Genomic DNA, 226,500 nt, shown 5'->3' with positions numbered 1-226,500 from the left:
TCGACGAGCGCCCGGGCCGCGTCCGCCGGCGAGTGATCCTCGCTCAAGGCGTACTCGACCGGCAGCGTCATCTGGCTGGGTTCGGTGACGTCCTCGGGCAGCGTCGTCGTGTAGTGTGGGTACTGCGGAACGCCCTCGACTTCCCCGTTCCACCAGTCGGGCTCGTACGGTTCGCGCAGCATGTCGAGCCCGTCTTCGCCGTGTTCGTCGACGGTCTCCTGGAGCGGGTACTCCTTGTCGACGTCCATCGCTTCCCAGTCTTCGGGCGACGGAGCCTCCGTGCCCCAGTTGGCGCGGAAGTCGTGGCCGCCCTCGCGGGGATCCATGTCGTCGCGCCAGATGATCGGCGTGCCCGTGTGGCCCTCGCCCCAGTAGGGCCAGGGCAGCGACCAGTATTCGCCGCTGACCGGCAGCCCCTCGGACTCGGCGCGCAGCGTCTCGGTGCTGAACGCGTAGTCGTATTCGCGGTGTTGCTGGAGCTTCTCCGGGGACTGCTGGTAGCCGATCGAGCGGGTTCCGAGGTTAATCTCCCGCAGCGCGTCCTCGTAGGTGCTCTTGCCGTTGTGGATCTCCTCACCGGTCCCCCAGTCGAAGTGCTCGCCGAAACCGAACCGATCGGCCAGCTCCTGCATGATCTGGAGGTCCGGCTTGGAGTTGTGCGCCGGCTGGCCGGCGGGCTCGGACCACTGGACCGACCGGTTCGTATTCGTCAGCGACCGGTAGTGCTCGTACTGGCTCGAGGCCGGCAGCAGCAGGACGTTGTCTGTCTCCGGCAGGCCGCCGGCAACGGCCGGGAAGACGTCGACAACGACCAGCAGATCCAGGGCCTCCATGGCCTTCTTTAGCTTGTCCATCTCGCTGATGGAGTTCGCCGAGTGACCCCAGAGGAACAGCATCTTCAGCGGGTTCGGCTGGTAGAGATTCGACTCGTGGAGCCGATCTTCCTGAGCCAGCGCCGCCTCGTACCAGCGAGCGACGGTCAGCCCCGACTGGAACATCATCGACCGGGTCGTCACCTCGTTCGGCCGGTACGCGTCGCCGCCGAGGTCGTCCTGGACCTCGGTGTCGAGCTGAGCGGTCGTGACGGTCTCTTCCGTTTCTCCGAGGTCCGCCCAGAGGTCCTCGGGCATTACGTCGAACCGACTGTACAGGTCGTCGAAGTCCGTGCTCCCGCTGGTCCAGGGGCTCTGGTCCCAGACGTCGGTCCAGTGAGCCCACGAGCCAGGCGAGCTCACCGAGTAGTAGCCAGGGAGGATGTCGGCGTCGACGCCGAGGTCGGTCGCGCCCTGAACGTTCGCGTGTCCGCGCATGACCTGCAGGCCGCCGCCCGAGCGAGCCGCCGAGCCCGACGCCAGGCTGAGCAGGGCGTAGGATCGGATGTTCTGGGTCCCGTTGTTGTGCTGGGTCCCGCCCATCGCCCACTCGATCTGGACGTTGGGCTTGTTCTCGATGATCATGTCCCCGATCTCCCGGAGGTCGTCCGCGTCGATCCAGGTGATCTCGGCGACCGTCTCCAGGTCGTACTGATCGAGCTCGTCGTAGGCGTCCTCCCAACCGTGGACGCGATCCGAGAGCATCTCCTCGTCGAGCTCGTCCTGCTCGTCGAGGTAGTTGATCAGCCCCATCATGATCGCCACATCTGTCCCGGGCCGCATCCGGTAGTAGTGGTCGGCGTGGGCCGACGTCTTCGTAAACCGGGGGTCGATCGAGACGATCGTCCCGCCGCGGGCCTGGCCCTCCAAGATGTGCTGCATCGCGATCGGGTGGGCCTCGGCCGGGTTCTGCCCGATGATGATGTTGAGATCGAAGTTGCGGTAGTCGTTGATCGTGTTCGTCATCGCGCCGAAGCCCCACGTGTTCGCGAGGCCGGCGACGGTCGGGGAGTGACAGATCCGCGCCTGGTGGTCGACGTTGTTAGTGCCCATGAACGCCGCCAGCTTACGGAAGGCGTAGGCCTCCTCGTTGGAGTGGTGGGCGCTGCCGACCAGCATGGTGCTGTCAGGCCCGTACTCCTCGCGGACGTCCTCCCACGTGTCGGCGATCATCTCGTAGGCGTCGTCCCACGTGATCTTGCGCCACTCGCCGTCCTCGCGGATAAGCGGGTGCTTGAGCCGCTTGGGCGAGTGCTCCGTCTCGAGGATGCTCGCCCCCTTCGAGCACAGCGAGCCGTTGTTGAGCGGATTTTCCTTCCAGGGCTCCATCCCGACGAACGAGTCACCGTCCTTGACGGCCTTGAAGCCGCAGCCGACCGAACAGTAGTTGCAGATGACTTTCGCCGTCTCGGCGTCGTCGTGAACGCCGGTCGGCTCTTCCTCGTCGTCGCTGAGGACGTGCCCCGTTGCCCCACTACCGAGTATCGTTGCCCCGGCCAGCGCGGTCGCTTTCATGAACGACCGTCGGTCGAGGTCTAGCGTGACTGGTTCCGTACTCATGCTACAGTTGTCCGCAGTGTTTCGTATCGGTTCGTGCACCGACTACACCGATCGCTAACATACGATGGGGTACTCTTCGTTCCTAATCAAGTTTCGGAAACCCGAACTTGCCTTTGCTCAACACTTACACGAGAAATAGATAGTTGAGTTACAGTATCGGTCTAACTAAAACGGCTTGCATGTTCAGGACGTAACACTTCCCGTCACGTAAGGCCTTTTACTGAGGCAGCGTACTCACCGTCAATGAACGTCGGGTCTTTCGTCTGTTCGTGTGCCGATACGTGCAATATCGATCTGGAGGCCGCGCGCGAAGGGGTCGATGACGTCGACGTCGCAGCCAGCTCGCAGATGCTCTGCCAGGACGGGTTGCCCGGGATGGAACACGTGATCGAGGAACACGACCTCGATCAGCTGATCGTCACCTGTCCCGAAGCCGCCGCCCAGGAAAAACTCCAAGACGTCGCATCCGAGCACGGGCTCCACCCCGACGCCATCGAGTTCGTCGACCAGCGCGAAAGCGCCGGCTGGGTTCACGGCGAGAGCGAGGCGACCGCGAAGACGGCGCGCCTGGTCAACGCGCGTCGCGCGGGCTTGGAAAACGAGTCGATCCACCGGTCGCTTACCCACGAGGCCGGCGACGGCGTCGCGGTCGTCGGCGATCCGGAGACGGCGGCCGCCCTCGCCGACACGGCCGACGTGACCCTGATCGCCGACGGACGGGACTTCGCCGACGCCGACTACGACCTCGACGACGTGACAATCGAGCGCGGCCGCGTCGTCGACGTCGACGGCTCCTTCGGCGAGTTCGAGCTCACCCTCCGCGCGCAGGTGACCGACGACTGCATCTCCTGTATGAAGTGCGTCCACGCGGGCCCGGCGGACAAGGTCACCAGCTACCCCGTCGACATCGATCCCGACGTCGACGACGAGTCGCTGCCCGAGCTCTGTCCGACCGACGCCATCGACCTCGACGGCACCGAACGGACCGTCGAAGTCGACCAGGTCGTCTATCCGGCCGCGACCGACGCGGCCCGCGGCGGCGAGATCGGCTTCTACACGGCGCCCATCACGTCCGCGAAGATCGCGGCGATCGAGGACCAGCTCGGCGGGATCACGAAGCCGGAGTTCCTCGACCTCGAGATGGACGTCTGCGCGGCCGGCGCCTCCAGCCGCGTGGGCTGTAACGAGTGCGTCGAGGCCTGTCCCCACGACGCAGTCGAGCGCTCGCGGATCGACGAGGTCGAGTTCGACCCCGAACTCTGCCAGAACTGCGGGGCTTGTACGAGTTCGTGCCCGACCGGCGCGACGCAACTCCGCGAACCCTCGAACGAGCGCATCGCCCGCGAGGTCGAGGCGCTGCTCACGCCCGACGACGTGAACCAAAGCTGGATCCCCGGTCGCGGCGGCTCCGGACTCGACGAGGCCATCGTCGCCTTCGTCTGCTCGGAGCAGGCCGAAGACGCCCTGCGCGAGTACGGTCGCCTGGCCGCGTCGGGGAAGGCCGAGGTCGAGTACCCGCCGATCCTCCCCGTGCGCGTAAACTGTACGGACACGGTCGGCGAGGCGCACGTGATGCACGCGCTGGCGGCCGGCGCTGACGGCGTTGCCATCGTCGGCTGCGGCGGGAGCTGTCTTCACTCCGGGCCGGATCCGAAGGCGGAACTCGTCGAGCGAGTCAACCGCGCGACCGGGGATCTGGGTCTCGACGATCGGGTCGCGTTCTTCGCGCCCGATCCCGACGCGCCGGCGACGTTCGTCGAGGACCTCTCGTCGTTCACTGCCGGTCTCGACGGCTCGCCGGTACCGGCCGGCGACCACGAGGCGACCGGCGAGATCGACGACCCCGAGCGCGAGAACCCGGCCTTCGACAGTCACGCCTGGACGCTCGAGAGCGTCCGCGCGATCCTCGAGCACGTCGACCCCGAACGCGACGTGATCCGCGGGCTGAAGGACTTCGGCCGCGTCGAGGTCAGCGACGCCTGCACGCTCACGCCGACGTGTTCGAACCTCTGTCCGACCGACGCGCTCCGTCGGACCCGGACCGGTCTCGAGTTCAACCACGAGCGGTGCGTGAACTGCGGGCTCTGCGAGGACGGCTGCATCGAGGACGCGATCACCGTCGAGGACGGACTCCACCTCTCCCTGCTCCCGGAGAACCAGGCGAGCGAGGGCGCGGCCGCGACCGACGACGATCCGGCCTGGTCGACCGTCTTCGAGGGGACGATGCTCGAGTGTAAGAACTGCGGCACGGAGTTCACGAGCGAGCGGTCCGCCGAGCGGATCAAGGACGAGGTCGGCGACCTCGTCTCCGGCATGGCGCCCCAGGCCGAGGGGAGCATCTTCGACTACTGTTCGGACTGTCGATCGATGCTCCTGTACAACCGGGGTGGAAACTGATGGGTATGGATATGGAAGCGCTGTACGCGGCCCGGCTCGACCTGGTCGAGTTCCTGGTGACCGCGACGCACGACGCACCGGGCGAATCGTTCATCGACGACGTGCTCCACGGCGACATTGCCGCGCCGTCGGGTAGCGTCAACGACGAGTTAGACGAGGGGTTCGCGCTCCTCGAGGCGTTCATCGAGGCGAACGCGGACCGACCGACCGAGGACGTCGTCGACGACCTCGAGATCGAGTTCACGCGGCTGTTCATCGGGCCGCGACCACCCGTCCTCCCCCACGAGACCTATTACCGGGAGGACACGGACTACATGGGCGACGGAATCCCGAAGGTCGAGGCGAGCTACGGCGCGGCCGGCTGGAGCCCGCCGGAGAACTATCCCGAGGAGAACGACCACATCGCGGTCGAACTCGCCTTCCTGCGGTACCTGGTCCGCTCACAGCGGCGGGGCCGGGAGGAGGCGCTGGGCTTCCAGCGCGTCTTCCACGAGGAACACCTCTCGCACTGGATCGACGACTGCGCGACGGCGATCACCGAGGAGGCCGACGAGACGTTCTACGAGGCGGTCGGTCACCTGCTGGCCGGCTACACGGACTTCGAAGAAGAGATCGCGCTACAGGTGAGTTAAGCGGTTTCGCGCGTTCGAGTTCTATTCCGACGATTCGGTCGTTTTCTGCCGTTCCTTCTCCTTGAGTTCCTCGGGGAACGAGACGTCCCCGTCGACCTCGTCGTCGTTGATCTCGTGGGCGCCGGTGTGCGTCCACGCCTCTTTGCCGTCTTTCTTGTCGAGCGCCGGTTTCGGTCGCCAGTCGGTCTGTTTCTTCGTCATTCTTGATAGCTCCTAACAGCAGTTTCCTCTAAGCCTTTTCGCTCCGATTTCGGCGGATCGCCGCGCCGTTCTCCCGCTTCCGCTGCCGTCGGTGTCTCCTACTGCCATCCCATCATCGTCGCCGTCGGTGTCAGATCTCGGGCGGGGTCTCCGCCGTCTGTTGATCGTCGTCGAGGAAGACTCGCGCGAACAGGTCCGCGTGCAGCTTGAGGACCTGGTCGGGATCGAGTCCAGTCTCGCGCGCCTGGCGGGCCAGGAACGCCCCCAGTTCGTCGCTTGGTTCGAAGGTCACGACCGCTCCGTCGTCCTCGACTTCGAACTCGACCTCGACGGCGCCGGAGAGCAGGTGCTCGACCTCCAGCAGCGCCTGTTCGACCTTCTCCTCGACGGCTGCTGAGCGGTCCATAACCCGCGAGTCGCCCCACTCGTCGGCGGCCTGCAGGAAGCGGTCGCTCAGCTCGAACGAGAGGGTGTCGACGCCCTCGCCGTCACCGTCACTACCGCCCTCGACGTCTCCCGCGGTCCGTTCCGCGTGCTCGTCGGTCATACGCGATTACTGCTCCGGCGGGAATTCCTCGGGAAGCGGATCCATCTCGCCGAGTTCCGCGTAGACGGAGACGACGAGCAGGCCGATCGCCAGCAGGACGACCAGGCCGACGAGCCCGGCGACGCCGCTCTGGCCGATCCAGTCGCCGTACGTGACCGAGCCCATGCTCGAGGAGACGTTCAGCAGGGTCACGAAGACCCAGCCGCCGGCCGCGAGTAGGCCGGCGAGGATGACCGTATTCTGTCGGAGTGCCGTTCGAAGTCCCATACTAACGAGTAGTCGTGTCGTTCGTCCCGGCATTAACGTTTCGGAGGGCGACAAAACGAGTCAACGAGGTCACCGATTCGAGCCCCGACACCGGAGCGACGGCCCGGGACGGACACCGCAATCGTATCGTCGGCGACGGCGTCAGTCCAGTTCCCAGTCCGCTTTCTCCGCGGCCGTCTCGAGCGGGAGGTACTCCCAGTCGGCGGCCTCGGCGATCGCCTCGTCGTCCTCGTCGACGCCGATGACGAGCATCCGCTCCGCGTAGAACATCGAGGTCCTATCGATCTCCTGCAGCCGCTCGCTCGGGTCCGTGCCGCTGCCCGTGAAGAAGTCGGCGTCGACGCTGTACTCGCGCTGGAACTTCGTGATTGCCGGTGTCCCGACGTCGCCGACGATTCCGATCCAGTCGGACCAGCCGTAGGCGTCCGCGAAGACGGCCGCGGGATGGGCCAGCCGCTGGACCGCCCGGTAGGTGAAGGCGATCGTCATGTCGTCGACGCCGCCGCCGTGGGGGCCTTCGGCGGCCGAACCCGCGGGCCGAGGCCCGCTGGCCGCCCCCTCTCTCCTCTCTCCGGTCGCGCCCGTGCCCGCCCCGCCGCCGCTCGTCGGGATCCCGGCGGGCTTTTGCGCCTCCGACCTGGGAACGCGCGGTGCCGGTTGCGACGCGGGATCGGGCGCGTCGCCGCCCGACTCGTCGCTCCCCGTCTCGCCGGCGGTCGCTCCGTTGGCGTCGCTCGCGGCCTCGCCGGTCTCGCCGGTCTCGCCGGCCTCGCGGTCCGGTTCGGATTCGGACCACCTGGTCGTCGGTTCGGCGTCGGGATCGCCCTCGCCGCGCCAGAACCAGTCGCCGGGATTCGATTCCTCGGTTTCGTCATCCTCGGTCTCGACGTCGAGATCGTCGAGATCGATTCGTTCGGTCATTCCGTATCACCTCTCTGGGTCGCCGCGGGTATATCGGCTGCGAGGTCGGCCAGGCCGAGCCGCTCGAGCGTTTCCTCGGTCGGCCGCCCCTGCTCGTCCCACCCGCGGCTGGCGTAGTAGCGGTCGAGCATCGCTTCGAAGGAGTCCGTCGCGACAGCGGCCCCGTCGTTCGGACCGCCCTCGAGCGGTTCGGTCAGGTTCACCGGGAGTTCGTCGTCCGCCCGCGAGAACCCCTCGCGGACGTTGAACAGCCGGACGAGCGTCCAGACGCGTTCGCCGACGCGCCGGAGGTCGTCCGGCTCGTAGTCGCGGCCGACCGCGGCGAGCAACTCCGCGCCGAGGTCGGGGACGAGCGCGTCGCCGACGAAGTCGTCGGCGATGAGGCTCCAGAGGACCGCCCGCCGGTTTTGCTCGGCGATGACCCGGTCGACGCGCTCGGCGGTCGTCCAGTCGCCCTCGACCGCTTCGGTCTCGACCGGGCGCGCCCGCCGGTGGCAGGCCCCCCGATCGCTCGTCGCGTACGCGAGCGCCATCGCCGCCGCCCCGCGCGGATCGTACGACGGCAGTTCCATCCCCTTCACCGAGGGGATCAGGTCGGGCGCGTCGTAGGTCTCGGCCGCCGCCTCGACGCCGTCGGCGAGCGCGTCCCCGAGCGGCGTCGATCGCGTCGCGATCTCCTCGATGAGCTCGCGCGCCGCCGCCTGGTCGCCGAACTCGAGGTCGCGGTCGACGTACTCCTCCTGGCTCGCGCGGATCGCCCAGGCGACCGCGTTGCCCCCCGAGATTACGTCCAGCGCCAGGCGATCGCAGATCGCTCCGAGGGCCGCGACGGCGTCGAAGTCGTCGATGCCCAGGCCCGCGCCCAGCGCGATCGGCGTCGAGCCGCGGGGGACGCTGTCGCCGTCGTCGCCCGCGACGCGGAAGCCGCCGGGAACGGGGTCGTCCTCGCGCTCGCGCTCGTGAGCGGCGTCGCGGACGGCCTCGATCCCGATCTCATCGGCGCCCTCGAAGGTGCCTTCCTGCCAGCCGTGGGTCGGGAGGACGCCGACTTCGTTCGCGAAGTCGAGCGTCTCGAGGGTCTCGCTGGCGGCGTGCCAGCGGCCGGTGTCGTCGTCGGCGAACGCGGTCTCGTACCGGTCGCGGAGCTCCCGGAGGTCCTCGTCAGGGTCGGGCGACTCGCCGCGCGCGACGATCGCTTTCAGGCGCTTGGCGCCCATGACCGCGCCCGCGCCGCCGCGGCCGGCGTGGTGGTCGCCGCCGTCGGAGGCGATGGTGGCGTAGGCGACGCCGTTCTCGCCCGCGGGGCCGATACACGCGACCGCCGCGTCCGGCGTGCGCTCGTCGGTCTCCCGGGCGTCGAGGCCCCACCAGTCGTCGGCCGGCTCGATCGAGACCTCGCCGTCGGCGATCGAGAGGGCGACCGGTCGATCCGCCCGTCCGGTGACGAGCACGCCGACGTGATCGCCCAGGGAGCCGGCGAGTCGACCCGCCATCGACCCGCCCGCGTAGGAGTCCAAGAACGCTCCCGTCAGCGGCGATTTCGTCACCACGACGTACCGCTGTTCGCCCGGCAGGTAGCCGGTCAGCGGCCCGGTGAGAAAGAGGAGAACGTTCTCGTCCCCCAGCGGGTCCGCGCCCGCGCCGACCTCCTCGTAGAGGTACCTGGCGCCGAGGCCCTTTCCCCCGACGTAGTTCCGTAGCCACCGCTCGGGCACCGGTTCGCTCGTCACGGATTCGTTCGCGAGATCGACGCGAACGATGCGGTCGCCCTCTCCCATGAAGTCCCGTGACGGTAAACGGCCTCGAACCATTAAGCGTTTCTAGCTCGTCGGCCGCTGAGGCGGCCGATAGGACAGCGTTCTGCCACGAACGGGAAGAAGAGAACGTCGGGTCCGTTCGGATCGGCGGTCGGCGACCCGTGGTCGGTGGACATCGCCGGTGACCGATCGCCCCTGGCCGGTCAGACGACGTCGACGACCGGACTGTCGCTGGTCAACTGCGTGATCACCACGCGCGGGACTGCCCGTCGCTCGCGGATCTCGTCCGCGATCTCGCGCGCCGTCTCCACGAGGTCGGGGGTATCGGCCATGTTGAGGAGCGGAATAACAGTCGCGCCGTCGGGAGCATCCTTGAACCCGCCTTGCTCGCTCGTCAGCATAGTCGCGACGTCCGTCGCCGAGATTCGATCTCCCCGATCGAGTCCCGTGATGGCCGCGACGCGCTCGGGTCGGTGGACGTGCTCGTCGTCCAGTCGCTCCCCAACGATCTTCGCGCTCGCGATGGGAACGACGACGTCGGCCGCGGCCGGCAACTGGGGTTCGTCCGCGGCCGGCGCCTTGAACCACCTGGTCCGCGCGCCGTCGGCCTTCACGACGATCGAGACGCCGTCGCGTTCGGTCGCGGTCGCGAGGTCGTCGACGGTGGTCGTCTCGTACCCCCGGTATCGGTCCGGCCGCTCCTGCGCTCGAACCAGGCCGATCGGCCACTCCCGAACCGAGCGGAGCGCCTCCCGCGGTTGCTCGGTCACGTGCACCGCGGCCACGTGCTCCTCGAACGGCGGAATGCGAACGGTCGCCGTCACGACCGCCCGCTCGAGACGGTCCGCGAGCGCATAGAGGGTCGATTTCTTACCGCCCGCGCCGACGACGCACGTCACGTTCCCCGCCGCGTCCAGCGCCTCAACGAGGTTCATATCGGGGTCAACGAGATAACAGCACTTGTAACGCGCGTTCGGCGACGACCAGGCCCGCGACTCGAGTCCCGACGTGCTCCGACCGATTCGATCGACTCGTCCGAACCGGTTCCGACTACAACACGCCGTGTTCGTCCCGCAGCGTCCGGTACAACGTCAGGTAGCGGTCGGCCACCGCCGACCGGTCGTAGTCGGCGAACCGATCGTCGTACTCGCGGTGTTCGAGGTTGCCCCCGTCGAGGATGGCCTCGGCGAGTTCCACCTCGCTGGTGGTCCGGAACCCCCGGTCCCACCCCTCGACGAGTTCGTGGGCGCTCGAGTTCGCGTGGTACTCCACGATGCCGACGCAGCCGGCGGAAAGCGCACGCAGCATCTCCGTCGGAAAGACGCAGTGTTCGGCCGTCTGAGCGAAGACGTGCGCGCCGCGGTAGGCCGCGATCCGCTCGTCGAGCGACAGCTCTCCGGTGAACGTCACCCGATCGTCGATCCGGAGATCGCTCGCCAGCTGCTCGTAGTCGTCCCGTTCGGGCCCGTCGCCCACGACCTTGGCCGACCAGTCGCGGTCCCGAAGCTCGGCCAGCGCGAGCAGCAGGCTCTCGAGGTTGGCCCCCTCGTCGAGCCGCCTGGCGTAGATCACGTCGACTTCCTCGCCGGTCTCTCCCTCCCGAATCCGCTCGCAGTCGACGGGGTTCGGGACGGTCGTGACGATGTTCCCGTCGGCGCCGCGCTCCCGGACCCACGTCCCGACGAGTTCCGAGGGCGCGACGATTCGGTCCGGCCGGCCCGTCGCGAGCCCGGTCCACCGCGTGTCAGCGACACCGCCGTCGCCGTACCACTCGACGATCAGCGGCGCCCGCGCGAGCGCTGCGCCCGACCTGGCCGCGAGCACCTGGCTCGCCGGCCGCGCGCCGGCGTGGATCGCGTCGGGTCCCGCGGCCGCGAGGACGAACGGTAGCCGAAGGTGAAACGAGGCTCCGGCCTCGAGACCGGTCGAGACCGCGTGGTAGGTGACGTTGCCGCGCTCGAACGTCGACTCCTCGCCGGCCCAGAACCCGGCGCAGTAACAGTGGACGTCGTGGCCGCGGTCCGCGAGGAGGTCCATAACGGTCTGAAACCGCCGGTTCGTCTCGGTATCGCGGTGGTGGACCGTTTCGAACGAGACGAACGCGACGTGCATCTGCTCGCTGAATGTGAGCGAGAGGATAAAAACCCTACTCGTTTCCGTCGCCGACGGGGCCGCGCGTGTCGAGGTCGTTCGGTTCGATCGACCTACTCATCGCTTTCGTCGTCATCGCCGTCTTCGTCATCGCCGTCTTCGTCGTCGTCCTCATCTTCGTCTCCGTCGTCATCTTCGCTGTCATCCTCGTCGTCTTCACTGTCGTCTTCGTCCGAGTCGTCGCCATCGTCGGATTCGGAGTCACCACCGTCGTCCTCTTCGTCTCCATCGTCGTCCCCTGATTCATCCTCATCGTCCTCATCGTCCTCTTCGTCGTCTTCGTCCTCGTCGCTCTCGTCCTCATCGTCCACATCATCCCCGTCGTCCGCATCGTCCTCGGGCTCGCCGCTCCCCTCGTCGTCCGCGTCCCCGGTATCGCCGGCCGCCCGGTCGTCGCCGCCGACCTGCAGCGAGTCGAGTTGCTCTAAGTCGGCCTCGCTCGCGGTCTCGGAGTCCTCGACCGTGTCGTCCGCGAAGAGCCCCGGGCCGACGACCGCGACGGTCAGCCCGAAGGCCACGAGGATGAGCGCGGTCGTCGCGAGGACGGTCCCCACCGGCGACGGGTCTGTCTCTCCTGCCATCGATCGCCTCGGCTACGCTCGTCGGTTTTGTTAAGCGCCGCCATCCCGCCGCTCCCGGCGAACTGCGCGGCTCTCGGCGTCACCTCGTTCGATCGCGCCGCACCGGTCGATGCGGGATAACCGGCCCCTACCGGTCGTCGCTCGATTCGCGAGGCGATTGCACCGACCGAAACGACTACCCCCTCGAGTCCGTACGGCTGTGGCATGGGCTACGACATCGAGCGCTATCTCAATATCCGCAGCGCGTACGGCGCCTCGTTCGGTCCCGACGGCGACCGGCTCTCGTTCCTGATGAACACGACCGGCACCCCGCAGGTCTGGACCCTCGACGCGCCCCGCGCCTGGCCCGAGCAGCGGACCTTCTACGACGAGCGGGTGACCTTCGCCTCGTGGTCACCCGAGCGCCCGGAACTGATCTTCGGGATGGACGAGGGCGGCAACGAGCGCGCTCAACTGTTCCGGCTCGACTCCGAGACGGGGAAGATCGAGAACCTGACGGCGATACCCGACGCCAAACACCGCTGGGGTGGCTGGAGCCACGATGGCGACCGGTTCGCGTTCACCTCGAACCGGCGAGACGAGGCCGTCTTCGACGTCTACGTCCAGAACCGCGACGAGACCGGGGACGACGCGACCCTCGTCCACGAGGGCGACGGCTGGCTCTCGCTGGCGGGCTGGAGTCCCGACGACTCCCGGCTGCTCGTCTCGCAGGCCTACTCCAACTTCGATCAGGACCTCTCCGTCCTCGACCTCGAAACCGGCGAGCTCGACCACCTCACGCCCCACGAGGGCGACGTCCGCTATCAGAGCGCCAGTTGGGCTCCCGACGGCGAGGGGATCTACCTGGTCACCGACGACGATCAGGACGGGACGGCGGCCGCGGACACGCTCTACCTGGCCTACCTCGACCTGGCGACGGGCGACCTCGAGACGGTCATCGACGGGGACGGCTGGAACGTCGACGGCATCGCGCTCGACGACGAGACGGGCCGGTTCGTCTGCTCGCGCAACGTCGAGGGCTACACCGAGCTGACCGTCGGGGAGTTCGATGCCGACGACCCCACCGAATTCGAGACCTTCCCCGAGCCCGACCTGCCCGGTGGTATCTCCGGCGGCGTGAGCTTCGACCCCGACGCGGAACGGTTCGCGCTGTCGACGACCGGCGATACGGTCAACACGAACGTCTTCGTCGTCGACACGGAGACCGGCGAGGCCGAGCGCTGGACCAACGCGCCGACAGCGGGCATCCCGCCCGAATCGTTCGACGAGTCCGACCTCGTCCACGTCGAGAGCCTCGACAACCTCGAGGTTCCCGGTTTCCTCACGCTTCCCGACGACTACGAGGAGGGCGACGCAAACGACGGCGACGGCGTCCCCGTCATCGTCGACATCCACGGCGGTCCAGAGAGCCAACGCCGACCCTCCTTCTCGAGCGTCAAGCAGTACTTCCTCGACCGAGGGTACGCCTACTTCGAGCCGAACGTCCGGGGCTCGTCCGGCTACGGTGCCGAGTACGCCGGCCTCGACGACGTCGAGAACCGAATGGACTCCGTCGCCGACATCAAAGCGTGCGTCGAGTGGTTGCGGGACCACCCCGCGATCGACCCCGATCGGATCGCGGCCAAGGGCGGCTCCTACGGTGGTTTCATGGTGCTAGCCGCGCTGACCGAGTACCCCGACCTCTGGGCCGCCGGCGTCGACGTCGTCGGCATCGCCAACTTCGTCACGTTCCTCGAGAACACCGGCGACTGGCGCCGCGAACTCCGAGAGGCCGAGTACGGCTCGCTCGCCGAGGACCGCGGGTTCCTCGAGGAGATCTCGCCGATCAACAACGTCGAGAACATCGAGGCGCCGCTGTTCGTCCTCCACGGGGAGAACGACCCCCGCGTGCCGGTCGGCGAGGCCAAACAGATCGCTGAGCAGGCCGAAGCACAGGGCGTCCCCGTCCGAAAACTGATCTTCGAGGACGAGGGCCACGGCTTCTCGAAACTCGAGAACCGTATCGAAGCCTATTCCGAGATCGCGGACTTCCTCGACGAGCACGTCTGAGGCATCCGCTCCGCCTCGTCTGCACGTCCACTCGCCGTCGAACCCTGATCGATACACGCCGTTCTATACAAAAAACATACATGACGGGGCCACGGAGAATCCGTCATGGCCGCCATCAAAACGTCCTCGCTCACCAAGCGCTACGGCGGGTCGGTCCTCGCCGTCGACGACCTCGACCTGGTCGTCGAGGAAGGAGAGATCTTCGGCTTTCTGGGGCCCAACGGCGCCGGCAAGTCGACGACGATCAACGTATTACTGGACTTCGTCCGGCCCTCCGACGGCACCGCGACGGTGCTCGGCTACGACGCCCAAGACGAGACCGAGCGGATCCGCGAACGGATCGGCGTCCTCCCCGAAGGCGCGACCCTTTACGATCGGCTCACCGCGCGCGAACACCTCCAGTGGGTCATCGACACGAAGGACGCCAACGACGATCCCGACGCCCTCCTCGATCGAGTCGGGCTCACCGACGACGACGGTGACCGTCCCGCTGGTGACTACTCGAAAGGGATGGCCCAACGACTCGGGTTCGGCATGGCGCTGGTCGGCGATCCCGACCTCCTGATCCTCGACGAACCGTCCTCCGGTCTGGACCCGACAGGGATGCAGGAGATGCGCGAGATCATCTCCGCGGAGGCAGACAGGGGAACCGCCGTGTTCTTCTCGAGCCACATCCTCGGCGAAGTCGAGTCGGTCTGCGATCGCATCGGCATCATGAACGAGGGCCGCCTGGCCGCGACCGGGACGCCCGACGAGCTCAAGGGCGAACTCGATCTCGGTGCGCAGATCACGCTCGATGTTGGGCGCGTCCCCGACACTCTCGGACTCGACGGCCTGGCGGGCGTCCGCTCCGTCAGCGTCGAGGGGACGACGATCACGGCGACGTGCACCGATCCGTCGGTCAAGGTCGACGTCGTTCGACGCGTCGCTGAGGCGACGACCGTCGAGGACATCGTCTCCGAAGACGCCTCGATCGAACAGTTGTTCAACACGTACACGAGCGACGACCGAATCGACGAGGAGCCGACGGCCCCGGAGGTGACGGCATGAGCACGCTCGACGTCGCGCGGAAGGACTTCCTCGACGTCCGCCGAGCCAAGGTCATCTGGCTCATCGGTGGGCTCTACGCCGCCATCATGGCGTTGTTCCTCTACTTCGGACAAACCGGCGTTTCGAACCCGAACGTGCGGAACGCGCTCGGGGGCCTGACCGGTATCGGCGCGGTGTTTATCCCCCTTATCGCCCTCGTCGCGGCGTACCTCGCGATCGCGGGCGAACGCGAGTCCGGCGGCATCAAGTACCTCCTGTCGATCCCGAACAGCCGTCGAGACGTCGTTCTCGGCAAGTTCCTCTCCCGGACGGCGATCGTCGCCGCGGCGATCGTCGTCGCGTTTCTGGTGGGTGCCGTCCTCACTCTGGTCTGGTATCCGTCGCTCGAGGCCGACGTCTTCGTCGGCATCGCGTCCCTGACCGTGCTCTATGCGCTGACGTACGTCGCCGTCGCGATCGGTATCTCCGCGACGACGGCCTCTCGATCGCGTGCGATGGGCGGGGCGATCGGCTTCTTCTTCGTGACGAACGTGTTGAACCTGTTCGGGCCGTTCCGCTTCGCCATCGAGTACCTTTTCAACGACCTCGCTGGACTCGGTATCTCCAATATGCAGGTCATGTTCGTCCAGGTGCTCCTCAGTCCGACGGCCGCGTACGTTCGTTCGACGCCGCTCGCGTACTCCGCGGATTCCGTGTCGGATATTTATCCGTGGTTTCTCCAGCCCGAAGTGATGGTCGCCGTCATGCTCGCCTGGCTCGTCGTGCCGATCGCGCTGGGGTGTTGGCGGTTCGAGCGCGCCGATCTGGGGTGAGGGATCGAGGAGCAGACGGTCTACCGACCGAGAGGCCGATGGGCCGCGGAACCGCTATTTGATCGGCCGATGCGCCTCTATCGGTGCACAGTCAGCTGATGACGCCCGTTTTCGTCGCGACCTCGCGGGCCGCCCGCTCGTTCATCCCGTCGCCGAGGATCGTGTAGCGGTCGCGGATCTCGTGGCAGGTCGTCAGCGCCTCGATCACCGTCTCGTCGTCGATGCCGAGCTCTGCGGCGGTCGTCGGCGCGTCGATGCTCGCGAGAGCGTCGCGGATGTCCCGCCAGATCCCCCGATCGCCGCCGTGGAGGTAGGCGGACATGATCGAGCCGACGCCGACCTGGTGGCCGTGCAAGGCTGCGCCGGGCGCCAGGCGATCGAGCTGATGCGAGAAGAGGTGTTCGGCGCCGCTGGCGGGCCGCGAGGAGCCGGCGATACTCATCGCGACGCCGGAGGACATGAGCGCCTTGGTGACGACCCAGGCCGATTCCTCGAGGCCGGGCCGGATGAGGTCGGCGTTGTCCACGAGGATCTCGGCGGTCATCTCCGAGAGCGCGGCGGCGTACTCGGAGTACTCGACGTCTTTCAGTCGCTTGGCAAGCCGCCAGTCCATGACGGCGGTGTAGTTGGAGATAATGTCGGCGCAGCCGGCGGTCGTCAGCTCCCAGGGTGCGTCGGCGAGGATACCGGTGTCGGCGACGACCGCGAGCGGCGGCTCGGCGGCGACGCTGTGGCGGGAGTCCCCGTTCGGGACGGAGCCGCGGTTGCTGAGGATTCCGTCGTGGCTGGCGGCCGTCGGAACGGACAGAAAGCCCATCTCCAGGTGGTGGCTGGCCATCTTCGCGATGTCGATGGCCTTGCCGCCGCCGATGCCGACGAGATAGGCGGCCTCCTCGGCCTCGGCGGTCTCGATCACCCGTTCGACGGCGTCGAAGGTCGCTTCCTCGATCGTGACGATCGCGGGCTCGATCCCGGCGGCCTCGAAGTCGGCGGCGATGGGCGCCGCCGCGACCTCGCGGGGGGTCGGGCTTGTGACGAACAGCGGCCGCCCCTGAAGGTGGAGATCGTCGATCACGTCGACGACCTCGCTGCGAACGCCGTGGCCGACGACGACGTTTCGCGGGAGGCGGATCCACGTCGACTTTTCGAACATACCAGATCCCACTCACCGACGGGATATACGTGTTTTTCCTCGCGGTCCGCTGCGGATAGCGCCGGCGGTCGAACCGAAGCGGTGAGTCGTTGCCCTCCGCTGCGCTCCGTTGCCGTTCAGGTTACAGTCGGTCGGATCACTGCGTTTATCCGGCAAGTCGGACTCTCGAGACGTGTCCGACCGGGAACAGGAGTCAGTATGTTAAACTCGTACCCGATTTCTCTATAGGACTATTTACCCATACGGAATGTGCTATATCATAGGTTGTAACGGAAACATTCCATTTCATCTCGAACTGATGGACGTGCGTATTTCACTGTATAATCCGATGTATTAGACACAATCTGGGGTGCAATTGGCGAGAATGGGCACATATTGTGCGGAAACACCGCGAGATTATTGAACCAGGCCCCCCTCCATCCTGTCTCTTGCAAGAATCCCTCTGATGGGATTTGTGCGCCGATAGGCTACATCTGAATCGGTGGTCTCTCGAATGCGCACTCCAGTCGGAACCAAAAGTCAACTATGCATTCATATTCGTGTTGTGTCTATTCCTCGGTCATTATAGTAATTACTATCAATGTAAGTAATGTTTCTTCTTAGAGCGGCGGCCCAATCGTCGACCGGCAGCACAAAACCGGTCGTCTCCGGCGAAGTAATAATTAAGTAACTAGATGCGCCAATTATCGTATGGGTTCGCTGACGTACGACTTCTCCGATGAGACGGTTATCGTCACCGGCGGCTCGTCCGGAATCGGTCGCGAAATCGCGCGCCGATTCGGCGCGGCCGGTGCCACGGTCGTCGTCGCCGACGTGCTCGAGGAACCGAAAGACGCCGACGAATCGATACCGACCCACGAACGAATCGAGGACGCGGGCGGCCGCGCGACGTTCGTCGAAACGGACGTCTCGGATCCCGACGACGTCGCGTCGGTCGTCGAGGCCGCCCGGGAGTTCGGCGGTGTCGACGTGATGGTCAACAACGCCGGCATCTACCGCCACGGATCGCTGCTCGAGACGCCCGTCGATGAGTTCGACCAGGTGCTGGCGGTCAACGTCCGCGGCGTCTTCGCCGGCTGTCGCGCCGCCGCCCGAGAGATGCTCGCCGCGGACGACCCCGGCTGTATCATCAACACAGCCTCGATCAGCTCCGAGTACGCCCAACTCGGCCACACCATGTACGACGCCTCGAAGGGTGCAGTTATGATGCTCACCCGCGTCGCCGCGCTCGAACTCGCGCGCTTTGGCATCCGGGTCAACGCCGTCGCACCCGGTATCATCGAGACCACGTTCGGCGAGGAAACGCCCGACCTCGAGTTCGATCGCACCGTCGACGACCGATTCATCGCCGGCGACGCCGCGCTGCCGGATCCGGACGACCAGGCGATCGAGACGGACATCCCGATCGGCCGGTTGGGGACGCCCGAGGACGTCGCCAGCCCGTACCTGTTCCTGGCGACCGACGACGCATCGTACATCACCGGTCACCTCCTGTACGTCGACGGAGGGTATCAGATCCTCTAGCGCGTCGCGGCGGTATCGACGCGCCGGCGCTTTGCTATCCTGGTAGTAGATCGAATAGCACGTTTGTGACGCCCGATGAGCCGTCGCTATCGGGTGTCGGTTCGCCATCGATCGGTTTTCGACGCGACGCTCAATCGGCACCCTGTTTCGGCGGATGGCCACAGTGCGGACAACTTGCGGCGTACTGCTGGTGGTCGACCGTCCCATCGCAGCGCGAACACTCGTATCGCATACGCTCGTCCTCTATCGCTGATCACTAAAAGGTTGCTACGACAATTGACGAACATCGATCGACGCGGCCAGGCGGCGTTCGACCGCATCGACGTCGCGTATCGAACTCAATCGTCGCCGGCCGCCACGTCGGGTCGGTAACTCTCGCTGATCGCCTTCCACTTGTTCGTGCGGAACCGCCAGTAATTGATGGCGGCGGGAACGGTCGTCTCCGCGAGGAAGGCCAGGTACAGCCCCCAATACCCGAGCGTGGTCGTCGCTCCGAGGTACGCGAGCGGAATCGACCCCCCGAAGATACCGAGGAACTGACTCGCGAAGGGCACCCTCGTATCGCCGCTGGCGTCGAGCGGGCCGGACGCGGCGGCCGTCACGCCCTGAAAGACGACGGCCACGCAGGCGGCGTACACGAGGGACACGGCGATCGGCACCTCCGGACTCGTCGCTCCGTCGGCGAACAGGACGACGAGCCGCTCAGCGACCGTCGCGATACACCCCGCGAAGACGGCGTAGGTCGCGACCGAAAAGCGGACGATCTCGCGGCCGTAGGCCTCCGCCGTCGCCTCGTCGTTCTGCCCGAGCGCCTGGCCGACCAGGCTCGAGGCGGCCAGGCCAAAGCCCCAGCCCGGCGTGTTCATCAGCCCCCAGATGCGGCGGGCGATGACGAACGCGGCGACGGTCGGTTCGCCGAAGTGATCGAGGATGGCGAGCATCGGAAACTCCGCGACCGTCCAAACGAGGTTTCGGGCGCCAATGGGGAGGCCGATCCGCCCCAGATCGCGGATCGTCTCGGGATCGACGTACCGTCCGGTCGGGTCCACGCGAACGGGGAAGGCGCCGATCGCGGGCGCGCGGCCGTAAACGAGTCCGATCGCGAACGCCGACGTGGCGGCGACGTTCGAGAGGACGGTCCCGAGCGCCGCGCCGGCGACGCCCCAGTCGAGCGCGAAGACGAACAGCCAGTTCAATCCGATGTTGGCCACAGCCCCGCCCCCGCGCACCTGCATCGCGGTGTAGGCGTCGTCGGCGCCGACGAGGGTCCGACTGCCGACGAGGTTGAGCCCCGCGAAGGGGATACCGAGCCCGACCACCTGGAGGTATCGCGCCCCGTAGGCGACGGCCCGGTCGTTGCTGCTGAGCAGCCCGACGAGTTCGTGGGGGACGAGCCAGAAGACCAGCGTCACCGGCAGGCTCATCGCTACGACCAGCGCCGTGCTCGAGCGGACCGCCAGGCCCAGTTCGTCGCGGGCATCGGCGCCGTAGCGCTGGGAGACGAGGGCGATCGTCCCGCCGGCGACGCCGCCGCCGATGGCGAACGCGAGCCCCCAGAACGGGCCGGCGAACCCGACGCCCGCGACCGCGGCGGTGCCGACAGCGACGCCCACCATCGCGACGTCGACCGCGTTCTTCGACATCCGGGCGAGACCGGTGACGATGCGGGGCCAGGCGAGTTCGGTCGTTCGGACGGCGCGGTCGCGATCGATAGCGCCGAGGCGGGCGAGCGCGAGTCCGACGGCGCGGATCGCGAGCCGCAGCGGATTGGGGACCGATGGCACGAGGGGACGGCTCTCCGTTCCGGCGGGTCGTCAAAGGCTGTTGGTTCCCCGGCAAGCCCTTCCGGCTCGGTCGCCCGCCGCGACGGACCCCGCCTCCCCACAGGCGTCTATCGGTCCCGCTCGAGCGGCTCGTGAAACGTCACGCTGGCGTCGAAGCCGACCGCCTCGTAGCTCGCCGTCGGCCACTCGCCGGTCGCCGTCAGCACCTCGATCCCGTCGGCGACCAGAACCGTGTCCTCGCACTTCGCTCCCCGAACCGTCGGATTCCACGCGTACGGCAACGGCTCGCTGATCGGCGTCTCCGAGTCCGGCGTCGCGGTCCACTCGCGGCTCTCGTAGCCGATCGCACCGCCCTGGTGGTGGCGTCGCCACTCGTCGGGGTAGTCGACCTCCGCGTAGGCGGTCCGAATCGCGTCGAACACCTCGCCCGCGGTCCCGCCGGATCGCGCCGCCGCCGCGGTCGCCGCCGCTGCCGTCGCGGCGACGCGACACGCCGCCCGGTGGCGGTCGCGAAGCCAGGCGGGCAGGTCGAACGCGACCGTCCGAGTAACGGCGACGTTGTGGCCGCCGCGCTCGGCGACGACCGTCAGGTGGCCGAACTCGCCCAGCGGCGCGTCCGTCGGCGTGAAGTGTCGCTGCGCGACGGCTCGGTCCGCACCGCCCACGAGGACCACCGGCGCGGCGAACCCGCGACGGGCGAGTTCGCGCCGCAGTCGCGCCGCCGCCTCGCGCTCGGTCGTCGCCGAGTCGAGGTCGGCCCCCACGGCCTCGACGGCCCGAGTGGCCGCTCGACACGCCGTCCGGTACCGATCGCGTTCGGCCGCCGGAAGCGACGTCCGGAGCGGCGACGGATCGACCCTCGCCAGGCCGTCGATCGGGACGTCCGCACCCGCCGGCGCGTCGCTTCGGTCGGCGACGGCAGCCGGGAGGGACGACTCGTGCCACTCGTACCGCTCGATCTCGAGCTCGACACCAGCCGCCTCGAGCGCCGGCAGCTCCTCGTCGCGAACGCGATCGATCTCGTTGTTCGGTGCGAGCAGCCGCACGACGTCGCCCTCTGCCGGCACCCCGAGTGCGGCCGCGCCGACATCGCTCGCCGCGTCGATGACGACGTCGCCGCCCGCGAGCCAGGCGACGTTCTCCGGCCGAAGCAGCCACAGTTCCGCGAGCGATCGGTCCGCGAGCGTCTCTCGAATTCGGCTTCGCTTGACAGTCACTGGTCGCTCCATATCTACGCGGAGCGACGGTCTCGCGCATAAGCGTTCCGCCGAGACGGCCGTTCGCGCCGGCGATCGGACGATGTCGTCGGTTCGGAAACGACTGGAACGTTCTGTAATGAAGAACAGTAGTCCGATCATTCACGGCCGCTATTCGGCTCCTCCTTGCCTCTTGGATTACAATCGTAGGAATGTAATCCAAATGCGGACGCCCGCCAGAGCGGCTCGCGATACTGTGCGTGCCCCTCGTGTGGATGGCGGGCGACCGGTCAGTACTCGACTGACCGTACAGTCGACCGAGGGCATCGATGGATCGCCGACTCGCAGCCGCCGCTCGCGGCGAGCGGTGAGTGCGCGGCGTCGATCCGGGTGGCTTTCCGGCTGTCCGTTCGGATGCACAGAAACGAGTTCTGTGCGACAAAACGTAGTTCTGTCTGGGTCAGAGAGGCCGATTCGGCCCCGTATAGCGATCGGCGCGCGACGAACGGATCCCTCGGGCGATTCCCGGCACGATTCGTTTCCGGTCGATAAACACTGGTTAAACACATTTTATAATGTTCTATAATTATTAACGTGATTACATCAAGAACGAACGGTGTTTATTCAAGCACACTAATTTAATAGCCTTTCCGGCGGCAGACAGTGTATGTCGAAACCGAATCATCCCGTTCGGACCGTCAGCCGGACCTTCGAAATTCTCGAAGTGCTTCAGGAACTCGACGGCGCCGGCGTCTCGGAAGTAACGGATCACGTCGACATCGGGAAGAGCGCGGTCCACAACCACCTGACGACGCTGGCGAACCGCGAGTACGTCGACAAGGACGGCGACGAGTATCACATCGGCCTCTCGTTTCTCGGATTAGGCGCGTACGCGCGGAATCGGACTCCGATCTACGACGTCGCCAAATCTCAGGTCGACGAACTCGCCGACGAAACCGGCGAACTCGTCAATCTCCTCGTCGAGAAGAACGGCCGCGGGATCTACCTCTACCAGGCCCAGGGCGAGAACGCGGTCGAACTCGACACCCACGAGGGCAAGCGCGTTCGGCTTCACTGTACCGGCCTCGGAAAAGCGATTCTCGCCTTTCGGCCCCGCGAGGAGGTCGAGGGAATGCTCTCCGAACACGGTCTGCCGAGACTGACGCCCCGAACGATCACCGATCGGGAGGACCTCTACGCGGAACTCGAGGCGATCCGCGAGCAGCGATACGCCGTCGATCGGGAGGAGCGGCTTAACGGACTGCGGTGTCTCGCGGCGCCGATCACCGACGACGCCGACCGGAGCATTGCGGCGGTGAGCGTCTCCTGTCCCGTCCACCGGGTCGACGACGAGCGGTTTCACGAAGCACTCACCGAGGCGGTGCTGGGGACCGCGAACGTCATCGAACTCGAGCACAACTACTCCTGAGCGCCACCGCCTGGCCGGTCGGCCGGTCGGCCGTCGGCGTTCGGTGATGAGAGCGAGTCGGGCGCAACTGATCGCGAAAAGCGTTCGTCTGAGGTCCGTCTCGGCGGTTCGCTTACCGGATGGAGACGGCGGCGACCGTCGACGGCGGCAGCTCCGCGGTGAGGGTACCGTCGCCGGCGACCGAGACCGCGAGATCTTCGGCGACGAACTCGTCGGCGTTGTCGGGAGTCACCTCGTGTGCGGGCTCCTGATCGGCGAACAGGATCTCGGCGCGGACGTCGCCCTCGTCGAGGCTCGCGCCTTCGAGGGAGACGTCGACGCTGTGTGTACCGCGGCAGTCGAGGTTCGTGACGGTGACATATGTCCCGTCGTCGCCGACCGAGGCGGAAGCGCCGACCAGCGGCAGTTCGCGGTCGTCGTCGGCGAGTTCGCGCGTCGGCGTCGATACGGTGGTGCGGACGGCGTCGTTGCCTTTGTGGGACGCGTAGAGGTCGAAGACGCGGTAGGTCGGCCGAGCCCAGGCGTCGTCTTCGTCGGTCTCGACGAGACACTGGAGGACGTTGACGGTCTGGGCGATGTTCGTCATCGTGACGACGTCGCTGTTGTCGTTGAAGACGTCGAGGACGGCCGCCGCGGAGAGCGCGTCGAGGACGGTCCCCGGCTGCTCGAGGCCGTTGTCCGCGGTCGCTTCGGGGTGCCAGGCGCCCCACTCGTCGATGATGACGCCGATATCGCGAGTGGTCGCGACGGCGTTGATCGCCCCGGCCATGCGCTCGATGTGGCGTTCCATCTCGAGCGCGTCCGCGAGGAATCGATCGTACTTGTCCTCGTCGGCCTCGGCGACGGTCATCCCCCGCCCGTAGTAGTGGTGCAGCGTGAGGTGGTCGAGCGGGAACTCCGCGCCCCACGGGGACTCGTTGATCTCCTCCAGGAAGCGGCGGTTCCACTCGTGGCCCTCGAAGCCGCAGGCGATGAGCTCGAGGTCGTGGTCGAGCATCAGGTTGTCCATCGTGCCGACGTACGTCGCGAACCGGCGGTACTCGCGGGCGTACTGTTCGGGCGACATCTGGCCGCCACAGCCCCAGTTCTCGTTACCGAGCCCCCAGTATTTCACGCCGTAGGGATCCTCGTGTCCGTTCTCCCGGCGGCGGTCGGCCAGTTCGGTGTCACCGTCGTAGTTGCAGTACTCGACCCAGTCGGCGGCCTCCTGGGGGTCGCCCGAACCGACGTTGGCCGCGAGGTACGGTTCGGTCCCGATTCGCTCGCACAGTTCGAGGAACTCGTCGGTGCCGAAGGCGTTAGACTCCTCGGGGCTCTCTTCGGGGCCCTGCGCCCAGAAGAGGTTGCGACGCCGCGGGCGCTCCTCCCGCGGGCCGACGCCGTCCTCCCAGTGGTAGTCGTCGGCGAAACAGCCGCCTGGCCACCGGAGCACGGGGAGGTCGAGATCGGCCAGTAGGGAAACGGTGTCCTCGCGGAACCCGCTCTCGTCGGCGCGCTCGCTGTGCCAGATACCGTCGTAGATGCAGCGACCGAGGTGCTCGGCGAAGTGACCGTGCACTTCGGGGGCGATTCGATCGATAGCCGCCTCAGTATGCACTGTTATGTGTGCGTCTGTCATGCACGAGTGTTGTGTGTTCCCGACTGGACCATAAATGATACGGTTATCGACACCTCTTACAGTCGCGTCGGTCCGGCGATTCGACCTGAACCGTATAAACCGAGTTCTACCGCCGGCATTCGTCGTGATTCGACGGGTTTCGGCGATATCTACGAGAGGCAACGATACATTAAGGGGGCGGAGATCGGAATATTTCCGAAATGTGTATATATTAGTATTTAGTTTTTGACGACGTATGCCAACACATGACGATAGACCGCCGTCGTCGAGCGGTGACTCGGGCGATCCGCCGCGCTCGAGTTCCCTCGGCCGGCGGCGCTTCTTGCAAACGACGGGCATCGCGGCCCTGACCGGCGCCGCCGGCTGTACGGGCTATATCGGGACGTCACGCGACGGTGTCGAGTACTGGACGCTCTTCGGCGGCGGTGACGGCGCCGTCATGAAGGAGATGGTCGACGGGATCAACGAGAGCGACGACTACGGGGGATTGCGGATCAACCGCCAACGGGTTCCCTGGGACGAACACTACGGACGCCTGTACACGTCGATGGTCGGGGGCAACCCGCCGGACATCGCGGTGATGCACTCCCGGATGATGCGGGACTATCAGGACAGTCTCGTCTCGGTCACCGACGAGATCGGGGCCGACCCGTATCTCGACGAAGTGGTCGATGGTGGCCTCGTCGACGGCGAGCAACTCGCCGTGCCGATCGACACCCACCCGTTCGGGCTCTACTACAACAAGGAAATCTTCGCGGAAGCCGGTCTCGATCCGGAGGATCCGCCGAACACGCCCGACCAGTTCTACGAGGCGGCCAACGCGATCGTCGAGAACACGGATTACTGGGCGCTGGACTTCCACGAAGGAGAATACGCGGCCGAGACGATGCGGATGCTCCTACAGAGTCGGGGCGGACGGCTCCTGACCGACGACTACGAACCCGCCTTCGAGACGGACGACGGCCTGGCGGTCGTTCAGGAGATGCACGACTGGGTCCACGAACACGAGTGGGCGCCCGTCGATCCGACCGCCGGGTGGGACGCGTGGAACCGCGGCGAAGTCGGCATGAAGATCGAAGGGACCTGGCACGTCACCGTCGTCCGCGAGGCGGGCTTCGAATTCGGCATGACGGAGCCGTTCGTCATGCCGGACTCGGACGATCCCGTGACGGTCGGGGACAGCCACATGCTGATCATCCCCGAGAGCGAGGAGCGCAACCGAGAGCGCCTCGAGGAGACGATCGAAACCGTCCGCTTGCTCTCACAGGAGTTCAACGACCGGTGGGGGTACGAGGCCGGGCACCTCCCCGCCAGCGAGGCGGCGCTCGAGAGCGACGCGCTCCGGGACTCGGAGACCTGGTCCCAGACGCTGGAGACGTTCTACGGGATGGTGGAGAACGACCAGCTCGTCCGCCCGCCCGCGACGCCGAACGTCGAAGAGTACATCGAACAGATCTACCAGCCGCTCGACGATATGCGCGCCGGGAACATGACTCCGGAAGCGGTACTCGAGACCGCCGCGGAGGGCGTCAGACAAACGTTTAACAGGCGATAATATGGCACAAGCGAACCAACAATCCGACGCGAGCGACTCGGGACTCGTCGACCTCTCGAAGTCGTCGACGCGCGAGTGGATCGCGGGGGCGACGTTTGCGATCCCGTATCTCCTGATCGCCGGCACGTTCCTCTTCGGTCCGCTGGCGCTCGCGCTGTACATGAGCTTCCACGACTGGAACGCGCTCGAGCCGGCCCAGTCGCAGTTCATCGGCCTCGAGAACTACCGGATCCTGCTCTCGGATCCGGACTTCTGGAACGCGCTGTGGAACACCGTCTACTTCGTCGCGCTCTCGGTGCCGCCGATCATCGTCGGCTCGTTGCTGTTGGCACTCGGCGTCAACCGCGACGTGAGAGGCAAGTGGCTGTTACGGACGGTCTTCTTCAGTCCGTACGTGCTGACCGTCGCCGTGGTCGGGCTGCTGTGGTCGGAGATCTTCAGCGCCTCGGGGCTCATTCCCTACTACCTCGGCGGCGGCAACTGGTTGACCTCCCACGAGCTCGCGATGCCCGCGATCGCCATCGCGACGGTCTGGTGGCAGCTGGCGTTTAACTTCATCATCCTGCTGGCCGCGCGCCAGAACGTTCCGGATCGCCTCTACGAGGCGGCGAAACTAGACGGGGCGAGCAGTTGGCGGATGATGCGCGACATCACGGTTCCGCAGATGAAGAATCCGCTCGTCTTCATCGTTATCGTAACGTTCGTCAACTCCTTCCAGGTGTTCGGCCAGCCGTACATCATGACCGACGGCGGCCCGTCGTTCTCGACGACGACGATCGTGTTGTACCTGTACGAGACGGCGTTTACCGGCCGCCAGTTCGGCTACGCCGCCGCGGTCGGCTACGTACTGTTCATGCTCCTGATCGCGGTCTCCGCGACTAGCTACTACTTCCTCGGACGTGATACCCAATGAGTACGGACTCACAGCGCTTGTTCGACGGCGTCTCGCTGACCAGCGATCGGCTCCGAACGATCGGCCTGTACGCCGGGCTGTACGGAACGGCGTTGCTGTTCCTGCTCCCGTACTGGTACATGTTCGCGACGTCGTTCATGACCCGGGACCTGGTCTACTCCGAAGTGCCCCACCTGATCCCGTGGGACCTCACGCTCTACTGGTACGAGTACCTGCTCACCAACTCGCTGATCGTCCAGTGGACGGTCAACACGGTCATCCTGGCCGGGGTCACGACGATCGTCGTAATGCTGATCGACGCGATGATCGCCTACTCGCTGACCAGGCTCGACTGGCCGGGTCGCCGCGCCATCTTCGCGGTCATCGTGGCCAGTTTCATGGTGCCGGGCATCGTCAACCTCGTCCCGGTGTACATCATCGTGAGCGAACTCGGGCTCGTCAACTCCGTCTGGGGCGTCGTGCTCCCGAGCGCCGCCAACCCGTTGGGCGTGTTCATGCTCGTCCAGTTCTTCAAGGATATCCCCGAGGAGTTAGAGGAGGCGGCCCGCCTCGACGGGTTCTCGCGGCTGCGCGTTTTCTCGCACATCGTCTTGCCGCTGATGCGGTCGGCGCTCGCCGCGCTGGGACTGTTCATCTTCATCTGGACGTGGAACGCCTTCGTCTGGCCGCTGCTCATCTTCCAGGACGACGCGATGTACACGCTGCCGATCGGCCTGGTGACGCTACAGGACAATCTGGGCGTGACCGAGCCTGGCGTGATCATGACCTCGGCAGTGGTCGCCTCGGTACCGCTGTTGCTGGTCTTCCTGGTGATGCAGAAACACCTCGTGCGAGCCGTCGAAATGCAGGGGACGACGAAGTGACCATGTCCGGGACGCAACCGCAATCGCGACCGCAGGCACGACCGCAACCGCAGACGCAGCCCTCCGAACGGACGCAAGCGACGCCGCGGGATCCGGACGTGGACCCGGTGTACGCCGCGGCCCGGCGGACGACCCGATTCGTCTGGACCCACCTCGTCTCGGTGATCGGGATCAGCCTCGCCTGGTTCCTGACGGCGCTGCCGATCGTGACGATCGGGCCCGCGACGGTCGGCGCCTATCGCGCGGTGCTGTCGCTGCGCGAGGACGGCGCCGACCGCGTCGACCGCGAGGCGGTCCTCGCGACCGTCCGCCGCCAGTTCGTCCACGCGACGCTGCTCGCGCTCGTCCCGGTGGCGCTGGTCGCCATCGCGGCGAACTACGCGCTCGCCTATCTCGCCACCGGGACGGTCGCGGCGGGGCTGCTCGCGCTCTGTTGTACGTACGCGGGCCTGTACGCCTGGCTCGTGTCGATCCCGGCGCTGCTCGGGGTGGCCGCGGGCGAGTCCCCGACCGCCGCGCTGGCGACGGGCTACCGCTGGACGGCCGCCCACCCCGTCGGCGCGGTCGCGCTCGGCGTCGTGACGGTCGCGTTGTTCGCCGTCACGACGCTGCTGACCGTCGCCGTGGCCCTGCTGTTCGCCGGCGTCGCGTTCGCGTTTCACGTCGAGTTCGTCGCCGGCGTCGGCGACGGACCCCTGACACTCACACCATGATCCACAGCACATCCACCGACCGTTCACGCACCGCCACCCCGGCGACGGGCGAATCGACGCGCCAGGCAGTTTCCGCAGCAGAACGGAGTTCACCATGAGTAATACGGAGGACACGACCGCACCGGTAACGTTCGACGACGTTCGGAAAGTGTACAACGACTACTTCGTCGCCATCGAGGCGTTCAACGCGCGCATCGAGGACGGCGAGTTCATCACTATCGTCGGCCCGTCGGGGTCGGGGAAGTCGACGCTGCTCCGGATGATCGCCGGCCTCGAGACGATCACCGAGGGAGACATCAGGATCGGCGACGAGAGCATCAAGGGCGTCGAACCGCAGGACCGGGGCATCGCGATGGTGTTCCAGAACTACGCACTGTACCCCCACATGTCCGTCGAGAAGAACATGGGCTACGGGCTCCGGCTGACGACGGACCTGGCGGACGACGAGATCGAACAACGGGTCCACGAGACGGCCGAAATGATGGGTATCGAGGACGAACTCGACAGCAAGCCCAGCGAGCTCTCGGGCGGCCAGCAACAACGCGTTGCGACGGGCCGGGCGATCGTCCGTGATCCGAAGATCTTCCTGATGGACGAACCGCTGTCGAACCTCGACGCGAAGCTCAAGGTCCACATGCGGACCGAACTCCAGCGTCTGCAGGAGGAACTCGGGACGACGACTATCTACGTCACGCACGACCAACACGAGGCACTGACGATGAGCGATCGGATCATCGTCCTCAACGAGGGCGAACTACAGCAGTTCGCGTCCCCGGACGAGGTGTACAACAACCCCGCGAACCGATTCGTCGCGGACTTCATCGGGAGCCCCGCGATGAACTTCTTCGATGTCGTGGCGAGCGGTTCGACGCTCGTCGGCGACGGATTCGAGTACCAGATCCCGTCCCGAATTACCGACGAGATCGACGGCACCGCCGCCGACGAGCACGAACTGGGTATCCGCCCCGAGGACATCACCTACGACGCGACCGGCGCGAACACGATTCCCGCGACCGTCGAGGTGGTCGAAGTCGCGGGCAGCGACAACTTCGTCTACCTGGACATCGAGGGCGACGAGTGTCGCGTGCGGGTGCCAGGCGACGTAAAGCCAGACGTCGGCGAACAAGTCGACCTCGCGTTCGATCCCGTCGACATCCACCTCTTCGACGGTCAGACCGGCGAGAACCTGCTGGCCGACCTCCGCACGACCGAGCCCCGCGACGCCGATCGGTCCGCTGCGTCGGAGACCGAAACCGAGGCCGAGGAGCCCGCTTGAGGCGTCGACGAAGCCGTTGCCGGCGATTTGGTTCCGTGGACGGTGACGGAATCGGTCGCGATTCCCATCGCGGCCGTCGCTGCAGGCGGGCGTCTCCTACCGGCGTGTCACGAAGATTCGTCGGCGAGCCGCTCGCGACTATATTTTCGAATTATTTCCATCACTAACTATTATTAACTGAGAGCGTTACTAGAGTCTTATGGGTGAGCATACCGACCACCCCGATTCGAATCGGTCGATGAGACGACGACAGTACCTCGGCGTTCAGGCCGCAGCCACGGCCGGCCTGGTCGTCGGCGGTGCGGGCCTGGTCGCCGGCGCCAGTGACGATGCCGTGGACGGCACCGAGCAGGGAGACGGCGACGAAGACCGAGCGGACGACGAAGCGGCCGAGTCGTTCGACGCGATGGTGACGATGGACGCCGACGAGCGCGGCGAGCGTGACGTGCCGGAGACGCTGTTCGGCCGGTTCGCCGAACATTACGGGGCCCACGAGATCTACCCCGGGATCTACGCGGAACACGTCACGAACACGGCGTTCGTCGCCTGGGGCCAGGTCCAACCGGACCACGTCTCCCACGTCTACGGGTTCGACGAGGTCGGTCGGTACGACGGACTCCCGTTCCCCTGGGAGCCGGTCGGCGACGAGGCTGCGTTCGAGCGACCCGAGGAAGGCGGCGTTCGCGGCCTCGGTACGTGGGAGTCCGACGGCGGCTGGCCGGCCGTCGATCGGGAGCCCCGAAACGAACACCAGCGGGTCGTCCTCGACGACGCGGTCGGCGGGGTCAAACAGCGACTGCCACTCCCCGACTGGCGGACGCTCGCCTACGAGTTCGGGCTCTCGGTCCGCGCAGACGGGATCGACGCCCTCGACATTCGACTGACCGCTCCCGACGGCGACGTGCTCGCAAGCGCGGCGATCGAGGGCCTCACCGACGAGTGGGAGCGCTACGACGGGATCGACCTGGAACTCGCGGAGCGCAGCGGCAGTACGCTCGAGGGCGGTGCCCTAGACGACGTCGCGTCCCCTTACGGCGAGTACGTCCTCGAAATCGTCGCCGAGGGGACGGGCCACGTCGATCTGGACTGGCTCTCCTTGCTCCCCGCGGACGCGGTCAACGGAAAGTTCAACCCGACGACCATCGAGTTGATGGACGACCGGAACGTCTCGCTGCTGAAGTGGCCTGGCGGGAACGTCACCAGCACCTACAAGTGGGAAGACGGGATCGGCCCCGTCGAGGAGCGGCCGATCAGGCCGAACGTGGTGTGGAACGGCCTCGATCCGAACCTCATGGGGACCGCGGAGTACGTCGAATTCTGCGAGGTCACCGACGTCGAAGCGACGATCACGGTCGGCGTGACCGTCGAGGACACCGACCGCGAGTTCCAGCCGCCGGAGCCGATTACGCCCGAAGACGCCGCAAACTGGGTCGAGTACTGCAACGGGTCGACCGATACCGAGTACGGCGCGCTTCGGGCCGAACACGGCTACGAGGAGCCGTTCGACGTGCAGGTGTGGGAGATCGGTAACGAGGTCTGGGGCGGCTGGCAGGCCGGCGGCACCCACGACCCGGAGCAGTTCGCCGAGCGCACGACCGAGTTCATCGAGGCGATGACGGCCGTCGATGATTCGATCACGGTGATCCCCGACGGAATGGACCCCATGTACGGGGACGAGAACCTCCCGGATCCGGAGCGCTGGAACGACACCCTGTTCGACGTGATCGGCAGCGATCTCGACGGGATCGGCATGCACCGGTACAACTGGGGCATCCGCGACGAGGACCCCGGCAGCGTCGAGGAGTGGAAGGCCGAACACGACGCCGACGCACTCGATTACAACGAGGTGTTGCTCATGTTTCCGACGCAGTTCGGAGAGCTCATGGGCGAGACCGCCGATCTGGCGGCGTCGCACGGCCTCGAGGAGCCGGAGTTCTTCATCGGCGAGTGGGGACTGTACCCGACCGTCGCCGACGGCGATCCGTGGCCGGGGATGCCGACGATGGCGGGCGCCTCGTACGTCGCGGGGATGTTCAACGCGTTCATCCGACAGAGCGACCACGTGCGGCGGGCGAGTCACACGCACCTCCCCGTTCGGATGTTCCCGCCGGAGCACGTCGATCACCCGGCGGATCCGAACCCGCTGCTCCCGGTCGGGTTCACGCTGGGGCTGTACGCGTCCGTCTTCGACGGCGATCGGACGTGGAACGTGATCGACGCGGCCGTCGACGGCGAGACGCGTGATATCCCCGAAACAGGGGTCCGGATCCGGGCGATGGAGGACGTCCCGTACGTCGACGCGGTGTCGATGGCGACGCCGGACGGGGACGCCCTCTGTACGTTCCTCACCAACCGGAACCTCCGGACGGACGCGTCCGTCGCGATCGAGGTTCCCGACGCGGTCACCCCTGCCGAGGCGACCGTGACCGTCCAGCGACCGACCGGCGACCCCCACGACGAGCAGGACGGACTCGGTGACTACCCCGACTCATGGTACGACTGGGACGCGGCCGTCTACGAGGTCGCGACCGAGACGGTTCCGGTTCGCGAGAACGGAACGCTCGACCTTCGGCTCCCGCCGTCGGCCGTCGCCCGGATCGAGATCGAGGCCGGCGCCAGGCGGGGGCCGCCGGAGCGCGGCGACGGGTCCGGCCGCGGGCCGCGGAATCACGCGGACGAGAACCCGGGCCGCGGACCGCCGGAGCACGCGCGATCGACCGACGCAGCGGAGTGCAACGAGTAGCAGTTCCGCAGACAGGTCACGGAGGCGAAGAGTTACGGCTGTCGCACTGGTCGGTGTCACTCGATGGCACCGATTCGACGCGCCGCGTCGGTCGATCCAGCCGACGTGACCATCGACGACGAGTTCTGGAACCGCTGGCTCGAGACGACCCGCGAGGACCTGCTCGAGTACCAGTACGAGCAACTCGAGGCGAGCGGCTGTCTCGAGAACTTCCGCCGGACGGCCGACGGCGCCGACGGCGGCTTTCAGGGGATGTGGTTCGCCGATTCGGACGCGTACAAGTGGCTCGAGGCGGCGAGTTACGTCCTCGCTACGCGCGACGATCCCGGCCCCGATTCCGACCTCCGCCGGCGGGTCGACGACGTGATCGACCTGGTCGCGGCCGCACAGGGCGAGGACGGCTACCTGAACACCTACTTCGCGCTCGAGGAACCCGAGAAGCGGTGGACGAACCTCAACATGATGCACGAACTGTACTGCGCGGGCCACCTCATCGAAGCCGCCGTTGCCCACCACCGCGCGACCGACGAGACGTCCCTGCTTTCCGTCGCAACGGCGTTCGCCGACCACATCGACGACCGCTTTGGCGATGCGATCGACGGCGTTCTGGGCCATCAGGAGATCGAACTCGCCCTGGTGAAACTCTCGCGGGCGACCGGCGAGGAGCGCTACGTCGAGCGCGCGCAGTACTTCGTCGAGCGCCGGGGTCGCGACGACCGCCTGGCGCGAGAACTAGAACGGATCGAGGAGATTGCCGGCTACGATCCCGACGACGGCGGCGTCGCTGCGGACGCCCGCGAGGCCTTCTACGAGGACGGCGACTACGACGGGCGCTACGCCCAGGATCACGCGCCGCTTCGCGACCAGGAGGCCGTCGAGGGCCACGCGGTCCGCGCGATGTACTTCCTCGCCGGCGCGGCCGACGTCGCCGCCGAAACCGGCGACGAGGACCTGCTCGCCCGCCTCGAGCGCCTCTGGGAGCACATGACCGAACGGCGCACGTACGTCACCGGCGGGATCGGCTCGAGCGCCCGCGGCGAGCGGTTCACCGAGGACTACGACCTCCCCAACGACACCGCCTATGCGGAGACCTGCGCGGCGATCGGGAGCGTCTTCTGGAACCGGCGGCTGTTCGAGCTTACCGGCCGGGCGCGGTACGCCGACCTGATCGAGCGGACGCTGTACAACGCCGTCCTCGTCGGTCTCTCCCTCGACGGGACCGCGTTCTTCTACGACAACCGCCTGGCGAGCGACGGCGACCACCACCGCCGGGAGTGGTTCGAGTGCGCGTGCTGTCCGCCCAACGTCGCGCGGCTGCTCGCCGCGCTCGGGCGGCACCTGTACGCGACCGGAACCGGCACCGGCACCGATACCGGCACGGGATCGGACGAGCGGCTCCTCTACGTGAATCAGTACGTCGGGAGTTCGGCGACGGTGCCGATCGACGGGACCGACGTCGAACTCGACCAGGCCAGCGGACTCCCCTGGAACGGCGAAGTGACGCTCGACGTCGACCCGGAGACGCCGACCGAGTTCTCCCTTCGACTCCGGATTCCGTCGTGGTGCGAGGACGCGTCGGTTCGCGTCAACGGCGAGCCGGTCTCGATTGCGGTCGATCGCGATAGTGGTAGCGGTAGCGGTGGCGACGGTGGCGGTGTGGACAACGGCTACCTCGTTATCGAACGCGAGTGGATCAACGATCGGGTCGAAGTTACGTTCGAGCGGTCCGTCGTCCCGGTCCGAGCCCACCCGGCCGTCGCGGCCGATGCTGGCCGGATCGCGCTGACCTGCGGGCCGCTGGTCTACTGTCTCGAGGGCGTCGATCACGAGCGCCCGCTCCACCAGTATCGGGTCGAGACGGCGTCGGCGTTCGACGCCGGCTATCGGGACGACCTCCTCGGCGGCGTCGTCACTATCGAGGCCGGCGCGACGGTTCCCGAACTCGAGGAGTGGGACGGCGAGCTCTACCGGCCGGCCGCGGAGTCGGCGCGGCACTCGACGTCGGTCACCGCCGTCCCGTACTACGCGTGGGACAACCGCGCCCCCGGCGAGATGCGCGTCTGGCTCCGCGAGGAGTGATCGCGCGGCAGCTCCGAGGCGGCTCCGAGTTCGCCGGCTCGCTGGCACGCGGACACGCCTTGCGCCGAGGGAACTTCTCCGCGACGCTCTCGTCGACGACTGCCTCGACACGACCGACGCGTCCCTCCCCGCGTTCGTCGCGGGCCGTCACCGCCCGTCGTGAGCGAAACGCGTAAATTCGTGCTCGTTGACGGGTAGTCTATGACTCGTACGGCTGCCGTGATCGGCACCGGTGCCGAGCCGGAGAATCCGGGCCGAGACGGCTACGCGATGGCGTATCATCACGCAACTGGATACGAGGCGGTCGACGGCTGCGACCTCGTCGCCTGCGCGGACGTCGTTCGTGCGAACGCCGAGGCGTTCGCCGACGAGTTCGGGCTCCGCGACGACCGCGTCTTCGAGGACTACGAGGCGATGCTCGCGGCCGTCGAGCCCGACGTCGTCTCCGTCTGCGTCCCGCCCGCGGTCCACGCCCCGATCGTGATCGACTGCGTCCGCTCGGGGCTCGTCGACGCCGTGCACTGCGAGAAGCCGATGGCCGAGACGTACGGCGACGCTCGCCTGATGGTGCAGGAGGCCGCCCGTCACAACGTCCAGCTGACGTTCAACCATCAGCGACGCTTCAGCGATGCGGTCCGGACGGCGAAGGAACTGCTCGACGACGGCGAGATCGGCAGCCTCGAGCGCGTCGAGTTCGCGGCGCCGGTCGGCATCTTCGACTACGGCTCCCACTCCTTCGACCTCTGTAACTACTTCGTCGACGAGACCGTCGGCGAATGGGTTCTGGCGCAGGTCGACTACCGCGAGGAGAACGTCCAGTTCGGCTCGCACAACGAGAACCAGGCCGTCGTCTGCTGGGAGTACGAGAACGGCGTTACCGGCTTCGGAACGAGCGACAGCGGCGGCGAAAGCGAGGGCGGTCCGACGGGGATGGTCGACTGTCACAATCGGCTGATCGGCACCGAAGGGACGATCGAAATCGCGCCGTCCGGCGACGGGGCGGACGAACCCCCGGCGCTGCGAATCCGCCGCACCGGCGACGCATCGTGGACGGCCGTCGACGTCGCCGACGACCTCCACGACTGGACCCTCGTCGGCCGCGCGATCGCCGACGTCGTCGACTGCCTCGAAACGGGCGAGGAGCCCGAGCTCGGCGCGCAAAACGCGCTGACCGCGACCGAACTCATCTTCGCCGCCTGGGAGTCCTCGCGCCGGCGCGGCCGCGTCGACCTGCCCCTCGAAATCGACGACAACCCGCTCGCAGCGATGGTCGAGAGCGGCGCCCTGGCGCCCGACCCCGGCGAAGACGATAGCGACGACGGCGACGCGAAAGCGGGGGAGGCGGAAACGAAGGGTGCGTAACGTGGCGACGCTCCCCCTCTCCGTCTGTCTCGAGATGGTCTACGACGATGAGCCGTTTCGTGAACGAGTCGCCCGCGCCGCCGATGCGGGCGCCGACGCCGTCGAATTCTGGGACTGGCGCGACAAGAACCTCGACGCGATCGCGGCCGCGGCCGACGCGCACGACCTGGCGATCGCCGGCTGTACCGCGGGCGGGACGCTCACCGAACCCGCGCAGTCGGCCGCCGCGGTCGAGACGATCCGCGAGTCAATCGAGACGGCGGCCGACTACGGCATCGAGACACTCATCGCGACGAGCGGGCCCGACCAGGCGAACCGCGATCGGGAATCGCAACGCCGGACTATCATCGATATCCTCTCGCGGGTCGCGCCGGCCGCCGAGCGAGCGGGCGTAACGATCGTCCTCGAACCGCTGAATACGGCGGTTGACCATCCCGACTCCTTCCTCTCGTCTTCGCGGGAGGGATTCGAGATCGTCGACGCGGTCGACTCCCCGGCGGTAGCGCTGCTGTACGACGTGTATCACCAGCAGATCACCGAGGGGAACATCGTTTGCACGCTCACGGAGAACGTCGATCGCATCGGGCACGTTCACGTCGCCGACGTACCCGGGCGCCACGAACCCGGGACCGGCGAACTCGACTACGCGACCGTCCTCGAGGCGCTCGCCGCGGCCGGCTACGACGGCTACGTGGGCTGCGAGTTCGTGCCGACCGGCGATCCGGACGCCGCGATGGCCGCGGTCGACGCCCGATTCCCCGAGTAGCCGAACGGTGCGGGAACCGATCGCGTCGCGTCGACGCCCGCCTGGCTTCGGTCCGTTGGAACCGCTCGGTGCGGATCCATCGATCCTCGATCGAGCGGCGATCGCCGACCGATAGAAGTATCTGCTTAGTATTCATCCCCAAATTCAGATATATAGGGCGAGTTATGACCGAAGCGTAAATAGTATCTCAACCGCTCTCCCCAAATTTCGTCCGGTCAAGCCCTGCTACAGGGCCGGTATCGGATTCCTCCGGATCAGGGCTGAATCGGAGAACGACGTGGGAATTATACTTACAAATTCTCCGCCCCCGCAACACATATATCCATAATATTCGAGTATAATTTCCAGCCTACGATTTTTATTGTGAGTTGATGCTGAGTGTTGGTTCTCGTTTCAAAAAGACGATTCCGTCACCGAATGTATAATAATACAGTCATAATCACACATCTACCACTTAGTGAATATTATCAGGGGTCGCTCCTCTCATCGGGGTTCGTTCGTACACCGTATTCTGATCTGGGACCGAATCCCGGCTCCCAGGCGCGTCATCGCGGGAATCAGCGGTCGGATCCGCCGACGGACGATCGGTTGACTACGAACGATGCCGCGGATTCGTCGGTCCAGCGTCTGCTATCGTATGGGAGCGTCAATTCCGTCGAGACCCATTTCTATTCTAGATCAGACCTATGTTAATTTAACACTATTTATAAAACATCTGTCTGAATTGTGGAATATGGCTGGTGTGATCGCGCTTTGGCTCAGTACTCTCGCCGCCGGTTACCTCGGCGGACGGCTCTACGGTCGCTATACGCTTCGGTACGGAAACGAGGCCGACCGCGACTCACGCGGCACGTACCGTCTCCTCGCCGTCGTCGGGTTCGGAAGCGGGTTCGTCCTCGCGTTCGCCGGCCTGGTCGATGCGACCGAACGAGCGCTATCGTCCGTTCACCTGGCTCTCGCCGACGCCGTCGACGGCGCGACGGCTCGAACGGCTGCGCGAGTAGAGCGACCGGCCTGACCGAAGCGACGCGTCAGAGCGTATCCAGAACCCCAAGAACGCGTTCCTCGTCCTCGCGGTCCGGGCCGTTCTCGTCGCCGTCCCGATCGCTCTCGAGGTGGTCCGTGACGGCCCGGTCCATCGCCTCCTCGAGCGGCGTCGACTCCCAGCCCAGCGCGGCGAGTTTCGCCGTCGAGAGGACGTGGGGGTACTCTCGGTAGAGCGGGTAGTCGTCGAGCGCGATGTCGCCGGCCGCGAGTTCGCGGGGGCCAGCGTTGACGATGTCGACAGACGTGTCTAAGCTGTCGGCGATCAGTTCGACCATTTCTTCTACCGTCACGAGCCGCCGATCACCGACGTTGTACGCCTCGCCCGCCTGGCCGTCTTCGGCGACGATCCGCAGGGCGCTGGCGACGTCCTCGACGTAGACGCGGTGCCAGAGGTTCGTTCCGTCGCCGGGGACCACGACCCGATCGAACCGGTTTACCCGGTCGATCCACCAGTCTAAGCGCTCGGTGTAATCGTGGGGCCCGTAGACGATCGGCGGGCGGACGGCCATCGCGCGGACGCCCTCCTCGGCCGCCGCGAAGACAGCCCGGTCGCCCTCCGCCTTCCGGTTCCCGTAGGTCTCGAACGAGTCGTCGGTCGCCTGGTCGGGCGTACAGGAGTGCAGCGGCGTCTCGTCCTCTCGCTTGGGGATCTCCTCGCGGCCGTAGGCCGCGCCGCTGGAGACGTAGACGTAGGCCTCGCAGTCGTCGAAGACGCGAGTGGCGGCGCGGACGTCGCTCGGGTGGTAGGCGACGCAGTCGAAGACGGCATCGTACTCGCCGGTGGTCGCGGCGGCTTCGAGCGACGTCTCGTTCGTGCGGTCGCCCTCGACGTGATCGACGCGGTCGTCGCCCTCGAACGGGTTCTCGCGGTTCCCGCGGGTGAGCAGCGTCACGTCGTAGTCGTGTGATAGCAGTTCCTCGACGAGATGGCGGCCGATAAAGCGCGTGCCGCCGATGACGAGTGCGCTGTCCATATCCGAATCTCGCGGCTGCGGGTGAAAACGATGGCGAACGACGGGGTCGGAACGGTCGGCACCGGTCGTCTGATGTCGCTCGCGCTCGCACTGAGATTCGTTCTCTCGCGTGAGAGTCACGATTGTCGTGGAGAGGGTTCTATTGACCCGTTCGTGGTAGGGCGGTCCGATATGTCACAACAGCTCTGGACGGATCCTGCGGGCGAGTATCCACTCGAATGTGGCCACTGTCACTATCCGATCCCGGGCGACCCCGAGGAGACCGACGACGGCATGTACTGCTCGACCGCCTGCCGCGAGGCCGCCGCCGACGACTCGACGATGGTCGACCCCGTCGCATACAAGCGCGTCGTCACCGGGGTCGAACCGCTGGACTCGCTCGTCCCGAACGGCATCCCCGCCGACTCTTTTCTCCTCCTCTCGGGCGACGAGGGTACCCGACGGGCCGAACTCGGCATCGAACTCGCCTGGCGCGCCCTCGAACGCGGCGAACCCGCGGTCGTCATGTCCTTCGCTAACCCGCCGACGGCGACCCTCGAGCGGTTCTACCAGAACGGCTGGAACGTTCTGCCGGCCCTCGAAACCGATCGCCTGCGGATCATCGACTGTTTCACCCACCGGCTCGACGACCGCGAGGAGTTCCTCGAGCAGCGCAACGACTGGTCGACGTTCGTTGGCGAGGCCGCCGAGGACGCGATCGTCGAAGTTCGCGATCCCGGCGACCGCCGCGAGTTGATCAACAGCCTCCGGGGCGCGCTCGACGACCTCGAGATGACCGAGACCGGCCTGGTCACGCTCGACTCGCTGGACGAACTCGAGTCGATCCTCCAGGACCGGCTGGTCCACGAGTTCGTCACGGACGTCCGGGCGACCGTCTGTAAGGCGCGGTTCGTTCCAGTCGTCGCCGCGGCATCGACGGCGGGCGAGGGCGGCCCCCCGGAGGCGGAGTACGTCTTCGACGGCATCGTCGATCTCCGGCTGACGGATCAGCTCGTGCCGGACGCCCGGCTCAAACAGCTCGCCGTCCGCAAGCTCATCGGGGCTCAGTTCCTCCCCCAGTGGGTAACCTACGAACACGAGCCCGCCCGCGGCCTGTTCGCGTTCGGGCCGAACACGGACGCCCGCCAGGTCTACGAAATCGGCGACGGACACCGACAGTCGATGCGGCACCGGTGAGTGCTGCATGTGGCGAATGTGTGGCGTCTAACGGCCGGTTTCGGCCTTGCACGCGAACTCACGCTCAGGATTTATCCGCGCGTTCGGCCTAGCATCACTCGCAGTCTCACAGTCACCAGCGACTAGCGCGCCGATCGGGGCGAGTCAGTGATCGGCGATCGAACCACACCGACGGTCCACGAGACGGCCACAACTATGAACGACCGATACGACACCGACCGAAACCGGGACGAAGGGCGCACCGAACGGTCGAACGACACCGGCTATCGCACGCAGGATCGCGGTCGAGACCAACGCGATCGGGGCGATCAGAACCGGGGCCAGGGCGGTAGCGACCGCGGCTGGCTCCACGGCCTGTTCAGCCGCGGCGAGAGCGACGACCGCGGCGCACAGGGGCCCGAGCACCGAGACCGAGAACGACGACGAACCGAGGGCCAGCAGGGCGCGTCCTCCGACGACGCCGGCTGGGGACGCGGCTCCGGAACGTCGTTCGGTAGCGACCGTCAGCGCGGCGGACAGTCCGATCAGCCACGTCAGGGTGACTACCCCCAGCGCGGACGGTCACAGCGCGGCGACCAGCAGGACTGGCAACAGTCCGGCCAGCAGAGTCAGCGCCAGGGCGGCCAGCAAGAGCGGATGAACCGTCGGCAGAGTCAGCAGGGCCGACAGCAACGAGGCCAGGGCCGACAGCGATCCGGTCAGCAGGGCCAGCACCAGGGCGGCCAGCAGAGTGGCTTCGAGACCAACGCGACCGACCAGGCGAACCTCGAGTACGGTGGCGAAGCCCGGCGGGAGGGACACCGCAGCGGGCAGCGAAACCAGCAGCAGTTCGGTCAGCAGGGTCGACAGCAACAGGGCCAACAGGGCCGACGGAGTCAACAGTCCGGCGGACAGCGCCAGGGCGGCCAGCAGAGTGCCCGTGGAACTGATCAGTCGGAGCAGGCCTTCCAGCAGGGCGGGATGCAGAACCAGCGCGGCCAGGATCGGATGCAGCAACAGCGGATGCAGGGCCAGCGCGGCCAGCAGAGTCGCGATCGAACGGAGAACCAGCGCGGCCAGGATCGGATGCAGCAACAGCGGATGCAGGGCCAGCGCGGCCAGCAGAGTCGCGATCGAACGGAGAACCAGGGCCGCCAGCAGCAGGGCGGCGACCGCTATCGGAGCGAGCAGCAGGGCCAGCAGGGCACCCAGCGCGGCCGAGAGCAGGAGGGCGCCCAGCAGCGCTGGCACGAGAACCGCGACACCCAGGCCGGCGGCGGCATGGACCGCAACCAGGGCCGCGCCGGCCAGGCCGGCCGTGGCGACGAGAGCGAGCAGTGGCGCCAGCAGGGTGGCGAGAGCCGACACCAGCAGGGCGAACGCCGCCAGCAGCAGAGCGGCACCAACTATCGGCAGGGCGGCGAGCAACACGGCAGCCAGTACCGGCAGGGCCAGTCCGAAGCCGGCCGCCATCAGCGAAGCGAGGGCAACCAGGCCGGCCGCCAGCGGGGCGGCGATCAGTACGGGCAGCAGGATCGAGACTACGGCGACAGCCAGCGGTTCGACCGCGACCGCGGTGACACCGGCTACTCCGATCACGGGCAGGGCCACCGCACGAACCGCGAGCAGTCCGGCGGCGGCCTGCAGTACCAGCAACGGGGGCCGCGTTCCGAGCAGGGTAGCTGGACAGAAGACCGCGAGACGGAGCAGGGTTCGAGTGACGAGCGCCACCGGCAGCGCCGGAACGAGAACGACGACATGAGCAACCGTCGCCACGTCCACGAGCGCGATCCGACCGACGACGAGGATTACCGCTCCGGCTAACGCGGCCCGCCCGCCGAGCGCCGTCGCGACCGAAATCACCCTCGTTTTTGCCGCCGTCGTCCCGACCGCCGATACGAGCAGTCCCAACACCGGCACCTCCGTCCTCGTGATCGACCTGGCCCAATCGCCGACGCCGTCGACCGCGACGGACGAGTGACCGGGACACGTATCTGCAGAAGACACTTATCACTCATAATGTATTTATCGGGCATGACGGATCGAAACCACGTTCGCCGTGCGTACGACGAACTCTCGTCGACCTACGCCGGCGAGCGAGTTGCGACGGACGAAGAGGCCGTCGCCCTCGAGTCGGTGTTCGACGCGCTGGCGCCGGGGTTTCGGCTCCTCGACGCCGGCTGCGGACACGGCGGTCCGGTCCTCGAGCGCGCGCTCGATCCGTCGATCGGGGACGAGGACGAGAGCGAGCAGAAACCAGGCCTGGCCGTCGGCCTCGACTTTTCGCGGTCCCAACTCGAGACGGCCGCCGAGTTCGTTCCCGATGCGGCGCTGTGTCAGGGCGAGTTGACGACGCTTCCGTTCGTCGCGAATAGCTTCGACGCCGTCACCGCGCTCTACTCGGTAATTCACGTCCCGGCGGACGACCATCCGACGGTGATCGACGAGTTCGCGCGCGTGCTCCGGCCAGGCGGCCGTCTGCTCCTCACGGAGGGACACACCGAGTGGACCGGCGCGAATCCGGACTGGCTCGCGACCGGCACCGAAATGCAGTGGAGCATGGCCGGCGCGGCGGCCACCCGCAACCACCTCGAGTCGGCCGGGTTCGAGATCGTCGCGGACGGGACGTTTCAGGACGAGTTAGCCGAGGATGACGACGTTCGATTTCCGTACTTTCACGCGCGGCTGGCGGCGTAGTCAGCACCGAAAGCGAGCCGGAAATCGAGAACGAGAGAGCGGTACGCGCGGGTCGTTAGTCGTCGCTCGCCGCGAAGCTGGCCGACTCGGTCGCGGCCTCTGCCTCGGGCGTACCGGGTAGTTCGTTGCGGACGTCGTCCGAACCCTGCTCGGTGATCGCCTCGTGGTAGGCCTCGGGCATGACCTTCACGAAGGCGTCGAGCGCGCGCTCCCAGTTTGCGAGCAGGAGTTCGCCCCGCTCGGAGCCGGTGTAGGCGACGTGGTTCTCGACGAGCCGGCGAAGCATCTGCTCGTCTTTGTCCTCGAGTTCGTCGTGCAGCGAGACCATACCGGTGTTGGCCTTCGCCGCGAACTCGTCGTCGGGGTCGTAGACATAGGCGACGCCGCCGGACATGCCGGCCGCGAAGTTCTTGCCGGTCTCGCCGAGGACGGCGACGACGCCGCCGGTCATGTACTCGCAGCCGTGGTCGCCGACGCCCTCAACGACGGCCTTAGCGCCGGAGTTTCGAACGGCGAAGCGCTCGCCGGCGACGCCGTTGACGTACAGCTGGCCGTCGGTCGCGCCGTAGAGCGCGACGTTGCCGATCGCGACGTTCTCGGTCGGATCGTAGGCTGCCGTCTCGGGGGTTCGGACCGCGATCTTGCCGCCCGAGAGACCCTTGCCGACGTAGTCGTTAGCGCTGCCGTCCAAGTGCATCGAGACGCCGCTGGCGAGGAACGCGCCGAAGCTCTGGCCGGCGGTCCCCTCGAGGTCGACGGTGATCGTGTCCTCGGGGAGGCCGGGCTCGCCGTAGCGGCTGGTGATGCGGTTCGAGAGCATCGCGCCGACGGTGCGGTCGACGTTGGTGACCTCGGTCTCGAGGCTGACCGGTTCCTGGTCCTCGATGGCGTCGGCCGCGGCCTCGATGAGATCGTGGTCGAGCTGGTCCTCGAGCTCGTGGTCCTGCTCGCGGATCTTGTGGCGGACCTCGCTGCCGGGGTCCGCTAGCACCTCCGAGAGGTCGACGTTGCGGGCCTTCGGATGGTCGACGTCGTCGCGTTGTTCTAAGACGTCGACCTGGCCGATCATCTCGTCGATCGTGCGGAAGCCGAGTTCGGCCATGAGTTCGCGCAGTTCCTGCGCGATGAAGGTCATGTAGTTGATGACGTGCTCGGGCTCGCCGGGAAACCGCTTGCGCAGGTCTTCGCGCTGGGTGGCAACGCCGACGGGGCAGGTGTTCTTGTGACACTGCCGGGCCATGACACAGCCCGAGGTCACGAGGGAAGCCGTCCCGAAGACGTACTCCTCGGCGCCTAGCAGGGCGGCGACGGCCACGTCGCGGCCGGTCTTCATGCCGCCGTCGGTCGAGACGCGGATGCGGTCGCGCAGGCCGGTTGCACACAGCATCTGGTTGGCCTCCGCGAGGCCGAGCTCCCAGGGCAGACCGGCGTTCTTGATCGAGGTGCGCGGCGACGCGCCCGTGCCGCCGGAGTGGCCCGAGATGTGGACCACGTCGGCGTTGGCCTTCGCGACGCCGGCGGCGACCGTGCCGATGCCGGCCTCGGAGACGAGCTTGACGTTGATGTCCGCCTCCTCGTTGGCGGCTTTCAGGTCGAAGATCAGCTGCTTCAAGTCCTCGATCGAGTAGATGTCGTGCAGCGGCGGCGGCGAGATCAGCCCGACGCCAGGCGTGGACTTGCGGACGTGGGCGATCATCTCGTTGACCTTCGAGCCGGGGAGGTGGCCGCCCTCGCCTGGCTTGGAGCCCTGGGCCATCTTGATCTGCAGCTCGTCGGCGTTCGAGAGGTACGTCGAGGTGACGCCGAAGCGCCCGGAGGCCACCTGCTTGACGTTACACTCGCGTTCGGTGCCGAACCGTTCGGGCGGTTCGCCGCCCTCGCCGGAGTTGGACTTGCCGCCCAACCGGTTCATGGCGATCGAGTTGTTCTCGTGGGCCTCCGGCGAGAGCGAACCCAGCGACATCGCCGCCGTCGAGAATCGCTCGACGATGTCTTTGATCGGCTCGACCTCCTCGACCGGGACCGGGTCGCGGTCGGACTCGAACTCGAGGAGCCCGCGCAGGGTCTGGAGGTTCTGCTGCTGGTCGTTGATCTTCGCGGCGAACTCCTGATAGCGCTCGTAGTCGTTCGAGCGGACCGCCTGCTGGAGTGCGCCGACGGTGTCGGGGTTCCACTGGTGGTGGATCCCGCCCGAGCGGTGTTCGAACTCGCCGTGGCGGTCGAGGTTTGGCTCCTCTTCGCCGCCGAAGGCGGCCACGTGGCGTTCGCGGAGGTCCGCCTCGATCTCGGCCAGGCCGATCCCCTCGGTTCGGTTCTCGGTCCCCTCGAAGTAGTCCGCGACGAGGTCCGAGTCGAGGCCGACGGCCTCGAAGATCTGGGCGCCCTGGTAGCTCTCGACCGTCGAGATGCCCATCTTGGCCATGATCTTCAGGAGGCCGTCCTCGACCGCGCCGACGTAGGCGTCGATCGCGACCTCGGCGTCGGCGCCGTCGGGGCCGGCGGTGATGTCCTCGATCGTCTGGTAGGCCAGGTAGGGGTTGATCGCGCCCGCGCCGTAGCCGACCAGCGTCGCGAAGTGGTGGACGGTGCGCGGGTCGGCCGACTCGACGACCAGGCCGACGTGGTTGCGAAGGCCGTTGCGAACGAGGTGGTGGTGGACGCCGCCGGTCGCCAGCAGGCTCGGGATCGCGACCCGGTCCTCGTCGATGCCGCGGTCCGAGAGGACGATGACGTCGTGGCCGTCCTCGATGGCTTCGACGGCGTCCTCGCGGACGCGCTCGATCGCCGCTTCGAGGTCGTCGCCGGGCTCGTCGCTCGCGGGCTCGTAGGTGATGTCGATCGTCGCGGCCGTGATGCCGTTGGCCTCGCAGTCGCGGATCGACTCGAGTTCGACGTCGGTGAGAATCGGCGAGTCGAGCACGAGCTGGCGGGCGTGCTCGGGGGACTCGTCGAGCAGGTTGCGCTGGTAGCCCAGCCGGGACTCCATCGACGTCACGAGCTCCTCGCGGATGTAGTCCAGCGGTGGGTTGGTAACCTGTGCGAACAGCTGCTTGAAGTAGGAAAACAGCGGCCGGTTGAACTCGGTGAGGACCGACAGCGGCGTGTCGTCGCCCATCGAGCCGACCGGATCCTTCCCCTTCTGGGTCATCGGCTCGATCAGGTTCTCGAGCTCGTCGTGGGTGTAGCCGAAGGCCGCCTGGTAGTCGCGCAGCCCCGCGACTTCCTGCTGGGGCGTCCGGTCGTTCGTGGTTCGGATGTCGTCGAGGTGGACCTGCTCCTGTTCGACCCACTCGCCGTAGCGGTCGTCGGTGAGGTCCTCGAAGACCTCCTCGTCAGGGATGACCCGGCCCTCGTCGGGATCGGCGAGGAATAGCTGGCCGGGCTGGAGGCGGCCGCGTTCCTCGATCTCAGCGGGTTCGGTCTCTAACGCGCCGGCCTCGCTGGCCATGATCAGCCGGTTGTCCGTCGTCACGTCGTACCGGCAGGGACGGAGCCCGTTACGGTCGAGGACGGCGCCGACGCGCTCGCCGTCGGTCGCCGCGACCAGCGCGGGCCCGTCCCACGGCTCGACCAGCGAGGCGTGAAAGTCGTACCAGTCCTTGCGGTCCTCATCCATCTCGTCGTCGCCCCGCCAGGCCTCAGGAACGAGCATCCGGAGGGCGTGTTCGAGGTCACGCCCGTCCTGCATGAGCAGTTCGAGTGCGTTGTCGACGCTCGCGGTGTCCGATTGGTCGGGATCGTCGATGATCGGCTTGACCGCCTCGAGATCGTCGAGGACGTCGCTCTCGATGTCTGTCTCGCGGGCGCGCATCCAGTTGATGTTGCCCTGAATGGTGTTGAACTCGCCGTTGTGGATGATGTTCCGGTAGGGGTGCGCGAGGTGCCAGGCGCCGAGCGTGTTGGTCGAGAACCGCTCGTGGACCATCACGAACGTCGATTCCAGTCGCTCGTCGGTCAGGTCGGGGTAGTAGGCGGGTACCTGCTCGCCCTTCAGCAGCCCCTTGTAGACGACGGTCTTCGAGTCGAGGGAGACGACGTAGAAGCGTTCCTTGTTCTCAATATCGGCGGCTTCGACGGCGTTTTCGAGCGCGCGTCGGGCGACGTAGAGCCGGCGGTCGAAGTCGTCGCCGGAGATGTCGTCCTCGGGCACGACGACGACCTGCCAGACGTCGGGTTCGGAGTCGACGGCCGTCTTCCCGAGGTCGTCGTTGTTCGTCGGGACGTCCCGCCACTCGAGGACGTCGAGGTCGTAGGTCGCGACGGTCTCTTCGACCAGCGAGACGAGCGCTTCGCGGGCCGTCTCGTCTTGGGGCAGAAAGAGCGAACCGACGGCATAGGTGCCCGGGAGGTCGGCGTCGAGAACGTCCCGGAGGAACGAATCCGGCGTCTGAAGCATAATACCGGCCCCGTCACCGGTGTCTTTCTCCGCGCCGGTCGTTCCGCGGTGTTCGAGATTGTGGAGTAGTTCGAGCCCGTCGGCGACGACGTCGTGGCCCCCGTCCCCATCGAGGTCCATGACGACGCCGACGCCGCAGTTCGACCGCGCGTCCTCGGGGTCGGCGAGCCCCTGCGAACGCTCGGTGGATGACGCTATATGTGGCTGTGGCATACCACGCCATAGCGGAAACCAATATAAGAGGCTAACCCATTATGGCTAAGTGTTTTTTAAACACATATATACAGATATAAGGCATATGGACAGCAATATAACATGATTTATCACGACTGTCTTCGGAGCGCGAGCCGCAGCGCTGACGGATTTGATCAGGAAAACTCCCCCGGCGGAGGGAGTCATGTCAGAGGCACGTAGTGTTCACCCACCAGAGTGAACACCACGTTTTTCTAGACCGTTTCCCCCGGTAAGCAATATCGGGCTAACTCTTTAGGCGTGTGAGGGATTGTCTCCCGCAATTCACCAGTTGTCGACGTTCGCGTCGGCGCGCGGCCGCCTGGTCGAGCGCTCGTCGAACCGCCCGATCGGGTCGCGGTCGATCAGTACGACTTCGCGAAGTACGCGACCTCGTCGGCGGGATCGCCGCAGACGCCGCACTCGTCGTGGTCGGGTTCGGGGACCTCGCCGGCCGTCCGACCGCCCTCGTCGTCCAGCGGTTGCATGACGATTTCGGCGGCGATCTTCTCCTTGATTACCTCTTCGCAGGCCTCGTCGCCGCACCACGGCGTCTTCACGTAGCCGCCGTGCTGGCCGATCGTCCCGAGGATCTCCTCCGGGCTGTGGGCCTCGCGGACGTTCGCTTCGAGGTTCTCCGCGGCCGTCTCGTAGAGTTTGTCGTAGATTTCCTCGAGGTGCTCGTCGACGGCATCGACGATCCCGTCGCGGTCCTCGACGGTCTCTTCGCTGTCCGGGCGGTGGACGAGCGTGACTTCCTCGTCCTCGACTTCGTAGGGGCCGATCTCCAGCCGGAGGGGAACGCCGTTGAGTTCGTGCTCGTTGAACTTGAAGCCAGGATTGCGCTCGTCGCGGTCGTCGAGTTCGACGCGGAAGCCGGCTTCCTCGAGATCGTCGGCGATTTCCTCGGAGTACTCGAGGACGTCGTCTTTCGTGTCCTCCTGCCAGATCGGGACGATCACGACCTGGGTGGGTGCGATCGTCGGCGGGAGCACGAGCCCCTGATCGTCGGCGTGGGTCATGATGAGTGCCCCGAGCGCGCGCCAGGAGAGCCCCCACGAGGTGGTGTAAGCGGTCCGCTCATCCTCGTCCTCGTCGGCGAAGGTGATGTCGAACGCCTCGGCGAAGCTCTGCCCGAGGTTATGGCTGGTCGCACCCTGAACGGACTTGCCGTCGGGCATCAGCGCCTCGACGGTCGTCGTGGTGTCCGCGCCGGGGAACTTGTCGTGTTCGGGCTTCTTCCCGCGCAGCACCGGAATCGCCAGCACGTCCTCGTAGACGCGCTCATATTGGTCGAGTCGGGTCCAGACCTCCTCCCAGGCGTCTTCGTCGGTCGCGTGGGCGGTGTGGCCCTCCTGCCACATGAACTCCTTCGTCCGGAAGAACGGCTTCGTCTCCGTGGCCTCCCAGCGGACGACCGAACACCACTGGTTCAGGCGCAGCGGAAGGTCGCGGTGACTGCGGACCCAGTCGGCCATGAACGGCGCGATGATGGATTCGCTGGTCGGGCGCACCGCCAGGCGCTCCTCGAGTTCGTCGTGGCCGCCCTGGGTGACCCACGCGACCTCGGGGTCGAACCCTTCGACGATGTCCTTTTCCCGTTCGAGGAAGCTCTCGGGGATGAACATCGGGAAGTAGACGTTGTCGACGCCGGTCTCTTTGAACCAGCCGTCGAGCGCGTCCTGAATGGCCTCCCAGAGCGCGTAGCCGCGGGGCTTCGTGACGATGAACCCGCCCATGGGCGCGTAGTCCGCCAGGCCGGCCTTCTGGACGACTTCGGCGTACCACTCGCCGGGCTTGTGCGATTTTGACTCGGTGATCCCGAGTTCTTGACTCTCGTCGCTCATTGCTACGACATGCAGTCAGCGCAGGCTTAAACCATACGAAGGGCGGACGCGCCGGGACGTCGCCGACGACGGGTCGCCGAGCGGGCGAACGTCGGTTCTCGCAGTGAAACGTCGATCAAACTGCAAACCGTTGGTTCGTTTCCTCCGGTTCTCTCGGTTTTATGCACGCGAGGCTGGTAGGAACGATGGATATGAAAGCGATCGAAGTCGACGCGTACGGCGAGAGCGACGAACTCTCGGTCGTCGACGTTCCGACCCCGGAGCCGGCGGCCGGCCAGGTCCGGATCGACGTCGAAGCCGCAGGGATCAACTTCGCGGACGTCATGCAACGTCGCGGCCATTACCCGGGCGGTCCCGAGCCGTCCTACGTCCCTGGGATGGAAGCCGCGGGCACGGTCGATGCCGTCGGCGAGGGCGTCGAAGACGTCTCCGAGGGCGACCGCGTCGTCGCGATGCTCGACACCGGCGGTTACGCGGAGTACGCCGTCGCCGACGCCGGGCTGCTCTTTCCCGTTCCCGAAGGGATGAGCTTCGAGGCGGCCGCCGGCTTTCCCGTCCAGTTCCTCACCGCCCACGCCTGCCTCTTCGAGTGGGGCGGGCTCGAGGACGGCGAGTCCGTCCTGATCCAGGCCGCCGCGGGCGGGGTCGGCACGGCCGCCGTCCAGCTCGCGTCCAACGCCGGCGCCGAGGTCTTCGGCACCGCGAGCACGCGGGAGAAACTCGACCTGGCGGCCGACCTGGGCTGTGACCACCCGATCAACTACACCGAGACGGACTTCCGCGAGGTCGTCGACGCGGAGACCGACGGCGAGGGCGTCGACCTCGTCCTGGAGAGCGTCGGCGACGACGTCTTCGAGCGCAGTCTCGACGCGATGGCTCACTTCGGCCGGATGGTCACCTACGGCGTCGCCAGCGGCGTCCCCGCCGCGGCTGAGAACCAGCGCCTGCTCTTCGAGAACAAGACCGTCAAGGGATTCCACCTGGGCCAGGCGGCCGCCCACGACCCGAGCAGGGTGATGCAGGCGGTCCCCGATCTCACAGAGGGCCTCGCGAGCGGCGACCTCGAGGTCGTCCTGGGCGAGTCGTTCGCGCTCGCGGACGCGGCCGAAGCCCACCAGTACATCGAGGACCGCAAGAGCTCCGGGAAAGTCGTGCTGAAGCCGTAACCGGACGAGCGAGTCGCCGGAATCGGCGACCGCGCGGAATCGCACCCGCAGCGATCAGCGGAACTGACGGCTCAGAACGAGACGTCCCACTCGAGGTCGTGGTCGACGAACGCCGCTTCGTCGAGGGGCTCGCCGCCCTCGAACCGGAACTCGCCGCGCACCGTCTTCCCCTCGAGCACGCCAGGCAGCCAGAGTCGGTCGTCCTCCCACATCTGGTCGTAGGGCACGTCCCCGATCGGAACCCACTCCGGCCTGGCCTCCTCGGAGGGCGTCGGCTCGCCGGTAAAAGAGCGAGTGCGGAAGACGTGACAGAAGGTGTGGACCTCGCCGTCGAGCAGGAATCGGAGTTCACCTGCCTTTTCGAGGTCGCGGACGTCGAGGCCGACCTCCTCGCGCGTTTCGCGGACCGCACACTCCTGCGGTGTCTCACCCGGTTCGCACTTGCCGCCGGGGCCGTTGTACCACCCCTCGCCCAGGCCGCGTCGCTTCTCGATCAGGAGTACTTCGCGGCCGTCGTCGCCGTCGGCGGTCGGATCGTCGCCGCGACTGATGGTCCGAAGCGGGAAACAAAGCGTCGCCTCGATCATACCCGCCCGTTCGTTCGGACCGTGAAAAACGTGCGTTCTCGCTCGAGTCCATCGGAACGCTTCGAACGGCTGTCCAGTCGCCGACACAGTTTATGCGAGCCAGATCTCATATTCATACGGGATGAAAGGGGTGAGGTGTCCGGACTGTAAGAAACGGGCGGGAACGGAAATCGAGGGGGAACTGCTCGGTCCAGAAGTGAGAAGAATGTTGGAATGCAAAAACTGCGGCCACACCTGGGACGTAGTGGTCTGAGCGGATCCCTACTCGCGCAGCGAGCCGCGATGTGCGCGTCGTCCGACCGAATCGGCGGACCCGCGAGCGCGGAATCGGCGGCGAACCGCCGGCCGGTGTGGGCCCGGAGTAACGCAGGATCCCGACGAGGCCGACGGGAGCGATGACTCATTCGTCGGCATGCGAAAAGACGAACTCCCGGACGAGTTTCCCCGCGAGCGCGGCCGCCTGGCCGTCGTCGCGGTCGTTGACCTCGACTACGTCGAACCCGCCGGCCCGCGGTGCGACCGCGCGTACGACGTCGCGCAACTCGCGCGGTTCGAGGCCGAACGGCTCCGTCGTGCCGGTTCCCGGCGCGTAGCCTGGGTCCGCGGCGTCGATGTCGACGCTCAGGTAGACCTCGCGGTCGGCGAGGCGGTCGTCGGGGTCCCACGCCGCCACGTCTTCAGGCGGGACGACGGTCACGTCGTCCGCGGCCGCGCGCTCCCACTCCGCTTCGCTGCCGGTGCGGGCGCCGAGGACGATCGCCTCCTCGACCGAGTCGACGTCCTCGAGGATTCGCCTGGTCACGGCGGCGTGGGACAGCGGGTTGCCGTCGTAGGCGTCGTAGAGGTCGAGGTGGGCGTCGCAGCAGACGAACACCTCGGGTTCGACGGCGCGGACGCCCGCCAGCGAGACGGTGTGCTCGCCCCCGAGCGTCAGGGGGACGGCGTCGTTCCAGACGGCCTCGCGGAGCGTGCTCGTCAGGTACTCGAGATAGTCTTCGACGTCGTCCCACGCGCGGACGTCGCCGCGGTCGATGACGCCGAGGTCCGAGAAGTGCTGGTCCGTCCGGTGGTCGTAATCGTCGAACGGCTCGGCAAAAGAACGGATCCGTCGGGGCCCGAATCGGGTCCCCGGTTGAAAGGTCGTCGTGGCGTCCAGGGGCGCACCGACGACCACGAAGTTCGCGCCTCCACGGTCGGCCTGTGCCACCGCGTCGGTCCCCTCGCGTTCGTCAGCCGCCCCGGGAAACATTAGACGATCTTTCGCTGGTCTTCCATCTCGAGGTACTCGATGTTCTCGTCGGGGGAGACGTCCGCGTCCTCGGGGACGCGCATCGTGATGGTCTCGTAGGTCTCGAGGTCCATCACCTGCATGTCCGCCCCGTCGACGGAGACGATCTGGCCCTGTTTGCGCTCGATGATCGGGACCCAGATCTTCGCGTCGACGGGCTGGGACAGCGAGCGCTTCTTCCCGTCGAAAACGCCCTCGGCCTCGATACGGGCCTTGGCGCTGCCGTGTTTGCCCGGCTTGGCCGTCGAGTAGGAGTTGATCTTACACGGCGTGTCCTCGATCATTACGTAGCTCCCTTCCTGGAGGTCGCGAACTTCGGTCTGCTGTTTCGCCATATTCCGGCGTAATCAACCGACGTGCATAAACCGTTTGGAATGGCCGCTACAGCGAGTTCTGTCCGCCAACACGTCTCACTGGCCACCTCGCTGCAACGAGTGGGGACCGACCGTGGTTCAGCGGGAGTCGACGGCGCAGGTCCCGAATCCGCCTGCCAGCGGCCCGAACAGGCGCGTTTCGGTTGGCTCTACGGCAGTGACGAGATCCCGTTCGACAAGCGCGTTCGCGACCCTTAACCTTCCGACGGCGCCAGGCCGCCGATTCGACCTGCGGCGTGTCCCGACGCGGGTCACCACCGGAACCCACCCGACGTCGCGGGCGGGTCGAGCGGACTCGCCGGGAGGCCGTCTCCGACCTCGGGATCGTTGTACGCACCCGGCGCGACGTCGTTCGGCGAGTCGGGATAGCACAGCGACGCGAGCGCCTGAAGTTGCCCGCGGCCGACGCCGAGTTCGAACTGCCCGCCGCCGTACATTCGAATTCCGCGTCGCTCGCAGTAATCGATCGTCTCGAAGAGAGATTCGAGCGAGCCGAACCGGGAGGGCTTGACGTTGAGCCAGTCGGGCTCCCAGGGGAGGTCCTCGATGTCCGCTAGACCGTGGATCGGCGCGTCCCAGGAGACCCGCGAGCGAATATCGGGGTCCTCGAACAGCGGCCGCGTCGCGTCGGTCAACGCGGGATCCTCGACGACGACGTTCGGGAACGCGTCGAGCACGAGTTCGTACAGGTCGGAGTCCGCCGGCGCGTCGACCTCGGTTCCCTCGTACCGACCCTTGAGATCCAGGATGCGGACCGCGTCCGTCCCGACCGTCTCGTCGATGGCCGCGACCAGGCCCGCGTCCCACGCCGAGATCGGATCGAGTTTGAACTCGAGGTCGGGGACCCGCTCGCGCAACCGCTCGAGCCGGTCGGTCGTCGGCGGCTCGCCGAGGCGGGTGCTCGCGACGAACCGGACGGGATCGGGCGATCGATCCAGCGCGCTCGCCAGGTCCGTCTCCGCCTGGCGGAGAGCCAGGTCCAGCGCCGCGCTCTCGAGCCCCCACCGCCGGTAGTTGCGGAAGACCTCGCGGTCGGGCGCGCCGCCCGGAAAGAGGTCGACGTCGGCCAGGCGCTCGGAGAACGAGTCGACGGTGTAGTCGCCGGTCAGGTCCGGGAGGCCGGTCTCCGCCAGGCGGTCGTGATCCGCGGTCTCGTAGGTGACGTCCTCGCCGCGGCCCGTGACCGTGCCGTCGTCGTCTCTGTCCCCGTCGCCGTTCGGTGCCGGCCCCGAAAGCGCGAACTCGGTCGTCACGCGGGTGAAATCGCTCGAAGTCTCGCGTTCCAGCCGCTCGGTCCCGATCCGGTCGATCGTCAGCGACAGATCGGCGATCCGATCGTAGTCCATACCGTCCGTTCGAGGCCGGTGCGGAAAGAGGCTCGGTGCCCGTGTGGCGGGCCGAACGCGGTCACTCCTCGCCGCGTCGCTGCCGCAGGTTGTGCCGGGTGAACTGCGGGCGCGCGTGGATCGACTCCGGTTTGCGGAACGAGCGGTAGAGCTGGACCGTCACGACCACCGAGAAGACCGCGGCGACGATCGACGCCCGGGGCGCTTCGAGTGCGTACAGCACGCCCATCGAGAACAGCGACATCGTGAGCAACATGCCGTAGACCAGGCGCTTGGCGAGCTTGTCGAAGACGTTCTCGTCGTCCTCGAGGCCAATGCGGACGTAGAGGTCGTCGCGCTCGAGCCGGTCGAGCGTCCGCTCGGCTTTCGGTGCGAGCCTGGTCAGCGACTCGCTCGTCTCGCGGAGCTGGCGGCCGGTCTCCTCGAGGTAGCGGCGGATGGACTCCTCGCGGTAGCCCTGCTCGGTCAGGTAGGCGGTCGCGACCGAGATGAAGTCGAAGTCCGGATCGAGCGTGACGCAGACCCCTTCGACGACGGTCGCGACCCGGAGGACGAGCGCGAGGTTCTTCGGCAGCCGGAACGGGAAGACGTAGATCGAATCCTCGATCTGGCCGACGATCTGATTGACCCGGTACTGTTCGACGTCCTCGCCGCGGGCGTCCTGGATGGCCAGTTCCATCACCTCGGCCATCACGCCGCGGTCGGCGTCGGGGGAGAGCGTCCCGATCTCGATCAGGGCGTCGAGGATCGCGTCGATGTCCTGGTTAGCGACGGCGACGTAGAAGTCGATGATCTTCTCCTGGACGAACGGATCGACCCGGCCCGACATGCCGAAGTCGTAGAAGACGATCCGCCCCTCGTCGGTCACCGCGAGGTTGCCCGGGTGCGGGTCGGCGTGGAAGACCCCGTCGTCCATGATCATCTGCAGGTACGCCCGCTCTAGGTTCTCCGCAACTTCCGTCCGGTCGAGTCCCTTGCGCTCGAGTTCCTCGAGGTCGTTGATCTTCGTCCCCTCGATGTAATCCATCGTGAGCACCCGCGGCCCCGAGTGGCTCTCGATCACTTCGGGGATGAGAAACCGATCGTCGTCCGCGAAGTTCGACCGGATCTCGGCCAACATCTCGGCCTCGCGCTCGTAGTCCATCTCCTCGCGGATCGTCTTCGCGAACTCGTCGGCCAGGTTCTCCAGCGAGAACGCCCGCGAGTCGTCGACGAAGTACAGCAGGATCGGCAGCGACCACTTGATGACCCGCAGGTCGGCCCGGACCAGAGCCTCGATGTTCGGCCGGCGGACCTTCACCGCGACCTCGCGCCCGTCGACGTCGGTGACGGGGTTCGTCTCGACTGCACCGGGGTCGACGCGCGCCCGGTAGACCTGGCCCAGGCTGGCACCGCTGATCGGGTCGCTGTCGAACGCCGCGAAGCGCTCGTCGACGGGGCCGAGCTCGTCCTCGAGCACGTCCTTGGCTTCGGGCCAGGGTGCCGGCGGGACCTCGTCTTGCAGCGCCGAGAGCACGTCGATGTACGCCGGCGGGAGCACGTCGGGCCTGGTCGAGAGCAACTGGCCGAGTTTGATGAACGTCGGTCCAAGCGTCAGCAGCGACTCGAGCAATCGCTCGGCCCGCTGGCGGTGGACCTCGGTGCCGACCTGGCGTCGGGGGCCGAACAGGAGGAAGCGCCGACGGTCGCGGGCGTAGGCGAGCAACAGCGGGAGGAACTGCCACGCGACGACGACGAACCGCTTGTACGCGCGGAGTGAGGCCAGCCTCGGTCACCCCGCGTTAGGTGTCCTCGTCGACGATGTCGATCGTCGTCTCGCCGCCGGAACCGCGTTTCGGGAGAGTCAGTTCGAGGACGCCCCGATCGACCGTCGCCTCGACGCCGGCGTCGGAGGCATCGTCGGGAAGCGGGAGGTCGACGTCGAGAAACAGCGACCGGTTCTCCTCGAGGTACCGGAAGTCGTCGACCGGCTCTTTCTCCCGGTGGGCGTCGATGGAGATGCGACCGTCGTCGATCGCGATATCGAGCGACTCGGCGGTGACCCCGGGCACGTCGAGCACGAGCAGGTAGGCTTCCTCGCTCTCGAGCAGATCGAAGAAGACGTCCTCGGAGAGGTCCCGCAACGCGTCGCGGAGCGCTGACATGGCTACAGGTTCGAACGCCGATACGAAAAAGCCCGCGGTCGCGGCCGATTCTCGGCGGCTCCCGGCGGCGACGGGCTTGGACCGGCGGCCGCCTGCGCCGTCGCCGGCGTCGGCCGGTCGGCCGGTCGGCGGTTCCCCCACGCTTTTGGCGTCCGACGACCCGAGTTCCGGTATGGAAGGTGCCGACCGCGAGCGCACGGAGGCCGGCTTCAAGGTCCGAACGCCGGTCGACGAGGCGCGCCGAATTCTCAGGGAGGCGATCGAGGAGCGGGGGGACGATGCCGACGCGAACGTGCCCTGCGGGACCGAGACCGTCGACGTCGACCGCGCAGACGGGCGCGTCCTCGCCGCACCCGTGACGGCCGCCCGCGACGTTCCCCACTACCGGCGGGCGGCGATGGACGGCTACGCCGTCCGGGCCGCGGACACGTTCGGGGCCAGCGAGCGCTCGCCGGAAGTGCTGCGGGTCGCCGAGCCCGATCCCGCCGATGGGAGCGACAACGGGCACGCCACCGCCGACGAAATATACCCCGACGCGGCCGCGCGGGTCCACACCGGCAGCGCCCTCCCCGAGGGCGCCGACGCCGTCGTGATGATCGAACACGTCACCGAACTCGAGTCCGCCGGCGAACTCGAGGTTGAGGACGCCGTCGCGGAGGGCGAAAACGTCGCCCCCGTCGGCGAGGACGTCGCGGAGGGCCAGCACCTCTACGACGCCGGTCACCGGCTCCGCCCGTCCGACCTCGGACTCCTCCGTTCGGCGGGCTACGGCCGGGTCGCAGTCGCTCAGCGCCCCTCCGTCGGCGTGATCCCGACCGGCGAGGAACTCGTCGAGGGCGAGCCCGGACCAGGCGAGGTGATCGAGACCAACGGGCTCACGGTGTCGCGCCTAGCCGAGCGGTGGGGCGCTCGCGCGACCTACCGCGACGTGGTCACCGACGACCCCGAGTCGCTGCGGGTGGCCATCCAGCGCGATCTCACGAAGGACGTAGTCGTAACGACCGGCGGCTCCTCCGTCGGCGAGCGCGACCTCCTGCCGGAAGTGATCGACGACTTGGGCGAGGTGCTCGTCCACGGCGTCGGGCTCAAACCGGGCCATCCGGTCTGTCTGGGGATCGTCGAGGACACGCCCGTGCTCGCGCTGCCCGGGTATCCCGTCGCCTGTATCGTCAATGCGGTCCAGTTCCTCCGGCCCACACTGCGCTGGCTCGAGGGGACGACGCCCGACTCCCATCCGACCGCGCGGGCGAAACTCGAGCGCAAGATCCCGAGCGAGCCCGGGACGCGGACGTTCGCCCGGGTTCAACTCGAGGACCGCGACCTCGAGGAGTCGGCCCGCGACCCCGACGAGCCCGGCTATACGGCGACGCCGACGCGGGCCAGCGGCTCGGGCGTCCTCTCGAGCGTCGCCCTGGCCGACGGCTGGGTCGTCGTCGACGACGACCGCGAGGGGATCCCGGCCGGCGAGACGGTGCGCGTCGAGAACTGGGAGAGCAACCCGTAGTGCGGATATCACCGAACCCGACAGTCAGCCACGTCGTAACAGCCGTTTTTACGCCGCGGCGGTGTAGAACGCCCGATGTCGACGATAGCCGACCTCCGGCTTCCGGCGGCGGACGCGGCGTTGGCGATCGCCTTCGAACGCGCGCCCGAGGCCACGTTCGAACTCGAGTCCTCGGTGTCGAAGACGCGTCCCTCCCTGTGGGTGGCCGGCGTCGACCGCGAGACGGTCGAGCGCGCCTTCGCGGCCGACCCCACGGTTGCGGCCGCCGAACTCCTCGTCGAAACGGATTCCCGACTACTGTACGACGTCACCTTCGTCGAGGAGACGGACACGACCAGGCTCTGGGACGACCTGCTCGTCGACGGCGGCTCGCTGCTCGAGGCGCGGGCAAGCGACGGCTGGTGGCAGGTGACGGTCCGGTACCGCGATCGCGATACCCTCTGTGACGCCTACGACCGCCTGGTCGACCGCGGTATCAACGCCGACCTCCGGCGCGTGACCGACGTGAGCGAAGCGGGGGACCGCGAGACGCGGTTGACGCCCGAGCAGGAGGAGGCCCTCGAGGCCGCCCTCGAGTACGGCTACTTCGAGATTCCCCGGGACATCTCGATGGAGGAACTGGCCGACGAACTCGGCATCTCCCACCAGGCGCTCTCCGAGCGGTTCCGGCGGGCCTACGAGACGCTGGTCGACGCCGAACTTCAGCCCGCGGGCGAGCGCTCGCGGCTCGAGCGACGGTAACGGGTGCCGGATCGAGCGACAGTCGAATTGCCCGTCGACCGGGGCCGTCCGGCCGCCGTCGGGTGGGTACGCGGCACAATCGTTATTTGATTGGCTTGCGTTCGACTCCACATGGCTGACCTCCTGTCCGACGAGGAGATCGAGGCGCAATGTCCCGACGACTGGTCGCGCGACGGCGACGAGATCGTCCGCACCTACGAGTTCGACGACTATCTCCGGGGCGTCAACTTCGCCCAGATGGTCGGCGAGATCGCCGAATCGCAGTTCCACCACCCTGAGATCGTCATCCGATACGAGGAAGTCGAGATCCGTCTGACCTCCCACGAGGCGGGCGGCATCACCGAAGACGATATCGAGATGGCGGAACTGATCGAATCCGAGCGCGGGGAGTAACCCGTCTCGTCACGTCCGACGACGGCTCCGACATGAACGCACGCTACGTCTTCCGCGTCCGGCTCCGGCTCGAACCCGACCACGAGGCCGTCTCCCTCGAGGCGAGCAGCGCAGAGACGACGGTCACGCTCTTTCGCGACGCGCCGGAGCCCGGCACCGAGGGCTGGCTGTTCTTCCGAAACACGCTCTGGCGCGGCGACGTCTCCGATCGGGACCACGCCCGTCGGCTCGCCGCGGAGTGGCTCGGCGTTCCCGAAGACGCCGTCGAGGCGGTCGACTTCCGCGAGCTGCAGGTCGACCAGGCGTACTTCGACGCCCTGAAGGCCGAGATCGCGGACGATCTCGCGGCGTTCAATGCCGAGAACGTCTCGGAGGTGCTCTCGAAGTATTTGGGTTCGAGCATCCGAGTGACCGATAGCGACGGCGGATAGACACACCGGTCACGTCCGTAGCAGCGGTATTCGGCCGAGGATAGCCTCGTCTTTCGGGTCAGCGTGTGAGCGCGCCACGGTCCGGTGCAACGCCGAGTCTGCGACCGTGTCCGACATCGGTGCGCGGACTCACGGCACATATACCAAAGTGTATTGGCCCTACAACTTTCCCCTTCGAATCCAACCGTTCCGGTGCGGTCGATCCGGAGGTACCGACGCCGTTCCGGAACCGCGCACGGTTGGCCGTCACGCGACGGCCACTCGTGGACATCATCCTCTCGGCGACGCATCGTCCGCCCGTAGTTCACTCGGTTATATTATAGGGCAATAAAGATCATTTGAGAACATATATGTTACATGTGCGCACATCTCTATCCAATTTTATATGCACGCTTGTGGCCCGCTTTGATGATGTCTACGAGCGAACACCAACTTGCGGTTCCGGACGAACTCACGTCGGCACAGGCGAAACTCGTGTACCTGTCTCTCCGCGTCACCGATCAGGCGGGGGCAACCGAACTCCAGCGGATGCTGGGGCTGTCCAAGCTTACGCTCTTTGCGATTCTCAATTCGCTCGCCGAGAAGGGACTTGTCCGGCGCACGGAGGATGGCTATGTCTGCCAATAATCACACACCCGCGGCGTTCCCGTTCGTCGAGCCCGAATTCGGCGACGACGTCTGCGTCGACTGCTACGTTCGATCGGCCGTTCCCAGTGCCGTTACCGATCAGGTCGACGCACTCGTCGACCGCCTGCGGACGCTCGACGAGCGAAACGCCGTCGACGACGTGCGAGTCAGTCGGTGGCCGTCGCAACACGCCATCGCGGACGCGGACCGTCCGACGCGGGACGACCTCGTCGAGACGTTCGAACGGTGGGCCGAGCGGCGCGGGTACTCGCTCGAACCGGCGTTCCGTCGCCGGACGATCCCGGCGTCGCCGCTCGGCGTCGAGGCGGACGCTCGCGAGCAGGTGCGGGTTCCGCTGGTGGCGCTCGCGATCTCCGAGACCGAGACCGCGGCCGAGACCGAGGCGGAAACCGATACTGCCGTCGGCGCGAAGCCGCTCGACGCGGAGTCGCTCAGGGGGGTCGTTCCGTGTACGGAACGCACGGACGAGGAGCGAACCCACACCGTCGACCGGTGGCTCACTGCGGTCGAGACGCAGTCGATCGGGGCGTCCGCGCGCAATTCCCTGGCCGACCAGCCAATGCCGCTGGAGGGGCAGCGATGACGGCGGAGTCCGCCGGATACGCGGACGAGTTGGAACTCCCGTCTCGACAGCCGCTCGCCGACCGGACGTGTGTGGTGACCGGCGCCTCGCGGGGCATCGGTCGCAGCATCGCCCGCGAACTGGGTCGGTACGGCGCGACGGTCATCGTCAACTACCGGTCCTCGGAGGCGGCCGCCCACGAGGTCGCCGAGTCGATCACCGAGGCCGACGGCGAGGGAATGGGTTATCCGATCCGGGCCGACGTCACCGATCGCGAGGCGGTCGCCGAGATGCGGGATGCGGTCCACGACGCGCTCGGACCGATCGACGTACTCGTCAACAACGCCGGGATCACGCAGGACCGGCTCTTCGCGGAGATGACCGCCGAGGACTGGCACCGCGCGATCGACGTCTCGCTCAACGGGACGTTCAACTGCACGCGGGCGTTCTACGACGACATAGAGCGCGCCGACCACGGCCGGCTCATCGCCATCTCGAGTATCATCGGGAAACAGGGCAACGTCGGCCAGGCGAACTACGCGGCGGCGAAGAGCGGTCTCTTTGGCTTTACCCGCTCGCTCGCACTGGAGTTGGCGTCGTCGGGCTCGACCGCCAACTGTATCGCGCCAGGCTTCACCCGCACCGAGATGGTCGAGACCATTCCCGACGACGTCCGCGAGGACCTCCGAGACGACATTCCGCTCGACCGGTTCGCCAGCGTGACCGACATCGCCGGACTCGTCCGCTACCTCGCCACCGAGGAGGCCGGCTACATCACCGGCGAGGTCATCGACGTCAACGGCGGCCTCGATCTCTGAGCGGCCGATAGCCGACGGCCCGTCTCCGTTTTTCGGTCGGAATCGATTCCACTCGTCACTCCACGTCGTCGTGGGTGAGCAACGGACGCGCGCGCTCGCCGTCCGGGGAGTCGTACGTGACGACTTCGAGGAGATTGCCGTCCGGATCGAGGAAGTAGAACCCCTCGAACTCGCCCCAGTCGTACGGCCCCTGCTTCGGGAACTGGCCGTCTAACTCGTCCATTAGGGCTGCGTAGGTCTCGCGGTCGGTCTCGAAGGCCAGGTGGGCCTTATCGAGGGGATGGTCGAGCCCCCGCTCGTCCCAGTTCTCCGCGCGGCCGGTCTCGGCGAGCGTGACGACCGTCTCGCCGGCCCGGAACATGGCGTGGTCCCCCTGAAAGTCCTCGGGCGGCCTGACCAACTCGAGGTCGAGGGTCTCGCGGTAGAACTCGTAACAGGGGGCCAGTGCGTCGACGTCGACGTTGATGTGATCGACGGCGTCCATGCGGTTCAGTATCACGAACGCTCCTAAGAGAGTACCCGTCGCGGCGATGTGGGACGACCGCCGATCCGTCGACGGGCCGAAATCCGTGCGATGGTGTCCCACATTTATGTCGGTGGCCGTCGTCCCCCGACCGCATGCTGACCGGACCAGGCCCGCTGCTCTCGATCGACGTCGGCGCGCGGACGGCCGAGACGGAACCCATCGAGGGGGTTCGCTCGCGGTACCTCGGCGGTCGGGGCGTCGGAACGAAACTCGTCTACGACCGAGTGCCGTTCGACGTCGACCCGCTGGGGTCGGACAACGCCGTCGTGTTTAGCGCCGGCCCGCTTCAGGCGTCGCGGACGAGCTACACCGGCCGTCTGAACTGCACGGGCGTCTCGCCGCTATCGGACGGCCTCGTCTCGTCGAACGCTGGCGGCTTCCTCTCGCGGCCGTTCCTGAACACCGGCTACGGCGCGATCGAGGTTACGGGCGCGAGCGACCGCCTCCTCGCCGTCCACGTCACCGACGACGGCGTCGAATTCGAGGCGGTCCCGGAACTCGCCGGAGCGACCGTCCCCGACGTGACGGCGCACGTCGAGGACGAACACGGGCTGGACGCGTCCCACGTCGCTTGCATCGGCCCCGCAGGCGAGAACGAGGTGCGGTTCGCCGCGATCGTCACCTCGGGGAGTCGGGTCTTCGGTCGCGGCGGCCTGGGCGCGGTGCTGGGCGCAAAGAACGTCAAGCTGCTCACCTTCGCGGGCGACGCCGCCCCGGAGGTCGACGGTCCGGATATCGGCGACGAGATCCGCGCGGCGGCCGCTGAGGCCGATCACGTGATGAAAGAGCAGGGGACCGCGGCGCTGACCGCGTTCGCCGACGAGATCGAGGCCTTGCCGACAAGGTACTACGGCGAGCGGTCGTTCGAAGGGGTCGACGGCATCGCCGGCGAGCGCGTAGCCGAGAAGAAGTACAAGAAAGGGACCTGCTCGAGCTGCGCGTTCGCCTGTAAACTGCCGACGCGGGACGAGGCGTCCGGTCTCGAGACCGAGGGACCGGAGTTCGAGACCGTGATGGCCTTCGGCTCGAACGTCGGCGTCGACGACATCGTCGACGTGATGAGCGCGAACGACCGCTGCGACGCGCTCGGACTCGACACGATCTCCTGCGGCGCGGCCGTCGCCGCCTACCTCGCCAGCGAGGACGCCTTCGGCGACGCGGCCCTGGTCCGCGATCTGATCGAGAAGATCGCCCACCGCGAGGGCGTCGGCGACCTGCTCGCGGAGGGCGTCGCCCGCTGTCACGACGACCTCGGCGTCCCCGACTGGTCGATGAAGGACGTCGCGTTCCCGGCCCACGACGGCCGGCGGCTCAACGGCCAGGCGCTCGCCTACGCGACGTCCAACCGCGGCGCCGACCACCTCTACGGGAGCCTCTACGTCTACGAGTACCCGATGGTCGACCAGGAAAAGGCCCTGCCGCCGGACGGCGTCGACGGCAAGATCGATCGCCTGGTCCGGACCGAGAATACGAAGGCGGCCCTCGACAGCGCGATCCTCTGTAAGTTCTCGCGGACGACGGCCGCAGACGACCGGCTCCCCGAGCTACTCGAGACGACGGACGAGGCGCTCCAACGGCTGGGCGAGCGGATCGTCACCCTCGAGCGCGACTTCAACGCCAGGCGCGGGTTCGACCGCGCGGACGACGACGATCTGCCCTACGAGATCGAGGGGCTCGCGGACGCGCTGGACGAGTACTACCGTCGTCGGGGGTGGAACCGGGACGGCACCGTGCCGGCGGCCACGCTCGACGAGCTCGAAATCGAGGCGTGACCGCGCTGACGCTGGGACGGAACCCCGCCGTTCGGGTTCGTCGCGCGTCGGCGCGGCGACGGTGAGCCTTAGTCGTCGCCGGCCCGCGAGCGAGCGGGCGTTTGACGCCAATCGGGCTCCTCTCGCGGCGGCGCGAGCACGCCGATGCCGAGCGCGTCCGCGTCGCTCCTGTTCTCCGCGCCGTGGCGCTCGCCGCTGCGAAACATGTACGCGTCGCCAGGCGCGAGTTCGTGTTCCTCGCCCTCGACGATCGCGGTAAGTTCACCGTCGATAACGTATCCGATCTGTTCGTTCGCGTGAGTGTGCGACGGCAGGGTCGCGCCGGATTCGATCCGCCAGTAGACCATTCCAGCCCGCTCGCCGGTGGCCAGGTTCGCCAGATGCACGCCGTCGGCGACTTCCTCGAACGCCGCGCGGGTCGTCGATAGCTTCTCCATGGTGACAGCCAACAGCTGCCACACCTTCGCTTATAAATGTATCCTGGAAAACCTTTTACCCCCTTTCGTGGTGGGTGGTGGTGTATGTTAGCACAGCAACCGATACGGTTGTTCCACCTCCCGTTCTCGTTCATGCTGCCCCAGAAGGTGGCGGCCGAACGAGGCTACTTCCGCGAGGAGGGGCTTACGGTCGACTTGGTCGAGCGCGACCGCCGCGACGTCGAGGTCAAGTACATCCCCGCCGAGGAGACGCTGACCGAGGACTACGACGTGGACCTCTACCCCATCTGCAAGTGGGAGAGCATCCGTCGGACGTGGGATATGGGTGACGGCCGCATCGTCGCGAACGGGACCTTCGCGAACCTCCCGTACACGGTATTCACACGACCTGACTCCGACATCGAGACGCCGGCCGATCTCGCGGACGTCCCGGTCGGCGTCAACTTACGGACCGGCCAGGAGTACACCGCCCGGAAGGCCATCGAGGAGCACGTCCCCGCCGATCGGGTCGACCTGGTCGGCTGCGGAATGCCGACCGATCGGTTGCGGGCCCTCCACGAGGGTCGCGTCGACGCCGTGACGCTCATCGACCCCCACAGCACCCTCGCCGACCACCTCGGCTTCCGGCGGCTCCTCGAGTACGACAACCACATGGGGATCGTCGGGAACGACGACGTCGACCGCGACCTGCTCGAGGCGTTCCTGCGGGCCTACGGCCGCGCGGTCGACGACATCAACGCCGACCCCGACGCCTTCCGCGACACGTACCTCGAGATGCTCGAGGCCGACGCGGCGGTCGCGCCAGAGCTGTTCGACGACGTCGACGTCGAGGCCGTCCGCGAGGAGATCACCGTGCCGCGCTACGAGGTGCCCGACCCCGTCGACCGCGACGAACTCGACGAGCACCTGGCCTGGATGCAGGCCCGCGGCCTGATCGACGAGGACGCGGCGATCGACGACATCGTCGCGCCGCTGTGACAGCCCGCGAGACGATTCACTCACCACCCATGACAAATATCGACATCAGCTCCCAACAGGCCGCGATCGATGAGTTCCAGGGCGAGCCAGGCGACCGACCGGTGATGCGCGCCCGGTTCGAGCACAACGGCAGCCCGCGGTACATGCTCTACACGATCAAGCGGTTCGGCTACGATCACGATCACGACTTCCACCTCGACCTGCAGTTGGTCTCCGACGAGCTAGACGAGGGCCGCGAAACCGTCGAGGCGAAACTGCAGGAGGGCGACGCCGACCTGATCGACATCGACTACATCTCGACGGCCCGCGAGCGCGCCGCGGGCGCGCCCATCGTCGCCTTTCACCCCTACGGCCAGACCGTCGGCGGCCTGGTCGTCCCCGAAGACTCGCCGATCGAGGGGCTCGACGACCTCTCGGGCCACCGGATCGGCGTCGTCCGGCGCCGCGACAAGAACTGGATCCTCGTCCGGGCGGCCTGCCGGGATGCCCACGGCTTCGATCCCGACGAGACGGCTACGCCGGTCGAATCCGGCTCGAAGGTCGAACTCACCCGCATGCTCCGGGACGGCGAGGTCGACGCTGTTCTCCAGTTCTGGCAGATCATTCCGGAGATCGTCGAGACCGGCCCCTACCGCGAAGCGCTCCCGATGTCGCGCCTGGTCGACCGCCTGGCCGACGCCGACGACGAGCGGCCGGTCCCCGTCTCGACGTTCCTGACGAGCGAGGCGTACCTGGCGGACCACCCCGACGCAGTCCGCGGGTTCCGGGGCGCGTACCGAGACGCCGTCGAGCGGCTGCAGCGCGACGACGAACTCTGGGAGGAGATCGGCGAGCAGCTCATGTACGAGGACGACCCCGCGGTCGTCCGCGCTGTGCGCGATCGGTGGCGCGCGATGGTCGTCCCCGACTGGGACGAGGCCACCGTCGAGGGAATGGAACGGCTGTTCGATCGGCTGAAAGCCGTCGCCGGCGCGGACGCGCTCGGCGTCGCGGAACTCCCGGACGGTCTCTTCCGTCCCGACCTGGAGGTGGAGGCATGACGGAGCCGGAGACCGAAACCGTCACTTTCCAACTCAACTGGGAGCCCAACGGCTTCCAGTCGCCGTACTTCCTCGCCCGCGAGGCGGGCTTCTACCGGGAGGAGGGCATCGAAGTCGAGTTCGTCGAGGGCCACGGCTCGCCGTACGCGGCCGAACGCGCGGCCCGCGGCGACGCCGACGTCGGCCTGGCCGGCGCAAGCGCCGTACTCGCGAAACAGAGCGAGGGGTTCGACCCGCTCGCGGTCGCCGCAGTGACTCAGAAGACGCCGGCGGCGGTCTACACGCTGCGGGACGTCTTCGGCGAACGGCTCACCGACCCCGAACAGCTCGCGGGCCGGACCGTGGCGCCCTCCGCGACGAAGACGCGGATTCTCACCGCGCAACTGCTCGAGAACGTCGGGATCCGCGACGAGGTCGAACTGCTGGACGTCGACCCGCACACGCACCACCGCGTCCAGCACAAGGTGATCGACGGCACCGTCGACGCGGCGGTCGGCGTCGTCACCAACGGGATCGAGATCGGCCGGGAGCGCGACCGGACGCCCGACGAACTCCCGATCGGCGAGTATCTGGACATCTACGGGATGACGCTCGTCACCGGCCCCGAGTTCGCGCGCGAGCGCCCGGAGACGCTCCGATCGTTCCTCCGGGCGACCGCCCGCGGGTGGGCCGCCGCGACCCGCGATCCGGACCGGGCGGTCGACGCGCTCGTCGATCGCAACGCCACGCTCGAACGTAACCGCGGGATCGAACAGTTGAAGTTCGAAACCGCCGCCCACCAGTTACAGTTCACGCCGTTCGTCCGGGAGCACGGCTGGGGCGCGCAGGATCCGGACCGGTGGCGGCGACTCGGGGAGACCCTCTCCGAGACGGCGCTGCTCGACGGCGAGATCGATCCGGACGCGGTGTGGACCGACGAGTTCCGCCCCACAGACGACCCGCTCGTCGCGGAGTACGCCGACCGGGTGCATCCGACGGCGGAGTGATCGCGGCAGCGATCGGTGCGTTTCCGTCCGCGACGGTCCACGCCGTCACCGATCCCGAGACGACGCGTCAGTCGACTCGCCGCTTTCGCGTCGCTCGTCGACGTGAGCGCACTCGTCGAGCGTCTCGCACGCGTCGACCAACGTCTCGATCGGCATCGGAGGGTGGTCGAGACTGAGGGTGCGAGTCCGCCGGTCGTACGAGATGATGCCGACGTCTTCCAACATTGGGAGATCGACGTGGACGAGCGAGATCTCGACGGCCTCGCGGCGACTCTCGGCTGCTTCGTCCGGCGACAGCCGATCCAATCGGGTGGCAACGCGCCCCGCGAGGTCGTCGACGTCGCGGACGTCGTCCTCCCATAGACAGTACAGGAGACACCGCCGGCGCCGCTCGCTTAGCACCCGTACGAACTCGTCAAGAGCGGGAACCCCGCCATCGGTCACCGTCGGGAAAGCCGGTCCACCCTCGATACCCGTGTCGCGTTCGCCCCTCTCGGAGTCGCCGTCCCTCTCGGCCATGGTATTACCGGGAACTACCATCCAGTTATATATTCGGGATGGTACGGGACACCATCACACTATGATCTTACGAGAACGGTGGTGAATTTTGCGTGAGCCGCTCGCCCGTCACGACGGAATTTTGGAGACGCGGTTCGTAGCATCGCGCCCGCGCATCGCTCGCGGCGATAAGCATTTACTCGCGAACCCCGTAGTCGTGCGTCCGAATGGTCCTCGAGCGCGACTACGATTTCTGGTTGCTCGACCTCGACGGCACCCTCGTCGACGTCGAGTGGTCCTACACGCGGGAGATCTTCGACCACGTCGGCAACCGGCTCGGCCGCGAGTTCACCGACCGGGAAGCCGAGATCATCTGGAACGGCCTGACCGGCTCCCGGGATCGCCAACTGGAGGAGTGGGGTGTCGATCCCCGAGAGTTCTGGGCGGCCTTCCACGAGGAGGAGGATCCAACGGTGCGGGCCGAACAGACCTTCCTCCACGAGGACGCGGAATTCGTCGCAGATCTCGATGTCCCGGTCGGCCTGGTCACCCACTGCCAGGAGTTCCTCGCCGAGCCCGTTCTGGATCACGTCGGGATCCGCGACTGGTTCGACGCGCGACTGTGCTGTACCGAGGAGACGGGCTGGAAGCCGGACCCCGAACCCGTCCAGTCCGTCATGAACGAACTCGGCGTCGGACACAACGGCCATCGAGGCGTGCTCGCGGGCGACGGTGCCTGCGACGTCGGTGCGGCCTGGAACGCCGGGCTCGACGCAGTCCACGTCGAACGCGTCGGTCACGAGCAGCGGGGCCGATGCGTCCTCGGCGATTACCGCGTCCGGTCGTTCGACGAACTCTACTGACGTCCACCCGGCGACAGCGGCGGTCGGAATGCGGTTTCGATCGATCCGTGAACGGCCGGCAATTCAAGGGAAGCGACCTTTTTCGTGGACCGAGAAGATAGATCGTGGATATCGATAGTACGGATCACGCGATTCTGTACCTCTTACAGGCGGAGAGTCGAGCGGACTTTACGCACGACGAGATCGCCGAACGGATCGATGTCTCCTCGAGCACCGTCAGCAACCGCCTTCAGCGGCTCAGAGAGGGGGGCGTCCTCGAGAAGTTCGATCCGGTGATCAACTACGAGGCGGCGGGTGCACCCCACCACCTCCTGTTCGTCTGTACGGCGCCGATCTCCGAGCGAAAGAGCCTCTGCGAGCGCGTGATCGAGGTCGAGAACGTCGTCAACACCCGCGAACTGCTGACCGGCACCCAGAACCTCCACGTCGAAGTCGTCGGCATGGACGCCGCAGACGTCGAAGCGGTCACGGAAGAATTAGACGCCCTCGGGCTCGAGATTGAACGGTCGGAGATGCTCAGGTCGGAGTACAGCCAGCCGTTCGACCACTTCGGCGCCGAAGCGGTCGACGAATCGGAGTAGCTTTGCCTACTATCTTTTCACAGTGTTCGTTTTCGGACGCGGATCGCTGTTCGACTTTCTTTCATGTTCAGGGCACAGAACACATCTTTGCTGCTGGCGAGCCGCAACGAGACTTACCACGATACTTATACATCGCGGTGCCCTTCCACGGATAATGGATACCCAGCCATCCAACCGGTCTTCGTCCCACGATCGGGTTTCGATCCGCGTCGTCGAGACGGTCGCGGCCGCGGACGGTATCGACCCGCTCGACGTCTCGCCGCCACTCCACGACGTCATCGATCCGTCCGCGCTGGACGCCCTCTTCGAACCGACGCAAGCCGGCCATCGGCCAGGCGGCACCGTCACGTTCGCCTACCGCGGCCACTGGGTGCGCGTCGAGAGCGACGGCCGGGTGACACTCGTCTCGGAATCCGAATCCGATCCCGGACCGGAGACCAAAAGGAATTCAGGAGTTCAGCCGGAGACGGAGTCACGATGAAGCACTGTCTCGACTGCGACTGGTACGTCAGCGCCGCCGACGAATCCTCCCAGCGGACCCGCTCCCGAGCGGCCATCGAACACCACGTCGAAACGGGTCACGCGATCGACTCCAGCGAGTCGGAACTCCCGCCGATGACGCCCGACGTCGCCGGCGACGTGTTCGTCCGCGATCTGGTCCCCTCGAGCGACTGAGACCGCTCGCGCTCAGCCGTAGTGTTCTTCGAGGTAGTTGACGATCTCGTCGCTCTCGTACCGTTGTTCTCCTCGGTCCGTGTCCACGAGGAACGGAATCGAATCCTCGCCACCGAGGTCCGTCATCGCCTGGTGAGCCCACTCGTTCAACACGTCGCCCCCCTCGTCGCCCGGGAGCCGGGGGTTGTGAATTACGTACGAGACGCCCAACTCCGTGAGTTTCTCGCGGACCTCGGTGCTGTGCGGACACTGTTCCGCCTGGTAGAGTTCGAGCATCTCATGACTCCGACCACACCGGTAACCGTAAACGTTGGCTGCGCAGTTACCGGTGGCCGGTCGTGCCGACGGGGCCGTATTCACGCTTTCTTACCATTATCTCGACAGGAAAGCTTATACCGGAATGCCCGGGTTATCGGAGCATGGCACGCGATACGCCGGTACGAAACCAAACTGACGCGGCTGCAAACGACACGACGTTACCGAATCTTGTTACGATCGTCGGACGAGGCGTCCCCTCGAACTTCGAAATCGCCGTCGACGGCGACATCGAGATGCTGGCGGACGATCCCGTAGCCGAGGGAACCGTCGTCTCGGGCAGCGTCGCCGAGGGCGCGATCGACGTCGGCGTCCAGCGCTTCCGCTTCTCCGGCCAGATGGCCAACGTCCGACTCGTCGACTGGAACGGCAACGACGCGGCTAACTCCGCGAGCGTCCCCACGGTCCACGTCGAGTACGGCGCTCCGGAGCGGTAACGGACCGAGTCACGTCTCTCTTCGAGGCGACCGGGTAGGGGTTTCCGGTCGTCGTATTCAGCAGTCGTTCAGCGGCGCCTGCCGCGCAGCTATCCGTTCTCGTGTAGAGTAGTGTGGGTAGAATCGATCCCGAACCGTCGTATTTGCGTTTCCGTGTCCGTTCCGGCGCCCGTGTTCTCGGGCGCTCAGTCGTCGTCGGTCGCGCCGATGCTCGCGTCCCCGCTCGACGGCTCGCCGTGGGTCGCGGCGGCGGCCTGAAGGGGCGCGATCGGATCGTTCTCGCCGAACTCCGGATCGAACAGTTGGAGCGCGGTGTGGACGGTGCTCCAGTCGTCCTCCGCGGCGGCCTCCCGCAGGCTCTTGGTCGGCGGCGCGAGCAACTGGTTGACCAGCGAGTCGGCCATCGCCTCGACGATTTCGCGGTGCTCCTCGGCGGCCTCGCCGCCGAGTTGCGAGAGGGCCGTCTCGACCTCCCGTTCCTTGATCCGCTCGGCGGATTCGTACATCGCGGCGATGGCCTCGTCGGCGCGGGCCCGCTTGTACTGCTCCGCGAGCAGTTCGAACTCGCGGTCGATCATGGCCTCGACCTCGCGGGCGGCGTCGGCCCGCTGCTCGCGGGTCTCCTCGGTGATCGTCTCTAGGTCGTCCAGATCGAAGACCCGCACCGCGGAGACCGCGTCGGTCTCGGGCGCGACGTCCCGCGGCTGGCCGAGGTCGACGATCACCTGCTCGATTGCGCCGACGTCGTCGGCGCCGTCGTCCGCCCCCTCGAGATGGGTCGGTTCGAGCACCGGCTCGTCGCTGCCGGTGGCCGTGACGACGACGTCGGCTCGGGTCGCGACCGTCTCGAGCGCGTCGAGCGGCGCAGCCCTGACGTCAGCCTCGTCTTCGAAGTCGGCGGCCAGGTGTTCGGCGTGAGCGACGGTCCGGTTGGCGACGACGAGTTCGTCGACGCCGGCGGCCGCCAGGCTGCGGGCGGCGAGTTGGCCCATCTCGCCGGCCCCGACGACCAGCGCGGTCGCCCCATCCAGCGGAATCTCGCGTTCGGCCCGTCGCGCCGCGGCCGAGCCCAGCGAGACGACCCCCTCGTTGATCGCGGTCTCGGTGCGGGCCCGTTCGCCGACGTGGATCGCCTTCGTGACCGCGGCCTCGAGCATCGAGTCGATGCCGTCGGCGTCGCGGGCGTCCTCGTAGGCGGTCCGGACCTGCCCGATGATCTGATCCTCGCCGAGGATGACCGAGTCGAGCCCGGCGGCCACCCGCAGGAGGTGGCGCAGGCTCTCGTCGTGGTCGGTCGTGACGACCGCTTCGTCGTCGATCCCGGCGAAAAATTCCTCTAGCGCGGCCCGGCCGACGGCGTGGTCCGGACCGACGACGTACGCCTCGACCCGGTTACACGTCGAGAGGACGTACGCCTCCTCGATGTCGGGAACGGTCAGCAGTTCTTGCACGGCACCAGCCTGGCTCTCGGGACTGGCGGCCGCCAGCTGATCGACGTCCCCGCTCTCGTGAGTTACCCGCGCCGCGGTCACAACCCCCGTTGACATCACGGTCGATCACCCCCAGTAGCCAGTTCCTCGCCGAGCACGTCCTCGATCACTTGCGAATAGTTAGAAGCTCCAGTACGTAAAGCTGTCCAAACATCCGGAGAATTGACGACGTCGGTGACGAGCTCGCGCCGCCGATCGGCCGGCACGTCCCGGGATTTGAGCTCCTCGCGCAGCGCCCCGCAGGCCCGCGCCACCTCGCCGGCACCGTCGACCGTCTCCTCGAGTTCCCGTCGGAGGTACTTGCTCAGCGCCGGCGCCGTCCCGCCCGTCGCGACCGCGACGACGACGGGCTCGTCGCGGACGGTCGCGGGCACGACGACGCTGCCCGGTTCGCGCTCGCCCGACCGGTCCGCGCGGTTGACGAGGATCCCCCGATCGCGGGCCGCCTCGGCGACGGCCTCGTTGAGCGCCGCGTCGTCCGTCGCGGCGACGACCAGCGCCGGCGTGGCTCGCTCGAGCCACCCGGCCACGTCGTCGGGCTCGGGCGCGGCCCGGATCAGTTCGGCGCCGTCGAAGTCCCGGTCGGCGAAGGCAGGGCTGACGACGAGCACCCGCGCCTCGCGGGCGAACCGCCTGGCCTTCCGCGCGCCGACGGGGCCGCCGCCGAAGACGAGCACCGTCGCGTCCGTGAAATCGTGCAGGAGCGGAATCATCGTGAGAAATCGGATCCGGGCATCCGGGGTTATCGCTCCTCGGTGTTCGCGTCGGCGCGCTCGTCCAGGCGGATGCCGGTCTTCTTCAGGATCTGCGTCGAGAACAGGGAGTCCCAGTCGTCGTCGGTGACGTCCCAGTACTCGGCCATGGTCTCGCGAACCTGCTCGATGCGCCGCTGGCTCTCGTCCTCGCTGCGGCCGTGAGTCATCGCGAAGAAGTTGTACGGCCAGACGCTCTCGTGGCGCGGCCGCTGATAGCAGTGGGTCACGAACGGCAGGGCGGCGACTTCGGGGCCGACTTCGGCGACCAGGTCGTCCGGCACGTTCCAGACGGTCATCCCGTTCTCCGTGTAGCCGAGCGCGTAGTGATTGGGCACGACGCCGATCCGTCGGATCTTGCCCTCGCGCTCGAACCGCTTGAGCGTCTCGAGCACCCACTCCGTCTCCCGACTGATCGCGTCGGCCACGTCCGCGTACGGCGTCTCGGTCAGCGGAACGCCGTCCTGGACGTCGAGGATCAGGTCGCGGTCGGCCGGCGAGAGGGTCGCCTGGTCGGTCGGCGTCACGTCGGGCCCGCGGTCGGACAGGTCGATCCCGGCCGCCTCGACGTCGCCGCCGCCGTCGAGCGGCCCGTCGACGTAGAACTTCGCTTCGACGCGGAACTCCTGTTGTTTGGGGAGGTTGTACGTTTCCTGCCCGGTCTCGTCCTCGATCGCGGCCAGCACCTCGTCGACGCGGTCCTCGTCCGCGACGCTCACGACGAACCAGACGTTCAGGTGGGGGTGTTCGCGCTCGTAGTTGTGCGCCACCTCGCGGTGGGCGTTAACCTGCTCGACGATCTCGTCGAATCGGTCCTCAGGGGCGTGCATGGCGACCAGGGTCGCTGCGCCGCCGATCTCCTGGGCGTTGACGAGCGGGCCGAACCGCGAGAGGACGCCCCGCTCGTCCAAGTCTCGGATCGTCTCGAGCAGTTCCGTCGCGTCGATGTCGACCCCGCGCTCGCGCATCGCGCTCGCGGCCGCCTCGAAGGGCCGTTCCACGACGGGAAACCCGCCCTGGAAGGCGTTGACGACCGCTCGCTCGCGTTCCGTGAGGTCGACGTCCGTAGTCATACGGGACGGTCAGGACGCCCCGGGCATAAGCGAACCGGACGGTATCGGTCGCCGGTACTGACAATCGCGAAATAGCGACTGCGAATCGATGCTCACTGCGGAGGCGGAGCGGCGTCGCCCGCCGATCGGCCGGCGGGCCGCGTCGCCGAGTCGTTACCGGTTAGAACGGGTACTCTCGGCGCTCGTTTTGCAGCGAGAGCCACTTCTGCTCGGTGATCTCCGCCAGGAAGGACTCGCTGTTGTACCCGCCCATGCCCGAGGCGCCGGTGCCGCCGAACGGGACGTGGGCCTCGTCGTTGATCGGCTGGTCGTTGATGTGGACCATCCCGGTGTCCAGCCGCTCGGCGATCCGCTTGCCGGTGCCGACGTCGCCGGCGTGGACCGACCCCGAGAGACCGTACTCCGTGGCGTTGTGGATCTCGACGGCCTCGTCGATATCCGAGAACGGGATGACCGGCGCGATGGGGCCGAAGTGCTCGTTGCACGCGGCGGCCATGTCGTTGGTCACGTCCGAGAGCACCGTCGGCGCGACGACCAGGGAGTCGTCGACACCCTCGATTTCGACCGTCTCGCCGCCGGTTTCCAGCGTCGCGCCCGCGTTGACTGTCTCCTCGACGTAGCCGAGCATCTCGTCGCGCTGGGACCCGTCGATGATCGGCCCGACGACCGTGTCTGGGTCGTGGGCGCTGCCCGCCGGCAGCGACTCGGCACGCTCGGCCAGGCGTTCGACGTACTCGTCGTAGACGTCCTCGTGGACGATGTGACGGTTGATCGAGATGCAGACCTGGCCCTGGTGGACGAACGAGCCGAAGGTCCCCGAGTCGACCGCCGCCTCCACGTCCGCGTCGGCGGTGACGATGTGGCCGTTGTTGCCGCCCAGTTCCATGGCCGCGACCGCGAGGTTCTCGCCGGCGATGGAAGCGACGCGGCGGCCGACCGGCGTCGAGCCGGTGAAGGCGACGACGTCGCTCTCGGGGTGGCCGGCGACCCGGTCACCGATCTCGGAGCCGGTCCCAGTAACGACGTTCAGCACGCCGTCCGGAACGCCCGCCTCCTCGAACAGCTTCGCGAGCAGCAGTCCGCCCGCGATCGGCGTGTTCGTCGCGGGTTTGAGCACGACCGCGTTCCCGGCGGCGATCGCCGGCGCGACCGCCCGCATCGAGAGGTTCAGCGGGAAGTTCCACGGCGAGATCACCGTGACCACGCCCTTGGGCTCGCGCTGAACGATGTTCTCCTTGCCGGGGATGTTGGACTCGGCGTGCTCGCCTTTCATTCGGCGCGGGATCGTCGCCGCCTCGGCCGCCTGGTCGGTCGCCAGTTGGATCGAGGTCTCTCCCATGATTCGGGAGCCGCCGGCCTCATGGGCCAGGATGTCGATGATCTCGTCGCTGCGTTCCTGAAGCTCCTGAACGACGCCCTGAACGACCTGGCTGCGCTCGCTGGGCGGTCGCTGGGCCCACTCCGTCTGGGCATCCGCGGCGGCTTCGTACGCGGCATCGACGTCGGACTCGACGCCCGCCGGCACCTCGGCGACGACCTCCCGCGTCGAGGGGTCCTCGACGGCGATCTCGTCGCCGCTTTCCGACGGCACCCACTCCCCGTTGAGATACAGTGCATTCCAGTCCGCCGTAACGGAAAGATCCGAAGACATTCATCGCCAGTATGTGCCACGGTGCTATAATCTCACCGGAAGGCGAACATCGCGTACCGTCGCCGGTTGGTATTAGCGCACGAGCGGCGAAACCGAACCGAACGGGAGTGGTTCCGATTCGGTCCCAGAATGGGCGCGGGTCGGTGCCGCTGCCGGCTTCGAGCGCGTCGTCGCCGTCGCTTCCGAACGGTTGTGCCTTCAGAGACGTCAGGAACAGTCCTCTCCGATCGTTCGGCTCGCGGACCGATAAGAGACGGTCGGCTGCGACCGACTACCCTTCGACGCCGGTGACGTCGTACCCCAGCTCGCGGACGTCATCGAGGATCGCCTGGTGGTCCGCGCTCGCTCGGTAGTAGATGACGATGTCGAAACTCCCCTCGCGAAGCAGTTGCTGACACTCCCAGACGAACTCCTCGTCGTCCAGGGTCAGCCCCTGGTGTTGATTCGAGGAGAAATCGGTGTCGTCGTTACCGGAGTAGACGTAGCACTCGCTCGGGTCGTATCCGGAGCGGTCGGCGATAATGTCGCCGACGTCGATCGTCGCCTGCATCATTTTGACGTCTTCCTGCCCGTCGTAATCGGTGTGGACGATCGCCCCGTTGAGATCGATCTCGCCCGGCTCGAGCAGCGCCTTGGTCCGCTGGTAGAGGTCCTCGTCGAGCGCGTTCGAATTCGCGTCTGCCATTGTCGGGACCGAGAGCGCCCGGACCCATAGCCGTCACGGTTCCGATGAGCGGAGACGCGTCGTTTGACGGGTATCGATCCTCCCGCTGGCCGCCGAACGCGGATGCGTGCCGTTCTTTCTCAATGATGGTGCGTAACACACAAGACACATAGGTATCGCTGACCTTTCCTTGGGCAATGAAGCGGTGGCTCCGTCAGTGCGCCGACGCGGCCTACGAGCGGCTGCTCTCCCGCGAAATCACGGGCGCGCCGACCCACGTTGCAGTGATTCAGGACGGTAACCGACGGTACGCCCGCCAACGAGGCGGCGACGCCCACGAGGGCCACCGTGCGGGCGCCCAGACGGCCGAACATATCCTCGAGTGGTGTCAGGACATCGGCGTCGAGGAACTGACGCTGTATACGTTCTCGACGGAGAACTTCGATCGCCCCGAAGAGGAAAACGAGGCGCTGTTCGACCTCCTTTGCGATAAACTCCGGGAGTTCGGCGACGCCGAGCGCGTTCACGAGAACGAAGTCTGTATCCGTGCCATCGGCGAAACCGAGATGCTCCCCGAACGAGTCCAAGACGCGGTCGCCTACGCCGAACGACGCACTCGCGGCTACGATCGGTTCGTTCTCAATATCGCGCTCGCGTACGGCGGCCGATCGCGGCTGCTCGACGCCGCTCGCGGCGTCGCCGAGGGCGTCGCCGACGGCGACCTCGATCCCGACGAGATCGACGTCGAAGACATCGAAGATCGTCTGTACGATCAGCCGGTTCGAGACGTCGATCTCATCATTCGACCCGGCGGCGAAGAGCGGACGTCGAACTTCCTGCCGTGGCACGCAAACGGTAACGAGGCGGCCGTCTTCTTCTGTACGCCCTACTGGCCGGAGTTTTCCAAAACCGACTTTCTCCGAGGAATCCGCACCTACGAACACCGCGAGGAGTCCTGGCGGCGGACCCGCGCCAGGCGCGCGCTGGCCCTGCTGGGCGCCGTCAGCGAGCCCGAACTCGCCGAGGCCCGCTCGATCGTCGACCGGTTCCGCGACTCGCTCCCCTCCGCCGAACGACCCGAGGTCGACGAAATCGACGCCAGCGAACTGGAAACCGGGGACTCGGGCAGCCAGGCCGCCGACTAAGACCGCGACCGTGGGCGCCGACGGCATACCAGCGCCCCCACGACCGAAGGGCGGTTCGAGTACCGAATGCTCCGACGTGCCGACGGCTAAAGGTGAACGGCCGATGGTGAACGGCCGATGGTGAACGGCCGAAGGGTGAGGTCAGGAGTCTCCGCGACCGGACGGTGACCGGTCTCCTCGCTCCCACACGCCGCTTCGGTCGCCGAACGGACCCCACCCACCACAAAATCTTTATCTATAATATTGACAACATTACGTACGATGTCGTCACCCACCCGTGCTCCCGCCGTCGACGTCGAGCGATTCGTTCGGCTCACGGACGTTTCGCTCGACGACGCGTACGCGCTCCTCGCGAATCCGCGAACGCGGCTCACCCTTCACGTCCTGTCGACGTGTGACTCGCGGCTCTCGGTCGCGACGCTGACCGACGCCGTCGCCCGCCGGGACGAACTCGACGTCGACGCCGTCCGCGCATCGCTCGTCCACACCGTCTTGCCGAAACTCGACGCGTACGAACTCGTCGAGTACGACCGCGACGCCGACGCGGTTCGGCTCGACGGGCCGGTCGTCGCCGCCGCCGATCCGATCGCGGACCTGGCGGGCACACCCGAATCCGAGCCCGAATCAGCGGGTGCAAACAGTTAGAACGGCGAAAACAATAGCATACGGTCCGATACCGATCGACCGCCGCTGCTCCCCTTATTGGCCGAACCGCCGCGACCGATTACAGTACTCCCGAACCGCCCGCAGGAAGTCCCGCTTGCGGAAGTCCCGCCAGTTCACGTCCGTGAAGTACAGCTCCGAATAGACCGACTGCCAGATCATGAAATCCGAGAGCCGTTCCGCACCGGTCTTGATCACCAGATCCGGCTCCGAGGGAAAGACCAGGTGGTCCTCGACGTGTTCGTCGTCGATCTCGTCGGGGTCGAGTTCGCCCGCGTCGACGCGCCCGGCGAGGGTTCGGACCGCGCTGGTGAACTCGTGTTTCCCGCCGAGGCCGATCCCGATCCGGATCGGGGCGTCGGCGCGCGCCTTGTCTTCCGGACCACGAACGGCGATCGGGCGCGGTGCGTCGATCGTCTCGAGCTCGCGCCGCAGGGCGGGGACCGCCGCCGCGTCGAGGACGCTCACGTAGACGGTCACCTGCGAGGCGTACTCGTCGGCCCACTCGAAGAAGTCGGTGAGCGTCTCGTAAGCGCCCCGCTCTAACAGGTCCCGCTCTGTGATCACGAGCGCGACGTGGTCGGGCGGGTCGCCGTCGTGGCGGCGGATCCGGAGCGTGAGATACCGTTCGTACAAGCCCACGGCAATGACATTCATCGCCGGTGCTATACGGGTTACGGGTTCGAACGGGGCGCGGACCGATCAATCACCCGAGAATTCGGACCGCCCGCACCAGCCCGTTGAGGCCAGTGAAAACCGACCGAGCCGGGTTCACGAAGCTTCAAGTGAACGCCACAGAAAGGGACCGATATCGTGACAGCACCCGTTCGACGAGCCGGCGTGTTCGCGGTTCTCTGTACGCTCTCGCTCGTCGTTCCGCTCTTCGGTCCGCGGGCGGGAGCCGCGATCGCCGGCGTCGTCCTACTCGGAGCCTACGGCATCACCGACGGCCCGCTCTTCGAACTGCTCGCCTATCCGGGCGACTACGAGGACGCTCGGCTCTACGGCCTCATCACGTTCGTCCTCGCGGGGGTTGCGCTCGGACTCATGGCGACCGCGGCCGCGATGCCGGTCACCGTCTTCGTCGGGACGGTGTTGCTCGTCGGCTACGGCAACCTCGGCGAACAACTCGTCCGGCTCCGAACGGACCACGACATCGGCCGCGTGGCCGCCTTTTGTCTTACGGCGACCGTCGCCGCCGTCGCCGGCCAGGCGATCGCGCATTCGTTCGTCGGCGCCGTCGTGTCCGAGCCGCCGATCGTCGTCTTCCTGGCTACCAGCGGTGCGTTCCTCGCGGCGTTGCTCCGCGACGTCCTGTTGCGCTCCGACGATCCGATCGTCGTGCTTTCGGTCGGCCTCCTGCTGTGGCTGCTCGCGGAACTCGAGCCGACGATCAGCGCGGGCGAGATCGTCGTCGCGCTCGCGATCACCGTCGCGCTGGGGTACGTTTCGTACGCCCTCGAGACGGCCTCCATCGCGGGGATGCTCACCGGCATCCTGTCAGGCCTGCTGACGATCGTCCTCGGCGGTTACGGCTGGTTCGCCGTCCTCATCTCGTTTTTCGCTATCGGCGGTCTCTCGACGAAGTTCCGCTACGACCGCAAGGCGGAACTCGGCGTCGCCGAGGACAACAACGGCGCGCGCGGCAGCGGCAACGTCCTCGGCAATGCCGCCGTCGCGCTCGTCGCGGTGCTCGGCTACGCGGCCAGCGACGCCGGGTTCCTCCCTCGGGAGCCCGAACTGTTCCTCTTCGCCTTCGCCGGCTCCATCGCGACCGCGATGAGCGACACCCTCTCCAGCGAAATCGGGAGCGTCTTCGAGACGCCGCGACTGATCACGACGCTCGAGCCGGTCGATCCCGGCACCGACGGCGGCGTTACCTGGCAGGGTGAACTCGCCGGCGTCACCGGCGCGGCCGTCGTCGCCAGCCTGGCCTTCGCGCTCTTTCCCGAAGTCGGCGCCGTCGGCGCGGCGATCATCGTCGCCGCCGGCATCGTCGGCATGACCGTCGACAGCCTGCTCGGGGCGACCCTCGAGGGATCGCTCCTTGGCAATCAGGGCGTGAACTTCCTCGCGACGCTGTCCGGCGCGCTCGCCTGTGCGCTGCTGGTGGTGTCCGTTGCCGTTCCCGGCTGACCGGTCGCCGATCCGTCACACCTGCGCGACGAGGGGAGTCGGGTGAGGGGAGTATCGAAAATCGGAGATCGGCGCGGGGTGATCGGGGTGCGAGGGAGAGATCAGTCGTCCGCGGCGGAGAACGAGTTCTCGGAAGCCGGTTCGTCGAGCGCGTGCTCTGATTGGTCGTCTGGAATCGCGATCTCGAACGGGTCGTCGGCCTGCGCCCGGGCAGTTGCAGCGGTGCTCGTCGCCCAGAAGGTCAGGAGCACCCAGGCGCCGAGCAGTGCGAGCGCGACCGTTGGCGGGGGACTCATCATCGGTCGTTCGGCACTGGCCGATTATCAACTACTCGGCACGGTCCCGTGAGAAGCGGTCGATCGGCTCCCGGTCAGGTTCAATTCGGCGGTCGGTCGGCGACGTCCTCGATCGCGTGGATCCGGACGTCGGTTGGGCGCTTGGTGAACTGTCCGAGCGAGCGGGCGACGATCACGTCGACGCCGCGATCGGCCGCCAGGTCGAGCAGCCGCTGGCCGAGGATCTCGTCTAGAACGACCGTCGTCGGCGTCGTCTCGAGCGACTCGAGCGTGCTGTAGGCGTTGCTCGCGTCGGTCTCGTCGATGGGCGCACCCGCGTCGTCGAGAAAGCGGACGCGGTCGGTCTCCGCTCGGATGATCTCGGCCGCGTGGTCGTAGACCGTTTCGGGACCGCTGTCGGTTTCGGACGCTGGGTCCGTTTCCGTTTCCACCTCGGCCTCGATCGCGGGGCCCCCGCCGGTCGCATCCGCGTCGGTCCGGTCGCGGCTCGCGCCGGTGCGTTCGGTTTTCGCCTTCGCCGGCGCTTCGGGGGGTTCGGCGTTGGGCCTGGTCCCGGCGTCAGTGCCGGCTTCGACGCTGCCGGTCGATTCGCTCACCGACTCGAGCTCGGACCCCGTGTTCGCTTCGAGGTCGGCGTCGGCGGCCGTATCGCCGTCGGTCTCGTCGTCGGTCGGCGACGATGTGGACCCGGACTCGGACCCAGACCCCGTTGCGGTCCCGGTCCCTACCTCGGACGGCCGCGGTGCTGGCGTCGTGCTGCCGTCAGTCGCGGCGACCGCCTCCCGCGGCTCGTTCAGTTCGGCGACGGTCTCGTAGGGGACCTTGTTCCGGAGGGCGGCGAACAGCTCGTGGTGGTCGAGGTCCTCGACGGAACTGTCGGCGGGCGCAAAGGCGACGTAGTCGATGTCGCCGACCTGGGCGAGCTCCTCGAGAATGAGATCGCCGCCGCGGTCGCCGTCGAGGAAGGCCGTGACGGTGCGGTGGCGGGTGAGTTCGGCGACAGCGTCGGGGACGTTCGTCCCCTCGACCGCGATGGCGTTCTTGATGCCGTACTTCAGCAGGGTGAGCACGTCGGCCCGACCCTCGACGACGATGATGGCGTCGCTGTCCGTGACGCGGGGGCCGGCGGGCAGGCCTTCGTACTCGGTGATGTCCTCGACGCGGACGTGCTGGCGCACCTCCGCGAGGATCTCGTCGGAGGACATGATCGAGTCGTCGAAGCCCGTCTGGAGCAGTTCCTTCGCGCGGTCGACGACTTCCTTGCGCTTTGCTGCCCGCACGTCCTCGATCTCGGTGACTTCGAGGCCGGCCCGACAGGGACCGACGCGCGTGATCGTCTCGAGGGACGCGGCGAGAGTGGCCGTTTCGACCTTGTCGAGGCTGGTCGCGATCGTTACCTGACCGTGGGAGGTGCCTTGCGTGCTCGCAATTTCGACGTCGATGCGGCCGACTTTACCGGACTGCCGGAGGTCGCGGAGATCGAGGTCGTCGCCGAGCAGGCCTTCGGTCTGCCCGAAGATCGCGCCGACGACGTCGCTCCGCTCGACGACCCCGTCAGCCGTGACGTCCGCGTGAATGAGGTATTTCGAAGTGTCTTCCATGGGAGATCTGTCCCCGGGAGGGGCGGTGACGCGGAGTTGCGTACAGAGACCGGTTTATATACGAGTTCGTTCGTGGGGGGCAAATAGCTGTTGACCTGCGAAAGAATCCCGAACGAGTCGCGAGCCACCCGTTGGCGTTCGCTCCGGGCGTCGATCCTCGGCACCGTCGGCGAGCCGGTCCGCCGACGACCCCTGGCGTCCTCAGTACGTCGGCCGATACCAGTACCAGTAGGCCGTCACCGCGAGCAGAACGACCAGGCCGCCGAGGAAGAAGAGCAGCCCGGGCGGTACGGTGTCGAACACCGCGTCGGCCGCGTCCAGCGCGCCGTCGCTGGCGTTTTGAACGGTCTCGTTGTCGGCGTCGAGCACCGGATCGACCTGGTCGGCCCCGTCTGCGTCGGTACCGTTGCTTTCGGCTCCCGTGGGCTCGGTATCGTCGTTCTCCGTGATCTGGAAATCGCCGCCGTCGGCGTCGGATCCGTCGCTCGCCCCGTCGTCCGGGGACGTCGGCTCCGCGTCATCGACTGATTCGTCGTCGGCCGCATCCGCCGAATCGGTCGGCGACGTGCCGTCCTCGCTCGCCGCGCTGTCACCGCCTGACGTCGTTCCCGCGTCCGCTCCCGTCCCCGACCCGGACGGCGCGAGCCACTCCGTGAGCGCGTACTGAACCAGAACGCTCCCGCCCGCCAGCGCGCCGACGCCGCCGATCAGCCGCGAGAGCGCCTCCTTCAGTTTCGTCGCTTTCGACTCGTCGCTGGTCACGATCAGCGGCCCGTCGGTCGTCGCGTAGACGCTCATCTCGTTGCCCCGCGAGGAGTACCAAGTGTCTACGACCTCGACGAGGCCGGCGTTCTCGAGCTTCTCGAGGTGGTAGCGTACGTTCTGGATCGACGAATCGATCGCATCAGCGATATCGCTGGGAGTCGCGGGATCCTCGTCGAGGCGCGCGTAGATCTCCCGGGCCGTCGTCGAGGAGAGAGCCGCGAACACGGCGTCGGCGTCCTCCCCCTCGAGGTCGACGACACGGGGTTTCCCTTCCTCGGCGGCCGTCTCGGAGCGGAACGGAAACAGACGGGCCATATCGAGTTCGATTCCTATTCCCTGCCAAACACGTATACCCTTTTTCCTCGGTGAAAGATCGATTTTAGTTAGCGACAACCGCGGGACGGCACCGAGTCGTCGGACTGATGAACAAATCTCTTCGATATCGGTGTTCGAATAGTAAGGGTTACCCATGTCGGGGCAAACCGTCCCATATGCGACGGAACGAACTGGTGGTGTGGATCGCGGTCGCAGTCGTCCTTACGGGACTCGCGATTCCGTGGTTCCTCTGGGGCTCGGCGACTGTCGTCGCCGGCCTGCCGGTGTGGCTCTGGTGGCACGTCGCCTGGCTGTGTCTCGCGTCGGTCGTCTTCTGGTGCTTCGCGCAGCGGGCGTGGGGGCTCGGCATCGAGACGAGGAACGGGGACCCGAGCGACTCGTCGCCGGAGCGGCCCGACCCCGCTCGCGGGTCCGACACCGGACCCGGGGGTGAGTTCCGATGAGGGCCGTCTCGCTGCAACTGACCATCGTCGTCGGCTACCTCCTGGTCGCGCTCGCGGTCGGCCTGGTCGCCTATCGGCTGACCGACCGGACGGCCGAGGACTTCTACCTGGCGAGTCGGACGCTCGGGACGGTTGTCCTGCTGTTTACGACCTTCGCGACGCTATTGTCGGCGTTTACCTTCTTCGCCGGGCCGAACGTCGCCTACGCGCAGGGCCCCGAGTGGGTGCTGGTCATGGGACTGATGGACGGGCTCATCTTCGCCGTGCTCTGGTACGTGATCGGCTACAAGCAGTGGCTGCTCGGGCGGCGGTACGGCTACGTCACGCTCGGCGAGATGCTCGGCGACCGCTTCGGATCGCGGTGGCTCCGAGGGCTCGTCGCCGGAATCAGCCTGCTGTGGCTGTTTCCCTACGTCACGCTCCAGCAGGTCGGAGCCGGCACCGCCCTCGAAGCGCTCACCGAGGGGACGGTCTCCTACGCCGCCGGCGCCGGGCTGATCACGGCGTTTATGATCCTCTACGTCGTCGTCGCCGGGATGCGCGGGATCGCCTGGACCGACACGCTCCAGGGCGCGTTCATGCTCGTCACCACCTGGGTCGCGCTGCTGTGGGTGCTCGCGTCCGTAGGCGGCCCCGGCGCGGCGACGGCGGCGCTCGCCGAAAGCGAGGAGACCGCCGGGTTCCTCTCGCTGGGCGGCGACTACTACACGGTCCAGTGGATGCTCTCGACGGCGATCGTGATCGGCTTCGGCGTCGCGATGTTCCCGCAGGTCAACCAGCGCTTCTTCGCCGCGGGCTCGCGGACCGTGCTCAAGCGCTCGTTCGCCCTCTGGCCGATCCTCTGCGTCCTGCTGTTCGTCCCCTCGTTCATGCTCGGCGCCTGGGCCCGCGGCCTCGGCGTCGAGATGCCTGCAAGCGGCAACATCCTCCCCGCGATCCTCGCGGAGTACACGCCGGTGTGGTTCGCCGCGCTGGTCATCGCCGGCGCGATGGCCGCGATGATGTCCTCCTCGGACTCGATGCTGCTGTCCGGCTCGTCGTACTTCACGCGGGACCTGTGCCGGCCGCTCCTCACATCCTTCGGACGCACCCTTTCCGAGCGTCGCGAGGACCTGATCGCCCGCGGCGTCGTCGTGGCCTTCGCGACCGCCGCCTTTCTCGCCAGTCTGCGACGGCCCGCGACGCTGTTCGAACTCGGCGACGCGGCCTTCAGCGGTTTCGCGCAGCTCGCGCTGCCCGTGCTGCTCGCGCTCTACTGGCGACCCACCACGCGGGCCGGCATCACCGCCGGGATCCTCGCGAGCCAGGCCTTCTACGTGCTGAGTCTCTTCCTCACCGCGGTCCCCGGCTCCTACGCGGGCTGGTCGGCCGGCCTGGTCGGCATGGGACTCGGCCTGGCCGTCACCGTCGCCGTCTCCCTGGTGACGTCGCCGGCGAGCGCCGAGCGGCGCGCGATCTACTTCGACGGCCTCGGCGCGGACTGACCCCCGCTCCGGAATCGCAACCGCCACGCTGAACGGCCCCGCTCGCATACGCTGCGACAATGGTACTCGACCTACCGCCTTCGGTCGCTGACGATTGGCGCCGCCTGGGATCGCGAACCGACGAACGGAGCCTCTCCCTCGCGACCGTCACCGCCGAGACGACCGTCTTCGAACACCGACCGACCGCCGACGCGCTCGATCAGCTCCGCGCGGACGGCGAGATCCCGGCGCGGTCGCTGTTCACCGTCGATCTCTCGATCAGCCCCTCGCTCTCTCTCGTCGGCCTCTCCCCGGACAACGCGCTCGACAAGGCCGCACCGAAGGTCCGCGAGCAGTTCGTCGACACCCTCGAGGACGACGGGATCACGGTCCGCGGCGAGCGGGCCAGCGAGTACATCGACCGCCCCGACGGGACCGTCGGCCACCTCACCGTGCTCGAGGTCGCGTACCCGACGGGCTCGGCGGGATCGGCCGGCCAGGCCGGCGAGTCCGACGCGACCGGATCGGAAACTGCGGCCGACGAAGCGGCTGCCGCCGAGCGTCCCGCGATCGACGCCGAAGCCCACGCCGCCGTCTGGCCCGACGACGACGCGTACGTGATGGCGGGCGGCCTCCTCCCGCTCGAGGCCCCCGACGCGGATCTGCTCGGGGCCGCGTTGGACGTCGATCCGGACCGCGACCGCGAGATCGTCGTCGACGTGTTCCGGCGACTGGAGCTCGGGTCCGCGGCCGACGACGCCGGCTCGACGTGACGACTCCTCCCTCGATCGCGATCGAGACCGCCTGGCCGGCCGCGGCGAACGCCCTCGGACGGCGATCGGGGACGGCCGGCGATCGACCGCTGTCAGAGTGTCGAAATAGTTAACGGATGGGGCGTTTATCTCCCGATATGGCACATTACAGTAGCTCCGATTACCCGCGACTAACGAAGACCGGGTTCTTCCTCGGTCTCGCGCTGTTCGTCATCGGCGCGGGCAGCGAGCTCGTCGGTCACGCGCTGTTCGGCTCGCTGCCCCAGTGGGAGAACACGCTGTTCTTCGCGCTGACGATTGTTGGATTCCTCATTGGCTTCTTCTCTCCGTTCGTGTTCGGCATTCTCCTGCCTCTGACCGAGTGAGCGCCTCCGCGAGCGGTGTTCGAGCAGTTTTGTTACGGCCTCACGGGACGGCGGTTTCAGTTCGGCGCCTCCCCGGAGTCGGTTCAGGTGGACTCGTCCGAACGCGCCGATCCGTTACCGAAGCTATAATTCATCCCATATGCCACTAATCGAAAAGCTAATTGATCGGTCTAAAGAACCCCGAAACGATGGATCTGGGCCCCGAAAAGTACAATATCTCTACTTTCATCGAAGCATGTAGGAACCCGGAAAAATTCAAATACGAGATCAAAGAACGGTACGGCGACGTAACGAAGCACGTCTTCTATCGGAAGTACGGGCGCCCAACCAACATCATGGAAGCGGACTGGGACAATTTGCTCATCTTGGACGCCTGTCGATTCGATTACTTCTCCGAATACAATTCCATAGAGGGGGACTTGAACGCCGCCGTGTCCGTCGCGTCGACGAGCAACGAGTTTATGCAGAAGACGTTCGCCAACGGGACGTTCCACGATACGGTCTACGTTTCAGCCAACGGGTTTTCGCATCACCTCGCGGACGACACCTTCCACGAATTCGTCTCTACGTACCCCGAGTCCCAACGAGACGTCCTCGATAGCGAACTCTACCGGAACTACCATCCCGAGGTCGTTTGCGACGAGGCCATCGACGCTCACGAACGGAATCAGGACAAGCGATTGCTCGTCCATTTCATGCAGCCCCACGGCCCGTATTTCGGCCCGAAAGCCGAGGCGCTGCGCGAGCGGCTCCGAGCAAACCACGGCATCGAATTCTCCGCGTGGGCGTCCGACACTGACGTGACCAGCCGTTCGAGCGGCATGGTGTACCTGCTGGATGCCGCCGAACGCGGCTACGTCTCTTCGGACGAAATTCGGGAGGTGTACGTCGAGAATCTGGAACTGGTCCTCGACTACGTCCGGCGGTTCCTCGAACGGGTAGACGGAAAGACCGTCGTCACCGCCGACCACGGAGAACTGCTCGGCGAGGCGACGAACCTCTATACCAGGCTGACGGGCAACCGGTACGAACACCCGGGGTACGTCTGGGTACCGGAACTGCGAATCGTTCCCTGGTTGGTCGTCGAATCGGGAGAGCGGCGCGAGACCGTCTCGGAACGGCCCGCCGAAACGGACGCCGTTCACGAAGACGTGGTCGAGGAACACCTCCAGGCGTTAGGCTACACGTCCTGAACCGATCGAGCCGGGACGAGAGATATCGACGCGCGCCGCCGCGGGTATCAACCGACCGGAGAGTGGTGCTTTTTATAAACTCCACCGCTACGTACCCCGTATGCAAACCCACATCGTCCCGGTCGGCTTCGACTACGACCGGCTGATCGCGCCGCTCGTGCGCGATCAGATCGACGTCGACAGCGTGATCTTACTGGAGGGGGCCGTCGGCAGCGAGGCCAACGTCGAGTACTCGCGGCATCTCTCGGAGAAACTCGAGACCGACTTCACGAACCTGCTGGGCGCCGAGACCGAACGGTTCGTCCTCGAAGACGTCTACGACTACGACGAGGCCTTCGAGCAGGCCTACGAACTCATCACCGCGGAACTCGACGCGGGCAACGAGGTCTGGGTCAACGTCGCCGCGATGCCCCGAACCGTGAGCTTCGCCTTCGCCAACGCCGCCCACTCGCTGATGGTCGAGCGCCAGGAGGACCGCGAGGGGATCCACACCTACTACACCGCCCCCGAGAAGTACTTGGAGACCGAACTCGCCGAGGAACTCCGCGAACAGATCGCGCTGCTCGAGGACCTCCGCGGGGACGGCGACGACGCCGCGGGGATCGAGGACGACCGGCTCGCAGACCGCCTGGCGAGCGCCCGCGACCTCTTGGCCGAGTTCGACGAGCGCGGAACGACCATCGGTGCCAAGGAAATCGACGGCAAGCACATCGTCGAACTCCCGGTCGCCTCCTTCTCGAACGTCAAGCCCTTCGAGGAACTCATCCTCTACAAGCTCGGCGAGGACGGCGAGTTCGACTCCGTCTCGGAACTGGCCGAATCGCTAGCCCGCGAACTCAACGAGGAGTACACCGACAGCTTCCGCTCGAAGGTGATCTACAACGTCGACCGCCTGGGCCCCGGTGGCAAGGGCTACATCGAGCGCGAGGAACACGGGAAGTCCTATCGGACCAGGCTCTCTCGGATCGGCGAACTGTGGGTGCGGGCCCACTCCGATAACGGGCCCGACGAGTGATCATCCACCACCGATCGATTCCGGTACTCGGCTCGTGATCGCCCGACGGCGCGACGAGTGCCGGACGTAGCCTTACAACGGTCCGGCTGTAATTCGAAGCCGGTCAATGAACGTCCTGCTCGTTCTGGGGCATCCGCGGACCGATAGCTTCTGTGGCGCCCTAGCCGACGCGTACGTCGAGGGCGCCCGCCAGGCGGGCGTCGACGTCCGCCGACTCGACCTGGCGGACATGGAGTTCGATCCGCACGTCCGCACCGAGCGCCCGGAGGAGCAGCCGCTCGAGGAGGATCTGGTCGAGGCCCAGCGGCGGATCGAGTGGGCGGACCACCTCGCGTTCGTCTATCCGAACTGGTGGGGGACGATGCCGGCGTTGCTCAAGGGATTTTTCGACCGCGTCTTCACCCCCGGCTTCGCGTTCTCGTTTTACGACGAGGGCGAGGGCGCGGGCCGCCGGAAGCTGCTGGACGACAAAACCGCCGAACTGATCGTGACGATGGACACGCCCGGGTGGGTCTATCGCTGGATCCTTCGCCGACCCGGCACCAACGCCGTCAAGCGCGCTACCCTCGGGTACGCGGGCGTCCGGACCACGCGCGCCACGAACGTCGGTCCGATCGAGGACTCGGACTCGGCGGACCGCCAGGCGTGGCTGGACGACGCGCGGGAACTCGGACGCAGCCTGGCCGACGGGCCCGAGTCGCCCGCGACGCGAGCGAAGCGCCGAATCGCGACGTGGCTCACGGCCCTCCGCCTTCAGTTCTACCCGATGGCGTGGATCGCCTACGCCGTCGGCGCGCTGGCCGCGACCGGGTCGAGCGACGTCTTCTCTACGGCGGTCTTCTGGGCCGGCTTTTGCTTTCTCTTCTTCCTCGAGGCGGCGACCGTGTTGAGCAACGAGTACTACGATTACGAGACTGACCGCCGGAACACCTTCGCGGGGCCGTTCACCGGCGGCTCGCGGGTGCTGGTCGACGGCGCCCTCGATCGGGCGTCGCTCCGTCGCGGCATTTATGTCGCCCTCGTCCTCGCCGCAGGCGCCGCGCTCGCCGTCCTCGCGCTCGTCGCCGGCTCGCTCCTCGCGACGGCCGCGCTGCTGGGCGGCCTGGCGAGCCTGGCGCTCGGGTACACGGCGCCGCCCCTGCGGTTGGCCTACCGTACGCTCGGCGAACTCGACGTGGCTGCGACCCACAGCGTCGGCGTCCTGCTATGTGGGTTCGTCTTCCTCGGCGGGTCGTGGCGCGATCCGACGCCGTGGCTGCTGGGACTGCCGTTCCTGCTGTCGATCGTCCCGGCGATCACCCTCGCCGGCCTGCCGGACGTCGCGGCCGACCGCGCCGCCGACAAGGAGACGATCGCCGTCCGGTTCGGTGTCGACGGAGCCGCGGCGGTCGCGACCGCCGCAGCGCTGCTCGCGGCCCTCGCCGGGTTAGCCCTGCAGGTCACCGGCGCGGTCCCGGCAGCCTACGATCCGCTCGTCTCCGGTAGCGTCCCCCACGCGATCGCGATCGCCTGGCTCGTTCGAACGCGCGTCGACCCGGCCGCGATGCCGGCCCGGATCGACGGGCTGATGGTTGCGTCGTTGAGCTACATCGCCTGGTTCGGCGTCGTGCCGTTGGTCGGGCTGCTCTGAGCGCTCGACCGGGCGACGCAGACGGTGCGTCGCGACGAAGGACCAAGCAAACGACGAAACACCTAACACGGATCCCGGGGCAAGAGGTGGTATGAGCCCGTCCGTCGCGGCCTCGGCCGATCGGTCCGACCGCCCGCGCGGCGCCGTTTTGGTAGGGGCCCCGTAGCCCCGCATCTCCTACCCCGTTTCGACGGATGTATTGTCGCCGACCGGCATTCACAGCACAACGACGACTATGGACGATAGCCGACCGCACTTTCGGACCCGCATCCGGACGTATCGACGACGCCCACATCGGGCGGTGAGAGCATGAGCATGGACGCCCCGGAACAGACCGACGAGCCCAGCCTCGACGGCGACTACGACCCCGAAGCGGTCGAGACCCGCTGGCAGCGACGCTGGGTCGACGAGGACGTCTACGCCTACGATGGCAACGCGAAGCGAGACCCCAACACCGTCTACTCGATCGACACGCCGCCGCCGACGGTCTCGGGCAGCCTGCACATGGGCCACCTCTACGGTCACACGCTGCAGGACTTCGCCGCGCGGTTCCAGCGGATGGCCGACGGCGACGTGCTCTTCCCGTTCGGCTACGACGACAACGGGATCGCCAGCGAACGCCTGACCGAGAAGGAACTGGATATCCGCCACCAGGACTACGAGCGCCGCGAGTTCCAGGAGCTCTGCCGCGAGGTTTGCCAGCAGTACGAGGACGAGTTCACCGAGAAGATGCAGGGCCTCGGCTGTTCGATCGACTGGAACAACACCTACAAGACGATCGAACCCCGCGTCCAGCGGATCTCGCAGCTCTCGTTCCTCGACCTCTACGAGAAGGACCGCGAGTACCGGAAGAAGGCGCCCGCGATCTGGTGTCCCGAGTGCGAGACCGCCATCTCGCAGGTCGAGATGGAGGACGACGAGCGCGGCTCGCACTTCAACGACATCGCCTTCGAGGTCGTCGGCGAGGACGCCCCGCGCGAGGAGTTCGTCATCTCCACGACGCGCCCGGAACTCATCCCGGCCTGCGTCTCTGTCTTCGTCCACCCCGACGACGACGAGAATCAAGACCTGGTCGGCGAGACCGCCCGCGTCCCGATCTTCGAGCAGGAAGTGCCGATCATCGCGGACGAGCGCGTCGACATGGAGAAGGGCAGCGGCGTCGTGATGTGCTGTACCTTCGGCGACCAGAACGACATCGAGTGGTACCAGGCCCACGACCTGCCGCTGCGGGTGGCGATCGACGAGTCCGCGACGATGACCGACCTGGCGGGCGACTACGAGGGCATGTCCACCGAGGAGGCCCGCGAGGCCATCGTCGAGGACTTGGACGACGAGGGCTACCTGCGCGACCGCTGGGAGATCTCCCACGCGGTGCAGGTCCACGAGCGGTGTGACACGCCTGTCGAATTCCGCGTCTCCAAGCAGTGGTACGTCGAGATCCTCGACCACAAAGAGGAGTACCTCGAGGCCGGCCGGGAGATGGACTGGTACCCCGAGAAGATGTTCACCCGGTACAAGCACTGGATCGAGGGTCTGGAGTGGGACTGGCTCATCTCCCGCCAGCGCGACTCGGGGATCCCGTTCCCGGTCTGGTACTGTGCGGACTGCGATCACGAGATCATGGCCGATCGCGAGAACCTACCGGTCGATCCGCTCTCGGACGAGCCCCCCGTCGATAGCTGTCCCGAGTGCGGCCACGACGAGTTCGTCGCCGAGGAGGACGTCTTCGACACCTGGGCGACCTCCTCGCTGACTCCCCTGATCAACGCCGGCTGGGATTGGGACGCGGAGGCCGAGGAGTTCGCGATGGACAACCCCGAACTCTATCCCTTCGACCTCCGGCCCCAGGGCCACGACATCATCTCGTTCTGGCTGTTCCACACCATCGTCAAGTGCTACGAGCACACCGGCGAGGTGCCGTTCGACGCGACGATGATCAACGGCCACGTGTTAGACGAGAACCGCGAGAAGATGTCCAAATCGCGGGGCAACGTCGTCGCCCCCGACGAGGTGCTCGCGGAGTACCCCGTCGATGCCGTCCGGTTCTGGGCCGCCAGCGCCGCCGTCGGCGACGACTTCCCGTACCAGGAGAAAGACCTGACCGCGGGCGAGAAGCTCCTGCGCAAGCTCTGGAACGCCTCGAAGCTCGTCGACACGCTCGCGCCGCGCGAGCCCGACGAGCCCGCCGATCTCGACGCGATCGACCGGTGGCTGCTGGCCGAACTCGACGACGCGATCGAGGACCTCACGGCCCACCTCGAGGCGTACGAGTTCGCGAAGGCCCGCGACCGCCTGCGGACGTTCTTCTGGAACACCTTCTGCGACGACTACCTCGAGATCGCCAAACAGCGCGAGGACGAGCCCTCGACGCAGTACGCGCTGCGGACGGCCCATCGAACCTTCCTCGAACTGTGGGCGCCGTTCCTGCCCCACGCGACCGAGGAAATCTGGCAGGCCGTTTACGCCGACGGCGACGAGGAGCTCGACGCCACCAGCATCCACACCCGCGACTGGCCGGCCCCGCAGGGTCACGAGGCCGACCTCGAGGCCGGTGAGACGGCCATGGAGGTCATCTCCGCGCTGCGCCGCTACAAGAGCGAGAACCAGCTACCGCTGAACGCCGACCTCGAGTCGGTCTCGGTCTTCGGTCCGATCGCGGGCTTCGAGGACGCGATCCAGAACGTGATGCACGTCCAGGAGCTCACCGTGCTCGAGGAGCCCCCGGAGATCTCGACCGAGGTCGCCTCGATCGACCTCGACTACTCGACGCTCGGGCCGAAGTTCGGCTCGAAGGTCGGCGAGATCGACAGCGGCATCGAGAGCGGCGACTACGAGATCGACGACGAGGCCGACGTGCTCCGCGTCGCCGACGAGGAACTCGAGGACGACCTGTTCGAGGTCGAGTACGAGCGGACCTACTCCGGCGAGGGCGAGATGCTGGAGACCGAGTCGGCGGTCGTCATCCTCGGATAAGCTCTTCCCGTTCTTTCGTTCGGAACTAGCTCCGATCGAGTCGGGCCGTTGACCGATTCGACGCTGCGTTGCACTTTTCGACCCGGATCGCGAGCGCGAGCAACAGCGCCAGGAAGACGAACGTTACTTCGCCCGCGGCGATCACGCCCAGCGCGTCGGCCCCGAGGAACATGGGCGTGTCCCGTGAGACCGGAATAATGGTGTGGTGGGGCTCGCCGGCGATCGGCACGAAGTAGTCGACGATCAGGTTGCTCCAGTACCAGGCGGCGGCGACGACGACGGCCCACACCGGGAAGTCGGAGATCCGGTAGAGGACCAGCGCCTGAACGACCATCGCGAGGTGACTCCAGAAGAGGAAGTGGTACATCAGCGGATGGAGGTACGCGTAGGAATCGGCGAAGACGAGCAGCGTGAACGGCGTCCAGAGGCCGAGCACGATATTCCCGAAGAAGGCCAAGGCGGTGAGCCACGGCTGCTCGCGGCCCAGTTTCCAGCAGCCGATCGCCAGCGCGATAAACAGCGTCGCGAGCGGGCTGTCGGGGACCCAGGGCCACATCGCGGCGGGGGTCTCGGCGAACTGCGCTGAGTAGTACCAGAAGCCAAAGGCCGTCCCCGCGAGGTTGATCGCCACGACGAGCCAGGCGAACCGCAGCCCGAGATCTTCGAGCGTCTTCGGGACGGGTGCGAGGGAGGTCGGCAGCGACTCGCGGTCGCGGTCGGCCGGCGCGGACTCCGCCAGCTGGGTCGACGCGGTCATCGTCCGGCGCGACGGACGGCACCCGCAAAACAGTAGCGGTCCCGGTAGCTCCAGCGGATCGAAATGCGGGTCGCTGCACCCCACCAGTACCACTACGGCCGTCCCGGCCGTAGGGCCGCCCATGACCACGGTCGACGAACGGACGCGGCGACGGCTCTCGACCGGCCACGTCGTCGAACTCCCGCTGGACCTCTCGTTCGCGATGGGTGGCGTCACCCTCCCCGCGCGCCGCGATCGACTCGCGGCGATCCTCCCGGACGGCCTCTCGCCGCTCGCGATCGCGCCTGGCGTCGGCTGCGTCGCGCTCGTCGGGATTCGGTATCACCGAGTGGGCCGCGAGGTAGAGCAAGCGGGAGACGGGGCAGACGGGGCTGCGGAGACGGGACTCGACCCCTACGACGAGTTCGCTGTCATCGTGCCGGCCGTCCGCGGGAGTCGGACGGACCTGCCCGGCGCGCAACTCGCGGGCGGCGAGGTCGGCGGCTACGTCCACTGGCTGCCGGTGACGACCGAGCCGTCCGTCGCGCTCGGTCGGGAGCTCTGGGGCTTTCCGAAGGAGGTGGCGGACGTGACGGTGACCGACGGCCCGGGTGGCGTCCGCGTCGCCGTCGCCGGCGACGGCGCTCGCGAGCCGGTCCGTCTCGAGATCGCTCACCCGCGGTTCGGGCCGAAGCCGCGAGACTGGACGCTGTGGAGTTACACGACGAAGGACGGCGACCTCCTGCGGGCGAAGGCCCGTATCGCGGGCGACGTCGCGATCGGCGTCGGCTCGGCGACCGGAACCCGGCTCGACGTGCCGTCGGGCCTGGCGGACGAGCTCGGCCTGTGGCGACGGCCGCTCGGGCGGCTGTACGGTTCGAGCGTGCGGGCGCGGCTGTTCGCCGGCGAACCGATTGGCGATGACGAGTGACGGCGGAGGGTGATGGCGGAGGATGACGCGGACGACGGTCGAAATCGGACGGGTAGACCGAACGTCTTCGCCCGCCGAACGGTTCCGTTCCCCAAAGGACACGCGTAAGTGCGGTGACTCCAAACCGCGTAGTATGACCGAGGAAACCGATCTCGAGGAACTGCGACGCGGGACCGATCTCGTTAAGCGCGGGTTCGCACGGATGCAGAAGGGCGGTGTCATCATGGACGTCGTCGACCCCGAGCAGGCCCGCATCGCCGAGGAGGCCGGCGCGGTCGCCGTCATGGCCCTGGAAGCCGTTCCCGCCGACATCCGCAAGCGCGGCGGCGTCGCTCGGATGGCCGACCCCGCCGACGTCGAAGAGATCGTCGACGCCGTCTCGATCCCCGTCATGGGGAAGGCCCGGATCGGCCATACGAAGGAGGCCCAGATCCTCGAAGCCGTCGGCGTCGACATGATCGACGAGTCCGAGGTCCTCACGCCCGCCGACGACGCCTACCACATTGACAAGCGCGACTTCACGGCGCCGTTCGTCTGCGGCGCGCGCAACCTCGGCGAGGCGCTGCGCCGGATCGACGAGGGCGCGGCGATGATCCGAACCAAGGGCGAAGCGGGAACAGGCGACGTCAACCAGGCGGTCCACCACCAGCGCACGATCAAGGGTGCGATCCGGAAGCTCGAGGGCATGAGCCACGAGGAGCGTGAGGCCTTCGCCCGCGAGATCGAGGCCCCTGCGGAACTCGTCCACGAGACCGCCGAACTGGGCCGGCTTCCGGTCGTCAACTTCGCGGCAGGCGGCATCGCGACACCGGCCGACGCTGCACTCATGATGCACCACGAGTGTGACGGCATCTTCGTCGGCAGCGGCATCTTCGGCGCGGAGAACCCGCCCGCGATGGCCGAGGCGATCGTCGAGGCGACGAACAACTGGGACGAACCCGAGGACCTCGCCGAAATCTCGAAGAACCTCGGGAAGGGCATGAAAGGCGACGCGAACGTCGACCTGCCCGAGGAAGAGCAGATGCAGGGGCGGGGCGTCTAACGCGCACGGTCGCTCCCACTCGCACACTCACTACACGCGCATCGCTCTCACCGCCGACGGAACGGCGGACCCGAACTCGGACTCGATTTTCGTTTCCACCACGCCTCCGCGACGGCAAGCGGCTCCGTTTTCTCCGCTGACGGCCTATGACCCGCATGACTTCCACCTCATCTTCGTCTGCAATCGACTTCTCGCGCCTGGCCGACCGGATCACGACGGGCACCGAGCGACTGCTCCGGGACGTCGCCGTCGACGCGGACGACGAACGGGTGGCGGCGACGGCGGCCGAACTCTGGGACGTCGTCGCGGAGGTCGACGATCTCCTTGGGACGGTCGACCTCGAGAACCTGCCGGCCGTCGTCGATTCGTCGGCGCTTCCGGACCTCGTCAATCCGGACGGCCTCCCGGACGCGATCGCCGAACGCGACCCAGACCGGGTTCTCGATTTCAAGTCGATTCGGAACGCGATCGTCCTCCGAGAGCTCTGGAACACCGTCGATCTCATCGATTTCCAGAGGGAGGCACGACAGCTCAAAGCGGAACTCGAGGACGTCGTCGGCGCCGATGCTCTCAACTCGTCCGGCGACTCCGAGGCGGCGACCGAGATCAAGCAGGTCGTCGACGAAGTGAAAGGAGAGGCGACGAACGTGGCGTTCCAGCAGCAGGCGAAAGAGGGCGCAGAAGCGGCTCGCAGAGGGGTCATCGAGGGCCACGCGAAATTCGAGTCGCTGTACGCGTCGTCCGGGCGAGCCACCGGCTACGCCGGTCGGCGGCCGGTCTCGAAGAACCCGACCGCGGTCTCGTCGGTGCCGACCGGGCCGCTCCCGGCCGGCGTCTCCGCGAGGGTGTCGACCGTGCCCACGAACGTCCGCCAGGTGGCGGTCGACGCGCCGCCGCGGATATACGCCAGGCGCTGGCGGACCGTCGCCGCCGATCGATAACGGTCGGCTCTCGAACGGTGCGGTCGGGTCCGATCGGAATCGGTCGACACGATGTCGGCGCCGACCGCAACAGCTGCTCATTCTTCGATCGCGAGGTCGTACGCGGTCGCATCGAGGTCGCGGAGGTGGCGGTCGGATCCGGGAACAAAGTCGACGGCGGCGATCCGGTCGTCGTACTCGATCACGCCGGGGTTGTTGTTCGGAACGACGATCCGCTCGCCGACGACGCTCCCGTCGACCGTCGGGTCCCCCTGAAGGGTCACCGTCGAGTCCGGAGCGTAGAGCAGCCCCGCGAGCGCCGGGGTACCGGTTCCGGTCGCGACGGTCGAGTTCGCCGAGAGGAGTAGCCGTGTCCGGCCGGGATCGGATTCGTTTCCGATCACCGCATTCCCGCCCGCCTTAAGATCGCCGTCGACGTAGAGTGTCAGGGTGTTCGAGCCCTCGACGCGCAGCTCGTCCTTGTAGGTCGGATCGCCGATCGAATCGCGGACGACGACCTCGATATCGCCCGCGCTGGTGTCGACGGTGTGCCCCCCGTCGATCGAATCGACGCAATAGCGCCCCGGTTCGTCGACCTTCTCGGGCAGGTCGCCGAAGTCGTCGTCCGTGCACCGGTCGACCATTCCGGAGATGGCCGCGTCGACCGACGGCGCGTCGTATCCCGCGTCGAACACGGTCCCGTTGACTCGATCCTCGTCCACGGCGCCGGTTCGCACGTCGCCCTCGATCAGCGTCCGGTTCGCCTCGCTGCCGAACTCGATCTCGTGGGCGATGATGGCGCTCTCGACGACGCCAATCCGCGGCGGCACGCCGAACTCGAACTGCACGCGCCCCGGGTGGCCGTCCGTACACCGCTCAGTGACGCGCCCCGGAACCGACGCCTCGACCTCCCGCTCCCAGCCGTCACAGTACTCGCTCTCGATTTCGAGCCGAACGGTGCCGGTCGCGGGCGCCCCGGATCGTCCGTCCCGCTGGAGATCGATGTGCGTCGGCGGGCCGGCCTGGCGAACCGCGCCGTCGAGGGAGGCGCCAGTTCCGTGATGCTGTCCCTCGGTTACTCGGACGACGGGGACCGTCAGCGTCCCGTCCCGATACTCGATGGGCGGCGGAGAGACGGCCGCGGTCCCGGCTCCGTCGGTCCGCCAGAGTCCGCCGCCCTGGTACGCCAGTTCCGTATCGCCGTCAGCGGTGTATCGGACCGTGCCGAGCGATTCGTCGTACAACTCTTCGGTCCCCGAATCGGTCTCGTGGACGATCCGCAGTCGACCGGCGTCCGCGCTCGTCTCGACGGTTCCCCGCTCGAAGGCCCCGGTCGAGACGGGGACCCGCTCACCGCCGTCCGCGGTCGCGGTGTGGGTCGCGTGCGTGAACTCGAGCAGCGACCGTTCGGCCTGATCGACCTCGGCGCTCGCTTCGTACGCGTCGAGTCCGGCGGCGCCGACGAGCAGGAGCGCGACGCTCCCGGTGACGACCATCCCGACGAGGAGGACGACTCCGAGAACGTTCGCCTGGCCCCGCCGTCGATTCCTCCCCGTCGTCGATCCGTCGGCTCGGTCGTGGCCGACGGTTGTCGACGCGTCCCGCTTCGCTTCCTCGGCTCGCGATTCGTTCGACTCCCCCCGCATACGGGAACCGATTCCTGACTGTCACGGATAGTTACCAATCGGCTTCACGCCCGGAAGACACGGCATACCGTTCGGTAGACGGTCGTTACCGTCCGCGGTCAGTCGGCCGGTTCTCACGCGGAACCAATCGGCGACCGACTCACGACCGGATCGCGACGACGACCGAGAGAAAGAGCAGATACGTCACCAGCGCGCCGATTCCCGCCGAGAGGACGAGTACGGGCGCGACGACCGCGCCGCCGCCGGCGATCGCGACGGCGCCGGCGAGCGCCGTCAGTTGGACGACGGGACGCTCCCAGACGCGACGAACGGCCCGGCTGTGACGACTCGCAGCGAGTTCGAATGCGATCGTTCCCGTACCGCCGAGGACGAGGAGGGGTGTCGAGAGGGGCGCATCGGTCACGAAGAACGCGAAAACGAACGCGAGCAGCGCCACGCCCGCAAGGATACCGTCCACTCGGGCACCCATCGGGACCTACTCGCGATAGAGCCGCGCGCCCTCGCCGACGGTCGTCTGGTAAGCGCGGCTCTCGATTCCGACCGCGTCGAAGGCGTCGACCATCGCACCCGCGATCGGCCGCTGGTCGCGTCGGTGACAGACCGCGAGCACCCCTGGGCCGGCACCGCTGACCGTCACGCCGGTCGCGCCCGCGTCGAGGGCCGCCTGGCGGACCCGGTCGTAGCCCTCGATGAGTTCGGTCCGTTCGGGCGTGACGATGCCGTCGTCCATTCCCTGGCCGACGAGGTCGGGATCGTCGCGAGTCATTCCGACGGTGAGCGTGGCGGCGTTGCCGACGGTGGTGACGATCTCGTCCATGGGCGCCGAGTCGGGGACGACGCCGCGCGCGTCCCGCGTGGAGACGGAGAGGTCGGGGAGGCAGGCGACGACGGGCACGGAGGCGTCGACCTGCGTGACGCCGTCGTCGGTGACGACGGTAAAGCCCCCGAGCAGCGCGGGGGCGACGTTGTCCGCGTGGGCCTCGCCGGAGACGAGCGCTTCGCCCTCGGCGGCGACGGGGACGAGCTCTTTTCGCGAGCGGCCGCGATCGTAGAGGGCGTTCAAGGCGACCGCCGCAGCGGCCGCGCTCGCGGCCGACGAGCCCAGTCCGGAGGAGGGCCGGACGCCCTTGTCGATCCGAATGCGGGCCGGGGCGTCGAGCGCCTCCGCGACCGCACCGACGGTGTTCTTCTCGGGGTCCTCCGGAATGTACTCGCTGCCGGCGCCGGTGACCATGATCGTCGTCTCCGGCGCCCGTTCGACACGGACCACGTCGGCGGGCGTCCCGAGAGCGACGCCGAAGACGTCGAAGCCACTCCCGAGGTTCGCGCTCGTCGCAGGTGCCCGCACGGTGAGCATGCCCATGCTTTCCGAGAGTGCAGGCAAAAAGGTAGCGAACGACGCCGACCGCGGTCGGTGACGATACCGACAGCGCGTCTCCAATCCGGCGACGGCGATCGATCACGAGAGGAGCAGGAGAAAAACAGGGGAACGGAAGCAGAGCAACTCGATCGAACGCCGGCGGTCGCGACCGGCTAGCCGATCACTCGTCGTCGGCGGTCTGGCCGAACGTGAACACGTCGTCGCTCTCGTCGCCGTCGCTCTCGTCGCCGTCGCTCTCGTCGGCTCCGTCCGCAGGCTCAGGCTCGGCTTCGGTCTCGTCTGACGATTCGTCCCCGTCTGCAGTATCGCCGGCGTCGGCCGTCGCCTGGTCGGCGTCGCCGTCACTGCCTTCGGTCCGATCGAGCGGCTGCGCGGTCGCGTCGTCCAACGCCTCGGCCAGCGGATCCGCGGACTCGGCCGCATCGGGACTGCCCGTCTCGCCCTCGTCGGTCGCCTGGCCGTCGATGCCGAGAATCTCTCCTGCATCGAGTTCGTCGGCGTCGTCGTGCCGATCGGCAGCGGCCGGTGTATCAGTCTCGCCCGGTTCGGACTCGTCGGATTCGACGGGCGCTGCCGGCTCCGCCGATTCGACTTCGGCCGTCGCTTCGGCGGCAGCGGTAGAGTCGGCGTCGACCGCGTCGACGACCGATTCGTTCGTCTCGCCTTCGTCGCCGGCTTCCGCGCCGCCGTCGTCGGCTTCGTCGAACGTGATGCTCCGGTCGGCCGCCTGGTCGTCGGATTCGGCGTCGTCGACCTCGTACGCCGACTCGGTCGCGACGAGGTCCGCGTCGACGTCGAAGGTCGATTCGAGGTCGAGGTCCGCGCGCTCGAGACCAGTGTCGAACCGGTCGAGCGCCTCGGACAGCTGTGCGGCCTGCTCGGAGAGGTTCGAGGCGGACTTCGTGACCTCGGTCAGCGCGGTCGTCTGCTCTTCGGCCGCGGCGGCGACGTTCTCGGCCTCGGAGGTCGTCTCCTCGGAGATCGTCGCCGCGTCGTCGACCATCGCGACGACCTCCTGGGTGGAGGCCGCCTGCTCTTCGGTCGCCGCGGAGATCTCCTGGACGCCGACGTTGGTCTCCTGGGCGAGGGTGGCGATCTCTTCGAGGGCTTCGACGGCGTTCTGGACTTGGTCGCTGGCGGTTTCGATGTCGCTGCTCGTGTCCGCGACCTCGGCGGCGGACGCTTCGGTCCGGTTTCGGATCGCCTCGAGCCGGTCTTCGGCCTCGTCGGCGGCCTCGGCGACGTCCTCGGAGAGGGCCTTGACCTCCTTCGCGACGACGGAGAACCCTTCGTCGTCGCTGTTCCCGTCCGCGGAGCGGGAGGCCTCGATGTTGGCGTTCAGCGCCAGCATGTTGGTCTGGCGGGCGATCTCCGAGATCGTGTTGATCAGTTCGTCGATCTGCTGGACCTCCTCCTCGAGTCGGCGTATTTCGTCGACCGCGTCGCCGGCCTCGTCTTCGATCTCGTCCATGGCGGTGATCGCCGCCTGGGCGGCTTCCTGGCCCTGCTGGCCGGTGTCGACGGTCCGTTCGGCAATGTCGGCGACCTCGTTCGAGGAAGCGGCGATCTCCTCGGTCGTCGTCGACAGCGCGCTCATCTCCTGATTGACCGACTGGAGCGACTCGTTCTGGCGATCGGCGCCGTCGGAAATTTCCTGGATGGATTCCGTGACCTGCTGGGAGGCCGATCGGACTTCCTCGCTGGAGGCGGTGACCTGCTCGGAGGCGGTCGCGACGTCGGTCGCGAACCGGTTGAGTTCGGCGACGGTCCGCTCGATCTCCTCGAGCATCTCGTTGAAGTCCTCGGCGATGTCGGCCATCGCCTCGTTCTCGGTGTCGGCCTCCATGCGGGCGGTCAGGTTGCCCTCGGCGGCGGCCTCCATCACGTCGCTGTAGTCGTCGGCCGTCGTCTCGAGCTGGTCGTTGATCGCCTGAATACGCTCGCGTTCGCGCTCGGCCTCTTCGCGTGCGGCTTCGGTCTCCTTGATATGTTCGCGGAGAGCGTCGCGCATCGAGTCGAAGCCGTCGTAGAGCCGGCCGATGTTGTCGATCCGCTCGGTCTCGAGGTCGACGTTGAGGTTACCCTCCTCTATCTGCTCGACCTTCTCTGTCAGTCGGTCGATCGACCGGGCGGTGTTGCGACCCAGTACGGCGCCGATCAGTCCGATGATGACGACGCTGAAGCCCGTGGCCGCGAGCCCCCAGTCGCTGACGGCGGAGACAAACCCGTAGGCCTGCTCGGTCGGTTCGTGGTAGACGACGACCCAGTCGGTCCCCTCGACGGGGGCGGCGCTGACTACGTACTCTTCGGTGTCGAACCCGTATACGTCGGCGGCGAGCGCACCGGACGGCGACTCCTCCGTGATCCCCGTATGAGCGCCCGACTCGCGCGCGGTCGCCGGAAGCGACGCGTTCCCGTACTCGAGGCCGAACGTGCCGTACGCGTCGCCGAGGTGCTCGCTGTCGGCCATCACGTCGTCGTCCCCGTCGAGGGCCATCATGGTCACGTGGTCGTTGACGTGGACCCGCTGCATGTACGAGACCAGATCGACGGTGTAGACGATCGCCCGATCGTCGTGGGCCGGCGGCGCGACGACGTAGGTCACGACGGGCGTCTCCTCGCCGTTGTGATCCTCGGCGATGTACGGCTTGGAGACCCACGTCGGGCTAGAATCGAGCGACTCGTAGGCGTCGTCGGGAACGCCGACGAAGACATCGGTCGACTCGTCGCGGAACCTGGCGGCGGTGCTGGCGAGAACCGCGTCATCGCTCGTGTCGACGTACGAGATTTCGAACACCTCCGTGCGGTGTTCCAACCGCCAGTCGCCGAGGCTATCCTCGATCGCGTCCGTGTCGTCGCTCTCGACGACGTCGGAGGTCGCGATCAGGTTCGCCGTCCGCTGGTTTTGTTCGTGCCACATCTGCAGGCTCTGTGCTTCCTGTTGGACGGCCGTGTTGTGGTCGTCCTGAACCAGTTGCTCGACTTCGTCGGTGACCGTTGCGGTCGCCACGAGGCCGATCGTGCCAACGGTCAGTCCGAGGATCAGCAACGCGATCCCGAACTTGACCGCGTACCTGCCTCTGATGACCGCCGGCACCAGTCGTCGAATGCCCATGGATATCACTCGCGTGGCCGTGGCCCTACATAAAGTGTGAGTTGCGGTTATCGGGACTGATAATTGGGGCCGCCTCGGCAGTAGCAGTTGCTTCGATTCGAGATCGCTCAGGTACGCGGATCTCCTTCGTAGCGGCTCCGAATCGATCAGAAACAATCAGAAGCGATCCGATCCGCCAACCGGATCGCCAGGCGGCCGGCGCGGGGACCGCTGGGCCGCCGAATCGAGACTGCCCGCCAGGCGGCCGGCGCGGGGACCGCTGGGCCGCCGAATCGAGACTGCCCGCCAGGCGGCCGGCGCGGGGACCGCTGGGCCGCCGAATCGAGACTGCCCGCCAGGCGGCCGGCGCCGTGCGACGGGCGGCCCGCAAGCGACCGCTCTTCCGTCAATCGTCCGCGTTCGTCTCGGCGGTCGCTTCCGCGTCCGCAAAGCGGCCGCTGCCGGTGAGCAACACGCCCGCGAGCAGCCCGCCGACGACCGCGAACCCGGCGATCAGGGCGAAAAACGCCGTCTGAGAGAGGTCGCCCAGCACGTAGCCGCCGACGGCGATGCTCGCCGAGCCGAGGCCGAACTCGCCGAGGTAGGTGTAGCCGTAGGAGAGCCCGCGGGCGTCCGGCGGCGTGTAGATCGCGACTGCGTTCTGGTAGAACGGCTGGATGGCGAAGAGGAAGAAGCCAAGGAGGCCACAGAGCGCGACGAGCGGTCCGAGGCCGACGCCCGCCGCCGTCGCCGGGACGAATGCGAGCGCGAGGACCGCGAGGACGGCGAAGATGGCGATGAGACCGCGGGCCGGCGGGACGCGGTCCGTCAGCTTCCCGCCGGCATACTGGCCCGCCATCCCGACGACCAGCAAGCCGACGTAGATGTAATCGGCGGGCTCGATCCCCTCGAGGCTCGCGGGCAGCGCCAGGCTGTCCATCGCCGGCAACCCGTGGAGGATCTCGGGGAGGTAGGTCAGCGTCCCCCGGTAGTAGAGCCCCTCGAACGTGACGAGGACGAAGACGACGGCGAAGGCGCTCGCGAACAGCGTCCGCGAGTCGCCGACCAGTTCGGACGGCGACAGTGCCTCGTCGGGGCCGGCGTCCGCGCCGTCCTCGACCGCGGCGGTCGGATCGAACTCCGCGCTCAGGCCGTAGAGCACGGCGATGACCCCGGGAACGGCCAGCAGCGCCGCGACGAGCGACCAGTCGAGGAAGATCAGCAGCGTCGCGGCGACGAACGGGCCCAGCGCGATGCCGGCGTTGCCCGCGATCCCGTGCCAGGCGAAGACGGTGCCCCGCTCCTCGACGCCGGTACTGATGAGCGCCAGACCGGCGGGGTGGTAGACGCTGGCGGCGATCCCCCAGCAGATCAGCCCGACGGCGATGGCGTAAATCGAGTTCGCGACGGCGAGGACGAGGAAGGCGAGGCTCATTCCGCCGAGACACGCCAGGACGATCGGCCTGGTGCCGTAGCGATCGGCGAGGATGCCGCCGGGGAGCGCGCCCAGGCCGAAAGGCGCGTAGCCGAGCGCGACGACGATGCCGAACAGGGCGACGCCGACGTCGAACTCGCTTAGCCAGACGACGAGGAAGATCGGAATCGAGGTTTCGAACCAGTGGACGAGCGCGTGGCCCGCCATGGTGAACCCGGCGATCGAACGGTCGTTCGCGTTCAGGCCCATAACGGTCGGTGTTCGAATCCGTGCCCCCCGCGTACTTATCCGCTTGGGAAGCGGTACCGCTGGTCTCGTCGGCGGACTCAGAACATGAGGTCGGGCTCGAGGTCCGCCGGGAGGATCACGTCGATCTCGCCGGCGGCCTCGTACTCGCGGATCGCCTCGACCGTCGCCTCGAAGTCGGCGAGCAGGTCGCCCTCGAGGCGATGGAAGAACAGCGAGGTGATCCCGCGCATCGAGGCGGTGCGCTCGATTGCCGTCCGGGCCCGCTCGGCGCTCGGTTCGCCGATCCGAGACGTCTGGCGCCGATTCACGGCGTATCCCTGAACCGGACGACCGCCGGCGAAGCCGATGTCGTGGTACTCCGCGACCAGTTCGAGCGTCCGCTCGTCGTAGTCGCCGTGGGGGTAGGCGAAGTAGCGAGCCCCCTCATCGAAGCCTTCTGCCTCGAGCCAGGCCTTACCCGCACTGATCTCCTCTTCCTGCGCCGCCCTGTCGAGTTCTGAGAGGTGGGGATGAGAGTAGCAGTGGTTGGCGACGACCCAGCCGGCGTCGTGGAGTTCGTGGGCCTGGTCGATCGTAATCCGAGGGAACCCCCCGGGATCCTCGACGCCGTCCCGCTGGGCCTCGAGCCGCCCGGGATTGATGAACGTCACCGCCGGATAGCCGTACTCTTCGAGGATCGGAAGCGCCTCCGTATAATCGGTGACGTGGGCGTCGTCGAACTGGATCATCACCTTCCCGGTGTCGGGCCGCGGCACGAGGTGGAAATCGTCGAGCCAGAGCGTCAACGGTTCGTCGCCCGCCCAGGCTAACACCCGTACTTTGCGGACGGCCGCGGGATCGAACCCCGCGTCGACGTCGTCGACCCCGAAGTTGTACCGGACGAGCGGGAGCCCGCCCTTGATTCCGCGGCGATAGTTGATCTCGTTCCCGTGGTCGTCGACCAGGCGAAGCCAGGGCGTGTTGAGCCGATCCGTCGCGACGGCCAGGCCGGGGACGACGTCGGTCAGGTCCTGGGGCTCCGAGAACGCGGTCACGATCCCGCCGGTTCGCTGGTCCGCCGGAATCTCGAGGCGCGCGCTCTGCGTGCCGACGGCCGAGCGATTCGGGTCCGCCGACAGCGTCGCGCCGAACGGTTCCCACGTGTCGAGGGTTTCGAAGTCGTCGACCATTCCCGCGCGCGTCGACGCGTCCGTCGTCGGCTCGTTCGGGTCGGGTTTCGACGGCGAGTTCGACTCCGCGTCCGATTTCGGGTCGGAATCCGACGACGAACCGATCGGTGCTGCGCCGGTACAGCCGGCCAGGCAGAGCGAGGACGCCAGGGCGAGGTAGCTTCGTCGCTGCATTCGCGGCGAGAAACGTCGAAGACAACCATTGTTACGAGCCCGTTACTGTCGATTGCGGTGATCGGTCGATTCGATAGCAGGACACCGTCCCGAGCGAGCGACGGAGACGTCCGTCTCGAAACGTAGCGAGGCGGTGGAACTCGGGACGAGATCGGCGGGGCCGCAGGTCAGTCACGCAGACACGCGGTCTCGTGAGCCGATTCGATTCCGCGGCCGGTCTCGCGCTCGACGAAGTCGTTGCCTGGCCCCGTGCTCAGTGGCCATCGTCGTCGACGCCGACTGCCTCCGAGGCATCGACGTCGTCGGGTTCGTCCTGGCCGCCGACGACGAGTTCGCCCTCGTCGGTCTCGACGTAGACGTCGTCGGCGAAGCCGCCCTCGGCGTGAGGATGATCGGGATCGTCGAGTTTCTCGGGCGTCGAGGGGGCCTCGGGGAGTCCCTCCGGGGGCGCGAACTGGCCGAGCGGGTCGTCGATCGTGACGTCCCAGCGATCGAAGAACTCCCGATAGCGATCGTAGTGGGCCTCGAGTTCGTCGGTCGGGATCTCCATCATCTCGGTCCAGCCGTGGTTGTAGAAGTCGAAGTTCGCCTGGATGTGGGTGATTTCGCGGGCCTCGGCCTCGGAGTAGCCCTCCTTGAGCGCGCGCAGGTAGGCGTCGGTCGTGGCGTCGAAGAGGGCGTCGAGGTGGGCTTTCCGCTCGTCGGCCCGGTCGGGATCGGCCTTGCCGGTGAAGATCTTGGTGTGGAGTTTGACGAGCCCCGACTTGGCGACCGAGCGGACGCCGGGGGTTTCGAGTGCCTTCTGATAGGCGAAGTGCTTCGCGTTCTGCCGGAGCTTCATGTCTCCGTGTTGGGAGCAGACCGTAAAGAACGGTTCGGACGCCTACGTCGGGTCGTTCGCGGTGAACGATAGGTCACGCTGTCCGGACCGCTCGTCGGAGATGGCAGCAAACCTTGCTCTCTCGAGAACCGTACCGAAACCGACGCTCTCGGAGACGGTTCCCTGAACATATCCGGAGTGGAGTTGACGATTGTCGTGTCTTACCAGCGACCGTGGCAAAATAGACGAGATAGCAACCCACTTTAACCCGCATTACGAACGTTCCGGATATGACTCAGTACGTCATCATCGGTGACGGGATCTCGGGCAGTTCGGCCGCCGAGACCCTCCGGGAGGAAGACCCGGAGGCGAAGATTACCGTCATTACCGATGAGGGGGAGCCGCTGTATAACCGGATTCTCATTAAGGAACACGCCAAGGGCAAGCTCCCCGAAGCCCCGATCTCCATTCACGACGAAGATTGGTACGACGAACGTGATATCGACCTCTCGCTCAACACCCACATCACGCGCGTCGACGTCGACGAGAAGCTCATCCACACTCACGGGGGCGAAGACATCCCCTACGACAAACTGCTCGTCGCCACCGGCGGGACGCCGACCCAGCTCCCCGTCGAGAACAGCGACGCGGACGGTATCCACCACTTCTGGACGTTCCAGGACGCTCGCGGGATCCGCGAGCACGCCGAAAACGCCGACGAGGGCGTCATCGTCGGCGCCGGGCTGCTCGGCATCGACTTCGCGGCCGTCTGCGGCGCGCAGGGCATCGAGGCCGACTACCTGATGCGCGGCGACCGCTGGTGGCGCTACGCGCTCTCGGCTGACGGCGCCGAGATCATGCACGAGGGCATGCGCGAGGTCGGCGTCGAACCGGTCTTCGACAGCGGTGTCGACCGCTTCGAGGTCGACGACGACGGCCGCGTCACCGCCGCCGTCGACCCCAACGGCGAGCGCTTCGAGTGTGACTTCGCCGGCGTAGCTATCGGGCTGACCTTCAACACCGAATACCTCCGCGGCGCCGGCATCGAACAGGACAACGGCATCATCGTCGACGAGTACATGCAGACCAACGTCGACGACATCTACGCCGCGGGCGACATCACCCGCTTCTACGACGTCTTGCTCGGCGAACAGGCCCAGAACGGGTCGTGGGGCTCGGCCAAGGAACAGGGCCGCGTCGCCGCGGTCAACATGGCCGCCGACGACGAAGCCGAGGAGTTCGAGTGGGTCTCCTCGTACTCCATTACGCACTTCGACTTCCCGTTCCTCTCGTTCGGTCACCCGACGCTGGGCGACGACCACGCCGAGCGGAAGTACAGCGACACCGAGTGGCGCCGCATCGCCTTCAAGGACGGCAAGATCGTCGGCGGGGTCCTCATCGGCGACCTCTCGCCCCAGAGCAAGTTCAAACAGCTCATGCGCGAACAGCGCGAAGTCGCCGACCAGAAGGAGGTCCTCCTCGAGCAGCAGGTCGACCTCGACAACCTCGCACCGACACAGGAACAGTCCCAGTAACGGACGGCAGACCGTCGGACCGCGGATGCGGCAGACGGCGTTCCCAGCCCGGTTGGCGTTCACGCGTCATTCTTGCAGCGACCGATCGTAGCTCCCTCTTCGCGAATCCGACTCACGTAGCGACTCGCGCTCTCCGAAATCGGCCCGGAGTAGCGTCGCTCGACTCGGTATCTTCGCTCGGTGCCCGACCAGCCAGGCGGGTCCCTCTCGTACACTCGTCCCATCGGACGTAGCAATGATGCCCGGACAATTCTCCTTACTGAGACGACCAGTACGATACGACGACTGTAATAGGTTCGAATAGGTAAAGCGGTACCTGAACGAGGCGTCGCGTAAAACCCGATACTGAAACGATTACTTGAACAGCCGACGATTACGGCAATAAACGTTATACTACCCCGTTCGAAACGTGAAGTAGCAACGCCGAACGGGGTGGGGACGACCAGCGGAGAAGAGTGACAAAATTTGGGACGGGGGTATAGCATGCGGGAAATGCGAACGGAAGCGGCTGCAGTAGATGACAGAAAACGAACTATTCGAACGAGAGGTATCGAATCACGAGATCGAACGGTCGGCCGACGGCTCGAGCGAGTTCCTCGCGGTCTCGCGGCGCTCGCTGATGGCGGGGGCGGCCGGCGCGGCCGGGATCGCCGGGCTCTCGCTGCCCGGCCTGGCGGCGACGGGCGCCGACGTCGAGATCGAGGTCGACGGCCACACGCGACAGACCTATCGGTCGATCGTCGACGCGATCGTGCCGCGCACGCCGGATCGCGACGGCGTTCAGGAACCCGGTGCGGTCGACGTCGATCTCGAGGAGTATCTCGTCTGGAACGTCGAACACGGGACGGGGCTGTCCCACCAGCGCGACGGTGCGCCCGGGAAGAACCGCGGAAACGGGAAGAACGCCGGCCGAGTTGCACGAGAGTCAGTCCGCGTCGACTTGCCGGCCGACGAGAACGGCCTCGGACGCCTGGTCGCGGGGCTCGAACGGGAACTCGACTTCTCGGCCGAGTCGGATCTGGGACTGTCTCGCTCCGACGTTTTCGGGTCGCTAGCGGGACTCGAGTTGCACGTCGCCGGGAACGGAGACGCGGTCCTGACCGTCGAGACGGCTTCGCGCGACGGGACGATCGAGGAGACGACGGTCAAGCAGTCGGAGTTGCCGCTGGCGACGCTGCACGCGACGGTGCTGGACCTGTACGCGCTCGTCTTCGTGCTCGGCGAGGGGAACCGGAACGCCGTCCGCCCGCGCGAGGAATTCACCGGTGGCGGCTTTTTCACGTTCCTCGCGCCGATCGACCGGGTTCAGTGTCTGCTGTTCGCGGTCGACTCGTCTGACGCGCTGGCGACGATCGCCGACGAGATCCTGCCCGAGCCGATTCTGGCGAAGAAGCTCTCGGGATCGATCTTGAGCCTGACCGCGTACGGCTACTACTCCGAGTGGTCGGGGTACGAAAACGGAACCGCAGCGATGGCCGACCGCGAACTTGACCGCGCCGCGGGAACGGTCCAGGGCCATCGGCAGACGGGCTACCCCGGACCGGCCGACGGCTACGCCGGATTCCGCGGCTATCCGATCGAATCGTTCGACGAAAACGACTGGGAGGACAACCAATGACGACGAACTCCGACGTTATCGTAATCGGTGCAGGCGGCGACGGCCCCGCGCTCGCGTGGCAGCTCGGCGCGTACGGACTGGACGTACAGCTCATCGAAGCGGGTCCGTGGCACGGCAACGAGAAGTGGCCGCGGCCTCACGAGGATCCCGGCGCGACCGAGAGTTCCGACCCGGACGATCTCAGCGGCGACCTCCTCGACCGGCAGTTCAACGGCCTCGAGGAGGACATGAACAACTCGACGGCCGGGAAACTCCGCTTCGGTCCCGCCGACCGCACGCAGGGCTCGTGGGACCACGAGACCGGCGGCGAACTCACGGTCAACCAGGTTAGCGGCGTCGGCGGGACGACGCTCCACTACTACGCGAACCATCCGCGGACGACGGTGCCGTCAGTCAACGACAGCGACGCCTGGCCGATCGACTACGGCGACCTGGTGCCGTACTACCGGCTCATCGAGGCGAAGTTCGACTTCGGACCCGGCGCGACGGCCACGAAGGAAGCGGTGCTGTACGCGGGCGCCGAACGGCTCGGCCTCGAACTGAACGACGGGCTCAACGTCACCGGCGACGACCTGCCGAGCTACCGGCCGACGCCGAGTCTCATCTCGCAGCCCGACGAGGCGCTCGAAGACGAGGACTACGACGGCCCGTTCACCTATCCCGAGGTCGAGGGCGACACTCTGGCCAACGACAGCTACCGGGGGGCGTCGACGCCGAAGGGCGCACCCGTCCGCGAGAAGGCCCGGAAGTCCAGTAACGTGAGTTGGGTCCCGGAGGCCTTAGACACCGGAAACGTGACGATCCGACCCAACACCTTCGTGACCAACGTCCGGACCGAAAACGGCGCCGCGACGGGCGTCGACTTCCGGGACACCTGGTCCGGCCAGACCGGCAGCATGGACGCCCACGTCGTCGTCATGGCCGCCGGCTCGCTGCAGACGCCGCGGCTCTGGCTCAACTCGGGCCTACCGGACAACGGCTGGGTCGGCAAGGGGCTGACCCACCACTGGTTCGACGCCGTCCACGGCGTCTTCGACCCCGACGCGCTCGAGGACCTGATCGGCGAGCGGACGGTCGACCCCCACGTCGGACAGCCGTGGGGCGGCCGCGTCGAACTCGACGAGGGAATCATCGGCGTCGTCGGCAACACGCCGGCGCTGCACGGGACGCTGCTCGGCACGAGCGCGGCCGGCCTGGCCGCGGACAACGATACCGAGGGCGAACCCTGGGACACCCACGGTCAGCTCGTCGGCGCGGAGTTGAAAGACAAGATGGCTGACTACCGGCGGACGGTCACGCTCCTACTGAGCATCGACGATGAGCCGCTTCAGCGCAACGGCGTGCGCCTAGCCGACGACGAAGACGAGAACGGCAAGCTCGCGAAGGTCGAGTGGCAGCCTAGCGAGGCCGACTACGCGAAACGCGAGACGCTCGCCCGGACGGGCGCCGAACTCTTGCGCGCCGCCGGCGCCGACTCCGTCCACCGGACGAACATGCCGCCGTATCTCATCCACATCCACAGCACGATGTCGATGGGGAAGGTCATCGACGAGGGCGGCGAGGCCTACGACGTCGACCGGCTGTTCGTCGGCGACCACAGCGCGATTCCGAACGCTCTGGGCGGACAGAACCCGACCCATACCGGCCAGGCGCTGGCGCTTCGCACCGCGGACGCGATCTACGACCGCTACTTCACTCGGTAACTGCGCCGGTCCCGTCGCCTGTTATCGCGCCGTTCGCGTATCGGACGGACTCGACGGGGCGCTCGTCCGGCAGGCGGCCGCGGATCGGACTGCGGTGCGGCCAGTATTGCTGGTTTCTGGGACGTCGATCTGATTCGACGAACGTGAGAGCTGGCGGGTGAGAAACCGATCCGTCGGCTTTCGTCGATATTTACTGGACGATCGTCTCGTACAGGGGCCGGTAAACGATTCTCGGTACACGAATATTAAGTCGGTGTGGGTCGTGTGCCCTAGCATACCATGTCTAAGAGTGACACTGCTTCCCGACTGCTCCGCGTCCGCGAGGTCGACGACGACGTTCACGCGGCCGATACGGTCCGTCATATCGACGAACTGAGCGACGACACTCTGCAGCGGTTCTACGAAGCGATCGATTCCAGAGCGCCGATCGCCGGTCTCGACGACCCCGAACTCGAGGACGGGACGGTCGTCGTTTTCACGGATTACTACCGCGTCGAACGCGTCTGAGTCAGTGTGCCGTCTCTCTGTTCCCGGCGCGTCGGGAGTATCGAAGTCGTTTTCCCGCGTGCACGCCTTCGATGACGCATGAACGGCGACAGCGACATGACTCTGGCCTTCGAACTCGAGGCGCTGAAAGAACTCGCCTCGCCCGAGCGCGTGTTCGAGGACGCCAGAGGCTGGACCGAGTACATCGGCGTCGTCTCCGAGAAGCCGACCTACGTCGTGACGAACTTCACGCGGAAGAACCGCATCCGACAGGACTTCTTCTCCGGCCCGCGGGGCAAAGCGGAGAGTCTCGAAGGCGTGAAAGACCAGTTCGACACCGGACGCTACGTCTACATCGGCGCCGACGAGGAAGACGAGCAGCTGGCCGACGAGGTCGGCTGGGAGTACCTCGCCGTCGAAGACGCCGCTGACGCGGCCGACTGGATCCTCGCGACCACTGCCGACGACGAAGACGAGGACGAGCAGGCGGTTCGCGACGACTGGCCGTAAGCGACCCGCGGTTTCCGCCGAGTCGTCGCCCTTATGCCCGCGCCGTCCGAAGACCGAGCAATGGCAGCACCCCGCGTTCCGGGTTCCGGCGGCGGCGACGAGCTCGAGCTTCCCTGCGGGGAGACCGTCGACCCCCACGAGATCGACCTGGGGATGCGCGAGTACGCCTGTTCCTGCGGGGACGTCCACGCCGTCGTGACCGACGTCCACCCGCCATCGCGCTTTTTCCCCGAGTCGCTCGTCGCCATCCTCCAGGAGACGATCGACACCGACGACGAGTTCGGCGAGTTCGGCACGCCCCACCTCATGGGCGTCGTTCTGGAGGAGTTCCCCGACCAGGTCGTCGTCTACGACGCCAGCGGCGACGGCGCCGTCGGCTACGCGATGCTGTGGGTCACCGACTTCGACTCCCGGCGGCTCCACGAGATCGTCGTCGAACTGGTCGTCGAACTCATGGAACACGCGATCAGTCACGCCGAGGACGACACCGCCGTGACCGAGTTCGAGTCACAGATGCTCGAGTTCGACGTCGGCGAGTTCGTCGAGCAGTACCGCCGACAGCGCGAGTTCGAGAGCGAACACGACCAGGCGATCTAGTCCGCTAAACTCACGTCTCGGCCGCGTCCCGAGTGACGCTCGGTCCAGTCGTATTCTCGGACGTCGGTTCCCCACTCGCGAACGGCCGCTCGATCGCCCTCCTCGACGGATTCGATCCGAAAGGCGTTATCGACGACCGTCACCTCGGCGCGGTCGCCGAACTGTACGCGGTTGAAATCGGCCCGTGAGATACCGGTGTTCAGGCAGCCGTGTCCGTCGCCCGTCCCGAACTCGTCGCCACAGAAGCCGACGCCGTACCGAACGGTCTCGAACGCTCGCTCTAGTTCGTCGTGGACATCCTCGGAGACAGTGATCTCGGTCGGAGGTGAGGTCAACTCCGCATACTCGCTCGCGACGTCGCCCCGTATCTCGCTCTCGCCGTCGGACAGGAGTTTGAAAAGTTGATCTTCGTACGATCGACCGTCGCGGCGCCACGACACCGTGACGGCTTTCAGTTGGAGGTACTCCGCGGAGCGGGTATCGGGGCCCGACGTGAACGTGCAGCCGGCGAGTCCGACCGCCGGAAGGAGGGTCCCCGCGGTCCTGAGCAGCGCGCGCCTGGTGGCGGGCATCGGCCGCTACGTTGTCGCCGGAGTAAATAGCTGTTTCTGTGACAGGTCAGCGGTATCCGATCGTGCCTCGGCCCTCACGCCGCAAGCGAGATATCGAATCGCAGTCCGCCAGCTTCGCTCTCGCCGACAGCGATCGACCAGCCGTGGGCCTCGACGACCTCCGAGACGATCGCCAGGCCGAAGCCGGTCCCCTCCGGGTTGGTACTGTAGCCCGATTCGAGAATGGCCTCCCGCTCGTTCGGGTCGACGCCGGGGCCGTCGTCGGCGATCGCAAACCCGTCGTCGGTAGCCGCGATCGTGATCGTCACGTCGTCGCCGACGTGCTCGCGGGCGTTGCGGAAGACGTTCTCGAAGAGGACGAGCAGGCGATCCGGGTCGCCCTCGACCGTCGGCAGCGACCCGTCCAGAACGACGTCGAGATCTGGGTCGACGGTCCGGCGGGCCCGGTCGATCACGTCGTCGAGGGCGACCGCCTCGGTGGTCGTCAGGCGCTGGCCGCTGCGCGCGAGCGCGAGGACGTTCTCGATGAGGGTGTCCATGCGGTCGAGCGCCCAGCCGATCTCCTCGCGGTAGCGCTCGCCCTCCGCGTCGACGTGGGTTTCGAGGTTCTCGAGGTGGCCCGCCGCGAGCGTGAGCGGATTCCGGAGGTCGTGGGAAACTGTGCCGGCGAAGGCGTCGAGACGGTCGTTTTGTCGCTCGAGTTCGGCGGTGCGGGCGGCGAGTTCGTCCTCGCGGCGGGCGCGTTCGAGCGCGGCTTCGAGATTCGCAACGAGGATCTTCGCGAGCGCGAGGGCCTCCTCGTCGAAGTCGTTCAGTTCGGTCGAACTGGCGATAAATATCCCCTCGTCGCCGATCGGGAGGTGGGCCTCGCTGCGGATCAGCGTATCCGGGTTCTGCACGTTCGGATCGCGGCGCACGTCCCCGCGGGCGATGGGTTCGCCGGCCTCGTAGGCGTCCCAGGCGAGGCCGCCGCCGCGTTCGATCGCGGGGACCTCGCCGAACAGGTCCTCGGTGCGGTCGGTCGCCGCGACGGGCACAAGCGCGTCGGCGTCCGCGTCGTACAGGTGCACCGCGTTGATCGCGAGATTGAGCGCGTCGCGGGCGACCTCGCTGGCGACGCGGGCGACCGCGTCGGTTCGCTCTGCGGCCATCAGTCGCCTGGTGCCCTCGTGAAGCCGCCGGATGCGTTGCTCGCGCGCCTTCCGATCGCTGATGTCGCGGAGCACGCAGACGCTCCCGTCGATCGAGCCGTCGGCATCCAGTAGCGGTGCGACGTTCCCTTCGGCGGTGTAGGGCTCGCCGTGGGCTGGTTCGACGGTGAACTCGATGGTCCGGCCCGACGGATCGTCGGCCCGCAGTGCCCGGTGGATGACGGTCTTCCCCCGTTCGAAATCCGACTCGGGGATGTACTCGGTGACTCGCGCGCCGACGAGTGCCTCGCGGGGTTCGCCGAGCGCCGCCGCCATCGCGGTATTGGCCATCGCGATCCGGCCCGTCGGATCGATCACGCACATCGAGTCGCCGACCGTCTCGACGAGCGTGCGATACCGCTTGAGATCGCGTTCGTGGCGTCGCTGCTCGGTGATATCCGTGTAGATCGCGTACTCGCGGATCTCGTCGCCGGCGTCGATCGCGAAGGCGCGCAGGAGAAACTCCGTCGGCCCGTCGGCCGTCAGGCGTTCGACGACCGTCGTGACGGTATCATCGAGACCAACTTCGTCGTAGACATCGATCGCCGCGGCGTCCTCGGGGACGAGCCACTCCTCGAGGTCGGTTCCCGAGAGCGCCGAGCGATCGTAGCCGAACCGCTTCTCGAAGGCCGGATTGACGTCAACGATCCGGTCCTCGTCATCGCGGGCTATGATCGCGACCGCGTCGGGAGCGTTCTCGAATAGCGCGCGGAACCGATCGGACTCGGGTCGGGATGGACGGTCCGATGGAGACCGGTTTTCCGGCGAGCCGTCGTGGCGTCGCGATGTCAGCGCTGCCCCCGGCTCTAGCTCCGGATCCCGCTTCGGGCCGTTCCCCGGGTCTGATCCCGTCTCCATCCCGGCAACGGCCCGACGGACCTGGTCGACCAGGCGATCGATCGAATCGTCCCGGCCCTTCGGCACGTACCCGTCGAAGCCGGCGGCGACGGCGTCGCTCGCGAGCAGTTCGTCGCCGTCGGCGGTGTAGAGGACGAACGGGACGTCCGTGGTCGCGCCGCCGGTGGTGGCGTCGGCATCGCCGTCGGCCGTCCGGACGCAGTCGATCAGCGACAGCGCGTCCGTCTCCCCGAGTCGGCGTTCGGTGACGACACACGTGCGCTCGCCCGAAAGCGCAGCCGTCTCCGCGAGCGCGTCGCGGAGGGCAGTCGGCGTCGCGACGGGATCGACCGCGATCGCGTCGGCCGTCGATTCGAGCGCGTCGGCGGTCCGGTGGCGATCGTCGGGATCGGGATCGAGGACGACGATGCGAAGAGATCGTCGTAATCGAGAAGGACCGGGCGCAGGCATCGGATCTCTTTCAACAGTCGGTGAGTGGTACCATAAGGAATGTGGCCGTTTCACCCATGAGAGCGACCGAGCGACGCTAGCGAATGGTATTCTCACCCGCGGTCCACGATCGGTAACGACACCGTCGAGATCGCCGCCGAACCGTCGGGATTCGCGATCGGGTTCGAAATTCGAAAAACCGTTTCGAGAATCGTATTGTATCGTGGGGCTTATTACGATGTGCGAACTCCGATCCGACAAGACAAATGAGTACGGACACCGCCGCAGACGGCGAGACGGGGGACGGACGCACGATCCTGCTGATCGGGAGCGGCCCGATCCAGATCGGCCAGGCCGCCGAATTCGACTACTCCGGCGCCCAGGCCTGCCGGGCGCTGCAGGAGGAAGGCGCCCGAGTCGTCCTCGTGAACTCGAACCCTGCGACGATCATGACCGATCCGGAGATGGCCGACGAGGTCTACATCGAGCCGATCACGACCGACGCCATCGCCGAGATCATCCGGGCGGAGAACCCCGACGGGGTCATCGCCGGCCTGGGCGGCCAGACGGGACTGAACGTCACCGCCGAACTCGCCGAGGAGGGCGTCCTCGATGAGTACGACGTCGACATCATGGGGACGCCGCTGGACACGATCTACGCGACGGAGGACCGCGACCTCTTCCGCCAGCGCATGGAGAAGATCGACCAACCGGTCCCCGGATCGACCACGATCTCGCTCGAGGAGGACGAGTCGGTCACCGAACTGACCGAGGACGACCTGCGCGAGCGCGTCGCGGCGGCCGTCGAGGAGGTCGGCGGCCTCCCGGTCATCGCCCGTACCACCTACACGCTGGGCGGGAGCGGATCGGGCGTCGTCGAGGAGATGGACGAACTCCTCGAGCGCGTCCGTAAGGGGCTGCGCCTCTCCCGGAACAGCGAGGTCCTCATCACCGAGTCCATCGCCGGCTGGGTCGAGTACGAGTACGAGGTCATGCGCGACGCCGACGACTCCTGTATCATCATCTGCAACATGGAGAACATCGACCCCATGGGCATCCACACCGGGGAGTCGACGGTCGTCACGCCCTCCCAGATCGTCCCTGACGAGGGCCACCAGGAGATGCGCACCGCGGCGCTTGATGTCATCCGCGAACTCGGCATCCAGGGCGGCTGTAACATTCAGTTCGCCTGGCGCGACGACGGCACGCCTGGCGGCGAGTACCGCGTCGTCGAGGTCAATCCGCGGGTCTCCCGCTCCTCCGCGCTCGCCTCGAAGGCGACGGGCTATCCGATCGCCCGCGTGACCGCGAAGGTCGCGCTCGGCAAGCGCCTCCACGAGATCGAAAACGAGATCACCGGCGAGACGACCGCGGCGTTCGAGCCCGCGATCGACTATGTGGTTACGAAGGTCCCGCGCTGGCCCAAGGACAAGTTCGACGACGTCGACTTCGAGCTGACGACGGCGATGAAGTCGACCGGCGAGGCGATGGCTATCGGCCGCAGCTTCGAGGAGTCGCTGCTCAAGGCGCTTCGCTCCTCGGAGTACGAGCCCGACGTCGTCTGGAACGAGGTCAGCGACGAGGAACTCGAGGAGCGGTACTTAGAGCGCCCGTCGCCGGACCGTCCGTACGCGATGTTCGAGGCCTTCGAGCGCGGCTATACCGTCGACGAGGTCGTCGAGCTGACAGGCATCTTCGAGTGGTACACCGAGCGCTACCAGCGCATCGCCGAGTCGACCCGCGCTGCACAGGAGGGCGACTTCACGGAGGCCGCCATCGCCGGCCACACCAACGCGACGATCGCCGCGACCGCGGGCGCGGACGTCGACACCGTCGAGCAGGAGGTGCCCGGCCGCACCTACAAGCAGGTCGACACCTGCGCCGGCGAGTTCGAGGCCGAGACGCCGTACTACTACTCCGCGCGCCAGAACGAGTTCGAAACCGGCCCCTACGAGGGCCAGGCCGCCGCGGGCGAGCTCGAGGTCGACCCCGACGTCGAGAGTGTGATCGTCGTCGGCGGCGGTCCGATCCGCATCGGCCAGGGCGTCGAGTTCGACTACTGTTCGGTCCACGCGGTCCGCGCGCTGCGCGAACTCGGGATCGACGCTCACGTCGTCAACAACAACCCCGAGACGGTCTCGACCGACTACGACACTTCCGACGGGCTGTTCTTCGAGCCGATCACGGCCGAGGAGGTCGCGGACGTGGCGGAAGCCACCGGGGCCGACGGCGTGATGGTCCAGTTCGGCGGCCAGACCTCCGTCAACATCGGCGAACCGCTCGAGGACGAACTCGAGCGCCGCGGACTCGACTGCGAGATCATGGGCACCTCCGTCGAGGCGATGGACTTGGCCGAGGACCGCGACCGCTTCAACGCCCTCATGGACGAACTGGGTATCTCCCAGCCCGACGGGGGTACGGCCGTCTCGAAGGAGGAGGCCCTGCAGCTGGCCCACGACATCGGCTACCCCGTCCTCGTGCGCCCGTCCTACGTGCTCGGCGGTCGCGCGATGGACGTCGTCTACGACGACGAGGAACTGGAGACCTACATTGAGGAGGCCGTCCGCGTGAGTCCGGATAAACCGATCCTGGTGGACGACTTCCTCGAGGACGCGGTCGAACTCGACGTCGACGCTGTCGCCGACGGCCGCGACGTGCTCATCGGCGGCATCATGGAACACGTCGAGAGCGCGGGCATCCACTCCGGCGACTCCGCCTGCATGATCCCGCCGCGCTCGCTCGCCGAGGACACCGTAGAGCGCGTCCGCGAGGTCACCGAGGACATCGCCGAGGCGCTGAAGACGAAGGGGCTGCTGAACGTCCAGCTTGCCGTCCGCGACGGTGAAGTGTACGTTCTGGAAGCCAACCCGCGCTCCTCGCGGACCGTCCCGTTCGTCTCGAAGGCGACCGGCGTCCCGATCGCCAAGCTCGCCGCGCAGGTCATGGCCGGCGAGACCCTGACCAGTCTCGAGGCCGAGGAGCAGATCCCCGATCACACCTCGATCAAGGAGGTCGTCCTGCCGTTCGACCGCCTGCCGGGTTCGGACCCGCGTCTCGGCCCCGAGATGAAGTCCACGGGCGAAGTGATGGGGACGGCCAGCGACTTCGGCACCGCCTACTGGAAGGCCCAGCAGGCCGCCGGCAACGCCGTCGGCGAGGGCACCGCCGTCGTCGACCTCGATATCGACGGCTTCGGCGACCACTTCGACGTCGAGACCTTCGACGACGTCCCGCAGGCCATCCGCGAGGGGAAGATCGACTTCGTCGTCAGCCGCGACCGCGACTCCCTGGAGATGGCCGTCGAGGAGGAGATCCCGTACCTCTCGACCGAAGCAAGCGCCGAAGCCTACCTCGAGGCCCTCGAGAGCTTCGAGGGCGAACTCGAGGTTGCAGCCGTGACCGACCGGCCGCGTGAGCAGGCCGAGTGGGGCGACGCGGAGTAAGCCCCGCTCGCTTCCGGTTGCGCCGGCCGCACCGATCGCTCCGGCCGATATTCTATCGCTATTTCACGTCCTTACTTTCTCACACCCCGTCCAGCGCGTCGTTCGCGTTGAGCCGACCGGCGCCCAGATCGGGATCGCCGCCGCCGTCGACCAGGTCGGCCCCGGCCGCGATAGCTCGCTCCACTCGGTTCGCCGGCGCGTCCGGCCGGCGTTCGCGGACGAGCGCCGCGGTTCCGGTGACCTGCGGGGCCGCCATCGACGTCCCGGCCAGCCAGTCGTACCCGTCGCCGGGGACCGTCGAAAGCACGAGATTCGTCGGGTACGGCCGCTCGACTTCGTTCTCGTCCTCGCTTCCGGTTTTCGCCGCCGTCTCGTAGCCGCCGCCTGGCGCGCCGACGTCGATTTCGTTGGTGCCGTAGTTCGAGTAAAACGTCCGCTCGTCGTTCGGCCCGGTCGCGCTGACGCTCGTCACGCCGGCTAGGCTGTTCGGCAGGGTGAAGCGGCCGCCCTGCTGGAGGTTTGCGTCGTCGTTGCCGGCGCTGCCGACGAGCAGCGTCCCCGCCGCCGTAACGCTCTGTACGACCGGTTCCATGATGCGGCGGTACTGCTCGGCGTTGCCCTGCGGCGGGATCGGTGCCGTGCCGATGCTCGCGTTCGCCGCATCGGCGTCGACGGCCGCGGCGTACGCCATCGCGAGGAGGATGTCACCGAAGTAGGCCACGAGGTCGCCGTCCTCGACGGCGAACACCCGGACCGAGACGATCTCCGCGTCCGGGGCCGTACCGAGGACGCCGACCGCGCCGGTCGCCGCCGCGATGCCGGCGACGTGGGTCCCGTGGTAGTGGACGTCACCGGTGTGAGGAGTCACCTCTCCGTCGAATATCGTCACGCTCTCGTCCTCGTTTACGTTGCCCAGGTCCTGATGGGTGTGATCGACGCCGGTGTCGACGATCGCGAGCCGGCGTCCCTCGCCGGTCGCCCGCTCGTGGGCCGACCGCGCTTCCGTGACGCGTTTGTCCCACTGGCCGTCGAACAGCGCCGGCTCGTCGTCCGCTCCGTCCTCGGTTTCGGAACCGGACCCGTTCGAATCGCCTGGTCCGTTGCTGTTCTCGTTCGCGTTTCCGTTCCCGCTATCCGGGTCGACGCGGGCAGGCTCCGACAGTTCCGGCGCCTCGAGTTCGAACGCGAAGTCCGGCGCAGCGCTCGAGACGCCGGCGATTCCCTCGAGTTCGTCGACCGCGTCGTCCGGTCCGGTCACGACGAGCACCGCACCGTCGGCGAGCCGGTGTTCGACGGCGAATTCGCGCCGGCGGAGCCGTCGTTCCGCGCCCTCGTCTCCGGTTCGGACGAGATATCTCGTCTCGCCGTCCGCGCTCGCGAGCCCCGCGAACGTAAGCGTAACACTTCCCGCACCGATACTCCGAAGTAACGTCCGTCGATTGATAACACCACTCATTGTGAGGATCACGACCCGCTACCATTCCATCGGCTATAACCTTTCCTCACGTTCTCGAAGCGTGATTCGGAGAGAGAACCGACGGAGTACAGGAACGGTGACGAGTGGACGAGCGCGGACCAGGCCGACGGCCCCGACCCCCGAAGCAATCGACCGACGTGAGATCGAGTATATCGGCGGTAGAGACGGTATAGTCGGCTATAATACCGTCCCTCCTTTTGTTCGTCCAGCCGGTACTCCGGGTCGCGATGTCCGACCACACACGACGCGACGTCCTTCGACTCGCGACAGCATCCGCGGCCGGCAGCGTCCTCGCCGTCGGTTCGGCGGCGGCCGTCCAATCGGACGACGACGAGTGGGAGCAAGCCGAGTCTCCGACCGGGAAAGCGCTCGCCGACGCCGTCGATACCGCCGCGGGGCCGTTCGCGGTCGGCGCCGACGGCAACGTCCTCGCCAGGCGGGACGACGGCTGGCAGACCGTCGTCGCCTACGGCCCGCAGGCCCGGAGCCGCCGCCTGACCGGGATCGACGCCACCGACGACGGGCGGGCGGTCTGGTTCGTCGGCGGGAGCGGCGTCATCGGCGAGTACGACGTCGAGAGCCAGACGTTGACGAACTACTCCGCGCCGCAGGGGAAGACGAGCACCTGGGAGGACTGCGCCGTGCGCGGGGCCGCGGGCGAGAACGAGCGCCTCTACTTCGTCAACGGCTCCGGCGAACTCCTCGTCGGCGTCCGACAGGACGACGGCGCGATCCGGTACGCGGAGGTGACCGAGCCCGGCGGCGGATCGACGATTCCTGGCATCGACTATCACGCTCGGGAAGCGGGGCACGTTTGCAGCACGAGCCAGTTCGTCGCGGCGACGGCCGACGGCGGAGAGACCTGGGAGCAGATCGGCATCGACTTCGCAGGCGGCGCGTTTTTCGATATCGCGAGTCAGGGGGATCGGGACGTGAACGTCGCCGCCGGCTCCGGGATCGTCTACCGCTACGACGGGTTCCGCTGGACGCCCCACGTCGTCGACGGCGATCGCCGGGCCGTCCGCGCGATCGACCGCGACGGGGACGACGGCCTCGCGGCCGGCGACGGCGGGACGCTGTACGAACGACAGTCCGCGGGCCAGTGGCGCCGATACGAAACGTCGGTCGAAACGAAACTGCACGGCGTCGCGAGCGGGTCGACGTACGACGTCGCGGTCGGCGACGGCGGGACGATCCTCGAACGCCGAGTCGGGGCCGCCGACGCGGACGACGGGAACGAGACGAACGCGACGGCGACCGACCTCGCATCGCCTTCAGCGGTCGTCTCCGGTGTGGAGCCGCTATCGGTCGAGCGCTACGTCGACGGAGAGTGGGTCGCGCCGGGGGAGCGGTAGCCCCGCCGCCGTCAGCGCGGACCCGCGCTCTTCACTCCAATGCGTACCAGTCGAACCGCTCGACCGCGTACCGGTAGGAGACCAGCGGGGCGATCAGGCCGGCCACGAGAACCGTCCAGGCCGCGACGGTGATCCCGCGGACGGGGACCGTCACTTCGGGGCCTGGCGTCCCCGCGGAGACGGCCGCGACGATTCCGGCGATCGCGTCCGGCGCGTCGAGATAGAGGACGGTGGCGGCGATTGCGGGGAGCGCGATCGCGAGCGTGTAGACGACGAAGGCCGTCTTGCTCGGCATCACCGCCTCGCGGTTGTTGGTGACGTTGACGCTGCCGAAGCGCGGGAACGCCGAGCCGATGCCGGTCGCCAGGGCCGGCGCCGCGACCGCGCCGACGGCGGTGGCGGCGATCAGGACGGGAGTCCGCTCGAGCGAGAGCGGGCTGACGACGCCGACGAGCGACGAGACGACGAGCGCGAGCGGGACGCCGACGAGCGCGCCGGCGAGAACGCGCCCGCGGATCGCCTGGCGACCGGTGAGCGTCGAGGTTACGACGGCGGGCAGCGCCGGCCCGAGGTCGCCCAGCGGGTTGAGCGTGAACAGCGCGCCGGCCGCCCAGGCAACGTACAGACAGAGCAGGGCGGACAGAAACGGCGGGATCGTCCCCATCTCGACGACCTGCTGGATAAAGCCGAGCGCTCCGAGCAGCGGGTAGCCGACGTAGGCCAGGCGGATCGGCGCGCGCTTCGTCCGGCGGATCGCGGTCACCGTCACCGTGCGGACCGGCCGGGAGACCGTTCCCGTCCCGGAGAGGAGGCCGGCGAGCCGGTCAGAGAACGTCTCGTCGGCGATTTCGTCGTCCCCTGTTCGGGCCGGGTCGGCGAACCAGTGGCGCTGCGCGGACGGAACGGCCGCGGCCAGCGCGCCCCCCGCGACGAGCGCCGAACCGGCGAGCGCGCCCGCGATACCGGTCGTCGACGGCTTGAAGCCGGGGATGCCGAGTGCGAGCAGGTGACCCGGCCAGCCGAGCGGACTGGCCTGCAGTTGGGTGAACAGCGCGCTCATGACCGTATCGAACCCGCCGGTCGTGATCGCGCCGAAGTAGGCGATCCAGAACGCGGCGAACAGCAGCGTTCGGTACCGGGCGATCGGTTCGTAGACGGTGAGCAGATGGCGGGCCCAGACGCCGACGAGGAAGCCGACGGGGACGGCGGTCACGAGCAGGAGGACGACCAGCAGCGGGGCGACGAGCACCGGGAGCGCCGTGCCCGCACCGGACGCGAACGCGACGGCGAGCACGACCGTGACCGGGAGCAGAAAGATCGCGAAGAGCGCGGCCTCGGCGGCGACGACGCCGACGACGGCGTTCCGGGTCGACGTCGACAGCAGCAGGAAGGCCGGTTCGTCGACGTCCGCGACGGTCGTGATCGTCCGCGTGACGACCATGAAGACGAGGAACAGCCACACGACCGCGACGCCGCCGGTGACGTACTCGGTGACCGTCGCGGCGGCGTCCGCACTGATCGCTCCGGCGGCGACCTCCTCGCCGAGCGTCGGGAGGAGGAGCACGCCGACGGCCGTGATCGGCCCGAGCGCGAACAGGGCGACGGCCACCATCATGAGCAGTCTCGTTCGGTTACCGGCGACCGCTCGAATCGTCCGGCGAAGTTCCAGCGTCGCGACGGTCGCCGACGCGACCGCCATCAGCGATCACCTCGCGCGGGTCGTGACGAACGGGGGAGGGCGAAACGCATGGTCGGAACCGCATCGCGCTGGCAGTAAACCCTTTGCATTTCTGTCACTCCCCCTAATTCGGTCGATCGGCCCGATTCGCCCGGTGACGGGCGGGATTGCAAACCGGGGTAACCTGCTGCAAGAGATGACGCACCTTTAATTATATTCGACGAGAAGGAATCGTATGTGCCCTGCCGACGCCCCCGCTATCGAGACTGACGGTCTGACGAAACGCTACGGCGAGACGACCGCCGTCTCGGAGGTGACGATGGCCGTCGAGCGAGGGACGGTCTACGGCTTTCTCGGCCCCAACGGGGCGGGCAAGACGACCACGATGCGGATGCTGACGTCGCTCACGACGCCGACTTCGGGAACGGCCCGCGTCGCCGGCCGCTCGATCGACGACCGGGAATCGGTCACCCCGCACATCGGTTACCTCCCCGAGGAGCCGCCGGTCTACGACGAACTCACCGGCCGCGAACAGCTCGAGTACGCCGCCGGACTGCGGGACGTCCCCGAGGCCGAGGCCGACGAGCGCATCGACTCGCTACTCCAGCGGTTCGACCTGCTCGACGACGCCGACAAGCGCATCGAGGACTACTCGAAGGGGATGCGCCAGAAGGTCGGCGTCATTCAGGCCGTTCTCCACGAGCCAGCCGTCGCCTTCCTCGACGAACCGACCAGCGGGCTCGATCCCCGCGCCGCGCGGACGATGCGAAACACCATCGCCGACCTCGCCGATCGGGAGATGACGATCTTCCTCTCGACGCACATCCTCCCCGTCGTCGACGATCTCGCCGACCGGATCGGCGTCCTCCACGACGGCGAACTCGTCGCCGAGGGCGATCCCGAGACGCTGACGTCTCGCGTCGAGACCGGCGACGCCCGCAGTCTGGAGGACGCCTTCCTCGAGATCACCCGCGAACCGGGGGAGAGTCGCGAGGACGGCCTGGCGGCGGAGCGACCCGCCGAGTGAGTCGGTCGAACGTCGCCGCGTCGAGGTGTCGGTGAGTCAGGGATCGGCCCCACGGAAACGCGACGAAATACCCGGAGGGGTTCTGAGGATCGATTTGTGACGTTCGTTTCCCTCAGTTTTTAGTGCGCGGCCGTCGTAATGGCGTACTGGAGGTGAGAAACGATGGTACAGAGAGATATCGCTGATCGCTGGCGCTCCCGACTCGCCGACTTCGTGTCGACGATCGATCGGTACGATTGCTTGCTCGGCGCGATTCCGCTGGCGTTCCTGATCGCGCTTTGTGTCGCCACCCTCTTCGATCTCTCCTTCGAGACCGCCGTGCTCGGCGGCGTCGCCATCGCCCTCCCCGCGCTGCTCGACGGGTTGTTCTTCCGACCGCCGGGACTGCAGAGCGCGTGAGCGGATTCGCCGTCTGCGATCGAAGGTGATCGAGGCGATCGATTCAGCCACCAGGCGCTGCACGAAATCGATATGTGCGTTAGGTTCACCGTCTTACGTATAATCAATATTCTGAGGTATCAGGGCCCTTAAGCCTGTGCGGCGTTAGAAATACGTAATGGATAAGCTCACCCGCCAGCGAACGCGCGAAACCGAATCGACCCAGAAAGAGCAGGAATCGGAGGGTGATCGGGTGTGCACGGAATGCGGAACGGAGACGCTCGTCAAGAGCGGTGACCGCGGTGAACTCGTGTGCGAGGACTGCGGCCTGGTCGTCGAGGGAACGAACATCGACCACGGGCCGGAGTGGCGCGCGTTCAACCACTCCGAACGACAGAACAAGTCCCGCGTCGGTGCCCCGACTACCCAGGCGATGCACGACAAGGGGCTCACGACCCAAATCGACTGGAAGAACAAGGACGCCTACGGCCGGTCGCTGTCCGCCGACAAACGCAGTCAGATGCGCCGACTCAGGAAGTGGCAAGAGCGCATCCGGACGAAAGACGCCGGCGAACGGAACCTCCAGTCCGCGCTCAGCGAGATCGATCGGATGGCGAGCGCGCTCGGCATTCCGCGCTCGGTCCGCGAGGTTGCGTCGGTGATCTATCGGCGCGCGCTCTCCGAGGACCTGATCCGCGGACGATCGATCGAGGGCGTCGCCACGAGTTGCCTCTACGCCGCCTGTCGCCAGGAGGGGATCCCGCGGAGCCTCGAAGAGGTCGCCGAAGTGTCGCGGGTCGAACGGAAAGAGATCGGTCGAACGTACCGGTACGTCTCCCAGAGCCTCGGACTGGACATGAAGCCGGTCGATCCGCAGGAGTACGTCCCGCGGTTCTGTTCCGACCTCGATCTGAGCGAGGAGGTCGAGGCGAAGACCAGAGAGATCATTCAGGTCACCACGGAGAAGGGGCTCCTGTCCGGGAAGTCCCCGACGGGGTACGCCGCCGCCGCGATCTACGCCGCCTCGTTGCTCTGTAACGAAAAGAAAACGCAACGCGAAGTCGCGGACGTCGCTCAGGTCACCGAGGTCACCATCCGCAACCGGTATCAGGAACAGATCGAGGCGATGGGTATCCAGTAGGGTACTGTTAGGACGGGGACCAGCCCAGCGTTTCTCGAGCGACTCGGAGAGCGAGGACGCCGCGCCGGAGCCCTTCCGGAACGGTTCGCGTTCGGCCCAGTCTGTCCTCCGAACGTGCTAGGCCGGACGACCGCTGACGATCGAGGAATCGGAGCCAACGGCCGGTGGAGCGGAGCGGATGGCTGGGATCAGAATACACTAAAACGACGGGGCTCTCTGGTTGGACATGGAGTATCACGAGGCGGCGGACTTCCTCTTCGATCTGCGGCGGTTCCGCCCGAAGCCGGGCACGGCGTCGACGGCCCGGCTGCTGGCTCACCTCGGGAACCCACACGCGGACGTCGACTTCGTCCAGATCGCCGGCTCCAACGGGAAAGGGAGTACGGCTCGAATGCTCGAGCGAACCCTGCGGGAGGCCGGCTACTCCGTCGGCCTCTACACCTCGCCCCACCTCGAGGACCTCCGCGAACGGGTCCGCGTCGACGGCCGGAAGATTCCTCAATCGGCCGTCTCCGAGTACGTCGAACGGGTTCGCGAGTACATCACGGAGCGCGCCGCCGACGGCGAGTCGCCGACCTTTTTCGAGACGATGACCGGCCTGGCGCTGTGGCAGTTCGGCCGCGAGGACGTCGACGTCGCCGTCCTCGAGGTCGGCATCGGCGGTAAGTACGACGCCACGAGCGTCGTCGATCCGATCGCGAGTACCGTCACCAGTGTCACGTTAGAACATACGGGCATCCTCGGCGACACCGAGTCGGAGATCGCCCGCGACAAGGCCCACGTCGCCCCCGACGACGCGCCGCTCGTGACCGCCGTCACCGGCGAACCGCTCGAGGCGGTCCGCGACGTGGCCGGCGACGTCGTGACCGTCGGGACGGACCTCGACGGAGCCGACGAGTCCGACGACGGAACGAACCCCGACGTTCGAGTCACCTACGAGGGCCGGACGAACCACACCGAGGCCGCCGTCTCGATCGACGCCGACGACTGGGACCTCGAGACCCGCATCCCGCTTTTGGGGGAACACCAGGCGATCAACGCCGGCATCGCCGCCGTTCTCGCCCGGCAGGTCGACGACATTTCGGACGCGACTCTCGAACGGGGACTGCGCAGCGCCCACTGGCCAGGCCGGTTCGAGGTGATGGACACCGAGCCGCTGGTCGTCTTGGACGGCGCGCACAACCCGGGTGCCTGCGAACGGCTCGCGGAGACGCTCGCGACCTACGACTACGACGACCTGCACCTCGTCTTCGGCGCGATGCACGACAAGGACCACCGCGAGATGGTCGCCGCGCTCCCGACCCCCGACGCCGTCGTGACGGCCGAGCCGAACCTCGACCGCGCCGAGGACCGCGACGTCCTCGCGGCGGCGTTCGACGACGCCGGCGCCGGCGCGGTCCGCACCGAGGACGCGGTACAGGACGCCCTCGCGGCCGCGCTCGAGGACGCCGACGGCGACGACTGCGTGCTCGTCACCGGCTCGCTGTTCGCCGTCGCGGAGGCCCGCTCGCGGTGGACCCGCACCGACGTGCCCAAACGCGTCCGCGACCTCGCCGACGCCCGCGACGCGCTCGAAGGCGCCAACGTCGCGCCCGGCGACGTCGAGCGCCTGGACGGCGACGCCGTCCACCGGGTCGTCCGGACGGCGCTCCGGGACCGCCAGGCGACCGTCCTCAAGGAGGAACTGCTGCGCCTGGGCGGCGAGTGCGCCCTCTCCGGACTGGACCGGGACGACGAGGTCGTCGACGCCGTGTTGATGGGCACGCTCGCCCAGTTCGAGTCGCTCGTCGAGACCCTCGAGACCCGCGCTCGGCCCCACGGCCTGGCCGACGTGGCCCGAGCGCTGCGGGAGACGCTCGAACTCGACGCCGGGAACGGCGACGAATCGGGGGACGAGACGGACGGCGAGCCGTCGCCGGCGAAGCCGAGTCTCGGCTACTCCGGCTCGGCCGCGGGAACGACGGGCGACGCGACCGAATCCGAGTACCCCTGGACCGACCGGACGGCCGTGATGGGCATCCTGAACGTCACGCCCGACAGCTTCCACGACGGCGGCCGGTACGACGCGCTGGAGGACGCCGTGACCCGCGCCGAGGAACTGATCGAGGCGGACGTCGACGTGATCGACGTGGGCGGGGAGTCCACCCGTCCGGGCGCCGACCCCGTCCCGGTCGAGGAGGAACTCGACCGAGTCGTCCCCCTGGTCGAGCGGATCGCCGACCTCGACGCCCTGATCTCGGTCGACACCCGCCGGGCCGCCGTCGCCGACGCCGCGCTGGCGGCCGGCGCGGACATCATCAACGACGTGACCGGGCTCGAGGACCCCGAGATGCGCTTCGTCGCCGCCGAGCACGACGCGGGCCTGGTCGTGATGCACAGCATCGACGCGCCGGTCGTCCCCGACCGCGATATCGACTACGACGACGTCGTCGCGGACGTGATCGACCAGCTCTCCGAGCGCGTGCTGTTGGCCGAGAAGGCCGGCCTCGACCGCGAGCAGATCATCGTCGACCCTGGCATCGGCTTCGGCAAATCCGCCGCCGAGAACTTCGAGATCCTCGACCGGATCGACGAGTTCCACGCGCTGGGCTGCCCGGTCCTCTTCGGTCACTCCCGCAAGTCCATGTTCGCTAAGGTCGGTCACGAGGCCGGCGAGCGACTCCAGCCGACCGTCGCGGCCACCGCCCTGGCGGCCGACCGCGGGGCCGACCTGATTCGCGTCCACGACGCCGACGAGAACGTCGCCGCGGTTCGGACGGCCCTGGCGGCGCGCGACCCCGAACGGTTCGACTGGGACTCGTAACCGACGGCGGCGGCGACGGCGCTGTGCCGTTTGCGCGCGTGTCTCTCCTGCTACCGATTACTTCCGCTATCGAAACCGACTTTCCGGCGCTCGACCAACGCTCCCCGAGTGAACTGGTCGTACAGGGATACGGTCCTCGCGCTGTGTACGCTGGCCTTTTTCGCAACCGTCACCGCCCGCCTGGTCATCAGTCCGGTCGTCCCCGACGTCGTCGACGCGTTCGGCGTCAGTACCGGCGTCGTCGGTCTGGCGCTATCGGGAATGTGGGCCGCCTACGCGCTCTCGCAGTTTCCCAGCGGGCTGCTCGGCGACCGGTTCGGCGAGCGCCGGATCATCGTGACCGCAATCGGCGGCACGGCGGTCGCGAGCGCGCTGCTGGCGCTGTCGCCGTCGTACGTCACCTTCCTGCTGTTCGCGATCACCCTCGGCGCGGCGGCCGGCCTCCACTACAGCGTCGCGACGACGCTGCTCACCCGGCTGTTCGACCGCACGGGCCGGGCGATCGGCGTCCACGTCTCCGGCGCGCCCCTGGCCGGGTTCGCCGCGCCGGTGCTCGCGGCCGTGGCCGGGAATCGGTACGGCTGGCGAGCCGCCGTCGCCGTCGGCGCGGCGGTCGCGATCCCCATCGTCGCCGTCTTTTTCACCCAAATTCGACCGACGGAGCCCCGCCGTCCCGAGCAGCCGATCCGCGATCAGGTCGACGCCGACCGCCTGGCCGGCGTGCTGACGCGCCCGACTGTCGCGTACACGACCGCGCTGTGCGCCATGGGCGCGTTCACCTGGCAGGCGACGGCCTCGTTCCTCCCCGCGTTCCTCGAGCTCGGCTACGGCCTCTCGCGGACGACCGCGGGGCTGCTGTTCTCGCTGTACTTTCTGGTCAACGGCGGCGTCCAGCCGGTGGTCGGCGCGCTGTCCGATCGCTACTCGCGGGACGCCGCCGCCGCGGTCACGATGACGGCCGGCCTGGTCGGGTTCGCAGTTCTGATCGCCGGCGACGGCCTGGCGACGGCGGTCGCCGGCGTCGCCTGCGTCGGGGTCGCGATGACCTGGGGCGCGCCGCTGCAGTCGCGGGTGGTCGACGTCCTGTCGACGGCCGAGCGGGGGCTCGGCTTCGGGCTCGTCCGGACCGCCTATATGATCCTCGGCGCGACCGGCAGCGTTGCGGTCGGGACGGCCGCAGACGCCTTCGGCTGGACGGTCGCGTTCGGGACCCTCTCGGCGATCATGGCACTCGGGCTGAGCGCGATCCTCGTGAACAACGCGCTCTCGCTGGGGTACTGAGAGCGGCCGAGATCCGAGTGACTCGCCGCCCTACTCGCGCATCCACTCGCCGGCCTGGGGCTCGGTCGGGTCCGTGGGGACCTCGACGAGGACCGCTTCGTCCGCGTCGACCGCGTCCGCGAGAGTCGATCGGATCTCGGCCGGCGTCTCCGCGCGCTTCGTCCGCAGCCCGAGGCTGTCGGCCAGGCCCGCGAAATCGATCGGCGCGTTCGTCCAGTCGTACTCGCCCGCGTCGAGGTCGTAGCTCCGGTCGGCCTCGTCGCTGATGAGCGCGTAGTCCTCGTTGACGAAGACGACGACGGTCAGCGGCAGGTCCTCGGCGACGGCCGTGTGGAGCTCGTGGACGCACATCATGAGCCCGCCGTCGCCGACCAGGACGACGACGTCGTCGTCCGGGTTCGCGAGCTGTGCACCGATCGCCGACGGCAGGCTCGAGCCCATCGTCGCCCACGAGCCCGGGTTGACGTACGACCGCGGGCCGGCGGCGTCGAAGGCGTTGAGCGCCCACACGCGGGAGCCGCCGGCGTCGGCCGTCGCGATCGCGTCCGCGGGCACCGCCTCTCGGATCGCCTCGAGCGCGCTGACCGAGGTGATCGGCGGGGACGACGTGCGCAGGTCCGCGAGCCGATCGCTGGTAGCCCGGCGGATCGCTCCCGCGCGCTCGATGGCACCCGTGTCTCCGTCTCCGCCACCATCGCCGACCGTCAGTCCGCGGTCGGCGAGCGCTCCGTCGAGCGCCGAGAGCGCGGCGCCGGCGTCCGCCACGATCCCGACGGCCGGATCGTACCCGTTTCCGAGGTCGTCGGGATCGAGCGTGACGTGGACGAGTCGGTCCGGAATCTCGACCGACCAGGCGCGGGTCGCGACCGCGTCGAAGTCCGTGCCGACGGCCAGCGCCGCGTCGGCGTCGGCGAGGAGGGCGAGCAGTTCCGGGGACGCGCTCCCCGACAGCGTTCCGGCGACGTAGCCGCCCGGGCCGTCGGGGAGGACGCCCTTCCCCTTGTAGGTCGCGACGACGGGAGCGCCGAGTCGGTCGGCGACCTGGCGGAGGTCGTCGCTCGCGTCCGCGCTGCGGACGCCGCCACCGGCGACGATCACCGGGTCGTCGGCGGCGGCCAGGAGCTCGGCGCCGGCCGCGACGTCGCGGTCGGCGACCCCCGAAACCGACCCCCGACCGTACTCCGCCGGCGTCGCAAGCGGGACGTCCATCGACAGGAAGTTCTTCGGGATTCCGACGCGGACGGACCCCTTCGGCGGTGTCTCGGCGACCGCGATCGCCTCCTCGAGGACGGCCGCCGTGCTCTCGGGGTGCTCGACGAGCCGGTTCGTTTTGACGACGTTGTCGTACGTGTCGGGCGGCGTCTCGTGGATTCCCCCGCCGCCGCGGAGTTCAGGCTCGGTCTCGACGGCGATGTGGATCAGCGGGGTGCAGTCGTTGGACGCGTTCTTCAGCCCGTTCATCGCGTTCATATCGCCGGGACCGGGGACGACGACCGTCGCGGCGGGCCGCCCGCTGGTCTCCGCGTAGCCCCACGCCTGGTGGGTGACGGCGGTCTCGTGGCGGGCCATCACGTACCGGACGTCGTCTCGCGTGCCGATCGCCTCGTTCAGCGGGAGCGTCTGCTTGCCCGGGATGCCGAAGACGGTGTCGATCCCGTTGGCCGTCAGTCGCTCGACGACCGCGCGGCTGATCTCCATACCGCGAGTCTCGGAAACCAGGCACTTAGTGGCTCGCGCCGCTCGCACTGGGCGCACCCGGCCGGTTCCGATGGGGGTGGTCGACAACCATTATAATGTTTAACGTGTATTGTCCCGTATGGAGGATATTTTCGTCGCTCGCGTCATGTCGACGTCGCTGCACACGGTCGCGCCGGACGCGCTCGTCGAGGACGCCGCGCAGACGATGCTCGACAACGGGGTCGGCTCGGTGATCGTCGTCGACGAGGACAACCAGCTCGAGGGGATTCTGACGACGACGGACTTCGTTCGGATCGTCGCCGAACGGAAGCCGAAAGATCAGACGCCGGTCTCGACGTACATGACCACGAACGTCGTCACGACCGCGGCACAGGACGGCATCCGCGACGCGGCGGACGTGATGATCGAACACGGCTTCCACCACCTCCCCGTGATCGACGAGGACGAGGGCGTCATCGGCATGGTCACGACCTCGGATCTGGCCGGCTACATCTCGCGCGTCGAGTCGCCCAGCCCGGAGACATAAGCCGCCGCGGAGCGGTCGACGGTTCGCCCGTCGCGCTGTCCGCACCGTCCGTTTCGAGTCGACTCGTTAGTCTCGACGATCGGTGCGGCCGGCACCGCCACTGCTGCCGACGTCTCGATCGGAGTCGCATTCGGCGTCGGAGCCGATCATCCAGCGGACCGTCTCGTCGAGCCGATCGCGGAGCGCACGGGCCTCCCTTGGCGTCAGTTCCGCGTCGACGTAGCCCCTGCCGTGGTCGCCGGCCATCGCGTCGATACTGAGGACCAGGCGAGCCCCGCCCTTGTCCGCCGCGTCGTCCTCGCCGTTCTCACCGTCACCTTCGTCCGCTTCGTCCGATTTCGGTCGGACCGCGACGTCGGCCCGGTCGGGGAAGTCCCGCGGCGGCCCCAGTTCGAGGCTCCGCTCGCCGCGCGTGACGCCGACGCGGACCCGCTCGGAGCGCTCGAGGTCGAACGAGTCCGTCGGATCCCGCTCTGATTCCTCCGCGGACGTGCTATCGTTTGGCATATGAAACGGTTCACCGGCGGTCCCCTTGGCTGTACTCCCGGTCCGCGACGTGAGTGATCGGCCGGTCCTCGGGTCCGATCTCCCGGCCGTCTCGCCGCGATGTCAATTCGAGGCCCGCGGGACGAACGGCCCGAAGTCGGCCGTGCGTGCGGCGATCGTCGCGATCCGGAGCGCGTAGCTCAGCAGGACCATGAACGGCAGGAACACGAGCACGACGCCGCCGGCGGCGATCGCGAGCAGCAGGGTCGAACTCGAGACGGTCGCGGCGATCGTCGGATAGGAGACCAGGAGCAGCCCGCCGCCGACCAGCGTCGGGAAGCCGACGTACAGCAGCATCCGCGAGAGGACGGCGAGCTCGTGCTGGACGTACAGCGTCTTGAACGTCTGCCTGGCGATGGCGAGAAAGCCCAACAGCTCGATCAGTTCCTCGAGCGGGGTCAGCTCGTCGAAGGCGTCGTCCCACTCCTCGCGGAAGGTCCGCGCCGCGTGGTAGTAGTTGCCCTGGTGGTGGCCCAGCACGGCCGACAGCGCCTCGAACGTGCCGAACTCGGCGTCTTCGAGCGCGTCCGAGACCGTCTCGCCGTCCGATTCCAGCGCCGCGACGAACCGCTCGATCTCCCGCCGCTTTTCGTCCCCGGCGTCGGACGCGAGCGCGTCCGGGAGTCGCTCGGCGCGGTCGGCGGTCGCCGCGACGATCACGTCCAGGAAGGCCGCCGGCGACGACGGGCTAACGCCGGACTCGGTCAGATCCTCGACGTCCCGCTGGAACTCGATCATCCCCTCGAACCGACTCCGCAGCTCGGGCGTCCAGCCCAGTTCCTGAGAGAGCACCAGCTGGTTGATCGCCAGGACGATCGTGATGAACGGGAGCGTTCCGCCGACGAGCGAGCCGTAGAGCGTCGTCACGGTGCCCGCGTTCCCGATCGGGAACAGGCCAGCGACGTACAGCGCGACGACGGCGGCGTACAGCCCGAGCGTCAGGAGGCCGGCGATCGCGACGCGATGTCCATCGAGCAACAGCCATCGTTTGAGCGGCGACTCCGTGATCGCTTCGTAGGTCAGTTGGCTCTCCTCGCCGTCCGCGGTGGTGGAGAGCGCCCGGTCGCGTGCGCTCATATCGGCGGGGACGACGTCAGCGGTGAAAAGAGCGCGCGTGGTGCCGCTCGCTGTGAAACGGATCGATACCCGCTCCGCGAGCTCCCGTTCGGCCCCGCCGCCCTTGCGAGCCGTCACTCGACCGCGAACGTCTCCTCGTCCAGATAGTAGCCGCCGGTCCAGCACTCGCGGGCGAACCAGGCGAAGTAGGCCAGCGAGAAGAGCGTGATCGCGGCGGTGAGCAGCCACGGGCCGCCGGCCGTCTCGAACTCACGGAGCTGCGAGAAGCCGACGATCCCCCACCCGACCGCGAGGACTCCGATTCCGACCGCGGCCAGGCGGGGCCAGCCGACGGTCCGGGTTCCGAGGATGACGCGCTCGCGGGTGCCGGCGATAAACAGGGCGACGCCGACGGCGGCGAGCCAGGCGGTCATGGCCAGCGTCGACGGCTGCGTCGGCTCGCCACCGATGAGGAAGAGTCCGGCGAGCAACAGCGTCGCGATTCCGCCGCCGGCGAACCCGCGGCGAACGACGGCCTTCAGTCCGCTCATCGGTCGCCGATTCCGGGGGATCGGAGTTAGTCGTTCCGACTCGGTCGCGGTCGGCCGGCGCAGGCCTCGACGCGGTCGGCCGTCACTCCGTCAGTCGTCGTCCATCGGCGCCGACACGGGCTCGACGCGCTCGCCGCGGGGCCCTTCGAGATCCACCTTCGGGAGCAGATCCCGCAGGTAGCGGCCGGTGTGGGAGTCTTCGAGCCGCGCGATGTCCTCCGGCGTTCCCGTCGCGACGATTTCGCCGCCGTTCTCGCCGCCCTCGGGGCCGAGGTCGATGACGTGGTCGGCGTTTTTGACGAGGTCGAGTTCGTGCTCGATGACGGCGACGGTGTTGCCGTTGTCGGTCAGCCGGTGGAGCACGTCGATGAGTTTGCGCTCGTCCTCGCTGTGCAGCCCGGTCGTCGGCTCGTCGAGCAGGTAGAGCGTCTCGCCCGAGTCCTTCTTGCCGAGTTCCTCGGCGAGCTTGATCCGCTGGGCCTCGCCGCCCGACAGCGTGGTCGAGGGCTGGCCGAGTTTCATGTAGTCGAGGCCGACGTCCTTCAGCAGCTTGAGCCGGCGGCGGATCTGGCTCGAGGACTCGAAGAAGTCGTAGGCCTCCTCGACCGACATCTCGAGGACGTCGGCGATCGTTTTCCCCTTGTAGGTGACGTCGAGCGTGGCGTCGTTGTAGCGCGCGCCGTCGCACTCTTCGCAGGGGACGTACACGTCGCTCAGAAAGTTCATCTCGATCTTCACCGTGCCCTGTCCGCCACACTCCTCGCAGCGGCCCTCCTTGACGTTGAAGGAGAATCGACCCTTCTCGTAGCCGCGCTGTTTCGCGAGCTTCGTCGAGGCGAACAGTTCTCGAATGTAGTCGAAGACGCTGGTGTAGGTCGCGGGGTTCGACCGCGGCGTGCGGCCGATCGGCGACTGATCGATCAGGCGGACCGTCTCGATCTGGTCCAGTCCCTCGATGGCGTCGTGATCGCCCGGAATCACGCTCGTGTTGTCGTTCATCTCACGAGCGAGGCCCTTGTAGAACACCTCGTGCATCAGCGTGGACTTCCCGGAGCCGGAGACCCCGGTAATCGCGGTGAAACAGCCAAGCGGGATGTCGGCGTCGAGATCCTTGAGGTTGTGCTGGCGCGCGCCGCGGATCGTCACGGCACCCTCGGGATCGCGTCGCTCGTCCGGCACCGGGATCTGCCGGCGACCGGAGAGGTAGTCGCCGGTCACGGAGCCGTCGGTGGCTTTGACCTCCTCGACGGAGCCGTTGGCGACGACCTCGCCGCCGCGCTTGCCGGGGCCGGGCCCCATGTCGATGACGTTGTCCGCGCGGCGCATCGTCTCCTCGTCGTGTTCGACGACCAGCAGGGTGTTGCCGAGGTCGCGCAGCTCCTCCAATGTGTCGAGCAGCCGGTCGTTGTCCCGCTGGTGGAGCCCGATCGAGGGCTCGTCGAGCACGTAGAGGACGCCGACCAGGCCGGAGCCGATCTGAGTCGCGAGCCGGATGCGCTGGCTCTCGCCGCCCGAGAGGGTGGAAGCCTCGCGGTCGAGCGTGAGGTACTCGAGGCCGACCTCGACCATGAATCCGAGTCGCGCTCGGATCTCTTTGAGAATCTCCTCGGCGATGACCTTCTCGCGCTCGGTGAGGTCGGCTTCCATCGACTCGAAGTGCTCGCGAGCGTCACCGATGCTCATCGCGTTGATCTCGGTAATGGCGGTGTCGTCGACCAGCACCGCGCGCGAGGCGGGCTTCAGGCGGGTGCCGTCGCAGGCCGGACACTCCGTGACCGACATGTAGTCCTCGATGTGTTCCCGGGTCGAATCGGAGTCGGTCTCGAGGTACCGGCGCTCGAGGTTAGGGATGACGCCCTCGAAGCGCTTCTTCTTCCGGCGGGTGCCGTTTTTGGTGTGTCGCTTGAACAGCACCTGTCCGTCAGTTCCGTAGAGGAAGGCCTGCTGGACGTCCTCGTCGAGATCCTCGAACGGCGTCGACAGCGAGACGTCGAAGTGGGTCGCGACGGCGTCGAGGCGGGTCTGGTAGTACGAGCGGTTGTAGCTCCAGGCCTCGAAGACGTGCTTGAGCGGCTTGGACTCGTCCTGAATGACGAGGTCCTCGTCGACCTCCTTGGTCTCGCCTAAGCCCTCGCACTCGGGACAGGCGCCGTGGGGTGAGTTGAAGGAGAACGAGCGGGTCTCGATCTCGGGGACGTCGATTCCGCAGTGGGTACACGCGAGGTCCTTCGAGAACTCGACGACGAAGCGGTCGTCCTCGTCGGTCTCGTCGCCCAGTGCACCGGTCCGGCGGGCCTCTTCACCGAGGTCCGCGGCGGCCTCTTCTGGCGGGTCCGGGAGGATGACCTTCAGGACGCCGTCGGCCTCGTCGAGGGCCGTCTCGACACTGTCGACGATGCGTGGTCGATCCTCGGTCGAGACCTTCACGCGGTCGACGATCACGTCGACGGTGTGGTCGAAGTTCTCGTCCAAGTCGGGGTCGTCGAGCGTGAGGTCGTGTTCCTCGCCGTCGATCTCGACGCGGGCGTACCCCTCCGAGACGAGTTCCTCGAAGAGGTCCTCGAACGCGCCCTTCTGGTCGCGGACGACCGGGGCCGCGAGCTTGGCCTTCGTCCCCTCGGGGAGCTCGAGGATGCGCTCGACCATGTTCTGGGCCGACTGCTCGCCGACCTCGCGGCCGCACTGGGGACAGTGGGGCGTGCCGACGCGGGCGTAGAGCAGCCGCAGATAGTCGTGCAGTTCCGTGACCGTCCCGACGGTCGAGCGAGGGTTGTTCGCCGCGTTCTTCTGGTCGATCGAGATCGCCGGCGAGAGGCCCTCGACGGTCTCGACCTGGGGCTTGTCCATCTGGCCGAGGAAGTTCCGGGCGTACGCCGAGAGGCTCTCGATGTACCGGCGCTGGCCCTCCGCGTAGACCGTCTCGAACGCGAGCGAGGACTTGCCCGAACCCGAGAGACCGGTGACGACGGTGAACTCCTCGCGGGGGATCTCGACGTCGAGGTCCTTGAGGTTGTGCTCCTCCGCACCGCGGACTTCGATGTAGTCCTTGCTCATAATTCGGTCGCAAATGAAGACTGTCTCTCTTGTCGACACAGTACCAGATTCATTGTGTCTGATTCAGTGGCCGGAAGGACTTAACGAGTCTGAAAGGGCAACACAGTGGTGTGTGCTAGCACATTTTGGCGCGAGCGCGCCTGGCGTCACCGGTCCAGTGCATCCTCTCGCGGCTCCGGATCGGACGGCCCTTCATCCTCGCCTTCGCCCCCGTTCTCGTCCCGATCGGTCCACCAATACTCGACGGTCGCGCCGGTCGCCAGGCCGACTACGACGAGAGCGACGACGAGGTTCACCAGCGGCACCAGGTACAGGAGTTGCACGATGATCGTGCCGACGACGAGCGCGAGCCACGGGTTCGGGTGGGCATCGTCGCTAAGTCCGACGCGCCGGAGCAAGACCGAGCCGGCCGTGATGATCCCGATCGTGTTGGCGACCGTCAGTCCTGCCGAGAGCGCGACCGTGAGCGCGATCGGCGCGCGGCCGACGATCGCGGGCGCACCGACGCCTACGAGGGTGGCTGTGACGGCCGACGCGACCACGAGGGCGACGAACCCGCCGACGAGCACGCCGAGACCGATCGCGCCCGTGTTCAACGGATCGGCGACGAGTCGCCCCTCGATCGCCCGGACGGACGAGGTCGAGATCGCCAGGAGAATCGCACCGACGACGAGCGTGAACAGCGCGTAGACGCCGAAGACGACCGCAAACTCACCGAGCGTCGTGGGCTCGCCCGTGACCGGCCGGGGGACGTCCTGTGCGGAGACGGTCCCGGGATAGAACACCAGCGACGCGAGGAGCGGTACGGAGACGCGATGCATGGTCGGATATTTCGCCAGCGGTCCCTTGAATGGCGGCGGCTTCCACACCGGTCCCGACAGCGCCGTCGCCGGCACCGACCGTGGACCAAAGTGACTTCGGCCGGCAGCCCCAAGGACGCTTATGGACGACGACGCTGCGGACCCGGATTCGGATCCGAATACGGACGCAGACGCGGATGCGCTCGCGATCGACGAGTGCGTCGAGTACTGCCAGACCCAGGCCGGCCTGCTCTCGGGGAGCGTCGAGACGATGAGCGAGGAGGCCGACGAGCTTTTGGACGAGATCGACGCGGAGATGGCCGAGATCCGGTCGCGCCTCGAAGCGCTCCCGGACGAGGTCGAGGGCACCGACGCTCCGTCGACCGCGGACGTGCCGGACGCTAGGGCCGACGACGTCGCGGAACTCGAGGAACTCCAGGAGCAACTGGAGGAGAAACAGCTGCTCGTCGAAGCGAAACAGACCCGAATGCAGGCCTTCCAGGAGCTGGCCGCCGGCTACACCGAGCTCGCCGCGGACCTGGCGTCGGAGGCCGCGGACGGCCAGGACGCACTGACCCAAATTATCGAGTTCGAGGCCGAGACCGACGCGCCCGCCTACTTCGACGAGCGGGAGACGATGGTCGAGACCGCCGCGTCGGCTGCCGACGCCGACTCGGAATAGTCGCCGCTCGCCGTCTCAGAACTCCTCGTCGAGCGCCGCGAGCAGCGCGTCCACGTCCGCCCGATCGTTGAACGCGTGGATCGACGCGCGGACCGCCGCCGGTTCCGGGAGGGCTCGCACGACGATCCCTCGATCGGCCAGGCGCTCGACGACCCGCTCCGGCTCGTCGACGTCGATCGTCACCAGGCCGGACTCGTACGACCGCGGGCTCAGGAGTCGGTCGTCGGGCACACCTTCCTTGAGCCGGTCGGTGAGGGTCTCGATCCGCCGCTGAATCGCGTCGATCCCGATCTCCTCGATCGTCTCGATCGCTTCCGCCAGCCCCGCGTAGGGCGCGGGACTCGCGGTGCCGACCTCGAATCGCCGCGCGCCAGGCGCGTACTCGTAGTCGGTCGCGGTCTCGTCCGCGACGCTCCGGTAACCGATCGCGGCGGGGACGAGGTCCCGGTCCCGTTCGACGCCGTCGCGGACGTAGAGAAAGCCTGCCCCGAACGGAGCGAGGAGCCACTTGTGGCCTGCCGCGACGACGAAGTCGGCGCCCCACTCGCCGACGTCGACGGGCGCCTGGCCGGGCGACTGGACGGCGTCGACCAGCGCGAGCGCGTCCGCGTCGTGGGCGATTTCGACGACGTCTTCGACCGGGAGCCGCGTCCCGTGGGTCCAGGTGAGCGAACTCACGCAGAACAGCGTCGCGTCGTCGGCCGCCGCCGTCACGTCGTCGAGATCGAGCCGGCCGTTCTCGGTCTCGAGGGTCCGAATCTCGACGCCGCGTTCGCGCCGGAGCCGTTCCCAGGGCAGCACTCCGGCGGAGTGTTCGAGGTCGGTCCGGACGACGACGTCGTCCGAATCCCAGTCGAGCGCGCCCGCGATCCGGTTGATCCCGTCGGTCGTGCTCTGGGTCAGCGCGATCTCGACCGGCGCGGCCCCGAGCAGGTCGGCGACGGCCGTCCGCGCCTCGTCGTAGGCGTCGAACGCCGCGGGGTACATCCCCTCGGCCGCGGGCGCCCGGTACTCGTGGTCCTCCAGCGCCGATTCGGCCGCGTCCACGACGCGGCGCGGGCTCGGGCCGCCGGCGCCCCAGTTGCAGTAGACGCTGGACTCGAGGGCGGGCATCGTCTCGCGGAGCTCGCTGGGTTCCATCACCGAACCGTTCGCTCGATGCCGTGTTCGATCTGACGGTCCGCTCGCGTCGAGCGCGACGGTATCCGAGGTCGAGATCGGCGAGTCCGACCGCGGACGGGGCGAGGACCCGTCAGAGTTCGCCGCGGAGGACGACCTCGTTGTCGACGCGTCGGAGCATGTCTTCGGTGACTACGTAGTCCTCCTCGTCTTCGCCCTCCCAGCCGACCGAGGCGAGCACTTGCTCCGCTAAGCTGGGGTCGGGATCGACGGAGGCCCGGCCGTTTTCGACTTTGGCGACGATTCCTAGTTCCTTCCCTTCGGTGTCGACGACCGTCTTCCCGACGTCGTCGTCAGTTAGTGGAGCCGTCATAGTTGGCGATACGGGAAGGACCGGTGTAAGCGAACGGCCGTCCCGTGCCGGTCGAGACGGCGGGTGTACGGCAGAGAAGTCGAGACGCGGTGTGCACGCCGATCGTATGCCGGTAATCGGGTGGTCCCGTAGTCGTGTCTGCACTCGCGCCCCGTGGCTATTTGACGCTGGTCGCCGACGGTTCCGGTACGCGTTCTGACAGCGCTCCGGTCCACGACACGCTCCAGTCCACGACATCGATACAACCATGACACACACGCTCGAGATCAGCGACGACCTGAAGAAGCGACTCGACAGCCACCGCGAGGAGGGCCAGTCGTGCGAGGAACTCGTCGAGGAACTGGTCTCGATGTACGAGACCGAGGGCGCGTTCTTACAGGAAGGGTACTCCGAGTGAGACGGCGCCGAAGGGCCTCGCATCCTTCTTCTTTCTGCTCAACTACACGACCGACGATGTCGCCCGCGTGTTCGACTGCAGCGTCAACCCGACCGGTGCAACGTCCGCGGCCGCCGACGCCGCGGACCGCGAGGCCTGGTCCCGTTCGGTCGCGGCCGCGGTGCCGCCTGGCGACTCGCGCCGGTGAGTTTCGGTCACGCGTCGCTTCCGTCTGTCGTCTCCGTTCGGCGTCCCGATTGTGGGTCGGACGTTTTGACGTGCTAGTGGATGACACTCAAGTAGTTGGTGTTCGTATCGGTCCGTATGCACCTGCTGGTCGCGCTCGACGACTCCGAGCCGGGATGGGCGGCCCTCGAGTTCGCATGTACGGAGCACACCGAGGACGAGATCACGGTGCTCCACGTCGTCGATCCGACCGAGAGCGGCTACGGTGCGGCGGCTCACCTCGGGCCGGATGCGCTGCTCGACCACCAACGGGACGCGGCCGAAGAGCTACTCGCGACCGCGGAAGATCGCGCGGCCGACTACGGCTGTTCGATCGCGCCGGCGACGGTCGTCGGCCAGCCGGCGGACGCGGTCGTCGACTACGCCGCGACCCACGCCGTCGACCGGATCGTCGTCGGCAGCCACGGACGGACCGGGTTCTCCAGGGTACTGTTGGGCAGCGTCGCGGAACGAATCGTTCGCCAGGCGCCCGTGCCGGTAACGATCGTTCGGTAACAATGAGTCGGCTCGCTCGCGGCGGCCGGTCGAAGTCGAGCGTCGTCGCGGTATCCGGTCTGTGAACATGCCGTGTGGACACTCAAGGCGTTCGCCGTCGTCGTATCGACCGTAACAGGACAAACTAATTAAGGTCCGCTACAGTCTGGATTACATGAACGACCGCTACGACGTAGTGATCGCCGGTGCCGGCCCCGCTGGCGCCCAGTGTGCCCGCGATCTCGCGGCCAGGGGGTACGACGTCGTCGTCCTCGAGACCGAGTCCGAGGACGAGTTCCCGCGCCAGAGTAACAAGTCCACCGCGGGGACCTTCCCCTCCATGATGGCTTCCTTCGGCATCCCGGACGACGTGGTAATGCAGTACACCGACAGCGTCGTCCTCGAGTCCCCGACGAACCACTACGTCCAGGACCAGCCCGGTGCGGTGCTGGAGTTCGCGGACTTCAAGCGCTATCTCGTCGAAGACGGCCGCGAGAAGGGCGCCGAGTACCGGTTTGATTCCCGCGTCACCGCCCCAATCATGGACGGCGGCGAGATCGCCGGCGTCACCTACAACGGCGACGAGGAGGTCTACGGCGAGATCGTCGTCGACGCGACGGGCCCGGCCGCGCCGCTGGCGAAGAAACTCGACGTCGTCGAACTCGAACGGGAGAACCACGCGATCGGCATCGAGTACGAGTTCGAGGGCATCGACATCGACCGCCCCGGCTTCGCCGACCTCCGCGACGCGATGATGCTCCGGCTGGATCACGAGATCGCGCCCGGCGGCTACTCCTGGATCTTCCACACGGGCGAGGACACCGCCAAGGTCGGCCTCTGTTACATCCAGAACAACCACCACGAGCGGTACGCCAAGGACAGCTACACCGTCGACGACTACCTCGAGCACTGGCTCGATACCGACCCGCGCTTCCGGGACGCCGAGCGTATCGAGGGCAAGCAACACCGCGGCTCGGCCCACCTCCAGAAGCCGGGCCAGATGCACACCGACCGGTTCATGGCCATCGGCGACACCGTCCCCACGGTCGACCCGCTCTGGGGCGAGGGGATCAACAAGTGCATGCAGTCCGGTCGCGTGGCCGCCGTCGCCGCCGACAGCTGCCTCAAACACGCTGACGCCGAACCGACCGCCGAGAACCTCGTCGTCTACGAGACCCTCTGGCACCGCGACGTCGCGCCCAACATGAACAAGCGGCTGCTGATGACCAACCTGCTCTACCTCGCGCCCAACGAGCGCTACGACAAGTTCATGGAGGACCTCCACCGACTCGACACCGAGACCCTGGCTAAGGCGAACAAGGGTAACCCCCTGGCCATCGCCCAGCTACTCGAGCCCGGCGACGCGCCGCTGCTCGCTCGCCTGGCGAAACAGCAACTGGGGCTCGATTTCAACCTGCTGTAGGCCGACGGAGTCGCCGCCCGCTCGTTTTCAGTACCGTTCGTCCGTCGATTTCGCCCGAACTGCGTCCGACGACCGATTCGTCACCGCTGAATCGAGCTCCGCGTCCGAAGCCGAGCGCCGCGACTCAGACACCGAACGTCTCCTCGAAAGCTCGGACGCTCTCGTCGGTGCCGGCGAGGACGACCTCGTCGCCGTCCTCGAAGACGAACGAGTCGGGGTCGAATCCCGTGACCGTCTCGCCGCCCCGGACCGCCGCGAGGACGGTACAGCCGGTCCGCGAGCGGACGTCGGCGTCGGCGACCGTGCGCCCCGCCAGGCGCCCGGCTGGGAGTTTCACCACGTTGATCTGGCGGTCGACGGCCAGGACCTCCTCGTCCTCGAAGACGGTCGAGGCAAGCATCCGGCCGCTGACCGTCGCCAGCGACTGGACGTAGTCGGCACCCGCCCGGTACAGCTTCTGGATGTTCTCGGCGTCGTTTGCCCGGACGACGATGTCGGCCGACGGGTTCAGGTTCCGCACGACGAGCGTCGCGAAGACGGCGGTCGTGTCGTCGTCCAGGGTGACGATCACCGCGGTCGCATCGTCGACGCCTGCCTCGCGGACCGCGTCCGGATCGCGGGCATCGCCGACGACGTCGACGCCCTCCTTGTCGACACTGTCGAGGACGGTCACCTGGGAGTTCGTCTCGGCGAGCGCGCCGCCCGCCGCCGCACCTGCCTCCCCGTAGCCGGCGATCACCACGTGTTGGGCCGAGAAGGGCTGGACCGACGACGACGCTTCCGACCGCAGCTCGTCGATGCGGTCGGGTTCCCCCGCGACGAGCAGCCGCGTTTCCGTATCGAGCACCCGGTCCGGCGAAAGCGGACTCTCGAACTCGCCGCCGAACCAGGCGCCGATGCCGTCGACGCCGTAGCGTTCGCGAAGCCGGACCTCGCCGGTGGTCCGGCCGACGAGGTCGCTTCCCTCCGCGATCGAGAGCTCGACCAGTTCGAGGTCGTCCCCGATCTCGACCCCCTCGTCGACCGCGGTCGTCACGGCCGTCGGCACGCGGTGGGCCAGGCTCTCGCCGAGTAACTGGCGGGGCGAGAGCACGTCGTCCGCACCCGCGATCCGGTGGTACTCCCCGAGCCGCCGGTCCTCGACCAACGTCACGACCCGCACGTCAGGTGCGACCTCGCGGGCCGAGAGGACGATGCTTGCGTTCGTGTCGTCGGCGGAATCGGCCACGACCGCCGTCGCCCGTTCGATGCCGGCGTTTTCGAGCACGTCCGTCGACTCCGGATCGCCGTGGACGACCCGATAGTCGCTCTCGTACAGTGCCATCGCCGTCTCCTCGTCGGGTTCGACGACGACGGACGCCTGGTCGCGGGCATCGAGCTCCTCGATGAACGCCTCGCCGCGGGACGTGTACTCGCAGATGATCACGTGGTCCTCGAGATCGGTCGCCGCCGTCGGCGGCGTGGTCGCGAGCGCGCGCTGGAGCCAGGGGACGGCAAAGACGTCGACGGCGGTGAGGATCAGGCCGATGCCCGTGAGTTGCAGGGCGATCACCAGCAGGTTCATCTGGGGCGTCGCCCACGGCGCGTCCTCGCCGTAGCCGGTCGTCGTGTACGTCTGGAAGACGACCTCGAGCGACCGGTACAGCGGCTGCGGATCGTTCTCCAAGGTCGCCATACCGTAGTTGTACACCAGCGTGGAGACGACGGTCGTGACGGTCACCAGCGCGAGGTAGTAACCGGCGCGGCGGGATCGCCACAGTGACATACGTTGTCTATTCCAGGACGGCTGTTGACAGTACCGATCGCCGGGTTCGCCGTCGATTTATGCGTTCGGCCCGTTACGCCACTGAATGGCGCTGCTGGAGAACCTCGCGCTGGTGTTCGTCGCCGGCTTGATCACGGCTTTGGCGACCGGACTCGGCGCGCTCCCCTTTTTCTTCTTCGAGGGGCTCAGCGACCGCCGAAACGTCGTCCTCTGGGGCCTATCCTCGGGGATCATGCTCTCGGCGTCGACGTTCGGGCTCGTCGAGGAGGGGTTAGCCGAGGGGACGCCGGCCGAAATCGCGGTCGGCCTGTTCGCCGGGGTCGCCCTCGTCGTCGTCGCCCACGACCTGTTGTTGGACGCCGACATCGATCCACAGCAGTACGAGGAAGCCGACTTCAAGAAACTCGTCCTCATCCTCGGAATCCTGACCGTCCACAGCTTCCCCGAGGGTGTGGCCATCGGCGTCTCCTTCGCCGATCTCGGGCTCGAGGGCGGCGCCGAATTCCTCAGCTTTACGGTCCCGCTCCTGGCGGTATTCATGACGATCGCGATTTCAATCCACAACGTCCCCGAGGGGACCGCGATCTCGATCCCGTTGACCGCGATGGGCGTCGCGAACTGGAAGCTCGTCTGGTGGGCCGTCTTCTCGAGCCTACCCCAGCCCGTCGGGGCCGTCATCGCCTTCGCCTTCGTCCGCTACGCGCGGGAGTTCCTCCCCTACGGCTTCGGCTTCGCCGCCGGCGCGATGATCTACCTGGTGCTCACCGAGTTCGTCCCCGAGGCGCTGGACATCGGTGAACGGCTGCCCCGCGGCGGCAAGCCGGAACTCCTCGGCGGGATCGGCGCCGGCATCCTCCTGATGGCTCCCCTGGTGTTCGTCTGACGCGTCGGAATCGGACGGTCGGTCACCGTCACCCGTCGGCAAGTACCCGGCCGTGCGCGTCGATCTCGCCCGTTACGATCCGCGTCGACGAGATCCGCTCGCCGTCGTCGGCGAGGACGTACGGCGCGACGATTCCCGTAATCGGATCGAACCCCCGTTCGCGCCGCCGCTCGTTGATCGCCTCGAGTTCGGGCGCCGTCTCCGGCGAGACCACCAAGCCGTCGATCGACGGCTCGTCGGTCGCGATACCGTACTCGGTCTCGAGCGTCCGGATCTCGACGTCGCGGCCTCGCTCGTCGAGGGCGGCGATCGCGTCGGCCACGGCCGTCGTCCGCTCGTCGAGCGACGGGATCGGCCGCGGCTCGTGGCGCGTCTCGACCGCCAGGTCGTCGCTGGTCAGCGCGACGACGACGCCGTCGTCGCCGAAGCGCAGCGCGTGCTCGAACAGCTGTCGGTGGCCGTCGTGGAGCGGCCCGAACGTGCCGGCGACTGCGACTCGCATGGCGGACAGGGCCACGACCACGTCCATAACTGTGGTGCGCGAGCGGCGGTCGACGAGGGGCCCAGGGCACTCTGCGCCCGCGTCAGGCGTCGTGATCGAGGATCTCGGCGGTCGTCGCCACCGTCGCGAACTCGCCCTCGAGGTGTGCCAGGGCGGTGCGATGGACCGTCTCCGCGTCGAAGGGCTTGCCGTCGACGGAACGCTCGAACGTCGCGGTCGCGTCGGCGACGACGATCGGATCGAACCCGAGGTTCTCCGTACCGATGAACGCGCTGTTGACCGACTTCACCATCGTCGGCTCGTCCGCCGGTGCCGTTTCGGGCGTGAACGCGATCCCGTCCGTGCCTATGGCGCGCGACGGCGTTCCGTGATAATTCTCGGGTGCACCGCGTTCGTGTTATTCGTCTGTGAATTACTCGACGAATTCCGCGAGAACGCCGAGAACACACACACAGACGCACATATCAGCGGAAATATCGGAGTCGGAACCTCCTTGCTTTTATATACTCCCCTGTCGACAGGGACTGTATGAGCGATTCGGCCCCGAATACGGGGCAGCCGCCCGTCCTTCTCTTGATCGAGGACAATCCAGGAGACGCTCGACTCGTCGAGGAAGCGCTCCGCGATGACCAACTCGTCAATGCACTGCAGGTCGTCTCCGCAGGGGACGACGCCCTCGATTTCGTTCACCAGCGCGGCGATTACGCGGACGCGCCACGCCCCGACCTCGTCCTTCTCGACTGGAACCTTCCCGGAACGGACGGCGAAGACGTCCTGGCGGAACTAAAAGACGATCCGGAGCTCGAACACATTCCCGTTATCGTGCTGACCGGCTCGCAATCGGAGAAAGACGTCAGCCGGGCGTACAAGCGCCACGCGAACGCCTGTATCACGAAGGCCGGAGACGCCGACGACTACATCGAGACCCTTCGCACGTTCGAAGACTTCTGGTTGTCGACCGTCCGGTTACCGACGTCCGACGAACTCCAGTAGTCGGCCGCCGTCTCCGGCTGCCGGCCGCCAACCGCTTATACTCGCTCGGGTAACCAGCCGCCATCGACCTCGATATTTTCGCCGCTGACGTACTCGCTGTCCGGATCCAGGAAGAAGTACAGCGGTTGGATCAGGTCCTCGAAGCTCGCGGGGCGATCGCGGGGCAGTTCGTCGGGGAACTCGTCGGAGTTCTCGACGACGTACGGCGAGATGGCGTTGACAGTGATCCCGTCGTCTTGCGTGTCGGCCGCGAGCATGCGGGTGAACATCAACACGCCCGCCTTCGCGACGAAGTAGGGGAAGTTCTTCGGACTGACCAGGCCTTTCTCGGACGAGGCGTAGCCGATGTTCACGATCCGACCGTACTCGCGCTCGCGCATCGCCGGCAGGGCGCGTTTCGAACAGAGATAGGTCCCGTTGAGATTGGTCTCGAGGACGCGGTTCCAGGTCTCGAACTCGAGATCGGCCCAGTGGGCGGGCGCGAAGTCGCCGACGTTGTTCACCAGTACGTCGACGGCGCCGAGTTCGGCCTCGACGGCCGCGAACAGTCCGTCGACGCTCTCCGGGTCGGTGACGTCGCCCTGGACCGTCATCGCCTCGGCTGCGCCGCGCTCGCGAGCGGCCGCGGCCACGTCGCGGGCGGCGTCGGCGCTGGTGTGGTAGTGGACCGCTATCGACGCGCCGCAGTCGGCCGTCGACAGCAGGAGTTCGCGACCGACGCCCTTCGCGCTGCCCGTGACGAGCACCGTCCGTTCAGAAAGATCTGGTCCCTCCATGCGTCGCCAGTCGACGACGCGGTGGAAAAACGACCCGGTGTCGGATCGGGCGCCTGACGGCCGCGACGCCAGTCCGGACCGAACCGACCCTCGGATTTACGGCGCTGCATGAAAAACCCGTTTCTCATGCTAGACACTGTACTACTCGCCGTCGGTCCCGGCGACGCCGACCGGAGCGAGCAACTGGCTGAAGCGGTCCTCGAAGTAGCGCAACCGGCCGGCGCGACCGTCATCCTCGCGCACGTCTTCACCAGCAACGAGTACGACGAGGTGCTCGACCGCCTCGAGTTCGACCGGGAGGTCGACGACGTCGATCCGAACGCGGTCGCGGGGCGGCACTCGACGATCCACGACATCCAGGATATCCTCGACGAACACGACGTCGACTACGAGATCCAGGGCGCCGTCGGGGAGCACGGGCCGACGATCGTCGACCTGGCGGAGAGCGTCGAGGCCGACCGGGTTATCGTCGGCGGCCGGCGCCGCTCCCCGACCGGGAAGGCCGTCTTCGGTTCGACGGCCCAGGAAGTGATGCTGTCGGCCCCCTGCCCGGTTACCTTCGTCCGGAGCGAGGAGTAACGCCGTCGAGTACCCGTTTTTCGTGCGTCGCGCCGTCCCATCGTGCCGTCGTAGAACCGAGACGGTGCGCATCGGTCGGCCTGGCCGACCGGATCGAGACCGTCACCGCCGCTCGCCCGTCGGTTACCGCTCGCGGGCGCGACGTTTCCACGTGCGTTCCTGGCGTCGTTCGCGGACGTGGCGTTCCCCGTCGGCCAGCTCGCGGCGGACGCGTCGCTCGAGCGTCCGCGTCTCCGCGAGCAGCGTCTCCTGGAAGTCCTCGAGGACGTCGTAGGACCACCGGTCCTCGTCGACGACGCCGTGGGGGAGCAGGTCGGTCCGAATCGCGTCCGCCAGGTCGTCGCGGCCGGCCGCCCGCAGCAGTTCTTCGCCGCGGGCGAGGTGGTCCATGCCGTGGCCCGTCGCGTGGTGGAACTCGAGCAGACAGCCCTGGGCGCGCTGGGTCCACTCGAGCCCCAGTTCGACCTCGTGAAGGGCCTCAAGCTCCGTCTCGGACAGCGACGGCGTCGAGTCCGGCTCGGCGGGGACGGACTCCGGCTCGCCGTCGGCGTCGGTCCCGGGGTCGGACTCGGCGTCGAGATCGGTGGGGGAGTCGTCGGTGGCCATACGACGTACTATGGGACGATGTGTCATACATATGTCGCCGGCGGCGCGTCGTCGGTGTGCTATTGACGACGTAACCTCTCGCAATCGCAACTCGTCTGCGAGTATAATCTGGGTAGTTAAGTACGGCGACGGTCGTCTCTCCAATAGCATGGTCTACTATGCGGGCGTCGATCTCGGCGCGACCAACGTCCGGGCGGTTGTCGCCGAGGCCGACGGGACGACGATCGGCGTGAGCCGCCGATCTACGCCACGCGGGCCGACGGGCATCGACGTGACGGAAGGAGTCCTCCGCACGCTTCGCCAGGCGTGTGGCGAGGCCGGCATCGCTCCCGACCGAATCGCGGCCGCCGGAATCGGGTCGATCGGACCGTTCGACCTCGCGGAAGGGGCAGTGATCGACCCGGCGAACCTCCCCAATTCGATCGACCGAATCCCACTAACGGGACCGATCGGGAAACTGATCGACAGCGACGAGGTCTACCTCCACAATGACACTACCGCCGGCGTCATCGGCGAGCGGTTCCACGCCGATCGCAATCCCGACGACATGGTCTACATCACTATCTCCTCGGGGATCGGCGCCGGCGTCTGCTGTGACGGCGAGATCATGGGCGGCTGGGACGGCAACGCCGGCGAGGTCGGCCACTACGTCGTCGACCCTCGCGGTCGGCTGACCTGTGGCTGCGGCCGCGAGGGCCACTGGGAGGCCTACTGCTCCGGCAACGCCATCCCCGACTACGCGAAGCTGCTCGCCGAGGACGATCCGACCATCTCCACGAACTTGCCGCTCAACGGGTCGGACTTCACGGCCAAGGACGTCTTCGAACTGGCCGGTGAGGACGAACTGGCCGACTACGTCATCGAACAGCTCGCCCACTGGAACGCGATCGGCGTCACCAACGTGATCCACGCGTTCGCGCCGATCGTCGTCTCCTTCGGCGGCGCGGTCGCCCTGCACAACGAGGAACTGGTCGTCGACCCCATCCGCGAGCGCGTCTCCGAGATGGTGATGACCAACGTCCCCGAGATCCGCGTCACCGACCTCGGCGACGACGTCGTCCTCGAGGGTGCTCTCGCCAGCGCGCTGACCGAGGGAACCGGCGACCGCCAACGACTGCGCAGTTGAGCGGTCGGCCCGACCCCGGATCCGCCGCCTATATATCCGCCCGCTCCCTGCCGCAACTATGGAGCGGAGAGCGTTCCTTCGAGCGAGTGGCGCGGCGGGACTCGGCCTGGCCGCGACGGGACACACCGCGGCCCGATCGCGTCGTCCGACAGCCCGCCAGCAGGACGGTTACGAACCGCTCGGTCGAGTTGCCGTCGACGGAGCCGCAGAAGGCGTCGTCGGCGACGACGGCGAGACCGCCTACGTCGCCACGACTACCGGGTTCGCGACCGTCGACGTCAGCGATCCCGCCGAGCCGACGGTGCTCGCCACGGAACGCGCTCTCGAGGTCGGTGACGGAACGCTGTCCGAAATTCTCGACGTGACCGTCGACGGCGACCGCCTGGTCGCCGCGGGGCCGGCGAACCCGGGTTACGGGGTCATGGGATTCCGGAGCTACGACGTGAGCGATCCCGAATCGCCCGAGCCCGTCGGAGCGTACGAGACCGGCTATCACATCCACAACTGCTATCTCGACGGCGAGTTGCTGTTCGTCGCCGCGAACCCCTGGCAGGAGGATCGGAACCTGCTCGTCATCTACGACGTCGGCGACGGGGACGAAATCGAACAGGTCGGCTACTGGTCGCTGCTGGACCGCGAACCGGGGTGGCGCGACGTCGACTTCCTCGCGCGATACCTCCACGACGTCTACGTGCAGGACGACATCGCGTACCTCCCCTACTGGAACGCCGGAACCTATCTGCTCGACGTGAGCGATCCGACCGACCCCGAATACGTCTCCCACGTCGCGAAGACGACGCTCGAAGACCAACGGACGACCGACGAGGCAGAGCCGGCCCAGGGGCTGCCGGGCAACGACCACTACGCGGCGGTCGACGACACCGGCGACCTCATGGCCGTCGGCCGGGAGGCCTGGGCGACCGGCGGCGACGAGCCCGACCGGCCAGGCGGGATCGATCTATACGACGTTAGCGACCCGAGCGATCCGGTCCACCGAGGGGCGATCGAGGCGCCCCGGACGGTCGACGAGTCCTACGACGGCGGGACCTGGACGACCTCGCACAACTTCGAACTCCGGGACGGCCGCCTCTACTCGTCGTGGTACCGCGGCGGCGTGAAGATCCACGACGTCTCCGAACCCGGCGAGCCCGAGGAACTGGCCTGGTGGCGCGACCCCGGCGAGACGGCCTTCTGGACGGCCCGGGTCGTCGAGTCGGGCAAGACCTTCCTGGCGACAAGCACCGAGGCGATCCCCAACACGTCTCTGGACGGGGCGCTCTACACGTTCCCGATCGAGGTCGGCGAGCAGGTCGATCCGCCGTCCCTGGCGGAGCCGTCGGAGTGGGGATCGGCCGGCGACGAGACGAGCGGAAGCGACGAGTCCGGCGACGAGAACGGAACCAACGATGGCAGCGACGGCGACGAGGACGGCTCCGATGGCGGCGATTCGATCCCCGGCTTCACCGGTCTGACCGGCGCCGCGGCGGGGGCGGCCACGCTCGAGTGGCTGCGCCGGCGCGGCGGGAACGTTCAGGATTAATCCGCCGGATCTCGGTCGCGTGACCGAACTTATTCACCGTTCGAGTTCCTAGCACGACTCATGACTGACCCCGAGGACGAGCCGTCCCTGCAGGAGCGGGTGGAGCAGTGGCTAGCGCGCGAGATGCCGATCATCCAGATGCACGGCGGAACCAGCGCGGTTCGCCAGGCCGATCCCGAGACCGGCGAAGTCATCATCGAACTCGGCGGCGGCTGCAAAGGTTGTTCGGTCAGCGACGTGACGACGGGTAACATCGAGGCCGAACTCATCACCTGGCCCGAGATCGACGAGGTCACGGTCCGCGTCCCCGACGCACGCGACAGTCTCGGCGGCCCCGACCAGCCCGAGTCGATCATGGGGGTCGACCGGACCGAGGGCGGCCGCGGCGACTGGGGCTCGTCGAATCCGGGCAAGGACCACCTCTAGGGAACCTGTGAGGTCTGCGATCGACCGGCCGGACGGTGGCTGTGCCCATCGTTGACAGGGTCGGTGAGTTTTGGGAAGTCCTATATCCTTTTACGCGCCCATTACGGAATCATACATCATGACAACGTGTGGACGCCCGCGACACGGAGGTGGTGGCGATGGGTGACGAACCAGCCGCCAATTCCGGCGAGGACGAACCAGAAACCGATGGCGGCGTACGCGCCTATACTGTCCGACTCGAGCTCGTCGACGAACCGGGCGAGCTGCTGCGCGCGCTCGCCCCCATCGCCGATAACGGCGGTAATCTGCTGAGCATCCACCACGAACGCGGTAACATCACGCCTCGCGGGCACATCCCCGTCGAGGTCGACTTCGAGTGTCCCCCCGACCGGTTCGACGGCATCGTCTCGGCGCTGCGCGACGCCGGCGTCAACGTCATTCAGGCCGGCGAGGAGCACTACGAGGAGGAGGTCAACGTCGTGTTGGTCGGCCACCTCGTCGAAACCGACCTCTCGAACACCCTCTCGCGGATCGAAGACGAGGCCGATGCGGTCGTCCAAGACCTCTCGCTGGCCGCACCCGACGGCACCGACGGCGTCGCCAGCGCCCGCGCCCGCCTGGCGATTGATTCGGGCCGCGCGGCGGAGGTTCTCGAAGCCATCCGCGCGATCGGCTCGGACAAGGACCTGACCGTCGTCGAACCGCTGCTCGGAGGTGAGGCCTGATGCGGCTCGCGATCCTCGGCGCCGGCGACGTCGGCCGTTCGGTCGCCGACCTGGCCGGCGAGTACGGTCACGAGGTCGTCGCACTGGCCGACTCCGGAACGGCTGCGGTCGATCCATCCGGCATCGCCGTCGCGGACACCCTCGAGCGCAAGATCGGCGGCGAGGCCGTCGGCACCGCCGACCCTGAGGACGTTTTCGAGACCGATTACGACGTCCTGATCGAGGCGACGCCGACGACGCTCGGCGACGCCGAGCCCGGCTTCTCGCACGTCCGGCGAGCGCTCGAGGCCGATCGCCACGTCGTCCTGGCGAACAAGGGGCCGGTCGCCGAACGCTACGAGGAACTCCGCGCTCTCGAGGCCGAGAGCGCGGGCTCGATTCGGTTCGAGGCGACCGTCGGCGGCGCGATTCCGGTGCTCTCGACGATCGAGGACTGCACGCCCCAGGCCGTCACCGCGGTGCGTGGCGTGCTCAACGGCACGGCGAACTTCATCCTCACCCGGATGGCCGCCGAAGGACTCGACTACGAACACGTGCTCGCGGAGGCCCAGGACCTAGGCGTCGCCGAGGCCGACCCGACATTCGACGTCGACGGCACCGACGCCGCGCTGAAGTTCGTCATTCTAGCGAACGTGCTGGCCGACGGCGGCTTCTCGCTGGACGACGCGACGGTCCAGGGGATTCAGAACGTTCCCGGCAGCGCGCTCGACCTTGCCGCCGAGGACGGACGCACGATCCGACTCATCGGCGAGGCGACTCGCGACGGCGTCCGCGTCGGCCCGCGACTCGTCCCCGAGAACGGCGCGCTCGCCGTGACCGGCACGCGAAATATCGTCCAGATCGAGACTCGAAACGCCGGCTCGCTGCACTCCAGCGGCCGCGGTGCGGGCGGTCCGGAGACGGCCACGGCCGTCCTCTCGGACGTCGGCCGGCTCCCGCCGCTGTAGCCGGTTCCGGTCCGCCGCACGGACCAGGCGAATCGATTGCAATCGGCGACTCGAACTGCGGTCCGAGCCTGGCCGATTCGAGGCTGACGCCGTCCGTCGATCGAACGTTCCCCGTCGTGTGAATGCTAGGCAAACCGCAAGACGGCGTCGGGATCATCTGAATACACTTTCGAAATGGTTTTAACCGCAACGAGCCAAAGAGACCGATATAAGCGCCTTTGCGCGTGAGCTACAACAATGAGCGAACAACACCAGAACCTGGCCATTATCGGCCACGTTGACCACGGGAAGAGTACGCTCGTGGGACGACTCCTCTACGAGACGGGGAGCGTGCCCGAGCACGTCATCGAACAGCACCGAGAAGAGGCCGAGGAGAAGGGCAAGGGCGGCTTCGAGTTCGCCTACGTCATGGACAACCTCGCCGAAGAGCGCGAACGCGGTGTCACCATCGACATCGCCCACCAGGAGTTCTCCACCGACGAGTACGACTTCACTATCGTCGACTGTCCTGGTCACCGCGACTTCGTCAAGAACATGATCACCGGTGCGTCCCAGGCCGACAACGCCGTCCTCGTCGTCGCCGCTGACGACGGTGTCGCACCCCAGACACAGGAGCACGTCTTCCTGGCTCGTACCCTCGGTATCGACGAGCTCATCATCGGCATCAACAAGATGGACGTCGTCGACTACGAGGAGTCGACGTACAACGAGGTCGTCGAAGAAGTCAACCAGCTGCTCAAGCAGGTCCAGTTCAACACCGACGACGCCTCGTTCATCCCGATCTCGGCCTTCGAGGGCGACAACATCGCCGAGGAGTCCGACAACACGCCGTGGTACGACGGCGAAATCCTGCTCGAGGCCCTCAACGACCTGCCCGAGCCGGAGCCGCCGACGGACGCGCCGCTGCGACTCCCGATTCAGGACGTCTACACGATCTCCGGTATCGGTACCGTCCCCGTCGGACGTATCGAGACCGGTGTCATGAACACCGGCGACGACGTCTCCTTCCAGCCCAGCGACGTGGGCGGCGAGGTCAAGACGATCGAGATGCACCACGAGGAAGTGCCGAAGGCCGAGCCCGGTGACAACGTCGGGTTCAACGTCCGCGGCATCGGCAAGGACGACATCCGCCGCGGTGACGTCTGCGGTCCCGCAGACGAGCCGCCGTCCGTCGCCGATACCTTCCAGGCACAGATCGTCGTCATGCAGCACCCGTCCGTGATCACGGCGGGCTACACGCCGGTCTTCCACGCCCACACGGCACAGGTCGCGTGTACGATCGAATCCATCGACAAGAAGATGGACCCCTCGAGCGGCGAGGTCGCCGAGGAGAACCCCGACTTCATCCAGTCGGGCGACGCTGCTGTGGTCACCATCCGACCGCAGAAGCCCCTCAGCATCGAGCCATCCAGCGAAATTCCCGAACTCGGAAGCTTCGCCATCCGCGACATGGGTCAGACCATCGCGGCCGGCAAGGTTCTCGACGTCAACGAGAAATAAATGCAGCAGGCACGCGTTCGACTCGCGGGCACGAGTCCCGACGACCTCGACGACATCTGCGACGACGTCCGCGAGATCGCGAACAACACCGGCGTCAACCTGAGCGGTCCGATCCCGCTGCCGACGAAGACCCTCGAGGTGCCGACCCGGAAATCGCCTGACGGCGAGGGCACCGCCACGTGGGAGCACTGGGAGATGCGCGTCCACAAGCGCCTTATCGACCTGGACGCCGACGAACGCGCACTCCGCCAGCTCATGCGCATTCAGGTGCCGAACGACGTCTCGATCGAGATCGTCCTCGAAGACTAATCGAGGTCGCTCCGATCGCGACGCGAGTGCGGGTTTCCGTTTTTGCGGTCATCGTGTGATACCCCAGCCTCTAGAGTCATCCGTAGCTGTCGCTGTACGGTTCAGTGCCGACTCGGGATCGGGGACGGACTAGAACCGGGACCCGGAAGCGCCCCCACTTTTGTCGCTTGCCGTCACAGACTCCCGTATGGCGAGGCGCTCGCAGTCACGATCACAGCCGCGAGTCGGGGCTCGCCCCGATCCGCACGCGGGGACGGACCCGGGGTCAAGCAGCCCGATTCTCGAACTGCTCGTCGTCTTCGTGCTTGTCTTCGTCGCCCAGGGTATCACCACCCTCGCAGGCGTCATGAGTGCGCTGTTCATCCTCGCACCGCCGTTGACGGCCAATCCCTGGACGATCGTCACCAGCGTCTACGCCCACAGCGGCCTCGGCCACCTGGTCTCGAACAGCCTGGCCCTGCTCGTCTTCGGCTGGCCGGTCGCGCGAGCGACGACGCGGCTGCGCTTTCACGCCTTCTTCGCCGCGACCGGCGCGGTCGCCGGCGTCTCCCAGATCGTCGTCACCGGCGCGCTCGCGCCGCTGCCGTTCGTCCCCGTCGCGCCGACGCCTGGCGTCCTCGGCGCCAGCGGCGCGGTGTTCGCCCTCCTGGGGTATCTCGTCGCGTCGAACCGGCTGTCGACGGGTCTCGCGTCGTTCGTCACGATCCCGCGCTGGCTCTCGGTCCTCGCGTTCGTCGGCCTGGCGATCGCGATCACGCTCGCGACCGCCTCGCCAGGCGTGGCCCTGATCGCCCATTTCGCCGGGTTTCTGGTCGGCCTGGTTGCCGGCCGGGCGCGGGTGTTGGCGGTGGGGTCTCGGGCAGCTGTCTGATGGGTGTGATGGGTTTAGTGGCCTGGCCAGGCCGAGCTGGACGCGGACCGAACCCGTGCAACGCCGTGACGATACCGGTCCGAAACACAAGCCTCAAATAGAAACCTGCGTTAGAAACGGGCGCGGGCTCGTAGATCAGTGGCAGATCGCTTCCTTCGCAAGGAAGAGGCCCCGGGTTCAAATCCCGGCGAGTCCACTTCTTCACGTCGCTACGCTCGTTCAGTCGTGGACTCTCCGTAGTCACACTCGCTTCGCTCGCGTGACTCCCGGCGAGTCCATTCCTTTCGTTCACCGCGTTCTATATACTGAGTTCTCCGAGAGTCACCAGGCGAATCACTAAGCGACCGAAACCGACGGAGGTGATGCCGAGAAATCGAGTAGACCAGCGGCACCGATGGTCCCAATTCGTAGCCGATATTATTCATCGTCCGCCTGGCCGGCCTCACGAACGGGCTCCACTTCGAGCTGCCCGTCGCCGAAGACGGTCACCAGGTGCCCTGCGTATCGAAAGGTGATCTGCAACCGATCGCCGTGGGGCGTCGTCCGCGCGTGGTGCAACAGCCGGTCGAAGCTCTGCGGATCGATCACGTCGTGGAGGGGGGCCAGGTCCGCGACGTCGCAGTCGGTGATCGATCCGAGCATGCTGACGACGGCCAGGCTGGGGTCGATCGCGGACGGGTCGTAGCGGGCGCGGTAGGTGGTCGTTTCGACGTCGAACTCGATGGGAGCGACGTGGTCACGCATCGGTCGTGTCCGTCTCTGTGTCGGCGTCGGTATTCGCGTCCGGCTCCTGGTCGGAGTCGACGATCGACTTGCCGAAGTGGTCGAACGGTTGTTTGTGCGAACTCTTGAGGATCTTCGAGTTGACTACCTCGAGCCCGATATCGCAGAGTTCGTCGCTGATGCGCGCGATGTCGTCGGTTTCGGTCCCGACGGCCTCGATCTGGATATTCTCCTGGCCGTTGAGGACCTCCTGAATCGTAACGACGCCGCTGACGTCGCGGGCCGCCTTCGCGAGCCGTTCGCGTTGCGGGTTCGGGGCGGTACAGATAAAGAGGACGTGCAACTGGAGTCCCGCCTTGTCGTAGTCGATGATCGGATGATAGCCCTGAATGATCTTTGCGTCTTCGAGTTGCTCGATGCGATTTCGGACCGTGCTGGCCGAGACACCGATCTCCTCGGCCATCTCCTTCGTGGTGAGCCGCCGCGCATCCCGTTGGAGCATGTACAAAACGGCCTTGTTTGTCTCGTCCAGATCCATTCCTGCGTTCGCAAATGTCCGCTCGATGCTTGTCTTTTTCGTACTCTTGTGGCCTCTGTCTACTAATATCGAAAATCTGGATTCGTAATAATCTCTTTCCGATGACTGTATTGTGGAATAAGCAATTCGCCCGATCGAGTTCCCATGCCGACATGAAGTGCGCGCCGTTGCCGTCGATCGGACCTCCGTCTCCGGACTTCCGCGCGGCCGACGCTCGAAAAGGGGGTAGTCGGAACCTACTGGGTGATAGCGGGGCCGCGGGACTGGTTGGGGGTCGTTACCGTCACCGGGTCCGTGAATAATGACCGTACTACCAAATAGGCAACCTGTTGTGAGGGTTCGTCAATGGCACAGAAGACCGGCGGTTCCACTCGGTCGAAGCTCCATCGAATCGGCTCTCTGTTTTCGGAGCGGTACGCGCGACCCACCGTCAGCGAGCGGTCGAACCTTGAGGTGGACGTCGTCGACACGGTTCGTGACGTCGGAAAGGAACAGTGGAACGGGATCGTCGACCGCTCGAGTCGGGGGAGCGTCTTCCACCGATACGAGTGGCTCGACGCGATCGAGACGGGCTTGAACTATACGCCACGGCATCTGGTCGTCACCAAGGACGGGAACCGGATCGGCCTCATGCCCAACTTCGTCGTCGAGATCGAGAAGACGCCGTTCAATCGCCTGTCGTCGCTCTATCCCGGTTTCGGCGGCCCCCTGCTGCCGACCGATCCGAAGGAGTCCCTCGAGTGCATCGTCGAGACCGTCCCGAAGCTCTGTCGCGGCACGACGATCGTTCACCAGATCCGCGGGCTCGACACGAGTTATCTCCGGTACAACGACGCGCTCCAGTCGTGGGGGTACCGGCCCTTCCGACGCGAGTGTCGGTTCCTGCTCGATCTCACGAAGGGACACGAGCAGCTTCTGGAGGATATGAGTCGGACCAGGCGACGCGGGATCGAACGCGGGCGCGACGCCGACTACGAAATCGTCGAGGAGGAGCTCACCCGGGAGAACCTCCAGCGGTTCTATCGGACCTACGAGCGCGTGATGGACCGGGTCGACGGTGACGTGTATCCGTTCTCGTTCTTCGAGCAGCTGCAGGCGATGGAGTCGCGGTTCCTGTTGCTGACGATCCGCATCGACGGCGAGTACGCGGGTGGGATGCTCGAGGTGCTCGACGACGAGCACGACGCGGTCCACGGCTTCTTCGCCGCCGTGCCCCGGGAGTACTTCGACGATCACGCCTCGGAGCTGCTCTACGATCACGTCTTCCAGTGGGGGATCGAGCACGGCTACGAGACCTACGACTTCGGCAGTACGAACACGGACTTCGAGGATGGCGTGTATCGGTTCAAGGAGGGCTTCGGCGGCCGGGCCGTCCCGGTGCTAGTCTGGGAACGGGGCTGTAGCCCGCTCTGGAAACTGGTGAAGGCCGGTCGGTCGCTGTACTGGCCCTACTACACGTAACCACCGTCCGGTCGTCCTTCCGGTAATCGGACCCGGTCACGCGGTCGCATCGCCGACACGACGAGCGGCTTCGAACCTCGGTCCGCCGAGCCGAACGGCGAACAATTGTGTCCAGCATCTTTCTATGCTTTCCGTTAGTGTACAATTAAGCGCCCACCCTTCACAACTATTTTCTATTAGGATTGGTTATTGTATCGCAATGCGTCATGTGTCATACGTTCTCACCCCACAACGAGGCTACTTCGACCGGGGTGCAGAACGGTTCCGCGAGCGAGGAGTCACGTTCGATTCGATCCGGAACATCGACCGGCTCGACGACGGAACGATCATCACGCAGAAAGTGGTTCGGGGCGATCGGGCGGCCCTTCAGGACGCGCTCGAGGACACCGGGCCGACGGTCGTCGACCACCAGCTCATCGACGCCGGGGACGCGACGATCCTGCAGTTGCACTATCGGCCCAGCGACCTCACGCGGGAGTTGCTCGCCGTCCACGACCGACACGCGGTGGTGTTGGAGTACCCGCTCGAGTACGCGGGCCCCGAAAACAGACGGCTCCGCGTCGACGAAATCGGCCGCGAGGACGCGCTCCGGCGAGTTATCGAGGAGACGCGCGCAATCGTCGACGTCGAGATCGAACGGCTCGGCGATTACGACCCGACCGACGAACGCCTCTTCGCGACCCTGACGGCTCGCCAGCGCGAGGTGTTACGCGTCGCGGTCGAGGCGGGCTACTACGAGGAGCCCCGCCAGGTGACCTACGAGGACATCGCCGCCAGGCTCGACTGTTCGCCGGGAACCGTCGGGCAACACCTCCGCCGGATCGAGGCTCGGCTCATGTCGACGCTCGTCACCGGGACGGGGCCGCGCGCCGAGTCCGGGCGCGACCGGAACGCGACGCACCGGTCGGCGTCGCGATAAGTGCCGGTTCTACCGCTGGTCGACGAATTAGGGCTGGGGCACGGCCGAAGGCCGGAGTACGGATGCCGGATCTCGATTACTGCGTCGCGTTCGACGGCGCATCCGTCACGGCTTCGGATCGGGTCCCGCTCCCGGCCCCGGTCGCGTCCGGAAACGAGAGCCGAACGGTCGTCCCATCGCCGGGAGCGTCGGCAAAGGAGAGGTTGCCCCCGGTCGTTCGGACGATCCAGTTGACGAGCCACAGGCCGAGCCCGGAGCCGTGATCCAGCGCTGTTTCCCGCCCCTCGAGCACCGCTCGGCGCTCGGTCGGCGGAATTCCCGGCCCGTCGTCGGCGACCGTAAACTCGATTCGCGACCGACCGTCGGTCTCGACGGCTCGGGCGGTGATTTCGACGGTCGGCGCGTCCGTGGCGTTGTGTTGGACCGCGTTGTCGACGAGTTCGTTCAGGGCGTCGACCACGGCATCGTTGATCGTCGGCGTCGTTCCGTCGGGGGTCTCGATCCGCGAGACGATGCGGGCGTCCGGATGCGCCGCCCGCGCCCGCTCGGCGACCGTCTGGACCGCTTCGGTGACCGCGACGGTACCGGCCTGGCCGTGTCGGTCGAGTGTCCGTTCGGCGCTGCGGGCCTTGTCGGCCGTCGCGAGCAGGTCGTCGATCTCCGCCTGGATCGGGCGGACGTGTCGGCGCTCGAGTTCGGGGTCGCGCTCGCCGATCAGGTTCGCGTGGCCGCGGATGACGGTGAAGGCGTTCCGGAGGTTGTGCCGAAGCACCCGGTTGAGCACCTGGATCCGCTGTTCGCGGTCCCGTTGTTCGGTGACGTCGCGAGCGACGATCACGGAGCCGTTCTCGAGCCCGCTCACGGTCACGTCCTGCGGGAACGTCGTGCCGTCGGGGCGCGTTCCGGTCAGCCGGCCGCGCCAGAAGTTGCGCTCGGCGACGGCCGGCCGGACCTCGCGGTCGATACGCTGCCGGGAGTCCTTCGTGTACCGTTCGGTCCACGGACGACCTTCGAGGGCGTCGCCGTCTCGGAGGCCGTAGAGGGAGGCGTACGCGTCGTTGACGTGGTGATGGTCGCCGTCGACGACGACCGCGATGCCGTCCATCGAGGCGTCGACGGCCCGCAAGAGACGGTCGTTCTCGCGGCGGTGTCGCGAGAGTTCGACGAAGGCGTGGCCGATGATCGCCCCCAGTCCGAGCCCGGTGCTCAACGAGTTGAGGACCGGCTTCGCGAGGTCGCTGCTACCACCGATCCTTGGTGAGAGAAGGGCGAGGCTCCCCAGACAGACGAGCGTGAGCAGGACGCCACAGGCGCACGAACAGAGGGTGACGACCGTCGCCCGATCGGGATCGGCCCCCGCGCCGGCCCCGGTCCCGTCACCGACTGCCCGATCGCGGATCCACAGCCCGTACCGGACGAACCCGAGGCCGACCGCCGTCGGCAGGATCAGTCCGAGCACCAACCGTGGGTACGGACCGCCGAACGTCACCACGTACGCCGCGACGATGGCGAGGACTCCAAGTCCGAGTAAGGCGACCGCAAACGGACGAACGCAGTCGACGGCGCGGCGAGTGAACGTGGCCATCTTCGAACTACCCAGAACTGGTGTCACACCCATCATTAATGAATTGGATGGATCGTTGACACGGTTCACAGATCGGCGCGAAGCGTATCTGTTCGGAGCCCGTTCGATTACTCATGGTGACGGTATCGATAGCGCTTCGGGACCGACTGCTCGTCTGTCGGGGCGACGCGGCCGCACCCGACGACTGGACGACCGAGACGCGACTCCAGGGGGACGACCTCGAGTGCGTCGCAACTCATCCCGACGCCGCGGAGCGGCTCTTCGTCGGCACCTTCGAGAGCGGTCTCTTCCGCAGCACCGACGGCGGTGAGACGTTCGACCGCCTCGACACCGCATTCGTCGTCGACGACTCGGCAAGCGCTCGCAGCGACCGCGGCGGTGCGAACGCGAACGGAGACGGTGCCGCCGACCCCGACCGCGAGAGCGACGCCGTGATGTCCCTGACCGTCAGCCCGCACGATCCGCAGGTCGTCTACGCCGGGACCGAACCCAGCCGGATCTATCGCTCGCGCGACGGCGGCGACGCCTGGTCCCGACTCGACGGACTGACCGATCTCCCCTCGGCCGACGAGTGGTTCTTTCCGCCGCGTCCCCACACCCACCACGTCCGCTGGCTCGAGGTCGATCCGTTCGATCCCGAACGGCTCTACGTCGGTATCGAGGCCGGCGCGTTCGTTTACACCCCCGACGGCGGCACGACCTGGCGCGAGCGACCCGCGGGCGCCCGCCGAGACAACCACAGCCTGGCGACCCACCCCGACCGCGAGGGGCGGCTCTACGCCGCGGCCGGCGACGGCTACGCCGAGAGCGACGACGGCGGCCAGTCGTGGCGACGGCCGCAGGACGGACTCGACCATCGGTACTGCTGGAGCGTCGTCCCCGACCCCGGCGATCCGGACCGCGTCCTCGTCTCGAGCGCCAGGGGCGCGTCGACGGCCCATACCGCGAGCCGAGCGGAATCGTACGTCTATCGCAAGGACGGTAGAGAGAACGCGGACGGCGAGGACGCCGAGTGGGAACGCCTCGACGACCGCGGCCTTCCGACCGGCGACGGCGTCGTCCGGACGGTGTTCGCGACGGTCGGCGACCCCGGCGTCGTCTACGCCGCGAACAACTTCGGGCTGTTCGTCACGCGGGACTTCGGCGACTCGTGGATACAGGTCGGCATCGACTGGGCCGACGCGTTCGAGGCGCAGACGCCCCGCGGCCTGGCGGCGGTTGCCTGACGCGCGGTCGAGAGCCGGCAGCGAGCAGCGGTCACTCGTCGGGCCGGCCCGTTGCTCGCTCGTCCCGGTCGCTCGCCCGTTCCCAGATGACCGCCGCCGAGACGGCGTGGAGCGATCCGACGACGGCGGTACTGAGCGCCGTCCCGATGACGGAGACGAGCGACAGGAGCCAGGCCGCGAGCCCGTAACTGAGCACGAGCGCGAGGATCGACCAGCCGCGCCCGCGGGTCGCGCGGACGCTGCGACGAAGCGCCGTCAGCGGTCCCGCGCCGTTTTCACCGCCGACGACGACGGCCGCGGGAGCGACGAAACAGCGCACGTACACGGCAAACAGCGGCACGGCGACGAGCGTGCCGACGAGCAGACCGAACTCGCCGAACGAGCCGATAACTCGCCAGGCCGCGTCGAACAGCGCGATCAGGCCGAGGTACGCGAGCAGCCGCCGGGCCGAGAGCGCCGCGGACCAGTCGCGCCAATCGTCCCATCGCTCGCGGCCGTCGCCGATCGCGAGGGTGCGAGCGATCGTCGCGGTTCCGGCGGCCACGACGGCCAGGAGCGCGAGGACCTCGAGGCCGATCCCCCAGAGCAGGTAGGGAAGTTTCAGATCGATCAACGCCGCCAGCGAGCGCACCGTTTCCGGGACGCCGGTCGGATAGCCGACGAACTCGACACCGATCGTCGGATCGTCGTCGACCAGTACCGGGAGCGGGTCCCGGCGCCGGAGCAGATCGAGGACGGTGAGGACGAGGCCGGCGGCGAGAAACGGCAGCAGGAGCGTCGGCTCCCGTCGGATCCGTGCGATCGCCACGGCGAACGACGATGACGGGCCGTCGTCGGACGCGGACCGCGCGTCCCGTCCCGCCGAGGACGTCAGCTCCGGTATCGGGAGTCGCTCCCAAGTTCGTTCCTCACCTCGATCGGGATCGCTGTCACTGTCGCCGTCGCTGTCACGGTCACCGGTGGCTGCTAGCTCCGTCTCGGTACCGAACTCGAACCCGGAACCGGCGTCCGGCGACTCGTCGGTCATGCTGCCTCCTCGAGGGCGAGCACCCGATCGCCGTCGACGATGTAGAGGACCCCGTCACCGATCGCGGGGGTCGACAGAGACCACTTCGCCTGGCGAGTGAATCGCTGGTCGCCCGTCTCGGCGTCGAACGCGACGAGGTCGTAGCCGTCGCGCGTGACGTAGACGACGCCGTCGGCGACGACCGGCGTCGCCTCGTGGGTGAACGGCACCGACCACTCTTCCTCGCCCGTTTCGAGATCGAGCGCGCGCAGCGATTCGGTGCCGTCTGCGACGAAGACGCGACCGTCGGCGACGGCGGCGGCCCCGGCGGTCGCGTTCCCGTCGAAATCGCGCTTCCAGCGGGTGTCGCCGTCACCGTCGGCCTCGTACAGCCTGAGTCCGGATCTGGACGGGACGAGGAGGCCATTCGTGGTCGCCGTCGGCGCGAGGACCATCTGCTCCGGGTGGTCGGTGCGCCACCGCTCGGCCCCCGTTTCGGCGTCGAACGCCCGCACCTGATGGGGCCAGGCGGTGACGAAGACGGTGCCGTCGCGAACCGCCGGTCGGCGCGGGGTGACGGTGGCCTCGTCGTACTCGATCGTCCGTCGCCACCGTTCGCGACCGTTGTCGGCCGCGAGAGCGACGATCGAGCCGGCATCAGGGATCACGGCGTACGCCGTGTCACCGACCGCGACGGGCGGCGGTATCTCCGGCGGTCCGAAGATCGACGATCCCGCGGCCTGACTCGGGCCGCGCCAGCGTTCGGCGCCGAGTCGAATCGCTCCCGGGCCGAGGCCACCGCCGGCGTTCAGTCCGACGAGTCCGTCCGTCGAACTGACCACCAGCGTGTCGGTCCGATAGATCGACGAGCGCGCGCGAGCGGGAGTCGATCCGTACGCGGTACCGTACGAGAAGCGGACGTCTCCGGTGTCGGCGTCGAACGCGATGAGGGCATCGGTGCCGGCGTAGACTGTGCCGTCGACGAGCACAGGCGGATCGATCTCGAAGCCGCCGCTGCTCTCGAGTGCGCCCGTCCACGCGGGTTCGACGTCGTCTTTCGGCCCCGACGCCGCGGGATTGTACCCGGTGCCGGCGGCGTCGTAGCGGGCCATCGGCCACTCGAGCGCGGCGGCGGCCGTCCCCTCGACCAGGGCGGCGCGACCGCCGACCAGGCCGGTGACGGCGAGTCCGCCGCAGGCGAGCAACTGTCGTCTGGAGGGCATTATTGTCATCGTATTCGGTAACTCAGTAAATACTTTCATACCCGTCGCCGGCGCGCTCGCCGATCTGCCGACGATCGCTCGGCGGCACGACAGTGGCCGCTTCGAAATCCTTTTAGGCGCTACACGGAGATAGTAGAGTAACTGAGTGATATCATGGACGTCGACATCATCTCCGAGCAGGAGAACCCCATGTTGCATCGGACGGACGTGACCTTCGAACTCGTCCACGAGGACGCCACGCCCTCGCGACTGCAGGTTCGGGACAGCCTGGCGGCGAAGCTGAACAAGGACGCCGACGAGGTCGTCATCCGCCAGCTCGACACCAAGTTCGGGATGCGCAAGACCGTTGGCGAGGCCAAGGTCTACGACACGGCCGACTACGCCCGCGAGGTCGAACAGGACCACATGCTCGAGCGCAACAAGATCGGCGCCGAAGAGGAGGCCGAGGCCGAAGCGGAGGAAGCGTAAATGGCTCGCTACGAACTCTACGACGACGACGGGAGCACCGACCGCGACCAGTGTCCCCGGTGTGGTGACGTGTTCCTCGCCGACCACGGTGACCGCCTGCACTGCGGGAAGTGCGGCTACACCGAGTGGGAGTAACGGCGACGAGTAACCGCACTCCGTTTCTGTGCCTACCGCGGCCTGCAGCCGCGGCCGGTACTGCTATCACACGTAACTGTGAGTTCCGACACCAGAATCCTCGGTATCGAAGGCACCGCCTGGGCCGCCAGCGCGGCCGTCTTCGACGCCGGATCCGACGACGTTTTCATCGAGAGCGACGCCTACCAGCCCGACAGCGGCGGCATTCACCCCCGCGAAGCGTCCGAACACATGCACGACGCCGTCCCGCGGGTCGTCGAGCGAGCGCTCGACCACGCCCGTGAGACCCACGACGGGCCGGCCACGGAGTCGCCCGTCGACGCGGTCGCCTTCTCCCGTGGCCCCGGCCTGGGACCGTGCCTGCGGGTCGTCGGCACCGCCGCGCGCGCGCTGAGTCAGGCGCTCGACGTGCCGCTGGTCGGCGTCAACCACATGGTCGCCCACCTCGAGATCGGTCGCCACACCGCGGACTTCGAGTCGCCGGTTTGTCTCAACGCCAGCGGCGCGAACGCCCACCTGCTGGCCTACCGCAACGGGCGCTACCGGGTGCTCGGCGAGACGATGGACACCGGCGTCGGCAACGCGATCGACAAGTTCACCCGCCACGTCGGCTGGTCCCACCCCGGCGGTCCCAAGGTCGAGGCGGCCGCCGAGGACGGCAGGTACGTCGACCTCCCCTACGTCGTCAAGGGGATGGACTTCTCGTTTTCGGGGATCATGAGCGCCGCGAAACAGCGATACGACGACGACGTCCCGGTCGACGACATCTGTTACTCCCTGCAGGAGACGATCTTCGGGATGCTGACCGAGGTCTCGGAACGCGCCCTCTCGCTGACCGGTAGCGACGAACTCGTGTTGGGCGGCGGCGTCGGGCAGAACGCCCGCCTGCGCGAGATGCTTCAGGAGATGTGCGACCAGCGCGGCGCCGCGTTCCACGCCCCCGAACCGCGATTCCTGCGGGACAACGCCGGCATGATCGCCGTCCTCGGCGCGAAGATGTACGACGCCGGCGACACCCTCGCGCTCGAGGACTCGCGCGTCGACCCCGACTTCCGGCCGGACCAGGTGCCGGTGACGTGGCGGCGGGACGAACCCGAACTCGCCGCTGGCCGCGGCGCGGACGCCGCGGGCGACGAACGGACGCAGGTCCGCGGCGCCGAGGCCCTCGTCGACGTCGCGCCCGACGCGGGCCTGGTGACGAAACGCCGCGAGCCCAAGCGGTATCGCCACCCCGACCTCGACGAGCGCCTCCGCCGCGAGCGGACGACCTTAGAGGCCAGGCTGACGAGCCTGGCCCGCCGCGAGGGCGTGCCGACGCCGGTCCTCTCGGACGTCGATTCGCGGGACGCGCGCCTCGAACTCGAGTACGTCGGCGAGCGCGATCTCCGGGACGCGCTGGCCCCCGACCGCGTGCGCGACGTGGGACGGCACCTGGCGCGGCTGCACCAGGCGGGGTTCGTCCACGGGGATCCGACGACGCGGAACGTTCGCGTCGACGGAGACCGTACCTACCTCATCGACTTCGGGCTCGGCTACCACACCGACCACGTCGAGGACTATGCGATGGACCTCCACGTTTTCGACCAGAGCCTGGTCGGCACCGCGGACGAGCCCGCCCCGCTCCGGGAGGCCGTCCGCGAGGGGTACCGCGCGGTCGGCGACGAGCGAGTGCTCGAACGGCTGCGAGAGGTCGAGGGCCGCGGACGGTATCAGTCGCAATAACCGATCCGAACCGAGATATCGCACCTGCTTGCAGCAATCGCCGCGCCACACAATACTCTTATCGGGGGAGGACGTATCACCTGCCATGGCAGAGAAGCCGACTTCCGGTGAGATCCTCGGGGTACCGTACAACTTCGAACGTCCGAGCATCGGCCGCATGCTCTCGTCCTACTGGCAGCCCGGCGAGGGGATGCTCGTCGAGAAGCCCTTCGGGGTCGGCTACACCCTGAACCTGGCCAACTGGCGGTCGTGGATCGTCGTCCTGATCGCCGGTGCCCTCCTCTGGCAGGAACAGTCCGGCGGGACGGACGGCGGTGCGGACCGCACCGACGAGCCCGTCGAGGTCATCGTCGACGACGCCGAGACGGACGACTGAGCGACGCTCTACGCTACTTCTCGCGCGATTTCCGATCCTCGCTCGTCAGCACGAGCAGTCGATCGCGGGACGGGAGACTGGACGCGGCGCAACCGACGACGCTTTGCCGTCGCCGCGACGTCGCTCGCATATGGCCATTCGATTCGTCACCGGTAACGACGGGAAGGTCCGCGAGGCGCGGGACTACCTCGAGGGGATCGAATCCGTCGAACAGCTCGCGTACGACTACACCGAGGTCCAGAGCGACTCGCTCGCGGAGATCGCAACCCGCGGCGCCCGCGAAGCGTTCGAACACCTCGGGAGCGACGAGCCGGTGCTCGTCGACGACGCGGGTCTGTTCGTCGACGCCCTGGGCGGGTTCCCCGGCCCGTACTCGTCGTACGTTGAGGACACCGTGGGCGTCGAGCGCCTCTGGCGGCTCGCGGCGGACGAGGAGAACCGCCGTGCACAGTTCCGGACCGTGCTCGCGTACGCGGACGAGAGCGGCACCGAAACGTTCGAGGGCTCGGTCGCAGGCACGCTCGTCGCGCCCCGCGGCGAGGGCGGGTTCGGCTACGACCCGATCTTCGAGTACAATGGACAGACGATGGCCGAGATGAGTACCGAAGAGAAGAACGCGATTTCGCACCGGGGCCGCGCGCTGGCCGCGTTCGCCGAGTGGTACGCCGGGCGCGACGACTGACGCCCGCTTCCGCGCTCGCTATTCCACGACCGCAGCGGAAGCGCTAGTCGCCGCGCTCGGCGTTCGCGGCGTCGTCCGCCGCCAGTTGTGCTTCCGTGACGATTTTCGCTTCGCTCTTGACGCTGACGCCCTCCCAGTCGTGATCCGCGTGGTACCCCTCGCGGTCCTTCGCGCTGGGGGCGACGCGGATGAACTCGGCCTTCTCGCGGGCCGCGGGGATCGTGTGCCCCCCGCAGTAGGAGAGGCCGGACTGGATGCCGGCACAGAACTCCTCGACGATGTCGGCGACCGGGCCCTTGTACGGCGTCAGCGCCTCGACGCCCTCGTCGGCGCTGACGTTGTTCTCCTTGTCGTCGCGCTTCTTCGCCGCGGTCGTCGTCGCCATTCCCCGCGAGCGCTTGTACCGGGTCCCGTCGACCTCGACCACCGCACCAGGCGCTTCCTCGGTCCCCGCGAAGAGGCTGCCCATCATGACGGTGTCGGCACCCGCCATCAGCGCCTTCACCGCGTCCCCGGAGGTGCGGATGCCGCCGTCCGCGCAGACGCTGACGTCCAGGTCCGCGGCCGCCTCGGCGCAGTCGTCGACGGCCGTCAGCTGCGGAACGCCGGCCCCCGCAACCTTCCGGGTGGTACAGTGCGAGCCCGGGCCGATGCCGACTTTCACGCAGTCGGCGCCGGCGGTCGCCAGGTCCCTGACGCCCGCGGGCGTCGCGACGTTGCCGGCGATCAGGTCAGTCTCCGGGAACTCGGCCCGGAGCCGCTCGACGGCCTCGATCGTTCGCTCGAGGTGGCCGTGGGCTACGTCGACCACGAGCGCGTCGACGCCGGCGTCGACCAGGCCGGCGCTGCGGGCGACGTAGTCCTCGTTGATCCCGACGGCGGCGGCCACCTGCTCGTCGGCGGCGGTCACCGCGGCGACCTGGTCGGCCTGTTCCGCCGACGTGAGAAAGCGGTGGAGGACGCCGATCCCGCCGGCGCGGGAGAGTTCGATCGCCAGCTCGGCCTCCGTAACGGTGTCCATCGCGGCGGAAACCAGTGGCGTATCCAGTTCGATGCGCGGCGTAAACGGCGTCGAGAGATCGACGTCGCCGCGGCTGTCGACCGGCGAGCGGTTCGGAACGAGGAGCACGTCACCGTAGCTTAGCCCGGTGCGGAGATTGCGTAAGTCGCTCATACCCCGTACTAGTGAGTCGGTCGCGCCGCATAAGTCCCCCGCCGCCGCTCGACGGGCCGACCGGTCCGACCCGTCGAAAAGCGTCGCCACCCGTCCGATACGGCCTACGCTCGCGGGTCGCGATCCGGCCCCGGGTACTCCCAGTCGTTGTCACCGCCGTCGCTGTCGCCGCCGTCCTCGACCGCCGCGTATAGGCTCTCGGCGTCGAACAGCCTGGCGAACGCGTCCGGCGGGCGGATGCTGACCGAGATGCGGGGCTGGAGTGTCAGCCCAGCCGCCGCCGACCGGAGCCGTTCGTCGTAGGAGAGGAGGTGCGCCGCCTCACCCCGATAGGCCGACGCCAGTGCGGGGTGGTCGCCCTCGGGCTGGTCGACCGCGACGCGCTCGGCCTCGAGTCGCTCGCGGTGGTCGGCCGCGAGCGTCGGATCGGCCAGGCGCGCGACCAGGCGCTCCGTCTGATCGAGCAGCGGGTCGCTGGCGACGAGTTCGACCCAGGAGTGGCTGCGGACGTGGTCCAGCGCCTCGCGCGCGTCGCCGCCGAGCAGGAGGTCCGCCGCGAGCACGTCGGCGTCGGCGACGACGCGGGCGGGGTTCGGTTCGTCGCGGTCGCGCACGGACTCGCTTTCGTTCTCAGCCATCGTCGTCCTCCGTTTCCCCTTCCCCCTCCGCTTGTCCGTCTCCCGCTCGGATCGACGCGAGTTCCGCTCGGATCCGCTCGCGATCGGCGTCGTACTCCGCCCCGCGATCGAACAGGTCGGCCCAGCGCTCGCTCATCGGCGGGGGTTGGAGCCGCGTGATGAAAGGTCGTCCGACTCGCGACTCGGGTGCTCACTGCGCCGGCCGAGACCCGGTCTCCGACCGCCGTACGAGCAGCGGGAACGCGACGGCCCCGAGGACGAACGCCGCGCCGACGTTGACGACCAGGCCGACGACGCCGACGGCGACGACGAGCGCGAGCGAACGGCTGCCGGAGACAGGGTCGAACGCCGCCTTACCGAGTTCGAGCGCGACGACGACGAGCAACACCCCGAGGACGGCCGTCGGGAACGCGGCGAGGACGGCGCCGGTGGCGACCAGCGCGAGCGCGAGGTAGCCGATTCCCAGCAGGACGTTCGCGCCGCCGGTCCGCGCGCCGAAGGCGTACTTGCCGGCGAGTCCGCCGCTGCCGTGGCACATCGGGATGCCGCCCAACGGAATCGCCGTCAGACAGGTCGCGCCCATGCTCGTCGAGAGCGCGTCGGCGGAGACGTCTCGATCGTAGAGGTCGCCACAGAGCAAGGCGGTCGCGATCGCCGCGTTCCCGACCGTCATCCCCAACTGGGCGACGGTGCCCTCGAGCGCGGCCGACGTGACCGTCGGCGTCCCCGCGGGAAAGACCGTGAGTTCCGGCGCCGTCGGCGTCGGCACGCCCGTCGTCGCGACGGCCGCGACCCCGCCGAGCCCGAGGACCGCGAGCACGCTCGCCTGGCGGTAGCCGACGAGCGCGAACAGGCCGACGACGGCCAGGCCGGCCGCGGCGACCGGGGGGTTCCCGAGCGAGAGGTCGACGGCCGCTTCGAACAGGAGGAGCGCGACCGCGAACTGCACGCCGCGGATGACCGGTTCGCCGACGACCCGCTGGAGCCGCCCGACGAGCCCCAGTCGCCCGACGGCGAGCAGGACGCCGCCGGCGAACAACCCGGCCGCGGCGAGTTCCGCGTAGGAGAGCGCGCCGACGATGGCCAGGCCGACCAGCGCCTTCATCGGTTCGACGGAGAGGGGGAGTCCGTAGTACACCCCCCAGACGATCTGAAAGACGCCGAAGCCGATGAGGACGTGAGGCAGGGAGACGCTCGTCGTCGCGGCCAGCGCGATCAGCAGGGGGAGTACCGTAACCGAATCACCTAGCGCACCCGTGAGTTCGCTGGCGGAGAACTCGAGGTCGGATTCGGCCCGCGATCCCAGCGAATACGCCATCTATGCCGGCTATGCGCGGCGCTTCCTTCACTCTTGTTCGTAACCACACACGGTTTCGTAGCTCCGCGTATGCGGGTGGTTTCGGTTACGTACCGGCGAGCGTAACCGATTGATCGCCGGCTCCGAGTCGGCGGTTACCGATCAGCGACGTGTCAGCCGCGACCGACTATCGACGCGGCTAAGAGGGTTCGGCGGGAGCGATCCGCCGTGAGCGACCTCGGAAAAATCGATCGCGCGTTCTTCGACCGTCACATCGCGCCGAACCTCGGCGCCGATCGCGACGACGTCGCCGTCGGTCCGACCCACGGCGTCGACTTCGGCGTGCTGGACGTCGGCGATCGGGCGCTGGTCACCGCCACGGACCCGCTGTCGATCCTTCCCGCGTTGGGGTTCGAGCGGGCGGCGCGGTTCGCCCTCGACCTCGTGCTCGCGGACGTGGCCGTCAGCGGCGTCCCCCCGTCACACCTCTCGATCTGTTTTACCCTCCCCGAGGGGATGACCGACGACGAGTTCGCGACGGTCTGGGAGACGATCCACGCCGAGTGCGCCGACCTCGGCGTCGCAGTCGTGACCGGCCACACGGCCCGCTACGCTGACCCGTCCCACCCCTGGGTCGGCGCCGCAACCGCGATGGGCGTCGGCGACCACGGTGACATCGTCCGCCCCGACGGGGCCTGTGAGGGCGACCGACTGCTCCTGACGAACGGTCCCGGCGTCGAAGCCGTCGGCCTGTTGAGCACCCTCTTCGGCGACCAGTTGGATCTCCCGAACGACGTCGTCGCGGACGCGCAGGATCGCCTCGACGAGGTCTTCGCCGTCCGCGACGCCCTCACCGCGGCCGCCGCGGGCCCGGTGACGGCGATGCACGACGTGACGGAGGGCGGCCTGGCCGGCGCGCTCAACGAGATGGCCGACGGCGCGGGCGCCCGGTTCGCGATCGACGGGGACGCCGTCCCGCTGCGGCCGGGCGTCCGCGAGGTCTGTGACGCCCTCGAGATCGATCCCTGGGCGGCGACCAGTTGCGGCTCGCTCCTGATCGCGGTCGACCCCGACGGCGTCGACGACGTGCGCGGGGCGCTCGAGGAGCGGGGCACGCCAGTCGCCGAAATCGGTCGCGTCGACGCGGCCGGTGGCGAATCCGCAGCCGAGGGCGGAAACGAGGCCGGTGCCGTCCTCGTCGACGGCGATCGACTCGCCCATCCCTGCGTCGATCCGTCGTGGGCGGCCTATTCCCGCCTGGCGGACCGCGCCGAGTAGTCCCGATCCCCGCGACTCGTCTGCCACGTCCGACGTCCGGAGACCGTTAGATAATCCGACCATCACCGCTTAGTATAACCGGGAAATAGCCTCACGCATGCGAACACCAGCACCCGATAGCCGACCGGTCGCGCTGACGATCGCCGGCAGCGACTCCGGCGGCGGCGCCGGGATCCAGGCCGATCTCGCGACGATGGCCGCCCACGGCGTCTTCGGCACGTCGGCGATCACGGCCGTCACCGCCCAGCACACCCGCGGCGTCGAGTCCTCGTTCGTCCTTCCGATCGAGGAGATCGAAGCGCAACTGGCGGCCGTCACCGGCGACTTCGCCGTCGGCGCCGCGAAGACGGGGATGCTCGCGACGACCGAAGTCATCGAAACCGTCGCCGAGCGGGCCAGTGAGTTCGACTTCCCGCTGGTGGTCGACCCCGTGATGGTCGCGACCTCCGGCGACCGCCTGCTGGAGCGCGAGGCCGAGCGCGCCTACGAGGACCTGCTGGGCCGGGCGGCCCTCGTGACGCCGAACGCCGACGAGGCCGAGGTCCTGACCGATATCGCCGTCACCGACGAGGAAAGTGCCCGCGAGGCCGGCCAGGCGATCCTCGAGACCGGCGTCGACGCCGTCCTCGTGAAGGGCGGGCACGTCCCCGGTGAGCGCGTTCAGGACGTGCTCGTCACCGATGACATCGTCCGGGCGTTCGAACACCCCCGCGTCGGCACCGACGCCACCCACGGCTCCGGCTGTGCCCTGGCCGCGGCGATCGCGGCTCGCCTGGCCAAGGGCGAGCCCCTCGAGACCGCCGTGGAGGGCGCGACCGACTTCCTGGCGCGTGCGGTGCGCTACTACTACGACGTCGGAGAGGGTCACGGCGCGGTCAACCACATGGTCCCGCTGCGCAACGAGGCCGCCCGCGAGACCACCGCCGAGGAGGTTCAAGCGGTCGTCGACCGGTTCGTCGACGCCGACGTCTCGGCGCTGGTCCCCGAGGTGGGGATGAACGTCGTCGGCGCGACGCCGTACGCCGAGTCCGTCGCCGAGACCGCCGCCGTCGAGGGCCGGATCACGCGGACGCTGTCGGGCGTCCAGCCCAACCGCGGGGTCCGGTTCGGCGCCTCGAGCCACGTCGCCAGGTTCCTCCTGTCGGCCCGCGAGTTCGACCCCGAGTACCGGTTCGCGGTCAACTGCCGGTTCGACCCGTCCGTCGAGGACGCGCTCGACGCGCTCGCCTGGCCGGTCGCCGAGTACGACCGCGGCGAGGAGCCCGACGAGGTCAAAGCGACCGACGGCCGGACGATGGGCTGGGGCGCTCGCCAGGCCTTCGCGGATCGCGACGAGCCCCCGGTCGCGGTCGTCGATCGCGGCGACGTCGGCAAAGAGGCGATGGTGAAACTCCTCGCTCCGGACGCCGAGACGCTCGCCGACCGCGCGCTGGCGCTCGATTCGGAGGTGGCCGAATGAGTGCGACCGACCTCGACGTCGGGGTCATCCTTCCGCAGTACGGGACCGGTATGGAGACGGTGCGAGACACCGCGCTCGAGGCCGAGTCGCTGGGCTACGACTCGGTCTGGCTCGAGGACCACTTCCAGTCGTGGATCGGCGATCCGCGCCGGAACGCCCACGAGTGCTGGACGACCCTGAGCGCGATCGCCGAGGCGACCGACCGGGTGCGGCTGGGCACGCTCGTCACCAGCCAGTCGTACCGTCATCCCGCCTTACTCGCGAAGATGGCGGCCTCCGTCGATCACGTTAGCGACGGGCGCCTCGAACTCGGCCTCGGCGCGGGCTGGTACGAAGACGAGTACGACCGCTTCGGCTACGAGTTCCGGGAGCCGCCGGCCGAGCGGCTCCGCCGCCTGGCCGAGACCGTCGAGATTTTGCAGGGACTGTGGACCGAGGAGACCTACAGCCACGAGGGAGAGCACCTCGACGTCGATCTCGACGAGGCGTTCTGCGAGCCCCGGCCCGTTCAGGACCCGCACCCGCCGATCTGGATCGGCGGCGGCGGCGAGAACTTTACCCTGCGGTACACCGCCGAGTTGGCCGACGGCTGGAACTACGGCACGCTCGACCCCGAGGGGTTCGCCGAGAAGCTCGACGTGCTGCGCGAGCACTGCGAGAGCGAGGAACGGTACGACGAGATCCGCAAGTCCGCGGAGCTGTTCGCCTTTGTCGGCGAGACGACCGAGGAAGCCGAGGAAAAGCGCGAGGCGTTCCGGAGCGAGTTCCTGGCCGGCGAACCCGCCGAACCCCGCGAGTTCTTCCTCTCGGGCTACCTCGAGACGGCACCCGCCGGTACGCCGGCCGAGGTCCGCGACCGGCTTGCCGACTACGCCGACGTCGGTATCGAGACGGTCATGCTCGCGATGCCGTCCGTCGCCGACGACGGGGACGAGAGCCTCGCCCTGCTGGCCGACGAGTTGCTCGACTAGTCGGCTCGCGAACCGATAGCTAATTTGTGACGGCCCTGCTATCGCGGCACATGGTCGACAGTCCGTTCGACGTCGAGATCGAAGTCGGCGAAGTGATCGATGCCGAGCCGTTTCCCGAAGCCGAGAAGCCGGAAATGACGAAACTGTGGATCGACCTCAGCGGGGATGCCGGCGACGAGAGCGAGGCCGAAGGCGGCGGCGAACCGATCCAGTCCGCCGCGCAACTCGACTATCACTACGACGCCGACGCCCTCGTCGGTCGCCAGGTGCTCTGTGCGACGAACCTCGGATCGGTGCGGATCGCCGGCTTCAAATCCGAGGCGCTGACCGTCGGCGTCCCCTGCGAGGAGGGGTATCCGATTCTCGTCTCGCCGGACGAGGAGGTGCCACTCGGCGGCCCGTTGTACTGAACTCGGTCGTTCGTAGATCGGCCGATTACCGCCGCTGAAATGGTTTTAACGGGTGAATAAGTATAGACAGTGCTCGCGTAGGACTAAGCGGCGAGGGATCGAATTCGGTCGTTGCCAGACCCGTTCGACACTCCGAGACGTCACGTCACCCTCGCCGGTGATCGGAGATCGTTCCAACGTCACGCCAGCCGACGATTCCGATCCTCTATCCACCCACCTACCACCGGAAACCAGTGACGGGGCCGACGGCGACCGTCGGCTCCCGGCCGACGTTTTATTGATCGTCTCGAATCGGTAGTCGACGGTTCGAGAGCGGCCGATCGAAGTCGAAGCGAGACGAAAACTCCAGAGCGGACAGCGACGGCTGCGGCGTTTCGAGGGCCCTGCGGGGACAATACCTATCCGGCCGTGTACTCGTTGCGAACGGACCACTTTCACCGCGGAATCCGCAGGATTTTAGCGGTGGACGGACACCCACCGTATATGACCGAGGCGACGGGGATCGTCGGGGAATTCTTCTCCTTGAAGGAAGCGACCGACGCCGAACTACTGACGATGCAGTGTGGCGATTTCTACGAATTCTTCGGCGAGGACGCCGAGATCGTCAGCGACGAGCTCGACCTCAAAGTCTCCCAGAAGTCCTCTCACGGCTCGTCGTACCCCATGGCCGGCGTGCCGGTCGACGACCTCACGCCCTATCTCAAGGCCCTCGTCGAGCGCGGCTACCGCGTCGCCGTCGCCGATCAGTACGAGACCGACTCCGGACACGCGCGCGAGATCGTCCGCGTCGTGACTCCCGGCACCCTGCTAGAGACCAGCGACGCCGACGCGCAGTACCTGGCGGCGGTCATCGACGGCTCGAGCGGGAGCGAAACGACGAGCGCGGACGGAGACGCGTACGGCCTGGCGTTTGCCGACGTGACGACCGGCCGCTTCCTCGTCGCGGACGCCGACGACGTCGACGAGGCGCTGACCGAACTGTACCGGTTCGACCCGGTCGAGGTGCTGCCGGGGCCCGACGTGCGCACCGACGACGAACTGCTGGATCTGGTCCGCGAGCGCGTCGACGCGACACTGACGCTCCACGAGACCGAGGCGTTCGCGCCGAAGCGGGCCGACCATCGGGTTCGCGAGCAGTTCGGCACCGAGACCGTCGAGCGGCTGTCGGCCGCCGAGCCGGCCGTCGCCGCCGCCGGCGCGATCCTCTCGTACGTCGAGGAGACCGGCGCGGGCGTGCTGGCCTCGATGACCCGCATCCAGGCCCACCACGGGAACGATCACGTCACGCTGGACGCGACGACCCAGCGCAACCTCGAACTCACCGAGACCATGCAGGGCGAGCGCGACGGGTCGCTGTTCGCGACGATCGACCACACCGAGACCAGCGCCGGCGGCCGCCTGCTCAAGGAGTGGCTCCAGCGGCCGCGCCGGTCGCTGGAGACGCTCGAGCGCCGCCAGGACAGTGTCGCTGCGCTCTCGACGGCGGCGCTGGCCCGCGACGAGATTCAGGACACGCTCGGCGAGGCCTACGACCTGGCGCGGCTCGCCTCGAAGGCGACCCACGGCAGCGCCGACGCGCGGGACCTGGTCGCCGTCCGGGAGACGCTGGCGGTCCTGCCGCGCCTGGCCGAGACCATCGCATCGAACCCGGACCTGGCCGACTCGCCGCTCGCGGAGATCGTCGAGCGGCCGAACCGGGAGGCGGCCGCGGCCCTCCGGGAGACCCTGGCGGAGGCCATCGCCGAAGACCCGCCGTCGACGGTGACCCAGGGCGAACTCCTCCAACGAGGGTACGACGACGAACTGGACGAGGTCATCGAGCGCCACGAGGCGGTCAAGGAGTGGCTCGACACCCTCGCCGAACGCGAGAAGCGCCAGCACGACCTCTCGCACGTCACCGTCGACCGGAACAAGACCGACGGCTACTACGTTCAGGTCGGCAAGTCCGCCGCCGACGGGGTGCCGGACCACTACGAGGAGATCAAGACGCTGAAGAACTCCAAGCGGTTCACCACCGACGAACTCGAGGAGAAAGAGCGAGAGATCCTCCGCCTCGAGGAGCAACGCGGGGAACTGGAGTACGAACTCTTCGAGGAGCTCCGCGAGGCGGTCGCCGGCCGCGCCGAACTGCTCCAGGACGTCGGCCGCGCGCTGGCGACCGTCGACGCGCTCGCCAGCCTGGCGACCCACGCGGCCGAGAACCGGTGGGTCCAGCCCGACCTCCACCGGGACGACCGCTTCGAGATCGATCAGGGCCGGCACCCGGTCGTCGAGCAGACGACGGAGTTCGTCCCCAACGACGTGCGGATGGACGAGGATCGCGGCTTTTTGGTCGTTACCGGGCCCAACATGTCCGGGAAATCGACGTACATGCGACAGGTCGCCGGGATCGTCCTGCTGGCGCAGATCGGCAGTTTCGTTCCCGCGAAGGAGGCCGAGATCGGCCTGGTCGACGGCATCTTCACCCGCGTCGGCGCGCTGGACGAACTCGCGCAGGGCCGGTCGACGTTCATGGTCGAGATGAGCGAACTCTCGAACATCCTCCACGCGGCGACCGAGGAGTCGCTCGTGATCTTAGACGAAGTGGGGCGGGGAACCGCGACCTACGACGGCATCTCGATCGCCTGGGCGGCGACGGAGTACCTGCACAACGAAGTACAGGCGAAGACCCTCTTCGCCACCCACTACCACGAACTGACGGGGCTCGCGGAGAACCTCCCGCGCGTGGCCAACGTCCACGTGGCCGCCGACGAGCGCGACGGCGACGTCACGTTTCTCCGAACGGTCCGGGACGGGCCGACCGACCGCTCCTACGGGATCCACGTCGCCGACCTCGCCGGCGTCCCCGATCCGGTCGTCGACCGCGCGCGGGACGTCCTCGAACGTCTGCGCGAGGAGAAGGCCATCGAGGCCAAGGGCGGCGGCTCGACCGAGCCCGTCCAGGCCGTCTTCGATCTGGGGAGCGAAACGATGCGGACGCAGAATCAGGGCCAGGACGGCTCGCAAGCGCAGACACCGGCGACGACCGACGGCGGCCCGGCGGGCGCCGGTGGTGGGGCCGAGTCCGGCGAGGACGACGACCAGGCGATCGATCCCGAAGTGAAAGCGGTCCTCTCGGATCTCGAGTCGATCGACGTGAACACGACGCCGCCGATCGAACTCGTCACGAAGGTTCAGGAGCTACAGGAGCGACTCGAGGAGTGATTGCGAGCGGGAGCCGCCGGGTGCCGGGAACCCGGTCGGCGGCCCGTCAGCACCGCTCGCCGAGATCCCGCCACTCGTGGAGGTCGTGGAGGGTCAGTTCGACCTCGTACCCGCAACCGTCGCAGTGAAACGCCACCGTCCGATACCCCGGTTGGAACTCCTCGGCGTCGCCGTGTTCGGCGCATTCGATTCTGATCCCGCGCTCCCCACCGTCGGGTACGTCGACAGTGTAGCTGGTCATGATAGTGAAAGCCGGTCCCGCGTTCGACGCTGGAATCGACCATCCGACGTAACTTAGCTGTTTCACCGCGGTCGGCCGGCGCGAATCGGTCGGCTACGACCCGATCAGGCGCGGACCGAACTCGCCGAGTCCCGCTCGTCGGCGTCGTCCGGACCGTCCTCGGGTCGGTGATTGCCGATCACGACGTTGACCGCCGCGCCGACCAGGAGGACGAGCGCGTTGCCGTAGAGCCAGATGAGCAACAGGATGACCGCCCCGAGGGTCTCGAACGTGCCGACGGTATTCACCAGGTCGGCGTAGATTCCGAAGATCGCCTCGAGGAGCACCCAGCCCGCGGCGGCGATGACGGTACCCGGCAGCGCCTCCCGCATCGAGACGTCCGGTTCCGGGAAGACGTAGTACATCGGGAAGAACGCGGCCGCTAAGGCGAGAAACAGCGCGAACGGCGTGAGCACCTCGACGAGGGGGTGGTCGATCGCGGCCAGGGTCGTCGCACCGAAGCCGGCACCGACGGTGGCGACGAAGATAACGGTGAAGACGATCGCGCCGTCGACCAGTTGCTCGAGGAACGAACTCTCGTCGTCCGCGTAGAGTTCGTCGAACGCGGTGTTGATCCCGCGGAAGATGCGCAGCATTCCCCACAGCAGCGAGACGAGCCCGATCAGCGACGCGCCGGCCCGCTCGGAGGCGTGAGTCAGCGCCTCGTACACCAGGCCCTGGCCGGCGGGACTGAGGTGGTCGCGGGCCATCGCGACGAGTTGTTCGGTCAGGTAGTCGTTGCCGACCGCGCCGGCGATGATGAACAACAGCAGGAGGAGCGGCAGCAGGGAGAGGAACGCGGCGTGGGCGATGCTGCCCGCCATGAACGTCACGTTGTGCTCGTCGATGACGGCGGCCACGTCGCGAGCGACGGAGTAGATCCGTCGCGGGTCCATACGGTGTAGTCGGTCGGGGAGCCGAAAAGACCAGCGCTGGCACTCGCTGTCCGCGACGCCGGCGGGACCGGATACCGGCCCTGGACGCCGCTATCGATAGAATTTTGCGAATAAACGATACTCGTTAGCACGATGCACGACTCTGACTTCGACGTTGCGGGGCGGACCGCGATCGTCACCGGCGCGAGCCAAGGCATTGGTCGAGCGATCGCGGAGACGCTCGCGACCGGCGGCGCCAACGTCGCGATCTGCTCGCGTTCGATGGATCGCGTGGGTCCGGTCGCCGAGGAAATCAACGACGCCGACGACGCCGACGGCCAGGCGATCGCCGTCGAGTGCAACGTCCGCGAGCGCGACCAGGTGCAACGTCTGGTCGACGAAACGGTCGCCGAGTTCGGCGACATCGACGTCCTCGTGAACAACGCCGGCGGGGAGTTCGTCGCGCCCTTCGAGGAGATCTCGGCGAACGGCTGGCAGACCATCGTCGACCTCAATTTGAACAGCACCGTCCACTGCACGCAACTCGCCGGCGAGGTCATGCGCGAGGGGTCGGGCGGCATCATCGTCAACCTCTCGTCGGTCAACGGCCAGCACGCCGCGCCCGGCGAGAGCCACTACGGCGCGTCGAAGGCGGCGATCATCCGCCTCACCGAGACGCTGGCCGTCGAATGGGCTGAGCACGGCATCCGCGTCAACTGCGTCGCGCCGGGGCTGATCCAGACGCCTGGCGTCGCCGAGACGCTGGGTATCGACAGCGAGGCCATGCCGCCCCGCGAGGCGACCGACCGACGCATCGGGCACGCCGAGGAGATCGCCGACGTGGTCCGGTTCCTCGCCAGCCCCGCGGCCTCGTTCATGAACGGCGAGACGATCACTGCGAAGGGGGTTCCGCGGGCCGGGAACTCGATGTCACAGGACCTGGGGCTCGAGGACTGACGGCGCTCGGGATCGGTCGCTGCCGTTCCGCCGCCCCGCCGTCTCGCTGCGCCGCGTGCCCCGCGACGATCGACGACATCGAGGCGGACGTAAGACCTAACCAGTCGCCGTCTGTACGGCTATCCAGTACGCCAACGCCAGGCGCGTCGGCCAGCCACCGACGCCGAACTATCATGAGTGAGGAGCACACCCCGTCCGAGGACGACACCGACATCCGCCAGTTAGACGAGGACACCGTCGCCCGCATCGCCGCCGGCGAGGTCGTCGAACGACCAGCCAGCGCAGTGAAGGAACTCGTCGAGAACAGCCTCGATGCCGACGCCGACCGCGTCGACGTGACCGTGGAGGAAGGCGGCACCGAGTTGATTCGGGTCGCCGACGACGGCCGCGGGATGAGCGAGGCGGACGTTCGCGCGTCCGTCCGCGAGCACACGACCAGTAAGATCGACGGTCTCGAGGATCTGGAGTCGGGCGTCCGGACGCTCGGCTTCCGAGGCGAGGCCCTGCACACCATCGGCTCGGTCTCGCGGCTGACCATCTGCTCGCGCCCCCGCGACGGGGACGGCGCGGGCACGGAACTCGTCTACGAGGGCGGCGACGTTGTCACCGTCGAACCGACGGGTTGTCCGGCGGGGACGACCGTCGAGGTCGCGGACCTGTTCTACAACACCCCCGCCCGCCGGAAGTTCCTCAAGACGACGGCGACGGAGTTCGCCCACGTCAACCGCGTCGTCACCCGCTACGCGCTCGCGAACCCGGACGTGGCCGTCTCCCTGACCCACGACGGCCGCGAGGTCTTCGCTACGACCGGCCAGGGCGACCGCCAGGCCGCCGTTCTCTCGGTCTACGGCCGCGAGGTCGCCTCGTCGATGATCCCCGTCGAGGCCGACGGCGACGACCTGCCGCCGGGCCCGCTCGACTCGGTGTCCGGCCTGGTCTCCCATCCCGAGACGAACCGCTCGAGTCGGGACTACCTGGCGACCTACGTTAACGGCCGCGCGGTGACCGCCGACGCGATCCGCGAGGGGATCATGGGCGCCTACGGCACGCAGTTAGGCGGCGACCGCTACCCGTTCGTCACGCTCTTCCTCGACGTGCCGGCCGACGCGGTCGACGTGAACGTCCACCCGCGCAAGCGGGAGGTGCGGTTCGACGACGACGACGCGGTGCGCCGCCAGGTCGACGCCGCCGTGGAGAGCGCCCTGCTCGACCACGGGCTGCTCCGCTCGCGCGCCCCGCGCGGCCGATCGGCGCCGGGCGAAGCGCGCGTCGAACCCGGGACCGGGAGCGATCGCGGCCGCGGGGCCGGGGTCGGAAACGGAGCCGAGTCGCCAGGCGAGCCGACGACGCTCGAGACGGCGACCGACACCACCGATGCCGAATCCCCACGGGAAGCCGCCGACTCGGACGGTGACGCCGGTGAACCCACGTCCGAGGCCGCGGATCCGGACGCCGCGACGGGCGACGAGCCGAGGCGTTCGGCGCCGACGGGCGAGCGTCGCTCCGCGTCCGCGCCTGGCGAGTCTCCCGCGACGACCGACGCGGCCTCGTCGGAGACGAGCGCCGACGAATCCGACGTCGCGGCCAACGGATCGGCGACCGCGGAGTCCCGGAACGCACCGACGGCAGGTGCATCCGACGCGACTCCGTCGGCGTCCGCCTCGCCCGACTCGGACGATGACGGAACGTCCGCGGCGCCGGACCGGGCGTCGACGGCGAACCGGGACGTCGACGCAGACGCCGACCGCGAGCGCAAGTTTGCGCCCGCGACCGAACAGCGGACGCTGACGGGCGAACCCGCGACCGGCGAGGGAAGCGAGTTCGACTCGCTGCCGTCGCTGCGGGTGCTCGGCCAACTGCACGACACGTACCTGGTCTGCGAGACGCCCGACGGGCTCGTCCTGATCGACCAGCACGCGGCCGACGAGCGGGTCAACTACGAGCGCCTGCGAGACGCGTTCGCGGACGATCCGACCGCCCAGGCGCTCGCGGACCCGGTCGAACTCGAGTTAACCGCGGCTGAGGCCGAGGCCTTCGAAAACTACCGAGAGGCGCTCTCACGGCTGGGATTCTACGCCGACCGGATCGACGACCGGACGGTCGCGGTGACGACCGTCCCCGCGGTCCTCGAGGAGACCCTCGAGCCGGCGCGGCTGCGGGACGTCCTCGCCTCCTTCATCGAGGGTGACCGCAAGACCGGCGCGGAGACGGTCGACGCCCTGGCCGACGAGTTCCTCGGGGACCTGGCCTGTTACCCGTCGATCACCGGCAACACGTCGCTGACGGAGGGGTCGGTCGTCGACCTGCTGTCGGCGTTAGACGACTGCGAGAACCCCTACGCCTGTCCGCACGGCCGACCGGTGATCGTCCGCTTCGACGAGGACGAAATCGAGGATCGGTTCGAGCGAGACTATCCCGGCCACGGCGGGTAGGTCGCCGAATTCGAATCCTCGACCTGACGGCCGTCCCGCGGACTGATAACTGGTAGGTGACTCGAACCCGTAGCACCGGCCATGCCTGCGCCTCACGAACTCGACGGCGCCGACGCCGGCGGCCAGTTCCTCCGGACCGCGGTCTCGCTGTCGGTCCTCGAAAACGAGCCCGTCCGCCTGGTCGACGTCCGCGGCGATCGATCGACGCCTGGCCTGCGCCATCAGCACCTGGCGGTCCTCGAGACGCTGGCCGAACTGTGCGACGCCGACGTGTCGGGGGCCGAACTCGGCGCGGAGACGATCGAATTCGATCCGGGACACGACGGTGGTGGACTCGCGGGCGGCGAGTACGCCGTCGACATCGGCACCGCCGGCAGCGTGACGCTGCTGTTCGAGTCCCTGCTCCCGCTGGCGACGGTTCTCCGGGCCCCGCTGTCGGTCACCGTCACCGGCGGCACCGACGTCGCCTGGTCGCCGCCGCTCGACTACTTCCGGCGCGTGAAACTGCCGCTCGTCCGCCGGTACGGGATCGCGGCGACCTGCGAGGTCGACCGGCGAGGGTTCTATCCCGACGGCGGCGGGCGGGCGACGCTCCGGCTCGCACCGTCGACGATCGAGCCGATCGACCTGACTGAGCGGGGCCCGATCGAGGGTATTCGGCTCTACTCGACCGAGTCGGAGTCGCTGGCGGACCGCGACGTTGCGTCTCGGCAAGCCGAAGGTACGCTCGAGCGGCTACACGTCGGGCCGGGAGCGTTCGGCCGTGGGACCGAGGACGGAAACGTGACCGAGCGCGCCGACGCCGACGGGGCCGCCGACCGACGCGCCGTCGAACTGATCGAGCGGTGCGAGACGACCGCGGCCAGCCCATCACCGGGTTCCGCGCTGGTGCTCCGCATCGATCACGGGACCGGTATCGCCGGCTTCACCGCGCTGGGAGAACGCGAGAAACCCGCGGAGCGCGTCGGCGAAGACGCCGCGGACGCCGCGAACCGCTTCCTCGAGGGAACGGCGCCGGTCGATCGGCACCTGGCCGATCAGTTGCTCGTCTTCCTGGCGCTGGCCGGCGGGCAGGTTCGCGCCCCGGCCGTGACCGACCACGTCGAGACGAGTTGCAAGTTGCTCGCGGCCTTCGGCGCCGACGTCGAACGCAAGCGAGACGGCGAGACGGCGATCGTTTCGGTCGCGTCGCCGCTGGACGATTCCGGGTAGCGTCGGCGGGGCCGAGCCCCCGTGACCGAGAGAGCGGACGGGGGCGCGCGTCGGCACACCGCCACAACTTATAGCGCGGCCGTCCGTTGGCTCCGGTATGATCGAAGGACGCAGTACCGGTCCCGCTCGCGGTCGATCGGTCCGGAGGGCCGAGCCGTGAGCGATATCGTGACGTTCGGCGAGACGATGCTCCGGCTGTCGCCGCCCGACAGCGAGCGTCTCGAGGACGCCGACGAATTCGAGGTGCGCGCGGCGGGGGCCGAGAGCAACGTCGCCATCGCAGCGAATCGCCTCGGCGCCGACGCGGTCTGGACGTCGAAGGTCCCCGAGACGCCGCTCGGACGGCGCGTCGTCGGCGAACTCCGCAGCCACGGGATCGAGACCGACGTCGTCTGGAGCCACCGCGGCCGCCAGGGGACCTACTACCTCGAACAGGGGGGCACACCGCGCGGAAACAACGTCATCTACGACCGCGAGAACACCGCTGTCTCGACGGCTGCGGCCCGCGAGTTCGACCTCGACCCGATCCGGAACGCGCGGGTCTTCTTTACGACCGGCATCACACCCGCGCTCTCCTCGACGCTCCGGGACACGACGGCGAACCTGCTCAAGGCGGCCCAGCAGGGCGGGACGACGACCGCCTTCGACTTCAACTACCGGAACAAGCTCTGGTCGCCCAGCGAGGCCAAAGAGACCTTGACGCGGCTGTTCCCGGGCATCGATGTGCTCGTGATCGCCGCCCGCGACGCGCGGACCGTCCTCGGGTTCGAGGACGATCCGCGACAGCTCGCACACAGACTCGGCTCCCAGTACGACTTCACGACCGTCATCGTCACGCGGGGCTCCGAGGGCGCGGTCGGCTGGCACGACAACGTCGTCCACGATCAGCCCGCCTACGAGACCGACACCGTCGATCCGATCGGGACCGGCGACGCCTTCACCGGCGCGTTCATCGCCAGGCGGCTCGACGGCGACGACGTCCCGACCGCCCTCGAGTACGCCGCGGCGACGGCCGCGCTCAAGCGGACGATTCCCGGGGACGTCGCGCTGGTCACCGCCGACGAGGTCGAGACGGTCGTCAGCGAACAGGCCGAAGATATCTCGCGATAGCGCGCCACACCACCGTTTTCCGCCGATCGTTCGACGGCGACCGAGCCGACGCGCCGGCGAGACGACCGACGCGGATGATTGGACGGATTTGTCAGAACCGGTTTTATGGAGGCGTCGAAAGCCATCGGACACAATGACACGTGGAGGCGCACTGCTGATCGCACTGCTCGTGGCTGCAAGCTCCGTCACGATGGCCGCGGCCGCCGGTGCAGTCGCACCGACGTCCGAGATGGAATCGACGACGACCGAGAGCGCGGGCGACGCCGAATCCGGGGGCGAGGCCTACGCCGGCGCACACGTCGCCTTCGACGTCGAGGGCGACGCCGTCACCGACTACCGCGTCGGCGGCGATCAGGTCTTCTCGTCGGTCGCAGTCCAGTCTCAGAGCGAAGCCGACCTCGGGGCCGGCCTCGGTGCCGATGCCGATCTCGAGGCGGCGACGAATCTCAACGGCGCCGGCCTGGCGATGTCGAGCCAGACCGAGGCGAGCGCCGAGGTCGCGGCCGAGAGCGGCGCGACGCTGTCGGCCCACGATACCCCGCGCGGCACGCTGGTCGTCGAGAGCGGCGGCGAGTCCCAGTACGTCGCGGCCGAACTCGGGGCCGATGCCGAGGCCCGCGAAGGCGGGGACGGCGACGGCGACCGAGTCGTCGTCGAGACCGACGACCGCGAGGGCGTCTTCCTCGTCGTCGGCGACGGCGGGGTGACCGTCACCGACGACGGGAACGTGACCGCCGACCTCGGCGAGGACGCGACGCTCGCGTTCCGCTCCTATCAGGACGGCGAGCGCGACGACCAGGCCCGGTACGAGGAGTCGCTGATCGCCGCGGGCGACGCGGCCATCGAAGTGACGGCCGACCACCGCGACGGCGAGACGGTCACCGACGCCGTCACCTACGGGCAGGAGACGTCCGCCGAGGTCGCGACGACCGCCGAGGGGCAGGTCGAAGTGACCGTCGACCGCGCCGTCCACGAGGGAACGGTCGTGGTGACCACCCTCTCCGAGGAGGCCGTCGGCAGCCTCGAGGACGTCTCGGTCGCCGTCGACGGCGAGACCGCGGTCGAAGCCTCCTCGAAGAGTGACCTCGTGGGCGCCATCGGCAGCGACGAGTCCCGCTACATGGTCGTTCAGGACGCGCAGGCCGAGGGCCAGGCGACCGTCTACGTCGCGGTCAATCACTTCTCGAAGCGGACGGCGACGATCGACGGCGACGACGATTCCGAGGGCGGAACCGACGACGGCGACGAGTCCGAGAGCGAGACTACCAGCGGCAGCACGTCCGAGAGTTCCGAGGGCGATGATACCGTAACCGACGACGAGGAACGTTCCGACGAAAGCGACGCCGGCTCCAGTGATAGCGAGAGCGAGACCGATGCCGGCGAGGACGACGACAGCGTCCCCGGCTTCAGCGTCGGCGTCGGCATCGCCGCCGTCGCGACCTCGCTCGCCGGCCTGGTCGCGCGATTGCGGGAGTAACTCCGTCGCAGTTGCCGTCACGGACTGAGAGGGCTGAGAGCTTCGATTTTGGTGCTTTTCGTTCGTCGTTCTTCGTCGCCGATGTTCCCCGGTCGCTCGATGGTAGTCGTGACTACATTTTGATACGGGTCACAGCGTCGTCCGCGTAACCCGACCGTTTTCTCCTGCGAGAGACCGACTCCCACAATTGGATGGCTCTGTCAGAAAGGATTTAATACCCCGCTCCCACCGGTCGAGTGCAATGAACCGAATCACAGCCGTCGTACTCGCAGTCCTCGTCACGGTGGCGACCCTGCCGGTCGCCGCCGTCGGCGCGGGTGCGAGCGCAGCATCGCCCTCCCAACAGTCCGACGGCAGTGCCGACGCCGGCGCCTACGCCGGGACGCACGTCGCCTTCGAGACCTCGAACGACGCGCTCGTCGACTACCGCGTCGACGGCGAACAGGTGTTCGAGAACGTAAGCGTCGTGTCCCAGAGCGACCACCACAGCCGAGCAGGTCTCGGCGCCGACGTCGCACTCGATGCCGTGGTGAACCTCTCGGGCCTCGGACTTGAACTCGGTGCGCAGAGCGAAACGCGCGCCGAGATCGAGACCGAAGGGTCCGCGTCGATGGCCGCTCACGACAGCGAGCGCGGCATCCTGACCGTCGACGCCGGCGACGAAGCCCGGTACGTCGAGGTCGACCTGGCTGACAACGTCTCGGCCGAAGCGGACGCCGAGCACGGCGACCGCGTCGTCGTCGACAGCGGCGAGCGCACCGGCGCGTTCGTCGTCGCTGGCGACGGCGAGGTAGCCGTCAACGAGAACGGCGACGTGACGGCGGACCTCGGGAACGACGCGACGCTCGTCTTCCGCTCGTACGCGGACGGCGAGCGCGACGAGAGCGCCGAGGAACAGGAACGGCTGATCGCCGACGGCACGGCGACCGCCGAGATCTACGCCGAGGAACGCGCCGGCGAGCGCGTCGTCGACGTCGCGACCTACGGCCAGGACATCGCGATCGACGCCGCCGAAGAGAGTCAGGAGCGCCTCGAGATGACCGTCGAACGCGCCCACGGCGAGGGCACGGTCGTCATCGCGAGCGTCTCCGAGGCCGCCGTCGACGGCGCCGAGAGCGCCGAGGACCTCGCGGTGACCGTCGACGGTGAGGCCGCCGCGGAGGCGTCCTCGTACAGCGAACTCGAGGGCGGCATCGGCGAGGAGCCCCGGTACATGGTGACGCAATCGAGCGACGCCTCGGCGACCGCCGACGTGCTCGTGGCGATCGACCACTTTTCGGAGCGAGAGGTGGCGGTCCAGAGCGCCGACGGCGACGCTGACGGGGACGACAGCGTGCCCGGCTTCGGCGCCGGCGCCGCGCTGGTCGCCCTGCTGACCGGAACCGCCGCCCGACTCCGACAGTAACGTATCGGTTCGGTACCGGAATGGTGCGGTCCCCGACCGTCCGCGTGCCGTCCGCTGGTTCACTTCTCTTGCAGTATCGATCGTCCGTTCCGGACGAATCCATTTCCGTGCCGCCGTGGTAGGTCGCCTATGGTCCACGTTGCGATCGTCGGGGCCTACGGCAGCGCGGGCGTCGCCGTCGCCGACGAACTCCTGGAACGACGCGACGACCTCAACGATGACCTCGAACTGACGCTGATCGACGACGGCGACCCCGGCGGCGGGCTCTGCATTCTCCGCGGCTGTATGCCCTCGAAAGAAGTGCTCTCGGCCGGCGAACACCGGTACCTGGCGCGTCACGACGACAGGCTCGACGGAACTCCCGCGGCCGATCCCGAGACGATCGTCGCCCGAAAGGACGAGCACGTCTCCGAGTTCGCTGCACACCGCCGGGATCACGTCCACGATCTGGCCGACAGCGACGGCGTCGAACTCGTCCGTGACACCGCCCGCTTCGTCGACGACCGGATCCTCGCGGTCGACGGGCAGCGACTCGCGCCCGACTACGTCGTCGTCGCGACGGGCTCCGTCCCGAACGTTCCCGATCTCCCCGGGATCGACCGGGTGCCGTATCAAACGAGCGCGGACGTTCTCGACGCGACGACGTTCCCGGACTCAGGGATCGCGATGGGACACGGGTACGTCAGCCTCGAACTCGGGCCCTACCTCAGCGAGGTCGGCGACGTCGACCTCACCGTGATCGAACACGACGAGCGCCCGCTCGACGAGATGGAAGACGCGTACGGCGACACCCTCCTCGAGATCTACCGCGATCACTTCGGAATCGAGGTCCTGACCGAGACCGACGAGAAGCGCCTCGAACCGACCGCTGACGGCGGCGTCCGGCTGTTCGCCGAGCGGGACGGCGAGGAGCGAACGGTCAAGGCCGACGACCTCTACCTGTTCACCGGCCGCCGGCCGAACCTCGACGGCCTGGCGCTCGAGAATACGTCCCTCGATCCCGGCGACGGCTGGGTCACGTCGACGATGCAGGCCCGCGACGACGACCGCGTCTTCGTCGTCGGCGACGCCAACGGCCGCGAACCCATCCTCCACGTAGCCAAGGAACAGGGCGTCGCCGCCGGCGAGAACGTCGTTCGCCATCATCGTGGCGAGGCCTGCGAGCCGTACGCCAGCGTACCCCACCACGTGATCTTCTCGGGGCTGGGCGTCTACCCCTTCGCCCGCATTGGCCACACCCCTGAAACGGCCGCCGAGTCGCACATGGACGCGATCGTCGTCACTCGCCAGGCGGCCGCCGACGGCGTCTTCGAGACGAAAGGCCATCCCGAGGGCCGAGCGACGCTGATCGTCAACGCCGAGGACGGGACGGTGCTTGGCTATCAGGGGCTGCACCGCCACGCCGACGTGATGGCGAAGACGATGCAGGTCGTCGTCGAGATGGGCCTGGACGTCCGCGAGGTGCCGAAGCGAGCCTACCACCCGACGACGCCCGAGATCCTCGACGAACTCGTCCGCGAAGCGTGTGCGCGACTCGCGGAGCGCCGCGAGTGCGTCGGCGATACCGAGTCGGCGGCCCCTCCGTTCGGAAAGACGCCGCCCGCTAGCGAGCCCGCGACTGATCGGGAGTGACGACGAGAGCCCGGTGCCGTCCCGGGACTGACGAACTGGCGGCGCAAGCCGACGCGATGTCGACACGAGGGGGAAAGGGGAGGGGGAATTTGCGGCGGACGGGACGGTGAGCCGCTCCCTTGCGAACAGACGATCCCGCCCGCCACCGAATCGTTTATCCGGCGGTCGAATAGTACTACTGACAAACCCGTCCAAACGATCCGCCGGGTCCGACATCGGCTCCCGATTCGGACGGGGCGCGGCCAGGCGATGTCGAGACGAAAACGCCGCCGAATTCATCGCACGGCGACCGTTTCGAACGGATGGCGGTCCCCCACCGCTTTTTGACGGGCGGGGTGCTACCGTCGACTGTGACTCGAGACGTCCGGCGGGCGACGGCCGACGACGTCTGGGCCGTCCACGAAATCGCCCGCGAGAGCTGGCACGACGCCTACGACGAGATCCTCGGCCCCGAGACAGTTGACGACGTCGTCGACGACTGGTACGCGATCGGGGACCTCGAGTCGTCAATTTCGGAGGCCGAGGGACGCGACGATGTCGCGTTTCTCGTCGCCGAGGGGAGGGACGAACCCGCCGGAGGCGGTTCTCGGTCCGAGACGAACGCGAACTGTCGCGGCTTCGCCCACGCCGTCCCCTGGCCGGAAGACACCTCCGTGGCGTTTCTCGCACGCCTGTACGTCCACCCTGCGAGCTGGAACGAAGGGATCGGTACCGCGTTGCTCGAACGGCTCGAGGCCGACCTCTCGGGGTCGTTCGACCGGCTCCGACTCGCCGTCCTCGCGGACAACGAGATCGGGATCTCGTTTTACGAGTCGACCGGGTTCGAACGCGTCGCGACGCGGAAGAACGATCTAGGCGACGGGCTCGAAGAACACGTGTACGAGCGATCGCTGTCGCGAGAGCGCTCGGGCTGATTCGTTCCGTCGCTGGTCTACAGCGGCACGTCCGTCTTCCCACACCGTTCGCGCTTCGCGGCCTCGCTCACAGTGTTTTCTCGGCCTCGCTCTCGTCGACGACTTCGACGCCGCGGTTGTTGACCGCCGCGGGATCGAGGCCGACCTCCTGAAGGAAGTTCTTGTACTCGCGCTCGCACTGCTCGGCGTCCTTCTGCTTGTCGCTGGCCCGATCGCAAAGCTCGATCAGGTTCTCCGGCACGTCGTTCTGGTAGACGATCCAGTGGTTGATCAGGTCCGAGAGCCGGCGGATGGGGCTCGTGAAGTGGCCGTAGATCTCGAAGTTCAGCGCGTGGTGGCCGCCGAACGGGTCGTTCATGTACCGCGCCCGTGGCATCACCTTCATCACCGCCCACTGGATCTTGTCCAGCTGGCGACCCGGCGCCTCCTCGAGGGTCGCATTGACGGCCTTTCGCGGGTCCTCCCAGGTGCTGCCCGGGATCGAGACGCCGTCTAGATCCTGGATTTCCTGAAGGGCCTCGGACCACTCGTCGGGGCTCGGCTGCGGGTGAACCCGGTACATGGCCTCGACGCCGCGGTTCCACATCAGCTCGTGCGTGACGGCCTTGTTGGCCTTCAGCATGCACTCCTCGATGATTGTGTGGGCGCGGTCTCGGCTCGGGTTCAGGACGAGCGAGCCGTCTTCCTTGCGCTGTTCGTGCATCCGGTCGGCGAGGTCGTAGACCAGCTTGTTCTCCTCGTGCAGCGGCGCGTCGGGGTCCTCGAGTCGGTTCTCGGCCTGCGTGTAGGTGAGCCGCTCGTCTGACTCGATGACGGACTTGTAGATCTCGATGTTCTCGTAGGAGAGGTGCTCCTTGTCGAGGTGCATCTCGACGGTGTGGGCCAGGCGCTCCTCGTTGGGGACCAGCGAGCAGACGGTCTCGGCCAGCACCGGGGGTAGCATGTGGATCGTGTAGCCGGGCAGGTAGACCGTGTTGCCGCGCTCGACGGCCTCGTCCCACATCGCCGTGTCGGGGTTGACGTAGTGGGTGACGTCGGCGATGTGGACCCAGAGGACGTACTCGTCGTCGCGCTCCTCGATCGAGAGCGCGTCGTCGAAGTCTTGGGCGTCGATCGGGTCGGTCGTCCAGGTCGTTAGATCGCGCAGATCTTTGCGCTCGTCGATCTCGTCGCTGATCTCCGACTGGACGCCCTCCGTACGGGCCTCCGCCTCCTCTAGGACTTCGGGCGGGAACTCGTCGCGGATCTCGAACTTCTCGAACAGTTCCTCGCGCTTGTTCTCGAGGTGGCGCGCGAGGTCTTCCGAGATCTCGACGGGGCCCTGGCCTTCGACCGTCCCGGCCTCGGCCTGTGCGTCGTTACTCATACCGGGGGCTACGGACGTGAAGGTCAAAGTCGTGTCGGGACGAGGAGCCGTCCGATCGCGAGTTCCCGGAGCACCGACACCGACGGACGGACCGCGTTCGATCAGGAAGATATATTTTGTATCTAACAAAACTACGCGTGAATGCCCGCGATAACCCTCCAGGGAGTCACTAAGCAGTTCGGTGACGTCCGCGCCCTCCGCGGTATCGATATGACCGTCGAGTCCGGCGAAGTGTTCGGCTTTCTCGGGCCGAACGGCGCCGGAAAGTCGACGACGATCGATATTCTGTTGCACTACACGCATCCTTCGAGCGGTTCGGTCGACGTGCTCGGCCACGACGTCTCCGAGGAGCCGGCCGCCGTCCGGAAGCGCGTCGGCATCCTCCCCGAGGGCTTCGCGCCCTTCGAGACGATGACCGGCCGCCAGCACCTCGCGTACGCGATCGAGGCCACCGACGTCGACGACGATCCGGCGGCCCTGCTCGAGCGCGTCGGCCTGGCCGACGCCGCCGATCGGGCCGCCGCGGACTACTCGACGGGGATGATCCAGCGCCTCGCGCTCGCGATGGCCCTTGTCGGCGAGCCCGACGTGTTGATCCTCGACGAGCCCTCGACCGGGCTCGACCCCCACGGCGTCCGGCGGATGCGCGAGATCGTCCGCGCGGAACGTGACCGCGGCGCGACCGTCTTTTTCTCGAGCCACATCCTGGCGCAGGTCGAGGCGGTCGCCGATCGCGTCGCCATTCTCCGATCGGGCGAGCTCGTCGCCGTCGACACGATCGACGGGCTGCGCGAAACGGTCGATGCCGGCGCGGAGTTGACCGTCGACCTGGCCGGCGACCCGACCGAAATCTCGCCCGCCGTCGCGGCCATCGAAGGGGTCTCGACGGCCGCCGAACGCGACGGCGACCTCGTCGTCGGCTGTACCGCCGACGCGAAACTCCGAGTGCTCGACGAGATCCGGGCCGCCGGCGGGACGATCCGCGATTTCTCGACCGGCCAGGCCTCGCTCGAAGACCTGTTCGTCTCCTACACGGAGGGGGCGGCATGAACTGGAAGCTGATCGCTCGGAAGGAGGTCGGCGACGCGATCCGCAACCGGCAGTTGTACGCGATCGCCGCGACGTTCGCGCTGGTCTTCAGCGCCATGGCCGCGCTCTACGTCAGTCAGCTCGAAGAGGGGTACATCACGCCAGGCGACCTGGTCTCTCAGTTCGGGCTGCCCGGGATGCTCCTCGTGCCGGTCACCGGCCTGTTGATCGCGTACGGCGCGATCGTCAGGCGGCGTTCGAACGGCCAACTAACGCTGCTGCTCGGGCTCCCCCACGACCGACGTGATATCGTCCTCGGGATGTACGTCGGCCGGTACGTGGTCTTCCTCGCGTCCCTGTTCACGGGCGTCATCACCGGGGTCGCCGTCATACTCGCCACCGGGCACTCGGTTCCGACGGTCGACGTTCTCGCGTACCTCCTCATCAGCGCCGGCCTGGGGCTCGCCTACCTCGCCATCGCGATCGGTATCTCGGCGATGGTCCGCACCCAGACGTGGGCGTCGTTCGCCGTCTTCGGCGCGTTGCTCCTCCTTCTGGTCGTCTGGCGGTTCGTGCCTGACGGCCTGTCCTACATCGCGGCCGGTTTCGAGGAGCCGGCGACGCAGCCGTGGTGGACGTCGTACGTCAGCATGCTGTCTCCGAGCCTTGCGTACGAACAGCTGTTGCTTGCCGTGCTCGAAGTGGACTACAATCGCTCTCTCACCGGGTTCAGCGCCGCCGTCCTGCTGGGGTGGGCGGTGCTCGCTCCGGCCGTCGGCTACTGGCGGTTCGCGACCGACGACCTCTAGGCCTAGCGCTCGCGTTCCTCGAGCGGCCCGTACCGTTCTTCGACCGTCGAGAGATAGCTCGCGAGAAAGCCGTCGCGGTCCCGCCCGCCGGCCTCGAGCTCTACTAAGAGGTCCTCGAGTTCGTCGCGCGGGAGGTGGCAGAGCTCGCCGTGACAGGGTTTACAGAGGTACTCGAAGGTCTTGTTCTCGCGGTCCCAGCGGTCGCCGTGCTTGTCGTACTCGCGGGCCTCCGTCCGCGGGCGCTCGGCGCCACAGGCGAGACACGTCACCGTCTCCGTGCGGTTCCGAGAGGGCCACATGCTCTACTCGATCCGACGCCGCGGGCCTACTTAGCGATTGTCACACGTTGTCTCTGGCCTGACGGTCAGCCCGACCGAATCTCCGTCTTGGAGCCGATCGACCTCGGCCGCTTCGGGCTCTCCGGAACGGGCCTTTTATCTCCGGACCGGCCGTTGGCCCGGATATGCAGGTCAAGTCTCGCCATCACCTCCGCAGCGACGCCGTCTCGGAGCTCGAGGAGACCCTCGAGGAGGGACTCGGCGTCTCGCCCGACGGCGACGCCTACGAACGCGTCGAGTTCGAGGACACCGATTGGGAGGTCGTCCTCATCGACGGCGAACCGCAGGTCGCGTACTTCGACGAGGAGCCGTTCCTGACCGTCCGCGGCGCCAACGCCTACGAGCCCGACAAGCGCCTGGTAACCGTCGACGCGGGCGCCGTCTCCTTCGTCAGCGACGGCGCGGACGTGATGCGCCCCGGGATCACGGCGGCCACCGACGACATCGAGCCGGACGACCTGGTCGTCATCGCCGAGGAGTCCCACGGGAAGGTACTCGCAGTCGGCCGCGCCCGCGTCCCGGGCGACGAGATGGGCGGCGACGAGGGGAAGGTCGTCGACTCGCTGCACCACGTCGGCGACGACCTCTACGAGTTCACCGGCTGACGAAACGGACCTAGTTCTGCCCTAATCGGCCGCTTCGTCCAGCGAATCCGCCTCGTAAGCGCCCTCGTACTGGGCGAGCGTGTCTCGGTACCCCTGGACCGCCAGATCGTACGTCTCGCGCAGGTCCGCGATCGGCGTCTCCGTGGCGTCGATCCGTAGGTCGTTGTACGGCGGTTCGACGACGTAGGATTCGGTCGTCTCGACGACGACGGCCGCGCTCTGGACGGGTAGTTCCTCGCGCTTGTCGCCGCCCTCGCGGTCGCCGGCGGCCAGGACGTCGATCAGCCGTTTTGCGAGCGGTTCGACGTCGCCGTCCTCGGTGACCGCGGCCGGCCCGGTCGCGGGATCGGTCGCGTCGTGGACCGCGGTCGCCTCGTAGGCCTCCGCGGCCGCGTCGATGACCGTCTCGCCGGTCAGCATGTTGCCCGCGACGGTGTAGTGATCGCCCTCGCAGTGGCCGTCCCACTCGACGCACTCCGCGCCGGAGAAGGCGAAAGTCGTCTCCGCGTCGACGCCGTGTACCTGGCGCTGGGGCGCGCCGTCGTCCGCGTTGAGCAGCGACTGCAACGCGTCGTCAACGGCCAGGCCGTCGTCGATGTACTCGATCCCGCGCTCGCCGAGGTCGACGTTGACCAGGCTCTGGGTCGCGACGGCGCCGTCGTCGCTGACGAACGGACAGAGCGTGCCGACGCCGGGCAGTCGCGTCGTGACCGCGACGCCGAATCGGCGGTGTTGCTCGCCGTTCTCGGTCTCGTAGTCCTCGCGAACGCAGATGCTGAACGTCATCGATTACACAGTTCGAACCCGAAAAATAAAAAATCGACCGTCGGTTCGACGGGCGTCACTCGAGATAGCCGAGCGCCGAGAGCCGGTCCTCGATGACGTCCCCGTCGGCGTCATCCGCTGTATCGGCGGCGGTCCCATCCGTGGTCACCGACTCGACGACGGCCGTCGAGTCGACCGGTTCCGACCGCACGATCGGTTTTCGTTCGGAGTACGGCGGGACGTACCAGGGAACGGTGTTCAGGGCCGGCATCCGGACGTTGCTCGGGTGGAAGTACACCGAGACCGGAAACGGCGTCGCCCACTCGCCGACCGCGTTCCCGTGATCGGCCGTGATCACCGTCTTGCCGGGGAGGCGATCGGCCAGCGGCACGGCCTCGTCGAGCACCCGGTGCAGATTATCGCGGTAGGCTTCCCAGAAGACGCCCGCGTCGACCTCTCCGTCGCGCAGCGCCTGCCAGACCGACTCGAACTCGACGTCGGCGTCGTCTTCGAGCACGGCTCCGCGGAGGCCGCTCGTGATCCCGCTCTCCACGTCGAGTCGCGTGTCGCCGATGAACGGTACGTGTGGCTGCATGAAGTGCACGATCAGTCGCTTGTTCGGATGGGACTCGTGGGCGGCCAGCGCACGGTCGGCGAGGTCCGCCGGGAGCACGACGCCCTCGTCGTCGTTCCAGTCGTCGACCCAGGCGCGGTCGGTGTGATAGAACGACTCGTCGAGGACCCGCTTCTCGTGGGGGTTCGCGGTGACGTAGACGGTATCGTTGTAGGTCCGCCCGGCGAAGTTCTCCGCGAGGAACTCCGGCGACGAACTGCCGCGCGAGCGGAACTCGCTCACCTCGCCCTCGAGCGAGCGCTTGGTGTAGAGTTGCATGAAGAGGTCGTATCGGCACCCGTCCAAGATCAGGAGGTTGTCCCAATCCGCGTCCATGACGTACTCCCCGTCGTTGCCACGAATGCGTTTCTGAACGGGACCGAGAACCGACGATAAGAGCAGTTGTCGGCGCAGAAAGTCGTTCCCGAGCGCGGCTTTCGCCATCTCCGCTTTCTCCGTGAGTCCCATGAAAGATAATTCATTCTCCCTTCCTATAAAATTACGCAGATGATCTATATACGGAAACATTATTTGGAGAGGAATATCTCCGCTGTTGCGGGCTTCCGCCCACGATCGCAGCGCCGCGGCCGCCTGGCCGACCCGACAACGCTCGCCGCTCGCGATCGACGACCGGCCCCGCTCGGTCGCGTTCGCTTCGGTTGAACGGTCACGTCTGACGTAAGAACTATACAGACAGCGACGGACTCTCTCGCCTATGGGATTGATGAGTAAAATTCTCGGCGGGAACCAGTCCCGCACCGTCGAGGACTACGCCGAACTGGACCTCGAGGACGTCGCGGCCGAGTCGGCATCGGCGACGATGCAGGTACACATCGCGGAAGTGGGCAGCCAGGCGGACGCGATCGACATCAAAGACGCCGTCTACGACGGTGACATCGTCATCGCGGACATCACGCGCCTGCGCACCGAGGACAGCACCGTCGAACACATCGTCGACGAGCTTCGCCAGGTCGCTCAGGAGGTCGACGGCGATATCGTCCGGAAGGGCGACGACCAGATGATCATCACGCCTACGGGTGTCCGGATCAGCCGCGAGAAACTCGGCCAGAAGCTCTGAGGCCGGGCCTGTCGCTCGAAGGAGCACACGCTTGTTGTTCGATTCTCTCGCCTTCTTCGAGTTTTGGACCGCCGATATCTGCCAGTAAAAGAACGCGTCGTCGTCCGGCCTGCATGCGGGACCGGCGCGGCCGCGGCAGTCGACGAGCGCGATCTCGATCGATTCGATCGACCGCGAACCGCGAGTCGCTGTCGCTCGGCGCGGTGCCCGTTCTCGTGAGAGTCCTTCGTATGCCAATAATGCTTTCACGAGGGACGTTCTCGTCGGGAACATGGACGTCATTCACACGGCCCTGTGGGTATCGGACATCGAACGGACCCGGGACTTCTATATCGACGGGCTCGGCCTGCAGGAGAACTGGTCGTTCACCGGCGGTGACGGCGTCGAAAACGTCTACATCGGCGGCGAGAACGCCGAGTTCCAGTTCAAGTACGATCCGGACGGCGGGCCGGAAATCGAGTCGGGGACGATGGCCCACGTCGCCGTCGGCGTCGACAGTACCGACGACGCCTTCGAGCGCCTGGTCGAGCGCGCGGACCCGCCGGTTCGCGAGGAACCGACGACGATGGCCGACATCGATCGCCGCGTCGCGTTCGTCGAGGACCCGAACGGCTACGTCGTCGAACTGGTCGAACGACTCGACTGAGCGACAGTTTTCCGGTTCGCCGAGGATACCCAACGAAAGAAAATTACAGAACCTGGGGGCTACTCGGTTGACTGTCTGTCCGCTCGAAAGCGGAAATTCCACCCGGACGTGTTCGTGAAAACGGCAAAATACACACAGACGACGTGTCGAGTACCGGCACCGACTAAACGATAATACTTTTCCATTGGCGTCCGAAATCCCTGAGTATGTCTGACGACCTCAAGAAAGGGCTCGAGGGTGTGTTAGTCGCCGAATCGGAACTCAGTTCGATCGACGGTGACGCGGGCCGCCTGATCTATCGCGGCTACGCGATCGAGGAGCTCGCTCGCGGGACGAGCTACGAGGAAGCCCTCTACCTGCTCTGGAACGGTTACCTCCCGACCGAAGACGAGCTCGAGCCGTTCGCGGACGCGCTCATGAACGAACGCGAGGTCGACGACACCGTCCTCGAGACGATGGAGAAACTCGCCGCGGCCGACGAACGTCCCATGGCCGCCCTGCGGACCGCCGTCTCGATGTTCTCGGCCTTCGAACCCGAGAGCGACGCCGATCCAGAGGATCTCGACGCCACGCTCCGGCAGGGCCGGCGGATCACGGCCAAGATCCCGACCGCGCTTGCAGCCTTCGAGCGCTACCGCATCGGCGAGGAGCCGGTCGACCCCCACCCCGACCTGGGCCTGGCGGCGAACTTCCTCTACATGCTGACCGGCGAGGAGCCCGACGACGTCGCCGCCGAGACGTTCGACCAGGCGCTGATCCTCCACGCCGACCACGGACTGAACGCCTCGACGTTCACGTCGATGGTCATCGGCTCGACGATGGCCGACATCTACAGCGCCGTGACCGGCGGTATCTGCGCCCTCTCGGGGCCGCTCCACGGCGGCGCGAATCAGGACGTCATGGAAGTGCTGATGGAGATCGACGAGAGCAACCTCGATCCCCTCGACTGGGTCGAGCAGGCCACCGACGAGGGCCGCCGGATCCCCGGCTTCGGCCACCGCGTCTACAACGTCAAGGACCCCCGCGCGAAGATCCTCCAGGAGCGCAGCGAGGAACTCGCCGCCGAAGGCGACTCGAAGTGGTACGACATCACGAGCACCATCGAGGAGTACCTCACCGAGGAGAAAGGGCTGGTCGACAAGGGCATCGCCCCGAACGTCGACTTCTACTCCGGGTCGGTCTACTACCAGCTCGGTATTCCGATCGACATGTACACGCCAATCTTTGCGATGAGCCGCGTCGGCGGCTGGATCGCACACGTCCTCGAGTACCAGGACGACAACCGCCTCATCCGCCCGCGCGCCCGGTACGTCGGCTCCGAGGACCAGGGATTCGTCCCGCTCGAAGAGCGGTAAGCCCGAGCCGCCGTCTCCCCTCCCGGAGCGACTTGCTCTCACCGTCCGATTTCTTTCCGCTCGCTCGCACGCCCAGCCCGCTTTCTCCGTCCCGGGTCGTCAGTTCCGTCGTCGATATCCGAGCCAGCGACGGCTCCGCGCCGGTCGAACGAGCCTCCCCGATACGATACCGGACGCCACCTGCCGACGGCCGCCGGCAGTACCTGCAAGTCCCTCGACCCACAACGATCGGTCGTGGACGCGGACGTCTTCGTCTACGGCACGCTGACCGATCCCGACCGAGTCACAAGCGTCCTCGGCGCTACGGGCGAGGCAGACCGCGAGAGCGAGCGCGGGTCCGCCGACCCCCAGTACGAGTTCGTCGGCTAGGCGACCCTCGACGGGCTCCGTCGGGTCGACGGCCGGTATCCGACGCTCGCGCCAGGCGGCAGCGTCGACGGCCGTCTCCTGACAGTCGACGAGGCGGGCCTCGAGCGCCTCGATCGGTACGAGGGGGTAGACAGCGGTCTCTACGTCCGGGTCGCGGTGCCGGACACGAGGGACGCGACGTGCGCCGCGAGGGCCTCGTCTGCCGGGGACCGCGACGACCGCTGGGAAACCGCGGCGGACGGCGCGGCCAACGCCGCCGATCGACGGTGCTGGGTCTACGTCGGCGACCCGGATCGTCTCGGCGTCGACGCGGCCTGGCCCGGGTCCGGCTCGTTCTCCGATCGGGTTCGAAACTTCGTTTCGCGACCCGGAGTCTCGGTCCGGATCCTCGAATGACGTCCGTCTGTCTAGCGTCTGACGGCGTCGTTTCCCCGACGCCGTCTTGCGGTTTCACTTCCACCACGGGTGCATGAGATTTATATACTCCGCGTCCCCTTCTACACTCGCACGTCACACGCCGTGCATTCCCTGTATTCCCTGTCGTGCTGCCAACGTTGCAGCACATCCGCTGTTGGGGGGACGACGGTGCGGGCCGGCCACAGGCTCATCCGGTCCCCGACAGTAATCCTTACACGCTACGCCGAGTAGACGAGCGTATGCTCGAACTCTCGGATATTCTCGAGGCCGAAGAGCGGGTGCGAGAGACGTCTCGGCACACGCCGCTCGATCACTCGCACACGTATTCGGCGATGACCGGAGCCGAGATCCACCTGAAACTGGAGAACTTCCAGCGGACGGGCGCGTTCAAGATCCGCGGGGCGACCAACCGGATCAAGACGCTCTCCGAGGAGCAAAAGGCGGCCGGCGTCGTCACCGCGAGCGCGGGCAACCACGCGCAGGGCGTCGCGCTGGCGGCCACGCGGTCGGGCGTCGACTCGAAGATCGTCATGCCCGAGCACGCGCCGATCTCGAAGGTCAAGGCGACCAAGAGCTACGGGGCCGAGGTCGTCCTCTCGGGTCGGGACTACGACGCGGCCGCCGAGCGCGCCCACGAGATCGAACGCGAGGAGGGCCGGACCTACGTCCACGCGTTCGACGACGAATACGTGATGGCCGGCCAGGGCACGATTGGCCTCGAGATCCTCGAAGACTGCCCCGAGGTCGAGACCGTCGTCGTCCCCATCGGCGGCGGCGGACTCATCAGCGGCATCGCGACCGCCATCAAGGAGCAGAAACCCGACGTCCGCGTGATCGGCGTTCAGGCCGACGGCGCTTCGAGCGCCGCCGAGTCCCTGCGGAAGGGCGAACGCGTCTCGATCGACGGCGTCGACACCATCGCGGACGGCATCGCGACTCGCAGCGTCGGCGAGCGGACCTTCCCCTACATTCAGGAGTACGTCGACGAGGTCGTCACCGTCTCCGACCCCGAGATCGCGGTCGCTCTGGTCTACTTACTCGAGCGCTCGAAGACGGTCGTCGAGGGCGCCGGCGCGGTACCGCTCGCGGCCGTCCTCTTCGAGACGTTCGAATACGACGAGGACGAGGTCATCGTCCCCGCGCTCTGCGGCGGTAACATCGATCTCAACACGCTGACCAACGTCATCGTTCGTGGCCTGGTCGAGACCGGCCGCTACCTGAAGATCCGGACCGTCCTGAAGGATCGACCAGGCGCGCTCGAGGACCTGCTGGATATCTTCACCGAGCACCAGGCGAACATCTACGCCATCCACCACGACCGGACCTCACGCGAGGTCGAGATGAGCGACACCGAGGTCGAGATCGAACTCGAGATGCGCGGTCCCGACCACGTCGACGCCTTCCTCGCAGCGCTGCGCGACGCGGGCTACGAGGTCGACGTGCTCGCCTGAGCACCGCGGCCCGCGGGTTCGATCGGCTCCGCTCGGTCCTGCTCGGTCCTGTTCGTTCCCGTCGATCGGGCTCTCGGGTTCCCGATCGGACCGCGTCGTCGTCGACGCCGTTACCGGTTCCCAGCGCTCGGGAATCGGCGAACACCCGTCAAATGGCGAGTGACTATCCTCCGACTGGGCACCCATCTCGTGTCCCGTATCTACTGATTCACATGGTCGACCCAGTCATCGCCAGCCGGTTGCAGTTTGCGCTTACGACTATCGTTCACATCATCTTCCCCGTGATGAGCATGGGCCTGGCGCCCTTCCTGATCTACTTCACGTGGAAGTCGATCCGCTCGTCGGACCCGCTCTGGGAACGGCAGCGGCGGTTTTGGACCCACATCTTTGCGATCAGCTTCGTCGTCGGCACCGTGACGGGCTTGGTCCTCGAGTTCGAGTTCGGGACGAACTTCGCAGCGTTTTCGACGTTCGCTGGGGAGCTGTTCGGCGGCCCGCTGGCCGTCGAGGGGATGATGGCCTTCTTCCTCGAGGCCACCTTCCTCGGGGTCTTCGTCTTCGGCCGCGAGAAGGTCGGCGACGCGCTCTATATGGTGTCGGCGGTCGCCGTCGGCCTGGGGACCTGGCTCTCGGCGGTTTGGGTCCTCGTCGCCAACTCCTGGATGCAGACCCCGCGGGGGTACGAACTCGCCCGGGAGAGCGGGCAACCGGTCGTGACGCTCGTCGATCCCGTCGCCGCGTACCTGAACCCGCGGTTCCCGTGGATGTTCGTCCACATGCAGTCGGCCGCCGTCCTCTCGGTCGCGCTGTTTATGGCCGGCGTGGCGGCGTACTTCGTCTACCGATCGAGCGGTGGCGAGCGCGAGAACGGAACCGACGGCGACGATACCGGCGCGGACGCGTCCGTGACCGCGCCCGCCGACGCGAACGCGGCGGCCGACACCGCCGCCGACGATGACGCCCGCTTCTGGCGCACCACCCTCAAGATCGCGCTGGTCGTCCTCCTGCTGACCGCGCCCTTCCAGGTCGTCCACGGCGACTCCTACGGGCGCCACGTCGCCGAGACCCAGCCCCAGAAGTTCGCTGCCATGGAGGCCCTGTACGAGACCGAAGGGCCCGCCGCGCTCCACCTGATCGCGATCCCGACCGATCCGAGCGCGTTCACCGATCCCCGCGCCGAGAACCTCTGGACGGTCGATATTCCGGCGATGGCGTCGGTCCTGGCCAGCGGCGGCGATCCGTCTCACACCGTCCAGGGCCTCGACGAGTTCGAGGGCTCGCCGCCGGTCGCAATCGTCTTCTGGGCGTTCCGCGCGATGGTGTTGCTCGGCTTCTGGTTCGTCGGCCTGGCGGCCTGGGCCGCCTACCGCTGGCGCCGCGGCGACCTGTTCGCGGACCGGCACCTCCACCGCGCGCTGATGGCCTCCGCGCCGCTTGGCTTCGTCGCGGTCGAGACGGGATGGATCGTCACCGAGGTCGGCCGCCAACCGTGGGTCGTCCAGGGGCTGCTCCGGACCGAGGACGGCGTCTCGCCGGGACTCACCGGCGCCGAGGCGACGCTGACGCTGGCCGGCTTCGCGCTCGTCTACGCCGCCTTGCTCGGCGGCTACGGCTACGTCGTCCGGCGGCTCATCCTGGCGGGGCCGCCCGACGTCGAGTCGGCCGGTAGCACATCGTCGGCGTCGCCGACGGACCCGAACGCGGAGTCAGCGGCACCGAAGGTGACCGGCGATGACTGAGCCCGCCGGCCAAGCGCTCGCCGCCGTCGCCGCCCTCGGCCCGCTCGCCGGGTCGCTGCCCGTCGACCTGCCGACGCTGTGGGTCGTCGTCGTCTTCGCGTTCCTCGGCACCTTCCTCTTCCTCGACGGGTTCGACTTCGGGGCCGGCGCACTGTTCGCGCTCCGGCGCGACGAGGCCGAGCGCGAACGCATCCTCGCGGCGATCGGCCCCTTCTGGGACGGCAACGAGGTGTGGTTGGTCGTCTTCGGCGGCGGCCTCTTCGCTGCCTTCCCACCGCTGTACGCCGCCCTCTTCAGCCGCCACTACCTGCTGCTGTTCGCCGTCCTCGGGGCGCTCATCTGCCGCGGCCTGGCGCCCGAGTTCTACGAGCAGCGCGAGGACGACGCCTGGCGGCGCTGGTGGGGCCGGGCGTTCGTCGTCGGCAGTGTGGCGACCCCGTTCCTGCTGGGCATCTTCGTCGGGAACTGGCTGCTCGGGACGACCGTCACCGCGGCCCCCGAGACCGTACTCGTCGGTCTCGCTCTCGTCGCGCTCACCGTCGTCACCGGCGGCGCGTTCCTGGCTCTGAAGACCGACGGGGCGCTCGCGGCCGCCGCCCGGACGTGGGGCCTGCGCGCACTCGCCGCCTTCCTCCCGCTGACCGTCGCGGTCCTCCTCGCGCTGGCCGCTCGCCCGACCGTTCGCGACGCCCTGTTCGCGCCGTTCCCGCTGGCGCTCGTCGCCGCTACGGTCGCGGTAGGCGGCGGTTACGCCCTTGCAATCCGACGCGGGCGGGACCTGATCGCCTTCCTCGCGGCCGGCGGGTTGACCTACGCGCTGGTCGCGCTGGTCGCGGCGCTGCTGTACCCGACCCTCGATCCCGCGACGGGGCTGACCGCCGCTGAGGCCGCGATCTCGCCGCTTGCGCTCCGCCTGCTGACGCTGTCCGCGGCCCTCCTCGTGCCGCTGGTCTGCGCCTACTTCGCAATCCTCTACTCGACGTTCTCGGGGCCGGTCGAGGCCGAGGGGTACTGACGCCCCTTCGAAAGTCCGCGAGCCCTTCTGCAGTCCGTCGCGGACCTCGTAACTTTAAGCGCGACCGGATACACGTTTCGGGCATGAAACGAATCATCGAGACCGACGACGCGCCCGCGGCGGTCGGCGCCTACAGCCAGGCGACCAGTAACGGCTCGCTGTTGTTCACCGCCGGCCAGATCCCCATGACGGCCGACGGCGACCTCCTCGACGACGAGCCCATCGAGAACCAGACCGAGCAAGCCCTCTACAACCTCGATTCCATCCTCGACGAGGCGGATGCGACCGCCGAGGATATCCTCAAGGTGACCGTCTTCCTCGACGACATCGACGACTTCGATGCGATGAACGAGGCCTACGCCGCCTACTTCGACGACGAGCCGCCGGCCCGCAGCGCCGTCGAGGTCGCCGCCCTCCCGAAGGGCGTCGGCGTCGAGATCGAGGCCGTCGCGACCCTCGAGTGAGCGAGGTGTCGGCATGAGCGGCTACCCCGCTGATGCGATGGGTCTCGACCCCCGCACCAAGTCCGCACTCCTGTGGGGCGTCGTTGGCTGCCTGTCGTTTCTCGTGCTCGTTCAGGGCTACACCCTGTTCGTCGAGCCGCCGCTCTCGATCGCTCGCGGCCTAGCCGTCGGCCTGGCGGTCGGGGTCGGAGCGACGATCGGCGCGTACGTGCTCGAACCGCGGATCGCCGCACGGGCGGCGGATCGGCCCGAGCGGTGACCGGATCTCGTAACAGTTAAACGACGGACGCGGTTAGGATGACCTGGGCCAGGATGGCCGAACGGTAAGGCGCACGCCTGGAAAGCGTGTTCCCTTTGGGATTCTGGGTTCAAATCCCAGTCCTGGCGTTTCTCGGGACGAATAAGTTACGAATAGCGAGTACTCCGCGGGAGTTTCCTCCAATACACGAGTGCAGCCGCCCTCTCGGACCGTCCGTCGCATCTTTCTCGATTCCGACCAGGCGTCTCCTTTCCAGCGTTTGCGATCGATCAGGACGCTTCGGTGCCGATATCCGCGTTTACTGTTAGCAATTGTCCTGGTCTGTCGAACTATCGCCATATTAGATGGACATCCAACCAAGGAAAGTTTTATTATATAGGTCATCGTCCTCGTTTTCGGAGGAAAAGAGAATGAAGCGTTACGAGAACTACTACGAATGTCGTGATTGTTCAACTACGGTTCATCCCGCCTCCTACCGCGCGAGCTGTCCGGAGTGCGGCGGGACGCTTCGTTCTAATACCCGCTACGGACAATCGACCGGAAGCTGATAGCGAGGTATAGGCGCGCTACGGCCGCTTTCGTGGATGGTCCGTCGCGGCGATACGGCGGTAGCCGCTACTACCGGTCGATCGCGATTCGGCGATCGGCCAGGCGGTTCGAGTCGGACCGAGTACGGCCGCGAGCGATGGGTCGCGTCGCTATCGCTCGGTCGTAATAGAGCACAGTCGATCGCCGGTCGACTGTCGGCGGGAGCACGACGAACGAGGAAGTAGGGGGTACGGGGGATGGAGCGCGGACTACCGCTCGATTTCGACCGGAACGTCCGTCGCGATCCAGCAATCGGGGTCATCCGGATCTCTAAGTTCCAGACTGCCGCTCTGACACACCACCATTTCGTATCGGTCGTCCATGCTGACCCCACCGCCGACTCCGACGGGATCGGATATCGTAACGGGGCCCGTACCGGCGGTTCTACTGCGAGTAAGCACCTCATACTATCCGTTTCCGGCCGACCACGGACGACGGCGGTCGCCGGCGAGCGGCGGCGCCACCGGCTCGAGTCCGCATCGGCCGAGTCGACGTCGGTGCGAGCCGCGAACGGACAGCCTTTGCTCTTGCGTCCCGATCGATCGGGTATGTGTGGTCGGTACACGCTCGTCGTCGAGCAGGACGATCTCGAAGAGCGGTTCGGCGCCCGATTTCCGGAGGCGAAGGCATCGGGGTCCGACGCGGACGGGGGAGACGACGCGGCCGAACCCGCGTTTACACCCCGCTACAACGCGGCGCCCGCGCAGGCCCTGCCGGTGCTCACCAACGAGGAACCGGACGCGTTCCGCCGCTTCGAGTGGGGCCTGGTACCGTCGTGGGCCGACGGCGACAGCGGCGGGCTGATCAACGCGCGGGCCGAGTCCGTCGCCGAAAAGCCGAGTTTCCGCGAGGCCTACGAACAACGACGGTATTCTCCCGAGCCGACCGAGGGAGAGCGCGACACGCCTTCGGCGGGTCGGTGTCTCGTCCCCGCTGACGGGTTCTACGAGTGGGTCGAGACCGAGGGCGGGAAGCAGCCGTATCGCGTCACCTTCGAGGACGACCGGATCTTCGCGATGGCCGGCCTCTGGGAGCGCCGGGAACCGGACGCGACCCAAACGGGCCTGGCCGCCTTCGGCGGCGGCATCGATGGGGCCGAAACCGAATCCGGACCAATCGAGACGTTCACGATCGTCACGACCGAGCCGAACGAGGTCGTTTCGGACCTGCATCACCGCATGGCTGTGATTCTCGATCCCGACGACGAGCAGCGGTGGCTGTCAGGCGACGATCCGTCGGACGTGCTCGAACCCTATCCAGCCGACGAAATGCGCGCGTACCCCGTCTCGACGGCGGTCAATGATCCGTCGACGGACGATCCGTCGTTGATCGAGTCCATCGAGCCCGCGTAACGGCGCGAGAAAACCCGAGCGAGTGACACACGCGGTTCGATGAAACGAGATCGTACTGAGAGACGGTGAATCAGACTGTCAGTCTGGACGGAGCTGCTCTCTAAAACTGATATAATCCGACGAGGACTCCCCGGTTCGGTACCGCCGTTGCCCGAGCGTCGTGAACCGACCGGTCCTGATCGGGGGCCGCTTCCGCTCGTCGGTACGTCCGTCCCCCGAGATTCGTCGAGCGTGGCGTCGCCGGTGGCCTGACGGTTCGATCGTCGCGGGCGGGAATCTCGCAGCGGCGACGTCGAGAACAGGTGGTTTTTACTACACTATCGGATCGGTAACAACGATGGAACGGTGGAGTGCGAGTCGGCGGCGCGTCCTTCGATCCGGGAGCGTCCTCGCGGCGATCGGAGCGGCAGGGTGCGTCGGCGACGAAAGTGACCGAGAGACCGACGCCGGCGACGGCGACGAGACCGAAGAGAGCGGAGTCGACGAACCGGCGGTCGCCGCCGAGCTGACGCCGGAGAGCGGCGAGAGCGGCGACCGGTTCGGGACGGCGATTACGCTCGACGGCGGCGCAGCGCTCGTGGGCGCCCCCGGCGACGCCGACGCCGCCGGATACCGGGTGGGCGCGACGTACGGCTTCGAGCGGTCCGGCGACGATTGGTCGCGGCGCCGGGCGCCGGCACCGGATCGCGACGGCGCGGACGTCGAGTTCGGTGCGGCCGTCGCGCTCGACGGCGACACCGCGCTGGTCGGGGCGCCCGTCGACGACGGCTCCGGCGGGTTCGAGTCCGGATCGGCGTACGCGTTCGAGTGGGCAGACGGGGACTGGCGCCGGCAGGCGACCCTGACGCCCGACGACGGGGGCCCAGGGGGCTGGTTCGGAACGGCCGTCGCGCTCGACGGGACGACCGCGCTCGCGGGCGCGCCAGGCGACGGGCCGGGCGTCGCGTATGCGTTCGAGCGGGCGGACGGGGACTGGCGCCGGCAGGCGACCCTCGAACCCCAGGGCAGCGAGAGCGACGACCGGTTCGGGACGGCGGTCGCGCTCGACGGGGCGACCGCGATCGTGGGCGCCCCGGGTGACGGGCCGGGCGTCGCGTACGCGTTCGAGCGGACAGACGGAACCTGGCGCCGACGGGCAGCCTTCGAACCCGAGGACGCCGACAGCGCCGACCGGTTCGGCGCCGCGGTCGCGGTGGCGGGCGACGTCGTCCTCGTCGGGGCGCCCCGCCGCGATTTCGCCGCCGGCGGGGCGGGGGCGGCGTACGTCTTCGAGCGCTCGGGCGAGGACTGGCGCGGACGGGTGATCCTCGAACCCGACGGCGACGAGCGCGGGTTCGGCGCGGCAGTCGCAGTCGGCGACGGCACTGCAATCGTGGGTGCTCCCAACAGCAACGCCGACCCGGACGGGACGGGGACGGCGAACGCGTACGAGCGCCGCGACGGCGCCTGGCGCCGGCGGGCGAACCTCGCCCCCGAGGACGCCGACAGCGCCGACGGGTTCGGGACGGCCGTCGCGCTCGACGGGACGACCGCGCTCGTCGGCGACGACGCCCGCGGTCCGGGCGCCGCGTACGCGTTCGAACTGTAGCGGCGCGCGGGCGTCGACAGGCCGCGACAGCGGTCACTCGCCTATTTTGAATACATCATTCCCCACAATTATTTATCATATCTCGTTAAAGATTGGATTTCATGTAAGATGAATAAATCTATACGAGTCGGATAAACTCTCAGATCGACCGTCACGGTCGGACAGGCTCGATCGGCGACTCCTCGTACAATTCGTACGTGATGGAGGCCGTCAGCAGCCCGGTTCCGGAGACCGTCCCGAACTCGGCTGCGGTCCCCCACCGACAGGGCGCGACCGTCTCCTGGCGGCCGACCGAGGCGGCCGCACACCTCCCCGCGGATTTCCCGATAATAGAGCGTCTCGTTCCAACGAGTATAAGGATTAGGTTGACCTAATCCGCTGGCATGGAACTGACCAGGCGAGACGCGGTCGCCGCGTTGGCCACGCTCGGGGTCGGTGGGGGGACGCTGTCGGGCTGCGTAGCCCCGCCCGGGTCCGACCCGGTCGACGTCGAGCGGCTCCGCGAAACGCTGGTCGCGGCCGCCGAGGTCGTCTACCCGAGCGAGGTCTCCGGCACGGCGGCGTTCGTCGAGGCGTTTCTCGAGGGGCGGCTCGCGGACCCGGACCACACCGCGGGCGTCGTCGAGGCGGTCGCGGCGCTCGACGACAACGCCAGGGAGTGGTACGACGATCGGTTCGCGGCACTGTCGACCGCGGACCGCGACCGGGTCCTCAGGAACGTCGGTGCGGACGACGCCGACGAGGACCCCGAGGGGACGACCGCCGAACGGGTGCGGTACTACGTGATCAACGAACTCCTGCTGGCATTGTACGCCTCGCCGACGGGCGGTAAACTGGTCGGCATCGAGAATCCACAGGGCCACGCGGGCGGAATCGACACCTATCAACGGGGGCCGGGCGCGTGAGCGGGAGCCGGCCGCCCGCCGAGTCGGCGGGGTTCGCGACCGATGCCGACGGAGACGCGGACGCGGCCGCAGACATCGATCGCACCCCCGTTGACGGCGCCGACGTCTGCGTGATCGGCGCGGGACCCGCGGGCGGAATCGTCGCCGATCGGCTCGCCGCGGCCGGCCACGAGGTCGTGATACTCGAGGCCGGGCCGTGGTTCGATCCGAACGACAGGCTCGCCCGCCAGGAGCGGGCGATCCGACCCGCCTACGACCGCCCGGACGTCTGGGACGGCGACCCCGACCGCGACGCCTACGCGGCGTCGGGCGAGCGGTTCTACCCGTTGAATCACGCCCGCGTCAAGGGCGTCGGCGGCTCGACGCTCCACTGGCAGGGGATGGTGATGCGGCTCCACGAGGATGATTTCGACTCGAAGAGCGCCCGCGGCGTCGGCGCAGATTGGCCCATCGACTACGAGGACCTCCGGCCTTACTACGCCGCGGCCGAGCGCGAACTCGGCGTGGCGGGCGCCGACGACAACCCCTTCGCGCCGCCCCGCGAGCAGCTCCATCCGATGCCGGCGTTCCCGCCCTCCTACAGCGACTCGCTGTTCGCCGAGGCCTGCGACGAACTCGGGATCGCGATGCACTCCGTTCCGAACGCGCGCAACTCCGAAGCCTACGACGATCGGAGCGCCTGCGTCGGCTACGGCACCTGCCAGCCCGTCTGTCCCTCCGGCGCGAAGTACGATGCAACCGTCCACGTCGAACGCGCCGAGCGTAAGGGCGCGACGGTGATCGACCGCGCACCCGTCCAGCGCCTCGAACACGGGCCCGATGCGATCGAGGCCGCCGTCTACGCCACGCCCGACGACGAACGGCACCGCCAGGCGGCCGACGCCTTCGTCATCGCCTGCGGCGGCGTCGAGACCCCGCGGCTCCTGTTGCTCTCCGAGTCGAGTCACTACCCCGACGGCCTGGCCAACTCGAGCGGCCTGGTCGGGAAGTTCTTCATGGACCACCTGTTCGCCGGCACGGGCGGGGTCCTCGACGAGCCGACCAGGCAGAATCACGTCGGCTTCCTCACGAGCGAGTCCCACCAGTTCTACGACGAGGCCGACGACGAGTTCGCGCCGTTCAAACTCGAGTTCTTCAACTACGACGGCCCCTCGCCGGTCGAGCTGGCCCTGACCGGGGACGACTGGGGCGACGATCTCCTAGAGCGCCTGCGGAGCGAGTACGGCAACCACATCGGGATAGGCGCGCTGGTCGAGCAACTGCCCCGCGAGGACAGCCGCGTCGCGCTCGATTTCGATCGGACCGACGATCGAGGCAATCCTGTCCCGGACATCCGCTGGTCGGTCGACGACCGGGCGCTGCGGACCATCGAGCGCGTCAACGACATTCAGGAGCGGATCCTCGAGGAACTCGGCGCGGAAATCACCTGGCAGGTCGGCCCCGACGACACCGGGCCGGCCTACCACCACATGGGGACGACCCGGATGGGCGACGATCCGGCGGCGAGCGTCGTCGGACCGGATCTGCGGACCCACGACCTCGAGAACTGCTGGATCGCCTCGAGCAGCGTCTTCCCGACCGGCGGCGCGATGAACCCGACGCTGACGATCACGGCGCTGGCGCTGAAGGTGGTGGATTCCATAGAACAATCATGAATTATTCCCATCTTTATAGAAAAATATAAGTAGTTTTATGTATTGTGAATATCTTGCTGGGAAAGGATATAGTTTCTAATGTTACCATGGGAGCTTTTAATACCGCTCTCGGAGATATTGTGTTATGGATCAGAACCCAATTGAGAAAAACCCGATCACGAGAATTATTCTCGGATTAGTAGTTGTGATCGGTATGTCGATAGGAGCTCATATTATGATTGTATTTTTCTCCTTCTTGAAATTTCCATATGCACCATGGATCGGCGCAATAGTTGGATCAATTACTATTTTTCTCCTCTTCTCATTATTATACAGAGAATATTATGTTTAGGAGTGTCACCTAGCCCATTATATTAATATTTTAAACATTAATTTAAAACTTGAACTTAACTCATTTCTGATCAATATACTTATTATTTAATTGAGTACTATCTAGGTGTTCTCCGAAGTCTGAAGTTGCACCACCAGTTGAAGCCCCCGTGGATGTAGACGCCTCAAGTCGCACTCGCGCTTCGTATTGATGGCCAGCAGTTAAATTTACTGAGGTACCATCAGTAGCAGTTCCAATAATGTCCTTGCCACTAACGAACCAACCCACAACGTCCTCACTAACTAAGGATTCCTCCCAAGTAGTTTCATCAGTTAAGTCTTCTAGCGTCATGGAACCTACAACAAGGAGGAAGCGATCGGGACAGTGCTGTCCGACATCGAAGCCGTCACCGACGGCCAGACGAGATTCCCGCACGGCGGGACGGTTGCCCCCGTCGCCGCTCTGTTCCCTTCCGTCACGCATATACTGACACCACGAACCTGACGGGAGCGATGGGAGGGAACGATCACGGCGACCGAGGCAACCGACGAGGCCGATACCAGCGACGCCCGCCGTCAGAAACGATCTCCGCTTCACGACGGTCGGATTCTGTGATACTTCACCCTTTCGAGGATGATCATGTATGGCCTTCAGTACATAGAACATTTCACATAACTATAGCAGAATCAACTGATCGCTGATGTCACGTGCGACTATACGGCACTCGCGAAGGAGCAGCGGCATGTATCCTCCTCGCGCAGGACGCGCGTCGTGCTCAGTCCGACGCGTCCAGACAGACACGGTGCGCGAGGCAGGAACGTCGGAAACTCGTTGCTGCGAGAGTCCGAGCGACGATAAGGGCGTTCTCGTCGCACAGATGGCTATCAGCGCGTGAGTGCTACGACCGCGTATAGCGGTTCGATCCGACGATCACCACAGCCGTGGCGACGATAACAAACGCGCTGAACGCGTACCAGAGGACCTCCCCACCCCGGTCCAGATAATCCAGAACGCCGATAGCCGCGGTAACGGCCCCGACGGCGATCAGTAATCCGCCAACAAACCTCGCCAGACCGGTTCCGTCGACTACTTCCTCTGGATCGTAGCCAGCAACGAGTCGAACCATCCCTCGATACCGGATCTGGTATCCGAGCGCGACGGTGAAAATCCCGCTCGAAAGTACGATTGCAAGTCGTACGAGTGACATAAATATGGGTTTTATTTCCGTGGTAAAAATCTTCTATTATCACTTCAGAATTAGAGAGAAAAGATAACAAAATACGGAATTAGGCAAGTACCGATTGTTCTCTTCAACGATTGCAGTTAGAGGATGTCTTTTGATCGTTCTCAATTTAGGCGAGCCTAAACATATAAGGCGGGACGGCCGAAACGGCCACTAATGAGCGATGGGGACTGTACCACGGACGAAACGAACGTGAACGGATCCGACACCGATGCCGACGAGGACGAGTACACCTTCGAGGACGTCAGCGTCGTCATGGGAACCTACAACGAGGAAGCGGCCATCGGCAGAGTGCTCTCGGACATCGAGGAGGTCACCGACGGCCAGGCGGAGGTCGTCTGCGTCGACGGCTCCTCGGATCGCACGCCCGAGATCGCCCGCGAACACGGCGCGACCGTAATCGAACAGCGACCGCAGGGGTACGGCGTCGCCGTCCGCGCGGCGATCCTGGAACCGGACCGGCCGATCGTCGTGACGACCGACTGCGACGACACCTACCCCATGGAGCAGCTCCCGGAGTTCCTCGAACTGATCAACGAGGGGTACGACGTCGTCAGCGGCGATCGGCTCTACCACGGCGCCGACGCGATGCCGGCGTTCAACCGCTTTGGCAACCACGCCTTCGCCGCGATCGCGAGCGTCCTGATGGGCACTCGCGTCCACGACACGACGACGGGGATGCGCGCCTACCGCCGCGACGTCGTCGAATCGATCGAGTGGACCGAGAACACCGGGCTCTCGGCCGAACTCTTGATCCGCCCGCTGATGCGGGGGTACGACGTCCGCGAGCAGCCGATCGAGTACCGCGAGCGCGCCGGCGAGACGAAGCTCGATCCGCTTAAGGGCGGCGCCGAAATCGCGAAATCGGTCGTCAAAGTCTGTCTCGAAGAGCGGTTCGGGCAGTAGCTATTTCGAGTGGGCCGCTGACACCGACACATCAGTGCCGGACGCTCTGCGTGAGCACGAAGACCAGAAGCGCCATCAACAGCGACCCGAGCAGGGTCTCGGCGCCGGCGATAGCGCGGGCCCACCCCTCGACCGGCTGAATGTCGCCGTACCCGAGCGTGGCGAACGTGATGACGCTGAAATAGAGGCTCTTGAGGAACGTTTGGGCGAGGACAGGAATGGGCGTAGCGGTCGGATTGTCGATCTCGTACGTGATCGCGGTGTCGGTACCGACCTCGCGGATCCCGCCGGTCAGCGGGTACAGCCCCGCACACACGAAAATCAGGAGCAGCGAGGTCGCGACGACGCGCCACGGACTCGTCCCGTAGTGCATGATCCACCGCGAGCCCGCGAGCTTGATCGCCTGGAGGTAGTCGCGGGTCAGCCAGGCGTGGCGACGTCGGAAGTGCATCTCGCGCAGGTAGTAGGTGTGGACCCGCTCCGGAAACGCGTTCTCGTCGTAGAGTCGCTGGAGCTCCCGGTAGACCCACTGCACTGAGTCGGCCCGTGCCGTGAAGTCGCCGTCCGACGACGACGTCGCGATCTCGTCTTCGTACACCGTTCGGGTACCGAATTCCGTCTCGAGGTTGAGCCGGACGTCGGTCAGCCCCGCGCGATAGAGCCGCGCGTTTCGGAAGTCGGCACCGCGGAGGTCGGCGAAGACGAACACCGCGTCGTGGAGGTTCGCGCTCCGAAACGACGTCCCGTGGGCGTCGACGTCGCGGAACGTGGCTCGACGGAGATCCGTCCTCGAGAGGTCGGCGTCGTCGAGGACCGCGTTCGTGAAGTCCGCCTCGACGAGCGAGTGGTCCGCGAGAAACGACGACCCGCTCAGCGCCGCATCCTGGAAGTTCGCACCGTCGAGCCGCTCGTCCGACGCCGGCGCGTTCCGTTCGTAGGCCGGCTCGGGAACGACGGTTTCGGTGTGCCAGATACAGCGGTCGGTCTCTCGCCACGTCGGCCGCCAACAGCAAACCGCGCCGGCGTCGTCGACGCCGCTGCTGCTCGTGACGTACCCGCATCGATCTGTAGCCGTAGTCATAGGCGTTCGTGGGGGCAAGCCGAGTCCTAACGCTGGTGCCTGAAATACGCAGCTCCGGTCTCTCTTGGACGATCCCCGTCGATAGCTCGTCGCGGTCTGTCCGCGCCAGCGACGCGACGGACCGCCGCACGGGATCCGTAGCCGATGATCGGCCGGTCGAGACGTTAGCCGTCGGTCCCCCGTTCGTCCGGGACGGTCAGTTCGGTCCGAACGGAGACGCCGTTCGGCGCGCCGTCGGGGACGTACGCCGCTTCGCCGCCGCAGTCGCGGATCGCGGTACACCGTTCGACTCTCGGCGTCAGCGCGCGAACAGTCCCGTCATCCGCGCGGACCGGCAGTTCGAACCGGTAGCTGAAGCTGCCGCCTGGCCCGCGATCGACGAACACCGTTATGCGGACGTCATCCCGCTCCGAGAGTGGAATCGGTTCGCCGTCGGCGTTCCAGTCCGCTCCCCGTACCCGTACCGCGCCGTCGGTAGCGGTCAACCGAACGGTCGTCTCGTCGGAGACGTTCTCGGCGACGTAGGTGGCGCTCGTATCGTTCGTCGCGACGGTCGCGGTGAGGCTCTCGGACCTGGCGGGGACGGCGACAGTGGCGTTCAGTTCGACCGCGGACCCGGACGCGTGCTCGACCGGCTGGAGCCGGGCGTCACTGGGCGAGCCGGCGGTGGGCGACCAGGTGCCTCGATACGCGAGCCGATACAGCGACCGATCGGGGTATTCGTCGACGACGGCGAACGGCCGCTCGTCGATCGCGTACACCCGCTGTCCGTCGAAGTCCGGATCGTTGCGAAGCGCCTGGAACGGGTGGGTGAGCCAGTCGCCGTACGGTGTCGGGAGGAAGACCACCGCCCGTTCGGACCGGTCTATCGAATCCCCTTCGAGGGGCCCGTAGACGCGCTCGTAGGTGTCGGTCGCCGCCGCGTTCCGGTCGATCTTCCCGTCGAGGGTCGCCGCCGTGACGCCACCTACCGCGAGTCCGCTGACGAGCAGCGCCGCGACGAGCGCTGCGCGTGCGGCTCCCGGCGATAGGTGTCGGTCGGCCGTCCGCCGGAGGGCGGCGACCAGCGCCAGCGCGCCCACGGCGGCGAAGGCCGCGAACGGCAACAGGAGATCGAAGTGGTAGTACGGGCCGTGCGTGGCGATCAGCCCGTCGCCGGCCCGGTCGAGGTTCCCGAGGAGGTTGTAGTTCCCCCAGAAGTAGACGTTCCCGACGGGGATCGTGAGCAGTTGTCCGGCGAGGACGCTCTGGCGGGGCGAGAGCCCGCGCCGAACGGCGACGCCGAACCCGACCGCGGCGACCGCCGCACCGAGGACCCCGCCCGCGATCCACTCGGTGACGAACGCGGACAGCACCAGGCCGTTCGACCGTAGCGCCAGGCCGGCGCTGTAGTCAGTTTCGTGATTGAGGATCTGCCGATGCCCGAAGCCGAGCCCGTCCAGCGGGGCAAAGGCCTCGTAGGGAAACAGCAGCGGCGACCCGGTCACGACGGCGTTGTACGCCAGCGCGAGGCCGACGCCCGCCAGGCCGAGGGCCGCCGTCGCGGCCTGGCGCGGGAGCGCCGCGCGGAAGTCGCGTCGGAGCGTCCAGCACGCGTGGACGACGAACGGCGCGGCGAACAGCACCGCGGTGTAGGGGCGCGCGAAGAAGGCCAGGCCGACGACCGCGCCGGCCGCACCGGCCCAGCGCCGATCGCCCGTCCGGTCGGCCCGAAGGTAGCAGTAAGCGAAGGCCAGGTTGAGCATCGCCGTCGGCGCGTACGGTAGGAAGACCGCCGTCTCGATCAGGAACTGCGGCGAACAGAGGACGATCACGGCCGCTGCGATCCCCGTCCGACGGTCGAAGACCTCGCGGACGACCAGCGCGACGAGCGCGAGCACGGCGGCGGCGATCCCCGCGAGCGCGAGACGGGGCGCGCCGACCAGTTCGCCGAGCGCGAAGATCGTCGCGGGCACGGGCGCGTACTTCGGGTAGAGGCGTCCGCCGTCCTCGGCGAAGAACCACGGGCGGAAGACCTCCTCGACGGGCGGGCGAAGGAAGAGCCGCCCGTCCAGCAGCATCGCCGCCTGCTGGAGGTAGACGCCCTCGTCGTGGTTGAGCGAGTGGTACGGAAACAGGTTCGTTGCGAACAGCCAGACGGCGACGGCGCCGGCGAGGGAGACGGCGGCGACCGCCGCCCGCCACGTTCGGCGTCTCATCTCGGGCATCTCGGTTCGGTCGCGCTCGTACATACAGAGCGGTTCACGATCGACTCACCGTCCCTCCTGCGCCAACATCACGGCCATCGACAGGCCGGAAATGACGACGAGAACGAGCGCCGGCACGGCCGCCTGGCCGTAGAGGCCGGCCTCCTCGACCCGCCAGATGTAGGTCACCAGCGTTTCGAACCCCAGCGGGCGGAGCATTAGCGTCGCGGGCAGTTCCTTCATCGTCGTGAGGAAGACCAGCGCGGCGCCGGCGGCGATTCCCGGCAGAATCAGCGGCAGCGTCACCGACCGGAAGGCGCTCAGTCGCGACCGGCCCAGCGTACGGGCCGCTTCGACCAGCTGCTGATCGACCTGAAGCGTCGAGGTCCGGATCGACCCGATCGCCTGCGGCATGAACCGGACGACGTAAGCGAACACCAGCAGCGGCACCGTCTTGTAGACCGACGGCAGCACGTCGAGACTGAAACTGAGCAGCGCGATCGCCAGTACGATCCCGGGCGTCGCGTACCCGACGTAGGGAACGCGGTCGGCCAGCGCCGCCAGGCGCGAGTCGGACGTCGCCGCCCCAATCGCGATCGGCAGCGCCACGAGGACCGACGCGGCGGCGGCCAACAGCGCGACGTACGCCGAGTTGAAGCCGTACTCCCAGTCGAAGCTCAGCCGGCCGACCTGATAGCCGGGACCGCCCGAGAACAGCCACATTCCGAAGACGGCGATCGGCAGCGCGATCGACAGCAGGCCGATGACGGTCGGCAGTAGTATGGCCACGTACCGCCAGGCGCCGAGGTCGAGGTCGGCGGTCCCGCGGTGGCCGCCGCTCTCGTAGGCGCCCGATTCGTCGACGCCGATGCGGGACTCGATCGCGAGGATGATCGCCGTCACGGTCAGCAGCTGCACCGACAGCAACGCGGCGTAGTCGCGGGCGAAGGCGTTGTACCGGGCGTAGATGAACTGCGTGAACACCTCGACTCGCATGATGTTGGGCGTGCCGAAGTCGGCGAGAGCGTACAGCGCCACGAGCAATGCGCCGGCGGTGATCCCCGGGAGGATCCGCGGCAGCGTGATCCGGCGGAACGCCTCCCAGCGGCCGGCGTTGAGCGTCCGCGCCGCCTCCACGAGCGAGCCGTCGAGCGAGAGCAGCGACGCTCGCGTCGTCAGGAAGACGTACGGATAGGTGTACAGCGTCAGCACGAACGCAGCGCCGGCGAACCCGTAGACCGACGGGAGCGACTCGATTCCCAGCGGCGCCAGAAGGTCGGCGAGTTCGCCCTGCGGGCCGAACGCCGAGACGAACGCGAACGCCCCGAGGTAACTCGGGACCGCAAGCGGCAACGCGGTGAGCACGGTCCAGAACCGCGGAAACGGGATGTCTCCCTGAACCGTCAACACCGCAAGCGGAACCCCGAGGAGCACGCTCGCACCGGTGACGACCGCGACGAGCGCGACGCTCCGGACCAGCACCTCGACGGTCTGCGGAGCGACGGCGAGTTCGAGCGCCCGCCCGCCGAGCGCGACGGCGTCGCCGATCAGCCAGGCCAGCGGGAGCACGACAGCGGCCGCGATGGCCGCGGCGAGCAGGGTGAGCCCGACCCCGATCGCGTCGCTCCCGTCGTCGGCGGCCCGCTCGATCGTCTCTACGACCCGCTTCCGGCCGGACATGTTAGCCCGAAACGCCGGCCTCGTCCATTAGATCCAGGGTCGGTTCCAGATCCGCGAGCGCCGCGAGGTCGATGTCCGGCGGGCTCAGTTCGTCGATCGACGGGAGGCCGCCGACCGGCTCGACGCCGGCGATCATCGGGTATGCGAAGCTCCGCGTCGCGAAGTACTCCTGTGCCTCCGCGGACAGCAGGTGACGGATGAAGGCGTCGGCCAGTTCGCCGCGCTGGGTGCCCTGGACCTTCAGCGCGCCGGCGACGTTGATCAGCGCGCCGGCGTCGCCCTCGGTGAACGCGAGGTCGATCGGCGCGTCCGGGTTATCGTTCTTCACGCGCATCGCGTAGTAGTGATTGGCGAACCCGGCCGACAGGGCGCCGTTGGCGACCGTCTGTGAGACGGCGAACTCGTTGCTGTGGCGCTCGGTCCCCGCCTCCTGCATGTCGACGAGCCACTGTCGAGTCTCGTCTTCGCCCCGGGTCAGTCGCATGGCCGTCACGAACGACTTGAACGCGCCGTAGGTCGGCGCCCACCCCATCGTTCCCTGGAGGGCTTCGGTCCCAGGGAACTCCTGAACGGAGTTCGGGATGTCGGAGGCGCTCAATTCGTCGGTGTTGTACGGCACGGCGCGCGCGCGGCCGGCGACGCCGGCCCACGCGCTATCAGCGCCGACAAACTGGTCGTTGGCCACCTCGTCGACGGCCGCGTCCGACAGCGACTCGTAGGCGTCGTTCTCCGCGACGAAGCCGAGCGAGCTCGCATCGATCGACCAGAATACGTCGGCCTGGGTCGCACCGGCGTCGACCTCCTCGACGATCGTCTGGGCCAGCGACGCCGAGTCGTTGTCGTTGGGATGGACCTCGAAGTCGGGGTAGATCTCCTGTAGCATCTCCACGAACTCGTAGTAGATGCCGCCCTCCCCGCCGCCGATGTAAAGCGCGAGGTCCCCGGAGAGATCGGGGAGATCCTCGATGGACGTGCCGTCCGGTGCGGGGCGCCCCTCCGCCAGTGCACCGGAGCCGCGGAACTCCGAGAGCGCCGGCACCTCGGCGTTTTGCCCGCTGTCGAAGAGCCCGAGACAGCCGGAAAGCGAGGCGACGCCGAACGCGGATCCCACCCGTAACGCCGTGCGCCGCGAAACCGTGCGGTTACCACTGTCGTTAGCCATACTCTTTTTAGGCCAACCTAAAAACTTATAGGTGACGATTCAACGGCCCGCAGCGACCTTCACGCGCTCGTCCGCGGCCGTTGACAGTTCCGACAGACACTCGAGCCAGTCGAGCATGTGTTCCCCGACGTAGTTGAAGAAGGCACCGTTGTTGTAGTCCGACCAGTCGCCGTCGGCGAGTTCTCGGGCCATCGCCTCGAAGACCTCGTCGTAGGAGTTGGCGTCGCCCTCGACGTCGTCCTCAGACGGCCCCGCCGTCTGAGCGGCCCGTGGAAACTCCGGTTCCACGCTGTCGACAATCCGCCAGAGGTGCTCGTTGAGTTCGAGCCCCGGGACCTCGTTGTTGAGGTCGTCGAAGGTGCTCCGCGGGGCCTTATTGTGTTCACAGAGGGGCGCGCCGTTGTAGATCCGCTTGCCGAGCACGTCGCAGGCGCGCTTGAGGAAGACGCCCGACCAGATGTCGTCGAAGCGGCCGACGTCCCACTCGTTGTCGTCCATCGGGAGCTGGTAGAACGCGGGGATCACCTCGCGTCGGAAGGCCAGGTTCATCGAGCAGACGGTGAGGTAGTTGCCCCGCGCGGCGACGAAGTCGTCGTCGAAGTCCTCGTGGCTCGTCCGCGTCTGGGCCTGGCCCTCGAGGTCGCCGTCCATGAGGATCCGGACGGCGTCCAGGTCAGGGACGTTGGTCCACAGGCCCTGCGAGGCGACGACCTGGCCGCCCTCGACCTCGGTCGCGTCGGTCTCGACGGTCTCGCCCATCGCGGAGTAGGGGTACCCCCGCGGGTAGAGGCCGTGCTCGTCGGCGTTCTGGTAGAGGACGTTGACCCACTGCTCGTCGGAGGACACTTCCTCGATCTCGCCCTCGAAGGCGAGGTTCTCCATGTGCGTCCCGAAGAAGTCCTCCTCGGGGTGGGGCAGGGTGTCGTCGTCGATGAAGAAGCCGTAGTCGAACTCGTCGCGGGCCCACATGTAGAGCAGCCCGAAGCTCGTCTCGGCGTGGCTCGCCGCCGGAACGACGTGCTCGTACTCCTCGATGCCGCGTTCGGCGTACCACTCCTCGCGGCGGCTGCCGTCGAAGACCTCGCCCGAGACGCCCTCGTCCTCGAGCATCGCTTCCATCGCGTCCGTTTCGCAGAAGTCCTCGGTAACGAGCACGACGTGAAGTCGAGAGAGGTCGAACCCGTGATCCCGAGCGTTGTCGAAGTACGAGCGCATGCACTCGTACTCCCGGATCGTCGGGACGATGACGCAGATGTCCTGACTCATTGCCCGCTATCTTTTAGGCTTGCCTAAAAAACTGCCGGTTCCGCCCGTCGGCTCGGTCTCTGCATCCGCCGCGTCCGACAGCGAGAGGCCCAATGCGGCGACTGCACCCGTCCCGCCGACCAGCGTCACGCCGTTTTTCAGCGCGTGGTCGACGATCGCGGCGGCCAGGGCCGTGCTCGCCCCGACGGGAGTGAGCCCGACCACGAGCGCCGTGAACGCGGCCTCGTAGAAGCCGACGCCGCCCTGTGAAAGAGGGAGCACCTTCGCCAGGTTGCCCACGCTGACCGCCAGCGTCCCGACCGAGAGCAACGCGGCGATCGGAAGGCCGCCGTCCAGCGCCGCGAAGACGAGCACCGCGGTGAGCACGTCGAGCGCCCAGATCGCCAGGCTCGCGGCTCCGATCGTCGCCGCCGCCTGCGGCCGCCGCGCGACGACCTGCACGTCGCCCGCGAACCGGAGCGCGGCCGCGACGGCCCCCTCCAGCCGCGGGCGACCGCGGACCCGGGCACGGAGCCAGGCGCCCGGACCGCAATCGATCCGTGCGGACGTGACCACGACGAAGCCGACACCGATTGTCGCCGTGCTCACGACCCCCGCCGCCAGGAGCGCGGTCCGGGCGGCGCCGGCCTGCGCGGCGATTTCGAGCGGCCCAGCCGCACCCCCGAGCGCGAGCCACGCCGTCGCCAGGCTCGCCAGAACGGCGATGGTCGCGAGGTCGAACACGCGCTCGACGGCCAGCGACGCGAAGCCGGCGGTATAGGGCACGTCTCGGCGGGCGTTGACGACGTACGCGCGGGCCGCGTCGCCGGCCCGCGCCGGGATTGCGAGGTTGACCGTCTGGCTGACGAAGACCGCCAGCGTGCAGAAGGCCGTCCCGCCGCGGTGGCCGATCGTGGCCAGGACGTCCCCGTACCGACGGCCCCGAAGCGGCCAGGAGGCGGCGTAGACGGCGACCGCGGCCCCCAGCAGCCGCGGGTCGGCGCTGGCGACGTCGCCGACGACCGTTCGGACGTCGATATCGCGGAGCGCGACGACCAGGCCGACCAGTACGAGCGCCGTCCCGGCGATCGTCAGTCGGCGGCGAGTCAGGGACGCGGCGAGCCCGCGGCTCTCGGAGCCGGCGTCGTCGGACCGCGCCGATTCGGCGTCGCCAGGCGCGGCGTGCGAGCCCGGTCTCTCGCCCCCGTCGGTCATGTGCGAGTCCTCTCTAACCCAGATATTTAAGCCCACCTAAAACCCGGCAGGGCGGGCTCGATGAACGCTCTCGAGACGTTTCAGGAAAATCAAATGTCGGCGGGGACCGCCGCCGTCGGCCGCCGCCTCAGCGGAGTTCGTCGATGATCTCGCGGGTCGCGCGGCGGACCGCCCGATCGCTCGAGAGCCGCGGTTCCCAGCCCAACGCCGCAAGCTTCTCGATCGAGAGGCGCATCTTCGGCACGTCGCCGGTCCACCCGCGGTCGCCGCCGGTGTGCTCGAACTCGGGGTCGAGGCCCATCTCGTCGGCGACGATGGCCGCGATCCGGTCGACCGAGGTCGTCGTCCGCGTGCCGAGGTTGTAGGTATTCATCGCGTCGTCCGCGTGCGCGATGACGTGGAGCATGGCGTCTAAGCAGTCCTCGACGTGGAGATAGGACTTCGCCTGGCGGCCGTCTCCGAGGATCGTCAGCGTCTCGGGATCGTCCCGGAGCTTCTCGACGAAATCGGGGATCACCGCCCCGCGCAGGCGCGGACCGACGACGTTCGCGAACCGGAAGTTCCAGACGGTCAGGTCGTGGCTGTGGGCCCGCGCCGACAGCAGCCCCTCGTCGGCCAACTTGCTGGCTCCGTAGGCGCTGATCGGCTCGAGCGGCGCGTAGTCCTCGGGCGTCGGCCGCGGCGCCTCGCCGTAGACCGTCGAGGACGAGGTGTAGGCGATCTCGGTCACGTCGGCCGCGGCCATCGCCTCGAGGACGTTCCGGGTCATCCGCGTGTTATCGTCGAACTGCCCGTGAGGGCGGTCCGTGTCGACGTGCTTCGACGCCGCCAGGTGAACGATCAGGTCGACGTCGTCGAGGCGGCCCGCGAGCGCGTCGGGATCGGTCAGATCGGCCTCGACGAACTCGGCGCCGTCGGGGACGCGATCGGCGGTCCCGTTCGACAGGTCGTCGACGACGGTAACCTCGACGCCGTCGGCGACCAGGCGCTCGGTCAGGTGCGAGCCGATGAAACCGGCGCCGCCCGTCACGAGGACGTGCCGGTCCGAGAGAGCGCGGGAGTCGGACATAGTCGATGGTTCACCGACGCGGTGTTAACCCTGTTGGGTTTCGTCGGGTTTCGCCGTTGCTGCAGGCGTCGAACCGGCAGACGAGAAAAGCGAAACCGGCGAGACGGAATCGAAACTGCGATCGCGAGCCAGGTGGACGGCGCGGAGCGCGGAGGCTTAGACGCCGGTGGAGTAGCGGAGGATCCCGGCGAAGCCGCCGAAGGCGTTGTAGAGCTGTTCGCCCTTCTCGAAGTCCGTCGAGATGAACTTGGTCTCGGTACCGCGCTGTTCGGCGATCCCGATGAGGTGGTCGATGGCGTCCTCGCGGTCCTCCTCGTCGGCCTCGATCTCGGTATCGCACTCGGTGCAGGTGTGGGTCGGCGTCGCCTTGCGGCGGTCGATGACCTCGCGCTCGGTGGCGCCGCACTCCGGACAGTCGTAGGTGACGACGTCCTTCCGGAGGTCCTCGCTGATCAGGAGCCGGTCGACGGCGCCCATCACGAGGTTTCGACGGGTCTGCTCGAACCCGTAGGTCGCCAGGTCGCCCGCGTTGAGTTCCTTGAAGAACTCTTCCATCTCCTGCTTGTCCTTCATCACCTCGGCGTCGGCCAGGGCGTCCTCGGCGTTGTCGACCAGGTCTTTCAGGCCCGACTCGTCGGTGTAGGCGACGTCGAACTTGCCAAGGACCTGGTCCTGAAGCTCGTGGTGGAGGTAGTCGCCGTCTAAGAACTCGTCTTTGGTCGGCGAGGGACCGCCGACGAGGATGCCGTCGAGTTCGTGGCGCTTGGGGACGAACAGGTCGTTCGCCATCCCTGCGACCTCCTGGTAGAAGTTGTCGATCGCCTCGAGGCGCAGGCGGGCGAACCGCTGTGCGGACTGGCCCCCTTTGCGCTGCTTGCCGGGGACCAGCGAGGAGGCCGACTTGACGGGTTCGACGCGTTTGCCCTTCAGCCAGCCGACGTTAGCTTCGCGGCGGTCGAGGACGACCAGGCCGTAGAGGCCCTTGTCCGCCATCATCTCTTCGAGCGGCTCGGTGAGGAACTCCGAGTCGCAGTGGTAGCGGAACGACTCGACGGGCTGGGGCGGGCTCTCTAAGACGTTCGTCACCATCTCGGTGCGGCCGCCGCCGGAGTCGACGGCGCCGGAGAACAGCACTATCCCGTTCTCCGGCGGGTAGGTGTCGTAGTAGCGCAGCCGGTCTTTGATGCTCGTCAGCGCGTCCTGGACGGCCGTTCGAGTCTGCTTTGACTTGATGTTGGCCGCTTCGCTGTGCTCCTGGGTGACGTGCTGGACCACGTCGCTTATCTGTCTATCATCTGGAACGTAGATCGTCACGAGCTGCGTTCCGGAGCCGTCGTACTCCTTGAGATCTTCGAGAACCTTCCGGAACTCGTATTTCTTCCGGTCGGATTGCTCCTGCTCGCCCTCCTGGCTCATTGTCCGTACAAAACGGTGCTGTGGGTAAGAATCCTTTGACACACCCGTCGACGTGTGACCTGCTGTCGCGTCCGACCAGCGCCGTTGCCCGCCGACTCAGCCCACCCACGGGACGATCGAGGGCGGCTGCGACTGCCCGCGTCCCCGACGTGTCGGCGACGCGTAACGACGAGTGAGGTGAGGTCACGATTTAAGGTGTTGCCGTTCCACAGTCCGGACAGTATCCGAGTATGTCTCACGAGACGGTCTATGCTATCGCGAGCGGGAAAGGCGGCGTTGGGAAGACGACGACGACGGTCAACCTCGGCACGGCCCTCGCGGAGGCCGGCGAGCGCGTCGCCGTCCTCGACGCCGACCTCGGCATGGCGAACCTCGCCGGGTTCGTCAGCCTGACTCCCGACTCCACCACCCTCCACGACGTGTTAGCCGGCGACGCATCGCTCGACGACGCGACCTACCGCCTGGCGGACGACATCGTCGCCGTCCCCAGCGGCACCAGCCTCGACGACTACGCCGAGACCTCCCCCGAGGGACTGCGCGAGGTCGTCGACGACCTCCGCTCGCGGTTCGACTACGTCTTCATCGACGTCGGCGCCGGCATCAGCCACGAGACCGTCCTGCCGCTTGGCCTGGCCGACGCCGTCGTCCTCGTCTCGACGCCCGAACCCGCCGCCGTCCACGACACGAAGAAGACGGTCGAACTCACCGACCGCGCCGGCGGCGAGGTCGCCGGCCTGGTCCTCACCCGCACTCGCGAGGGCAGCGACCTCTCCCACGACGAAATCGCCGATCGCCTCGACGCATCCGTACTCGGTTCGGTTCCCGAAGACCCCGCGGCCCGCGATAGCGTCTACGCCGGCACGCCTCTGGTCGTCTTCGAACCCGAGGGACCCGCAGCCGTCGCCTACCGACGCCTCGCCGCGGACCTAACCGGTGTCGATATCGACGAACCGACCGCAGACGACGGCGCCGATGACGACGCGCCCG

Annotated in this window: 205 protein-coding genes, 2 tRNA genes and 2 pseudogenes (2 of these 209 cut by a window edge); 123 read left to right on the top strand and 86 right to left on the bottom strand. The window is 67.4% G+C overall.

Translation table 11 applies throughout. The features are described from left to right. Nucleotides 1–2,432, bottom strand: the 5' portion of a protein-coding gene (locus BMY29_RS12895; protein WP_074854749.1) for a molybdopterin oxidoreductase family protein. 799 nt of this gene lie to the left of the window's left edge; only the first 2,432 of its 3,231 coding nucleotides appear in the window; it begins with the start codon at nucleotides 2,430–2,432; its stop codon lies off the left edge, out of view. A gap of 243 nt (nucleotides 2,433–2,675) precedes the next feature. Between BMY29_RS12895 and BMY29_RS12890 the strand changes: the two genes are divergently transcribed. Continuing rightward, nucleotides 2,676–4,829 carry a hydrogenase iron-sulfur subunit gene (locus tag BMY29_RS12890; protein WP_049991807.1) on the top strand — a complete coding sequence of 718 codons (2,154 nt, stop codon included), beginning with the start codon at nucleotides 2,676–2,678 and terminating at the stop codon, nucleotides 4,827–4,829. 5 nt (nucleotides 4,830–4,834) lie between these two features. Next, complete coding sequence (locus tag BMY29_RS12885; RefSeq protein ID WP_049991806.1) at nucleotides 4,835–5,461, top strand: TorD/DmsD family molecular chaperone; 627 nt, start codon at nucleotides 4,835–4,837, stop codon at nucleotides 5,459–5,461. A 21-nt stretch (nucleotides 5,462–5,482) separates the two neighbouring features. Here BMY29_RS12885 and BMY29_RS12880 read toward each other — a convergent pair whose 3' ends face one another. The 8 genes from BMY29_RS12880 to BMY29_RS21115 form a co-directional block, all read right to left on the bottom strand. Continuing rightward, nucleotides 5,483–5,662, bottom strand: a complete 180-nt coding sequence (locus BMY29_RS12880; RefSeq protein WP_049991805.1) for a hypothetical protein — start codon at nucleotides 5,660–5,662, stop codon at nucleotides 5,483–5,485. 130 nt (nucleotides 5,663–5,792) lie between these two features. Further along, on the bottom strand, nucleotides 5,793–6,209 hold the full coding sequence (locus tag BMY29_RS12875) for a hypothetical protein (protein WP_241471323.1): 417 nt from the start codon (nucleotides 6,207–6,209) through the stop codon (nucleotides 5,793–5,795). A 6-nt stretch (nucleotides 6,210–6,215) separates the two neighbouring features. Continuing rightward, nucleotides 6,216–6,476, bottom strand: coding sequence for a hypothetical protein (locus BMY29_RS12870; protein ID WP_049991804.1), 261 nt, complete (start codon nucleotides 6,474–6,476; stop codon nucleotides 6,216–6,218). 141 nt (nucleotides 6,477–6,617) lie between these two features. After that, nucleotides 6,618–7,397 carry a DUF7124 domain-containing protein gene (locus tag BMY29_RS12865; RefSeq protein WP_049991803.1) on the bottom strand — a complete coding sequence of 260 codons (780 nt, stop codon included), beginning with the start codon at nucleotides 7,395–7,397 and terminating at the stop codon, nucleotides 6,618–6,620. Further along, the gene (locus BMY29_RS12860; RefSeq protein ID WP_049991802.1) at nucleotides 7,394–9,175 is read right to left on the bottom strand and encodes an aldehyde ferredoxin oxidoreductase family protein; all 1,782 of its coding nucleotides are present in this window, start codon (nucleotides 9,173–9,175) and stop codon (nucleotides 7,394–7,396) included. Before BMY29_RS12860 ends, BMY29_RS12865 begins: the two co-directional genes overlap by 4 nt. A gap of 182 nt (nucleotides 9,176–9,357) precedes the next feature. After that, nucleotides 9,358–10,089 (bottom strand): selenium cofactor biosynthesis protein YqeC, encoded by a 732-nt coding sequence (yqeC, locus tag BMY29_RS12855; protein ID WP_049991801.1) that lies wholly within the window; start codon nucleotides 10,087–10,089, stop codon nucleotides 9,358–9,360. A gap of 115 nt (nucleotides 10,090–10,204) precedes the next feature. Next, nucleotides 10,205–11,266: a glycosyltransferase family 4 protein gene (locus tag BMY29_RS12850; protein WP_049991800.1), complete on the bottom strand. Its 1,062-nt coding sequence runs from the start codon at nucleotides 11,264–11,266 to the stop codon at nucleotides 10,205–10,207. A gap of 92 nt (nucleotides 11,267–11,358) precedes the next feature. Continuing rightward, entirely contained in the window at nucleotides 11,359–11,886 is a 528-nt protein-coding gene (locus BMY29_RS21115) for a hypothetical protein (protein ID WP_160290123.1), read from the bottom strand. A gap of 204 nt (nucleotides 11,887–12,090) precedes the next feature. Here BMY29_RS21115 and BMY29_RS12840 point away from each other — a divergent pair, with 204 nt between their 5' ends. The 3 genes from BMY29_RS12840 (at nucleotide 12,091) to BMY29_RS12830 (ending at nucleotide 15,797) form a co-directional block, all read left to right on the top strand. After that, nucleotides 12,091–13,935 carry a S9 family peptidase gene (locus BMY29_RS12840; RefSeq protein WP_049991798.1) on the top strand — a complete coding sequence of 615 codons (1,845 nt, stop codon included), beginning with the start codon at nucleotides 12,091–12,093 and terminating at the stop codon, nucleotides 13,933–13,935. A gap of 105 nt (nucleotides 13,936–14,040) precedes the next feature. Continuing rightward, nucleotides 14,041–14,985, top strand: a complete 945-nt coding sequence (locus BMY29_RS12835) for an ABC transporter ATP-binding protein (protein ID WP_049991797.1) — start codon at nucleotides 14,041–14,043, stop codon at nucleotides 14,983–14,985. Then, nucleotides 14,982–15,797 carry an ABC transporter permease subunit gene (locus BMY29_RS12830; RefSeq protein ID WP_049991796.1) on the top strand — a complete coding sequence of 272 codons (816 nt, stop codon included), beginning with the start codon at nucleotides 14,982–14,984 and terminating at the stop codon, nucleotides 15,795–15,797. Before BMY29_RS12835 ends, BMY29_RS12830 begins: the two co-directional genes overlap by 4 nt. A gap of 91 nt (nucleotides 15,798–15,888) precedes the next feature. On the opposite strand, the gene BMY29_RS12825 is transcribed toward BMY29_RS12830, so the two are convergent. Further along, the gene (locus tag BMY29_RS12825) at nucleotides 15,889–16,950 is read right to left on the bottom strand and encodes an NAD(P)-dependent glycerol-1-phosphate dehydrogenase (RefSeq protein WP_049991795.1); all 1,062 of its coding nucleotides are present in this window, start codon (nucleotides 16,948–16,950) and stop codon (nucleotides 15,889–15,891) included. Nucleotides 16,951–17,640: 690 nt separating this feature from the next. Between BMY29_RS12825 and BMY29_RS12820 the strand changes: the two genes are divergently transcribed. Beyond that, complete coding sequence (locus BMY29_RS12820; RefSeq protein ID WP_049991794.1) at nucleotides 17,641–18,474, top strand: SDR family NAD(P)-dependent oxidoreductase; 834 nt, start codon at nucleotides 17,641–17,643, stop codon at nucleotides 18,472–18,474. A gap of 338 nt (nucleotides 18,475–18,812) precedes the next feature. Here the strand turns inward: BMY29_RS12820 and BMY29_RS12815 are convergent, their stop codons facing one another. Further along, the gene (locus BMY29_RS12815; protein ID WP_049991793.1) at nucleotides 18,813–20,258 is read right to left on the bottom strand and encodes an MATE family efflux transporter; all 1,446 of its coding nucleotides are present in this window, start codon (nucleotides 20,256–20,258) and stop codon (nucleotides 18,813–18,815) included. A gap of 107 nt (nucleotides 20,259–20,365) precedes the next feature. Next, nucleotides 20,366–21,487, bottom strand: a complete 1,122-nt coding sequence (locus tag BMY29_RS12810) for a M24 family metallopeptidase (protein ID WP_049991792.1) — start codon at nucleotides 21,485–21,487, stop codon at nucleotides 20,366–20,368. Between the two features lie 634 nt (nucleotides 21,488–22,121). Between BMY29_RS12810 and BMY29_RS12805 the strand changes: the two genes are divergently transcribed. Next, nucleotides 22,122–22,883: an IclR family transcriptional regulator gene (locus BMY29_RS12805; RefSeq protein ID WP_049991791.1), complete on the top strand. Its 762-nt coding sequence runs from the start codon at nucleotides 22,122–22,124 to the stop codon at nucleotides 22,881–22,883. 112 nt (nucleotides 22,884–22,995) lie between these two features. On the opposite strand, the gene BMY29_RS12800 is transcribed toward BMY29_RS12805, so the two are convergent. After that, entirely contained in the window at nucleotides 22,996–24,501 is a 1,506-nt protein-coding gene (locus BMY29_RS12800) for an alpha-N-arabinofuranosidase (RefSeq protein WP_049991790.1), read from the bottom strand. A gap of 235 nt (nucleotides 24,502–24,736) precedes the next feature. On the opposite strand from BMY29_RS12800, the gene BMY29_RS12795 reads away from it, so the two are divergent. The 10 genes from BMY29_RS12795 to BMY29_RS12750 all read left to right on the top strand — a co-directional run bounded on the left by BMY29_RS12795 (nucleotide 24,737) and on the right by BMY29_RS12750 (nucleotide 37,789). Further along, nucleotides 24,737–26,056: an extracellular solute-binding protein gene (locus BMY29_RS12795; RefSeq protein ID WP_049991789.1), complete on the top strand. Its 1,320-nt coding sequence runs from the start codon at nucleotides 24,737–24,739 to the stop codon at nucleotides 26,054–26,056. Nucleotide 26,057: 1 nt separating this feature from the next. After that, nucleotides 26,058–26,969 carry a carbohydrate ABC transporter permease gene (locus BMY29_RS12790; protein WP_049991788.1) on the top strand — a complete coding sequence of 304 codons (912 nt, stop codon included), beginning with the start codon at nucleotides 26,058–26,060 and terminating at the stop codon, nucleotides 26,967–26,969. Next, nucleotides 26,966–27,832, top strand: coding sequence for a carbohydrate ABC transporter permease (locus BMY29_RS12785; protein ID WP_049991787.1), 867 nt, complete (start codon nucleotides 26,966–26,968; stop codon nucleotides 27,830–27,832). The genes BMY29_RS12790 and BMY29_RS12785 overlap by 4 nt, the downstream gene beginning before the upstream one ends. A gap of 2 nt (nucleotides 27,833–27,834) precedes the next feature. After that, nucleotides 27,835–28,545: a YesL family protein gene (locus BMY29_RS12780; protein ID WP_241471322.1), complete on the top strand. Its 711-nt coding sequence runs from the start codon at nucleotides 27,835–27,837 to the stop codon at nucleotides 28,543–28,545. A gap of 94 nt (nucleotides 28,546–28,639) precedes the next feature. After that, nucleotides 28,640–29,821, top strand: coding sequence for an ABC transporter ATP-binding protein (locus tag BMY29_RS12775; RefSeq protein ID WP_049991786.1), 1,182 nt, complete (start codon nucleotides 28,640–28,642; stop codon nucleotides 29,819–29,821). A 199-nt stretch (nucleotides 29,822–30,020) separates the two neighbouring features. Then, nucleotides 30,021–32,564, top strand: coding sequence for an alpha-L-arabinofuranosidase (locus tag BMY29_RS12770; RefSeq protein ID WP_143067698.1), 2,544 nt, complete (start codon nucleotides 30,021–30,023; stop codon nucleotides 32,562–32,564). A 63-nt stretch (nucleotides 32,565–32,627) separates the two neighbouring features. After that, nucleotides 32,628–34,643 carry a glycoside hydrolase family 127 protein gene (locus BMY29_RS12765; RefSeq protein WP_049991784.1) on the top strand — a complete coding sequence of 672 codons (2,016 nt, stop codon included), beginning with the start codon at nucleotides 32,628–32,630 and terminating at the stop codon, nucleotides 34,641–34,643. Between the two features lie 201 nt (nucleotides 34,644–34,844). Next, nucleotides 34,845–36,005, top strand: a complete 1,161-nt coding sequence (locus BMY29_RS12760; RefSeq protein ID WP_049991783.1) for a Gfo/Idh/MocA family protein — start codon at nucleotides 34,845–34,847, stop codon at nucleotides 36,003–36,005. Nucleotides 36,006–36,039: 34 nt separating this feature from the next. Then, entirely contained in the window at nucleotides 36,040–36,771 is a 732-nt protein-coding gene (locus BMY29_RS12755) for a TIM barrel protein (protein WP_049991808.1), read from the top strand. Between the two features lie 733 nt (nucleotides 36,772–37,504). Further along, nucleotides 37,505–37,789, top strand: a complete 285-nt coding sequence (locus tag BMY29_RS12750; RefSeq protein ID WP_049991782.1) for a hypothetical protein — start codon at nucleotides 37,505–37,507, stop codon at nucleotides 37,787–37,789. Between the two features lie 13 nt (nucleotides 37,790–37,802). Here BMY29_RS12750 and BMY29_RS12745 read toward each other — a convergent pair whose 3' ends face one another. Continuing rightward, the gene (locus tag BMY29_RS12745; protein ID WP_049991781.1) at nucleotides 37,803–38,792 is read right to left on the bottom strand and encodes an NAD-dependent epimerase/dehydratase family protein; all 990 of its coding nucleotides are present in this window, start codon (nucleotides 38,790–38,792) and stop codon (nucleotides 37,803–37,805) included. Nucleotides 38,793–38,963: 171 nt separating this feature from the next. Here BMY29_RS12745 and BMY29_RS12740 point away from each other — a divergent pair, with 171 nt between their 5' ends. From BMY29_RS12740 to BMY29_RS12730, 3 genes are all read left to right on the top strand, one after another. Beyond that, complete coding sequence (locus BMY29_RS12740) at nucleotides 38,964–39,968, top strand: RAD55 family ATPase (protein WP_049991780.1); 1,005 nt, start codon at nucleotides 38,964–38,966, stop codon at nucleotides 39,966–39,968. A 195-nt stretch (nucleotides 39,969–40,163) separates the two neighbouring features. Beyond that, nucleotides 40,164–41,771: a hypothetical protein gene (locus BMY29_RS21110; RefSeq protein ID WP_177179246.1), complete on the top strand. Its 1,608-nt coding sequence runs from the start codon at nucleotides 40,164–40,166 to the stop codon at nucleotides 41,769–41,771. A 210-nt stretch (nucleotides 41,772–41,981) separates the two neighbouring features. Then, a complete protein-coding gene (locus BMY29_RS12730) occupies nucleotides 41,982–42,644 on the top strand; it encodes a class I SAM-dependent methyltransferase (RefSeq protein WP_049991846.1) in 663 nt (220 codons plus the stop codon). A 55-nt stretch (nucleotides 42,645–42,699) separates the two neighbouring features. Here BMY29_RS12730 and gltB read toward each other — a convergent pair whose 3' ends face one another. Next, nucleotides 42,700–47,253 (bottom strand): glutamate synthase large subunit, encoded by a 4,554-nt coding sequence (gene gltB, locus BMY29_RS12725; RefSeq protein ID WP_173424947.1) that lies wholly within the window; start codon nucleotides 47,251–47,253, stop codon nucleotides 42,700–42,702. A 383-nt stretch (nucleotides 47,254–47,636) separates the two neighbouring features. Further along, nucleotides 47,637–49,118 (bottom strand): proline--tRNA ligase, encoded by a 1,482-nt coding sequence (gene proS, locus BMY29_RS12720; protein ID WP_049991845.1) that lies wholly within the window; start codon nucleotides 49,116–49,118, stop codon nucleotides 47,637–47,639. A gap of 191 nt (nucleotides 49,119–49,309) precedes the next feature. On the opposite strand from proS, the gene BMY29_RS12715 reads away from it, so the two are divergent. Next, nucleotides 49,310–50,284 (top strand): quinone oxidoreductase family protein, encoded by a 975-nt coding sequence (locus tag BMY29_RS12715; protein WP_049991844.1) that lies wholly within the window; start codon nucleotides 49,310–49,312, stop codon nucleotides 50,282–50,284. A 71-nt stretch (nucleotides 50,285–50,355) separates the two neighbouring features. On the opposite strand, the gene BMY29_RS12710 is transcribed toward BMY29_RS12715, so the two are convergent. The 6 genes from BMY29_RS12710 to BMY29_RS12685 all read right to left on the bottom strand — a co-directional run bounded on the left by BMY29_RS12710 (nucleotide 50,356) and on the right by BMY29_RS12685 (nucleotide 56,023). Then, nucleotides 50,356–50,871: an 8-oxo-dGTP diphosphatase gene (locus BMY29_RS12710; protein ID WP_049991843.1), complete on the bottom strand. Its 516-nt coding sequence runs from the start codon at nucleotides 50,869–50,871 to the stop codon at nucleotides 50,356–50,358. Nucleotides 50,872–51,271: 400 nt separating this feature from the next. Continuing rightward, on the bottom strand, nucleotides 51,272–52,120 hold the full coding sequence (gene speB / locus BMY29_RS12705; RefSeq protein ID WP_049991842.1) for an agmatinase: 849 nt from the start codon (nucleotides 52,118–52,120) through the stop codon (nucleotides 51,272–51,274). Then, nucleotides 52,120–52,494, bottom strand: coding sequence for a translation initiation factor IF-5A (locus BMY29_RS12700; protein ID WP_049991841.1), 375 nt, complete (start codon nucleotides 52,492–52,494; stop codon nucleotides 52,120–52,122). The genes speB and BMY29_RS12700 overlap by 1 nt, the downstream gene beginning before the upstream one ends. Nucleotides 52,495–52,784: 290 nt before the next feature. Next, complete coding sequence (locus tag BMY29_RS12695; RefSeq protein ID WP_049991840.1) at nucleotides 52,785–53,879, bottom strand: enolase-like domain-containing protein; 1,095 nt, start codon at nucleotides 53,877–53,879, stop codon at nucleotides 52,785–52,787. Between the two features lie 61 nt (nucleotides 53,880–53,940). After that, nucleotides 53,941–55,584 (bottom strand): ABC1 kinase family protein, encoded by a 1,644-nt coding sequence (locus tag BMY29_RS12690; protein WP_049991839.1) that lies wholly within the window; start codon nucleotides 55,582–55,584, stop codon nucleotides 53,941–53,943. Between the two features lie 76 nt (nucleotides 55,585–55,660). Continuing rightward, on the bottom strand, nucleotides 55,661–56,023 hold the full coding sequence (locus tag BMY29_RS12685; RefSeq protein ID WP_049991849.1) for an Hsp20/alpha crystallin family protein: 363 nt from the start codon (nucleotides 56,021–56,023) through the stop codon (nucleotides 55,661–55,663). A 172-nt stretch (nucleotides 56,024–56,195) separates the two neighbouring features. Between BMY29_RS12685 and BMY29_RS12680 the strand changes: the two genes are divergently transcribed. The 7 genes from BMY29_RS12680 (at nucleotide 56,196) to BMY29_RS12650 (ending at nucleotide 61,120) form a co-directional block, all read left to right on the top strand. After that, a complete protein-coding gene (locus BMY29_RS12680) occupies nucleotides 56,196–57,527 on the top strand; it encodes a molybdopterin molybdotransferase MoeA (protein ID WP_049991838.1) in 1,332 nt (443 codons plus the stop codon). Between the two features lie 75 nt (nucleotides 57,528–57,602). Beyond that, the gene (locus tag BMY29_RS12675) at nucleotides 57,603–58,268 is read left to right on the top strand and encodes a helix-turn-helix domain-containing protein (protein WP_049991837.1); all 666 of its coding nucleotides are present in this window, start codon (nucleotides 57,603–57,605) and stop codon (nucleotides 58,266–58,268) included. 111 nt (nucleotides 58,269–58,379) lie between these two features. Beyond that, nucleotides 58,380–58,661, top strand: a complete 282-nt coding sequence (locus BMY29_RS12670) for a 4a-hydroxytetrahydrobiopterin dehydratase (RefSeq protein ID WP_049991836.1) — start codon at nucleotides 58,380–58,382, stop codon at nucleotides 58,659–58,661. A 32-nt stretch (nucleotides 58,662–58,693) separates the two neighbouring features. Beyond that, nucleotides 58,694–59,092, top strand: coding sequence for an LWR-salt protein (gene lwrS / locus BMY29_RS12665; protein WP_049991835.1), 399 nt, complete (start codon nucleotides 58,694–58,696; stop codon nucleotides 59,090–59,092). A 408-nt stretch (nucleotides 59,093–59,500) separates the two neighbouring features. Continuing rightward, complete coding sequence (locus tag BMY29_RS12660; RefSeq protein ID WP_049991834.1) at nucleotides 59,501–59,719, top strand: helix-turn-helix domain-containing protein; 219 nt, start codon at nucleotides 59,501–59,503, stop codon at nucleotides 59,717–59,719. Continuing rightward, nucleotides 59,706–60,323: an HTH domain-containing protein gene (locus tag BMY29_RS12655; protein ID WP_049991833.1), complete on the top strand. Its 618-nt coding sequence runs from the start codon at nucleotides 59,706–59,708 to the stop codon at nucleotides 60,321–60,323. The genes BMY29_RS12660 and BMY29_RS12655 overlap by 14 nt, the downstream gene beginning before the upstream one ends. Next, complete coding sequence (locus tag BMY29_RS12650; RefSeq protein WP_049991832.1) at nucleotides 60,320–61,120, top strand: beta-ketoacyl-ACP reductase; 801 nt, start codon at nucleotides 60,320–60,322, stop codon at nucleotides 61,118–61,120. The genes BMY29_RS12655 and BMY29_RS12650 overlap by 4 nt, the downstream gene beginning before the upstream one ends. A 55-nt stretch (nucleotides 61,121–61,175) precedes the next feature. Here BMY29_RS12650 and BMY29_RS12645 read toward each other — a convergent pair whose 3' ends face one another. Continuing rightward, nucleotides 61,176–61,604 (bottom strand): VOC family protein, encoded by a 429-nt coding sequence (locus BMY29_RS12645; protein ID WP_049991831.1) that lies wholly within the window; start codon nucleotides 61,602–61,604, stop codon nucleotides 61,176–61,178. Nucleotides 61,605–61,738: 134 nt separating this feature from the next. On the opposite strand from BMY29_RS12645, the gene BMY29_RS12640 reads away from it, so the two are divergent. After that, on the top strand, nucleotides 61,739–63,418 hold the full coding sequence (locus BMY29_RS12640; RefSeq protein WP_049991830.1) for an aldehyde ferredoxin oxidoreductase family protein: 1,680 nt from the start codon (nucleotides 61,739–61,741) through the stop codon (nucleotides 63,416–63,418). Nucleotides 63,419–63,486: 68 nt separating this feature from the next. Here BMY29_RS12640 and BMY29_RS12635 read toward each other — a convergent pair whose 3' ends face one another. Beyond that, complete coding sequence (locus BMY29_RS12635) at nucleotides 63,487–63,855, bottom strand: cupin domain-containing protein (RefSeq protein WP_049991829.1); 369 nt, start codon at nucleotides 63,853–63,855, stop codon at nucleotides 63,487–63,489. Between the two features lie 84 nt (nucleotides 63,856–63,939). Between BMY29_RS12635 and BMY29_RS12630 the strand changes: the two genes are divergently transcribed. From BMY29_RS12630 to BMY29_RS12620, 3 genes are read left to right on the top strand one after another with little or no spacing between them, the layout of a single operon-like run. Further along, nucleotides 63,940–64,833 (top strand): ABC transporter substrate-binding protein, encoded by an 894-nt coding sequence (locus BMY29_RS12630; RefSeq protein WP_049991828.1) that lies wholly within the window; start codon nucleotides 63,940–63,942, stop codon nucleotides 64,831–64,833. Nucleotides 64,834–64,862: 29 nt separating this feature from the next. Continuing rightward, the gene (locus tag BMY29_RS12625; RefSeq protein ID WP_049991827.1) at nucleotides 64,863–65,873 is read left to right on the top strand and encodes an ABC transporter substrate-binding protein; all 1,011 of its coding nucleotides are present in this window, start codon (nucleotides 64,863–64,865) and stop codon (nucleotides 65,871–65,873) included. Next, nucleotides 65,870–66,859, top strand: coding sequence for an ABC transporter substrate-binding protein (locus tag BMY29_RS12620; protein WP_049991826.1), 990 nt, complete (start codon nucleotides 65,870–65,872; stop codon nucleotides 66,857–66,859). Before BMY29_RS12625 ends, BMY29_RS12620 begins: the two co-directional genes overlap by 4 nt. A gap of 45 nt (nucleotides 66,860–66,904) precedes the next feature. On the opposite strand, the gene BMY29_RS12615 is transcribed toward BMY29_RS12620, so the two are convergent. Beyond that, nucleotides 66,905–67,378: a DUF7344 domain-containing protein gene (locus BMY29_RS12615; RefSeq protein ID WP_049991825.1), complete on the bottom strand. Its 474-nt coding sequence runs from the start codon at nucleotides 67,376–67,378 to the stop codon at nucleotides 66,905–66,907. Nucleotides 67,379–67,584: 206 nt separating this feature from the next. Here BMY29_RS12615 and BMY29_RS12610 point away from each other — a divergent pair, with 206 nt between their 5' ends. From BMY29_RS12610 to BMY29_RS12595, 4 genes are all read left to right on the top strand, one after another. After that, entirely contained in the window at nucleotides 67,585–68,220 is a 636-nt protein-coding gene (locus tag BMY29_RS12610; protein ID WP_049991824.1) for an HAD family hydrolase, read from the top strand. Nucleotides 68,221–68,324: 104 nt separating this feature from the next. Continuing rightward, nucleotides 68,325–68,801 carry an Lrp/AsnC family transcriptional regulator gene (locus tag BMY29_RS12605; RefSeq protein ID WP_049991823.1) on the top strand — a complete coding sequence of 159 codons (477 nt, stop codon included), beginning with the start codon at nucleotides 68,325–68,327 and terminating at the stop codon, nucleotides 68,799–68,801. Between the two features lie 154 nt (nucleotides 68,802–68,955). Beyond that, nucleotides 68,956–69,282, top strand: a complete 327-nt coding sequence (locus tag BMY29_RS12600; RefSeq protein ID WP_049991822.1) for a DdfA family disk-determining factor — start codon at nucleotides 68,956–68,958, stop codon at nucleotides 69,280–69,282. Next, entirely contained in the window at nucleotides 69,279–69,476 is a 198-nt protein-coding gene (locus tag BMY29_RS12595) for a hypothetical protein (protein WP_049991821.1), read from the top strand. Before BMY29_RS12600 ends, BMY29_RS12595 begins: the two co-directional genes overlap by 4 nt. Nucleotides 69,477–69,488: 12 nt before the next feature. On the opposite strand, the gene BMY29_RS12590 is transcribed toward BMY29_RS12595, so the two are convergent. After that, entirely contained in the window at nucleotides 69,489–69,752 is a 264-nt protein-coding gene (locus BMY29_RS12590; RefSeq protein WP_049991820.1) for a glutathione S-transferase N-terminal domain-containing protein, read from the bottom strand. Nucleotides 69,753–69,895: 143 nt separating this feature from the next. On the opposite strand from BMY29_RS12590, the gene BMY29_RS12585 reads away from it, so the two are divergent. Beyond that, on the top strand, nucleotides 69,896–70,228 hold the full coding sequence (locus BMY29_RS12585) for a hypothetical protein (RefSeq protein WP_049991819.1): 333 nt from the start codon (nucleotides 69,896–69,898) through the stop codon (nucleotides 70,226–70,228). A gap of 185 nt (nucleotides 70,229–70,413) precedes the next feature. Here the strand turns inward: BMY29_RS12585 and hemA are convergent, their stop codons facing one another. From hemA to BMY29_RS12560, 5 genes are all read right to left on the bottom strand, one after another. Beyond that, nucleotides 70,414–71,775: a glutamyl-tRNA reductase gene (gene hemA, locus BMY29_RS12580; RefSeq protein WP_049991818.1), complete on the bottom strand. Its 1,362-nt coding sequence runs from the start codon at nucleotides 71,773–71,775 to the stop codon at nucleotides 70,414–70,416. Then, a complete protein-coding gene (locus tag BMY29_RS12575; RefSeq protein ID WP_049991817.1) occupies nucleotides 71,775–72,431 on the bottom strand; it encodes a precorrin-2 dehydrogenase/sirohydrochlorin ferrochelatase family protein in 657 nt (218 codons plus the stop codon). Before BMY29_RS12575 ends, hemA begins: the two co-directional genes overlap by 1 nt. 29 nt (nucleotides 72,432–72,460) lie before the next feature. After that, nucleotides 72,461–73,543, bottom strand: coding sequence for a siroheme decarboxylase subunit beta (gene ahbB, locus BMY29_RS12570; RefSeq protein ID WP_049991816.1), 1,083 nt, complete (start codon nucleotides 73,541–73,543; stop codon nucleotides 72,461–72,463). 160 nt (nucleotides 73,544–73,703) lie between these two features. Next, a complete protein-coding gene (locus BMY29_RS12565) occupies nucleotides 73,704–75,194 on the bottom strand; it encodes an aldehyde dehydrogenase family protein (protein ID WP_049991815.1) in 1,491 nt (496 codons plus the stop codon). Between the two features lie 271 nt (nucleotides 75,195–75,465). Beyond that, nucleotides 75,466–75,879, bottom strand: a complete 414-nt coding sequence (locus BMY29_RS12560; protein ID WP_049991814.1) for a DUF5778 family protein — start codon at nucleotides 75,877–75,879, stop codon at nucleotides 75,466–75,468. 176 nt (nucleotides 75,880–76,055) lie between these two features. Between BMY29_RS12560 and uppS the strand changes: the two genes are divergently transcribed. Beyond that, entirely contained in the window at nucleotides 76,056–77,003 is a 948-nt protein-coding gene (gene uppS, locus BMY29_RS12555; RefSeq protein ID WP_049991813.1) for a polyprenyl diphosphate synthase, read from the top strand. A 261-nt stretch (nucleotides 77,004–77,264) separates the two neighbouring features. Continuing rightward, nucleotides 77,265–77,648, top strand: a complete 384-nt coding sequence (locus BMY29_RS12550) for a DUF7344 domain-containing protein (protein WP_049991812.1) — start codon at nucleotides 77,265–77,267, stop codon at nucleotides 77,646–77,648. 54 nt (nucleotides 77,649–77,702) lie between these two features. Here the strand turns inward: BMY29_RS12550 and BMY29_RS12545 are convergent, their stop codons facing one another. Next, nucleotides 77,703–78,308, bottom strand: coding sequence for an undecaprenyl diphosphate synthase family protein (locus BMY29_RS12545; protein WP_049991848.1), 606 nt, complete (start codon nucleotides 78,306–78,308; stop codon nucleotides 77,703–77,705). Between the two features lie 171 nt (nucleotides 78,309–78,479). Between BMY29_RS12545 and BMY29_RS12540 the strand changes: the two genes are divergently transcribed. Then, nucleotides 78,480–79,802: a DUF92 domain-containing protein gene (locus BMY29_RS12540; protein WP_049991811.1), complete on the top strand. Its 1,323-nt coding sequence runs from the start codon at nucleotides 78,480–78,482 to the stop codon at nucleotides 79,800–79,802. A gap of 101 nt (nucleotides 79,803–79,903) precedes the next feature. Here the strand turns inward: BMY29_RS12540 and BMY29_RS12535 are convergent, their stop codons facing one another. The 3 genes from BMY29_RS12535 to BMY29_RS12525 form a co-directional block, all read right to left on the bottom strand. Beyond that, nucleotides 79,904–80,098, bottom strand: a complete 195-nt coding sequence (locus BMY29_RS12535) for a hypothetical protein (protein ID WP_049991847.1) — start codon at nucleotides 80,096–80,098, stop codon at nucleotides 79,904–79,906. A gap of 80 nt (nucleotides 80,099–80,178) precedes the next feature. After that, entirely contained in the window at nucleotides 80,179–81,699 is a 1,521-nt protein-coding gene (gene dnaG / locus BMY29_RS12530) for a DNA primase DnaG (RefSeq protein WP_074854747.1), read from the bottom strand. A gap of 201 nt (nucleotides 81,700–81,900) precedes the next feature. Then, entirely contained in the window at nucleotides 81,901–82,779 is an 879-nt protein-coding gene (locus tag BMY29_RS12525; RefSeq protein ID WP_049992116.1) for an ArsR/SmtB family transcription factor, read from the bottom strand. A gap of 176 nt (nucleotides 82,780–82,955) precedes the next feature. Here BMY29_RS12525 and BMY29_RS12520 point away from each other — a divergent pair, with 176 nt between their 5' ends. The 8 genes from BMY29_RS12520 (at nucleotide 82,956) to BMY29_RS12485 (ending at nucleotide 92,655) form a co-directional block, all read left to right on the top strand. Continuing rightward, entirely contained in the window at nucleotides 82,956–83,243 is a 288-nt protein-coding gene (locus BMY29_RS12520) for a DUF3311 domain-containing protein (protein WP_049992117.1), read from the top strand. Next, complete coding sequence (locus tag BMY29_RS12515) at nucleotides 83,240–84,727, top strand: sodium:solute symporter family protein (protein WP_049992118.1); 1,488 nt, start codon at nucleotides 83,240–83,242, stop codon at nucleotides 84,725–84,727. The genes BMY29_RS12520 and BMY29_RS12515 overlap by 4 nt, the downstream gene beginning before the upstream one ends. Before the next feature lie 59 nt (nucleotides 84,728–84,786). Then, entirely contained in the window at nucleotides 84,787–85,479 is a 693-nt protein-coding gene (locus BMY29_RS12510) for a DUF6517 family protein (protein WP_049992119.1), read from the top strand. A 137-nt stretch (nucleotides 85,480–85,616) separates the two neighbouring features. Beyond that, the gene (locus tag BMY29_RS12505) at nucleotides 85,617–85,844 is read left to right on the top strand and encodes a DUF7860 family protein (RefSeq protein WP_049992120.1); all 228 of its coding nucleotides are present in this window, start codon (nucleotides 85,617–85,619) and stop codon (nucleotides 85,842–85,844) included. A 188-nt stretch (nucleotides 85,845–86,032) separates the two neighbouring features. Then, a complete protein-coding gene (locus tag BMY29_RS12500; RefSeq protein ID WP_049992121.1) occupies nucleotides 86,033–87,037 on the top strand; it encodes a sulfatase-like hydrolase/transferase in 1,005 nt (334 codons plus the stop codon). A 100-nt stretch (nucleotides 87,038–87,137) separates the two neighbouring features. Next, nucleotides 87,138–88,052, top strand: coding sequence for an HFX_2341 family transcriptional regulator (locus BMY29_RS12495; RefSeq protein WP_049992122.1), 915 nt, complete (start codon nucleotides 87,138–87,140; stop codon nucleotides 88,050–88,052). 106 nt (nucleotides 88,053–88,158) lie between these two features. Then, the gene (locus BMY29_RS12490; RefSeq protein WP_049992123.1) at nucleotides 88,159–89,682 is read left to right on the top strand and encodes an NAD(P)H-dependent oxidoreductase; all 1,524 of its coding nucleotides are present in this window, start codon (nucleotides 88,159–88,161) and stop codon (nucleotides 89,680–89,682) included. A 309-nt stretch (nucleotides 89,683–89,991) separates the two neighbouring features. Next, on the top strand, nucleotides 89,992–92,655 hold the full coding sequence (locus BMY29_RS12485) for a valine--tRNA ligase (RefSeq protein ID WP_049992124.1): 2,664 nt from the start codon (nucleotides 89,992–89,994) through the stop codon (nucleotides 92,653–92,655). Between the two features lie 25 nt (nucleotides 92,656–92,680). Here the strand turns inward: BMY29_RS12485 and BMY29_RS12480 are convergent, their stop codons facing one another. Then, nucleotides 92,681–93,412 carry a DUF1405 domain-containing protein gene (locus BMY29_RS12480; RefSeq protein WP_049992125.1) on the bottom strand — a complete coding sequence of 244 codons (732 nt, stop codon included), beginning with the start codon at nucleotides 93,410–93,412 and terminating at the stop codon, nucleotides 92,681–92,683. 121 nt (nucleotides 93,413–93,533) lie between these two features. Here BMY29_RS12480 and BMY29_RS12475 point away from each other — a divergent pair, with 121 nt between their 5' ends. The 3 genes from BMY29_RS12475 (at nucleotide 93,534) to BMY29_RS12465 (ending at nucleotide 96,305) form a co-directional block, all read left to right on the top strand. Further along, nucleotides 93,534–94,322, top strand: coding sequence for an acetoacetate decarboxylase family protein (locus BMY29_RS12475; RefSeq protein WP_049992126.1), 789 nt, complete (start codon nucleotides 93,534–93,536; stop codon nucleotides 94,320–94,322). Between the two features lie 133 nt (nucleotides 94,323–94,455). Further along, on the top strand, nucleotides 94,456–95,364 hold the full coding sequence (gene pdxS, locus BMY29_RS12470; RefSeq protein ID WP_049992127.1) for a pyridoxal 5'-phosphate synthase lyase subunit PdxS: 909 nt from the start codon (nucleotides 94,456–94,458) through the stop codon (nucleotides 95,362–95,364). A gap of 155 nt (nucleotides 95,365–95,519) precedes the next feature. Next, on the top strand, nucleotides 95,520–96,305 hold the full coding sequence (locus BMY29_RS12465; protein WP_049992131.1) for a hypothetical protein: 786 nt from the start codon (nucleotides 95,520–95,522) through the stop codon (nucleotides 96,303–96,305). A gap of 77 nt (nucleotides 96,306–96,382) precedes the next feature. Here the strand turns inward: BMY29_RS12465 and BMY29_RS12460 are convergent, their stop codons facing one another. The 7 genes from BMY29_RS12460 to BMY29_RS12430 all read right to left on the bottom strand — a co-directional run bounded on the left by BMY29_RS12460 (nucleotide 96,383) and on the right by BMY29_RS12430 (nucleotide 106,273). After that, nucleotides 96,383–97,930 carry a DUF7289 family protein gene (locus BMY29_RS12460; protein ID WP_049992128.1) on the bottom strand — a complete coding sequence of 516 codons (1,548 nt, stop codon included), beginning with the start codon at nucleotides 97,928–97,930 and terminating at the stop codon, nucleotides 96,383–96,385. Nucleotides 97,931–98,069: 139 nt separating this feature from the next. Beyond that, complete coding sequence (locus BMY29_RS12455; protein ID WP_049992129.1) at nucleotides 98,070–98,399, bottom strand: hypothetical protein; 330 nt, start codon at nucleotides 98,397–98,399, stop codon at nucleotides 98,070–98,072. Between the two features lie 6 nt (nucleotides 98,400–98,405). After that, the gene (locus BMY29_RS12450) at nucleotides 98,406–99,287 is read right to left on the bottom strand and encodes a homoserine kinase (protein WP_049992132.1); all 882 of its coding nucleotides are present in this window, start codon (nucleotides 99,285–99,287) and stop codon (nucleotides 98,406–98,408) included. A 184-nt stretch (nucleotides 99,288–99,471) separates the two neighbouring features. Next, nucleotides 99,472–102,426 (bottom strand): methyl-accepting chemotaxis protein, encoded by a 2,955-nt coding sequence (locus BMY29_RS12445; RefSeq protein WP_049992130.1) that lies wholly within the window; start codon nucleotides 102,424–102,426, stop codon nucleotides 99,472–99,474. A 385-nt stretch (nucleotides 102,427–102,811) separates the two neighbouring features. Then, a complete protein-coding gene (locus BMY29_RS12440) occupies nucleotides 102,812–104,089 on the bottom strand; it encodes an MFS transporter (protein ID WP_049991123.1) in 1,278 nt (425 codons plus the stop codon). Between the two features lie 77 nt (nucleotides 104,090–104,166). Beyond that, on the bottom strand, nucleotides 104,167–105,432 hold the full coding sequence (locus tag BMY29_RS12435; protein WP_049991124.1) for a polysaccharide deacetylase family protein: 1,266 nt from the start codon (nucleotides 105,430–105,432) through the stop codon (nucleotides 104,167–104,169). 253 nt (nucleotides 105,433–105,685) lie between these two features. Further along, nucleotides 105,686–106,273 carry a DUF6149 family protein gene (locus BMY29_RS12430; protein ID WP_049991125.1) on the bottom strand — a complete coding sequence of 196 codons (588 nt, stop codon included), beginning with the start codon at nucleotides 106,271–106,273 and terminating at the stop codon, nucleotides 105,686–105,688. 269 nt (nucleotides 106,274–106,542) lie between these two features. Here BMY29_RS12430 and BMY29_RS12425 point away from each other — a divergent pair, with 269 nt between their 5' ends. From BMY29_RS12425 to BMY29_RS12400, 6 genes are all read left to right on the top strand, one after another. Further along, entirely contained in the window at nucleotides 106,543–107,787 is a 1,245-nt protein-coding gene (locus BMY29_RS12425; RefSeq protein ID WP_049991126.1) for an NAD(P)/FAD-dependent oxidoreductase, read from the top strand. Between the two features lie 517 nt (nucleotides 107,788–108,304). Next, the gene (locus tag BMY29_RS12420) at nucleotides 108,305–109,405 is read left to right on the top strand and encodes a hypothetical protein (RefSeq protein ID WP_049991127.1); all 1,101 of its coding nucleotides are present in this window, start codon (nucleotides 108,305–108,307) and stop codon (nucleotides 109,403–109,405) included. Further along, nucleotides 109,402–111,108, top strand: coding sequence for a GMC family oxidoreductase N-terminal domain-containing protein (locus BMY29_RS12415; protein WP_049991128.1), 1,707 nt, complete (start codon nucleotides 109,402–109,404; stop codon nucleotides 111,106–111,108). The genes BMY29_RS12420 and BMY29_RS12415 overlap by 4 nt, the downstream gene beginning before the upstream one ends. Before the next feature lie 279 nt (nucleotides 111,109–111,387). Continuing rightward, nucleotides 111,388–111,615: a DUF7979 domain-containing protein gene (locus tag BMY29_RS12410; RefSeq protein ID WP_049991129.1), complete on the top strand. Its 228-nt coding sequence runs from the start codon at nucleotides 111,388–111,390 to the stop codon at nucleotides 111,613–111,615. Between the two features lie 78 nt (nucleotides 111,616–111,693). Then, on the top strand, nucleotides 111,694–112,104 hold the full coding sequence (locus tag BMY29_RS12405) for a DUF7124 domain-containing protein (protein WP_049991130.1): 411 nt from the start codon (nucleotides 111,694–111,696) through the stop codon (nucleotides 112,102–112,104). Between the two features lie 60 nt (nucleotides 112,105–112,164). Then, entirely contained in the window at nucleotides 112,165–112,701 is a 537-nt protein-coding gene (locus BMY29_RS12400; protein WP_049991131.1) for a DUF5815 family protein, read from the top strand. Here BMY29_RS12400 and BMY29_RS12395 read toward each other — a convergent pair. After that, a complete protein-coding gene (locus BMY29_RS12395; protein ID WP_049991132.1) occupies nucleotides 112,698–113,273 on the bottom strand; it encodes a hypothetical protein in 576 nt (191 codons plus the stop codon). The genes BMY29_RS12400 and BMY29_RS12395 overlap by 4 nt on opposite strands. Before the next feature lie 74 nt (nucleotides 113,274–113,347). Beyond that, nucleotides 113,348–115,771, bottom strand: coding sequence for a PAS domain S-box protein (locus tag BMY29_RS12390; protein WP_049991133.1), 2,424 nt, complete (start codon nucleotides 115,769–115,771; stop codon nucleotides 113,348–113,350). Between the two features lie 245 nt (nucleotides 115,772–116,016). Between BMY29_RS12390 and carB the strand changes: the two genes are divergently transcribed. Beyond that, entirely contained in the window at nucleotides 116,017–119,193 is a 3,177-nt protein-coding gene (gene carB / locus BMY29_RS12385; RefSeq protein WP_049991134.1) for a carbamoyl-phosphate synthase large subunit, read from the top strand. Between the two features lie 79 nt (nucleotides 119,194–119,272). Here carB and BMY29_RS12380 read toward each other — a convergent pair whose 3' ends face one another. Further along, nucleotides 119,273–120,649: a S8 family peptidase gene (locus tag BMY29_RS12380; protein WP_049991135.1), complete on the bottom strand. Its 1,377-nt coding sequence runs from the start codon at nucleotides 120,647–120,649 to the stop codon at nucleotides 119,273–119,275. Between the two features lie 248 nt (nucleotides 120,650–120,897). Here BMY29_RS12380 and BMY29_RS12375 point away from each other — a divergent pair, with 248 nt between their 5' ends. Then, on the top strand, nucleotides 120,898–122,025 hold the full coding sequence (locus BMY29_RS12375; protein WP_049991182.1) for a WD40/YVTN/BNR-like repeat-containing protein: 1,128 nt from the start codon (nucleotides 120,898–120,900) through the stop codon (nucleotides 122,023–122,025). Between the two features lie 31 nt (nucleotides 122,026–122,056). Here the strand turns inward: BMY29_RS12375 and BMY29_RS12370 are convergent, their stop codons facing one another. Beyond that, a complete protein-coding gene (locus tag BMY29_RS12370) occupies nucleotides 122,057–123,724 on the bottom strand; it encodes a hypothetical protein (RefSeq protein WP_049991136.1) in 1,668 nt (555 codons plus the stop codon). Between the two features lie 214 nt (nucleotides 123,725–123,938). Here BMY29_RS12370 and BMY29_RS12365 point away from each other — a divergent pair, with 214 nt between their 5' ends. The 5 genes from BMY29_RS12365 to BMY29_RS12345 all read left to right on the top strand — a co-directional run bounded on the left by BMY29_RS12365 (nucleotide 123,939) and on the right by BMY29_RS12345 (nucleotide 130,333). Next, nucleotides 123,939–124,730 (top strand): ABC transporter ATP-binding protein, encoded by a 792-nt coding sequence (locus BMY29_RS12365; protein ID WP_049991137.1) that lies wholly within the window; start codon nucleotides 123,939–123,941, stop codon nucleotides 124,728–124,730. Nucleotides 124,731–124,892: 162 nt separating this feature from the next. Continuing rightward, on the top strand, nucleotides 124,893–125,129 hold the full coding sequence (locus tag BMY29_RS12360; protein ID WP_049991138.1) for a DUF8015 family protein: 237 nt from the start codon (nucleotides 124,893–124,895) through the stop codon (nucleotides 125,127–125,129). 157 nt (nucleotides 125,130–125,286) lie between these two features. Beyond that, entirely contained in the window at nucleotides 125,287–126,249 is a 963-nt protein-coding gene (locus BMY29_RS12355; protein ID WP_049991139.1) for a transcription initiation factor IIB, read from the top strand. Nucleotides 126,250–126,475: 226 nt separating this feature from the next. Beyond that, nucleotides 126,476–129,052: a dihydropteroate synthase gene (gene folP, locus BMY29_RS12350; protein ID WP_049991140.1), complete on the top strand. Its 2,577-nt coding sequence runs from the start codon at nucleotides 126,476–126,478 to the stop codon at nucleotides 129,050–129,052. 108 nt (nucleotides 129,053–129,160) lie between these two features. Beyond that, a complete protein-coding gene (locus tag BMY29_RS12345; RefSeq protein WP_049991141.1) occupies nucleotides 129,161–130,333 on the top strand; it encodes an MFS transporter in 1,173 nt (390 codons plus the stop codon). A gap of 30 nt (nucleotides 130,334–130,363) precedes the next feature. Here the strand turns inward: BMY29_RS12345 and BMY29_RS12340 are convergent, their stop codons facing one another. Beyond that, complete coding sequence (locus tag BMY29_RS12340) at nucleotides 130,364–132,031, bottom strand: thiamine pyrophosphate-binding protein (RefSeq protein WP_049991142.1); 1,668 nt, start codon at nucleotides 132,029–132,031, stop codon at nucleotides 130,364–130,366. 118 nt (nucleotides 132,032–132,149) lie between these two features. On the opposite strand from BMY29_RS12340, the gene BMY29_RS12335 reads away from it, so the two are divergent. Then, complete coding sequence (locus BMY29_RS12335) at nucleotides 132,150–132,557, top strand: CBS domain-containing protein (RefSeq protein WP_049991143.1); 408 nt, start codon at nucleotides 132,150–132,152, stop codon at nucleotides 132,555–132,557. 66 nt (nucleotides 132,558–132,623) lie between these two features. On the opposite strand, the gene BMY29_RS12330 is transcribed toward BMY29_RS12335, so the two are convergent. The 5 genes from BMY29_RS12330 to BMY29_RS12310 all read right to left on the bottom strand — a co-directional run bounded on the left by BMY29_RS12330 (nucleotide 132,624) and on the right by BMY29_RS12310 (nucleotide 138,585). Then, nucleotides 132,624–133,064, bottom strand: a complete 441-nt coding sequence (locus BMY29_RS12330; RefSeq protein ID WP_049991144.1) for a hypothetical protein — start codon at nucleotides 133,062–133,064, stop codon at nucleotides 132,624–132,626. 102 nt (nucleotides 133,065–133,166) lie between these two features. Further along, nucleotides 133,167–134,180 carry a DUF7972 family membrane protein gene (locus BMY29_RS12325; RefSeq protein WP_049991183.1) on the bottom strand — a complete coding sequence of 338 codons (1,014 nt, stop codon included), beginning with the start codon at nucleotides 134,178–134,180 and terminating at the stop codon, nucleotides 133,167–133,169. A gap of 113 nt (nucleotides 134,181–134,293) precedes the next feature. After that, complete coding sequence (locus BMY29_RS12320; RefSeq protein WP_049991145.1) at nucleotides 134,294–134,710, bottom strand: DUF7994 family protein; 417 nt, start codon at nucleotides 134,708–134,710, stop codon at nucleotides 134,294–134,296. Between the two features lie 90 nt (nucleotides 134,711–134,800). Beyond that, a complete protein-coding gene (gene uvrA, locus BMY29_RS12315) occupies nucleotides 134,801–137,764 on the bottom strand; it encodes an excinuclease ABC subunit UvrA (protein WP_049991146.1) in 2,964 nt (987 codons plus the stop codon). Nucleotides 137,765–137,910: 146 nt separating this feature from the next. Then, the gene (locus tag BMY29_RS12310) at nucleotides 137,911–138,585 is read right to left on the bottom strand and encodes a DUF8173 domain-containing protein (RefSeq protein WP_049991147.1); all 675 of its coding nucleotides are present in this window, start codon (nucleotides 138,583–138,585) and stop codon (nucleotides 137,911–137,913) included. A gap of 121 nt (nucleotides 138,586–138,706) precedes the next feature. Here BMY29_RS12310 and BMY29_RS12305 point away from each other — a divergent pair, with 121 nt between their 5' ends. Further along, nucleotides 138,707–139,246 (top strand): hypothetical protein, encoded by a 540-nt coding sequence (locus tag BMY29_RS12305; protein ID WP_049991148.1) that lies wholly within the window; start codon nucleotides 138,707–138,709, stop codon nucleotides 139,244–139,246. 15 nt (nucleotides 139,247–139,261) lie between these two features. Here the strand turns inward: BMY29_RS12305 and BMY29_RS12300 are convergent, their stop codons facing one another. Both BMY29_RS12300 and BMY29_RS12295 read right to left on the bottom strand, forming a co-directional pair. After that, nucleotides 139,262–140,386, bottom strand: a complete 1,125-nt coding sequence (locus tag BMY29_RS12300; RefSeq protein WP_049991149.1) for an aminotransferase class V-fold PLP-dependent enzyme — start codon at nucleotides 140,384–140,386, stop codon at nucleotides 139,262–139,264. A gap of 112 nt (nucleotides 140,387–140,498) precedes the next feature. Beyond that, nucleotides 140,499–140,738 (bottom strand): hypothetical protein, encoded by a 240-nt coding sequence (locus tag BMY29_RS12295; protein ID WP_049991150.1) that lies wholly within the window; start codon nucleotides 140,736–140,738, stop codon nucleotides 140,499–140,501. Between the two features lie 247 nt (nucleotides 140,739–140,985). On the opposite strand from BMY29_RS12295, the gene BMY29_RS21105 reads away from it, so the two are divergent. After that, nucleotides 140,986–141,135, top strand: a complete 150-nt coding sequence (locus BMY29_RS21105) for a DUF7557 family protein (RefSeq protein ID WP_173424932.1) — start codon at nucleotides 140,986–140,988, stop codon at nucleotides 141,133–141,135. Nucleotides 141,136–141,177: 42 nt separating this feature from the next. Here BMY29_RS21105 and BMY29_RS21100 read toward each other — a convergent pair whose 3' ends face one another. Then, nucleotides 141,178–141,333 carry a hypothetical protein gene (locus BMY29_RS21100; RefSeq protein WP_160290112.1) on the bottom strand — a complete coding sequence of 52 codons (156 nt, stop codon included), beginning with the start codon at nucleotides 141,331–141,333 and terminating at the stop codon, nucleotides 141,178–141,180. Between the two features lie 105 nt (nucleotides 141,334–141,438). Between BMY29_RS21100 and BMY29_RS12290 the strand changes: the two genes are divergently transcribed. Together BMY29_RS12290 and BMY29_RS12285 are read left to right on the top strand one after the other, a co-directional pair. Continuing rightward, a complete protein-coding gene (locus BMY29_RS12290) occupies nucleotides 141,439–141,855 on the top strand; it encodes a universal stress protein (protein ID WP_049991151.1) in 417 nt (138 codons plus the stop codon). Between the two features lie 154 nt (nucleotides 141,856–142,009). After that, nucleotides 142,010–143,257, top strand: coding sequence for a digeranylgeranylglycerophospholipid reductase (locus BMY29_RS12285; RefSeq protein ID WP_049991152.1), 1,248 nt, complete (start codon nucleotides 142,010–142,012; stop codon nucleotides 143,255–143,257). A 124-nt stretch (nucleotides 143,258–143,381) separates the two neighbouring features. Here the strand turns inward: BMY29_RS12285 and BMY29_RS12280 are convergent, their stop codons facing one another. Next, nucleotides 143,382–145,022, bottom strand: a complete 1,641-nt coding sequence (locus BMY29_RS12280) for a potassium channel family protein (protein WP_049991153.1) — start codon at nucleotides 145,020–145,022, stop codon at nucleotides 143,382–143,384. A gap of 85 nt (nucleotides 145,023–145,107) precedes the next feature. Between BMY29_RS12280 and BMY29_RS12275 the strand changes: the two genes are divergently transcribed. Next, nucleotides 145,108–145,905 (top strand): ZIP family metal transporter, encoded by a 798-nt coding sequence (locus BMY29_RS12275; protein ID WP_049991154.1) that lies wholly within the window; start codon nucleotides 145,108–145,110, stop codon nucleotides 145,903–145,905. A gap of 28 nt (nucleotides 145,906–145,933) precedes the next feature. Here the strand turns inward: BMY29_RS12275 and BMY29_RS12270 are convergent, their stop codons facing one another. Both BMY29_RS12270 and BMY29_RS12265 read right to left on the bottom strand, forming a co-directional pair. Continuing rightward, a complete protein-coding gene (locus tag BMY29_RS12270) occupies nucleotides 145,934–146,407 on the bottom strand; it encodes a phosphopantetheine adenylyltransferase (RefSeq protein ID WP_049991184.1) in 474 nt (157 codons plus the stop codon). A gap of 82 nt (nucleotides 146,408–146,489) precedes the next feature. Next, nucleotides 146,490–146,753: pseudogene (locus BMY29_RS12265) on the bottom strand (cysteine hydrolase); the annotation flags it as partial. Between the two features lie 182 nt (nucleotides 146,754–146,935). Between BMY29_RS12265 and BMY29_RS12260 the strand changes: the two are divergent. Continuing rightward, nucleotides 146,936–147,400 carry a response regulator gene (locus BMY29_RS12260; RefSeq protein WP_049991156.1) on the top strand — a complete coding sequence of 155 codons (465 nt, stop codon included), beginning with the start codon at nucleotides 146,936–146,938 and terminating at the stop codon, nucleotides 147,398–147,400. A gap of 35 nt (nucleotides 147,401–147,435) precedes the next feature. Here BMY29_RS12260 and BMY29_RS12255 read toward each other — a convergent pair whose 3' ends face one another. Next, nucleotides 147,436–148,176 carry an SDR family NAD(P)-dependent oxidoreductase gene (locus tag BMY29_RS12255; protein ID WP_049991157.1) on the bottom strand — a complete coding sequence of 247 codons (741 nt, stop codon included), beginning with the start codon at nucleotides 148,174–148,176 and terminating at the stop codon, nucleotides 147,436–147,438. A gap of 126 nt (nucleotides 148,177–148,302) precedes the next feature. Between BMY29_RS12255 and BMY29_RS12250 the strand changes: the two genes are divergently transcribed. Further along, nucleotides 148,303–148,755, top strand: a complete 453-nt coding sequence (locus BMY29_RS12250) for a universal stress protein (protein ID WP_049991185.1) — start codon at nucleotides 148,303–148,305, stop codon at nucleotides 148,753–148,755. A 123-nt stretch (nucleotides 148,756–148,878) separates the two neighbouring features. Here the strand turns inward: BMY29_RS12250 and BMY29_RS12245 are convergent, their stop codons facing one another. Then, a complete protein-coding gene (locus BMY29_RS12245; RefSeq protein WP_074854743.1) occupies nucleotides 148,879–149,361 on the bottom strand; it encodes a hypothetical protein in 483 nt (160 codons plus the stop codon). A gap of 148 nt (nucleotides 149,362–149,509) precedes the next feature. Here BMY29_RS12245 and BMY29_RS12240 point away from each other — a divergent pair, with 148 nt between their 5' ends. The 9 genes from BMY29_RS12240 (at nucleotide 149,510) to BMY29_RS12200 (ending at nucleotide 157,001) form a co-directional block, all read left to right on the top strand. After that, a complete protein-coding gene (locus tag BMY29_RS12240; protein WP_049991158.1) occupies nucleotides 149,510–150,487 on the top strand; it encodes an ROK family protein in 978 nt (325 codons plus the stop codon). A gap of 58 nt (nucleotides 150,488–150,545) precedes the next feature. Continuing rightward, nucleotides 150,546–152,027 carry an LVIVD repeat-containing protein gene (locus BMY29_RS12235; protein WP_049991159.1) on the top strand — a complete coding sequence of 494 codons (1,482 nt, stop codon included), beginning with the start codon at nucleotides 150,546–150,548 and terminating at the stop codon, nucleotides 152,025–152,027. 60 nt (nucleotides 152,028–152,087) lie between these two features. Further along, entirely contained in the window at nucleotides 152,088–152,453 is a 366-nt protein-coding gene (locus BMY29_RS12230; RefSeq protein WP_049991160.1) for a NifU family protein, read from the top strand. Nucleotides 152,454–152,611: 158 nt separating this feature from the next. Then, the gene (locus BMY29_RS12225; protein ID WP_049991187.1) at nucleotides 152,612–153,178 is read left to right on the top strand and encodes an amino acid-binding protein; all 567 of its coding nucleotides are present in this window, start codon (nucleotides 152,612–152,614) and stop codon (nucleotides 153,176–153,178) included. After that, nucleotides 153,178–154,125 carry a homoserine dehydrogenase gene (locus BMY29_RS12220; protein ID WP_049991161.1) on the top strand — a complete coding sequence of 316 codons (948 nt, stop codon included), beginning with the start codon at nucleotides 153,178–153,180 and terminating at the stop codon, nucleotides 154,123–154,125. The genes BMY29_RS12225 and BMY29_RS12220 overlap by 1 nt, the downstream gene beginning before the upstream one ends. A gap of 237 nt (nucleotides 154,126–154,362) precedes the next feature. Beyond that, complete coding sequence (gene tuf / locus BMY29_RS12215; protein WP_049991162.1) at nucleotides 154,363–155,625, top strand: translation elongation factor EF-1 subunit alpha; 1,263 nt, start codon at nucleotides 154,363–154,365, stop codon at nucleotides 155,623–155,625. Continuing rightward, nucleotides 155,626–155,934 carry a 30S ribosomal protein S10 gene (gene rpsJ / locus BMY29_RS12210; protein ID WP_004215311.1) on the top strand — a complete coding sequence of 103 codons (309 nt, stop codon included), beginning with the start codon at nucleotides 155,626–155,628 and terminating at the stop codon, nucleotides 155,932–155,934. A gap of 187 nt (nucleotides 155,935–156,121) precedes the next feature. Then, a complete protein-coding gene (locus BMY29_RS12205; protein ID WP_049991163.1) occupies nucleotides 156,122–156,805 on the top strand; it encodes a rhomboid family intramembrane serine protease in 684 nt (227 codons plus the stop codon). A gap of 124 nt (nucleotides 156,806–156,929) precedes the next feature. Next, nucleotides 156,930–157,001: transfer RNA gene (locus tag BMY29_RS12200), tRNA-Ala, on the top strand. A gap of 221 nt (nucleotides 157,002–157,222) precedes the next feature. On the opposite strand, the gene BMY29_RS12195 is transcribed toward BMY29_RS12200, so the two are convergent. Together BMY29_RS12195 and BMY29_RS12190 are read right to left on the bottom strand one after the other, a co-directional pair. Then, a complete protein-coding gene (locus BMY29_RS12195; protein WP_049991164.1) occupies nucleotides 157,223–157,549 on the bottom strand; it encodes a HalOD1 output domain-containing protein in 327 nt (108 codons plus the stop codon). Beyond that, on the bottom strand, nucleotides 157,542–158,066 hold the full coding sequence (locus tag BMY29_RS12190) for an Lrp/AsnC family transcriptional regulator (RefSeq protein ID WP_049991165.1): 525 nt from the start codon (nucleotides 158,064–158,066) through the stop codon (nucleotides 157,542–157,544). Before BMY29_RS12190 ends, BMY29_RS12195 begins: the two co-directional genes overlap by 8 nt. A 345-nt stretch (nucleotides 158,067–158,411) precedes the next feature. On the opposite strand from BMY29_RS12190, the gene BMY29_RS12185 reads away from it, so the two are divergent. Together BMY29_RS12185 and BMY29_RS12180 are read left to right on the top strand one after the other, a co-directional pair. Beyond that, nucleotides 158,412–159,527, top strand: a complete 1,116-nt coding sequence (locus tag BMY29_RS12185) for a lipid II:glycine glycyltransferase FemX (protein ID WP_049991166.1) — start codon at nucleotides 158,412–158,414, stop codon at nucleotides 159,525–159,527. A 199-nt stretch (nucleotides 159,528–159,726) separates the two neighbouring features. Continuing rightward, complete coding sequence (locus tag BMY29_RS12180; RefSeq protein ID WP_049991167.1) at nucleotides 159,727–160,446, top strand: helix-turn-helix domain-containing protein; 720 nt, start codon at nucleotides 159,727–159,729, stop codon at nucleotides 160,444–160,446. Nucleotides 160,447–160,522: 76 nt separating this feature from the next. On the opposite strand, the gene BMY29_RS12175 is transcribed toward BMY29_RS12180, so the two are convergent. Then, nucleotides 160,523–162,031: an ATP-binding protein gene (locus BMY29_RS12175; RefSeq protein WP_049991168.1), complete on the bottom strand. Its 1,509-nt coding sequence runs from the start codon at nucleotides 162,029–162,031 to the stop codon at nucleotides 160,523–160,525. Nucleotides 162,032–162,144: 113 nt separating this feature from the next. On the opposite strand from BMY29_RS12175, the gene BMY29_RS12170 reads away from it, so the two are divergent. Next, on the top strand, nucleotides 162,145–163,257 hold the full coding sequence (locus BMY29_RS12170; RefSeq protein WP_049991169.1) for a beta propeller repeat protein: 1,113 nt from the start codon (nucleotides 162,145–162,147) through the stop codon (nucleotides 163,255–163,257). 31 nt (nucleotides 163,258–163,288) lie between these two features. Here the strand turns inward: BMY29_RS12170 and BMY29_RS12165 are convergent, their stop codons facing one another. After that, nucleotides 163,289–164,284, bottom strand: a complete 996-nt coding sequence (locus BMY29_RS12165) for a hypothetical protein (protein ID WP_241471308.1) — start codon at nucleotides 164,282–164,284, stop codon at nucleotides 163,289–163,291. After that, nucleotides 164,281–165,486 (bottom strand): outer membrane protein assembly factor BamB family protein, encoded by a 1,206-nt coding sequence (locus tag BMY29_RS12160; protein ID WP_049991170.1) that lies wholly within the window; start codon nucleotides 165,484–165,486, stop codon nucleotides 164,281–164,283. Before BMY29_RS12160 ends, BMY29_RS12165 begins: the two co-directional genes overlap by 4 nt. A 153-nt stretch (nucleotides 165,487–165,639) precedes the next feature. Here BMY29_RS12160 and BMY29_RS12155 point away from each other — a divergent pair, with 153 nt between their 5' ends. The 5 genes from BMY29_RS12155 (at nucleotide 165,640) to BMY29_RS12135 (ending at nucleotide 168,869) form a co-directional block, all read left to right on the top strand. Then, nucleotides 165,640–165,954 carry a 30S ribosomal protein S24e gene (locus BMY29_RS12155; RefSeq protein ID WP_049991171.1) on the top strand — a complete coding sequence of 105 codons (315 nt, stop codon included), beginning with the start codon at nucleotides 165,640–165,642 and terminating at the stop codon, nucleotides 165,952–165,954. Further along, on the top strand, nucleotides 165,955–166,089 hold the full coding sequence (locus BMY29_RS12150) for a 30S ribosomal protein S27ae (protein WP_049991172.1): 135 nt from the start codon (nucleotides 165,955–165,957) through the stop codon (nucleotides 166,087–166,089). It begins immediately after the preceding gene. 78 nt (nucleotides 166,090–166,167) lie between these two features. Next, a complete protein-coding gene (locus tag BMY29_RS12145) occupies nucleotides 166,168–167,811 on the top strand; it encodes a bifunctional N(6)-L-threonylcarbamoyladenine synthase/serine/threonine protein kinase (protein ID WP_049991173.1) in 1,644 nt (547 codons plus the stop codon). A gap of 85 nt (nucleotides 167,812–167,896) precedes the next feature. Further along, nucleotides 167,897–168,187: a DUF5808 domain-containing protein gene (locus tag BMY29_RS12140; RefSeq protein ID WP_049991174.1), complete on the top strand. Its 291-nt coding sequence runs from the start codon at nucleotides 167,897–167,899 to the stop codon at nucleotides 168,185–168,187. A gap of 130 nt (nucleotides 168,188–168,317) precedes the next feature. Continuing rightward, a complete protein-coding gene (locus BMY29_RS12135) occupies nucleotides 168,318–168,869 on the top strand; it encodes an XTP/dITP diphosphatase (RefSeq protein WP_049991175.1) in 552 nt (183 codons plus the stop codon). A gap of 43 nt (nucleotides 168,870–168,912) precedes the next feature. Here BMY29_RS12135 and BMY29_RS12130 read toward each other — a convergent pair whose 3' ends face one another. The 4 genes from BMY29_RS12130 to BMY29_RS12120 form a co-directional block, all read right to left on the bottom strand. Then, nucleotides 168,913–170,043, bottom strand: a complete 1,131-nt coding sequence (locus BMY29_RS12130) for a guanosine monophosphate reductase (RefSeq protein WP_049991176.1) — start codon at nucleotides 170,041–170,043, stop codon at nucleotides 168,913–168,915. 104 nt (nucleotides 170,044–170,147) lie between these two features. Beyond that, a complete protein-coding gene (locus BMY29_RS12125; protein WP_049991177.1) occupies nucleotides 170,148–170,681 on the bottom strand; it encodes a DUF7384 family protein in 534 nt (177 codons plus the stop codon). Further along, entirely contained in the window at nucleotides 170,674–170,817 is a 144-nt protein-coding gene (locus BMY29_RS21095) for a hypothetical protein (protein WP_173424933.1), read from the bottom strand. Before BMY29_RS21095 ends, BMY29_RS12125 begins: the two co-directional genes overlap by 8 nt. A gap of 54 nt (nucleotides 170,818–170,871) precedes the next feature. Beyond that, nucleotides 170,872–171,999 carry a putative sulfate/molybdate transporter gene (locus BMY29_RS12120; RefSeq protein WP_049991178.1) on the bottom strand — a complete coding sequence of 376 codons (1,128 nt, stop codon included), beginning with the start codon at nucleotides 171,997–171,999 and terminating at the stop codon, nucleotides 170,872–170,874. Nucleotides 172,000–172,206: 207 nt separating this feature from the next. Between BMY29_RS12120 and BMY29_RS12115 the strand changes: the two genes are divergently transcribed. From BMY29_RS12115 to mutS, 5 genes are all read left to right on the top strand, one after another. Continuing rightward, nucleotides 172,207–173,256, top strand: a complete 1,050-nt coding sequence (locus tag BMY29_RS12115; RefSeq protein ID WP_049991179.1) for an AIR synthase family protein — start codon at nucleotides 172,207–172,209, stop codon at nucleotides 173,254–173,256. A gap of 97 nt (nucleotides 173,257–173,353) precedes the next feature. Next, nucleotides 173,354–174,715, top strand: coding sequence for a bifunctional hydroxymethylpyrimidine kinase/phosphomethylpyrimidine kinase (gene thiD / locus BMY29_RS12110; protein WP_049991180.1), 1,362 nt, complete (start codon nucleotides 173,354–173,356; stop codon nucleotides 174,713–174,715). Then, a complete protein-coding gene (locus tag BMY29_RS12105) occupies nucleotides 174,712–175,686 on the top strand; it encodes a TIGR03560 family F420-dependent LLM class oxidoreductase (protein WP_074854741.1) in 975 nt (324 codons plus the stop codon). Before thiD ends, BMY29_RS12105 begins: the two co-directional genes overlap by 4 nt. A 50-nt stretch (nucleotides 175,687–175,736) precedes the next feature. Further along, nucleotides 175,737–176,096 (top strand): tRNA-binding protein, encoded by a 360-nt coding sequence (locus BMY29_RS12100; protein ID WP_049988919.1) that lies wholly within the window; start codon nucleotides 175,737–175,739, stop codon nucleotides 176,094–176,096. Between the two features lie 483 nt (nucleotides 176,097–176,579). After that, the gene (gene mutS, locus BMY29_RS12095; RefSeq protein WP_049988918.1) at nucleotides 176,580–179,300 is read left to right on the top strand and encodes a DNA mismatch repair protein MutS; all 2,721 of its coding nucleotides are present in this window, start codon (nucleotides 176,580–176,582) and stop codon (nucleotides 179,298–179,300) included. A gap of 46 nt (nucleotides 179,301–179,346) precedes the next feature. Here the strand turns inward: mutS and BMY29_RS12090 are convergent, their stop codons facing one another. Together BMY29_RS12090 and BMY29_RS12085 are read right to left on the bottom strand one after the other, a co-directional pair. Further along, a complete protein-coding gene (locus BMY29_RS12090; RefSeq protein ID WP_049988917.1) occupies nucleotides 179,347–179,541 on the bottom strand; it encodes a hypothetical protein in 195 nt (64 codons plus the stop codon). A 104-nt stretch (nucleotides 179,542–179,645) separates the two neighbouring features. Continuing rightward, nucleotides 179,646–180,476, bottom strand: a complete 831-nt coding sequence (locus tag BMY29_RS12085; RefSeq protein ID WP_049988916.1) for a YihY/virulence factor BrkB family protein — start codon at nucleotides 180,474–180,476, stop codon at nucleotides 179,646–179,648. A 132-nt stretch (nucleotides 180,477–180,608) separates the two neighbouring features. On the opposite strand from BMY29_RS12085, the gene BMY29_RS12080 reads away from it, so the two are divergent. From BMY29_RS12080 to BMY29_RS12045, 8 genes are all read left to right on the top strand, one after another. Next, complete coding sequence (locus BMY29_RS12080; RefSeq protein ID WP_049988915.1) at nucleotides 180,609–181,412, top strand: SDR family NAD(P)-dependent oxidoreductase; 804 nt, start codon at nucleotides 180,609–180,611, stop codon at nucleotides 181,410–181,412. 173 nt (nucleotides 181,413–181,585) lie between these two features. Then, complete coding sequence (gene mutL, locus BMY29_RS12075) at nucleotides 181,586–183,844, top strand: DNA mismatch repair endonuclease MutL (RefSeq protein WP_049988914.1); 2,259 nt, start codon at nucleotides 181,586–181,588, stop codon at nucleotides 183,842–183,844. Between the two features lie 81 nt (nucleotides 183,845–183,925). Then, nucleotides 183,926–185,056 (top strand): RNA 3'-terminal phosphate cyclase, encoded by a 1,131-nt coding sequence (rtcA, locus tag BMY29_RS12070; RefSeq protein ID WP_049988913.1) that lies wholly within the window; start codon nucleotides 183,926–183,928, stop codon nucleotides 185,054–185,056. 156 nt (nucleotides 185,057–185,212) lie between these two features. Then, entirely contained in the window at nucleotides 185,213–186,166 is a 954-nt protein-coding gene (kdgK1, locus tag BMY29_RS12065) for a bifunctional 2-dehydro-3-deoxygluconokinase/2-dehydro-3-deoxygalactonokinase (RefSeq protein WP_049988912.1), read from the top strand. Nucleotides 186,167–186,299: 133 nt separating this feature from the next. Next, nucleotides 186,300–187,643 (top strand): putative sodium/potassium/calcium exchanger, encoded by a 1,344-nt coding sequence (locus BMY29_RS12060; protein WP_049988911.1) that lies wholly within the window; start codon nucleotides 186,300–186,302, stop codon nucleotides 187,641–187,643. A 241-nt stretch (nucleotides 187,644–187,884) separates the two neighbouring features. Continuing rightward, nucleotides 187,885–189,048: a hypothetical protein gene (locus BMY29_RS12055; protein WP_049988910.1), complete on the top strand. Its 1,164-nt coding sequence runs from the start codon at nucleotides 187,885–187,887 to the stop codon at nucleotides 189,046–189,048. Nucleotides 189,049–189,177: 129 nt separating this feature from the next. Further along, nucleotides 189,178–190,680, top strand: coding sequence for a dihydrolipoyl dehydrogenase family protein (locus BMY29_RS12050; RefSeq protein ID WP_049988909.1), 1,503 nt, complete (start codon nucleotides 189,178–189,180; stop codon nucleotides 190,678–190,680). Nucleotides 190,681–191,030: 350 nt separating this feature from the next. After that, nucleotides 191,031–191,594: a GNAT family N-acetyltransferase gene (locus tag BMY29_RS12045; RefSeq protein ID WP_049988908.1), complete on the top strand. Its 564-nt coding sequence runs from the start codon at nucleotides 191,031–191,033 to the stop codon at nucleotides 191,592–191,594. 67 nt (nucleotides 191,595–191,661) lie between these two features. On the opposite strand, the gene BMY29_RS12040 is transcribed toward BMY29_RS12045, so the two are convergent. After that, the gene (locus tag BMY29_RS12040) at nucleotides 191,662–192,960 is read right to left on the bottom strand and encodes an RNB domain-containing ribonuclease (RefSeq protein WP_049988907.1); all 1,299 of its coding nucleotides are present in this window, start codon (nucleotides 192,958–192,960) and stop codon (nucleotides 191,662–191,664) included. A 141-nt stretch (nucleotides 192,961–193,101) separates the two neighbouring features. On the opposite strand from BMY29_RS12040, the gene BMY29_RS12035 reads away from it, so the two are divergent. Both BMY29_RS12035 and BMY29_RS12030 read left to right on the top strand, forming a co-directional pair. Then, on the top strand, nucleotides 193,102–194,010 hold the full coding sequence (locus BMY29_RS12035; RefSeq protein ID WP_049988906.1) for an ABC transporter ATP-binding protein: 909 nt from the start codon (nucleotides 193,102–193,104) through the stop codon (nucleotides 194,008–194,010). Further along, on the top strand, nucleotides 194,007–194,798 hold the full coding sequence (locus tag BMY29_RS12030) for an ABC transporter permease subunit (protein ID WP_049988905.1): 792 nt from the start codon (nucleotides 194,007–194,009) through the stop codon (nucleotides 194,796–194,798). Before BMY29_RS12035 ends, BMY29_RS12030 begins: the two co-directional genes overlap by 4 nt. 2 nt (nucleotides 194,799–194,800) lie before the next feature. On the opposite strand, the gene BMY29_RS12025 is transcribed toward BMY29_RS12030, so the two are convergent. Then, a complete protein-coding gene (locus BMY29_RS12025; RefSeq protein WP_049988904.1) occupies nucleotides 194,801–195,097 on the bottom strand; it encodes a DUF7562 family protein in 297 nt (98 codons plus the stop codon). Between the two features lie 164 nt (nucleotides 195,098–195,261). On the opposite strand from BMY29_RS12025, the gene BMY29_RS12020 reads away from it, so the two are divergent. Then, the gene (locus BMY29_RS12020) at nucleotides 195,262–195,741 is read left to right on the top strand and encodes an RNA-binding protein (protein ID WP_049988903.1); all 480 of its coding nucleotides are present in this window, start codon (nucleotides 195,262–195,264) and stop codon (nucleotides 195,739–195,741) included. Between the two features lie 21 nt (nucleotides 195,742–195,762). Here the strand turns inward: BMY29_RS12020 and BMY29_RS12015 are convergent, their stop codons facing one another. Beyond that, entirely contained in the window at nucleotides 195,763–196,527 is a 765-nt protein-coding gene (locus tag BMY29_RS12015; RefSeq protein WP_049988902.1) for a DUF1028 domain-containing protein, read from the bottom strand. Nucleotides 196,528–196,582: 55 nt separating this feature from the next. Beyond that, nucleotides 196,583–197,533: a hypothetical protein gene (locus tag BMY29_RS12010; RefSeq protein WP_049988932.1), complete on the bottom strand. Its 951-nt coding sequence runs from the start codon at nucleotides 197,531–197,533 to the stop codon at nucleotides 196,583–196,585. Nucleotides 197,534–197,834: 301 nt separating this feature from the next. On the opposite strand from BMY29_RS12010, the gene BMY29_RS12005 reads away from it, so the two are divergent. The 16 genes and pseudogenes from BMY29_RS12005 to BMY29_RS20635 all read left to right on the top strand — a co-directional run bounded on the left by BMY29_RS12005 (nucleotide 197,835) and on the right by BMY29_RS20635 (nucleotide 212,331). Continuing rightward, entirely contained in the window at nucleotides 197,835–198,197 is a 363-nt protein-coding gene (locus tag BMY29_RS12005; RefSeq protein ID WP_049988901.1) for a cell division protein SepF, read from the top strand. Nucleotides 198,198–198,468: 271 nt separating this feature from the next. Then, complete coding sequence (locus BMY29_RS12000; RefSeq protein WP_049988900.1) at nucleotides 198,469–198,843, top strand: VOC family protein; 375 nt, start codon at nucleotides 198,469–198,471, stop codon at nucleotides 198,841–198,843. A 206-nt stretch (nucleotides 198,844–199,049) separates the two neighbouring features. Then, the gene (gene citZ / locus BMY29_RS11995) at nucleotides 199,050–200,198 is read left to right on the top strand and encodes a citrate synthase (RefSeq protein WP_049988899.1); all 1,149 of its coding nucleotides are present in this window, start codon (nucleotides 199,050–199,052) and stop codon (nucleotides 200,196–200,198) included. Nucleotides 200,199–200,432: 234 nt separating this feature from the next. Next, a pseudogene (locus BMY29_RS11990) lies at nucleotides 200,433–200,963 on the top strand (gamma-glutamylcyclotransferase family protein). Between the two features lie 260 nt (nucleotides 200,964–201,223). Beyond that, nucleotides 201,224–202,435, top strand: coding sequence for a threonine ammonia-lyase (gene ilvA / locus BMY29_RS11985; RefSeq protein WP_049988898.1), 1,212 nt, complete (start codon nucleotides 201,224–201,226; stop codon nucleotides 202,433–202,435). Nucleotides 202,436–202,647: 212 nt separating this feature from the next. After that, nucleotides 202,648–204,174 (top strand): cytochrome ubiquinol oxidase subunit I, encoded by a 1,527-nt coding sequence (locus tag BMY29_RS11980; RefSeq protein WP_049988897.1) that lies wholly within the window; start codon nucleotides 202,648–202,650, stop codon nucleotides 204,172–204,174. Further along, nucleotides 204,167–205,189 carry a cytochrome d ubiquinol oxidase subunit II gene (locus BMY29_RS11975; RefSeq protein ID WP_049988896.1) on the top strand — a complete coding sequence of 341 codons (1,023 nt, stop codon included), beginning with the start codon at nucleotides 204,167–204,169 and terminating at the stop codon, nucleotides 205,187–205,189. The genes BMY29_RS11980 and BMY29_RS11975 overlap by 8 nt, the downstream gene beginning before the upstream one ends. A gap of 83 nt (nucleotides 205,190–205,272) precedes the next feature. Then, the gene (locus BMY29_RS11970) at nucleotides 205,273–205,653 is read left to right on the top strand and encodes a Rid family detoxifying hydrolase (protein WP_049988895.1); all 381 of its coding nucleotides are present in this window, start codon (nucleotides 205,273–205,275) and stop codon (nucleotides 205,651–205,653) included. Nucleotides 205,654–205,666: 13 nt separating this feature from the next. Next, the gene (locus BMY29_RS11965; protein WP_049988894.1) at nucleotides 205,667–205,912 is read left to right on the top strand and encodes a DUF7981 family protein; all 246 of its coding nucleotides are present in this window, start codon (nucleotides 205,667–205,669) and stop codon (nucleotides 205,910–205,912) included. A 47-nt stretch (nucleotides 205,913–205,959) separates the two neighbouring features. After that, a tRNA-Ser gene (locus BMY29_RS11960) sits at nucleotides 205,960–206,040 on the top strand. Nucleotides 206,041–206,256: 216 nt separating this feature from the next. Continuing rightward, nucleotides 206,257–206,460, top strand: coding sequence for a rubrerythrin-like domain-containing protein (locus tag BMY29_RS21600; RefSeq protein ID WP_338141403.1), 204 nt, complete (start codon nucleotides 206,257–206,259; stop codon nucleotides 206,458–206,460). A gap of 588 nt (nucleotides 206,461–207,048) precedes the next feature. Continuing rightward, nucleotides 207,049–207,852 (top strand): SOS response-associated peptidase, encoded by an 804-nt coding sequence (locus tag BMY29_RS11955; protein ID WP_049988893.1) that lies wholly within the window; start codon nucleotides 207,049–207,051, stop codon nucleotides 207,850–207,852. A gap of 337 nt (nucleotides 207,853–208,189) precedes the next feature. Further along, on the top strand, nucleotides 208,190–209,440 hold the full coding sequence (locus BMY29_RS11950) for an FG-GAP repeat protein (RefSeq protein WP_049988892.1): 1,251 nt from the start codon (nucleotides 208,190–208,192) through the stop codon (nucleotides 209,438–209,440). A gap of 383 nt (nucleotides 209,441–209,823) precedes the next feature. Continuing rightward, nucleotides 209,824–210,345: a gluconate 2-dehydrogenase subunit 3 family protein gene (locus BMY29_RS11945; protein WP_049988891.1), complete on the top strand. Its 522-nt coding sequence runs from the start codon at nucleotides 209,824–209,826 to the stop codon at nucleotides 210,343–210,345. Then, nucleotides 210,342–212,000, top strand: coding sequence for a GMC family oxidoreductase (locus tag BMY29_RS11940; protein ID WP_049988890.1), 1,659 nt, complete (start codon nucleotides 210,342–210,344; stop codon nucleotides 211,998–212,000). Before BMY29_RS11945 ends, BMY29_RS11940 begins: the two co-directional genes overlap by 4 nt. Before the next feature lie 124 nt (nucleotides 212,001–212,124). Continuing rightward, nucleotides 212,125–212,331: a hypothetical protein gene (locus BMY29_RS20635; RefSeq protein ID WP_074854739.1), complete on the top strand. Its 207-nt coding sequence runs from the start codon at nucleotides 212,125–212,127 to the stop codon at nucleotides 212,329–212,331. A 60-nt stretch (nucleotides 212,332–212,391) separates the two neighbouring features. Here BMY29_RS20635 and BMY29_RS20630 read toward each other — a convergent pair whose 3' ends face one another. Together BMY29_RS20630 and BMY29_RS11930 are read right to left on the bottom strand one after the other, a co-directional pair. Then, entirely contained in the window at nucleotides 212,392–212,793 is a 402-nt protein-coding gene (locus BMY29_RS20630) for a hypothetical protein (protein ID WP_173424862.1), read from the bottom strand. A gap of 415 nt (nucleotides 212,794–213,208) precedes the next feature. Continuing rightward, nucleotides 213,209–213,517 (bottom strand): DUF3784 domain-containing protein, encoded by a 309-nt coding sequence (locus tag BMY29_RS11930; RefSeq protein ID WP_049988889.1) that lies wholly within the window; start codon nucleotides 213,515–213,517, stop codon nucleotides 213,209–213,211. A gap of 291 nt (nucleotides 213,518–213,808) precedes the next feature. Between BMY29_RS11930 and BMY29_RS11925 the strand changes: the two genes are divergently transcribed. Beyond that, nucleotides 213,809–214,459: a dolichyl-phosphate hexose transferase gene (locus tag BMY29_RS11925; protein WP_241471242.1), complete on the top strand. Its 651-nt coding sequence runs from the start codon at nucleotides 213,809–213,811 to the stop codon at nucleotides 214,457–214,459. Nucleotides 214,460–214,490: 31 nt separating this feature from the next. Here BMY29_RS11925 and BMY29_RS11920 read toward each other — a convergent pair whose 3' ends face one another. The 8 genes from BMY29_RS11920 to prf1 form a co-directional block, all read right to left on the bottom strand. After that, entirely contained in the window at nucleotides 214,491–215,540 is a 1,050-nt protein-coding gene (locus tag BMY29_RS11920) for a pentapeptide repeat-containing protein (RefSeq protein ID WP_049988887.1), read from the bottom strand. Nucleotides 215,541–215,704: 164 nt separating this feature from the next. Beyond that, nucleotides 215,705–217,738, bottom strand: coding sequence for an ArnT family glycosyltransferase (locus BMY29_RS11915; protein WP_049988931.1), 2,034 nt, complete (start codon nucleotides 217,736–217,738; stop codon nucleotides 215,705–215,707). 54 nt (nucleotides 217,739–217,792) lie between these two features. Further along, nucleotides 217,793–219,406, bottom strand: coding sequence for an ABC transporter permease (locus BMY29_RS11910; RefSeq protein WP_049988886.1), 1,614 nt, complete (start codon nucleotides 219,404–219,406; stop codon nucleotides 217,793–217,795). A 1-nt stretch (nucleotide 219,407) separates the two neighbouring features. Continuing rightward, nucleotides 219,408–220,568, bottom strand: coding sequence for an extracellular solute-binding protein (locus BMY29_RS11905; protein ID WP_049988885.1), 1,161 nt, complete (start codon nucleotides 220,566–220,568; stop codon nucleotides 219,408–219,410). Nucleotides 220,569–220,607: 39 nt separating this feature from the next. After that, nucleotides 220,608–221,834, bottom strand: coding sequence for an alpha-1 4-glucan-protein synthase (locus BMY29_RS11900; RefSeq protein ID WP_049988884.1), 1,227 nt, complete (start codon nucleotides 221,832–221,834; stop codon nucleotides 220,608–220,610). A 6-nt stretch (nucleotides 221,835–221,840) separates the two neighbouring features. Continuing rightward, complete coding sequence (locus tag BMY29_RS11895) at nucleotides 221,841–223,028, bottom strand: lysylphosphatidylglycerol synthase transmembrane domain-containing protein (RefSeq protein ID WP_049988883.1); 1,188 nt, start codon at nucleotides 223,026–223,028, stop codon at nucleotides 221,841–221,843. Nucleotides 223,029–223,155: 127 nt separating this feature from the next. After that, the gene (locus BMY29_RS11890) at nucleotides 223,156–224,097 is read right to left on the bottom strand and encodes an NAD-dependent epimerase/dehydratase family protein (protein ID WP_049988882.1); all 942 of its coding nucleotides are present in this window, start codon (nucleotides 224,095–224,097) and stop codon (nucleotides 223,156–223,158) included. Nucleotides 224,098–224,253: 156 nt separating this feature from the next. Then, entirely contained in the window at nucleotides 224,254–225,513 is a 1,260-nt protein-coding gene (prf1, locus tag BMY29_RS11885) for a peptide chain release factor aRF-1 (protein WP_049988881.1), read from the bottom strand. 230 nt (nucleotides 225,514–225,743) lie between these two features. Here prf1 and minD point away from each other — a divergent pair, with 230 nt between their 5' ends. Then, a protein-coding gene (gene minD, locus BMY29_RS11880; RefSeq protein ID WP_049988880.1) for a cell division ATPase MinD crosses the window boundary here: on the top strand, nucleotides 225,744–226,500 show its 5' portion. 152 nt of this gene lie beyond the right edge of the window; the window shows 757 of its 909 coding nt (coding positions 1–757); the start codon lies at nucleotides 225,744–225,746; the stop codon falls past the right edge of the window.

Source organism: Natrinema salifodinae, from assembly GCF_900110455.1.
Classification (GTDB): domain Archaea; phylum Halobacteriota; class Halobacteria; order Halobacteriales; family Natrialbaceae; genus Natrinema; species Natrinema salifodinae.
The sequence above is the reverse complement of the archived record's forward strand: the minus strand, read 5'-3'. Positions and strand labels throughout refer to the sequence as shown.

Bases quoted from the DNA above. Each gene is read 5' to 3' on its own strand.
- BMY29_RS12250 (WP_049991185.1), top strand. From the start codon at position 148,303: ATGCTAGACACTGTACTACTCGCCGTCGGTCCCGGCGACGCCGACCGG.
- BMY29_RS12365 (WP_049991137.1), top strand. From the start codon at position 123,939: ATGTGCCCTGCCGACGCCCCCGCTATCGAGACTGACGGTCTGACGAAA.
- BMY29_RS12395 (WP_049991132.1), bottom strand. From the start codon at position 113,273: ATGCCCGCCACCAGGCGCGCGCTGCTCAGGACCGCGGGGACCCTCCTT.
- BMY29_RS12280 (WP_049991153.1), bottom strand. From the start codon at position 145,022: ATGTCACTGTGGCGATCCCGCCGCGCCGGTTACTACCTCGCGCTGGTG.
- BMY29_RS12730 (WP_049991846.1), top strand. From the start codon at position 41,982: ATGACGGATCGAAACCACGTTCGCCGTGCGTACGACGAACTCTCGTCG.
- BMY29_RS12425 (WP_049991126.1), top strand. From the start codon at position 106,543: ATGACTCAGTACGTCATCATCGGTGACGGGATCTCGGGCAGTTCGGCC.
- BMY29_RS12105 (WP_074854741.1), top strand. From the start codon at position 174,712: ATGAGTGCGACCGACCTCGACGTCGGGGTCATCCTTCCGCAGTACGGG.
- BMY29_RS11950 (WP_049988892.1), top strand. From the start codon at position 208,190: ATGGAACGGTGGAGTGCGAGTCGGCGGCGCGTCCTTCGATCCGGGAGC.
- BMY29_RS12355 (WP_049991139.1), top strand. From the start codon at position 125,287: ATGGATAAGCTCACCCGCCAGCGAACGCGCGAAACCGAATCGACCCAG.
- BMY29_RS12790 (WP_049991788.1), top strand. From the start codon at position 26,058: ATGGCACAAGCGAACCAACAATCCGACGCGAGCGACTCGGGACTCGTC.
- BMY29_RS12295 (WP_049991150.1), bottom strand. From the start codon at position 140,738: ATGACGGCTCCACTAACTGACGACGACGTCGGGAAGACGGTCGTCGAC.
- BMY29_RS12695 (WP_049991840.1), bottom strand. From the start codon at position 53,879: ATGGACTACGATCGGATCGCCGATCTGTCGCTGACGATCGACCGGATC.
- dnaG (WP_074854747.1), bottom strand. From the start codon at position 81,699: ATGGAAGACACTTCGAAATACCTCATTCACGCGGACGTCACGGCTGAC.
- BMY29_RS12520 (WP_049992117.1), top strand. From the start codon at position 82,956: ATGCGACGGAACGAACTGGTGGTGTGGATCGCGGTCGCAGTCGTCCTT.
- BMY29_RS12415 (WP_049991128.1), top strand. From the start codon at position 109,402: ATGACGACGAACTCCGACGTTATCGTAATCGGTGCAGGCGGCGACGGC.
- BMY29_RS12560 (WP_049991814.1), bottom strand. From the start codon at position 75,879: ATGGCAGACGCGAATTCGAACGCGCTCGACGAGGACCTCTACCAGCGG.
- BMY29_RS21600 (WP_338141403.1), top strand. From the start codon at position 206,257: ATGGACATCCAACCAAGGAAAGTTTTATTATATAGGTCATCGTCCTCG.
- BMY29_RS12830 (WP_049991796.1), top strand. From the start codon at position 14,982: ATGAGCACGCTCGACGTCGCGCGGAAGGACTTCCTCGACGTCCGCCGA.
- BMY29_RS20630 (WP_173424862.1), bottom strand. From the start codon at position 212,793: ATGCGTGACGGAAGGGAACAGAGCGGCGACGGGGGCAACCGTCCCGCC.
- BMY29_RS11915 (WP_049988931.1), bottom strand. From the start codon at position 217,738: ATGAGACGCCGAACGTGGCGGGCGGCGGTCGCCGCCGTCTCCCTCGCC.
- BMY29_RS12000 (WP_049988900.1), top strand. From the start codon at position 198,469: ATGGACGTCATTCACACGGCCCTGTGGGTATCGGACATCGAACGGACC.
- BMY29_RS12255 (WP_049991157.1), bottom strand. From the start codon at position 148,176: ATGGAGGGACCAGATCTTTCTGAACGGACGGTGCTCGTCACGGGCAGC.
- BMY29_RS12080 (WP_049988915.1), top strand. From the start codon at position 180,609: ATGCACGACTCTGACTTCGACGTTGCGGGGCGGACCGCGATCGTCACC.
- BMY29_RS12680 (WP_049991838.1), top strand. From the start codon at position 56,196: ATGGAAGGTGCCGACCGCGAGCGCACGGAGGCCGGCTTCAAGGTCCGA.
- BMY29_RS12825 (WP_049991795.1), bottom strand. From the start codon at position 16,950: ATGTTCGAAAAGTCGACGTGGATCCGCCTCCCGCGAAACGTCGTCGTC.
- ahbB (WP_049991816.1), bottom strand. From the start codon at position 73,543: ATGACTACGGACGTCGACCTCACGGAACGCGAGCGAGCGGTCGTCAAC.
- BMY29_RS12625 (WP_049991827.1), top strand. From the start codon at position 64,863: ATGACAAATATCGACATCAGCTCCCAACAGGCCGCGATCGATGAGTTC.
- BMY29_RS12490 (WP_049992123.1), top strand. From the start codon at position 88,159: ATGAACGTCCTGCTCGTTCTGGGGCATCCGCGGACCGATAGCTTCTGT.
- BMY29_RS11945 (WP_049988891.1), top strand. From the start codon at position 209,824: ATGGAACTGACCAGGCGAGACGCGGTCGCCGCGTTGGCCACGCTCGGG.
- BMY29_RS12495 (WP_049992122.1), top strand. From the start codon at position 87,138: ATGCAAACCCACATCGTCCCGGTCGGCTTCGACTACGACCGGCTGATC.
- BMY29_RS12450 (WP_049992132.1), bottom strand. From the start codon at position 99,287: ATGCTCACCGTGCGGGCACCTGCGACGAGCGCGAACCTCGGGAGTGGC.
- BMY29_RS12005 (WP_049988901.1), top strand. From the start codon at position 197,835: ATGGGATTGATGAGTAAAATTCTCGGCGGGAACCAGTCCCGCACCGTC.
- yqeC (WP_049991801.1), bottom strand. From the start codon at position 10,089: ATGAACCTCGTTGAGGCGCTGGACGCGGCGGGGAACGTGACGTGCGTC.
- BMY29_RS12510 (WP_049992119.1), top strand. From the start codon at position 84,787: ATGGTACTCGACCTACCGCCTTCGGTCGCTGACGATTGGCGCCGCCTG.
- BMY29_RS12275 (WP_049991154.1), top strand. From the start codon at position 145,108: ATGGCGCTGCTGGAGAACCTCGCGCTGGTGTTCGTCGCCGGCTTGATC.
- BMY29_RS20635 (WP_074854739.1), top strand. From the start codon at position 212,125: ATGGATCAGAACCCAATTGAGAAAAACCCGATCACGAGAATTATTCTC.
- BMY29_RS12170 (WP_049991169.1), top strand. From the start codon at position 162,145: ATGGTGACGGTATCGATAGCGCTTCGGGACCGACTGCTCGTCTGTCGG.
- BMY29_RS12370 (WP_049991136.1), bottom strand. From the start codon at position 123,724: ATGGCGGTCGCGTCGGCGACCGTCGCGACGCTGGAACTTCGCCGGACG.
- BMY29_RS12750 (WP_049991782.1), top strand. From the start codon at position 37,505: ATGGCTGGTGTGATCGCGCTTTGGCTCAGTACTCTCGCCGCCGGTTAC.
- tuf (WP_049991162.1), top strand. From the start codon at position 154,363: ATGAGCGAACAACACCAGAACCTGGCCATTATCGGCCACGTTGACCAC.
- BMY29_RS12235 (WP_049991159.1), top strand. From the start codon at position 150,546: ATGGAGCGGAGAGCGTTCCTTCGAGCGAGTGGCGCGGCGGGACTCGGC.
- BMY29_RS12885 (WP_049991806.1), top strand. From the start codon at position 4,835: ATGGATATGGAAGCGCTGTACGCGGCCCGGCTCGACCTGGTCGAGTTC.
- BMY29_RS12465 (WP_049992131.1), top strand. From the start codon at position 95,520: ATGACTTCCACCTCATCTTCGTCTGCAATCGACTTCTCGCGCCTGGCC.
- BMY29_RS12525 (WP_049992116.1), bottom strand. From the start codon at position 82,779: ATGGCCCGTCTGTTTCCGTTCCGCTCCGAGACGGCCGCCGAGGAAGGG.
- folP (WP_049991140.1), top strand. From the start codon at position 126,476: ATGGAGTATCACGAGGCGGCGGACTTCCTCTTCGATCTGCGGCGGTTC.
- BMY29_RS12740 (WP_049991780.1), top strand. From the start codon at position 38,964: ATGTCACAACAGCTCTGGACGGATCCTGCGGGCGAGTATCCACTCGAA.
- BMY29_RS12770 (WP_143067698.1), top strand. From the start codon at position 30,021: ATGGGTGAGCATACCGACCACCCCGATTCGAATCGGTCGATGAGACGA.
- BMY29_RS12640 (WP_049991830.1), top strand. From the start codon at position 61,739: ATGCTGACCGGACCAGGCCCGCTGCTCTCGATCGACGTCGGCGCGCGG.
- BMY29_RS12715 (WP_049991844.1), top strand. From the start codon at position 49,310: ATGAAAGCGATCGAAGTCGACGCGTACGGCGAGAGCGACGAACTCTCG.
- BMY29_RS12685 (WP_049991849.1), bottom strand. From the start codon at position 56,023: ATGTCAGCGCTCCGCGACGCGTTGCGGGACCTCTCCGAGGACGTCTTC.
- BMY29_RS11975 (WP_049988896.1), top strand. From the start codon at position 204,167: ATGACTGAGCCCGCCGGCCAAGCGCTCGCCGCCGTCGCCGCCCTCGGC.
- BMY29_RS12675 (WP_049991837.1), top strand. From the start codon at position 57,603: ATGTCGACGATAGCCGACCTCCGGCTTCCGGCGGCGGACGCGGCGTTG.
- proS (WP_049991845.1), bottom strand. From the start codon at position 49,118: ATGAGCGACGAGAGTCAAGAACTCGGGATCACCGAGTCAAAATCGCAC.
- speB (WP_049991842.1), bottom strand. From the start codon at position 52,120: ATGTTTCCCGGGGCGGCTGACGAACGCGAGGGGACCGACGCGGTGGCA.
- BMY29_RS12325 (WP_049991183.1), bottom strand. From the start codon at position 134,180: ATGAGCGCACGCGACCGGGCGCTCTCCACCACCGCGGACGGCGAGGAG.
- BMY29_RS12375 (WP_049991182.1), top strand. From the start codon at position 120,898: ATGTCCGACCACACACGACGCGACGTCCTTCGACTCGCGACAGCATCC.
- BMY29_RS12360 (WP_049991138.1), top strand. From the start codon at position 124,893: ATGGTACAGAGAGATATCGCTGATCGCTGGCGCTCCCGACTCGCCGAC.
- BMY29_RS12755 (WP_049991808.1), top strand. From the start codon at position 36,040: ATGGTCTACGACGATGAGCCGTTTCGTGAACGAGTCGCCCGCGCCGCC.
- BMY29_RS12055 (WP_049988910.1), top strand. From the start codon at position 187,885: ATGAACCGAATCACAGCCGTCGTACTCGCAGTCCTCGTCACGGTGGCG.
- BMY29_RS12865 (WP_049991803.1), bottom strand. From the start codon at position 7,397: ATGACCGAACGAATCGATCTCGACGATCTCGACGTCGAGACCGAGGAT.
- BMY29_RS12765 (WP_049991784.1), top strand. From the start codon at position 32,628: ATGGCACCGATTCGACGCGCCGCGTCGGTCGATCCAGCCGACGTGACC.
- BMY29_RS12230 (WP_049991160.1), top strand. From the start codon at position 152,088: ATGACTGACCCCGAGGACGAGCCGTCCCTGCAGGAGCGGGTGGAGCAG.
- BMY29_RS12745 (WP_049991781.1), bottom strand. From the start codon at position 38,792: ATGGACAGCGCACTCGTCATCGGCGGCACGCGCTTTATCGGCCGCCAT.
- BMY29_RS12575 (WP_049991817.1), bottom strand. From the start codon at position 72,431: ATGATTCCGCTCCTGCACGATTTCACGGACGCGACGGTGCTCGTCTTC.
- BMY29_RS11970 (WP_049988895.1), top strand. From the start codon at position 205,273: ATGAAACGAATCATCGAGACCGACGACGCGCCCGCGGCGGTCGGCGCC.
- BMY29_RS11955 (WP_049988893.1), top strand. From the start codon at position 207,049: ATGTGTGGTCGGTACACGCTCGTCGTCGAGCAGGACGATCTCGAAGAG.
- BMY29_RS12090 (WP_049988917.1), bottom strand. From the start codon at position 179,541: ATGACCAGCTACACTGTCGACGTACCCGACGGTGGGGAGCGCGGGATC.
- mutL (WP_049988914.1), top strand. From the start codon at position 181,586: ATGAGTGAGGAGCACACCCCGTCCGAGGACGACACCGACATCCGCCAG.
- BMY29_RS12810 (WP_049991792.1), bottom strand. From the start codon at position 21,487: ATGGAGCGACCAGTGACTGTCAAGCGAAGCCGAATTCGAGAGACGCTC.
- BMY29_RS12505 (WP_049992120.1), top strand. From the start codon at position 85,617: ATGGCACATTACAGTAGCTCCGATTACCCGCGACTAACGAAGACCGGG.
- BMY29_RS12485 (WP_049992124.1), top strand. From the start codon at position 89,992: ATGAGCATGGACGCCCCGGAACAGACCGACGAGCCCAGCCTCGACGGC.
- BMY29_RS12630 (WP_049991828.1), top strand. From the start codon at position 63,940: ATGTTAGCACAGCAACCGATACGGTTGTTCCACCTCCCGTTCTCGTTC.
- BMY29_RS12500 (WP_049992121.1), top strand. From the start codon at position 86,033: ATGGATCTGGGCCCCGAAAAGTACAATATCTCTACTTTCATCGAAGCA.
- BMY29_RS11910 (WP_049988886.1), bottom strand. From the start codon at position 219,406: ATGTCCGGCCGGAAGCGGGTCGTAGAGACGATCGAGCGGGCCGCCGAC.
- BMY29_RS12760 (WP_049991783.1), top strand. From the start codon at position 34,845: ATGACTCGTACGGCTGCCGTGATCGGCACCGGTGCCGAGCCGGAGAAT.
- gltB (WP_173424947.1), bottom strand. From the start codon at position 47,253: ATGCCACAGCCACATATAGCGTCATCCACCGAGCGTTCGCAGGGGCTC.
- BMY29_RS12185 (WP_049991166.1), top strand. From the start codon at position 158,412: ATGGCACAGAAGACCGGCGGTTCCACTCGGTCGAAGCTCCATCGAATC.
- BMY29_RS12780 (WP_241471322.1), top strand. From the start codon at position 27,835: ATGTCCGGGACGCAACCGCAATCGCGACCGCAGGCACGACCGCAACCG.
- BMY29_RS12225 (WP_049991187.1), top strand. From the start codon at position 152,612: ATGGGTGACGAACCAGCCGCCAATTCCGGCGAGGACGAACCAGAAACC.
- BMY29_RS12135 (WP_049991175.1), top strand. From the start codon at position 168,318: ATGGCCATTCGATTCGTCACCGGTAACGACGGGAAGGTCCGCGAGGCG.
- BMY29_RS11890 (WP_049988882.1), bottom strand. From the start codon at position 224,097: ATGTCCGACTCCCGCGCTCTCTCGGACCGGCACGTCCTCGTGACGGGC.
- BMY29_RS21115 (WP_160290123.1), bottom strand. From the start codon at position 11,886: ATGGCAGGAGAGACAGACCCGTCGCCGGTGGGGACCGTCCTCGCGACG.
- BMY29_RS12245 (WP_074854743.1), bottom strand. From the start codon at position 149,361: ATGGCCACCGACGACTCCCCCACCGATCTCGACGCCGAGTCCGACCCC.
- BMY29_RS12100 (WP_049988919.1), top strand. From the start codon at position 175,737: ATGGTCGACAGTCCGTTCGACGTCGAGATCGAAGTCGGCGAAGTGATC.
- BMY29_RS12020 (WP_049988903.1), top strand. From the start codon at position 195,262: ATGCAGGTCAAGTCTCGCCATCACCTCCGCAGCGACGCCGTCTCGGAG.
- BMY29_RS12850 (WP_049991800.1), bottom strand. From the start codon at position 11,266: ATGCACGTCGCGTTCGTCTCGTTCGAAACGGTCCACCACCGCGATACC.
- BMY29_RS12430 (WP_049991125.1), bottom strand. From the start codon at position 106,273: ATGAAGCTCCGGCAGAACGCGAAGCACTTCGCCTATCAGAAGGCACTC.
- BMY29_RS12160 (WP_049991170.1), bottom strand. From the start codon at position 165,486: ATGCCCTCCAGACGACAGTTGCTCGCCTGCGGCGGACTCGCCGTCACC.
- BMY29_RS12440 (WP_049991123.1), bottom strand. From the start codon at position 104,089: ATGGGCCTGAACGCGAACGACCGTTCGATCGCCGGGTTCACCATGGCG.
- BMY29_RS12835 (WP_049991797.1), top strand. From the start codon at position 14,041: ATGGCCGCCATCAAAACGTCCTCGCTCACCAAGCGCTACGGCGGGTCG.
- BMY29_RS12420 (WP_049991127.1), top strand. From the start codon at position 108,305: ATGACAGAAAACGAACTATTCGAACGAGAGGTATCGAATCACGAGATC.
- BMY29_RS12305 (WP_049991148.1), top strand. From the start codon at position 138,707: ATGGACGACGACGCTGCGGACCCGGATTCGGATCCGAATACGGACGCA.
- BMY29_RS12615 (WP_049991825.1), bottom strand. From the start codon at position 67,378: ATGGCCGAGAGGGACGGCGACTCCGAGAGGGGCGAACGCGACACGGGT.
- pdxS (WP_049992127.1), top strand. From the start codon at position 94,456: ATGACCGAGGAAACCGATCTCGAGGAACTGCGACGCGGGACCGATCTC.
- citZ (WP_049988899.1), top strand. From the start codon at position 199,050: ATGTCTGACGACCTCAAGAAAGGGCTCGAGGGTGTGTTAGTCGCCGAA.
- BMY29_RS12025 (WP_049988904.1), bottom strand. From the start codon at position 195,097: ATGTGGCCCTCTCGGAACCGCACGGAGACGGTGACGTGTCTCGCCTGT.
- BMY29_RS11930 (WP_049988889.1), bottom strand. From the start codon at position 213,517: ATGTCACTCGTACGACTTGCAATCGTACTTTCGAGCGGGATTTTCACC.
- rpsJ (WP_004215311.1), top strand. From the start codon at position 155,626: ATGCAGCAGGCACGCGTTCGACTCGCGGGCACGAGTCCCGACGACCTC.
- BMY29_RS12120 (WP_049991178.1), bottom strand. From the start codon at position 171,999: ATGGCGTATTCGCTGGGATCGCGGGCCGAATCCGACCTCGAGTTCTCC.
- rtcA (WP_049988913.1), top strand. From the start codon at position 183,926: ATGCCTGCGCCTCACGAACTCGACGGCGCCGACGCCGGCGGCCAGTTC.
- BMY29_RS11900 (WP_049988884.1), bottom strand. From the start codon at position 221,834: ATGAGTCAGGACATCTGCGTCATCGTCCCGACGATCCGGGAGTACGAG.
- carB (WP_049991134.1), top strand. From the start codon at position 116,017: ATGAGTACGGACACCGCCGCAGACGGCGAGACGGGGGACGGACGCACG.
- BMY29_RS12085 (WP_049988916.1), bottom strand. From the start codon at position 180,476: ATGGACCCGCGACGGATCTACTCCGTCGCTCGCGACGTGGCCGCCGTC.
- BMY29_RS12860 (WP_049991802.1), bottom strand. From the start codon at position 9,175: ATGGGAGAGGGCGACCGCATCGTTCGCGTCGATCTCGCGAACGAATCC.
- BMY29_RS12285 (WP_049991152.1), top strand. From the start codon at position 142,010: ATGAACGACCGCTACGACGTAGTGATCGCCGGTGCCGGCCCCGCTGGC.
- BMY29_RS12610 (WP_049991824.1), top strand. From the start codon at position 67,585: ATGGTCCTCGAGCGCGACTACGATTTCTGGTTGCTCGACCTCGACGGC.
- BMY29_RS12775 (WP_049991786.1), top strand. From the start codon at position 28,640: ATGAGTAATACGGAGGACACGACCGCACCGGTAACGTTCGACGACGTT.
- BMY29_RS12435 (WP_049991124.1), bottom strand. From the start codon at position 105,432: ATGCAGCGACGAAGCTACCTCGCCCTGGCGTCCTCGCTCTGCCTGGCC.
- BMY29_RS12655 (WP_049991833.1), top strand. From the start codon at position 59,706: ATGTCTGCCAATAATCACACACCCGCGGCGTTCCCGTTCGTCGAGCCC.
- BMY29_RS11925 (WP_241471242.1), top strand. From the start codon at position 213,809: ATGGGAACCTACAACGAGGAAGCGGCCATCGGCAGAGTGCTCTCGGAC.
- BMY29_RS12400 (WP_049991131.1), top strand. From the start codon at position 112,165: ATGGCAGCACCCCGCGTTCCGGGTTCCGGCGGCGGCGACGAGCTCGAG.
- BMY29_RS12405 (WP_049991130.1), top strand. From the start codon at position 111,694: ATGAACGGCGACAGCGACATGACTCTGGCCTTCGAACTCGAGGCGCTG.
- BMY29_RS12030 (WP_049988905.1), top strand. From the start codon at position 194,007: ATGAACTGGAAGCTGATCGCTCGGAAGGAGGTCGGCGACGCGATCCGC.
- BMY29_RS12515 (WP_049992118.1), top strand. From the start codon at position 83,240: ATGAGGGCCGTCTCGCTGCAACTGACCATCGTCGTCGGCTACCTCCTG.
- BMY29_RS12710 (WP_049991843.1), bottom strand. From the start codon at position 50,871: ATGATCGAGGCGACGCTTTGTTTCCCGCTTCGGACCATCAGTCGCGGC.
- BMY29_RS12205 (WP_049991163.1), top strand. From the start codon at position 156,122: ATGGCGAGGCGCTCGCAGTCACGATCACAGCCGCGAGTCGGGGCTCGC.
- BMY29_RS12550 (WP_049991812.1), top strand. From the start codon at position 77,265: ATGTCGTCACCCACCCGTGCTCCCGCCGTCGACGTCGAGCGATTCGTT.
- BMY29_RS12460 (WP_049992128.1), bottom strand. From the start codon at position 97,930: ATGCGGGGGGAGTCGAACGAATCGCGAGCCGAGGAAGCGAAGCGGGAC.
- BMY29_RS12600 (WP_049991822.1), top strand. From the start codon at position 68,956: ATGGATACCCAGCCATCCAACCGGTCTTCGTCCCACGATCGGGTTTCG.
- BMY29_RS12290 (WP_049991151.1), top strand. From the start codon at position 141,439: ATGCACCTGCTGGTCGCGCTCGACGACTCCGAGCCGGGATGGGCGGCC.
- BMY29_RS12155 (WP_049991171.1), top strand. From the start codon at position 165,640: ATGGACGTCGACATCATCTCCGAGCAGGAGAACCCCATGTTGCATCGG.
- BMY29_RS12645 (WP_049991831.1), bottom strand. From the start codon at position 61,604: ATGGACGCCGTCGATCACATCAACGTCGACGTCGACGCACTGGCCCCC.
- BMY29_RS12595 (WP_049991821.1), top strand. From the start codon at position 69,279: ATGAAGCACTGTCTCGACTGCGACTGGTACGTCAGCGCCGCCGACGAA.
- BMY29_RS12535 (WP_049991847.1), bottom strand. From the start codon at position 80,098: ATGAGTCCCCCGCCAACGGTCGCGCTCGCACTGCTCGGCGCCTGGGTG.
- BMY29_RS12340 (WP_049991142.1), bottom strand. From the start codon at position 132,031: ATGGAGATCAGCCGCGCGGTCGTCGAGCGACTGACGGCCAACGGGATC.
- BMY29_RS12125 (WP_049991177.1), bottom strand. From the start codon at position 170,681: ATGGCTGAGAACGAAAGCGAGTCCGTGCGCGACCGCGACGAACCGAAC.
- BMY29_RS12585 (WP_049991819.1), top strand. From the start codon at position 69,896: ATGGCACGCGATACGCCGGTACGAAACCAAACTGACGCGGCTGCAAAC.
- mutS (WP_049988918.1), top strand. From the start codon at position 176,580: ATGACCGAGGCGACGGGGATCGTCGGGGAATTCTTCTCCTTGAAGGAA.
- BMY29_RS12240 (WP_049991158.1), top strand. From the start codon at position 149,510: ATGGTCTACTATGCGGGCGTCGATCTCGGCGCGACCAACGTCCGGGCG.
- BMY29_RS11895 (WP_049988883.1), bottom strand. From the start codon at position 223,028: ATGACCGACGGGGGCGAGAGACCGGGCTCGCACGCCGCGCCTGGCGAC.
- BMY29_RS12260 (WP_049991156.1), top strand. From the start codon at position 146,936: ATGAGCGATTCGGCCCCGAATACGGGGCAGCCGCCCGTCCTTCTCTTG.
- prf1 (WP_049988881.1), bottom strand. From the start codon at position 225,513: ATGAGCCAGGAGGGCGAGCAGGAGCAATCCGACCGGAAGAAATACGAG.
- BMY29_RS12390 (WP_049991133.1), bottom strand. From the start codon at position 115,771: ATGCCTGCGCCCGGTCCTTCTCGATTACGACGATCTCTTCGCATCGTC.
- BMY29_RS11965 (WP_049988894.1), top strand. From the start codon at position 205,667: ATGAGCGGCTACCCCGCTGATGCGATGGGTCTCGACCCCCGCACCAAG.
- BMY29_RS12165 (WP_241471308.1), bottom strand. From the start codon at position 164,284: ATGACCGACGAGTCGCCGGACGCCGGTTCCGGGTTCGAGTTCGGTACC.
- BMY29_RS11905 (WP_049988885.1), bottom strand. From the start codon at position 220,568: ATGGCTAACGACAGTGGTAACCGCACGGTTTCGCGGCGCACGGCGTTA.
- BMY29_RS12180 (WP_049991167.1), top strand. From the start codon at position 159,727: ATGCGTCATGTGTCATACGTTCTCACCCCACAACGAGGCTACTTCGAC.
- BMY29_RS12320 (WP_049991145.1), bottom strand. From the start codon at position 134,710: ATGAGCGGACTGAAGGCCGTCGTTCGCCGCGGGTTCGCCGGCGGCGGA.
- BMY29_RS12620 (WP_049991826.1), top strand. From the start codon at position 65,870: ATGACGGAGCCGGAGACCGAAACCGTCACTTTCCAACTCAACTGGGAG.
- BMY29_RS12590 (WP_049991820.1), bottom strand. From the start codon at position 69,752: ATGCTCGAACTCTACCAGGCGGAACAGTGTCCGCACAGCACCGAGGTC.
- BMY29_RS12410 (WP_049991129.1), top strand. From the start codon at position 111,388: ATGTCTAAGAGTGACACTGCTTCCCGACTGCTCCGCGTCCGCGAGGTC.
- BMY29_RS12220 (WP_049991161.1), top strand. From the start codon at position 153,178: ATGCGGCTCGCGATCCTCGGCGCCGGCGACGTCGGCCGTTCGGTCGCC.
- BMY29_RS12565 (WP_049991815.1), bottom strand. From the start codon at position 75,194: ATGTCTTCGGATCTTTCCGTTACGGCGGACTGGAATGCACTGTATCTC.
- BMY29_RS12785 (WP_049991787.1), top strand. From the start codon at position 26,966: ATGAGTACGGACTCACAGCGCTTGTTCGACGGCGTCTCGCTGACCAGC.
- BMY29_RS12875 (WP_241471323.1), bottom strand. From the start codon at position 6,209: ATGACCGACGAGCACGCGGAACGGACCGCGGGAGACGTCGAGGGCGGT.
- BMY29_RS12820 (WP_049991794.1), top strand. From the start codon at position 17,641: ATGGGTTCGCTGACGTACGACTTCTCCGATGAGACGGTTATCGTCACC.
- BMY29_RS12795 (WP_049991789.1), top strand. From the start codon at position 24,737: ATGCCAACACATGACGATAGACCGCCGTCGTCGAGCGGTGACTCGGGC.
- ilvA (WP_049988898.1), top strand. From the start codon at position 201,224: ATGCTCGAACTCTCGGATATTCTCGAGGCCGAAGAGCGGGTGCGAGAG.
- BMY29_RS12300 (WP_049991149.1), bottom strand. From the start codon at position 140,386: ATGGAACCCAGCGAGCTCCGCGAGACGATGCCCGCCCTCGAGTCCAGC.
- BMY29_RS12840 (WP_049991798.1), top strand. From the start codon at position 12,091: ATGGGCTACGACATCGAGCGCTATCTCAATATCCGCAGCGCGTACGGC.
- BMY29_RS12040 (WP_049988907.1), bottom strand. From the start codon at position 192,960: ATGAGTAACGACGCACAGGCCGAGGCCGGGACGGTCGAAGGCCAGGGC.
- lwrS (WP_049991835.1), top strand. From the start codon at position 58,694: ATGAACGCACGCTACGTCTTCCGCGTCCGGCTCCGGCTCGAACCCGAC.
- BMY29_RS12060 (WP_049988911.1), top strand. From the start codon at position 186,300: ATGACACGTGGAGGCGCACTGCTGATCGCACTGCTCGTGGCTGCAAGC.
- BMY29_RS21095 (WP_173424933.1), bottom strand. From the start codon at position 170,817: ATGAGCGAGCGCTGGGCCGACCTGTTCGATCGCGGGGCGGAGTACGAC.
- BMY29_RS12035 (WP_049988906.1), top strand. From the start codon at position 193,102: ATGCCCGCGATAACCCTCCAGGGAGTCACTAAGCAGTTCGGTGACGTC.
- BMY29_RS12870 (WP_049991804.1), bottom strand. From the start codon at position 6,476: ATGGGACTTCGAACGGCACTCCGACAGAATACGGTCATCCTCGCCGGC.
- BMY29_RS12455 (WP_049992129.1), bottom strand. From the start codon at position 98,399: ATGGGTGCCCGAGTGGACGGTATCCTTGCGGGCGTGGCGCTGCTCGCG.
- BMY29_RS12880 (WP_049991805.1), bottom strand. From the start codon at position 5,662: ATGACGAAGAAACAGACCGACTGGCGACCGAAACCGGCGCTCGACAAG.
- BMY29_RS12635 (WP_049991829.1), bottom strand. From the start codon at position 63,855: ATGGAGAAGCTATCGACGACCCGCGCGGCGTTCGAGGAAGTCGCCGAC.
- BMY29_RS12175 (WP_049991168.1), bottom strand. From the start codon at position 162,031: ATGGCCACGTTCACTCGCCGCGCCGTCGACTGCGTTCGTCCGTTTGCG.
- BMY29_RS12890 (WP_049991807.1), top strand. From the start codon at position 2,676: ATGAACGTCGGGTCTTTCGTCTGTTCGTGTGCCGATACGTGCAATATC.
- uvrA (WP_049991146.1), bottom strand. From the start codon at position 137,764: ATGAGCAAGGACTACATCGAAGTCCGCGGTGCGGAGGAGCACAACCTC.
- BMY29_RS12660 (WP_049991834.1), top strand. From the start codon at position 59,501: ATGATGTCTACGAGCGAACACCAACTTGCGGTTCCGGACGAACTCACG.
- BMY29_RS11920 (WP_049988887.1), bottom strand. From the start codon at position 215,540: ATGACTACGGCTACAGATCGATGCGGGTACGTCACGAGCAGCAGCGGC.
- BMY29_RS12700 (WP_049991841.1), bottom strand. From the start codon at position 52,494: ATGGCGAAACAGCAGACCGAAGTTCGCGACCTCCAGGAAGGGAGCTAC.
- BMY29_RS12805 (WP_049991791.1), top strand. From the start codon at position 22,122: ATGTCGAAACCGAATCATCCCGTTCGGACCGTCAGCCGGACCTTCGAA.
- BMY29_RS12480 (WP_049992125.1), bottom strand. From the start codon at position 93,412: ATGACCGCGTCGACCCAGCTGGCGGAGTCCGCGCCGGCCGACCGCGAC.
- BMY29_RS12670 (WP_049991836.1), top strand. From the start codon at position 58,380: ATGGCTGACCTCCTGTCCGACGAGGAGATCGAGGCGCAATGTCCCGAC.
- BMY29_RS12380 (WP_049991135.1), bottom strand. From the start codon at position 120,649: ATGAGTGGTGTTATCAATCGACGGACGTTACTTCGGAGTATCGGTGCG.
- BMY29_RS11980 (WP_049988897.1), top strand. From the start codon at position 202,648: ATGGTCGACCCAGTCATCGCCAGCCGGTTGCAGTTTGCGCTTACGACT.
- BMY29_RS12190 (WP_049991165.1), bottom strand. From the start codon at position 158,066: ATGGATCTGGACGAGACAAACAAGGCCGTTTTGTACATGCTCCAACGG.
- BMY29_RS12270 (WP_049991184.1), bottom strand. From the start codon at position 146,407: ATGCGAGTCGCAGTCGCCGGCACGTTCGGGCCGCTCCACGACGGCCAC.
- BMY29_RS12800 (WP_049991790.1), bottom strand. From the start codon at position 24,501: ATGACAGACGCACACATAACAGTGCATACTGAGGCGGCTATCGATCGA.
- BMY29_RS12310 (WP_049991147.1), bottom strand. From the start codon at position 138,585: ATGCATCGCGTCTCCGTACCGCTCCTCGCGTCGCTGGTGTTCTATCCC.
- hemA (WP_049991818.1), bottom strand. From the start codon at position 71,775: ATGTCAACGGGGGTTGTGACCGCGGCGCGGGTAACTCACGAGAGCGGG.
- BMY29_RS12050 (WP_049988909.1), top strand. From the start codon at position 189,178: ATGGTCCACGTTGCGATCGTCGGGGCCTACGGCAGCGCGGGCGTCGCC.
- BMY29_RS12335 (WP_049991143.1), top strand. From the start codon at position 132,150: ATGGAGGATATTTTCGTCGCTCGCGTCATGTCGACGTCGCTGCACACG.
- BMY29_RS12445 (WP_049992130.1), bottom strand. From the start codon at position 102,426: ATGGGCATTCGACGACTGGTGCCGGCGGTCATCAGAGGCAGGTACGCG.
- BMY29_RS12140 (WP_049991174.1), top strand. From the start codon at position 167,897: ATGGCAGAGAAGCCGACTTCCGGTGAGATCCTCGGGGTACCGTACAAC.
- BMY29_RS12475 (WP_049992126.1), top strand. From the start codon at position 93,534: ATGACCACGGTCGACGAACGGACGCGGCGACGGCTCTCGACCGGCCAC.
- thiD (WP_049991180.1), top strand. From the start codon at position 173,354: ATGCGAACACCAGCACCCGATAGCCGACCGGTCGCGCTGACGATCGCC.
- BMY29_RS12330 (WP_049991144.1), bottom strand. From the start codon at position 133,064: ATGCCAAACGATAGCACGTCCGCGGAGGAATCAGAGCGGGATCCGACG.
- BMY29_RS12650 (WP_049991832.1), top strand. From the start codon at position 60,320: ATGACGGCGGAGTCCGCCGGATACGCGGACGAGTTGGAACTCCCGTCT.
- BMY29_RS12150 (WP_049991172.1), top strand. From the start codon at position 165,955: ATGGCTCGCTACGAACTCTACGACGACGACGGGAGCACCGACCGCGAC.
- BMY29_RS12195 (WP_049991164.1), bottom strand. From the start codon at position 157,549: ATGCGTGACCACGTCGCTCCCATCGAGTTCGACGTCGAAACGACCACC.
- BMY29_RS12015 (WP_049988902.1), bottom strand. From the start codon at position 196,527: ATGACGTTCAGCATCTGCGTTCGCGAGGACTACGAGACCGAGAACGGC.
- BMY29_RS21110 (WP_177179246.1), top strand. From the start codon at position 40,164: ATGAACGACCGATACGACACCGACCGAAACCGGGACGAAGGGCGCACC.
- BMY29_RS21105 (WP_173424932.1), top strand. From the start codon at position 140,986: ATGACACACACGCTCGAGATCAGCGACGACCTGAAGAAGCGACTCGAC.
- uppS (WP_049991813.1), top strand. From the start codon at position 76,056: ATGAAGCGGTGGCTCCGTCAGTGCGCCGACGCGGCCTACGAGCGGCTG.
- BMY29_RS12130 (WP_049991176.1), bottom strand. From the start codon at position 170,043: ATGAGCGACTTACGCAATCTCCGCACCGGGCTAAGCTACGGTGACGTG.